Source organism: Pseudoalteromonas sp. SG43-5 (genome assembly GCF_014164345.1).
Classification (GTDB): domain Bacteria; phylum Pseudomonadota; class Gammaproteobacteria; order Enterobacterales; family Alteromonadaceae; genus Pseudoalteromonas; species Pseudoalteromonas distincta.
In genome coordinates, this window is sequence record NZ_JACJFA010000004.1 from 1 (window position 1) to 230,686 (window position 230,686).

General features: G+C 39.0%; 199 protein-coding genes, 10 tRNA genes and 1 rRNA gene. 137 read left to right on the top strand and 73 right to left on the bottom strand.

The features are described 5' to 3' along the window. From rrf to ihfA, 6 genes are all read left to right on the top strand, one after another. Positions 1–112, top strand: a 5S ribosomal RNA gene (gene rrf / locus H5161_RS05515); the annotation flags it as partial. 262 nt (positions 113–374) lie between these two features. Continuing rightward, a complete protein-coding gene (locus H5161_RS05520) occupies positions 375–1,430 on the top strand; it encodes a DUF2066 domain-containing protein (protein WP_182768867.1) in 1,056 nt (351 codons plus the stop codon). Next, positions 1,430–2,140: a DnaA regulatory inactivator Hda gene (gene hda / locus H5161_RS05525; RefSeq protein WP_182768981.1), complete on the top strand. Its 711-nt coding sequence runs from the start codon at positions 1,430–1,432 to the stop codon at positions 2,138–2,140. The genes H5161_RS05520 and hda overlap by 1 nt, the downstream gene beginning before the upstream one ends. Before the next feature lie 342 nt (positions 2,141–2,482). Then, on the top strand, positions 2,483–3,463 hold the full coding sequence (pheS, locus tag H5161_RS05530; protein ID WP_182768868.1) for a phenylalanine--tRNA ligase subunit alpha: 981 nt from the start codon (positions 2,483–2,485) through the stop codon (positions 3,461–3,463). 15 nt (positions 3,464–3,478) lie between these two features. Then, positions 3,479–5,866 carry a phenylalanine--tRNA ligase subunit beta gene (pheT, locus tag H5161_RS05535; RefSeq protein ID WP_182768869.1) on the top strand — a complete coding sequence of 796 codons (2,388 nt, stop codon included), beginning with the start codon at positions 3,479–3,481 and terminating at the stop codon, positions 5,864–5,866. A 2-nt stretch (positions 5,867–5,868) separates the two neighbouring features. Next, positions 5,869–6,168 (top strand): integration host factor subunit alpha, encoded by a 300-nt coding sequence (ihfA, locus tag H5161_RS05540; RefSeq protein ID WP_002960690.1) that lies wholly within the window; start codon positions 5,869–5,871, stop codon positions 6,166–6,168. A gap of 238 nt (positions 6,169–6,406) precedes the next feature. Here the strand turns inward: ihfA and H5161_RS05545 are convergent, their stop codons facing one another. Further along, positions 6,407–7,207: a DUF2989 domain-containing protein gene (locus H5161_RS05545; RefSeq protein WP_182768870.1), complete on the bottom strand. Its 801-nt coding sequence runs from the start codon at positions 7,205–7,207 to the stop codon at positions 6,407–6,409. 174 nt (positions 7,208–7,381) lie between these two features. On the opposite strand from H5161_RS05545, the gene H5161_RS05550 reads away from it, so the two are divergent. The 10 genes from H5161_RS05550 (at position 7,382) to ccoG (ending at position 20,499) form a co-directional block, all read left to right on the top strand. Further along, positions 7,382–8,824, top strand: a complete 1,443-nt coding sequence (locus tag H5161_RS05550) for a glyceraldehyde-3-phosphate dehydrogenase (protein WP_002960684.1) — start codon at positions 7,382–7,384, stop codon at positions 8,822–8,824. Positions 8,825–9,007: 183 nt separating this feature from the next. Continuing rightward, positions 9,008–10,135 carry a carboxypeptidase family protein gene (locus H5161_RS05555; RefSeq protein WP_182734247.1) on the top strand — a complete coding sequence of 376 codons (1,128 nt, stop codon included), beginning with the start codon at positions 9,008–9,010 and terminating at the stop codon, positions 10,133–10,135. A 378-nt stretch (positions 10,136–10,513) separates the two neighbouring features. Beyond that, on the top strand, positions 10,514–12,016 hold the full coding sequence (locus tag H5161_RS05560) for a sodium:alanine symporter family protein (protein ID WP_002960681.1): 1,503 nt from the start codon (positions 10,514–10,516) through the stop codon (positions 12,014–12,016). A 139-nt stretch (positions 12,017–12,155) separates the two neighbouring features. Continuing rightward, entirely contained in the window at positions 12,156–12,482 is a 327-nt protein-coding gene (locus H5161_RS05565) for a hypothetical protein (RefSeq protein WP_024605018.1), read from the top strand. Between the two features lies 1 nt (position 12,483). Further along, a complete protein-coding gene (locus H5161_RS05570) occupies positions 12,484–12,765 on the top strand; it encodes a YeaC family protein (RefSeq protein ID WP_007378333.1) in 282 nt (93 codons plus the stop codon). Beyond that, entirely contained in the window at positions 12,755–15,436 is a 2,682-nt protein-coding gene (locus H5161_RS05575) for a DUF349 domain-containing protein (RefSeq protein WP_182768871.1), read from the top strand. The genes H5161_RS05570 and H5161_RS05575 overlap by 11 nt, the downstream gene beginning before the upstream one ends. Positions 15,437–15,531: 95 nt before the next feature. Beyond that, positions 15,532–16,086 (top strand): DUF1439 domain-containing protein, encoded by a 555-nt coding sequence (locus H5161_RS05580; protein WP_002960677.1) that lies wholly within the window; start codon positions 15,532–15,534, stop codon positions 16,084–16,086. Positions 16,087–16,154: 68 nt separating this feature from the next. Continuing rightward, entirely contained in the window at positions 16,155–17,459 is a 1,305-nt protein-coding gene (locus tag H5161_RS05585; protein ID WP_182768872.1) for an AarF/ABC1/UbiB kinase family protein, read from the top strand. Positions 17,460–17,552: 93 nt separating this feature from the next. After that, entirely contained in the window at positions 17,553–18,971 is a 1,419-nt protein-coding gene (locus H5161_RS05590) for a sigma-54-dependent Fis family transcriptional regulator (RefSeq protein WP_182768873.1), read from the top strand. A 145-nt stretch (positions 18,972–19,116) separates the two neighbouring features. Next, positions 19,117–20,499 (top strand): cytochrome c oxidase accessory protein CcoG, encoded by a 1,383-nt coding sequence (gene ccoG / locus H5161_RS05595; RefSeq protein WP_182712924.1) that lies wholly within the window; start codon positions 19,117–19,119, stop codon positions 20,497–20,499. Between the two features lie 42 nt (positions 20,500–20,541). Here ccoG and H5161_RS05600 read toward each other — a convergent pair whose 3' ends face one another. The 3 genes from H5161_RS05600 to H5161_RS05610 all read right to left on the bottom strand — a co-directional run bounded on the left by H5161_RS05600 (position 20,542) and on the right by H5161_RS05610 (position 22,792). Continuing rightward, on the bottom strand, positions 20,542–20,952 hold the full coding sequence (locus tag H5161_RS05600; protein ID WP_182696237.1) for a hypothetical protein: 411 nt from the start codon (positions 20,950–20,952) through the stop codon (positions 20,542–20,544). A gap of 73 nt (positions 20,953–21,025) precedes the next feature. Beyond that, a complete protein-coding gene (locus tag H5161_RS05605) occupies positions 21,026–21,940 on the bottom strand; it encodes a M14 family metallocarboxypeptidase (RefSeq protein ID WP_182671832.1) in 915 nt (304 codons plus the stop codon). Positions 21,941–22,054: 114 nt separating this feature from the next. Further along, positions 22,055–22,792 carry a hypothetical protein gene (locus tag H5161_RS05610; protein ID WP_182768874.1) on the bottom strand — a complete coding sequence of 246 codons (738 nt, stop codon included), beginning with the start codon at positions 22,790–22,792 and terminating at the stop codon, positions 22,055–22,057. 271 nt (positions 22,793–23,063) lie between these two features. On the opposite strand from H5161_RS05610, the gene H5161_RS05615 reads away from it, so the two are divergent. Further along, positions 23,064–25,913 carry a UvrD-helicase domain-containing protein gene (locus H5161_RS05615; protein WP_182768875.1) on the top strand — a complete coding sequence of 950 codons (2,850 nt, stop codon included), beginning with the start codon at positions 23,064–23,066 and terminating at the stop codon, positions 25,911–25,913. A gap of 126 nt (positions 25,914–26,039) precedes the next feature. After that, a complete protein-coding gene (locus H5161_RS05620; protein WP_182696234.1) occupies positions 26,040–28,310 on the top strand; it encodes an EAL domain-containing protein in 2,271 nt (756 codons plus the stop codon). 23 nt (positions 28,311–28,333) lie between these two features. Here H5161_RS05620 and H5161_RS05625 read toward each other — a convergent pair whose 3' ends face one another. The 3 genes from H5161_RS05625 to H5161_RS05635 all read right to left on the bottom strand — a co-directional run bounded on the left by H5161_RS05625 (position 28,334) and on the right by H5161_RS05635 (position 30,334). Further along, a complete protein-coding gene (locus tag H5161_RS05625) occupies positions 28,334–28,732 on the bottom strand; it encodes a hypothetical protein (RefSeq protein WP_002960664.1) in 399 nt (132 codons plus the stop codon). Position 28,733: 1 nt separating this feature from the next. After that, positions 28,734–29,648, bottom strand: coding sequence for a zinc dependent phospholipase C family protein (locus tag H5161_RS05630; RefSeq protein WP_182696233.1), 915 nt, complete (start codon positions 29,646–29,648; stop codon positions 28,734–28,736). Positions 29,649–29,746: 98 nt separating this feature from the next. Further along, positions 29,747–30,334 carry a hypothetical protein gene (locus tag H5161_RS05635; RefSeq protein WP_182768876.1) on the bottom strand — a complete coding sequence of 196 codons (588 nt, stop codon included), beginning with the start codon at positions 30,332–30,334 and terminating at the stop codon, positions 29,747–29,749. Positions 30,335–30,596: 262 nt separating this feature from the next. Between H5161_RS05635 and H5161_RS05640 the strand changes: the two genes are divergently transcribed. Further along, positions 30,597–32,234, top strand: a complete 1,638-nt coding sequence (locus H5161_RS05640; RefSeq protein WP_182768877.1) for a cyanophycinase — start codon at positions 30,597–30,599, stop codon at positions 32,232–32,234. 92 nt (positions 32,235–32,326) lie between these two features. Next, positions 32,327–32,575: a hypothetical protein gene (locus tag H5161_RS05645; protein ID WP_002960658.1), complete on the top strand. Its 249-nt coding sequence runs from the start codon at positions 32,327–32,329 to the stop codon at positions 32,573–32,575. 276 nt (positions 32,576–32,851) lie between these two features. Here H5161_RS05645 and H5161_RS05650 read toward each other — a convergent pair. Then, positions 32,852–32,928 (bottom strand) — tRNA-Pro (locus H5161_RS05650). Positions 32,929–33,039: 111 nt separating this feature from the next. Continuing rightward, positions 33,040–33,663: an arylesterase gene (locus H5161_RS05655; protein ID WP_039490141.1), complete on the bottom strand. Its 624-nt coding sequence runs from the start codon at positions 33,661–33,663 to the stop codon at positions 33,040–33,042. Here H5161_RS05655 and H5161_RS05660 point away from each other — a divergent pair, their 5' ends adjacent. The 47 genes from H5161_RS05660 to H5161_RS05885 all read left to right on the top strand — a co-directional run bounded on the left by H5161_RS05660 (position 33,664) and on the right by H5161_RS05885 (position 83,346). Then, complete coding sequence (locus H5161_RS05660; protein WP_154903889.1) at positions 33,664–34,377, top strand: ABC transporter ATP-binding protein; 714 nt, start codon at positions 33,664–33,666, stop codon at positions 34,375–34,377. Next, positions 34,367–36,868 (top strand): ABC transporter permease, encoded by a 2,502-nt coding sequence (locus H5161_RS05665; protein WP_182671772.1) that lies wholly within the window; start codon positions 34,367–34,369, stop codon positions 36,866–36,868. Before H5161_RS05660 ends, H5161_RS05665 begins: the two co-directional genes overlap by 11 nt. Before the next feature lie 129 nt (positions 36,869–36,997). Beyond that, complete coding sequence (gene ruvC / locus H5161_RS05670; RefSeq protein WP_002960649.1) at positions 36,998–37,522, top strand: crossover junction endodeoxyribonuclease RuvC; 525 nt, start codon at positions 36,998–37,000, stop codon at positions 37,520–37,522. Positions 37,523–37,524: 2 nt separating this feature from the next. Continuing rightward, entirely contained in the window at positions 37,525–38,142 is a 618-nt protein-coding gene (gene ruvA, locus H5161_RS05675; RefSeq protein WP_002960647.1) for a Holliday junction branch migration protein RuvA, read from the top strand. Between the two features lie 7 nt (positions 38,143–38,149). Continuing rightward, positions 38,150–39,157, top strand: coding sequence for a Holliday junction branch migration DNA helicase RuvB (ruvB, locus tag H5161_RS05680; protein WP_002960645.1), 1,008 nt, complete (start codon positions 38,150–38,152; stop codon positions 39,155–39,157). Between the two features lie 963 nt (positions 39,158–40,120). Continuing rightward, positions 40,121–40,825, top strand: a complete 705-nt coding sequence (gene tolQ / locus H5161_RS05685) for a protein TolQ (protein ID WP_002960643.1) — start codon at positions 40,121–40,123, stop codon at positions 40,823–40,825. Continuing rightward, a complete protein-coding gene (gene tolR / locus H5161_RS05690; protein WP_002960641.1) occupies positions 40,812–41,240 on the top strand; it encodes a protein TolR in 429 nt (142 codons plus the stop codon). The genes tolQ and tolR overlap by 14 nt, the downstream gene beginning before the upstream one ends. 4 nt (positions 41,241–41,244) lie before the next feature. Beyond that, complete coding sequence (gene tolA / locus H5161_RS05695) at positions 41,245–42,171, top strand: cell envelope integrity protein TolA (protein ID WP_182768878.1); 927 nt, start codon at positions 41,245–41,247, stop codon at positions 42,169–42,171. Between the two features lie 9 nt (positions 42,172–42,180). Further along, positions 42,181–43,539, top strand: a complete 1,359-nt coding sequence (gene tolB, locus H5161_RS05700) for a Tol-Pal system beta propeller repeat protein TolB (RefSeq protein WP_138488837.1) — start codon at positions 42,181–42,183, stop codon at positions 43,537–43,539. A 34-nt stretch (positions 43,540–43,573) separates the two neighbouring features. After that, positions 43,574–44,116: a peptidoglycan-associated lipoprotein Pal gene (gene pal / locus H5161_RS05705; RefSeq protein ID WP_002960636.1), complete on the top strand. Its 543-nt coding sequence runs from the start codon at positions 43,574–43,576 to the stop codon at positions 44,114–44,116. Positions 44,117–44,129: 13 nt separating this feature from the next. Then, positions 44,130–44,879, top strand: a complete 750-nt coding sequence (gene ybgF, locus H5161_RS05710) for a tol-pal system protein YbgF (RefSeq protein ID WP_033021320.1) — start codon at positions 44,130–44,132, stop codon at positions 44,877–44,879. A 226-nt stretch (positions 44,880–45,105) separates the two neighbouring features. Then, positions 45,106–45,181, top strand: a tRNA-Lys gene (locus H5161_RS05715). A 70-nt stretch (positions 45,182–45,251) separates the two neighbouring features. Next, positions 45,252–45,327, top strand: a tRNA-Lys gene (locus H5161_RS05720). Between the two features lie 84 nt (positions 45,328–45,411). Beyond that, a tRNA-Lys gene (locus H5161_RS05725) sits at positions 45,412–45,487 on the top strand. 85 nt (positions 45,488–45,572) lie between these two features. Beyond that, positions 45,573–45,648 (top strand) — tRNA-Lys (locus tag H5161_RS05730). An 83-nt stretch (positions 45,649–45,731) separates the two neighbouring features. Beyond that, positions 45,732–45,807 (top strand) — tRNA-Lys (locus H5161_RS05735). Between the two features lie 24 nt (positions 45,808–45,831). After that, positions 45,832–45,907: transfer RNA gene (locus H5161_RS05740), tRNA-Lys, on the top strand. An 84-nt stretch (positions 45,908–45,991) separates the two neighbouring features. Further along, a tRNA-Lys gene (locus H5161_RS05745) sits at positions 45,992–46,067 on the top strand. A gap of 63 nt (positions 46,068–46,130) precedes the next feature. Then, positions 46,131–46,206: transfer RNA gene (locus H5161_RS05750), tRNA-Lys, on the top strand. A gap of 141 nt (positions 46,207–46,347) precedes the next feature. Continuing rightward, positions 46,348–47,388, top strand: a complete 1,041-nt coding sequence (nadA, locus tag H5161_RS05755) for a quinolinate synthase NadA (protein WP_182693277.1) — start codon at positions 46,348–46,350, stop codon at positions 47,386–47,388. 176 nt (positions 47,389–47,564) lie between these two features. Further along, positions 47,565–47,654 (top strand) — tRNA-Ser (locus H5161_RS05760). Between the two features lie 186 nt (positions 47,655–47,840). Continuing rightward, positions 47,841–49,082, top strand: coding sequence for an integrase domain-containing protein (locus H5161_RS05765; RefSeq protein ID WP_182768879.1), 1,242 nt, complete (start codon positions 47,841–47,843; stop codon positions 49,080–49,082). A gap of 17 nt (positions 49,083–49,099) precedes the next feature. Further along, a complete protein-coding gene (locus H5161_RS05770) occupies positions 49,100–49,765 on the top strand; it encodes a DUF6998 domain-containing protein (protein ID WP_182768880.1) in 666 nt (221 codons plus the stop codon). Positions 49,766–49,893: 128 nt separating this feature from the next. Then, complete coding sequence (csm6, locus tag H5161_RS05775; RefSeq protein ID WP_182768881.1) at positions 49,894–51,030, top strand: CRISPR-associated ring nuclease Csm6; 1,137 nt, start codon at positions 49,894–49,896, stop codon at positions 51,028–51,030. 70 nt (positions 51,031–51,100) lie between these two features. Continuing rightward, entirely contained in the window at positions 51,101–54,544 is a 3,444-nt protein-coding gene (locus tag H5161_RS05780; RefSeq protein ID WP_182768882.1) for a DEAD/DEAH box helicase family protein, read from the top strand. Between the two features lie 57 nt (positions 54,545–54,601). Further along, on the top strand, positions 54,602–56,182 hold the full coding sequence (locus H5161_RS05785) for a class I SAM-dependent DNA methyltransferase (RefSeq protein WP_182768883.1): 1,581 nt from the start codon (positions 54,602–54,604) through the stop codon (positions 56,180–56,182). After that, positions 56,179–56,625, top strand: coding sequence for a restriction endonuclease subunit S (locus H5161_RS20235; RefSeq protein ID WP_182768884.1), 447 nt, complete (start codon positions 56,179–56,181; stop codon positions 56,623–56,625). Before H5161_RS05785 ends, H5161_RS20235 begins: the two co-directional genes overlap by 4 nt. 141 nt (positions 56,626–56,766) lie before the next feature. Continuing rightward, complete coding sequence (locus H5161_RS05795; protein ID WP_182768885.1) at positions 56,767–57,345, top strand: restriction endonuclease subunit S; 579 nt, start codon at positions 56,767–56,769, stop codon at positions 57,343–57,345. Positions 57,346–57,466: 121 nt separating this feature from the next. Further along, entirely contained in the window at positions 57,467–58,141 is a 675-nt protein-coding gene (locus tag H5161_RS05800) for a hypothetical protein (RefSeq protein ID WP_182768886.1), read from the top strand. A gap of 145 nt (positions 58,142–58,286) precedes the next feature. Next, entirely contained in the window at positions 58,287–58,415 is a 129-nt protein-coding gene (locus H5161_RS20085; RefSeq protein ID WP_259398674.1) for a hypothetical protein, read from the top strand. Continuing rightward, on the top strand, positions 58,375–60,465 hold the full coding sequence (zorA, locus tag H5161_RS05805; protein WP_182768887.1) for an anti-phage ZorAB system protein ZorA: 2,091 nt from the start codon (positions 58,375–58,377) through the stop codon (positions 60,463–60,465). The genes H5161_RS20085 and zorA overlap by 41 nt, the downstream gene beginning before the upstream one ends. Next, complete coding sequence (locus H5161_RS05810) at positions 60,465–61,223, top strand: OmpA family protein (protein ID WP_182768888.1); 759 nt, start codon at positions 60,465–60,467, stop codon at positions 61,221–61,223. The genes zorA and H5161_RS05810 overlap by 1 nt, the downstream gene beginning before the upstream one ends. A gap of 2 nt (positions 61,224–61,225) precedes the next feature. After that, a complete protein-coding gene (locus H5161_RS05815; protein ID WP_182768889.1) occupies positions 61,226–62,953 on the top strand; it encodes an EH signature domain-containing protein in 1,728 nt (575 codons plus the stop codon). Between the two features lie 56 nt (positions 62,954–63,009). Next, positions 63,010–66,033 (top strand): DEAD/DEAH box helicase, encoded by a 3,024-nt coding sequence (locus H5161_RS05820; RefSeq protein WP_182768890.1) that lies wholly within the window; start codon positions 63,010–63,012, stop codon positions 66,031–66,033. A 10-nt stretch (positions 66,034–66,043) separates the two neighbouring features. After that, positions 66,044–66,736, top strand: coding sequence for an amino acid adenylation (locus H5161_RS05825; RefSeq protein WP_182768891.1), 693 nt, complete (start codon positions 66,044–66,046; stop codon positions 66,734–66,736). A 23-nt stretch (positions 66,737–66,759) separates the two neighbouring features. Further along, the gene (locus H5161_RS05830) at positions 66,760–68,088 is read left to right on the top strand and encodes a DUF262 domain-containing protein (RefSeq protein WP_182768892.1); all 1,329 of its coding nucleotides are present in this window, start codon (positions 66,760–66,762) and stop codon (positions 68,086–68,088) included. Then, on the top strand, positions 68,078–70,126 hold the full coding sequence (locus H5161_RS05835; RefSeq protein ID WP_182768893.1) for a DUF262 domain-containing protein: 2,049 nt from the start codon (positions 68,078–68,080) through the stop codon (positions 70,124–70,126). The genes H5161_RS05830 and H5161_RS05835 overlap by 11 nt, the downstream gene beginning before the upstream one ends. Before the next feature lie 280 nt (positions 70,127–70,406). After that, positions 70,407–71,042 (top strand): amino acid adenylation, encoded by a 636-nt coding sequence (locus H5161_RS05840; RefSeq protein ID WP_182768894.1) that lies wholly within the window; start codon positions 70,407–70,409, stop codon positions 71,040–71,042. Between the two features lie 101 nt (positions 71,043–71,143). After that, entirely contained in the window at positions 71,144–71,581 is a 438-nt protein-coding gene (locus H5161_RS05845) for a hypothetical protein (RefSeq protein ID WP_182768895.1), read from the top strand. Positions 71,582–71,645: 64 nt separating this feature from the next. Next, the gene (locus tag H5161_RS05850; protein ID WP_182768896.1) at positions 71,646–71,927 is read left to right on the top strand and encodes a hypothetical protein; all 282 of its coding nucleotides are present in this window, start codon (positions 71,646–71,648) and stop codon (positions 71,925–71,927) included. Between the two features lie 3 nt (positions 71,928–71,930). Further along, on the top strand, positions 71,931–72,155 hold the full coding sequence (locus H5161_RS05855) for a hypothetical protein (RefSeq protein WP_182768897.1): 225 nt from the start codon (positions 71,931–71,933) through the stop codon (positions 72,153–72,155). Then, a complete protein-coding gene (locus H5161_RS05860; protein WP_182768898.1) occupies positions 72,133–72,738 on the top strand; it encodes a hypothetical protein in 606 nt (201 codons plus the stop codon). Before H5161_RS05855 ends, H5161_RS05860 begins: the two co-directional genes overlap by 23 nt. Positions 72,739–72,976: 238 nt before the next feature. Further along, a complete protein-coding gene (locus H5161_RS05865; protein ID WP_182768899.1) occupies positions 72,977–76,651 on the top strand; it encodes a patatin-like phospholipase family protein in 3,675 nt (1,224 codons plus the stop codon). Next, positions 76,651–78,381, top strand: coding sequence for a dynamin family protein (locus H5161_RS05870; protein WP_182768900.1), 1,731 nt, complete (start codon positions 76,651–76,653; stop codon positions 78,379–78,381). The genes H5161_RS05865 and H5161_RS05870 overlap by 1 nt, the downstream gene beginning before the upstream one ends. A gap of 119 nt (positions 78,382–78,500) precedes the next feature. Beyond that, entirely contained in the window at positions 78,501–79,754 is a 1,254-nt protein-coding gene (locus H5161_RS05875; protein ID WP_182768901.1) for a TerB family tellurite resistance protein, read from the top strand. A gap of 12 nt (positions 79,755–79,766) precedes the next feature. Next, the gene (locus H5161_RS05880; protein ID WP_182768902.1) at positions 79,767–81,032 is read left to right on the top strand and encodes a hypothetical protein; all 1,266 of its coding nucleotides are present in this window, start codon (positions 79,767–79,769) and stop codon (positions 81,030–81,032) included. Between the two features lie 61 nt (positions 81,033–81,093). Further along, positions 81,094–83,346: a dynamin family protein gene (locus H5161_RS05885; protein ID WP_182768903.1), complete on the top strand. Its 2,253-nt coding sequence runs from the start codon at positions 81,094–81,096 to the stop codon at positions 83,344–83,346. Between the two features lie 555 nt (positions 83,347–83,901). Here H5161_RS05885 and H5161_RS05890 read toward each other — a convergent pair. Continuing rightward, positions 83,902–84,087, bottom strand: a complete 186-nt coding sequence (locus H5161_RS05890) for an AlpA family transcriptional regulator (RefSeq protein WP_182768904.1) — start codon at positions 84,085–84,087, stop codon at positions 83,902–83,904. Between the two features lie 125 nt (positions 84,088–84,212). Between H5161_RS05890 and radC the strand changes: the two genes are divergently transcribed. From radC to H5161_RS05910, 4 genes are read left to right on the top strand one after another with little or no spacing between them, the layout of a single operon-like run. After that, on the top strand, positions 84,213–84,686 hold the full coding sequence (radC, locus tag H5161_RS05895; RefSeq protein ID WP_010557264.1) for a DNA repair protein RadC: 474 nt from the start codon (positions 84,213–84,215) through the stop codon (positions 84,684–84,686). A 12-nt stretch (positions 84,687–84,698) separates the two neighbouring features. Next, positions 84,699–85,118 carry a DUF2787 family protein gene (locus tag H5161_RS05900; RefSeq protein WP_182768905.1) on the top strand — a complete coding sequence of 140 codons (420 nt, stop codon included), beginning with the start codon at positions 84,699–84,701 and terminating at the stop codon, positions 85,116–85,118. 10 nt (positions 85,119–85,128) lie between these two features. Continuing rightward, complete coding sequence (locus H5161_RS05905) at positions 85,129–85,689, top strand: tyrosine-type recombinase/integrase (RefSeq protein WP_138488856.1); 561 nt, start codon at positions 85,129–85,131, stop codon at positions 85,687–85,689. A gap of 31 nt (positions 85,690–85,720) precedes the next feature. Then, on the top strand, positions 85,721–85,960 hold the full coding sequence (locus tag H5161_RS05910) for a hypothetical protein (RefSeq protein ID WP_138488857.1): 240 nt from the start codon (positions 85,721–85,723) through the stop codon (positions 85,958–85,960). Between the two features lie 190 nt (positions 85,961–86,150). Here the strand turns inward: H5161_RS05910 and H5161_RS05915 are convergent, their stop codons facing one another. Together H5161_RS05915 and H5161_RS05920 are read right to left on the bottom strand one after the other, a co-directional pair. Then, positions 86,151–86,807, bottom strand: a complete 657-nt coding sequence (locus H5161_RS05915) for an inovirus Gp2 family protein (protein ID WP_149602875.1) — start codon at positions 86,805–86,807, stop codon at positions 86,151–86,153. Between the two features lie 195 nt (positions 86,808–87,002). After that, positions 87,003–88,373, bottom strand: coding sequence for a hypothetical protein (locus tag H5161_RS05920; RefSeq protein ID WP_182768906.1), 1,371 nt, complete (start codon positions 88,371–88,373; stop codon positions 87,003–87,005). 323 nt (positions 88,374–88,696) lie between these two features. Here H5161_RS05920 and H5161_RS05925 point away from each other — a divergent pair, with 323 nt between their 5' ends. Beyond that, positions 88,697–89,227: a hypothetical protein gene (locus H5161_RS05925; RefSeq protein WP_182768907.1), complete on the top strand. Its 531-nt coding sequence runs from the start codon at positions 88,697–88,699 to the stop codon at positions 89,225–89,227. 205 nt (positions 89,228–89,432) lie between these two features. Here H5161_RS05925 and H5161_RS20090 read toward each other — a convergent pair whose 3' ends face one another. Both H5161_RS20090 and H5161_RS05930 read right to left on the bottom strand, forming a co-directional pair. Next, positions 89,433–90,023 carry a response regulator gene (locus H5161_RS20090; RefSeq protein ID WP_259398675.1) on the bottom strand — a complete coding sequence of 197 codons (591 nt, stop codon included), beginning with the start codon at positions 90,021–90,023 and terminating at the stop codon, positions 89,433–89,435. Beyond that, a complete protein-coding gene (locus H5161_RS05930; protein WP_259398676.1) occupies positions 89,936–92,110 on the bottom strand; it encodes a CHASE domain-containing protein in 2,175 nt (724 codons plus the stop codon). Before H5161_RS05930 ends, H5161_RS20090 begins: the two co-directional genes overlap by 88 nt. Before the next feature lie 622 nt (positions 92,111–92,732). Between H5161_RS05930 and H5161_RS05935 the strand changes: the two genes are divergently transcribed. After that, positions 92,733–94,058 carry an OprD family outer membrane porin gene (locus H5161_RS05935; protein ID WP_182768908.1) on the top strand — a complete coding sequence of 442 codons (1,326 nt, stop codon included), beginning with the start codon at positions 92,733–92,735 and terminating at the stop codon, positions 94,056–94,058. 106 nt (positions 94,059–94,164) lie between these two features. Continuing rightward, positions 94,165–95,031: an alpha/beta fold hydrolase gene (locus tag H5161_RS05940; RefSeq protein WP_182768909.1), complete on the top strand. Its 867-nt coding sequence runs from the start codon at positions 94,165–94,167 to the stop codon at positions 95,029–95,031. Between the two features lie 71 nt (positions 95,032–95,102). On the opposite strand, the gene H5161_RS05945 is transcribed toward H5161_RS05940, so the two are convergent. Continuing rightward, the gene (locus tag H5161_RS05945; RefSeq protein ID WP_024599157.1) at positions 95,103–95,492 is read right to left on the bottom strand and encodes a DUF2750 domain-containing protein; all 390 of its coding nucleotides are present in this window, start codon (positions 95,490–95,492) and stop codon (positions 95,103–95,105) included. A 226-nt stretch (positions 95,493–95,718) separates the two neighbouring features. Here H5161_RS05945 and H5161_RS05950 point away from each other — a divergent pair, with 226 nt between their 5' ends. The 10 genes from H5161_RS05950 to H5161_RS05995 all read left to right on the top strand — a co-directional run bounded on the left by H5161_RS05950 (position 95,719) and on the right by H5161_RS05995 (position 115,095). After that, a complete protein-coding gene (locus H5161_RS05950; RefSeq protein ID WP_182768910.1) occupies positions 95,719–96,762 on the top strand; it encodes an alkene reductase in 1,044 nt (347 codons plus the stop codon). A 201-nt stretch (positions 96,763–96,963) separates the two neighbouring features. After that, positions 96,964–99,243 (top strand): TonB-dependent receptor domain-containing protein, encoded by a 2,280-nt coding sequence (locus tag H5161_RS05955; RefSeq protein ID WP_182768911.1) that lies wholly within the window; start codon positions 96,964–96,966, stop codon positions 99,241–99,243. A 124-nt stretch (positions 99,244–99,367) separates the two neighbouring features. Beyond that, positions 99,368–100,495: an alkaline phosphatase family protein gene (locus H5161_RS05960; protein WP_182768912.1), complete on the top strand. Its 1,128-nt coding sequence runs from the start codon at positions 99,368–99,370 to the stop codon at positions 100,493–100,495. After that, entirely contained in the window at positions 100,492–101,553 is a 1,062-nt protein-coding gene (locus H5161_RS05965) for an alkaline phosphatase D family protein (protein WP_182768913.1), read from the top strand. The genes H5161_RS05960 and H5161_RS05965 overlap by 4 nt, the downstream gene beginning before the upstream one ends. Before the next feature lie 160 nt (positions 101,554–101,713). Further along, positions 101,714–105,013, top strand: coding sequence for an exodeoxyribonuclease V subunit gamma (gene recC, locus H5161_RS05970; protein WP_182768914.1), 3,300 nt, complete (start codon positions 101,714–101,716; stop codon positions 105,011–105,013). Beyond that, positions 105,000–108,563: an exodeoxyribonuclease V subunit beta gene (gene recB / locus H5161_RS05975; protein WP_182768915.1), complete on the top strand. Its 3,564-nt coding sequence runs from the start codon at positions 105,000–105,002 to the stop codon at positions 108,561–108,563. Before recC ends, recB begins: the two co-directional genes overlap by 14 nt. Further along, complete coding sequence (gene recD / locus H5161_RS05980) at positions 108,560–110,608, top strand: exodeoxyribonuclease V subunit alpha (protein ID WP_182768916.1); 2,049 nt, start codon at positions 108,560–108,562, stop codon at positions 110,606–110,608. Before recB ends, recD begins: the two co-directional genes overlap by 4 nt. Positions 110,609–111,086: 478 nt before the next feature. Further along, on the top strand, positions 111,087–112,412 hold the full coding sequence (locus H5161_RS20240; RefSeq protein WP_182768917.1) for a PAS domain-containing methyl-accepting chemotaxis protein: 1,326 nt from the start codon (positions 111,087–111,089) through the stop codon (positions 112,410–112,412). Positions 112,413–112,698: 286 nt separating this feature from the next. Beyond that, positions 112,699–113,769, top strand: a complete 1,071-nt coding sequence (locus H5161_RS05990) for a hypothetical protein (protein WP_182671759.1) — start codon at positions 112,699–112,701, stop codon at positions 113,767–113,769. Between the two features lie 264 nt (positions 113,770–114,033). Beyond that, positions 114,034–115,095, top strand: a complete 1,062-nt coding sequence (locus H5161_RS05995) for a hypothetical protein (protein WP_182671758.1) — start codon at positions 114,034–114,036, stop codon at positions 115,093–115,095. Positions 115,096–115,177: 82 nt separating this feature from the next. Here H5161_RS05995 and ttcA read toward each other — a convergent pair whose 3' ends face one another. The 11 genes from ttcA to ccoN form a co-directional block, all read right to left on the bottom strand. Beyond that, positions 115,178–116,092, bottom strand: a complete 915-nt coding sequence (gene ttcA, locus H5161_RS06000) for a tRNA 2-thiocytidine(32) synthetase TtcA (protein WP_002963067.1) — start codon at positions 116,090–116,092, stop codon at positions 115,178–115,180. A gap of 153 nt (positions 116,093–116,245) precedes the next feature. Continuing rightward, positions 116,246–117,178 (bottom strand): universal stress protein UspE, encoded by a 933-nt coding sequence (uspE, locus tag H5161_RS06005; RefSeq protein ID WP_182768918.1) that lies wholly within the window; start codon positions 117,176–117,178, stop codon positions 116,246–116,248. 103 nt (positions 117,179–117,281) lie between these two features. Continuing rightward, positions 117,282–118,019 carry an FNR family transcription factor gene (locus H5161_RS06010; RefSeq protein ID WP_002963069.1) on the bottom strand — a complete coding sequence of 246 codons (738 nt, stop codon included), beginning with the start codon at positions 118,017–118,019 and terminating at the stop codon, positions 117,282–117,284. Between the two features lie 70 nt (positions 118,020–118,089). Further along, positions 118,090–118,761 carry a sulfite exporter TauE/SafE family protein gene (locus H5161_RS06015; protein WP_039490095.1) on the bottom strand — a complete coding sequence of 224 codons (672 nt, stop codon included), beginning with the start codon at positions 118,759–118,761 and terminating at the stop codon, positions 118,090–118,092. Beyond that, positions 118,754–118,921, bottom strand: a complete 168-nt coding sequence (gene ccoS, locus H5161_RS06020; protein ID WP_182768919.1) for a cbb3-type cytochrome oxidase assembly protein CcoS — start codon at positions 118,919–118,921, stop codon at positions 118,754–118,756. The genes H5161_RS06015 and ccoS overlap by 8 nt, the downstream gene beginning before the upstream one ends. Then, entirely contained in the window at positions 118,918–121,293 is a 2,376-nt protein-coding gene (locus H5161_RS06025) for a heavy metal translocating P-type ATPase (RefSeq protein ID WP_182768920.1), read from the bottom strand. Before H5161_RS06025 ends, ccoS begins: the two co-directional genes overlap by 4 nt. Before the next feature lie 8 nt (positions 121,294–121,301). After that, on the bottom strand, positions 121,302–121,793 hold the full coding sequence (locus H5161_RS06030; protein ID WP_002963075.1) for a FixH family protein: 492 nt from the start codon (positions 121,791–121,793) through the stop codon (positions 121,302–121,304). Positions 121,794–121,942: 149 nt separating this feature from the next. Continuing rightward, a complete protein-coding gene (gene ccoP / locus H5161_RS06035; RefSeq protein WP_138488889.1) occupies positions 121,943–122,977 on the bottom strand; it encodes a cytochrome-c oxidase, cbb3-type subunit III in 1,035 nt (344 codons plus the stop codon). Beyond that, positions 122,974–123,159, bottom strand: coding sequence for a CcoQ/FixQ family Cbb3-type cytochrome c oxidase assembly chaperone (locus tag H5161_RS06040; RefSeq protein ID WP_024597380.1), 186 nt, complete (start codon positions 123,157–123,159; stop codon positions 122,974–122,976). Before H5161_RS06040 ends, ccoP begins: the two co-directional genes overlap by 4 nt. Before the next feature lie 6 nt (positions 123,160–123,165). Beyond that, positions 123,166–123,840 (bottom strand): cytochrome-c oxidase, cbb3-type subunit II, encoded by a 675-nt coding sequence (gene ccoO, locus H5161_RS06045; protein ID WP_024597379.1) that lies wholly within the window; start codon positions 123,838–123,840, stop codon positions 123,166–123,168. Between the two features lie 12 nt (positions 123,841–123,852). Continuing rightward, complete coding sequence (gene ccoN / locus H5161_RS06050; RefSeq protein ID WP_002961515.1) at positions 123,853–125,286, bottom strand: cytochrome-c oxidase, cbb3-type subunit I; 1,434 nt, start codon at positions 125,284–125,286, stop codon at positions 123,853–123,855. Between the two features lie 340 nt (positions 125,287–125,626). Between ccoN and H5161_RS06055 the strand changes: the two genes are divergently transcribed. The 3 genes from H5161_RS06055 to H5161_RS06065 all read left to right on the top strand — a co-directional run bounded on the left by H5161_RS06055 (position 125,627) and on the right by H5161_RS06065 (position 130,714). Next, entirely contained in the window at positions 125,627–126,052 is a 426-nt protein-coding gene (locus H5161_RS06055) for a hypothetical protein (RefSeq protein WP_039490088.1), read from the top strand. A 622-nt stretch (positions 126,053–126,674) separates the two neighbouring features. Further along, positions 126,675–129,257: a TonB-dependent receptor gene (locus H5161_RS06060; protein ID WP_182768921.1), complete on the top strand. Its 2,583-nt coding sequence runs from the start codon at positions 126,675–126,677 to the stop codon at positions 129,255–129,257. 104 nt (positions 129,258–129,361) lie between these two features. Continuing rightward, a complete protein-coding gene (locus H5161_RS06065) occupies positions 129,362–130,714 on the top strand; it encodes a hypothetical protein (protein ID WP_182725174.1) in 1,353 nt (450 codons plus the stop codon). A gap of 54 nt (positions 130,715–130,768) precedes the next feature. Here H5161_RS06065 and H5161_RS06070 read toward each other — a convergent pair whose 3' ends face one another. From H5161_RS06070 to H5161_RS06105, 8 genes are all read right to left on the bottom strand, one after another. After that, entirely contained in the window at positions 130,769–131,023 is a 255-nt protein-coding gene (locus H5161_RS06070) for a lipoprotein (protein ID WP_024597375.1), read from the bottom strand. Positions 131,024–131,042: 19 nt separating this feature from the next. Further along, on the bottom strand, positions 131,043–131,879 hold the full coding sequence (locus tag H5161_RS06075; protein ID WP_182768922.1) for a peptidoglycan binding protein CsiV: 837 nt from the start codon (positions 131,877–131,879) through the stop codon (positions 131,043–131,045). Beyond that, positions 131,879–135,352, bottom strand: a complete 3,474-nt coding sequence (gene mfd / locus H5161_RS06080; protein ID WP_182768923.1) for a transcription-repair coupling factor — start codon at positions 135,350–135,352, stop codon at positions 131,879–131,881. Before mfd ends, H5161_RS06075 begins: the two co-directional genes overlap by 1 nt. A gap of 59 nt (positions 135,353–135,411) precedes the next feature. Next, positions 135,412–136,305, bottom strand: a complete 894-nt coding sequence (locus tag H5161_RS06085; RefSeq protein WP_024597239.1) for a carbon-nitrogen hydrolase — start codon at positions 136,303–136,305, stop codon at positions 135,412–135,414. Continuing rightward, positions 136,302–137,357: an agmatine/peptidylarginine deiminase gene (locus H5161_RS06090; protein WP_182695104.1), complete on the bottom strand. Its 1,056-nt coding sequence runs from the start codon at positions 137,355–137,357 to the stop codon at positions 136,302–136,304. The genes H5161_RS06085 and H5161_RS06090 overlap by 4 nt, the downstream gene beginning before the upstream one ends. A 57-nt stretch (positions 137,358–137,414) precedes the next feature. After that, complete coding sequence (locus H5161_RS06095; RefSeq protein ID WP_002961502.1) at positions 137,415–138,023, bottom strand: PilZ domain-containing protein; 609 nt, start codon at positions 138,021–138,023, stop codon at positions 137,415–137,417. Positions 138,024–138,243: 220 nt separating this feature from the next. After that, positions 138,244–139,011 (bottom strand): haloacid dehalogenase type II, encoded by a 768-nt coding sequence (locus H5161_RS06100; RefSeq protein ID WP_182694434.1) that lies wholly within the window; start codon positions 139,009–139,011, stop codon positions 138,244–138,246. After that, a complete protein-coding gene (locus H5161_RS06105; RefSeq protein WP_039490073.1) occupies positions 139,011–139,661 on the bottom strand; it encodes a peroxiredoxin-like family protein in 651 nt (216 codons plus the stop codon). The genes H5161_RS06100 and H5161_RS06105 overlap by 1 nt, the downstream gene beginning before the upstream one ends. 122 nt (positions 139,662–139,783) lie before the next feature. On the opposite strand from H5161_RS06105, the gene H5161_RS06110 reads away from it, so the two are divergent. After that, positions 139,784–140,671 carry a LysR family transcriptional regulator gene (locus H5161_RS06110; protein ID WP_002961497.1) on the top strand — a complete coding sequence of 296 codons (888 nt, stop codon included), beginning with the start codon at positions 139,784–139,786 and terminating at the stop codon, positions 140,669–140,671. Here the strand turns inward: H5161_RS06110 and H5161_RS06115 are convergent. Continuing rightward, entirely contained in the window at positions 140,651–141,166 is a 516-nt protein-coding gene (locus tag H5161_RS06115; RefSeq protein ID WP_182768924.1) for a DUF2937 family protein, read from the bottom strand. The two genes, H5161_RS06110 and H5161_RS06115, sit on opposite strands and share 21 nt — an antisense overlap. A 273-nt stretch (positions 141,167–141,439) precedes the next feature. Here H5161_RS06115 and H5161_RS06120 point away from each other — a divergent pair, with 273 nt between their 5' ends. The 3 genes from H5161_RS06120 to H5161_RS06130 are packed head-to-tail and all read left to right on the top strand — an operon-like array spanning position 141,440 to position 146,127. Next, complete coding sequence (locus tag H5161_RS06120) at positions 141,440–142,006, top strand: RNA polymerase sigma factor (RefSeq protein ID WP_024597233.1); 567 nt, start codon at positions 141,440–141,442, stop codon at positions 142,004–142,006. Beyond that, on the top strand, positions 142,003–143,082 hold the full coding sequence (locus H5161_RS06125) for a FecR family protein (RefSeq protein WP_024603563.1): 1,080 nt from the start codon (positions 142,003–142,005) through the stop codon (positions 143,080–143,082). Before H5161_RS06120 ends, H5161_RS06125 begins: the two co-directional genes overlap by 4 nt. Before the next feature lie 9 nt (positions 143,083–143,091). Further along, positions 143,092–146,127 carry a TonB-dependent siderophore receptor gene (locus H5161_RS06130; protein WP_182768925.1) on the top strand — a complete coding sequence of 1,012 codons (3,036 nt, stop codon included), beginning with the start codon at positions 143,092–143,094 and terminating at the stop codon, positions 146,125–146,127. 73 nt (positions 146,128–146,200) lie between these two features. Here the strand turns inward: H5161_RS06130 and H5161_RS06135 are convergent, their stop codons facing one another. From H5161_RS06135 to H5161_RS06165, 7 genes are all read right to left on the bottom strand, one after another. Next, positions 146,201–146,593 (bottom strand): biopolymer transporter ExbD, encoded by a 393-nt coding sequence (locus tag H5161_RS06135; protein ID WP_039490063.1) that lies wholly within the window; start codon positions 146,591–146,593, stop codon positions 146,201–146,203. 314 nt (positions 146,594–146,907) lie between these two features. After that, positions 146,908–147,351 carry a PA2169 family four-helix-bundle protein gene (locus H5161_RS06140; RefSeq protein WP_002961486.1) on the bottom strand — a complete coding sequence of 148 codons (444 nt, stop codon included), beginning with the start codon at positions 147,349–147,351 and terminating at the stop codon, positions 146,908–146,910. 177 nt (positions 147,352–147,528) lie between these two features. Next, positions 147,529–148,467, bottom strand: coding sequence for a LysR family transcriptional regulator (locus tag H5161_RS06145; RefSeq protein ID WP_002961484.1), 939 nt, complete (start codon positions 148,465–148,467; stop codon positions 147,529–147,531). 19 nt (positions 148,468–148,486) lie between these two features. Continuing rightward, complete coding sequence (aceK, locus tag H5161_RS06150) at positions 148,487–150,205, bottom strand: bifunctional isocitrate dehydrogenase kinase/phosphatase (protein ID WP_182768926.1); 1,719 nt, start codon at positions 150,203–150,205, stop codon at positions 148,487–148,489. A gap of 103 nt (positions 150,206–150,308) precedes the next feature. Continuing rightward, positions 150,309–150,788 (bottom strand): DUF4124 domain-containing protein, encoded by a 480-nt coding sequence (locus H5161_RS06155; RefSeq protein ID WP_024596961.1) that lies wholly within the window; start codon positions 150,786–150,788, stop codon positions 150,309–150,311. An 86-nt stretch (positions 150,789–150,874) separates the two neighbouring features. Next, on the bottom strand, positions 150,875–152,371 hold the full coding sequence (locus H5161_RS06160) for a DUF3413 domain-containing protein (RefSeq protein WP_182738151.1): 1,497 nt from the start codon (positions 152,369–152,371) through the stop codon (positions 150,875–150,877). A gap of 5 nt (positions 152,372–152,376) precedes the next feature. Beyond that, the gene (locus H5161_RS06165; protein ID WP_002961475.1) at positions 152,377–152,589 is read right to left on the bottom strand and encodes a DUF1414 domain-containing protein; all 213 of its coding nucleotides are present in this window, start codon (positions 152,587–152,589) and stop codon (positions 152,377–152,379) included. A gap of 62 nt (positions 152,590–152,651) precedes the next feature. On the opposite strand from H5161_RS06165, the gene yejK reads away from it, so the two are divergent. After that, a complete protein-coding gene (gene yejK, locus H5161_RS06170; RefSeq protein WP_002961473.1) occupies positions 152,652–153,668 on the top strand; it encodes a nucleoid-associated protein YejK in 1,017 nt (338 codons plus the stop codon). 788 nt (positions 153,669–154,456) lie between these two features. Here the strand turns inward: yejK and rne are convergent. Beyond that, entirely contained in the window at positions 154,457–157,570 is a 3,114-nt protein-coding gene (gene rne / locus H5161_RS06175) for a ribonuclease E (RefSeq protein ID WP_182768927.1), read from the bottom strand. A 772-nt stretch (positions 157,571–158,342) separates the two neighbouring features. Between rne and rluC the strand changes: the two genes are divergently transcribed. Beyond that, complete coding sequence (gene rluC / locus H5161_RS06180) at positions 158,343–159,302, top strand: 23S rRNA pseudouridine(955/2504/2580) synthase RluC (protein WP_024596136.1); 960 nt, start codon at positions 158,343–158,345, stop codon at positions 159,300–159,302. Further along, positions 159,299–159,961, top strand: a complete 663-nt coding sequence (locus H5161_RS06185; protein WP_182711387.1) for an HAD-IA family hydrolase — start codon at positions 159,299–159,301, stop codon at positions 159,959–159,961. The genes rluC and H5161_RS06185 overlap by 4 nt, the downstream gene beginning before the upstream one ends. A 9-nt stretch (positions 159,962–159,970) precedes the next feature. On the opposite strand, the gene H5161_RS06190 is transcribed toward H5161_RS06185, so the two are convergent. Beyond that, positions 159,971–160,570 (bottom strand): nucleoside triphosphate pyrophosphatase, encoded by a 600-nt coding sequence (locus H5161_RS06190; RefSeq protein WP_182768928.1) that lies wholly within the window; start codon positions 160,568–160,570, stop codon positions 159,971–159,973. Between the two features lie 131 nt (positions 160,571–160,701). On the opposite strand from H5161_RS06190, the gene yceD reads away from it, so the two are divergent. The 14 genes from yceD (at position 160,702) to H5161_RS06260 (ending at position 172,639) form a co-directional block, all read left to right on the top strand. Beyond that, positions 160,702–161,226 carry a 23S rRNA accumulation protein YceD gene (gene yceD / locus H5161_RS06195; RefSeq protein WP_007375269.1) on the top strand — a complete coding sequence of 175 codons (525 nt, stop codon included), beginning with the start codon at positions 160,702–160,704 and terminating at the stop codon, positions 161,224–161,226. A gap of 9 nt (positions 161,227–161,235) precedes the next feature. Continuing rightward, positions 161,236–161,406, top strand: coding sequence for a 50S ribosomal protein L32 (gene rpmF / locus H5161_RS06200; RefSeq protein ID WP_002962381.1), 171 nt, complete (start codon positions 161,236–161,238; stop codon positions 161,404–161,406). A 12-nt stretch (positions 161,407–161,418) separates the two neighbouring features. Next, positions 161,419–162,459 carry a phosphate acyltransferase PlsX gene (gene plsX / locus H5161_RS06205; protein ID WP_024603493.1) on the top strand — a complete coding sequence of 347 codons (1,041 nt, stop codon included), beginning with the start codon at positions 161,419–161,421 and terminating at the stop codon, positions 162,457–162,459. A gap of 52 nt (positions 162,460–162,511) precedes the next feature. Further along, positions 162,512–163,438 carry an ACP S-malonyltransferase gene (gene fabD / locus H5161_RS06210; RefSeq protein WP_039490050.1) on the top strand — a complete coding sequence of 309 codons (927 nt, stop codon included), beginning with the start codon at positions 162,512–162,514 and terminating at the stop codon, positions 163,436–163,438. 11 nt (positions 163,439–163,449) lie between these two features. After that, positions 163,450–164,196 carry a 3-oxoacyl-ACP reductase FabG gene (fabG, locus tag H5161_RS06215; protein ID WP_002962378.1) on the top strand — a complete coding sequence of 249 codons (747 nt, stop codon included), beginning with the start codon at positions 163,450–163,452 and terminating at the stop codon, positions 164,194–164,196. A gap of 250 nt (positions 164,197–164,446) precedes the next feature. Continuing rightward, the gene (gene acpP / locus H5161_RS06220) at positions 164,447–164,683 is read left to right on the top strand and encodes an acyl carrier protein (protein ID WP_002962377.1); all 237 of its coding nucleotides are present in this window, start codon (positions 164,447–164,449) and stop codon (positions 164,681–164,683) included. Positions 164,684–164,899: 216 nt separating this feature from the next. Beyond that, positions 164,900–166,138, top strand: coding sequence for a beta-ketoacyl-ACP synthase II (gene fabF / locus H5161_RS06225; RefSeq protein WP_182768929.1), 1,239 nt, complete (start codon positions 164,900–164,902; stop codon positions 166,136–166,138). Positions 166,139–166,197: 59 nt separating this feature from the next. After that, the gene (pabC, locus tag H5161_RS06230; RefSeq protein ID WP_182672284.1) at positions 166,198–167,013 is read left to right on the top strand and encodes an aminodeoxychorismate lyase; all 816 of its coding nucleotides are present in this window, start codon (positions 166,198–166,200) and stop codon (positions 167,011–167,013) included. Further along, positions 167,007–167,993 (top strand): endolytic transglycosylase MltG, encoded by a 987-nt coding sequence (gene mltG / locus H5161_RS06235; protein WP_182768930.1) that lies wholly within the window; start codon positions 167,007–167,009, stop codon positions 167,991–167,993. Before pabC ends, mltG begins: the two co-directional genes overlap by 7 nt. Positions 167,994–167,999: 6 nt before the next feature. Next, positions 168,000–168,626 carry a dTMP kinase gene (tmk, locus tag H5161_RS06240; protein ID WP_007585737.1) on the top strand — a complete coding sequence of 209 codons (627 nt, stop codon included), beginning with the start codon at positions 168,000–168,002 and terminating at the stop codon, positions 168,624–168,626. A 1-nt stretch (position 168,627) separates the two neighbouring features. Next, positions 168,628–169,542 (top strand): DNA polymerase III subunit delta', encoded by a 915-nt coding sequence (locus H5161_RS06245; RefSeq protein ID WP_182768931.1) that lies wholly within the window; start codon positions 168,628–168,630, stop codon positions 169,540–169,542. 11 nt (positions 169,543–169,553) lie between these two features. Then, entirely contained in the window at positions 169,554–169,880 is a 327-nt protein-coding gene (locus H5161_RS06250) for a PilZ domain-containing protein (protein ID WP_182768932.1), read from the top strand. A 115-nt stretch (positions 169,881–169,995) separates the two neighbouring features. After that, entirely contained in the window at positions 169,996–170,775 is a 780-nt protein-coding gene (locus tag H5161_RS06255) for a TatD family hydrolase (protein ID WP_024594691.1), read from the top strand. A gap of 4 nt (positions 170,776–170,779) precedes the next feature. After that, positions 170,780–172,639 carry an alkaline phosphatase D family protein gene (locus tag H5161_RS06260; protein WP_182768933.1) on the top strand — a complete coding sequence of 620 codons (1,860 nt, stop codon included), beginning with the start codon at positions 170,780–170,782 and terminating at the stop codon, positions 172,637–172,639. Positions 172,640–172,948: 309 nt separating this feature from the next. On the opposite strand, the gene rsmF is transcribed toward H5161_RS06260, so the two are convergent. Next, positions 172,949–174,400, bottom strand: a complete 1,452-nt coding sequence (rsmF, locus tag H5161_RS06265) for a 16S rRNA (cytosine(1407)-C(5))-methyltransferase RsmF (protein ID WP_182768934.1) — start codon at positions 174,398–174,400, stop codon at positions 172,949–172,951. Positions 174,401–174,665: 265 nt separating this feature from the next. On the opposite strand from rsmF, the gene H5161_RS06270 reads away from it, so the two are divergent. From H5161_RS06270 to H5161_RS06305, 8 genes are all read left to right on the top strand, one after another. Further along, positions 174,666–175,352: a GntR family transcriptional regulator gene (locus H5161_RS06270; protein ID WP_007582477.1), complete on the top strand. Its 687-nt coding sequence runs from the start codon at positions 174,666–174,668 to the stop codon at positions 175,350–175,352. Positions 175,353–175,596: 244 nt separating this feature from the next. Beyond that, positions 175,597–176,475 carry a methylisocitrate lyase gene (gene prpB, locus H5161_RS06275; protein ID WP_138488929.1) on the top strand — a complete coding sequence of 293 codons (879 nt, stop codon included), beginning with the start codon at positions 175,597–175,599 and terminating at the stop codon, positions 176,473–176,475. A 42-nt stretch (positions 176,476–176,517) separates the two neighbouring features. Next, positions 176,518–177,642: a 2-methylcitrate synthase gene (prpC, locus tag H5161_RS06280; protein WP_182768935.1), complete on the top strand. Its 1,125-nt coding sequence runs from the start codon at positions 176,518–176,520 to the stop codon at positions 177,640–177,642. A gap of 129 nt (positions 177,643–177,771) precedes the next feature. Further along, positions 177,772–180,381: a Fe/S-dependent 2-methylisocitrate dehydratase AcnD gene (gene acnD / locus H5161_RS06285; RefSeq protein WP_182768936.1), complete on the top strand. Its 2,610-nt coding sequence runs from the start codon at positions 177,772–177,774 to the stop codon at positions 180,379–180,381. 11 nt (positions 180,382–180,392) lie between these two features. After that, on the top strand, positions 180,393–181,559 hold the full coding sequence (gene prpF / locus H5161_RS06290; protein ID WP_182768937.1) for a 2-methylaconitate cis-trans isomerase PrpF: 1,167 nt from the start codon (positions 180,393–180,395) through the stop codon (positions 181,557–181,559). Between the two features lie 503 nt (positions 181,560–182,062). Beyond that, complete coding sequence (locus tag H5161_RS06295; RefSeq protein ID WP_182768938.1) at positions 182,063–185,098, top strand: hypothetical protein; 3,036 nt, start codon at positions 182,063–182,065, stop codon at positions 185,096–185,098. A gap of 62 nt (positions 185,099–185,160) precedes the next feature. Further along, positions 185,161–186,252, top strand: a complete 1,092-nt coding sequence (locus tag H5161_RS06300; RefSeq protein ID WP_039489982.1) for a hypothetical protein — start codon at positions 185,161–185,163, stop codon at positions 186,250–186,252. A gap of 9 nt (positions 186,253–186,261) precedes the next feature. Beyond that, the gene (locus tag H5161_RS06305) at positions 186,262–188,142 is read left to right on the top strand and encodes a hypothetical protein (RefSeq protein WP_182768939.1); all 1,881 of its coding nucleotides are present in this window, start codon (positions 186,262–186,264) and stop codon (positions 188,140–188,142) included. 133 nt (positions 188,143–188,275) lie between these two features. On the opposite strand, the gene H5161_RS06310 is transcribed toward H5161_RS06305, so the two are convergent. Both H5161_RS06310 and H5161_RS06315 read right to left on the bottom strand, forming a co-directional pair. Then, positions 188,276–188,917: a CPBP family intramembrane glutamic endopeptidase gene (locus tag H5161_RS06310; protein WP_182768940.1), complete on the bottom strand. Its 642-nt coding sequence runs from the start codon at positions 188,915–188,917 to the stop codon at positions 188,276–188,278. 66 nt (positions 188,918–188,983) lie between these two features. Next, a complete protein-coding gene (locus tag H5161_RS06315) occupies positions 188,984–189,559 on the bottom strand; it encodes an inner membrane-spanning protein YciB (protein ID WP_033028426.1) in 576 nt (191 codons plus the stop codon). A 191-nt stretch (positions 189,560–189,750) separates the two neighbouring features. On the opposite strand from H5161_RS06315, the gene H5161_RS06320 reads away from it, so the two are divergent. Together H5161_RS06320 and H5161_RS06325 are read left to right on the top strand one after the other, a co-directional pair. After that, positions 189,751–190,020, top strand: coding sequence for an HU family DNA-binding protein (locus tag H5161_RS06320; RefSeq protein WP_007375441.1), 270 nt, complete (start codon positions 189,751–189,753; stop codon positions 190,018–190,020). A gap of 357 nt (positions 190,021–190,377) precedes the next feature. Beyond that, positions 190,378–190,956, top strand: coding sequence for a type 1 glutamine amidotransferase domain-containing protein (locus tag H5161_RS06325; protein ID WP_024595007.1), 579 nt, complete (start codon positions 190,378–190,380; stop codon positions 190,954–190,956). A gap of 65 nt (positions 190,957–191,021) precedes the next feature. On the opposite strand, the gene trpA is transcribed toward H5161_RS06325, so the two are convergent. Genes trpA through H5161_RS06355 form a run of 6 tightly spaced genes read right to left on the bottom strand, consistent with a single transcriptional unit; the run spans position 191,022 to position 197,610 of the window. Next, positions 191,022–191,843 carry a tryptophan synthase subunit alpha gene (gene trpA / locus H5161_RS06330; RefSeq protein WP_182768941.1) on the bottom strand — a complete coding sequence of 274 codons (822 nt, stop codon included), beginning with the start codon at positions 191,841–191,843 and terminating at the stop codon, positions 191,022–191,024. After that, complete coding sequence (gene trpB, locus H5161_RS06335; protein WP_002961582.1) at positions 191,840–193,024, bottom strand: tryptophan synthase subunit beta; 1,185 nt, start codon at positions 193,022–193,024, stop codon at positions 191,840–191,842. The genes trpA and trpB overlap by 4 nt, the downstream gene beginning before the upstream one ends. 7 nt (positions 193,025–193,031) lie before the next feature. Beyond that, positions 193,032–194,396, bottom strand: coding sequence for a bifunctional indole-3-glycerol-phosphate synthase TrpC/phosphoribosylanthranilate isomerase TrpF (gene trpCF, locus H5161_RS06340; protein ID WP_002961581.1), 1,365 nt, complete (start codon positions 194,394–194,396; stop codon positions 193,032–193,034). Then, positions 194,389–195,426, bottom strand: a complete 1,038-nt coding sequence (gene trpD, locus H5161_RS06345) for an anthranilate phosphoribosyltransferase (protein ID WP_182768942.1) — start codon at positions 195,424–195,426, stop codon at positions 194,389–194,391. The genes trpCF and trpD overlap by 8 nt, the downstream gene beginning before the upstream one ends. Before the next feature lie 11 nt (positions 195,427–195,437). After that, on the bottom strand, positions 195,438–196,040 hold the full coding sequence (locus tag H5161_RS06350; RefSeq protein WP_149592564.1) for an aminodeoxychorismate/anthranilate synthase component II: 603 nt from the start codon (positions 196,038–196,040) through the stop codon (positions 195,438–195,440). A 1-nt stretch (position 196,041) separates the two neighbouring features. Beyond that, positions 196,042–197,610 (bottom strand): anthranilate synthase component 1, encoded by a 1,569-nt coding sequence (locus tag H5161_RS06355; protein WP_182693135.1) that lies wholly within the window; start codon positions 197,608–197,610, stop codon positions 196,042–196,044. Between the two features lie 464 nt (positions 197,611–198,074). Here H5161_RS06355 and H5161_RS06360 point away from each other — a divergent pair, with 464 nt between their 5' ends. The 5 genes from H5161_RS06360 (at position 198,075) to H5161_RS06380 (ending at position 201,670) form a co-directional block, all read left to right on the top strand. After that, positions 198,075–198,929, top strand: coding sequence for an RNase RNM (locus tag H5161_RS06360; protein ID WP_002961577.1), 855 nt, complete (start codon positions 198,075–198,077; stop codon positions 198,927–198,929). Next, on the top strand, positions 198,926–199,546 hold the full coding sequence (locus tag H5161_RS06365; RefSeq protein ID WP_002961576.1) for an L-threonylcarbamoyladenylate synthase: 621 nt from the start codon (positions 198,926–198,928) through the stop codon (positions 199,544–199,546). The genes H5161_RS06360 and H5161_RS06365 overlap by 4 nt, the downstream gene beginning before the upstream one ends. A gap of 6 nt (positions 199,547–199,552) precedes the next feature. Then, positions 199,553–200,389, top strand: coding sequence for a ScpA family protein (locus H5161_RS06370; protein WP_182768943.1), 837 nt, complete (start codon positions 199,553–199,555; stop codon positions 200,387–200,389). Between the two features lie 146 nt (positions 200,390–200,535). Then, positions 200,536–201,087 carry a cytochrome b gene (locus H5161_RS06375; protein WP_182768944.1) on the top strand — a complete coding sequence of 184 codons (552 nt, stop codon included), beginning with the start codon at positions 200,536–200,538 and terminating at the stop codon, positions 201,085–201,087. 1 nt (position 201,088) lies between these two features. Next, positions 201,089–201,670 carry a YceI family protein gene (locus H5161_RS06380; protein WP_182724270.1) on the top strand — a complete coding sequence of 194 codons (582 nt, stop codon included), beginning with the start codon at positions 201,089–201,091 and terminating at the stop codon, positions 201,668–201,670. Between the two features lie 84 nt (positions 201,671–201,754). Here H5161_RS06380 and H5161_RS06385 read toward each other — a convergent pair whose 3' ends face one another. After that, complete coding sequence (locus H5161_RS06385; protein WP_154903278.1) at positions 201,755–202,597, bottom strand: transporter substrate-binding domain-containing protein; 843 nt, start codon at positions 202,595–202,597, stop codon at positions 201,755–201,757. A gap of 139 nt (positions 202,598–202,736) precedes the next feature. Beyond that, the gene (locus tag H5161_RS06390) at positions 202,737–202,904 is read right to left on the bottom strand and encodes a hypothetical protein (protein WP_002961566.1); all 168 of its coding nucleotides are present in this window, start codon (positions 202,902–202,904) and stop codon (positions 202,737–202,739) included. A gap of 371 nt (positions 202,905–203,275) precedes the next feature. Here H5161_RS06390 and H5161_RS06395 point away from each other — a divergent pair, with 371 nt between their 5' ends. Further along, the gene (locus H5161_RS06395; protein WP_182768945.1) at positions 203,276–203,827 is read left to right on the top strand and encodes a hypothetical protein; all 552 of its coding nucleotides are present in this window, start codon (positions 203,276–203,278) and stop codon (positions 203,825–203,827) included. Here H5161_RS06395 and H5161_RS06400 read toward each other — a convergent pair. Continuing rightward, on the bottom strand, positions 203,824–204,627 hold the full coding sequence (locus tag H5161_RS06400; protein WP_039490175.1) for a hypothetical protein: 804 nt from the start codon (positions 204,625–204,627) through the stop codon (positions 203,824–203,826). The two genes, H5161_RS06395 and H5161_RS06400, sit on opposite strands and share 4 nt — an antisense overlap. A gap of 188 nt (positions 204,628–204,815) precedes the next feature. Between H5161_RS06400 and icd the strand changes: the two genes are divergently transcribed. After that, positions 204,816–206,084 carry an NADP-dependent isocitrate dehydrogenase gene (icd, locus tag H5161_RS06405; protein ID WP_182768946.1) on the top strand — a complete coding sequence of 423 codons (1,269 nt, stop codon included), beginning with the start codon at positions 204,816–204,818 and terminating at the stop codon, positions 206,082–206,084. Between the two features lie 12 nt (positions 206,085–206,096). Here the strand turns inward: icd and H5161_RS06410 are convergent, their stop codons facing one another. The 4 genes from H5161_RS06410 to H5161_RS06425 all read right to left on the bottom strand — a co-directional run bounded on the left by H5161_RS06410 (position 206,097) and on the right by H5161_RS06425 (position 208,655). After that, positions 206,097–206,528: a hypothetical protein gene (locus H5161_RS06410; protein WP_002961558.1), complete on the bottom strand. Its 432-nt coding sequence runs from the start codon at positions 206,526–206,528 to the stop codon at positions 206,097–206,099. Positions 206,529–206,939: 411 nt separating this feature from the next. Next, a complete protein-coding gene (locus tag H5161_RS06415) occupies positions 206,940–207,146 on the bottom strand; it encodes a hypothetical protein (RefSeq protein ID WP_007375422.1) in 207 nt (68 codons plus the stop codon). Positions 207,147–207,175: 29 nt separating this feature from the next. Next, positions 207,176–207,625 carry an N-acetyltransferase gene (locus H5161_RS06420; protein WP_182768947.1) on the bottom strand — a complete coding sequence of 150 codons (450 nt, stop codon included), beginning with the start codon at positions 207,623–207,625 and terminating at the stop codon, positions 207,176–207,178. A gap of 82 nt (positions 207,626–207,707) precedes the next feature. Further along, positions 207,708–208,655, bottom strand: coding sequence for a LysR family transcriptional regulator (locus H5161_RS06425; RefSeq protein ID WP_154903270.1), 948 nt, complete (start codon positions 208,653–208,655; stop codon positions 207,708–207,710). A 380-nt stretch (positions 208,656–209,035) separates the two neighbouring features. Between H5161_RS06425 and aceK (H5161_RS06430) the strand changes: the two genes are divergently transcribed. The 3 genes from aceK (H5161_RS06430) (at position 209,036) to H5161_RS06440 (ending at position 212,149) form a co-directional block, all read left to right on the top strand. Further along, on the top strand, positions 209,036–210,808 hold the full coding sequence (aceK, locus tag H5161_RS06430) for a bifunctional isocitrate dehydrogenase kinase/phosphatase (protein WP_182695153.1): 1,773 nt from the start codon (positions 209,036–209,038) through the stop codon (positions 210,806–210,808). A 64-nt stretch (positions 210,809–210,872) separates the two neighbouring features. Beyond that, positions 210,873–211,835 carry a zinc-binding dehydrogenase gene (locus H5161_RS06435; RefSeq protein ID WP_182768948.1) on the top strand — a complete coding sequence of 321 codons (963 nt, stop codon included), beginning with the start codon at positions 210,873–210,875 and terminating at the stop codon, positions 211,833–211,835. Positions 211,836–211,897: 62 nt separating this feature from the next. Further along, positions 211,898–212,149: a DUF2999 family protein gene (locus tag H5161_RS06440; protein WP_007582532.1), complete on the top strand. Its 252-nt coding sequence runs from the start codon at positions 211,898–211,900 to the stop codon at positions 212,147–212,149. Between the two features lie 81 nt (positions 212,150–212,230). On the opposite strand, the gene H5161_RS06445 is transcribed toward H5161_RS06440, so the two are convergent. After that, positions 212,231–212,731: a fasciclin domain-containing protein gene (locus tag H5161_RS06445; protein ID WP_182768949.1), complete on the bottom strand. Its 501-nt coding sequence runs from the start codon at positions 212,729–212,731 to the stop codon at positions 212,231–212,233. A gap of 184 nt (positions 212,732–212,915) precedes the next feature. On the opposite strand from H5161_RS06445, the gene lepB reads away from it, so the two are divergent. After that, complete coding sequence (gene lepB / locus H5161_RS06450) at positions 212,916–213,566, top strand: signal peptidase I (RefSeq protein ID WP_182768950.1); 651 nt, start codon at positions 212,916–212,918, stop codon at positions 213,564–213,566. 183 nt (positions 213,567–213,749) lie between these two features. On the opposite strand, the gene metG is transcribed toward lepB, so the two are convergent. Then, positions 213,750–215,771, bottom strand: coding sequence for a methionine--tRNA ligase (metG, locus tag H5161_RS06455; protein WP_024597613.1), 2,022 nt, complete (start codon positions 215,769–215,771; stop codon positions 213,750–213,752). A gap of 187 nt (positions 215,772–215,958) precedes the next feature. Between metG and apbC the strand changes: the two genes are divergently transcribed. Together apbC and dcd are read left to right on the top strand one after the other, a co-directional pair. After that, a complete protein-coding gene (gene apbC, locus H5161_RS06460; protein ID WP_182768951.1) occupies positions 215,959–217,035 on the top strand; it encodes an iron-sulfur cluster carrier protein ApbC in 1,077 nt (358 codons plus the stop codon). Between the two features lie 6 nt (positions 217,036–217,041). Then, on the top strand, positions 217,042–217,626 hold the full coding sequence (gene dcd, locus H5161_RS06465; RefSeq protein ID WP_182768952.1) for a dCTP deaminase: 585 nt from the start codon (positions 217,042–217,044) through the stop codon (positions 217,624–217,626). Positions 217,627–217,642: 16 nt separating this feature from the next. Here dcd and H5161_RS06470 read toward each other — a convergent pair whose 3' ends face one another. After that, the gene (locus tag H5161_RS06470; RefSeq protein ID WP_182768982.1) at positions 217,643–218,428 is read right to left on the bottom strand and encodes a CLCA_X family protein; all 786 of its coding nucleotides are present in this window, start codon (positions 218,426–218,428) and stop codon (positions 217,643–217,645) included. Positions 218,429–218,452: 24 nt separating this feature from the next. Further along, on the bottom strand, positions 218,453–219,049 hold the full coding sequence (locus tag H5161_RS06475) for a tRNA-uridine aminocarboxypropyltransferase (RefSeq protein ID WP_182768953.1): 597 nt from the start codon (positions 219,047–219,049) through the stop codon (positions 218,453–218,455). 137 nt (positions 219,050–219,186) lie between these two features. On the opposite strand from H5161_RS06475, the gene H5161_RS06480 reads away from it, so the two are divergent. Next, positions 219,187–219,531, top strand: a complete 345-nt coding sequence (locus tag H5161_RS06480) for an Hpt domain-containing protein (protein ID WP_002959674.1) — start codon at positions 219,187–219,189, stop codon at positions 219,529–219,531. A gap of 367 nt (positions 219,532–219,898) precedes the next feature. Next, complete coding sequence (locus tag H5161_RS06485; RefSeq protein WP_024597609.1) at positions 219,899–221,116, top strand: pyridoxal phosphate-dependent aminotransferase; 1,218 nt, start codon at positions 219,899–219,901, stop codon at positions 221,114–221,116. Between the two features lie 66 nt (positions 221,117–221,182). Here the strand turns inward: H5161_RS06485 and H5161_RS06490 are convergent, their stop codons facing one another. From H5161_RS06490 to H5161_RS06505, 4 genes are read right to left on the bottom strand one after another with little or no spacing between them, the layout of a single operon-like run. Continuing rightward, a complete protein-coding gene (locus H5161_RS06490; protein ID WP_002959676.1) occupies positions 221,183–221,650 on the bottom strand; it encodes a glycine zipper 2TM domain-containing protein in 468 nt (155 codons plus the stop codon). A gap of 55 nt (positions 221,651–221,705) precedes the next feature. Next, positions 221,706–222,326 (bottom strand): penicillin-binding protein activator LpoB, encoded by a 621-nt coding sequence (lpoB, locus tag H5161_RS06495; protein ID WP_007375407.1) that lies wholly within the window; start codon positions 222,324–222,326, stop codon positions 221,706–221,708. A gap of 11 nt (positions 222,327–222,337) precedes the next feature. Beyond that, positions 222,338–222,763 carry a YcfL family protein gene (locus H5161_RS06500; protein ID WP_182768954.1) on the bottom strand — a complete coding sequence of 142 codons (426 nt, stop codon included), beginning with the start codon at positions 222,761–222,763 and terminating at the stop codon, positions 222,338–222,340. 8 nt (positions 222,764–222,771) lie between these two features. Then, entirely contained in the window at positions 222,772–224,136 is a 1,365-nt protein-coding gene (locus H5161_RS06505; protein WP_182768955.1) for a COG3014 family protein, read from the bottom strand. A 225-nt stretch (positions 224,137–224,361) separates the two neighbouring features. On the opposite strand from H5161_RS06505, the gene H5161_RS06510 reads away from it, so the two are divergent. From H5161_RS06510 to H5161_RS06525, 4 genes are all read left to right on the top strand, one after another. Further along, positions 224,362–224,820, top strand: coding sequence for a hypothetical protein (locus H5161_RS06510; protein ID WP_182768956.1), 459 nt, complete (start codon positions 224,362–224,364; stop codon positions 224,818–224,820). Between the two features lie 70 nt (positions 224,821–224,890). Further along, positions 224,891–225,721 (top strand): DUF692 domain-containing protein, encoded by an 831-nt coding sequence (locus tag H5161_RS06515; RefSeq protein ID WP_182768957.1) that lies wholly within the window; start codon positions 224,891–224,893, stop codon positions 225,719–225,721. After that, complete coding sequence (locus H5161_RS06520; RefSeq protein WP_182768958.1) at positions 225,718–226,491, top strand: DNA-binding domain-containing protein; 774 nt, start codon at positions 225,718–225,720, stop codon at positions 226,489–226,491. Before H5161_RS06515 ends, H5161_RS06520 begins: the two co-directional genes overlap by 4 nt. Before the next feature lie 41 nt (positions 226,492–226,532). Beyond that, positions 226,533–227,402, top strand: a complete 870-nt coding sequence (locus H5161_RS06525; protein ID WP_182768959.1) for a DMT family transporter — start codon at positions 226,533–226,535, stop codon at positions 227,400–227,402. Between the two features lie 6 nt (positions 227,403–227,408). Here H5161_RS06525 and H5161_RS06530 read toward each other — a convergent pair whose 3' ends face one another. From H5161_RS06530 to H5161_RS06550, 5 genes are read right to left on the bottom strand one after another with little or no spacing between them, the layout of a single operon-like run. Next, positions 227,409–228,107, bottom strand: a complete 699-nt coding sequence (locus H5161_RS06530; RefSeq protein ID WP_182694962.1) for a M15 family metallopeptidase — start codon at positions 228,105–228,107, stop codon at positions 227,409–227,411. Further along, positions 228,107–229,237 carry a succinyl-diaminopimelate desuccinylase gene (gene dapE / locus H5161_RS06535; protein WP_182768960.1) on the bottom strand — a complete coding sequence of 377 codons (1,131 nt, stop codon included), beginning with the start codon at positions 229,235–229,237 and terminating at the stop codon, positions 228,107–228,109. The genes H5161_RS06530 and dapE overlap by 1 nt, the downstream gene beginning before the upstream one ends. Beyond that, positions 229,234–229,581: an ArsC family reductase gene (locus tag H5161_RS06540; RefSeq protein WP_024594546.1), complete on the bottom strand. Its 348-nt coding sequence runs from the start codon at positions 229,579–229,581 to the stop codon at positions 229,234–229,236. The genes dapE and H5161_RS06540 overlap by 4 nt, the downstream gene beginning before the upstream one ends. A gap of 4 nt (positions 229,582–229,585) precedes the next feature. Next, positions 229,586–230,083, bottom strand: a complete 498-nt coding sequence (locus H5161_RS06545; RefSeq protein WP_182768961.1) for a PTS glucose transporter subunit IIA — start codon at positions 230,081–230,083, stop codon at positions 229,586–229,588. 3 nt (positions 230,084–230,086) lie between these two features. Continuing rightward, positions 230,087–230,473: an ACT domain-containing protein gene (locus tag H5161_RS06550; RefSeq protein ID WP_002959696.1), complete on the bottom strand. Its 387-nt coding sequence runs from the start codon at positions 230,471–230,473 to the stop codon at positions 230,087–230,089. Between the last annotated feature and the right edge of the window lie 213 nt (positions 230,474–230,686).

Consider the following 230,686-nt stretch of genomic DNA (forward strand, 5'->3'; position numbering starts at 1 on the left):
GGTGACAATAGCGTTTTGGACCCACCTGATTCCATGCCGAACTCAGTAGTGAAACGAAACAGCGCCGATGATAGTGTAGCATTTGCTATGTGAAAGTAGGACATTACCAGGCTTCAAATTGTAGAAAGCTCGAATCTAACGATTCGGGCTTTTTTACGTCTGCAGAAAAGTAAAATGTGCGCAATTATCATCCACTCACAGCAACACCCATCACGTAGGTCGGGTGAGCTTAGCGACTCCTGAAGTTAATTTAATCTTTTTTATTTTTTATAAAAGCTAACTACTTTCATTTCCTTAGATAACAAATTTAATTTTGCTTTGTTACTGTCTTTGATTTAGGATCAAATCAGTTTAAAACCAAGAACTAACAGCCTGTGTATAGATTATTAATTAGCGCCATATCCATTTTATTTTGTTTTTCTGCGTCAGCAGTTGAAGTAACTGATCTATATCAAGATATTTTAAAAGTGGATGACAAAACACGAGACACTCGATTAGCTGCGAGTCGTAAAGCTTTGCTCAATGTTTTAGTGAAAGTAAGCGGTGATGAAACTGCGGATCAAAATAAATTAGCACAGCAACGCACTAAAGATATTTCTGATTATATGCTTAAGTTTGAATATGACGAGAGAGCAAATGGACAATTGAAACTTGTTGTAAAATTTGAAGCTCGAAAGATCAATGCGTTAATCAAAGAGTTAAACTTACCTTTATGGGGAGTACAACGCCCGTTAGTCGCAATATGGTTAGGTATTGAAGACAATTGGCGCAGAGAATTAGTAACACAAGAAAGTTACCCGCAGTTAGAGCAGTTAATTTATGACAAAGCAGGGCGTCGTGGTTTACCTGTCGTTGTTCCATTACTTGATTTACAAGATCGACGTCTAGTAGGTATTCCTGAGGTGTGGGGTAACTTTTCAGAACCAGTAGAAGAGGCCTCTAGACGCTACAGCGCTGAGCGAAGTATTACAGCAAGAATGTATAAAGAAGCAGATAGCGAAAATTGGATTTTAGACTGGCGTTTTACTAATGATGATCAATTTGATTCAAATCGATTAACCGGTGATAAACAGCAAATAGTGAGCCAGATGATTGACACCTTAGCACAAGGCCTTGCAAGCGAGTATGCAATTGATCCAAATGCTTATTATGAACAAGCAACTGCTACGCTCACGCTAAAGGGTACACAAAGTTTTGTTGATATAGAATTAGCGAAACGAAGATTATTGAGCCTAAGTGTTGTTACGCAAGTTAAAATTGTTCGTAAAACACCGGAATTTGTAGAATTTAAACTAAACCACACTGGTAACCTAAGCGATCTTAAAAAAGGGTTAGGGTTAGACTCCTCATTTAAAGATTATGAGGATCCACGCGCTTTTTATCATGTTGTTGATAAAAATAGCTTAGAGTATCAATGGATAACGCCATAATGCTAACTTCTGAGCCGATGCAAATGGCATTACCGGTTACCTTGCCGGATGACGAAACATTTGCATCGTATTTTGGGGGAGAAGACTCTTTGGAGGTTAATCACCTAAAAGATAGCTTTTCCAAATTAGCAAAAACGTTTCAGTATACATACCTATGTGGTTTAGGTGATTCGGGCAAGTCTCATCTTTTATATGCAACCTGCATAAAAGCACAAGAGCGTGGCTTATCTAATATGCTACTGTCTATGCGCGAAGTAATTGACTTTGGACCTATGGTATTAGACGGTTTAGAAGCACTTGATGTTCTATGTATTGATGACGTGCATTTAGTTGCAGGGAATGATGCGTGGGAAAAAGCACTATTTAACTTTTTTAACCGGTTTAACGAACCCGGTAAAATGTTAGTAGTAACTGCTGATTTACTTCCTAGCATGCTCAATATATCTCTGCCTGATTTAGAGTCTCGTTTAACGTGGGGAACAACGTTTCAAATTCGTTCTATGAGTGATGACGATAAAGCACAAGCACTTGTTAAGCGCGCTCACATGCGCGGCCTTGAATTAAGTGACGAGTGTGCACGCTTTTTATTAACTCGTTTAAGCCGTGATATGCGAGCTTTATTAGATGTACTCGACAAATTAGATCATGCATCTATGGCTGCACAGCGAAAATTAACTATTCCTTTTATAAAATCAACGTTAAAGCTGTAGTAGGTCTAGAATCTAGACCCTGCTTTCAGTTATCATAAGCTATTATCAGAGCGTGTTTACCTTTCCTGATTGGAATTTGTTTAACTTAAGGGTGCTTTAATCGCGTCGTGAGGACATTAGCATAGTTTTTATATGCAAAACCCGAACAACAAAGAGAGTAGCCACAAGATAAACACTTCGAACAACACGTGTTTGGTCTTTATTTAGGGTTATTGCATGACTGATGTAGAAACTACAGCCCAATGCCTAACCTTATTTAATAGCCAACCACACAGTTGAAAGCAATCTTGAAAGGCCAACACGCTCTTAAGCAATCACCTTCTGTGAAAGATCAGGTATCGAATGAACTTAGAAAATATATTAGCGCAAGCACTTGAGGCGGTAGCCAGTGCCAGTGAAATAGTGCAGTTAGAAGATATCAGGGTTAATTACCTTGGTAAAAAAGGCGAAATCACTAGCTTACTTAAAACGTTAGGTAAAATAGCACCTGAAGAACGTAAAGAAGCAGGCCAAGTTATAAACCAAGCTAAACAGGATGTGCAAGCTGCTATTAACGAAAAGCGTGAATTGCTTGCAAGTAAAGCACTTGAAGAAAAGCTAGCTGCTGAAACTATAGATGTAACTCTGCCAGGACGTGTTATGCCTACCGGCGGTTTACACCCAGTTACGCGCACTATTGAGCGTATAGAAAGCTTTTTTGGTGAGTTAGGTTTTGAAGTTAAATCTGGTCCAGAAATCGAAGACGATTTTCATAACTTTGATGCGCTAAATATCCCTGAGCACCATCCAGCACGTGCTGATCATGATACCTTTTATTTCAATCCTAAATTAGTACTACGCACACAAACTAGTGGCGTGCAAATTCGTACTATGGAAACTGAGCAGCCACCACTGCGCATTATTTCACCTGGACGTGTATACCGTAACGATTACGACCAAACACATACACCAATGTTCCACCAGGTTGAAGGTTTAATGGTTGATACCGATGTTAGCTTTACGGAGTTAAAAGGTATTTTGCATGATTTTTTACGTAACTTCTTTGAAGAGGATATGGAAATTCGTTTCCGTCCTTCATTCTTCCCATTTACAGAACCTTCAGCTGAAGTAGATGTTATGGGTAAAGACGGTAAGTGGTTAGAAGTACTAGGCTGCGGCATGGTACATCCCAATGTACTTAAGTCTGTGGGCATTGACCCAGAAAAATACACCGGCTTTGCCTTTGGCATGGGTGTAGAGCGTTTAACAATGTTGCGCTATGGCGTAAACGATTTGCGTGCATTTTTCGAAAATGACTTAAAATTCCTGAACCAGTTCCGTTAAGAGTGAAACAATAAAATGAAATTTAGTGAAAAGTGGTTAAGAGAGTGGGTTAATCCTGCTATTGATACGCAAGCTCTTTCGGAACAGCTTTCAATGGCTGGTCTAGAAGTTGATGGTGTTGAGCCTGCTGCTGCCAAATTTAATGGCGTAGTTGTTGGTGAAGTTGTTGAATGTGGTCAACACCCTGATGCAGATAAACTTCGTGTTACCAAAATTAACGTAGGTGGCGATGAGCTACTTGATATCGTGTGTGGTGCACCAAATTGTCGTTTAGGTATTAAAGTTGCTGTTGCAACTGTGGGCGCTGTACTTCCTGGTGACTTTAAAATTAAAAAAGCCAAACTACGCGGCCAACCTTCAAACGGAATGCTATGTGCTTTTGTTGAGCTAGGTATTAGCGAAGAAGGCGACGGCATTATGGAATTGCCAAGCGATGCACCAGTAGGCACTGATTTACGTGACTACCTAGGTCTTGATGACAATATTATAGATGTTGACTTAACACCAAATCGTGGTGATTGTTTAGGTATTAAAGGCCTTGCTCGTGAAGTAGGTGTTTTAAATAGCATTGACGTAAATGTATTAGATATCCCAGCGGTTACGCCAACAATTGATGACAAAGTATCAATTGAGCTGGTTAACGAAGATGCATGTCCTCGTTACCTTGGCCGTGTGATAAAGGGCATTAACCTTGATGCTGAAACACCACTTTGGATGGTTGAAAAATTACGTCGTAGTGGCGTACGTTCTATCGATCCTGTAGTTGATGTTACTAACTATGTATTACTTGAACTTGGTCACCCAATGCACGCGTTTGATTTAAATGCGATTGAAGGTGGTATTAAAGTTCGTAGTGCAAACGCAGGCGAAAAACTTGTTTTATTAGACGGTAATACCGCTAAATTAAACGACACAACACTTGTGATAGCCGATCATAATAAAGCACTTGCAATTGCGGGTATTTTTGGTGGGGAGCAATCAGGTGTTACAGATAAAACATCTGATATATTACTTGAAAGCGCATTTTTTAATCCTGTAGCAATTGCAGGACAAGCACGTAGCTACGGTTTACACACTGATGCTTCACACCGTTATGAACGCGGTGTTGATTTTGCTCTACAACACGATGCAATGGAACGTGCAACAGCACTTCTTCTCGAGATTGTAGGTGGTCAAGCAGGCCCTGTAGTTGAAGCTGTTGCGGCTGATAAACTACCAAAAGTGACTGAAGTACGTCTTCGTCGTGCACGTTTAGACCGTGTTATTGGGCATCATATTGAAGATGCTAAAGTAACAGACATTCTTACGCGTTTAGGTCTTGATCTTAAAGTAGAAAATGAAAGCTGGAGTGCGGACGTACCAAGCTACCGTTTTGATATTCGCATCGAAGAAGATTTAATTGAAGAAGTAGCACGTGTTTACGGTTACAACAGCATCCCAAATGTTGCACCAACTGCAAAACTTAAAATGACGACACATAACGAAGCAGCTATTGCGCTTAGCAAGTTCCGCAATACGTTAGTGACTCGTGGTTACCAAGAAGCAATTACGTACAGCTTTGTAGACCCTAAAGCACAAGCTATTTTACACCCAGAGTGTAAAGCAATGGTATTACCGCATCCTATTTCAATTGAAATGTCAGCAATGCGTGTAAGTTTAATGCCGGGTTTATTAGCGTCTGTAGCGTATAACCAAAATCGCCAACAGCCTCGTATTCGTTTATTCGAACATGGTCTTAAATTTATAAGCGACGAAAGTGCAGAAAATGGTGTTTACCAAGTACCGGTTATTGGCGGTGTTATTACGGGTCTTGTAAATGGCGAGCATTGGGTTGAAGAAAAACGCAATGTTGATTTTTACGATTTAAAAGGTGATGTTGAAGCCTTACTTGCAATTACCAATGACATTACTCGCTTTGAAATTAAAGCCGAGCAGTCAGATGGACTTCACCCTGGTCAATCAGCAGTAATATATGTTGATGGTAAAAAGGTTGGTTTTTTTGGTGCTTTACATCCTCAAGCTCAAAAGTCGTTAGATATCAACAACGCAACTTTTGTTTTTGAAATTGAAATGTCAGCAATAGAAAAAAGAAATTTACCGCAAGCCGAAGGGGTGTCTAAATTCCCTTCAAATCGCCGCGACATCGCGATTTTAGTGGCAGACAGCGTTAAATCTGGCGACATTTTAAGCGTGATCGAAAAAGTTGGCGGAAATCAATTGGTTGACCTAAACTTATTCGATGTGTATAAGGGCAAAGGTATTGAGCCAAATTATAAGAGTTTGGCGATTGCTCTAACACTGCAAGCGGTTGATAGAACACTCGAAGAGAAAGATATCAATCTAGTAGTTGATAACGTGGTGGCCGAATTGGCCGAACAGTTTAATGCATCGTTGAGGGACTAGATATGGCGCTTACTAAAGCCGACATAGCTGAACACCTATTTGAAAAGCTCGGGATCAATAAAAAAGATGCCAAAGATTTAGTTGAAGCGTTTTTTGAAGAAATCCGCTCAGCGCTAGAAAAAGGCGAGCAGGTTAAGCTCTCTGGATTTGGTAACTTTGATCTTCGAGACAAAAAAGAAAGACCAGGCCGCAACCCGAAAACAGGCGAAGATATTCCTATTTCGGCACGTCGCGTGGTGACTTTTCGACCAGGTCAAAAGCTTAAAACCCGCGTAGAAGTGGGCACAAGCAAAGCAAAATAAAAAAAGGCAGCGTAAGCTGCCTTTTTATTTGCCTGAATAACCTAGTTATTAAATTATACCAACCTGCATAAATCTTTGATCAATTTAACGAATTAAATAACACTATAACGTCGTTAAAATATTTTTATCTAGAACAACTAGATACAAAATTTTTGCCTAGTTCTAGCGTAATTTCCTTAACGTTAAATAGACCCCATACATAAGCAGATTGGTATTAGGTTATTTTTGCGATTATAAATTAAAACTCTCGAGGAGATACAAAATCACCTGCCATTATTTGCTGAAATGTTTGCTCTGCAAGTACATCTAGGCTATCTAAGCTTTTACCATTTGCGACTAATTTCTGCTTAATTTCAAATACATCAATATTTTCAATCCCCGACATTTGCGCTACTTTAGAAAATATATATGCGTGCTTAAACTTATCATGTTTATAAAAAAGACTAATAAGTGATGTATACACTTCCAGATTCGGTATGTTGTCTTTTTTATTGAGCTCTAGAGTTTTATAAAGTAAATCAATGGTTTTTTCATCATCAAATTTAATATAGTACGATGCTAAAAAAAATTGCATTTCGGCACTTTGCGTTACACTTTTATCATTTTCTATAGCCAATAATTTAGTCAACGCACTTTGGTTGTTATTTCGTGACCATTGGTAGTAAAGCAAACCTGGGTGGTTTGTATTTTGGGTATCTTGATATAACCGAGTCATTTCTTTAATACTCGTTAATTGACCATCAATACGTGACGTTTTTTTAGCTTTTAACTTAATATGTTCAATTTTAGCGGCCAAAGTTATGCATTGGTTATAAGATTCAAAGTCCTTGAGTAATTGGTATTTATTTTCATCAGTAGGGTCTTTGTATTCTATGTGGCGTTTGATAATTACATCAGAACGCTCATCCTTGCAGTGACTGTCTTTGTTTAAGTCGCTACAAAAGCCAGGTGTTTCTTTGCACACTTGTGCGAGTGTTAACGGTTCTTCACACCCTGCCAATGTTAGCAAACCCAATAGTACACTTGCTTTTTTAAGCATTCCTTAACCCCAAATGAATATTTACTTTGTTATTCTAACGCAATCATTTAACGCCTAACAGTAGAGAATAACTTCAGTTTAAATTAGAATAGCCCTGCCTGAAGTGCATTACTCTCAAAATATAGTGCATTTTTAAAGGCTATCCGTTCAAAATGATAAACTTAGGTAAATAAAATGACCTCATCTCACGAGTTAGAATACACAAATAGTTGGCAAGAGCGCCAAGATTACGCAGAAAGCATGCAACCAATCATTGGTAAGCTTTACCGTAATCGTGGTATCGAAATCGCTGTATATGGCCGTCCTCTCGTAAATGCCAGTACTATCGATATTATCAAATCTCACAAAACCGTTGCTCAGTTTGAAGGCACTAAATTACGTTTGCGCGAAAGCTTCCCATTTTTAGAAGCTATCAGCAAAATGGAATTAAACTCAGCACGTATTGATATTGGTAAGCTTGCATATAGTTATTTGTTCACTGAAGCCGCAAAAGGTCGTTCAGTAGAAGAGTTTGTAAAAGATGAACTTGCAGAAATAACAGACTCACCAGCGAAAGAGCCACGCGATGTAGTATTGTATGGTTTTGGTCGTATCGGTCGTTTATTAGCGCGTTTATTAATTGAAAAATCAGGTCCATATTCAGATTTACGTTTGCGCGCTATTGTTGTGCGTGGTGGTAAAGATGGGGATCTTGAAAAGCGTGCAAGCTTACTGCGTCGTGATTCAATTCACGGTCCATTCAATGGCTCAATCACGATTGATAAAGAACGCAATGCAATTAAAGCTAACGGTAGCTACATTCAAGTTATTTACGCTAACTCTCCTAGCGAAATTGATTACACTCAATACGGTATCGACAATGCATTAATTGTTGATAACACCGGTATTTGGAAAGACGAAGCGGGCCTTGGCCAGCACCTAGAGTGTAAGGGCGCTGCAAAAGTATTATTAACAGCTCCTGCAAAAGGCAATATCAAAAACATCGTATATGGTGTTAATAACAAAGATATTTTACCTGAAGATAAAATTGTTTGTGCAGCAAGCTGTACAACCAATGCAATTACACCAACGCTTAAAGCATTAAACGATAAGTTTGGTATCAATAATGGCCATGTTGAAACTGTACACTCGTACACGAACGATCAAAACCTTATTGATAACTACCACAAAGCAGAGCGCCGTGGCCGTGCCGCAGCACTCAATATGGTAATTACTGAAACAGGTGCTGCAAAAGCGGTTTCAAAAGCATTACCAGAGCTTGAAGGCAAGTTAACAGGTAACGCAATCCGCGTACCTACACCTAATGTGTCGCTAGCTATTTTAAATCTTAACTTAGCAACAAGCACATCAGTTGAAGAGCTAAACGCATTTTTACGCGATACAGCACTTCATTCAGACTTACGTGATCAAATTGATTACACTGCATCAACGGAAATTGTATCTACCGATTTAGTAGGTAGCCGTTACGCAGGTGTTGTTGATTCACAAGCAACAATTGTTGAAGATAACCGTATTGTTTTATATGTATGGTACGACAATGAGTTTGGTTACAGCTGCCAAGTAGTTCGTTGTATGCGCGATATGGCCGAAGTGTCATTCCCAAGCTTACCTCGCTAATTTATTTGCAGTGACTTAAAAGCCAGCATGTTGCTGGCTTTTTTGGTCGTGTATTATTTTTAAAGCGTATGCCTTGTGATAGGCTTTAATTAAGAAGATGCACATTCGTTTTACTATTTATAAAATAATGTCAGTTCTGTGAATTAATAAGCAGATAAACTTATTCAACCTAAAGGTTTTTTCATGAAAATCAGCAGCAATTTCGACAGTGGTAATATCAAAGTTATTGAAGCCACCGATCCTTTAAATATTCAATTAGAAATTAATAAAGATCACCAGTCTGAATTTTATCAGTGGTTTCACTTTCGTCTTGAAACAACACCTTACCAATTGCATAAGTTAAATATTAATGAGCTTGATAAATCAGCTTACCCAGATGGTTGGGAAGGGTACCAAGCCGTTGCATCATATGACCGCCAAACATGGTTTCGTGTACCATCAAGCTATGAAAATGGCACATTAAGCTTTGAAATTGAACCAGAGTGCGGCAGCGTATATTTTGCTTACTTTGCGCCATACAGTTACGACCGCCATTTAGATTTATTATCTTGGGCACAAAGCCAAGGCGCTTGCCAATTAATAACGCTTGGTGAAACACTCGATGGCCGCGATATGAGTGTGCTTAAAATTGGTGAGCCAAGTGAAGACAAGAAAACCATTTGGATCACAGCACGTCAACACCCAGGTGAAACAATGGCGCAGTGGTATGTTGAAGGTCTACTGCACAAACTTCTTGATGACGAAGACCCACATGCAGCTGCGCTTCTATCAAAAGCAGTTTTTTACGTTGTGCCTAATATGAATCCAGACGGTAGCGCACGCGGACACCTTCGTACTAACGCTAAAGGTGTTAACTTAAACCGTGAATGGCAAACACCAAGCATGGAAAATAGCCCTGAGGTTTACTTAGTGCTTAATAAAATGCGCGAAGCTGGCTTAGATATGCACTTAGACATACACGGCGATGAAGCTATCCCATATAACTTTGTGGCAGGCAGTGAAGGTATTCCAAGTTACGATGAACGCTTAAAAGGTTTAGAAGATAGCTTTAAAGCTGCGCTTTTAACTATTACACCTGAGTTTCAAGATGAGCATGGCTATCCAAAAGATGAGCCAGGTCAAGCTAACCTAACGGTAGGTTCATCAGCTACGGCTGAAGAATTCAAAGCATTAACGTACACAATTGAAATGCCATTTAAAGATAACAACGCTTTACCGGATCCAGATTACGGCTGGTCAGATCGTCGTTCGTATCAATTTGGTCAAGATACATTAGCGGCTATTGTTAATGTTGTTGATGATTTAAGATAAAACGTTTATCTAAAAGGGTATCAATAGTTTTGATACCCTTTTTGCTTTTAATAAAACCCTTTGTATAAAAAATAATAATCATATAGCAGCTTTATTCTTAAAACGTTTTCAACGCTTCTTCGCTGCGTATCATCACCGTATCGGTACAAATCAATCTACTTTCATTTAAATACTACAGATGTAATGCCTTTCGCCAAGTGTGTAATTATATATTTTGAAAATTAAGTGTTAACAAAGTTAGGTTACTTAAGTTAAGATTAATTAAATCATGAGTCGGGACGGGAGAGGTAAAACCTTATTTCGTAAAGCTTATGTAGCGTAGTAGCTAAAGCAGAGTCTCGTAATTAAAAATAATAAATATAACTATAGAGGATATCCATGGAAGCTTTTGTAAGTGCTGTTAATGATGTTGTTTGGAGTAATGCACTCATCTATTTATGCCTAGGCGCAGGCTTGTTTTATTCAGTATTAACTCGATTTGCTCAAGTTAGACATTTTAAAGAAATGTGTAAGTTATTATTTAGTCCTAACACGTCTGATAAAGGTATCTCATCTTTTCAAGCCCTTGCAGTATCGTTGTCTGGACGAGTAGGCGTTGGTAATATCGCTGGCGTTGCTGCCGCTATCGGCTTTGGTGGGCCAGGCGCAATTTTTTGGATGTGGGTTGTTGCATTTTTAGGTGCAAGCACTGCATACGCAGAGTCTACTTTAGGCCAAATTTATAAAACAGAAGAAGATGGGCAATATCGTGGTGGCCCAGCGTACTATTTTGACCGTTGTTTAGGGCAAAAGTGGCTAGCTGTTTTATTTGCTGTTTCGGCGATTATTGCCTGTGGTGTTTTTCTACCTGGTGTACAAGCAAATGCAGTAGGTAATGCGTTTACCCAAGTGTTTGGCAGTGGCAACATGGTTACTACTAGCTTTGGTGACGTAGGTAGCTTTAAGTTAGTCGCTTTAGCAATCATCCTTATTGTTTTAGCGTTTATTATTTTTGGCGGTATAAAGCGTATTGCAAACTTTACGCAAGTAGTAGTGCCATTTATGGCACTGGGTTACATAGTACTGGCATTAATCGTGGTATTTTTAAATTTAGATAAAGTAGCTGATATATTCTATTTAATTATTAGTGATGCATTTACTGCACAGGCTGGTTTTGGTGCCGCTATTGGTTGGGGCGTAAAGCGTGGTATATATTCTAATGAAGCTGGCCAAGGTAGTGGGCCTCATGCTGCAGCCGCTGCAGAGGTTGATCACCCAGCTCAACAGGGTTTAGTACAAGCTTTTTCGGTTTATGTTGATACCATTTTTGTGTGTACTGCAACAGCATTAATGATTTTAATAACGCAGCAATATAATGTTGTGGGTGATTTACCAGCAGGACAGTTTATTGTACAAAATGTCGATGCAGCGACTGAAGTAGGCTCAGCAGCCTTTACTCAAATGGCTTTATTTAGTGTATTTGGCAGCTTTGGACAAGCATTTGTCGGTATTGCATTATTCTTCTTTGCCTTTACCACAATACTTGCTTATTACTTCATTGCAGAGACAAATATTGCTTACTTAAATCGTTACTTTAAAGGCAATATCCCGCTTGTCCTTGTGAAATTTGTGATTATGTTCATGGTTGCATACGGTATGGTTAATAATTCAGGTTATATCTGGACTATTGGAGATATTGGCGTTGGCTTAATGGCTTGGATTAACATATTGGGTATTTTAGCTATTTTCTTTGTAGCTAAGCCAGCTTTGTTATGTTTGAGCGATTATGAGGATCAGAAGAAAAAAGGCGGAAAAATCACATTTGATCCAGTTAAATTAGGGATTAAAAACGCCTCGTTTTGGGAAAAGCGTCTAGAGAAACAGTCAAAAGACGCTGAGTAATTAAACTTAGTGGGCAACTTAGAAAATTATAGCCCCTAAATCAGTTGTTGGTTTGAATTCAAAAAAGACAACGAGAAATAAAACAAGTACAATAAAGGCGCCGAAAGGCGCTTTTTTTATGCGTAGTATGGAGAGAAGTATGGCGATTATTCGTTGCCCAAAATGTGCAAAATCAATTTCAGATAAACATAAGCAATGTCCGCATTGCGAAAGCAACATTGCAGAGCTAAACGACGAGCAAGTTTTACAACTTCAGCGCGAACAGCGAATTAAAAAAAAGCAGATGTTTATAAATCACTCCTTTTTGGCGCTTATCTTATTTTTAGGTGGTTTTTTCTGCTTGTACTTTTTACAACCGCAAGAAGAAACACTTCAGTGGTATGCTTACACTGCCGCGATAGGCATAGGCTGTATTTGGTACCTTGTAAATCGTATTATTTTAGTGACTCTAAAAAAGAAAAAATGACATGAACATCGACAATCTTGTACAAAATATTACTCCCGAATTATTCGAACGCTTACAATACGGTGCTTCTACTGGCAAGTGGCCAGACGGTACCGTTTTATCAGATGAACAAAAGCAACAAACAGTGCAGTTGGTTATGTTGTATCAAGCAAAGGTGGCTCAATCAAACGAGCAATTTACGATTGGTGCTAATGGTGAAATGATCCAAAAGACAAAAGCTCAACTACAAAAAGAATTCAAATCAGACAACGAAATAGCTAGGTTTAGTGAACATGATCTTTAAGCACCTTTTTACACCTAAGTGGAAACACCCAAAGCAACAAGTACGTCTTGATGCTATCGAAAAATTAGACATTGAACGTGATGCAACCATATTAAACACGTTAGCACTTGAAGATAGCTCAGCTGAAATTCGCCGTAAAGCGCTGCAAAAGGTAAACAATTTGCCGCTATGGTGGAAAGCGTATAAACAAGATCAAGCATTAAAAGATATAGCAGAGCTGCAAATATCTAATGCTGTTTTAAATAGCGAAAGTACATTAACAGCGCAAATCAAAAGTGAATACATAGAGCGTTTTGCACCTGTTAAAACACTCGAAAAGTTAGCATTTGCAGAAAAAGAACTGCAAGTACGCGTTAAATTATTAAAACGTTTAGCAAATCCAAAATTAGTAGAAAAAGCATTTAAAGAAGGTAGCGAAGAGCTACAAACTCAGTTAGTTGAACTTGTTATTACCCATCAATTAATTAAGCCATTAGTTAAACATGCAAAAGGTGATGCAAAAGCAGCACTTGAAACGCATATTGAAAATGAGCGTTTAGCAATTGAAATGCCACTTCAGGTTGAAAGTGCAACACGTGTTATTTTAGCTAAGTTAAATGCTTTACGTGAAAAAACAGATTTTGGTGTTGTAAATTCACAAGCCGGCGAATTAATGGCCCAGTGGCAAGCACTTGAGCTCAAATGGTTAAGTGATGAACGTGTAAAGCTGCTTGATGAAAAATATATTTCTATTACTACTAAGTTAGATGCACACATTGAACAGCTAAAAGCAGTACATGACAAAGAGCAGCAGCAATTAGCGCAACAACAGCGTCAATTATTAGCACTTGCAACACTTGAAGCTTTAGGTGAAGAAATTGAAAATGCCTTACAGCTTGGTCTTGAAACTCCAGAGCAAATTCAACAAGATTGGCTTGATGCAAAAGTAGCGCAAGCTAAGCAAGCTATTAGCGAAACAGAACTTGCTAATAATGCACAATCAAAACTTGCTGTAAGCAAGTTAGAAAAACTATTTACTCAAGTTGCTAAGTTACCCGAGCTAACAACGGCTATTAAAGAGTACAAACTCGCTTTTGCAGCATTATGCGAAATTAAGCCAGCAGAGGATTTAGCACAATACGATGCAACTCTAACTGAATTTAATAATGGCTTTAAAGCAGCGCGTAATCATTTGAATGTTTTAGATGGCGCACTGCAAAGTACCTTTAAAACACAGTTAAATGGGCATAAAAAGCAATTTTTAGCACCAATGAATGAGCTAGTTAAGCCACTTGAAAAAAACCAAAGCCAAGCAAAGCGCAAAGCTCGTGATGTTAAGCGCCTAATTGAAGAAGGTCGTTTTAATGTTGCTTTTGGCGTGTTTAAAGGCTTTGAAGAGTTATTTAATACACTTACTGAGCAATATCAGCAGCCACTTGTAAACATAAAAGCAGACCTTGAAGCGCAACTTGCAGATGCGAAAGATTGGCAAAAATACGCTGCAGCACCAAAGCGTAAAGCTTTATTAGAAGAAGTAAGTGCATTAGTAAGCGAAGAGTGTACAGACCCACAACAACGCGCAGAGCAAGTAAAAGCGCTACGTAAACGTTGGAATGAGTTAGGTCGTTTAGACACAGATGAAGAAAAGCTACAAGGTGTGCAGTTTGATGAACAAATCGAGTTGTTATTTGCGCCTTGCCGTAGTTACTTCGCAGAGCAAGAAGTGCAACGCGAAGCATCAAAAGCACAGCGTGAAAGTATTATTAACGACATGCATGCGCTCCATTTACAGCCAACTGCTGAGGATGATTTTGATTGGAAACAATATGAAAGCCAATACAATCGTTTAAATAAAGCGTGGCGCAGTGTGGGTAAAGTTGACCCTAAAACATACCGTACACTAAACGATCGTTATAAAAATGAGCAACAACAAGTACTGGCTTTATTAAACGCATTTCATAAAAGTAATGCAGCACTTAAAAATGAGTTAGTAGAAAAAGCGCAGCAATTATCACAAAGCGATGATTTAGCCGCTGCCTGCCAAGAGTTGAAGCAAATGCAGCAGCAATGGCAAACCATTGGCTTTGCTGGTTTAAAAGCTGAAAATGCGTTATGGCAAAAGTTTCGTCAGTATAACGATGAAACATTTACTAAGCGTAGTAGTAAGTTTGAGCAGCAAAAACTCGAGCAAAACGAGTCAGATAAACAAGCAATTGCAGAACTTGCTGAGCTTGAAGCAGCACTTAGTGATGTTAATCAAAGAGCGCAGTTGCACGACCTAGAAACAAAAGTGAAAGGGTACACGCAATTTAGATCGTTAGCGCCAAAGGTTACTAAGCTACTAGCTGCTATTGAAGATAAACTTGCATTGCTTACAAGTAAATCTGAGCAAGCTAATTTAGATGCATTAATTACTGCACTTGAAAACAATGAAGCGTTACCAAGTCAGTATCAAGCACCGCTTAAAACAACATTAAGTAAAGAGCAACTTATTACTCGCATGGAAATACTAGCGAACGTAAGTTCAACCGATAAGTCACTTAGAATGGCAGAACAAGTAGCCATGCTAGATGACAAACATCGTGGCGATCATGCTGATTTAAACTATTATTTAAAACAGTTATTAGCGCTCAGTGACGGTTCAGTTGAACCTGACACACTAACGCGACTTAAAGCGACACTTGCAGCTTAATAAAACCAGCATAATATGTGCTGGTTACTATTTTACTAAGCCGCTTTAATAGCGGCTTTTTTATGTACCACTAATTTATAAACAAAAGGGTTCTCATGAGAATTTTAGTTATTATTGCAGCGTTATTTTTAACCGCCTGTAATACCACGCAAGGCATATCAGTATATTCATTTACTAACTCTGAGGTTGAGTCTGTACTGGGTAAGCAATTACCAAAGTTAAGTGAAAAAGTAAGCTTAATGGGTTTGCCGGTTCAGTTTGATGTAAACGACTTAAGTGTCAATATTGGGCCTGATAACCGCGACGTTGTTGTTCTTGGTGCTGATTCAAGCGCTGAAATTAATGCATTCGCACTTAAATACCCAGTGCGTTTAAAGCTACAAATTGAAGGTAGCCCATTTTACGACAGTGAGAAAAAAGCGGTGTTTTTACGTAATATTAAATTACTTGATTCGAGTGTTGATGCCGGTGGTTTCAAAGGTAATTTAGGTGCACTTGATAGCCAAGCAATGGATGTGATTAATGCTTTTTTAGCGGTTAACCCTGTTTATACTCTAAATATGGATGACCCTAAAATGATGCTACTTAGTAAGCTTCCACTTGATATGAAAGTGGTTGAAGGTGCAATTAAGCTAGTACCTCGTCTATAAGTAGATCTACCTACTTATAATATACGTATTAATTAGCCTGACTTTCAGGCTAATTAGGTTTTAATATTATGGCGGCTCCTCGTACTGTTCCCACTTCTAGGCTTTCTCGCTTTGCAAAATTAGGCTCACTTGCCACAGGTGTTGCTACCAACATGTTAGTTGATGGCGCTAAGAGCGCGCTAACAGGTAAAGGTTGGGACAATAAAAGCTTACTGCTACAACCTAAAAACATTGAAAAACTAGCTATACAGCTATCTCATTTACGTGGCGCTGCGATGAAGCTAGGGCAATTGCTTTCAATGGATGCCGGTGATTTACTTAGTCCTGAATTGGCTCAGTTACTTGCTTTACTGCGCTCAGACGCGAATCCAATGCCTCATAAGCAGCTTGTTGAAGTGTTAAAAGAGCAATGGGGGGATGAGTGGCTAGCGCGTTTTTCTCACATTGAGCTAAGACCTTTTGCAGCGGCTTCAATAGGGCAAGTCCATTTGGCTTATAAAGAAAATGGCGAGCAGCTTGCTGTTAAAATTCAATACCCTGGTATTGCTAAAAGTGTAGTAAGTGATGTCGATAACGTTATTTCGTTATTAACGATTTCTCGATTATTGCCAAAAGATCTTAATATTAAACCACTTATTAATGAGGCTAAGGCACAGTTATTAGCTGAGGCTGATTATAAACGTGAGGCTCAGTATTTAATACGTTATAAAAATGCATTAGCAACTAATCCCCACTTTAAAGTACCCAACGTATATCCAGAGCACAGCACACAACAAGTGCTAACTATGGAGTATATAAAAGCAGAACCTATTGAGAGCATTACAGAGCTACCAGATAGTCAAAAAAGCTTTGTTGCAGAGCAACTGATTGATTTGTTTTTTAAAGAAATGTTTGAATTTAAATTAATTCAAACCGACCCTAACTTTGCCAACTTTCATTATCAGCTTGATACACAAAAAATTGTTTTATTTGATTTTGGTGCAACGCGAGAAATATCAACCGAGCTTAGCTTAGCGTACTTAGCCTTATTTAAAGCGGGTAGCGAAAACAACCGAGAAGGTGTACTTAAAGCGGCATCACACATAGGTTATTTTAAAAATGACTTAGTTGATGAGTATAAAAACAACGTCATTGATTTATTTTTAATGGCGTGCGAGCCGCTAAGAGTAAAAGGGGAATTTGATTTTAAAAATAGTGAACTCGCGCTCAAAATTAAAAATGCAGGGCTTGCCCTTAGTGCGCAATCTCAGCAATGGCATACACCGCCCGTTGATGCGTTATTTATTCACCGAAAACTTGTAGGACTTTATTTAATAGCCGCAAGGCTAGGTGCAAAAATAGATGTAAAAACGTTATTTAAGCACTATTTCTAGCGTTTTAATTTACGCGTAAGTGCACTTTAAGTAATGAGTGCACTTAGCGTATAAAATTGCCATAATGCTCGCGATATTTCGCGAGGTGCATTTATGATAAAACAATTTTTAAACGATCCTAAATTATTGCTAAACGCAGTAGGTGAGGGCATATACGGTTTTGACCTATCGGGTAATGCGGTGTTTGTTAATCCTGCCGCTGAGCGCATGACAGGTTGGTGCGCTGAAGAACTATTAGGTAAAAAAATACACCAATATCATCACCATACTCATGCTGATGGCACACCTTATCCCGCAGATGAATGCCAAATTTACTGCACCATGTTTGACGGAAAGCGTCGTGAAGTTAAAAATGAAGTTTTTTGGCGTAAAGACGGTAGCTCATTTGCAGTTCAATACACTTCAACACCGGTTTATCAAAATGATAAGTTAATTGGTGCTGTAGCGGTATTTCGCGATATATCACTGCAACAGCAAACACAAAATGCACTGCAAGAGGCACTTACTCAAGTAAAGCACTTAAGTGAGCAGCTAAAAGATGAAAACAACTACTTAATTGCAGAGCTCAACGAAGACTGGCAAGACTCAGGGCTAGTTGGACAAAGCCATATATTTCAAACCATGTTAGATCAAATAAAACTGGTAAGTGAAACCGACAGCACAGTGCTTATACTTGGCGAAAATGGCACGGGTAAAGAATTAGTAGCCCGTAATTTGTATCGACTAAGCAAGCGTAGCGAACAAGCCTTTATAAAAGTAAATTGCGCCGCATTTACCCCAAGTTTGCTAGAATCTGAATTGTTTGGTCATGAAAAGGGCGCGTTTACAGGTGCCAATGACCGCCGTAAAGGGCGCTTTGAACTTGCTGATAAAGGCACCTTGTTTTTAGATGAGATAGCAGAGCTTCCACTTGAGGCGCAAAGTAAATTACTGAGAGTCCTGCAAGAACAAGAGTTTGAACGCGTGGGTGGCAGCAACACGCTAAAAGTAAACATTAGAGTAATTGCAGCGACTAATCGCGACCTGTGGGAAATGGTAAAAAAAGGCACGTTTAGAATTGATTTGTATTATCGGCTCAATGTATTTCCTATAAAAGTACCTGCCCTTAAAGATCGAAAAGAAGATATTCCTTATTTATGCGCTAATTTGATTGCGCAGCTAAATAAACGGCTCGGGAAAAATTTAAAAGGGCTAAGTAAAAAAGTAATTACGCAGCTGCAGGCTTACGATTGGCCAGGCAATATTAGAGAGCTGCAAAATGTACTTGAACGCGAAGCTATTTTATCTAATCAAGCGGTACTTCAGCTAAGTCAGCCTTTGCAAGCGGGTGGTGAAGTAGTTATTAATCCTTCACTTACGCTCGATGAAGCGCAAAAGCAGCATATAACCTCTGTTCTTGTGTTATCGCACTGGCAAATATCAGGTGATAAAGGAGCGGCAGTTAAATTGGGCTTACCTGAGAGTACACTACGCTCAAAAATGCGAAAGTTAGGGATTGCTAAAGATTCGTGATATATCGCGAAGTGCGTTTAATGTCGCGAATTTTATTTTATTTCTTTGAAATAAACCGTTTAATATCAATAATGTAAATAAATTTTCAGCTTGGTCTGAAAGTTGCAAATGCTTGCGTAATACCCGTCATTATGAAGCAAGTACTATGAAGTTTGATATTAAAGAAGAAGACATGATCATTAAGCCCTATAACACCGAAGGGCCAATTTATATCCGCGAGCAAAAAGGATTTTTTCAGCGCATACGCCGTAATTTAGGTTGGCTGTTAATGCTAACTTTTATTGCAATACCGTGGATCCAATATAACGGTCAACAAGCTGTGCTGCTTGATGTGGCAACGCAAACCTTTACTATTTTTGGTTTAACACTCCTTCCTCAAGATTTTATGATTTTAGCCTTGCTATTCATGGTGGGGGCTTTTGCGTTATTTTTTGTAACCAACTGGCTTGGTCGGGTTTGGTGTGGATACACGTGCCCGCAAACAATATGGATGCTCATGTTTTCGTGGGTAGAGCAGCGCATAGAAGGCACGCGAAATCAGCGAATTAAATTAGATAAATCTCAGTGGACGCTAAGTACTTGGCGCAAAAAAATAACTAAGCACAGTGCGTGGATTATTATTTCAGTTTTAACCGCCACCTCGTTTATGGCGTATTTTATTCCAGCAAAAAGTTTGTATATGGAAATGCTTACATTTGAATGGTCAGGTATTACGAGCTTTTGGGTGTTTTTATTCGCTTTTTGCACTTACGGTAATGCAGGGTTTTTACGCGAAAAAATGTGCACGATTGCTTGCCCGTATTCTCGTTTTCAGGCTGTTATGTTTGATAAAGATACGTTGCTTGTTACCTATGATAGCAAGCGCGGTGAAAGTCGTGGACCGCGTAAACGCAAAGCCGATCCAAAAGAGCTTAACTTAGGTGACTGTGTAGACTGTAACTTATGTGTAGAGGTTTGCCCGGCAGGTATAGACATTCGAAATGGCTTACAATATGAATGTATAAACTGTGGCTTATGTATTGATGCTTGCGACGATACCATGGAGAAATTTGGTTATCAAAAAGGCTTAATTAAATACGCCAGCGAAAAACAAATGGAAGGCAAAAAAACCAATCCATTTAGATTAAAACTAATAGGATACGGCGCATTAACGGCTTTGTTAATAATTTCTATGTTTGCATGGATGCTGCAACGCACACCAATAGAAGCCTCAGTACTACGCGATAGGAATGCGCTTTATAGAGTGAACTACGAGGGCCTGGTAGAAAACCCTTATACACTTACTATTATTAATAAAACGCAGCAAGCACTGCATTACAGTATTGCCATAGAGGGCTTGCCAGAAGCAACACTCTCAAGTCCAAGTTCTACACTTATACAGCCAGGTGCAATGAAAAGAGTCCCCGTTACTGTAACAGCCGATGGTTACAATATTGCGCACAAAGTGAGTAAGTTACAATTTATAGTAACAGCGCAAGAAGATGCCAGCATTACTATAACCAAAGACAGCCAATTTTATAAAAATTAGTACAGTATATAAGCTCTATATAAACAACGACTTGAGCTCTACCTAGCTCAAGTCATTGTTTAATTCATTTAAAATAAAATGCTTTGCAGATTCTAGATTATCAAAAAGACAATCTTTGAAAGTAACGTCTCTTTTGGCGTTTTGCATTATTCGTTGCATTTGGCTTATAGCAATAGGTGATGTAAGCACAAACGCGCTAATTAAACAGTTGTTTTGCTGCATGCTGTGGCTTATGGCTACCATTTCTTGCTCGGCCTGTGGGGTTGCAGCTACAACGTTTGATGAGTCACTTATATAACCCCATTTTTCGCCTTTAAATGATTGAATGGTTTCAAAAAGCGCTGTTTTAAAATTACTTAAAAGCTCAAGTTCTAGGTTTCCGCTAAATTGTGCAATAACTATGTTATTTTCAAGCGATAAATTAACGTGTCCGTTTTTATTTTTGTATTCCATTAATACCTCCTAAATTAGCTTTTTATCTAAATGTAGTTTAGCAGCCAAGAGGGTACAAGCGGCTGCAAACTTATTAAAGTGCTTTAATATAGTTAAGCGCGCTTTTAATAACCGCTACTTGCGCCAAAATACATTCTTCATCTGTGGCTGTTGGACTATCAGGGTATACCTCTGTTGTGGTTACATAGGGTGCATCTGTAAAGCCCATACACAAACCTAAATCGCGTGCTGCGTAATTAATAACGCCAAATTGCTCTTGAGGGACGCCTATTAGCTGGTTGTTTTCATCGCTCGGGGCAATGTGCGTGACCTTTGCCACATCTTCGATAATTACTTTTTGAAATTCAGGCTCAGGCTTATTGGTATCGGCCACTAAATAAAACCCATCAGGTATGTTCCAATTAGTGTTTGTCGTGCCTTCACGGGCAGCAAGTGCGGGTCTAAATTCACTGTTATCGCTGTCGGTTGTTTCGTGTAAATCAATATGAGCAACTAAGTCTACATTGAGTGATTTTACAAACGCCATAATAGCTGCTGACTCTTGTGCTGGGCTGCCTTCGTAAAATGAGCGGTTAGGGTCAATAGCATCAGGGTTCCAGCGGTTTATTGTTTCATATCCCCAAGGGCTAATGCAGGGCGCAACAACAATATTAAACTGCTCAGAGTGTTGCATAGCAGATGTTTTAGCAAATCTAAGTGCGCCATGTACGCCACTGGTTTCGTAGCCATGTACACCACCGGTGATTAAAACAGTTGGTTTATTGGCATTAAAGTTAGGCGTTTTTAATATATATAATGGGTAAGTACCAGCGGCGTAATTAAGCTCGCCGTATTGCTCTATATCTAAGGTGCTTTTAAGGTCATTAATTAGCGTTACGACTTCGTTTTGGTAACTGCGTTTAATGTTTTGGCGTGCTAACCACTGGGCTTTATCGTTGTTATTCCATTTTTTGCCTGGTGTGCCAATAGGGTATGTGCTGTTAGTCATAATAAACCTTTATATCAACTGTTATTTGTTCTCCTATAAATAAGGAGGGCAATTACAATTGGTAAAATTACTTAATAAAGGCGTAGCTTAACGCTGAGTAAATTAGCGTGCAAATTAAAACGTTAAAGTCATATTTTTAATAGCGCGTGATTGCTGGGCTTTAATATAACTTTGGTTTGCGAACTCACCCGAAATACTACCTACTCGTTCACGCCTTACACTAACGGTTAAACTACACGTTTTACTTTGATCTACTTGCGAGCTGCTAAACATATCTAAGCTTTGCAAATCTATTTCAAGGCGCGAAGTACTAAGCGCAAAAAGCATTGATTGTAAAAGTGTTTCATTATTATTGTTAGTGCAGCTACTGCTAAGTTCTACTTGACTAGTACTATTGGGATCAGTGCCATCTAACTGAACTGTAAGGGGACTATTAATACTAAAAGTTTGGTTGTTACTCGGGGTTAAAATAATAAAATTTAAAGGTAGTTCCACACCTGAATTCGCATTTATGCCATCGTCTCGTTTAAATTTTATATCAAACTGTTGGTTATCATCAGTAGCATTTATATACGCTTGGTAATCAACGTCTAAAAAGTCGGTATCTTTTGTAAGTACAATAGCAGTGTTATTAACAACAGCTTGCAATGAGTCGCTATCGCTTAAAATAATGTTTGAGCCATTAGCATCTCCCGCATTTAGCTCTGCGTTAACACGCGTGCGGTTACCGTCAGAAATCAGTTCAAAGCCTGCCCAAATTCCTTTTGTTTTTACTAAATTCGACTCTGTTTCTGTTGTACAGGCGCATAATAATAAAATTAAAGCAGTTGTGGTAATGCACTTTTTAAGCATGTTAGCTCCTTTTAACCACTGAATTAGCTATAAGTAATTGTTTAATTGCGGATATACCTGGTAAATATATTAAGTGTATTTGTGCATTGTTACACAACACACTATCTGTAAATGTTTAAAATTGTTAATGGTTGTGAGTAAAATGATAACATTAAGTTTTAAAAGTCAGCCTGCTAAGAGGTTGCTTGATAAATGACTACTATTTAGCGTTAAATGTAATATAAAAGAGTATGTTACAATCAAGCCAAAGCATATCTTCATATTGAGTATTATGGCGCAGTATATTGCTACTCCAAGTTGGCTAGGCCGTTTTTTTACCCGTATTAAACACGTAACTATTGAACAAGAGCGCCTTGTTGTGCATTTTAGAAGTGTTCCCGCACGGACATTTTTAATTAAAGACTTTGATAATTACTCAATACTTAAAAATCGTTTATTTAGCGCCAAAATTAATTTGTGCGATAGTAGCAATACATCAATTAGCTTTTTAAACAAAGCACAAGCTAAGTCTTTAAATACCGCCCTTAATACGCAATTTTCAGCCATGCTTGAGCAAAAAGTAAATAACGCCAAGGCTTTGCTAAAGCGTTATGCTTTAGATGAGTTTTTACGTGATAGTTCCATGAAAATACTTAATAACGAAGTATTTTTACTTGCTAAACAATACGCTCAAAGTATAAATACATGGCAACAACACTTATCGCCAAGCAGTATTAAATTTTTAAATATACTGAGCTCCACACCCAATACTCACGATGCAATCGCACAGCTGCGCCATAAATATGAAAAAAAACAGCTAACTCTTAAAAATGACTTTTTTAATCAAGTAGAGTCAAATCCATTAACAACAGAGCAGCGCTTAGCGGTTATACGCGATAACGATAAAAACCTAGTATTAGCGGCAGCAGGCACAGGTAAAACATCTGTGATGGTCGCAAAATCGTTAGATCTAATAGCGTGTGATATTGCCAAGCCTGAGCAAATTTTGGTGCTGGCCTATAATAAAACAGCAGCAAATGAGCTTAAAGAGCGCTTTATTAAACGCGCCACGTATGCAAAATTGCATACCAAAGCACCCACTATTTTAACGTTTCATGCGCTTGGGCTTAAATTATTACAAAGTGCTAAAAAGCCAATCGAATTGTCAAAATTTGCAACCGACCCAGTTCAATTAAATAGTTGGTTAACTGGGTGGGTAAGTAAAAAAATACAAACCGAGCCACAGTTTTTAAAAGCATTTGTAGATTTACTCCATGAGCCGATTGATATATTTAGCTTTAAAGATAATGCACAGTACGAGCGGTACGTACGCGATAACGAATACCGTAGCCTTGCGGGTCATAAAGTAAAAAGTTATCAGGAAGTGCTTATTTCAAACTGGCTACATTTGAATTGCGTGGCGCACAGTTATGAGGTGAATTATCACTTTAATCAAGGCGCAGAGCTAAGTGGGCAATACCAACCAGACTTTTATATACCTCAATACGATATTTACTTAGAGCACTTTGGCATTGATAGGCAAGGGAATACCCGTGCCGATATAGATAAAAAACACTATAACGAGCAAATTGCATTTAAGCGTAAGTTACATAAACAAAATGGCACCACTTTACTCGAAACCTTTCATTACAACTGGGTAGAAGGAAAGCTAGAGCAAACTCTCGCTAAACAATTAAAGCAGCATAATGTTGAATTAACACCTTTAAGTAACGACGAAATATTTCATACTTTAAATAACTCAGGACAGTTACAGCAAGGCATTGATAAGTACATAAAATGCTTACAAGCTATTCGAGTGGAGCAACTAAGTAATAAGCAAATAGCGCAGCGCATCAAGCAAAGTGGTATTAAAAACTATCAACAATATGCAAACTTGTTAGTGCAAATTCATGACGCTTATATAAATGAACTAAGCACGCAAAATGCCATTGATTTTGACGACATGATTATTCAAGCAACAAAGGCGATAGTAAGCGGAGATTTTAATATTCCATGGAGCCACATTTTAGTTGATGAGTTTCAAGATATATCAAGTGCGCGTATGGTTTTTTTAAATGCCATATTAAAATATGGCAAAGGAATACGCTTTACTGCGGTAGGTGATGACTGGCAAGCAATTTATCGGTTCTCGGGTGGTAATTTAGCGCTTACTACACGCTTTAATGAATTAGTGGGCAGCCACTCACTTACTATGTTGCAAAAAACATTTAGATATAACAATAGTATTAGTGATGTAGCGGGGCGCTTTGTAATGCAAAACCCTGAGCAATATAAAAAGCAGATCAGCACACATACGCAAGTAACCACACCACAAGTTATTTTGTTAGACGATTTATACCAAGGCACTAAATCGATAGAAATAAAAGTACAGCAGAGCATAAGCACTATTCAAAAAAACGATGCATCAGCGAGCATTGCCATACTTAGTCGATACCGATACATGTTAAATAGCGTGCAGCAGCATTTAAAAGATAAAAAGCATACAAACCCTCTTTATTTTTGGACATTGCATAGCGCTAAGGGGCTTGAAGCCGATTACTGTATTATTATTGGTTTTGAACAAGGTAAATTAGGGTTTCCTAGCGATAATCAAAATAACGTCCTGGTGGAGTCGTTATTACCAGTGCAAGATGAATTCACTCACTCAGAAGAAAGGCGTTTGCTTTATGTAGGTATTACGCGCGCAAAACATAAAGCGTATTTAATTGCAGACCCTTATGCATGCTCAGCGTTTGTAAAAGAACTAGTAAATGACGATTATCCTATTCAAATCGGCTCCACGTTGTTTAACAAGTCGCAACTAAAGCAAAGAGAGTGTAATACGTGCAGCGACGGATTAATTGTGCCAAAAACGGGTCAGTATGGTGATTATTATAGCTGTACTAATACGCAGATTTGCGAAACTAAACTACGAGTGTGTAAAAGCTGTAGTAGCCCATCAGTTGATAAAAGCACGTATTCACAATGTGTGAATACAGAGTGTAAAACGCAGCATCCAATTTGTGAAAAGTGTGGTCGCGAAATGCGTAAACGTAAATCTAAGCACGGTGAATTTTTAGGGTGCAGTGGTTTCGCACTTAAAGAGGATAACTGTAAAAACACTCGAAAAATGAATGTTTAACGGCTAACGAGCAGGTTTACACCTGTCTATTTTATAGAACAATGTAAATAGAAATTATATTCATTTGATTGATTTTAACAAGTTATCAATGTCTAATAGAAGAATGAGCTTTAACTGTTGTTTATTATGCATTTTTTCAATAGGTTCTTTTTATTAAACGATCACTATTCAGCCCCTGATCAGGTTGCTAATTGGCGAGTAAGTGCACTGCGCATTATTCTATCATTAGTAATGGTGTTATGTTTTGCTGTGGTGTGCCACACGTACGCAAGCGCTATTGAGTTTAACTTAATTTATATTGTTGTATTAACAAGCAGTTTTTTTGCGACTGTATGCGGTTTGCTTATAGCAAGTAAGCGTTTTTATCACTTCAGCGCGCATGTACTTTTAATAGCCATTGTAGCTGCTAGCGTGTCAATGAACTTATTTTTAACAGACCTAGAGCTTGCTAAAGTGGGCTCTATGTATATGTATTCCTGCCCAATAATCGCACTTATGCTACTTGGTTATAGAACAGCCCTTGCTTATGGCGTATTAAATATTGTACCGTTTTATATGATCATCAATAACGTTGATGTATCGGGCTTAACTGGCATTGCTCAGCAACTTCCCGATGCCAGCTTATACATTACAGGGCTAATATTCTTATTTTTTAACATTTGTATTCCCCTTGCTGTGGCACGCACAATTGTGGCTGCTAAGCGTTTAAACAAAACAATGATAAGCGCTAATACACACCTTAAAGATAAAAATGAGCTTTATCGAAGCCTGTTCACCGAATCAAATAAAGCCAAAATTATTGTTGACGAAAATCTTGTCATTACTGATTTTAATCAACACGCTATTGATATGTTTGGTATAAAAAAAGAATTAAAAGAAGAATGCGTTAACCTTTCTCATTTATTTCCTACTTTAGTTTTTGACGCCCCTAATGCTCAAAATAAAATTGTGAAGTACAAAAAAAGCTATTTTAAAGCCTGCTACCAACAAATAACAATGAGTACTAACTACCGTGTATACGACTTTTACGATTGCACGCAAGAACAGCTCATTAAACAAAATTTATCGATGATGGAACAAGAAAATAAACGTTTACGCTTTAGAGACTCGCAAACAAAACTACCTAATAGAGAATGGTTTGAGCTGCAATGCGACAGATTAACAAGCAAATACCAAAAAGGTTTTTTTATCGTTGTTACCCAAAGTGCAAATAGTGAATACTTAAATTTAAAGCTCACTAAAGCCGACTCTCAAGCATTACTTATTAACGCGTACAAGCGTTTAAAGGCGATGGCAGATGGGCCGTTGTTGTGTGCCCATATAGGAGTAGGAAAGCTTGCTTTTATAATTGGCGCAAACTCGCAAAACGAGCTTGAAGATAAGCTATTAATGCAAATAAAAAATACATTAGATAAAACTTATAATGTGTTTGGCACTAAGTGTCAGCAATCATTTTTATTTGGTTTTGCAAAGTATCCTGATCACGGAAAAAACAGCACAACAGTACTTAGCAATGCGTGCGAAGCACTTAAAGTTGCAAACTGTAATATGCCTCTAAGTGGTTATAACGAAAAACAATCACAAGCTTTTATCGAAAAATACGAAATTTCGATGTTATTAGATGAAGCGCTTCAGCAGGGCGATTTGTCGGTACACTATCAACCTAAAGTAGATGCAACGGGTAAATGTATAGGGCTTGAAGCTTTAGCGCGTTGGAACAGTCCTATACTAGGTAATGTGTCGCCAGTGGTATTTATTCCTATTGCCGAAGAATACAGAATGGTCAGTAGGTTAACCGATCTGATTATTCAAAAAGTCTGCGCTCAAATTTCCAATTGGACTAAGGCGGGTTTACCGAGTGTGCCGGTGGCAATAAATATATCTCTAATTGATTTTAGCCAAACCGATTTTATGTCAAAACTGGTTAAATACCTTGCCGACTTCAACGTAAAGCCACCTCAAATAGAGTTAGAACTGACTGAAACCTCTCTTGAGGCAAACCAAGCGCATTCGCTAAAGCTTATGCAAACACTGCAATCGTGGGGTTTTACTATTTCGGTTGATGATTTTGGAGTGGGGTATTCTAATATTGCACGCCTTGCCGATTACCCTATTAACAAGCTCAAGTTAGATCGCTCATTAATTAGCCAAGTAACAAGCTCTACGCGTCAAAAAAGTTTAGTTAAAGCGGTGCACGTTATGTGTGAAGAGCTTGATATTAAGTGTGTAGCCGAAGGAGTAGAAACCCAAGAGCAAGTAGCAATAATGGCGCAAATGGGGTGTAAAGAATTTCAGGGCTTTTACTTTGCGAAACCAATGTCAGCCGAAAATTTTGCAGAGCATGTTAGCCGCCATGGCTTAGTGTTTAACCCCAAAGAGGTGACGGCTCAACTTTAAATGTATAGCAGGTATTTTATTACCTAGTTACAGAGCTGTTGGGCGTTTATAGTTATTTCGCACTGATGAATAACTCCTGCTCCCCAATGCTGTATATCTGATTGAGCAGTACAGCCTGCATCTTCAATTAAAGCCGTATTGGCATCACATAAAAGTAGCACTGCGTTATCATCTTGTACGTTTACAATAAGCGTGTATTCCCCAAAAGGTGCAAGTTTGCTTAAATCGTTATTAACAGCGGCTTTTAATAACTCATCAGTTGTTGAATAGGATGTTTCACTAAATTTTAGTGTGCCATCAACGGCTGTAGCAATATCTTTTAATTGTGAGGCTAAGTCGGCCATCACTTCTGGATTGTTTTTTTTAGGAGTGTAGCAACCGCTAAGTAATACTATGAGGCTTATATAAAGTAAGTGTTTCATTTTATTGGCTCCATACCGTCATCGTGTTGTGTTCATCGTAGCCTGTATCTAGGTTCCAATTTTTAATTGCACTGTAATCAGTATCTAAAAATACGGCATTGGCAATAATGGTTATGTAGTGCTGAATGTTACTAACGGCAAAGTCAAAAATATCGTTGTAATGCATAGGCTCGTGCGGCGTTTTTAGATGTTCAATAAAAGTGGGGTCTACTTCGTTTGGGCGAGGATAAAACAAGCCTAAATTAGCAGCAACATGGCGTGCACAGGCAAATAATCGATAGCTTTCTTCAACATTATTTACTACAAGCTGAAAACCGTTATGCCATGAATTAAAGTTAGGAGCGTGTTGTGCTGCGTAGCTTGGGTGAACCGTTAATAAAGCATGTCGCCAAATTTTTGCAATATCGGTATCAAAATTATCGTCTTTGTTAGTACAAGATCCAATATTTTGTTGCACGCGGTCAGCATAACCTAACTCACCTAAGTTTAAACGTTGCCAAATAAACGCGTCTTGATTCATTTCGCAGGTACGGTGCGCCGTTTGGTTTTGCGCGTAAGGGCCTACTTTTAATTCAACAACCGGATGCACTGTTATATCTGCAGCAACATGGGCCATATAACCGCATAACCAGGAAAAACACTTTTCAAATGCTTCACCTTCAAGTGTTTTACAGTATTCAATCATTGCTTTAAGTAAATCGCCTGTGTGCTCATAGTGCATTAGGTCGGCCCACGCATTTTGGCTAGGCTGCGCTACAGCTAAGTAAGGATAATCGGGGGCTACACAGCCTAGTTCAAGGTATGCTTGGCGTTGGCTTAAAATAAGCTTTGCTTTTTTAGGCATATCCATTTTAGCGAGTGACTTGGTTTGCGTTGCAATATTAACAGCAGTGATGTGCGCAAAAGCACCTGGCATTGTCATATCCTTATGATTTATTAATAAGGGTACAGATTAACATTGAGAGGGGGTTAAATAAAGCCAACTAAATGCAAGTATAGCGGGGTAAACACCTATTAAATTATCTGCTCAACTAATTGGCCATTCTCGTATAATTTAGCATGTTGACGCTTATGTTCTTCAAATAGGTAAGCTCTTAGTTGCTCTTGACCGCTATGAATTTGCGTTATTTTAGCGGCTATACCTTGCGTGCTTTGCCTTACGGGTTCTATTTCCATCGAAATACTTTGTTTGTTAGGTAAAAGAAATTCCATGTGCTGCGATTTATTTAAATGGTTACCTTTTCTGAGGGGTTTTAAAAACATCCCCGTGTTTGATATTGATTCAATTTTAAACCCTTGGCTTTTAATATTTAGCTCACTCCAGCGCCAACTGCGCAGCGTGCCTTGTGTGTCTATTACTTCGGGGGCGGTTAAAATCGGTTTGATTATACCGGCGCTATCAATTTTCAAGTCCAACGGAAACCATAACTGATAGTGTGCAACCTCTGCGAGCAGGGTTAAATTAGCGCTACTAAGTAAGTGAGCAATATTGGCTGGTACTGAACTTTGTAACGTTAAAACGTGACTGTTGTGAGCATGTGACTTTGTATTGGGCTTAAATAACTCAGCAAAAAAATTTATCTCTTCATTAGAAAAGTCCATATTTCACCCCAGTTACATAAAATAATTCACCACCGTAATTTAAACAATGAAATTGGTCAATAAATGCTCCGTTTAAATTTGTTTAGATAATATTTACAAAGACAGAGGGGCAAACTAAACAATGTATTTAAATGCAGTGCTTAACCCGAACGTTTTTCAGAGACTTGAATTATTTAACATTTATAAAAATATATTTAGGCGCAAGTGGCTAGCTGTTAAACTACAGCACATTAGTTTTATTATTTATATTAGAGTTTACATTATGATATGTGCATTTTTACGTGATCAACAGCCGAAGTTACTGGGTATGGTAGTGGCATTGTTCGGTGCCGGTTTTTCAATAAATGCAGTGGCTCAAGAGCAAAGCCAAACTTTAATTTTAGTGGGGTCAGAGCTTACTACCTGTACTAGCGCCAAGCTTAATAATTGCCAAAAAGAGGCTGTTATTGATGGTAAGTCACATAATTTATATACACTTAGCAGCTCTCAAATAAAAAACATCGCGCAGCATTGGCCTAATAATAATGTTGAGGCAAAAACGGCTGTATTAAAAACACTTAAAACCATACAAAGTAAATCGTCAAATAGCGTATCAAAAACAGATTTACTCTGGCAGTGGCGCGATATAAATAATCAGCAATTAGAAAGTCTAACTCAGCAAGAGTACAACTTTGTATTTGATATGCTAGAAGTACCGCTACTTAATAAAAACGGTGAGCGTTTAAAAGAGCAAGTAAATACCGATTTTAATAATGAGGTTGCGACTAATAATATTTTACAATTTGTGTCGGGCAGTTTAAAAGTTAATAACGCAAAACCAACCATGCTTGCTATTACGGCTTCGAGCCGCGACCCTTATGAGTCGGCAGATGTAGCGCAAAGTCTTTTGGCACAATCAAATATAAACACTCAATGGTTAGCACTAACGCCAGCGCTTGCTAAAGCGATTACGAGTAACTCGTGCGATGAATTACCAGCGCTTAGAAATACATTAATGAATGTGTATAACCGTGAAGTGATTTATCCCGATCGCACAAAGGCCGAATACGCTTTATGTAAAAATGGCACTAATGCACTTGTATCACTTATTAAAAATAGTACCGGTGTGATGTTTAATAGCGGTAATGCAGCATTAACTCATAAGGTATTATTTGATCAAAACAATAACCCATACCCGTGGACGCAAGCATTGCAAACTCGCCCAGTAATTGTAGGTGAAGGAGCGGGCGCAGCAATCCAAAGTAAAGTGACGGGCATGCTTACAAATACGACAAGCCTTGAGGCACTTCGTAAAAGTGAAAATAACACTAATGCTGGTGGGCTGGGCAGTTTTAACTTTGGTGTACTAGATATTCAATTTAGCGAACAAAACCGTACATTTAGGCTTGCAGCAACGCTAAATAAAAACGAAGTGAAAAATAGTAAAACAGAGATTCAACATGGATTTGGTATTGATGAAAATACAGCCTTAGTTGTTATTAAATCGCCAGAAGGTAGTTTAATAACCGTAATAGGCAAAAGTGGTGTAGTGCATTTGGCTAACCAAGGTAAAGCCCAACCTGAGAGTAAGAGCTATAGCTATTCGTACTGGCCTACAAACAGTGTAATTGAAATTACCAATAACACGTTTACCTTAAGCGCACGCACAATAGATGAAGCGTTACCCGCTATAAAAATACCTCCACTGCCAGTGCAGCGTTTTGGCTCAATTTTAACAAATTCAAAACTGCGTTCACTTACTCAAGCTATGTGTTTAAGCCAAGAGCAAAGTGCGGTAGCCCAACAAGACGAGTTTATAATTAGCCTTACAGCAACGAGTGACACGCAGTATCATCGCATCAATGCAAAAGAGTTTGGTTGTGCGCTAAGCAATTTAGAGTTAGCTATAAAGTCGATTTAGTGACTAACCTGAGCCAAGGGTTTAAGTTTTTGGCTCTTCTATATAAAATAGCCACCATAATGATTTAAAAGCCTTACTAAAAGAGTGTTAAAATGAATAAAGAAAATGATGTAATTTCTAGTCTAGCCGAATTAGAAAGCTTTTTATTAAATGTAGAAAACGGCGGTCTTGGCCTTAAGGGTGTTTCGGGCGTTGGTATGGCAACAAACAATAGTGATGGTAGTCGTTTTGTAGCCGTGTTTGACGACCAACAAAAGCTGCTTTTAGCGCGCAGTATTACAGAAGATGTATTCCAAACAGGGCAAGATATGGTACGTAATGGTGTAGGGCGCAAGCACTAGTACTTTAATAAAAAAGCGCTTAGAGCGCTTTTTTATTTTAATTTCAATAAATTGAAATCAAATGCCTTCATATAGATTCCACAAAGGCCACTTCAAGTTAATAACAATTAAATACAACCCCCATCAAAAACCACAAAACTAGCCAGCTAAACTCAGTTTTATTAAGTGCGCTTAGTTAAATAAGATAGTGCTACGGATAAATTGTAGAATCAAAACAGATGGATTTTGGCTATATTTTGAAGAGAAGTTTAACTTATTGATATAGGTGTAGTTAATTGGTCGGTATGGAGAGATTCGAACTCTCGACCCCTGCCACCCCATGACAGTGCGCTACCAAGCTGCGCTACATACCGACGTTGTTTGCAATAGTACGTGTATTTTTTTAAAAATCAATAAGCGATTGTTTGTTTGGGTGTTTATTGCGCAAGAGGCCTAAAAAGGCGCCCTTGCGGTGTATTAATTAGCTAGTCTTTATTTAGCCACTTTTTGATCGAGTCATACATCTCATCTCGTATTAATGGCTGAGCTTTTTTGTTAGGGTGTAAACTATCGTTTTGCATTAGCTCAGGTTGGCTGGCAATATCGAGCATAAAAAAGTTCATTAAATGCGCATTTGTTTCTTCGCTAACGCGCGAAAAAGTGTCAGTAAACATTTTACTGTAACGCGGGCCGTAATTAGGGGGAATGTAAATCTCCATTAAGGCGGTCATCGCATTAGCTGCTTGGCTTTTTTGAATAAGAGACGTTAAGTTAGTTTGCATTTTTTTAACGGGGAAACCACGTAAACCGTCATTAGCGCCTAGCTCAATAAGTACATGAGTGGGTTCGTATTGCTCAAGCAATGCATCTAAACGGCGTAGGGCTCCACCAGATGTTTCGCCACTAATACTGGCGTTGATAAGTTCAATGTCGGCTTGTTCGTCATCGTATTTATCTTGTAACAATTTTACCCAGCCTTCTTCTTGTTGAAGTCCGTAGGCTGCGCTTAAACTGTCACCGAGTATTAAAATCGTGTTGTCGGCTGCTGCGCTCAGCGGTTTGATAACTAAAAATAAAATGAATACTAAACGAAGGATTGAATGAGTCATATGTCAGCGCTTTCTCAATTAAATATAATTCAGGTTAATGGTTTGTCTAAAATAGTTTCTACCTTTGAAGGTGAGCTGCCCATCCTCAGCGACATCAGCTTTAATGTCAAGCATGGTGAGTCTGTTGCTATTGTTGGCACGTCGGGCTCTGGTAAATCAACGTTACTCAGTTTATTAGCGGGGCTGGATACCGCAAGCAGCGGCGAAATATTTTTAGATGGTGAACCATTACACAATTTAGATGAAGAAGAGCGTGCTGCACTGCGCGCGGCTAAAATTGGATTTGTGTTTCAATCGTTTATGTTAGTACAAAGCTTAACGGCACTAGAAAACGTTATGCTACCAGCAGAGCTCGCTGGTGAAAGTGATGCAAAAGAGCAAGCAATTGCTTTGCTTGAAAAAGTAGGCTTGAGCCATCGAATTGATCATTACCCGTCGCAACTCTCTGGCGGTGAACAGCAGCGTGTTGCTATTGCGCGAGCATTTATTGGTACACCTAAAATACTATTTGCTGATGAGCCTTCGGCTAATTTAGACAGCAAAAACGGTAAAATGATTGAATCCTTATTATTTGATTTAAATACTCAGCACGGTACTACGCTTATTTTGGTAACTCACGATGAAGGGCTTGCACAAAAATGTGAGCACATTATTCAAATAGAAGCGGGTTTACTGGTAAAAAGCCAAGTAGAGGACGTTGCTAATGTGGGTTAAGTTAGCGCTTAAGTTATTTTCGCGAGAATTTCGCCGTGGTGAGCTCACGGTTATAAGCGCAGCTATCGCCCTTGCTGTTTTAACCGTGCTTACACTGTCGATGGTTACTGAGCGAATAGGGCAAAGTATTGCGCAAAAAAGCAGTGCTTTTATTGCAGCAGACCGTGTACTTGCAAGCGACCATGTTCTGGACACCGCTTTTATTACTCAAGCACAGAGCCAAAATTTAAAAACGGCGCAAATGGTGTATTTCGACACTATGTTGTTTGCCGATGATGAAATGCAGTTTAGCTCAGTAAAAGCGGCATCTAATGCGTACCCGCTAAAAGGGCAGTTAAAAGTTAAAGATACCCTAACCGGTGAAACTAAAGTTGCTAATAGCGGGCCAACGCCGGGTAATGTGTGGCTAAGTGAGTCGGTATTTTACAGTTTAAATATTGATATAGGCGCGCAAGTAGAGCTTGGCGCGGCATTATTTAATGTTTCAAAAGTTATTGTAGAAGAGCCAGACGCGCCATTTAATGTATTTTCAAGTAGCCGTCGTGTGCTTATTAATATTGACGATGTTGCAAAAACTGAAGTTGTGCAGCCGGGTAGTCGAGTTTATTACCGCCAACTTTATGCAGGTAGTGAGGCCGACATAAATAGCTTTTACGAGTGGCTTAAACCACAAATGAAAGAAAACCAACAATGGTATGGCGTTAAAGACCGCCAATCACCCATTTCAAACAGCTTAAACCGCGCTGAGAGCTTTTTATTACTTGCTGGTTTACTGGGCATTATTTTAGCCGCAGTGGCTATAGCTGTTTCAGCAAAACGTTATTGTGAACGCCAATACGACCCAGTAGCGATGATGAAAACGCTAGGCGGTAGCCGTTCAATGATCCGCAAAATATACATGCTCCATTTATTGCTTGTATGTGCAATGGCGGTAAGTATTGGGCTGTTAATTGGTTATGGCTTGCAAGAAATAGCAACAAGTTACTTATCAAAAAGTATGGGCACAGAGCTGCCTTTAGGTGGCTTTAAACCTTGGCTGGTAGCTATAAGCACTGGCGTAATTTGTGCCGTTATGTTTTCTATTAAACCGTTATTTGATTTATTTGATATTCCACCGCTTAGAGTACTGCGCCGTAACTTAGGTGACAAGTTGGCTGTAAGTCGTGTGCATTTAGGTATGAGTGCGCTAACTGTGTTTTTATTAATGTGGTTATTTAGTAACAACATAAAAATAACGCTTATTTTGTTTATATCAACACTTGCGCTAATTGGTGTGCTGTTTTTAGTATCTAAATTAATATTTGGTGGTGGTCGAAAGCTAGGATTAAAGCCAGGTAATAGTTGGTCGCTTGCAATTGCATCTATCCAAAAGCGTGCCAATGTGAACGCGGTACAGTTAATTAGTTTTTCGTTAGCAATTAAATTACTGCTGTTTTTAGTGGTACTTAAAAACGACATGATATCTGATTGGCAGTCGCAGCTTCCAAACGACGCGCCTAATGCGTTTTTGGTTAATATTACGCAAAATGAGCTTGAGCCAATTAATGAATATTTAGCTCAAAAAGATATTCAGGTATCAGAGTTTTATCCCACTATTCGTGGGCGCGTAAATGCGGTAAACGGCGAGCTGGTAGCACGTTCTGTATCGCTGCAAGACAACGAGAAAAAAGACGAAGAAGCACGTGCAGGTATTGGTCGTGAGCTAAACCTTACATGGCTTAAAGATGTGCCTGACCAAAATGAAGTAACACAAGGCACGTGGTTTGGTGAAAATGCGATGGCTGAGGCTTCAGTAGAGGAGTCGATGCTTGAGCGTTTAGATGTTGAGATAGGCGATACGCTAACATTTTTAATTGGTTCGCAGTCGTTCGATGCTAAAATCACCAGTGTGCGCAAAGTTAATTGGGCCACGCTTAAACCTAACTTTTTTATTATTTTAAGCCCAGATGTACTTGCAGATTTTCCCGCAACGTATATTTCGTCGGTACGTATAAACCCAGACCAAAAGCGTGATTTTAGCCAGTTATTACGTACTTACCCTACTATTACAGCTATTGATATTGATAACTTTGTTAAGCAAATACAAACTACTATTTCGCAAGTATCGCTCGCCATTGGCTTTGTACTTGCAATTGTAGTGCTGTGTGGCGCGCTTGTACTTATATCGCAAGTGCAAGCTAGTTTAGGTGAGCGTATGCAAGAAATTGTAATACTGCGAACGCTTGGGGCTAAAAGCCGATTAATTAAAAACGCGACCCTGTATGAGTTTTTATTACTAGGCGGTTTAGCTGGTTTAGTGGCTGCATTTTTTAGTGATATAGCGCTTTTGATTGTGCAGCAACAAATGTTTGATTTAGCAGGTAAGTTACACCCACATATATGGATTATAGGTCCGGTAGCTGGCGGCGTATTTGTGGCAGGTTTAGGTTATTTAATGATTGCCCGAACACTTAAACAAAATACCCAAGGATTAGTGCGTGCCCTAGGGTAAGCTTAAACTAACATGCTCTGTAAATGCCCACCTAGTACGTGGGCATTTTTGTTTTTCTTTGTACTGGTAATTTATACAGTGCTCTGGCATTATTAGCTTAATTTAAAAATAATAACAATGGAGCGCTGTTTGGCCATCATTTTAGGGATCGATCCTGGTTCACGTTTGACCGGATATGGTGTTGTTGCCCATCAAGGTTCTAAATTTACATACTTAGGCAGTGGCTGTATTAAGTTAGCCGATCATCCTTTTCCGGTTAGGCTTAAAATGATCTACCAAGGCATTACACAGCTTATTGAGCAGTTTTCGCCAGAAACCTTTGCCATTGAAAAAGTATTTATGGCTCACAACCCCGATTCAGCTTTAAAACTTGGCCAAGCTAGAGGCGCTGCTATTGTAGGTGCTGCAATGGCCGACTTGCCCGTATTTGAATATTCAGCTAGGCAAATTAAGCAAGCAGTAGTAGGTAACGGTGGCGCTGATAAAACTCAAGTGCAACACATGGTAAAAAATATTTTAAAACTACCTGGTACGCCACAAGCCGATGCAGCTGATGCACTCGCTATTGCGATTTGCCACGCTCACTCAGAACAAAATTTAATTAAACTAGCGGGCAGCGCAAGCAAAACCGTTAGAGGACGTTTAAGGAAATAATTATGATAGGCCGCTTAAATGGTATTTTAGTCGAAAAACAGCCACCAGAAATATTACTCGAAGTAAGTGGTGTAGGTTACGAAGTACAAATGCCAATGACCTGTTTTTACGATTTACCAAAAATTGGTGAAAATGCGATTGTTTACACTCACTTTGTAGTGCGTGAAGATGCTCAACTATTATTTGGTTTTAATAATAAAGTTGAACGTGCTTTGTTTAGAGAGCTATTAAAAGCAAATGGCGTAGGGCCAAAACTTGGCTTAGCTATTTTATCGGGCATGTCGGCAAAACAATTTGTAAGTTGTGTAAATAACGAAGACTCAACATCGCTTGTTAAATTACCCGGTGTAGGTAAAAAAACAGCCGAGCGTTTAGTACTCGAAATGAAAGACAGGCTAAAAGATTGGGGTAATGATTTATTTACGCCATTTAGCGACAGCGCAGTAATAGAGCCAATGAGCGATGCGACAATTGCTAATAATGCAGCGGATGATGCCGTATCGGCACTGCTTGCATTAGGTTATAAATTGCCACAAGCTCAAAAAGCAGTAAAATCGATAAGTAAACCCGATATGTCTACTGAGGTTCTTATTAGAGAATCTTTAAAATCTATGTTGTGAGTAACCCATGATTGAAGCGGATCGCTTAATTGATGCGACTGAAAAAACAAATGAAGACTCTATAGATCGTGCAATAAGACCAAAACTTTTAGCCGACTACAGAGGCCAGCCTCATGTTAAGCAGCAAATGGAAATTTTTATTGAAGCTGCCCGAACCCGTGGTGAAGCGCTTGATCATTTATTAATATTTGGCCCACCTGGGCTTGGTAAAACCACGCTTGCAAATATTGTAGCCAATGAATTACACGTAAGTATTAAAACAACATCAGGCCCTGTACTTGAAAAAGCAGGCGATTTAGCTGCTCTACTTACTAATTTAGAAGAGGGCGACGTACTGTTTATTGATGAAATACACAGGCTAAGCCCGCAAGTTGAAGAAATACTGTATCCCGCAATGGAAGACTACCAGCTTGATATAATGATTGGTGAAGGTCCAGCTGCGCGTTCTATTAAATTAGACTTACCTGCATTTACACTTATTGGTGCAACCACACGAGCAGGCTCGCTTACATCGCCACTGCGTGACCGTTTTGGAATTGTGCAGCGATTAGAGTTTTATTCTGTAGAAGATTTATCGCACATAGTAGGGCGTTCAGCACATTATCTTGGTTTAGAAATGTGTGACGATGGCGCTACCGAAATTGCCCAGCGCTCGCGCGGCACACCACGTATTGCAAACCGCTTATTGCGCCGTGTACGCGATTACACTCAAGTAAAATCTGACGGCACAGTAAACGCCGATGTAGCTAAGCAAGCCCTTGATATGATTGACGTAGATAAAAGTGGTTTTGATTATATGGACCGCAAATATTTACTCGCCATAATTGAAAAATTTATGGGCGGCCCAGTAGGGCTCGACAATGTAGCGGCTGCTATTGGTGAAGAGCGCGAAACAATAGAAGATGTAATAGAGCCATTTTTAATCCAGCAAGGATTTATTCAGCGTACTCCACGCGGGCGCATAGTGTCTGACAGTGCATACCATCACTTTGGTTTACTTCCTAAAAAAGACTAGCCTATATACTTTACTTGCTGTGGTTTATAGCGCAGCAGGTAATTGTTTCAGTATCCCTTTGTTTCAAATTATTATACTCAAAACCTCAACACACTGTTGCAAATGTTATTTCAAAATACTAATACGCTTTATAGTTAACTGTTAATTCACAGGGCGTTAAGACTCGCGAGGCTATCCTGCGTACCATTCAAACTAGTAAGCGAATTACTTATTGTAAATTAGGTAGGGCAATTATTAGTTTATAAATAAAATATGTAGCGCACTAAATTGCAGGCAAAAAAAAGCCCGCAAAAAATGCGGGCAAACAACAAGTTGAAGGAAGTAATCCAGGGGAACTACGTTTTACTAAATTTGGTTTTATCCAGAAAGAGTAAAACAATGTAATACGATAAAATATCCTATTACTAAGAACTTGGCTTAATGAAACTATCTCATTCAGTGCGCTAGCTCGGTATGGGAGAATAATACGTAAGTTTACTTTTTTGTTCAAACTAGAAAATTTGTATTTTCAGATTAGAAAAACTAATTTAGTGAATTTTATTGTTGTTTGAATCTTGTGCGTTAATTAATCGTTAAATTTATAAGTTTATGAAATTTATAACTTAAGTAATTTATTTCGTTATAGCTCGGTATTAGTTTTACTATTACGTGCAGGTGAGGCTTATAGGTTTTGAGTGTTTATGCTCTTATTTTGAATAAACGGCGCATTTTATGACGTTTCATGTATATATTTACGCATATTTATAGTTAGCGAGTTTGTTTAAAAGTTTAAATAAAATACTGAGGCAAAGGGAAATGCCAACTAAAGCTGTTTTTTAACGTTTTTTGTTGCCTATTCATAGCAATACCGTTGTCAGCTTGAAATGGACTAGATACACTAGATGCAACTTTTGGCCGTGTAAACGGTCATATTTACACAAATTAACCAATTTGCCGTATTTTGAAATTATTTAGGAGTTTAACGTGGGATCAGGGCTTAATTTTTTAGATCTAATTTTAGAAGCAAGTTTGCTTGTTCAATTAGTAATGTTAGGGCTAGTTGCCATGTCTGTAATGTCGTGGACAATTATATTTCAACGTAAAAAAGCAATATCGGATGCGCTAATAAATGCTAAGAAATTTGAGCAAAAGTTTTGGTCGGGTATTGATTTAAGCAAATTATATAACGAGATATCGTCACGCAGCGGTCAGTCTCAAGGCATTGAAGCTTTGTTTACTTCGGGCTTTAAAGAGTTTGCTCGTCATAAAAAGAATACATTTCAAAGTGCGAGTATTGTTATGGAAGGAACGCACCGCTCTATGCGTGTTGCGCTTTCTCGTGAAATTGAGAAAATGGAATCTAGTCTATCGTTTTTAGCAACAGTAGGTTCTATAAGTCCGTACATCGGTTTGTTCGGTACAGTGTGGGGTATAATGAATGCCTTTATTGCACTAGGTGAAGTTAAGCAAGCTACATTACAAATGGTAGCACCAGGTATTGCAGAGGCACTTATTGCGACTGCTATGGGTTTATTTGCGGCGATCCCTGCTGTTATTGCTTATAACCGTTTTTCAAACAGTGTTGAAAAGCTTGAGTCTCACTATATTAACTTTATGGAAGAGTTTGCTAATATTTTACACCGTCAAGCAGCTACACAAATAGAGGCACAAGCGAATGTATCAGCGTAAAAAGCGCCGTCCGGTCGCAGAGATTAATGTAGTACCTTACATTGATGTAATGTTGGTACTACTTATAATATTTATGGCTACAGCACCGCTTATTACGCATGGTGTAAAAGTTGATTTACCTAAAATGGAAGAGTCTGATTTAGTTGATACTAAAGATACTCCGCCTATTATTGCCTCAATAGATGCACAAGGTAAATATTACGTGAGTGTAGGTACTGATCCTGAAGAGCCTATGGAAGCACTTGATGTGGCTGCGGTTATAAAATTACAGCTAATGAAAAACCCTGACGTGCCGGTAATGATTAAAGGCTCGGGTAAGGTGTCGTATCAAGAAGTATTATTACTAATGGATTTTTTGAAAAATGCAGGCGTACCATCAGTAGGATTAATGACTGAATCCTTTGAGGGGAAGTAGCTGTATGAATAGTTCAGTAGTAAAATCAATAGTACTTCATTTAGGGATTGGTGGATTTTTGTATGCCTCTGCAAATATTCATCCGCCAACACCTAAAGTAATGGAAGTAACGCTTAATTCGGCTATACCTACGCCAGATAAAGCGGTATCAGCCGTTACAGTTGATCAAAAACAAGTTGAGCAAAAAATTGCTGAACTTCAAAAGAAAGAAAAAGATAAAAAAAGTGCTGAAGATAAACGTATCCGTGATTTAGAACGCAGAGCGGCCAATGCACGCAAGCAACGTGAATCAGAAGCACGTAATATTAAAAAGCTAGAGCAAGAGCGTAAAGCTAAAGAGAAAGAAAAAGCGCAATCCGAGGCAGAAGCTAAAAAAGCACGTGCCATTCAGCAAAAAGAGCGTTCTGAAACTAAGCAAGCCGAAAAGCAAAAGCAAGAAGCTGAAAACGCAGCAAAAGCAGCAGCTGACAAACGCAAAGCTGAAGAAGAAGCGCTTAAAAAAGCAGAAGCTGAGCGCAAAAAGCGTGAAGAGGAAGCAAAAGAGCGTGCTGCTGAGGCCGAACGTAAACGCCAGCAAGCAATGCAAGAGCAAATGTTACAAGAGCAACTTGCCAAAGAGCAGGCTGCCCGTAGTAAAATACGTCAGCAACAAGTGGTGAGCGAAGTTGATAAGTACCGTGCATTAATTATGGCGCGTATTCAGCAAAACTTACTGATTGATGAAAAAATGAAAAACCAACAGTGCCGAGTTAATATTCGTTTGGGCTTTAATGGTTTAGTAACGCAAGTTAAATCATTAGGTGGCGACAAGTTAGTATGTGAAGCTGCATTAAGAGCAGTGCGAATGGCTGACACATTACCGGTATCTAAAGATAAAGACGTATTCGAAAAACTTAAGAATATTAATTTAACAATCAAGCCAGAATTTTAAAGGAATGATATGTTCAACAAAATAAAAATAGCCTGTTTAGTTTTACTGTTTGGGTTTACGGGTGTTGCTAATGCAGCGCTTGAAATTGTAATAACAGAAGGTGTAGACGGTGCAAGGCCTATTGCCATTGTACCTTTTAAATACCAAGGTGTTGGTCCAATTCCTGAAAAGCTAAGTGGTGTTATTGCTGCCGATTTAATGCGCAGTGGTAAGTTTAAACCTGTTGATGTGGCGCAAATGCCGCAACAGCCAAGTAAAGATGGCGAAATTGATTATGCGTCTTGGGTTAATAAAGGTGTTGAAGCTGTTCTTGTTGGTGAGGTTGAACAACAAACTGATGGGCGTTATTTAGTTCGTTATGAATTAGTTGATGTGATTCGCGGCCAAATTACCGGTGGCAATACGCAAATGATGAGTAACGGTAAGTTAGTTAAAAGCCAAGATCATATTTTAGAAGCGCGTGAAAGTGTTATTGGCGAGAGTGGTTTTCGTCGTTATTCACACCGCATTAGTGATGTTATTTATGAAAAACTAACGGGTGAAAAGGGCGCGTTTTTAACTAAAATTGCATATGTAATAGTACGTGATAACGAGCCTAAACCTTATCAGCTAGTCGTTGCTGATTACGATGGTTTTAACGAACAGGTATTACTTCGTTCAAAAGAACCATTAATGTCGCCAGCATGGTCACCAAATGGTACTAAACTAGCGTATGTAACGTTTGAAAACCGTCAAAGCCAAATTTACATTCAAGATATATACACAGGTAAGCGTGAAATAATAGCAAGCTACCGTGGTATTAATGGTGCACCGCAGTTTTCGCCAGATGGTAAAAAGCTATTATTAGTGCTTTCTAAAGATAAGACGGGTGCGACAGAAGTTTACATGCTTGACCTTGCTACACGTAAAGAAACACGCTTAACAAATCATCGTAGCATAGATACTGAGCCATCTTGGTACCCTAATGGCCAAGATATTGTGTTTACATCTGAAAGGGGTGGTAATGCTCAGATTTATAAGTTAAATTTAAAAACAGGTAGGTCACAACGACTCACCTTTGATGGTGATATGAACCTTGCTGGTTCTATAACACCAGATGGAAAAGAATTAGTGATGGTTAACCGTACCAACGGGCAGTACCATCTTGCTAAGAAAGAGCTGGCTACAGGTGCGTTTCAAGTATTAACGAGAACACGCCTAGATGAATCACCGAGCATAGCGCCAAATGGTTCGATGATTATATACAGCACGCTCCATAATAATAAACAGGTACTTGCGCTAGTATCGATGGACGGCCGCTTTAAAGCACGGTTACCTGTGCTAGACGGACAAGTAAAGGCACCAGCTTGGTCGCCATACTTACAGTAATATTACTGGTTTACTCAAAATAGGAATCTACTCAATGCAACTTAACAAAATACTTAAAGGCCTGCTAATTGCTGTGCCAGTAATGACATTAGCAGCTTGTAGCTCATCTTCTGATATTGATGAAGGTGCTGCAAACCAATCAAATCAAGGCGTTGTTGAGCAATCAACTAACACTGATACAGTTGAAGTAGCTACAATCTCTCCTGAGCAACAAGCAGAAGAGCAACTTCGTCAAAAGTACGAAGCACTACGTCAAGAGCAAGTAATTTACTTTGACTTTGATAAAGCGACTGTTGAAGGTAAGTACGCTGATTTACTTCGTGCACATGCTGAGTTTTTAGTTCAAAACCCATCAGTTAAAGTACTAATTGAAGGCCACGCAGATGAGCGCGGTACTCCAGAGTACAACATTGCACTAGGTGAGCACCGTGGCCAAGCAGTTGAAAAATACCTATTAAGCTTAGGTGTTTCAGCTAGCCAAATGTCAGTGGTAAGCTACGGTGAAGAGAAGCCAATGGTTAAATCTCGCACTGAATCAGCTTTCGCTAAAAACCGCCGTGCGGTACTAGTTTACTAAGATAAGAGATATTATGAAGCCGAAAATTATTTTGGCAGCCATGATATTGAGCGGGAGCACCCAGTTAATGGCTGCTCCCGCTCCTGTTTCAGAAGCTGCAAGTTCACAATCAAGTATTGAGAAGCGATTAGCGTCGCTTGAGAATATGATGCAGTCGCGTAACTTTTTACAAGTAGAGTTACAGCAACAACTTAACTTGTTACAAGACGAAGTAAGTCAAATTCGCGGTGTAACTGAAGAGCAAAGCTACAAACTTGAAAAAGTACTGCAGCGTCAGCGTGAGTTGTATCAAGAGATTGAAAACCGCGTGAGCCAGGCTTATACACAGCCAACAGCAGCTCCAGTAGTCGATCAGGCGCAGCCAAACGATGCACAGAGCTACAGCAGTGACTTATCTGAAAATGAAGCGTACGAGCGTGCTGTTGCGTTAATAATGAAAGATAAACGTTATGATCAAGCGATTCCTGAATTTCAAACGTTTTTAACTACCTATCCAAACTCTGTATATGCGTCTAACGCGCATTATTGGTTAGGGCAGTTGCTTACTATTAAAAATGATGGCGTAAAAGCGGTGGAGCATTTTAAAGTGGTTGTTAACGAATTTCCAAATTCTAATAAACGCCCAGATGCAATGCTAAAGTTAGGCACACTTTTACAAGATCAAGGTTCAGCGGCGCAAGCACAAAAAATATTGAGCGATCTTATCAATCAATACCCAAGTACTACCGCTGCAAAACTAGCAACTGATCGTTTGGGAAACTAAAGTTCACCAGCGATTAAATTTCTAGTTAAGGCGAGCAAACTACATGGAAACTCTCGAAGAATCTTGGATTTGCATGTAGTTTGAGCACAAACGGTTTAATTTTGTGCATCTAGACATAAAAACTTAAAAAAAGAGACAATTTCGGTTGCACTCATTTTATAAATAAGTATTATAAGCGCCCGCAGCAAACGAATGGTTACCCCACTCGAAATGCGACAAAAAGAGCGGGTTATTAGCTCAGTTGGTAGAGCAGTTGACTTTTAATCAATTGGTCGATGGTTCAAATCCATCATAACCCACCATTCTTTGAATGGTCTTTTATCGGCGGATTTACGTACAATACTAAGTTGTTATAAAACGCAACGTCAGAGCGGGTCATTAGCTCAGTTGGTAGAGCAGTTGACTTTTAATCAATTGGTCGATGGTTCAAATCCATCATGACCCACCATTCTTTATTCCTTGTGAATACGGTTTGGCATCAATCGGCGGATTTACGTAAGTTTTAACTTAGTAATAAGTTAGTATCTGGAATGGGTTATTAGCTCAGTTGGTAGAGCAGTTGACTTTTAATCAATTGGTCGATGGTTCAAATCCATCATAACCCACCATTCTTTATTCCTTGTGAATAGTGACTGGTTCCAATCGGCGGATTTACGCAAAGTAGTAAGTTACATTTAAACGTAACAATAGAGCGGGTCATTAGCTCAGTTGGTAGAGCAGTTGACTTTTAATCAATTGGTCGATGGTTCAAATCCATCATGACCCACCATTCTTTATTCCTTGTGAATACGGTTTGGAATCAATCGGCGGATTTACGTAAGCTTCATTCATAATTGAATAAGTGCATAGAGCGGGTTATTAGCTCAGTTGGTAGAGCAGTTGACTTTTAATCAATTGGTCGATGGTTCAAATCCATCATAACCCACCATTCTATGAAAAGTTATATAAGAGCGGGTCATTAGCTCAGTTGGTAGAGCAGTTGACTTTTAATCAATTGGTCGATGGTTCAAATCCATCATGACCCACCATTCTTTTATTCCTTGTGAATAGAATTTGGCATCAGTCGGCGGATATACGTAAGCTTCATTCTTAATTGAATAAGTGCATAGAGCGGGTTATTAGCTCAGTTGGTAGAGCAGTTGACTTTTAATCAATTGGTCGATGGTTCAAATCCATCATAACCCACCATTCTATGACAGTTTAATCGGCGGATCTACGCAAGCTTTTTACAAAGCAGATTTATATTAGAGCGGGTCATTAGCTCAGTTGGTAGAGCAGTTGACTTTTAATCAATTGGTCGATGGTTCAAATCCATCATGACCCACCACTCTCTAATACTTTCCTTTATATTCTTTTTTAATTTCCCACTTTATTTTTTATAAACAGCCTTACTAGTTCGCTGTTATTTGCTTTCATATTCTCGTATAATTCGCCCTAATTAATGCACTGTAGATAAGTGGTCGAGAACATGAGTCTAGCTCAAACTATTATGCCTGAAGGTTATATTTTTCCCCCTAAGCCAGCACCGTTAACACAAGACGAGCAAGGCGAATATAAAGCGCGTATAAAACAATTACTAAAAGATAAAAATGCAGTACTTGTTGCCCATTATTATACCGATCCTGAAATTCAAGCACTTGCTGAAGAAACCGGTGGCTGCGTTGCCGACTCGCTAGAAATGGCGCGTTTTGGCGCACGTCACGATGCAGATATGATTATTGTTGCGGGCGTAAAATTTATGGGCGAAACAGCCAAAATTTTAACGCCAAATAAAACGGTTGTTATGCCAACGCTTGAAGCAACATGTTCGTTAGATATTGGTTGCCCGATAGACGAGTTCTCTGCGTTTTGCGATCAGCACCCTGATCGTAAAGTAGTTGTATATGCAAACACCTCTACGGCTGTTAAAGCACGTGCAGATTGGATTGTAACTTCATCATGTGCACTTGAAATAGTAGAGCACCTTGATGAGCAAGGCGAAAAAATCATTTGGGGCCCAGATAAGCACCTTGGTAGTTATATTCAAAAAAATACCGGTGCTGATATGCTTATGTGGAATGGCGCATGTATTGTACATGACGAGTTTAAAACAAAAGCACTCAAAGACATGAAAGCGCTACACCCAGATGCAGGCGTTTTAGTTCATCCTGAGTCACCAGCAGAAATAGTTGCTCTTGCCGATTCGGTTGGATCTACGAGCCAATTGATCAAAGCAGCGCAAACAATGGACAACAAAAAGTTTATTGTAGCAACCGATCGCGGCATCTTTTATAAAATGCAGCAACTATGTCCAGATAAAGAGTTTTTTGCGGCTCCTACGGCAGGTGAGGGCGCTTCATGTAAAAGTTGCGCTCATTGCCCTTGGATGGCAATGAATGGCTTAAAAGCGATTGAGGAAGCCCTAATTGACCCTAAAGGCAAAGAAGTATTTGTTGATATGGATTTACGCGAAGGCGCACTTAAATCCTTAAATCGCATGCTTGAGTTTACTGCGAGCATGGCTAAGTAACTTTTAAAGTATAAATTAAAAACGGTTAAGTCTTAGATTTAGCCGTTTTTTTGTGCCTATAGGTAAGTGTTGCTTGATTAGTAAGCATTTAAAGGCCCAAATTTAAAAATGCCTTGCACCTTAAGGGTCTATTTCATACTATAGCGCGCTGTTGCATTACACAATTGCAGCACCGTGGAGGGATGGCTGAGTGGCTGAAGGCGCACGCCTGGAAAGTGTGTTTAGGTTTATCCCTAACGAGGGTTCGAATCCCTCTCCCTCCACCATTATTCAATATCAGGACGTCTCATGACGTCCTTTTTTGTGCCTGTAATAAAATAAAATCAATAACTTAGCGTGTCATCTCGTCCCATCCTGTTTCACCCAAGCTCAAAGCTTTAGTATCTAATATGGTATTCCTTTAATAAACTGCCATAATAAAGAATACTAAATTGGAGTAGGGTTCATTTTTTATGGCAAGATCAGCGAAGCAACTTACCGATACAGCGTTAAAGAAAGCAAAAGCAGAGGATAAAGATATAATTTTATCTGATGGTAATGGCCTACAAGTAAAAGTTAGAAAGAGCGGTTCTAAACTATGGAACTTTAATTACTATCATCCAATTACAAAAAAGCGTATTAACATGGGCTTAGGTAAGTATCCCGATATATCTATTGTTAATGCTAGAAAGCTAGCGCAAGAAGCCAGGGAGTTGGTTGCTCTAGGGACTGACCCTAAAGGACATAGAGACGAAACCTTAGCTTTTAAACGAGCACAAGAAGAGTTAACGCTAAATAAAGTCGCTCTAGAGTGGTTTGAGGTTAAAAAACAAAGTTTAACCAAAGACTATGGTGAAGATATTTGGCGATCGTTAAACAAGCATGTTTTATCGGTTATTGGCAAATACCCCATTGGTAAAATTAATGCACCACAAGTGATTAAGATTTTAAAACCTATAGAAGCAAAAGGAACTTTAGAGACGGTTAAGCGGCTATGCCTGTATTTAAGAAAGATCATGATACACGCAGTTAATAGTGGCTACATTAATGCCAATCCACTTGCAGGGATTAGTGAGGTTTTCAAAAAGCCGCAAAAACAAAACATGCCTTCGTTAAAACCAGAGGAGCTGCCTGAATTAATGCAAACACTTGCTATAGCATCAATTAAGCGCGTAACTCGTTTTTTAATTGAATGGCAGTTACATACACTTACGCGCCCAGGTGAAGCTGCCGGTACTCGATGGGATGAAATCGATTTTGGTAATAAACTTTGGACTATACCCCCTGAACGCATGAAAAAGCGCAGAGAGCATGTTATTCCTTTATCAAAACAGGCTTTAGAGTTATTGGAGGCAATAAAACCAATTTCAGGGCACAGAGAGTTTGTTTTTCCGTCAGACAGAAACCCTAGAAATCATATCAACAATGAAACAGCTAATATGGCTCTAAAACGTATGGGGTTTGAAGGTAGATTAGTAAGCCATGGCTTACGTTCGCTTGGGAGTACAACATTAAATGAGCATGAGTTTAACCCAGATGTGATAGAAGCCGCACTTGCGCATGTAGATAAAAATCAAGTTCGTTCTGCTTATAATAGAGCTGAGTACATAGAAAAACGCAGAGAGCTAATGAATTGGTGGAGCGGCCATATAGGCCGAGCATCTCAGGGTACACTGTCGGTAACAGGGCATAAACACCTTTTAAAAATTGGTTAGAAAAATAAGGATATAAAATGGCTTTAACACAAATGCAAATCATTCAGTCATTGGGTGAGGCAATGAGCTGGTTAGAAAGGGAGTTAAGTTGGGATGTGCCTGCAACAGAGCTAAGACATTTAACCGGAAGAATAGGGGAACTGTACGCCGCACTTATAACTAATGGGCGTATGGCAACAGAGGTTAACCAAGCGGGGTACGATGTAGTATCAAGTAGTGGTGAGCGTATATCGGTAAAAACAACAGCTAAAATGGGCTCAAGCGGCCATATAAGCTTTAACACAAATACGTTAGCGTTGGTTGACCGCATCATTATTTTAAGAATAAATACTGAAGAAATGCAGGTTGAGACTTTATTAGATAGCACTGCTGAACAAGCAAAACTACTCATGAATATTGGACCAACAGGTAAAAGCGCTATAGCTATGAGTAAGTTAATAAACATACCAGTTAAGCCACGTGTATTACTAAACGTAAAAGAAGCAACATGGAATAACTACAAATTAGTAGAGCTTGAAAGCGGAACTATTGAAGTGTTTTTAAATGACGAGCTTGTAACACCAAGCAAGCGTTACTTACGTGATATTGCTAAAGAGTTAGGGGTTTCAATTTTAAATGGCAACGGAAATCCATTTAATACACGGCAATTAGGTTCTGTGTTGATTAAAGAGTTATTAAATTAAAGCTATCGTTGTTTATATACAGTAGTTTAAAGCTAAGTAATTAGGCCTCTAATTCACTGAGCTTAAACAAGTTTCATTAACTATGTAATTTATGTATTATGCAGACTCCTCATACAAAAGGATCGTTGATGAAGAATGTACTACTAATAGTTACTGGTGCAAGCCCACAAGTATTAACCGAAACTCTTTTTGCACTTTATCAGCAGGGTAAGCCTATTCCCGAAGAGGTTTTTGTTATAACAACAAAAAGCACAAAGCCAATGCTTACTAATGGATTATTTGAGCAAGGTCATTTAGCTAAACTAATAGCAGATTATAAACTTCCCAACATTAAACTCCCCGATGAAAATATTTGGCTAATAGAAGATGACAAAGGCCAACCTATTAATGATGCTAAATCTGAAATAGAACAAACCTACATGGCAGACTTTATTACGCGTAAAGTGTTTGAACTTACCAATAAAAACGATATTAGTATTCATGCATCGATTGCGGGTGGACGTAAAACAATGGCGTTTTATTTAGGCTATGCCATGTCATTATTAGGCCGTGAGCAAGATTCGCTCAGTCATGTATTTGTGAATAACGAATTTGAATTTGTTAGAGACTTTTACTACCCAACACCTTACGACCACATTATTGATGGTAAAAATGGCACGCAAGTAAACTGTATTAATGCAAAGGTAACCCTTGCCGAAATACCCTTTGTACGAATGCGCCAATCTATCGACGAAACCCTCATTGCAAATATGCAAAGTGCATCGTTTAGCCAAACAGTAGCGAGCTTAAACTCAGCGCATAAAAAAGATTTAGCCCTTGAAGTAAACGCAAAAGCAAAAACGCTCACCTTTGCAGGTATCGAAATTAAACTTACCGCAAAAGAAACCGCCTTTTATTTATGGTTAAACCAATACAGCCAAAGTGAACATAAAAAGCTAGTTGTGGGTCGTAATTTTGAAGAGTCTTTGCGTTACAGCAAAGAATATCTCATGCTTTTACAGCAAAATAGTAGTGATTTACGTATATTCCGCGATACGTTTGGCATAGAGCCCGAAGATTTTAGAGATGGTTTTCACAGTAATTTAAAGGTAATGGAAAAAACCTTTGTGCAGCAAACTTGCAGCCGCATAAAGAGTAAAATAAATAAGGCGTTACCCAACGAGCTTGCTAAAAAAATAGCGATTGACTCCAATAACCAAAGCTTTGAAACAAGCTACTGGTTAAGTGCAGTAACACATAATATAAAAATAAATATAACGGCTTAATATTCGCAAGCTTGCAAACGCATAAAAATAATAACGCATGGTAAATTAGTTGATAAGGAAGTAATCAGGAATGAAGCAATCAATGAACTTTGAACATATTCAATCTAAGTGGCCAGAGCTACACCAGTTAGCCGCTTTTGCAGAAGACTATGCGATTACCGATCCACAAAGCTCACTAGTTAAGCTGCGTTGCTTTGCCGAAAAAGTAGTAGGCTACTTATATAAAGAACTTCGCTTACCTGTTTTACCAACGTCTAACATTTTCGACAAACTTACCGCCGACGACTTTACCAGCGCAGTCCCGCGTTTAATTACCGATAAGCTCCATGCCATACGTAAAAGCGGCAACCAAGCCGCGCATGAAGGCAAAGTAGATCAACAACAAGCTATTTGGATATTAAAAGAAAGCTACTTTGTAGCCTCTTATTTGTTTATGGCTTATGCCAATGGCACGCAACAAGAATGCCCAGAGTTTAAAGCGCCTGAGCAAACACAGCCAACTAATCAAAGTGATGCCCAGTTTGCCAAAAAGAACAAACAACTCACTCAGCAGCTAGCCGAAAATCAAGCCCGTTTAAAACGCGCACTTGACGAATTAGAAGCCGCAGAGCTTGCACAAAAACTAGCCCAGCAGCAAGCAGCAAAACTAAAACAAACTATTGATGCGGAAAAGCTTAACCAGGTTAAAACCCGAAATGAGCAAATTGTTAACTCAAGTTTTAACTTTAACGAAGATGAAACCCGTAAACGCATTATCGACTTAGACCTGCGTAATGCAGGTTGGAATGTAGCACTTGACGACAAATCAACAGAAGACGTTGGCAAAGAAGTAAAAGTAACAGATCAACCTACAACAACAGGTATAGGCTATGTTGATTACGTATTATGGGATGACGACGGAAAGCCACTTGCTGTAATAGAAGCCAAACGCACCCGCGAAAACATCGAAAAAGGCCGCCAGCAAGCAACGCTTTATGCCAACGCGCTCGAAAAGCAATTTGGGCAACGGCCCGTTATTTTTTACTCGAACGGTTGGGATATAAAAATTCTAGACGACGCGCAAGGTTATAACAGCCGAGGTTTATACGGTTACTACTCAAAAGATTCCCTGCAGTACTTAATAAAGCAACGCACGCTTAAAAAAGAGCTAAACACCACGCCAATAGACACCGCAGTAGCAGGGCGTTTGTATCAAATGGAAACTATAACTCGTGTGTGTGAGCGTTTTAGTGATAAACACCGCAAAGCGCTTATTGTGCAAGCAACCGGCACAGGTAAAACACGCGTATCTATCGCCCTTGCAAAACGGCTGCTCGATGCAGGTTGGGCTAAGCGCGTACTGTTTTTATGTGACCGAAAAGAGCTACGTAAACAAGCGGGTAATGCCTTTACCGAGCATACCAAAGAGCCTGTACACATTGTAGGCAAAAGCGCTAAAAACACCGCAGCCAGCGCGCGTGTATTTATAGCAACCTACCCAGGCATGCTGCGTATAATGAATAAGTACGACGTAGGTCACTTTGACTTAATAGTAGCCGATGAATCGCACCGTTCAATTTATAATATTTATGGTGATATTTTTAAATACTTTGATGCATTAGAAGTGGGCTTAACCGCCACGCCGGTAGAAATGGTATCGCGCTCAACCTGTGATTTGTTTAGCTGTGATTACAAAATGCCAACAGCCAATTACCCACTTGAAGACGCCATAGAGCAAGGCAACTTAGTTCCTTACAAAATTGTAAGTTACACCACGCAGTTTTTACGCGAAGGCATTAAAAAAGACAACCTAACTGATGAGCAAATAGCCCAACTAGAAGAGCAAGGGATTGATCCGAACGAGCTCGACTTTGATGCAAAACAAATAGACGAAGCCATTAAAAATAAAGACACCAACAGGCTAATACTACGTAACCTAATGGAAAAAGGCCTGCGGGACAAAGACGGCCAGCTACCTGGTAAAACAATAGTATTTGCCCGTAACATAGCCCACGCCGAATTAATGGCGCAGCTGTTTAGCGAGCTTTACCCGCAGCATGGTGCTAATTTTTGCCGCGTTATTCACTCAAAGTACGAACGCGCTGAAGAGCTAATAGACGACTTTAAATCAAGCGACGAAAACAGCGTACGCATAGCCGTATCGGTCGATATGCTCGACACCGGCATAGACGTACCAGAATGTGTAAACCTTGTATTTGCCAAACCCATAAAATCAAAAGTAAAATTTTGGCAAATGATTGGCCGTGGCACACGCTTATGCGAAAACCTATATGGCCCAGGTAAGCACAAAACTCACTTTTTAATATTCGACCACTGGGCAAATTTTGAATACTTTGATGAAAACCCAGAAGAAGAAGACGTAAAACAAGCTAAATCGTTACTGCAAAAGCTATTTGAAGCGCGGGTAACCCTTGCACAAACCGCCCTCAAAAAAGCCAATATGGATGTGTTTGACCAAACAATAAAATTAATTCACGACGATATTTGCTTACTGCCAATGGAATCAATATCGGTGCGCGACAACTGGCTAGTGGTCGAAACCTTTAAAGACCTAAAACGCCTTAATCAGTTTATCCCTGATGATGTACAAACGTTGCTAGAAGAAGTAGCGCCGCTTATGCAATGGCGTAACATTATGGGGCAAAGTGAAGCCTATAAATTTGATTCTGAGCTAACCACCATTCAAACGCTGTTACTTACTGATGAAAGCCAAATTGATTTAGCTAAACAAAATGTAATGAACAAAGTTGAATCGCTACAAATGCACTTAAACGAAGTACGTAGCAAAGCACCTGCAATAGCAGAAATACAAACCGAGCAATATTGGCAGTATTTAACCCATGCAGCGCTTGAGCAAAGCCGCATTAATTTACGCAGTATTATACACCTGCGTAATAAAGACATAACACCGCCAAAAAGTGACTTTATACTCGATATAAAAGAAGACGCAAACCAAATACACGAAGCCGACAGGCTTACAAAAATAGTCTCTATTGATTATCAAATATACCGCCAAGAGGTAGAAAAAACACTCACCCCGTTATTTGAAACAGACAGCGTACTTAAAAAAATTCGCAATGGCGAACAAGTAACCGAGGCCGACTTAGCGCAATTAAGCTCGTTAGTGCATACGCAAAACCCAAGTGTTGATTTAAACACATTAAAAGAGTTTTTTCCCGAATCAACCGCGACGCTCGACAAAATATTGCGTACCATAGTCGGCATGAACAAAAACGCCATAGAACAGAGCTTTACTAACTTTGTGCAGCAAATACACACCCATGTAAATGCTAAACAACAGCGCTTTATTGGTATGTTAAAAAACCACCTAATTCGCCACGGTTCTATTGAAATAGCTCAGCTTTACGATGCACCTTTTACACAAATACACGACATGGGGCTCGATGGCGTATTTAGCCAGCAACAAGCCGACGTAATAGAGCAATTTATTAAGCAGTTTGATGTAAAACTAGGCGATAAAGCCCAAAGCGTTGAAAAGCAAATACACCTTTAATTTTATAAGCGCATAATTTACACCGCGCTTAAACAGCACTAACTAGGATACACATTAATGATAACCGGACCTTTAAAAAGTAAAATTGACAAACTATGGGAAGAATTTTGGACAGGCGGCATTACTAACCCGCTTACCGTAGTAGAGCAAATTACTTTTTTAATGTACGCCCGTATGCTCGACATGAACGAGCAAGCCGACGAAAAACGAAGTGCCCGTACTAAGCAGTCATTTAACCGCCGCTTTACCGACACCGAGCAACATATTCGTTGGCAAAACTTGCGCCATTTAGGGGCCGAAGAGTTATACAAACTGGTTAAAGATGAGCTATTCCCGTTTTTTTCAAAAACCTCAGACGACGTATCGCCAGAAGGCGCGGTATTTAATGAGTTTATGAAAGACGCGCAATTAATGATTCAAAAGCAAAGCTTATTGGTAAAAGCGGTTGAAATGGTAAACGACCTACCGCTTGAAAACTCAGACACCAAAGGCGATTTGTACGAATATCTATTAAGTAAACTCACCACCGCAGGCATTAACGGCCAGTTTAGAACGCCGCGCCACATTATACGCGCCATGGTCGAAATGATGGACCCAAGCACCACCAGCCAAATATGCGACCCATCAACCGGCACCGGTGGCTTTTTGTCGGTAAGTTACGAATACCTATTACAAAAATACACATCAGCCGAGGGCATCGAGCGCGAACCCGTGCTTGACGTAAATGGCAATATACAGCTTGATGACAGCGGTAAACCGCTTGAAAACCTACTTTACTCTGGCGATTTGATCACCCCAGAGCAGCGCACCCATATAGATACAAACATGTTCAACGGCTTTGATTTTGACGCCACCATGCTACGCGTAGCCGCTATGAACCTAGTAATGCACGGTATTAAACAGCCGGGTATTCATTATCAAGATACCCTAAGCCAAAACTTTAAAGAGCACTACCCGCAAAAGGCCAAAGAAGGGTACGACATAATTCTCGCCAACCCGCCATTTAAAGGCAGCCTAGACGAAGAAGACGTATGCCCTGAGTTATTACGCAAAGTAAAAACTAAAAAAACTGAGCTGCTATTTGTTGCCCTTATAGAGCGCATGTTAAAAGTGGGCGGGCAGTCGGCGACTATCGTGCCCGACGGCGTATTATTTGGCTCATCAAAAGCGCACGTACAACTGCGCCAAATGCTGGTGGATAACAACCAGCTAGAAGCCGTAATTTCACTGCCAAGTGGCGTGTTTAAACCCTACGCCGGTGTATCAACGGCAATACTTATATTTACCAAAGGCGGCAGCACCGACAACGTCTGGTTTTACGACGTACAAGCCGACGGTTTTAGCTTGGATGACAAGCGCACCCCAATAAAAGCCAACGACTTACCAGAATTAGTCGAACAATTTAAAGCTCGCGATAAATCACAAGCGACAAGTGATGCTAACGATAAAACCCAAAAGGCGTTTTGGGTCAGTAAAGACGACATAACCAGCAATAAATACGACCTTTCAATCAACCGCTACAAAGAGGTAGTTTACGAAGAAGAAAAATACGATCCGCCAAAAGAAATTTTAGGTAAATTAGTGAGCTTAGAAAACGAAATACTGGCTGATTTAAAAGAGTTGGAGGGTATGTTGTGAGTTGGTCTCTAGTTAAGATAGGTGATGTTGCGCCTTCTAAACCGATTAAAAATCCAGACATTATTGATGAAAAGCCTGTTTGGCTACTAAATTTAGATAAAGTCGAGTCGCAATCAGGGGTTGTGACTGAAAAAGTTTATGACTTAGTTAAATCTGCAGGTTCTTCAACACATTGGTTTGATGAACGACATGTGCTTTATTCAAAATTACGTCCTTATCTAAATAAAGTCGTTTTACCAGATGAACAAGGGTTAGCTACTACGGAACTGGTGCCTTTGTGTCCTGATGGGGAAAGGCTTGATAGGAGGTACTTAACCTATTACTTGCGATCAAAGTACTTTGTAAATTGGATTAGTGATCAAGTGGCTGGTGCAAAAATGCCTCGTGTTTCAATGAATATTTTTTGGAATCATAAAATCCCACTGCCACCGCTGGATGAGTAAAAACGCATAGCCGCGATTTTAGATAAAGCCGACGCCATCCGTCGCAAACGCCAACAAGCCATCCTACTCGCCGACGACTTCCTCCGCAGCGTATTCCTAGATATGTTCGGCGATCCTGTTACAAATCCGAAGGGGTGGGAATTGAGATCTCTCGCCTCTTTGTGCCGAAAAATTACAGATGGCACTCATCACTCACCACCTATAGTTGAAAAAGGCTTCCCTTACGTAACAGCAAAACATTTGAAGAAAACAGGGTTAGAGTTTCATGCTAAACCTTGGTACGTGTCGGAAGAAGAACATAAAAAAATATTCTCTAGGTGCAACCCTGAAAAAAATGATGTTCTCTATATTAAAGATGGTGCAACGACGGGCCTTGCAGCAATAAATGAATATGACTTTGAGTTCAGTATGCTTTCCAGTTTGGCTCTCTTAAAGCCAAATTTTGAATTAGTTAACTCAGAGTTTTTATGTATGTTTTTGAATCATCCAAGAACAAAATTAGTTTTAACTGCGAATATGGCAGGCGCAGCTATTACAAGGCTCACATTAGCGAAAATCAAAGATGTAAAAGTTCCTTTACCTGATATAAATACTCAAGAAAAGTTCAAAGAAGTATATATTTCTGTAAGGGCTATTTTGAATAAGGTCAAAGCAAGTGATGGATTGAGTGAGCAAGAATTTAACTCACTAAGCCAAAAAGCCTTTGCAGGCCAGCTATAACGCTATTTATAAAAATAAGAACAAGGATGTTAAATGACCGAACGTAAATTAAATAAAAACAAAAATGAGACCAAGCATTTAAAACAAACCGCTTATTTAGCATGGAAAGGATAAATAAAAAATGCAGGCACAAGTAAAACGCATGAACGAAGTGGGCGATACGGTGTTTTTAACACCTACGCCATTACTCAGCTACGAGGAGTTGGTGTTAAAAAGCTTAGGCTCAAATACCTATCGCGGCTTTCATCGTAAAAATAATAATTGCTTAGGCGCATCACATACCTTTAGAGATGTGTTAACTAAAAAAAAGGATTATTTAATACACGCATTAAATAACCTCACCTCTGAAATACAGTTAAACGAACTTGCCAACGAGTTATGTAGCGAGCTTAAAATTGAATTGAGTAAAAACATTAAACCTTCGCAGTTGCAGTCGTTTAATAAAGTGCGAAAGCCCGTTGATATTGTATTTGAGCACTTTGTAGCTATGGGGGAGGATTTTACCCAAGCAAGAAAAACCGCCACACCATGGCTGTTTTTACCCCTTGATAGCCAAATATTTCAGTCAGAATTTATATTCACCGCCCAGGAAGCGAAGGCTTTAGGTATCAAGCGCCGTTTTACATATAAAGACATTGAGACAGCCCAGCACTACGCAGATATACAAAACCTTTTAAAAGAGAAAATAGCAAAAATAGGTTTAAACCACTGTATTTATTTTGATTTGGTTTGGAATAACCGCTTTGAAAGCAACGGCACCAACTTGTTTTTAACTAACCCAAGCAGAAATCGCTAAAGAGTTAAGTGTTCATATATTAAAATTAAAACTAACAGCTGATAGATATTTGTTTATTAATGACTTTAATTATTAAGTAAAAAATAAACTATTAACCACTTATTAAGTAATTACTACCCGTAAACTAAGGGATTAGGAGTAAGGCATGTTTGAAGGATTGTTATTAAACGCTGATTTATTATGGCCAAATGCATGGTTAGGGCGTTCATTTATAATTATTATGGTACTACTTTTTGTATTTGCTGTTGGTTGGGTACTTTTACTTAAAGCATAATAGTAAAAAAACAATTAAAAAGGTTGAAGAAATTGTAGCAAAACAAACTACAGAGTCTCTTTACGATAATATTGCTGATATTAGAGATAAAGCTAAATCATCAAACGATGATGTAGTTAAAAACCTTTGGCGTGAGTTTGATGAAAGCTTAGTACTCGATCACCGTGAAAAAGGCGTATATAACACCTTAGATGCAGAGCACTTTTTTAACCCAAGAACACTTGCCTCGGGTATTACCTCAAATAGATTACTAGCAGCAGCTCCCTCATTTTTAACTGCAATTGGTGTACTCGGTACTTTTTTAGGCTTAACTATGGGCTTAAAAGGGCTGCACATGGAAAGCAACGAAATAGAGGCGCTTAAGGGTGGTATTGCAAGCATGATTAACGGTGCCGCAATGGCATTTGTTACCTCTGTTTGGGGTGTGGGGCTTAGCTTATTGCTTAATGTGTTTGAGAAAAACACAGAGCGAAGAATAGTTAAAAAAGTAGTTAAAATTCAGCAAAAAATTGACTTTTTATTCCCTCGTTTACCCGCTGAAAAGTCACTTGTTGATATTTCTAAAAACACTAGTGAAAGTAGTGAAGCGCTGCAAGAATTACATGAGCGTATTGGCGACCGCCTACAAGAAACTATTTCAGGCATGAACAAAGACATGCAAGAGGCCTTTACCAATGCACTTAACAATGTAATGGCACCTGCTATGCAGTCGTTAGTGAGTAATGCAAGCCAACAAACCAGCGGCGTGCTGGAGCATTTAATTAGTAACTTTACGGAGAGCATGCAAGCGGCAGGCAGAGGCCAAGGTGAGCTTATACAAAAGTCGACTGAGCAAATGCACGAGGCCGTAAGTAGTCTGAGCGGGCAAATGAGCGCAGTGCTTGAGCAAAGCAGTAAACAAGCTGAGTTAATGGCCCAGCAACAAGCGGGGGCATCATCGCAATTTAACCAGCAACTCGAAGCAATGCTGAGCAAAAGCGAAGAACGCCAACAGCTTATGGAGCAAAAGTTATTTACGGCTATTGAATCGCAACAGCAATCGCAAGCAACACGTGAAGCAAACCATGTAGATAATTTACAGTCGGTATTAGGTGGTTGGTTAACCGAGCAATCGCAAACACTTAATAAGCTTTCTGACTCTATGGCCGAAGTACAAAGCGCTATGGGCGAATCGAACCGTGGATTTGTTAATGAGCTTTCTAGCCAAAACGAAAAAACAACGGCGCAGCAACAGGCGTTTACCAGTGGCCTTGAAACAAGTTTACAAAGCTTTATGCAAAGCTCTGAGCAGCGCCAAAAGACGCTTGAAGAAACGTTTGGTTCATTAATTAACAGCCAACAGCTTGAAGCGGCTAAGCGTGACTCAGAATATCGTGAGCAATTACAATCGCAGTTAGGTCAGTGGCTAGCACAACAAGACCAAATGCTTACCTCGATGACTGATGCTGTAAAACGTACGCAAAAACATATGGATTCGGTTATTGCACAGCATAGAGACGTTATTGGAGAGCTTAAAACGGTTGCGGAGTCATCTGCTACAAGTAGCCAAAACCTAAGTAATAGCGCAAACCAAATTGGGGTGTTATCGGGCAATTTATTAAAAGCAACAGAGCTGTTTGATACGCGCTTAGCTGATATGACCGACACTATTAAAGGTATTTCAGCTCAAAATGATGGATTAGCGAATCACGTAATTGAACAAGCTAAAGTGCTAAGAGGGCTCGAAACCTCACTTGTTGCTACAACAGAGCAATTTGGTAATACAGCTAAATTAGCTCAAAGTGGCTTTAGCGAAATGAAAACACATCAAATTGAGTTTATAAGTGGTGTTGAGGCATCTTTTGAAGGGCTAAGTAATACCTTAGCTAAGCAAGTATCTGATATTGAAAAGCAAACGAATGAGTGGCTACGCAGCTATTCATCAGAAGTAAATACGCAAGTTAAAGAGCGTATGGAGACCTGGAACACCACAACCCTTGAGTTTGGTGACCAGATGCGCCGTACAGTAAGTTCTATTTCTGATTTAGTGGATGAATTGGAGCGTAGCTAATGCGAGTATTTAAAAGCAACCAAGTAAGTGTTGATGAAGAAAACCCTTACTGGATGTCGTTTTCGGATATTTTGTCGGGCTTACTTATTTTATTTGTTTTAGCATCTGTTGTGTTAATGGTTGAGCTTATGGAGGCCAAAGAAGAGCTTGAAAATAAACAACAAGCATTTACCCAAGAGCTAGAAATGCTGCACATGGCTGAGGGTGTTCGCAAAACGATATTACATGAGGCTGCTGAGTTACTGCGTAAGCGAGGCATACAAGTTACGGTTAGCGAAAATGAAACTGTATTAAGTATTCCTAACGATATTTTAGGGTTTGATAGCGCTGCATTTAATATAAGTCCGCAGTTTGAAGGCACTGCACTTGAAATTGGTGAGGTGCTAGCTGAGGTTATAAATAAAGATAACCGTGAGCAATTCCTCGATACTATTTTTATTGAAGGGCACACCGACAGTAAAAACTTTAACGGCATGCTGGGTAAAGGTAATTGGGGGTTATCGACCTTTAGGGCGATTTCGTTATGGGAGCTTTGGGTTAAATTACTGCCAAGCCAACACGATTTAGCAGGTATTACTAACAAAGAAAGTAATCCGCTTTTTTCGGTTAGTGGCTATGCGGCAACAAGGCGCATGGTTGTTGAAGAGCTAACAGAGAGTGATTTTAGATCAAACAGACGCATTGATATAAGTTTTACAATTCGTAGACCCACCAGCGCTGAATACGAAACAGTAAGAAGCCGTTTGGAGATGCCTTAATTATGTTGCTTCTACCTCCTATTCCTCAGCTTTCAGAATTCAGCTGGGAGCGATTTTCTCAGCAGTGGAATAGCCTGACTTTACAAACAAAAAAAATTGCCGACGGTGCAGGGCAAGGCGAAGAGTTTAAAGCCCTTGAGCAACAGGTTAATCGCTACGTTATGTACGATCAAAAAGAAAAGCTTAAACAAATTTTAATTAAGCGAAAAGGCGTGCGTGTTTTAACTCAGTTATGGATTGATAAAGAAGACGTAAGAAAAAACTCATTAAACGAAGAAACAATAGATTATATTCAAGCTAAACATCCCAAACTTGGTATGTCGTCGTTAATGAATTTAATTTCGTTAGTTTATCGTTATTTTGATGCACTGGTTGATGGCAATATTTTTAATCGATTAACGCAGTGGCTTAACCAGCAAATAGAGCAGCGTTTAAAAGATCGCAAAAGCTCAAGTGATACAATTTTATCGGTGCTTGATCAGGCTAAATGGCTGCTTGATTTAACCGCTCCTAAAGCGTTAGTTAACCTTGCCAAACAAAACCACTTAGACTTAACCGAACAATTAAAAAAACTACGCCTAAACGAGCTTCCACAAGGGCGCTTCTTAGATATATGCCACGCGCAATATTACCTGGATACACTGAAAGAAATTCCCGTTGGTGAGCAACATGATGTTCTGCATGAGCTACTAAAACATGATGTTGCCACAATGCCTTTTGAAGAAGGTAAACGAATAGGGCACATAGCGCTTGAAATTATTATTGACCGCTCTGCTGGTGCACCAAGTGAAATATGGCAAAACTTTGTACTGAATTTAGCTGGCGATCCGCGTATTGCTAATACAGCTACAAATTACCGCCAGTGGTGGAAGCCCATTGGTGAGAATAGAGTAAAAGCAGTAACAAGCTGGCTTGCCAAAGAAGACTTGCGGCTATTTTTAGGCGCTATTGAAGAGTACGCAAATTACACCGGCGATGAAGCGTTAAATAGAATGTTCCCCGCACGTAAGCGCTTTTTAGAAGGGCTTTATGAACATGGGTTTGTGCGAAATGCACGGCTAATGCTTGGAAACCAAGCGGAGCATACAGTTAAGCGAGTGCTAGGAAAGAGTCTAACAACCAGTTACATAAACCTTAGAGGAATGACTCAAACTTCCATTATTTATTTAGATTGCGGTGATTTTCATATCATTGAAGGATCGCATAACTTTAAGCTATGGATTTATATGGGCTTACCAAGTGAGAAGCTTAACGATTACTCTTTGAGTGAGTTAAATCATTCTTCTTTAACACACAGCTTTCCACAGGAATTTAAAAAGAACTATCCAAAAGGCGAGTTAATGCCTATTCAACACTCGCCGACTTCTTGGCAAAAAAATGCTATTGATTTTTTAACTCAAAATGGCATTGAACTCGATTTAGAAAAACTATTTTATAAAGACGAATACAGAAGATATATAAGTCGGTATGGATTACCTGTTTTAGGAAGTAAAGAAAAAGTAGAAATAGAAATAGATACAAAAACGGAAGCCACTCAATCGCTGGAGTCTTTAATTTTGCATGTACTAGATATACATCAACCTATAAATAGTAACTCAATTACTAATATCTTAGCGCAGGAGTTTGAGCTTCGCAAAAGTGTTCACCAGGTAAATTTTGCACTTTATACTTTACGTACAAAAGGCAGGGTCACCTTAAACTCTGAAGAGTTATGGAGCCGTTCGCTGTAGCCCACTTCAGAGAAAAGCATGAACTTTAGGAATATTAAAAAGGGATTTAAAAATACATGTCACTTGTTAGTTTGATAAAAGGGCTTTTGCCTAATAATAAAAATAGTCATTTAGCGGACGATAAATACTCCTTAGTATATGACTCGTATGGCGTTAATTTTGCCACTGATGAAGCTACATTTCATTGCCTAAACAAAGGTGAGGGTGGAAGTAGTCAGCTTATTCAGCATGTAGTACTTAAAATGCTTGAAGAAAGACATATTGCTGAAACACTGCCTAATGGCTTTAGGCTTGATAGTGAGCAAGCATGTTTATTAGACCCCGAAGATGCAGACGTTTTAGGGTTACCGCCTTTTTTTAATAACGACTTTGACGTTGATATTCAAGGTAGAACAACTAAAAGTAGCTTTTCGCTGCAGTTGTTTGCAAAATTTGAGCAGCAAAAATATCCAGTAAAAAGAAAAGGACCGATACTTTTTTTTAGTGAGCAAACACAATATTTAATGACGCCAGAGCAGCTTAATGCTGTTTTAGCCGTAGAAAAACATTCGTCGCTTACGCCCGATGACCGCACTGGGCTAAATAATGTGTTGGTTGTCGCTAAGTTACAGCAAGCCGTCAAAGATGGATTGAAGCTAGATTTAAAACATTTTGATAAGTTTGATTTAGTCCAACCAGAACACATCACAGTAACTGCAAACCAAAGGGCTGATGGTAGCTTAGAGCTTAGCCCAAACTTTGGTGATGGATCATCATCTGAAGACTTACAAAATCGCTTAGCTCAGTTACAGGGCGACGGGCAAGTAATGCGAATAAAAGACCGCATTGTTTTACTTACTGACGATAAAAAACAAGCTGTTAAAGAAGTACTGCAAAATAGAACCATTCCTGCACACAAGGTCGCAGAATTTATTAAAACCCCTTCAGCTTTTTTAGATGCATCTATTTTAAACCTCGATCTTGGATTTTCTCTCAGAGTTGCTGGTATTGGCAAAATGGTACACATTCCTTTTGGTCAAGACAGTGACGGAAGTAATGGCTGGTTTTCGACTAACACAGACAGTGAACCACCAGAGCGATTGGTAAAGTTGCTTGAATGCGAGGAAGACGTTGTATCGTTTGAGCAAAGCTACCAGCAAGCTAAAGGGCAAAATGCTGATAGTGTCATTGTTGATGATGAGTCAATTGATATACGCGATGAGCAGCGCGTTAGTGAAACACTCGCAGAGGTAAGAGAAAATTTAGCAAATCCTTCTGATGACTCAGATACACCTGAAGTTGAAGATACTCTGGTTCGTAAAGAGCAAGTCTCCTTGTTACTAAAAGATGCGGAAGAACATAATCAAGACATTGTAAATAAAGTTGCGCAGTTAGACCGATCTATTAGTTTTGACAGAACTAATTTAGCGCGAACACCTTTCCCTCATCAAGAGTCTGGCATTAGCTGGATGATGTCGTTACTTAAGTCAGCGCAATTAGATAACCAGGATGATATGTATAGAGTACAGGGGGCTTTACTAGCCGATGATATGGGGCTTGGTAAAACCTATATGACGTTAGTTATGCTGGCTGAGTACTTGTCAATGCAGAAGCAAAACAATAAATCCGAAAAGCCTATATTAATAGTCGCTCCACTTAGTTTACTCGAAAACTGGGAACAAGAGGTTGAAGCTACTTTTAAAAATTCCCCATTTAGAGATATTAAAGTCCTGCAGTCATCAAGGGATTTGAAAGAGTTTAAAGTTCAAGGGGCTGAACGAGAGTCTATGCAGCTTGCGACGGTAATGAATGATTCGCATGCTGATCATAAATCTATTCGTTACGCTTTGCATGTTGGGGCTGATGCAGCAACAAAGCGTTTAGATATGGATAGACGGGTTGTTATTACGACTTATCAAACGCTACGGGATTACCAATTTTCTTTATGTGTTATTGACTGGGGAATTGTAATCTTTGATGAAGCTCAAAATATTAAAAACCCAAATACTCAAGCAACACGTGCAGCTAAAGCACTAAAAGCTGATTTTAAATTACTAGCTACAGGTACTCCTGTTGAAAATAGTTTAAGCGAGTTTTGGTGTTTAATGGATACAGCGCAACCAGGGCTATTAGGCGATTGGGGCTATTTTAGAGAGCGCTGGATTAAGCCAATAAGTAGTGCTAATGAGGAGGAAAAAGCAGAGGTGCGTTTAGAAGTTGGTAACGATTTACGTAATGCTGCTGGGCAGTTTATGTTACGCCGAACTAAGGAAGACGAGCTAACCGGAATGCCTACTAAAACAATAAAAACAGGTATTCATAAAGACTTGGCTGACAATATGGCATTTGCTCCAGAGTTAGCTCGTAATATGACCGGAGGTCAGTTGCTTGGCTACAACCAAATTGTTGAAGATTATAGAAAGGAGAAAGCAAAAGAGCAGGGCGGCGGCCATGCTTTAACAGTTTTACAGCAATTAAGGGCTGTTAGTTTGCATCCAAGGCTTGATGAGGTTTTTAAACAGCCACCTAATAATGCCAAAGAGGCACAGCGTAATTTACAAGAGTCTGAAAAGTTACGCATGTTGTTAGATATATTGTCAGATATAAAAAACAAACAAGATAAGGTAATTATTTTTGCGACGACTAAAAAGCTCCAGGCTGTTCTTAAAATATGCTTAGATAAAATTTATGAGCTAAACATTCATGTTATTAACGGTGATAGTAAAGCGATTGCTACAAAAAAAGATCAGCTGTCTCGTAAAGGGATGATCACTGACTTTGAAGCAGAAGAAGGCTTTAACGTTATAATTATGTCGCCTGTAGCGGCAGGCGTTGGCTTAACTGTTGTTGGTGCAAACCATGTAGTTCATTTAGAACGCCACTGGAACCCTGCAAAAGAAGCGCAAGCTACAGACCGTGTTTATCGTATTGGTCAAAAAAAGCCTGTGTTTATTCACTTACCTTGCCTTTTACACCCAGAATATGATTCTTTTGATGTGAACCTAGACAAACTACTCGCAAAGAAGACCATGCTAAGGGATGCGGTCGTAACGCCTGAAGTTGTGAGTGAGCATGAGCTAATGTCGTCAATGGGGCTGTGAGGTTAAATCCATGAAACTTCAACTTAGTGCTTCAAACGCACTCAATAAATACCTAAAAGCCGATTTACCTCGTTTGTCTCATGAGCCTGGTAAACAAGCGGGGGTTAATACACTCATAAGCGATAATAATAGCTTTAACTGGCAATTGCAGATAATTGATAACAGCTATAAATCTCGTGAAAAAACAATCATAGTTTGTGAGGCTAATAGCCGCTTTACGTTTTTTATACCGGTTAGTTTAAAGCTATCGCAAGCGGAGTTAACTCAGCGCTTAGCATATGAATGGCAATTTATATTAGCTCAAACGCTTGAGGTGTATCAGCTAATACCACGCAGCGACATTGCGGTGCTGTTAAGTGAGCTATCTAAAATAGAATTTACACCGCACTGGGTCAAAAACACCGATTTGAGCATAAGCGGGCATATTGGCGATGCCGCACTTTGGGTTACCCAAGCGCTAAAAGAAGTAGAGTTGTATGATTTACCTAAAGACCTTGCCATTGAGTTAGCTATTTATTTAAACACCCAACCTAAACGTATTACTAATAAAACAACTGGCCGAAAAGAGAAATTTATACCCATAGAGCGTTTATTACATTATTGCCAAACGTTGATCACCTCAGAGCAGCGAGGTAATAAAGCATCAACGGACATAGCTGGTAATAACAATATAATTAATTTTAGAGATTACCTGCACAGGTAAATATTAATGACAAGGAAGGTTAAATGAGTAGTACTATCTCTCCTGAAATTCAATCTATTGCAACATTATTTGCGAGTGATTTAGTTATTCCAGATTATCAGCGGCCATACCGTTGGAATGAACATAATGTGGCTCAATTAATAGTAGATATAAAAAGTAATTATTTAATTAGCGGTGCAGAGTATCGATTGGGTACAGTTGTTCTACATACTGCAACTAGTGACAATAAACTTGAAATAGTTGATGGTCAGCAACGCACAATTACTTTGTGTATTCTGCTTACAGCTATAGCTACTAAATTAAATATAACGGATAAACCTGCACTTTTAACCACTATTGTCATTACTCATCCCGAGTCGCAACAACAAGTTCGGCACAACAGTGCATTTATTAACATGCAGCTTGAGCAAATGGATGAGCAAGAGTTAATTAATTTATATACCTTTATTTTATCGAACTGCTCGCTTGTTGTTATTAAACTGAGCGATATAAGTGAGGCGTTTCAATTTTTTGATAGCCAGAATGCACGAGGTAAAGCCCTTGAACCTCATGATCTTTTAAAAGCATATCACTTACGTGAAATGGGTCACGAAACTCAGCAAACAAAATTAAACACTATTAAGCATTGGGAACAAGAAGCCACAAGCTCGGGTAATTTAAAACCAATATTTGCTAATTACTTATACAGAATTAGACGATGGCTTAAAGGTGAACATGGGAGATATTTTACCAATAAACATATTGATGTTTTTAAAGGAGTAAACCTGAGTAATAAAGAGGTACCGCATTACATTGAGACTGCTTTAAGAGCCCATATTTACACCACTCAATACAATCACTCAGTGGATCGAATAGTTGATAAAAACGAATTAAAGTACCCACATCAGATAGGTCAAATTATACTTAACGGCTCACGTTTTTTTGAATTTGTAGCTCATTATATTGAACAGCAAAAATACTTAGAAAAGCATACTGAGTTAGCACCTTATTTAAAAAGTTACAATGGCTCGCATAGGGCTGGTGATAATTATGCGCGTAATTTATTTTTAGCTGTTGTAATGCTTTACCATGATAAATTTAAAGAGCACCATTTTAAGCAAGCTATCCGTTTATGCTTTTGTTGGGCTTATAAGCTAAGAGTGGAAAACTCGCGGGTATTAATGGCTAGTATTGATAATTATGCAAAAAATAGCAGTAGTTTATTAAATGTCATTGCGCATGCGTTAGATGCCAATGAAGTATTGCGCTATGTGATAATTAAAAATGAAGAGGCTGTTAGCAGTAATAAAACCAAAGGGTTAGAAGCATTACACGGACTATATTTAGGTAAGGATACAAATAATGAGCAATAATGACGTCCAAGCGCTGACTATCGAAGAGTTATTTTTTGGTAATGCTATTTATACCATTCCTAGCTATCAACGAAATTATGCTTGGGGGCAAGCACAAGTTGAACAACTTATTAATGACATTGATGATCAACGAAAAGAAGACGAAAACAAAAATTATTATGTTGGCTCATTAGTGGTAGATAGACGACAAACGAATACAGAAATAACTGAATATGAAACCATTGATGGTCAACAACGACATACTACTTTGTGTATTATTTTGGCTGCGCTGAAACATTTAAATGTTGAAGTAACTATTAAAACGCTTAATTTAAGCTTTGAATGCCGAGAAAGTTCAAAACGTACTCTCCTCTCTTTATTTGTTCATGGTGAACCGAAAGGTAAAGCGTTACAAAACCTTGAACCAAGTATGGTGAATGCATTTAATGTGGCTTTAAAAACTTTTAAATCAAAATTCAATGCAAATGAGTTAATTGAATTTAAAAAGTTTTTATTTGAAAAAGTAATTATTGTCCGAACATGTGTGCCTAAAGATACCGATCTTAATCATTACTTTGAAATAATGAATAATCGCGGTGAACAGCTCGAAAAGCACGAAGTTGTTAAAGCCCGCTTAATGAATCATTTACCTGAAAATGAGCAACCCGTGTTTGCTCAAATTTGGGATGCGTGCTCAGATATGGGGCACTATATTCCGTTTAGGTTTGATAGCAAGGTAAGAACAAAAATATTTGGTGATGATTTAAAGCAGTTATTAACTTTGAGTTATGGGGAGAGTGGCTTATTTAATGCTGTGCTTGATAAAGTTAACAGTGAGCAGGCCTTATCAAAGAATTCAGATACTTTGCAAGCTTCGATTTATCAGAAGTCTCAGAGTAAGGGAAATTTATTTAACTTATATTCAGAAGCTAAGTTTTATGAGAGAAAAAAAGATGATGAGCAAACGCAATTGGATGATCGCTTTCGATCGATAATAAACTTTCCTAACTTTTTGCTCCATGCTCTTACACTTTTTGTGGATGCTGATGAGTTGATTGAACAAAAGGTGTCGCTTGATGATAAAAAGCTTATTAAAGAGTTCGATACATACATTCTAGAGGGCCTAGCCGAAGATAAATGTGCTCAAAAGGTCAGGCGGTTTGCCGGTGTATTATTAAAAACACGGTATTTGTTTGATTGTTACATTATCAAGCGTGATTTAAGTAGCCCAGAAAAAAACTGGGGAGTGCGTACTTTAGTAAGAAAAACCTCAGAAAAAGCCAAGCATAATGTTTCAACTGTTAATACTTTTTTAGAGAATAGCGAAAAGCTGGTTATGCTACAAAGTATGTTTAATGTGTCTTACCCGGGTAACAGTTATAAGCATTGGCTTGCAAATACGCTAAGGTATTTATTTAATCAAGAACAAACAATTGACGTTAAGAATTTTATTGTTCAATTAGAAACAAGTGCTTTTAATCAATTATGTTCTATTGCAAATATAGATACTAAAAGTAGCATCCAATCTCAAAAAGAGCTTCTAAAACAAACTATTAATTGTGGCACTTCGGTACAAAATTATATTTTTAATTACCTCGACTACAAAATATGGCTTGAACTTAACAGGGGAGACTTTGATAAGGTTAAATTTAGTTTATTAGGTACGGATGATGAGATTCTTTTAGATACGCCCGTTGTTAATTCTATTAAAAAAGTAGCCACCGAGTTTAAATTTACCAACCGTAGCTCGGTTGAACATCACTATCCACAAACCTCTAAAACAGAGGCTATGGATAACAAGCTCATTGATACGTTTGCAAATTTATGTTTAGTAAGTAGCTCTACTAATTCAAGCCTAGGCAACGATTACCCTGAAGGTAAAAAGAAAACTGTGCTAGCTAAACAAGGCGATAAAGCTGAAAGTTTAAAGCAGCGACTGATGTTTAGTTACAAAGACTGGTATTTATCAAATGAAACAGATTTAACTGAACAAGCAAGCGGTATTAAGCCGCATGGCGATGCAATGTTAGAATTACTGCTATTGCCTGTAATTACTTAGGGGGAAGCTAATAGATTTGATGCTACTTTTAAACTCTTATCAAATAGCCATGTAGTATCTGCAACTACTGTAAATAATTTACATGGCAGCTCCTTTACTATTTATAAAACATCACAGTAGCCAAAATATGAGTGGGCCGATACAAGCATTATTATTCAGAGGTTGTGTAAATAACCAAGCTGGAAAAATAGTTAAGCAATCTATATTAGTACTTTAGCTGCCAAATTATATGCTCATAAAAGCTGTTATTTAATGTGTTTTAGCAGAATAAGTTTAGTTTATGAAATTTCAACTTTGTGCCTCAAATGCTCTCAATAAATACCTAAAAGCTGATTTACCTCGCTTACCTTATGAGCCAGGAAAACAAGCAGGGGTAAATACCCTTATAAGCGATAATAATTGTTTTAACTGGCAATTGCAGATAGTTGATAACAGCTATAAATCTCGTAAAAAAACAATCATTGTTTGTGAAGCGAATAGCCGTTTTACGTTTTTTATACCCGTTAATTTAAAACTATCGCAACAGGAGTTAACTCAGCGTGTGCAGTACGAATGGCAATTTATATTGGCTGAAACGCGTGAAGTGTATCAGCTAATAACATGCAGCGATATTGCGGTGCTTTTAAGTGAGCTATCTAAAATAGAGTTTACTCCGCACTGGGTTAAAAATACCGATTTAAGTATATGCGGGCATATTAGCGACGCTGTGATTTGGGTTACCCAAACACTTAAAGAAGAAGGGATCTATGATTTACCAAAAGCTCTTGCCATTGAGTTAGCTATTTACTTAAACACCCAACCTAAACGTATTACTAATAAAGCAACTGGCCGCAAAGAGAAGTTTTTACCTATAGAGCGTTTATTAACTTATTGCCAATCACTTATCACTGATCGACAAAGTGATCATGGGCAATAAAAGGAAATAATTGATACCAGTAATATCATTAATTTTGGTGATTACCATAAAAAATAAGAGCTGGTTAATACTTTAAACTCATCAATAAAAGAGGTTTTATTTTGAAAGATTACCAACCATTTTCAGCTAAGATAAAGAGTGAAATCATAGACGAAATCAAAAATAATTTTGGTCATATTTACTCCGATGAGTTGATCTCTACTTTTATAAAAATAATGGAAGAGTCTACATTTGTTGAGCTCGATTTTGCTGACTTATTAGCTTTTTTGAATGAGTGTAGAAATGGCTTTAAAGTTTTTACAACTCAACAAGCATTAACTGAATTTGTGAAATCGAGTGAACGAAAACCAACATCATTATTTGGACATAAAAAGCTAGCTACTGAAGTAAATGTTTTCGATAGCTACTCTCAATACATATCAGAGCTCGATAAACTTGTTGTAGGTAACAGGTGCTTATACGTTTCATCGGGTGTTTGCGCCGATTTAAGCGAGCAGCAACAAAACTATGAATTTTATATGGTTAATTGTAAAAGCTAAGTCAAATTGTCATCAAAAAATAGTCTATATATCTAAAGTTTTATGAATAGAATTAGGGCGAAAGATGTTATTCAAAATAATTTCAAAAGATAATAAGCAAGTGTTAGAAGCTGTGAACTCGCAAAGTATGGGGGAGCTTCAACTTGAGCAACTTATAATGGAAAATCAAAAAGGTGAAAATAATAACGTCACAACTCAATTACTGAATGAAGGTATTTTTGAGGAAGAACTTATTTTATTAAAAAACCAAGTTAAGATTGCTAATGGTAAAAGGCTTGATGTTTTAGCACTTGATAAAAATGGGAATGGCGTAGTTATTGAATTGAAAAAAGACCTTGGTTGTTAGGGGGTGGATACGCAAGCCTTGCAATATTTAGCTGATATTTCTAGGTTTAATGGCGATAACTTTATAAAAAATAAAAAGTTAATAAATGATTCATATATAGAGGCCGTAGAGTCGTTTATAGATTCAGTAGAAATTGATAGAGCCAAAATAAACAGTAAAAATCGTATCATTTTAATAGCCAATAAATTTGACCGAACATTTTTTTATGGGGGAGTGGCTATCAGATAAAGGTGTAGGGTTTAAATGCATACAGTATAGTCTATCTAATCTTGAAGACGGTACGCAGTATATAGATTTTTCGGTTGTATTTGATAGAAGCCCAGAATCAACATTCCCTTTAAGCTTTAGCGCTATGCAACGTGAGCCTAAGTATTTTTGGTATAATATTGGCACTACAGAACCCAAAAACTGGGCTTGCTTGAAAGAAAATTCCATCGTTTCGGCTGGGTTTGATGGCGATAAGGACGACAAGGGAGATAGGTTGCTTAATAGCTTTATACCTGGGGATGTATTAATAGCTTATGCTAATGGTTATGGTGCTATTGGCGTTGCAGAAATTCCAAAAACCTCCTCATCAACTTATAAGTTGTTAAAGAAGCCAATTGCGAATGATCCTGTATCTGAGTATCACCTTCACAGGTTAAATGTTGAATGGAAGTACAAAACTGACGACAATTTTAGTGGCTCAATTACTCCCGCAGATGCAAGAAACCAATTTAATATTCACCATCCGTATACAACTAGTTGTTCAATTGAGAGCGGTAAGGCAAAACGATTAATTAGAGCGCTCAAGGGTAATCTCTATTCATAGATCAAACTAAAAAGTGTAACAGCAGAAATCACAAGCTTGTAAAAACTTATTTCTCACAAGGATTGTTATATTACTCGAATCTAATTTGAGTGCTCATGGTCGTACCATCAGCGCTCAGTTATTAACAAGGCGTAGCTAAAACACCTTGAAATGAAATGCTTTAAGTGGTCTATTAGTTTAGGTAAAGGAACTTAAGTGACTAACTTTTAAAGGTTAATCATTAATGAAAAGGATATTTATGACTAAATTAGGTTTGGTTTTTTCTGGCGGTGGTGGTAAAGGCGCATACGAAATAGGCGTTTGGAAGGCACTAAATGAGTTTGGTATAGCTAAAAACGTTGAAGCAGTTGCGGGTACTTCTGTTGGTGGTTTAAATGCAGCTTTATTTACAGCCGGTGATTACAGCTCTGCTGAGCAGTTATGGCTTGATATTGCACCTAGCAAGGTATTAACACTTAAAGCAGAAGATATTGCTATTGCTGTTTCTAAGTTTGCCGTCGGGGCTTATTTACCGGGTGTTGCACCAAAAGCATTGATGACGCTTAGCTTTTTACTAGGTGGTACAGGGGCGTTTTCACAAGATGGACTTGCTGAACTTATTTACCAAAGCAATGTTTGCAATTCTATTGACAATAATAATTTACCACTGCATTTATGTGCATTAACGGCTAAAAATGGCGAACTAGTTTATCCCCAATTGAATGCATTAAGCGCTGAAGAAAAACAAAAGTGGCTACTGGCAACCTCTGCGATACCCGCTGTTTTTAAAGCCGTTGAAATAGATGGCACAAACTATGTTGATGGCGGCGTACTTCCTTCATATAGCGACAATACACCCTACAAGCCACTGATAGAGCAGCATAATTGCACTCATATTATTAATATTTATTTAGATCGCCAAGCTGATACTGTTACTGCAATTAAACAATACCCTCGGGTTAATTTTTGGAACATAGTTCCGTCACAAGCTTTCGCAGGCTTAATAGAACCACTTAATTTTACAAAAGAAAATGCGGCTAACCTTATTGAATTAGGCTATAGCGACACGGCTAAAATTCTTAAGCAATTTAAGCCTTTTATGGATGATGAAGCCCGCTTTATGCAGGCCGCTTTTGAGTTTGCAGCCTCAAACACACAATTCAACGATCAGATATCGGTAAACCAACAGTTGCGTGACGATGGAGCCTTAGATTCTAAGCAGCTTATATCTCCTCATTCATTAGATGATGTATTAAGCGAACTTGCCCACACGTTAAATGAGCAAGAGCTAGAGATAGCTAGTCAAAATGTAGATAGCTTGATAGATAAATTTGCTGATAACTCAAATGAATTACTTGAGCAAGCCTTTAATACAATTACAACACTAGCCTCTACCGAAGGGCGTATAAACACTCAGTTAGAGCAAGGCCATGTAGGTAGATTGCTTGGCTCGGTAACAGGGAGCAATGCTAAGTTACAAGCGGGTATTAATTATGATTTTAATCGTGCTATTTATTCAAGCCAGTTACTAATTCAAAAGCTCAACCATAAACAAGCGCTAACAATGGAAGCTATGGTGTCGCTTGCTAATAAAACAAACTACCTGATGACCCATGTTAATGTGTTATATGGTAGCGTTAAAAAACTTGAACAAAATGTTTTTCAAGCGGTTGCCTTAATGAAGCAAGGAATAGAAGCATTAGCACATCAATGCAACGTTAGATGCAACCAACTTGAAAATAGAATTGAGAACCTAGAACGTAGTCAATTAGTAAACAATTGGTACAACAGTACAAAATCAAAATGCATAAGTTTAAATACACTGCAGCCAAGTGAGTTATTAATTAGTGTAACTTTGGGCTTTTATAATGATTTAGGGCGTGAATGGTCTAATAGTGAACTTAGTTGTTACACAAATTTATTGCATGATATAGGCTTGCATCAAACATTATTAACGCCGTGTAGTTTATTTAGCCCAAGCTCAGCTGAGCTATTTTCAAATAATATACAAGCAAGTGCTATTTTACCTGTGGCCCCTAAACACCAGCAGTTTCACCCATTATTAAAAGGACTGCAAATAGCAAGTGATGCACAAAACGATGCAACCGCTAAAGAAATAAATCAAACTATTGAGCAACAACTCGGTTTATCACTCAATAATGAATTAAGTGGCTATGAGCTAGGGTTGGAGTTATTACATAGCCTAAAATGTAACGATAAAAGATTGCCAGCTTACTCAAATACGGGAAATGTAAGCTTACTGACAGCGAATGAGCATACTACTATGCAAACTCAATTGTTGGGTCAAATTACGACTTACAACGCTGTTAATAATGATATTTTAAACAATAAAAATATCAGAGATGATTTAGCTTTTTTACAAAAGCAAATTGAACAATTTAAAGTTATCGTCCCTGTGATTGGCCAATTTTCGGCAGGTAAAAGTTCACTACTTAATAATTACTTAGGGCAAGACTATCTTAAATGTGACATTAACCCTGAAACAGCGGTTGCTACAGAGCTAAGTTATAGCGAAGACGAACATATAATAATTAATTATATTGATAGTAAGCAAAGTGAGCGTAAAGCATTAAGCGAGTTACACAACTTAAAAGTTGACGCGAATATATACTACATTCAGGTTTTTATTAATATCCAAAAACTTAAAAATCGCCCTAACTTAGTGCTGGTGGACATGCCCGGTTTTGCATCAAGTAATGCCGGTCATTCAAAGGCAATCGCTTGCTATTTAGAGCGAGGTGATTACTTTATAAATTTAATACCCTCAGAAAAAGCCTTTGATGCAACGGCTATTAATCAGCTACAAGAAATCAATTTTAATTATGAAAAAGACATTGCCCATATTGTGTCTAAATCAGAGCGACTACCAAGTAGTAAATTGTTAGCGGTTAAGAGTCAGTTGCAAGCCTATTTGGCCGAAGCTTTAGAGAGTGATATAACGATTGGTAATATCGAAAATATAGGGAATAACAAAAATATAATTGATTTTGAGAATGTAGTCGACAACGCATTAAATCAGTTTGATTCATTACTTTGTAAGCGTTATTCACAGCAATTAGCTAAGTTAGCAGAGCATATAACTAGCTCTATAAATGGCCTAAAAAAGTCTAGTCAGTCAAGTGAAGCCCAATTACAAGAACAAATAAATAAATCCCAAAATGTATTTAGCTCTGTAGAAAAAAAACTTCATGCGTCACTTGAAGATCTTGAATATAACCTATGCAGCGTAGGAAAAGAGCAGTTAATTCAGCGCTCTCAACATGTTTTAAGCTCATCGGTATCGGTTTTAGTCAGTTCGGCAAAATCTAATCAAGTATCACAAAAAATAAATGACTTACTAAGGCCCATTTTACAGCAAGGTGTTGATAGCCTGGTACAGCAAGAGTTGCAAAAGCTAGATAAAAAACTCGATATTATTAGCGAGCAACAACATAGCGATGTACAAATTACACTTAATATACCAGCAGAGCAAAAAGAAACCTTTTCAGCAACGTATGCAGCGGTAGCGGCCGGAGTAGCTACCGTAATTTTAGGCCCATTGGGTGGTATTGTCTCTGGTATTATTGGGGGCTTATTGGGTCGAAAAGATAACGCAGAAGAGCGCGAGCAACTAATAGAATCACAAGTGCGTGAGCAAGTTATTCCTCAAGCCGTTAATATGGCAGTAGAGTATTGCACACAACAGCTAAATACAGCGGTAATGAAAATTAAACAAGCCATTTTAGGCTCGTATGAGCAAGAGCAAAATGACTTCAACCAGAGTATTGAGCACCTTAAACAACAATTGCAACAAAGCGAAGACGCGTTTAACGAGCTGCAGTTAAAGTACGATAACGCTTTAGTTCAAATTCAAATTCAACAAACAAAACAACCCGCGCAAGTAATAAACGACGCTATAAAGGAAGCTAGCTAGTGAGTAATGATTTTGATTTTGACAGTTTAATGAACGGCCACATTGACAAAAGTAATGATGAAAATAGTAGTGTAAGTAATAGTGTAAGTTGCAATACAAATGAGCAATCAGCTCAAACACAAATCTCATCTAAAAATATAAAACCAGAGGGGGTTAATCAATATTTATACGAAAGCGAAAAGGGGTTAAGTTTATGCGCTCAATTAATTGCTAATGGTAATAGCAATACATCCGTTGCGCGTTTATTAGCCGAGATCAAACACACTATTGAACATGACTTTTTACAGCTTGCTAAACAAGACGATAACACCACAGGGGCTCATACTTATGCTCAATTGTTATTGCTCGAAAAGCAGCTAAATGAAATTGCTGCTTTTCCGCATCTTGAAAAATACTATACAGTTGCAGTTGGTGGCTCATTTAGCGCAGGTAAGTCTCGCTTTTTAAACTCTGTATTAGGGTGCCCCTCGTTGCTGCCAACAGACACAACACCCACTACATCTATACCTACTTATTTGTCGTTAGGTGAGCAAAATGCAATAAGTGCACTTAATTTTTATCGTAAAAAAACAGCAATAGATGAAGAAGCATTAAAAGCTATATGCCATGCATTTAATGAGCGTTTTGGCGTAACCTTTAGCCATTTACTACAGCTAATATCTGTTGAGCGAGAAGACTTTAAATACCCTAACCTCGTGTTTTTAGATACCCCAGGTTACAGCAAAGCCGACGATATAATTAACACACAGAACAATACCGACGAAAACATTGCTCGTGAGCATTTACGCAGTGCAGACTATTTAATTTGGTTGGTCGATCAGCAAAATGGCACTGTACCACAGCAAGATATTGAATTTTTAAAAAGCTTAGAGCTAACTCAGCCTGTATTAGTGGTGATTAGTAAAGCGGATAAAAAGCCAGAATCGCAAATACAACAAATCATTAATACAGCAAAACAGGACTTACAACGAGCCGAAATTAATTTTTTAGAGGTAGTTGGGTACTCAGCGCAGTTAAATAAAGAGTTCTCCAGTTCGCAAACCGTATTAACTGATTTATTACAAACAGTGAGTAAAGGTAAAAATGGGTCGATCGTTTTATGGCAAGCAGAGCAAATATTTAAGAGCTATATAAATTTTTATGAGTCTACTCGTCAAATTCATAGCTTAACAAGTGGCACGATTAAAGAACTGATTTTTGCTGAAACTATATCCGACAAAAACAAACAACATTTAAACGATATAAGCAATAAAACAAAAGCGCAGTTGAATGCATTAGCAACACAAAAGCAAGTTGCACTTAAAATACAGCAACAATTACAACAGCAAATAACGCAGTTATGTGAGTTGCTCAATGTAAAAACAACCATGCAGCCAAGCTCTGTAGCATTAAGTTCAACTAACACCGCTTGCTCGATTGGTGGCGATTATACACCTCAACAGTCATTAGTATTTGAAGCGCTCGTGCAAGGCTGTATCAAACAGTTATCGGCTATTGCTGACATAACCGCTTTGCAAGGGCGAGTAATTAAGTTAAGTGCAGTAGGCGCGCACATTAAAATAGACGAGAAAGTACCAACCGATTTCGACATCATTATTACTAAACAAAAAATAAAAGCCCAATTGGGTGATGCCTTAATTAGTGATTATTTTAGCGAAGGCCAACATGTGAAAGTTCACTTAGTAAACGATAAAAAAGCGAGCATTACAGTCGATATAACTTCGCCATAGTTTTGAATAATTAGAATATATAAGAACTCATATTTAAGCGTAATAAATAGTTAACAGCAAAAGCGTGTTAATCAAACTAAATTAGCAACACACAATTACTTAATAAAAAAGGAAGTAAGATGGATTTTGATATTTTAGACGTTATAAACGATGCAACAAAAGAAGCTGATGCATTTGAAGGCCACCCGGCTGCCGACTTTACCATGGAAGAACAGCTATTATATTTAAATGGCTTAGCACTGGTTATGAATGCAGACGGCCATATTGATGACACCGAAAAAGAATATATTCGCATACTTATAAAATCAATGAGCCTTGATGAGTCAATACTTGACGACATGGTAACGTTTGCAAAGGCCCCAGACAAAGACACAGTTCAAGCGTTTTTCCGCACTTTTCGCCGTCGCCCTGTTGCGCAATTGTTTTTGTTTGACGCCCTAATGATGACCCGCCGCGATGGCAAAGTAGAAGACAAAGAAAAGGCCGTTGTAGATAAAATAGCCGACCAGCTAGAAATACTAAAAGGCACGCAACAAGATATATTCGATTTATTTTGCCATATTAAAAACCGCAACTGGCAAGAAAGCTCGTTATATTTCAGCTCCCATTTATTAAACCCAGATCATTTTAAACACCTACTTGCCTATCATGAAATAGAGTTCGATGCGTTAATGGCAGAAACCGCTGAGATCAGGAGTAATAGGTTAATTGAGGTGCTCAAACAAAAAGTAGATGTCGATGCACTTGAATGGGTACCACTCACTTATACCAATACAAACTGTATGCCAGATGCAACAGATATGACAACGACATTTATTACAAACATCGTTACCCTTGACCTGATTTTGCCATTTTTGCAATCAAAGCTTGATAGAAAAGAGCTACGTATAAATGCCGATGAGGTTTTATTAATTAAAGATGGCATTGAGAAAATATATGGATCACTAACTGATTTAACACTTACTTATGATAAAGAAATAGACGCTTTGTTTATCACTCCAAATTTGCCAGAAGACTCTGCCTTCAAAGTAAGCGCTGAGCTGTTGAGCGATTTTGGTTTTATGATATCTGAACATATAATTCAAGAAAAAGATATTGAGCGTGATAGCCCACAGGTTATTAATATTATTTTAGACATTTTGTACTCAGCTAAAATAGTCGAAGGGAAAAACACTAATATTTACCATGAGTCAATCTGCTTCCCGATACTGAATAGTTATCCTGTAAAAAATGAAGTTGTATTAGGCTATGACAACAAATTTTACACTAATATTGAATCAATCAGTGAAGTTAAAAAAGGTCAAAGAAATTATGTTTCTAATTTATCCGTATGGGAAGTACTAGCATCTGGTCAATTCAGGTTAATGAGATAAAGGAGCGAGTTGATGAATGATTTAGATATGCTTGCAACTTTTATGGAAGCGACAAAAGAGCCGAGTGCTTTTGAAAACCACCCAATAGCGCAACAAGGGATTGAAGGGCAGTTATTGTATTTGCAAGGTTTAGCATTAGTAATGAATGCAGATAATGACATTCATGAAACAGAGGTTGAGTATTTACAAATTTTAATAAACTCATTTTCACTCGATAGCTCTGTTTTAGATGACGTGGTTGATTTTGCTAAAGCGCCGGATAAAGCAACAATTCAAGCTTTTGTTGAATACTATCGGCGTAAACCATTAGCACAATTATTTTTATTTGATGCGCTCATGATGACCCGACGTGATAATCAGGTACACGAAAAAGAAATGCTGTTAGTAAATGCAATGGCAACCCAGCTCGAAATACTTAAAGGCACTCAACAAGATATATTTGATTTATTTTGCCATATTAAAAACCGGAACTGGCAAGAAAGTGCATTATATTTTAGCTCCCATTTATTAAATCCTGATCACTTTAAACATTTGCTCGGCTATCATGAAGTTGTATATGAAGTGTTAATGGCAGAAACCGCTAAAATACGATCTAAGCGATTGACTAAGCTTATCGTCAATAAAGTTACTCGTGCATGCCAGTTAAAGTGGGAACCTTTAAACTATTGTAATGCGGAGTCTTTACCGAAAGAGAAAGAGATTACAATTGATTATGCCCCTAATATTTTTGCACATGATTTGTTAGTACCGTTTCTTCAATCGAAAATGGATAGGGGCGAGCTTCGAGTTAGCTCTGATGAGGTTTTTATCACTTATAACTCATCTGAAAAATTGTACGGTTTACTTTCTGATTTACATTTGGAGTTTGAGCCAGAAGACAATATTTTTACAGTATCAAAAAGTTATATTTCTGACTCTGAATTAATGGTGCCAAACGAGATTAAATTAGATTATTTCAAAACAATCTTCTCACCATTATTGAACGGGGAACCAAAAGATATAAATGTAATTTTATATCAGTTATTTAAAGCTAAGATAGCGATTGGTAAGCAGCTACACCCTAAGGGCAAGCCAAATAATGCTGAACAAATTAATTCTGTATGCTTTCCTTTAAAAGGCAAAAAAGTTTTGAAAGATGAAATAGTACTTGGCTTTAACAATAAGTTTTATAGGAATAAAGGTGGCGTTAAAGCCATTCTGATTTCAAACAGAAAATATTTAGACAATTTAACACTTTGGTCAGTATTGGCTTCTGGTCAATATCGGCTTGTTAAATAATAGCAAGCTTTATATAGAAACATAAATTAAAGTTTGGTCTACTTAATAAAAGGAATTAAAAATGATTGAAGAACAGTCATCAAGCTTATTAAAAATAAGTGAAGTTTATGAGTTGTTAGGCAGCTCACTGGATGCAAATTTACTGGCTGAGTTAAAAGCATTAGCTAGTAACTTTAAAAACGATGCACTACATACACAAAACGTAAATAGGTTGCTGCGTATTGGTATAATCGGGCAAATAAAACGGGGTAAGTCTTCGTTTTTAAATAGTTTGTTATTTAATGGCCAAGACGTTCTCCCAAAGGCTGCAACACCGATGACGGCTGCGCTAACTAAAATTTGCTATGCACAGCAGCCAAAAGCACTGGTTGAGTTTTATAGCAAAAATGAGTGGGATAAAGTTAAAAACTTAGCCGATACAGCATTCACTAAACAAGCAAGTTACGAAAACGCATTGCTTGAATATCAAGCCAATAAGGCAATATCGCAAAAGCAGGGCGTTTTTATTGCACCGCCAGTTAAGCCTGTTTTATCTGATGAAGAAAAAGCCAGTATCGAACTTTTAAATATGGTTAAAAGTTCAGGGCTAAACGTTGCGCAGTATTTAGATACAACCATATCGCTTGATGAAGTAAATAATAATGATGAATTAGTTGATAAACTAAACAGCTATGTGGGAGCCAGCGGCGAATTTACACCTATAGTAAAAAGCACTCAGCTGCATTTAAATATTGAGTCTTTACGCGATATTGAAGTGGTTGATACACCGGGAATGAACGACCCAATAATCTCCCGTGGTAGGCGTACACAAGAGTTTATAGGTCAATGTGACGTTGTATTTGTACTCAGCAATAGCGGCCAATTTTTAGACCAATCAGATATGAGTTTGCTGGCGCAAAATATTCCCAATAAAGGTATTGAAGATATTGTACTAATAGGCTCACTATTCGATGGGGCCTTATTGGATGAGTACCATAAGTACCCGTCTATTCAACAGGCGTTACCGGCCATTACTACAAAACTTAATAATCAGGCCAAGAGTAATGTAGATAAGGTATGTAATGAATTTTCAGCCCATCAAAGTACTGAAGATGATAATCAAAGTCATTTAATGAGCACTTTACAAAATTCTTTGCCACCTATATTTATTTCATCTCGCTGTTACGATTTAGCCATAAAACCAGAGCAATCATTGAATGAAGAAGAGTTGCATACGTTGAACCTTCTTAATGGCATGTTTGATGACTTTACGTTTAATGCCAATACGTTTGCAGCAGTGGCCAACTTCACAAAAGTAACAAGTAAGCTAGATACTGTTAAAGCAAAAAAAGAGCAAATATTGGCAGATCGTTTTAATAATCTTTTAATAGGCTCAAAACGTGAGGTAAAACAAAAATTAGTTCAAATTGCAGATGATGTAACTTATAAGCGTAAAAACTTACTTGAAGGCGACGTTGAAAGCTTAGCGAAAAAACAGCAAGCAGTTGTTCAACGCATAGAGGCTGGCACAGTTAAAGTAAATAGTGTTTTTGAAAAATACAGTATTCAAGCTGAAAAAACATTAACACGGTTATTAACTGATATTAGCCAAAATGCAATTCACGTAAAACAAGTACAGTCTCAATCTGGCTCGCGAGAAGAAAGTTATACAACATCAAGAGAAGTGAGTGATTCATCGTGGTACAACCCTTTTTCATATGGCTCAACTCGTACTGTAACATCTACAAATTACCGTACAGTTAATTACACCTATGCAAGTGTTCATGAGTCAGTGAGTAAACTTGAGTCATTTGTAGTTGAGACCAGCAAAGCTATTTATGAAGTAAGTGAAAATGCAATTCAGTTAGCATTGTTTAAACAGGATATAAAAGCATCAATTAGAGATATGTTTGACTTTACCGATGATGACTTTGACCCCGAAATGGTTTTAATGCCGTTAAATAATGCTGTTGAACGAATTACGATCCCAGCTGTGAGTTTAGATCTTGATACGCATATTAATACTATTCGTCAACAATTTAGTGCTGAGCAAGTTGAAGGAGATGATATAGCTCAGTTACGTACTGAACAGGCCCGCGTCGTCGCTTTATTGTTGCAAGATATAATTGTTGAGCTAAAACAATGTATAAATCAGATCGTAGAGAAGTTAGCTAAAGAGCAAAGCAATTTTGTTCCGAGCTTAACAAAAGACCTGGTAGCAAGTGTAGAGCAGCTAAAACAGGACTTAACCCATAAAGAAGAGGTATTAAAAGGCTACGATGACGTATTACAAAAAGTGAATGCTGATTTGGCTACTTTAAGCACTAATTTATAAGTTTACTGCGGTTAAGGCATTATCGTGTTTTAAAAAATAGATAATGCCTAAAGCACCTTTACCCATCAATAAGAGGATAGTACGCATCTCCCCCAAAGCTCGTTTGAGTTATCCATCATAAGATCAATAATAAATGGCACAAGTTGTGAAAAAAATTGTACGGCATCTTTTAGTTGCTCTCTATTTGCGCTGCTGTTCCATGTTGCACCACCATGCATTATTTGATTACGTAATGTATATAAACGCTGTAATACGATGGAGGTGAGCTTGGTGGTTTCATTGTGGGCTAAAGCAGCATTTGCACTTTTTTGGCTTCACTCAATTTATGTTTAAATTCTTGCTCAGTGATTTGTCCGTTATGAAATTGCCAAAAAGGCTGGAATACAAATTTATTGTTTAACAGTACGCGGATGCTGTTAGGAAATTCATTCCACAACAAGTTATAGATATATTTGTTTTTCTTTTAATTGTCTATGAAGCATGTTTTCAGCCTTGTAAATGTTTTTTAATAAGGCTAACTTATTGCTTAATGGCGATAAAATCTACATTTGGTAGTTAAGCTGCATCTCTTTTCCCAATCTTTTCACTTATCCATTCTTCAACTTCACTTTCTACCCAGGCTACAGAGTTGTCACCTAGCTCTACCTTCATTGGAAATCCACCAGCACTCATAAAGCGATATACAGTTGAACGGCTTAAGCCTGTGATATGTAAAACTTCTTTTAATTTGATTAAACGCATGGGATTTCTCCGGTTAGATTATTAGTACATATCCTTTCCGGGGGTAGTAATTTTTTACTGAGGCGAAACAAAAACGTTAAACATATACATAACTATTTTGCATAAACCATTAAGAGGGCATAACAATGCAAAATAACAAGTCACTATACGAATTTGATCACCCAGTAAGTGATGAACAAATACTTGAAGCAGCAGCTTACATAATAGCTCAAAAGCAATTTAGGCATGGGGCTTTAACATGCCCTAAAGACAGTGAAGAATATTTAAGGCATAAGCTGGCTTTGATTGAACATGAAGTGTTTGCAGTGCTGTTTTTGGATAGCCAAAACCGCATACTTGAATACAAAGAGTTATTTAGGGGTACTATTAACGCAGCAAGCGTATACCCACGAGAGGTAGTTAAAGAAGTATTAGCGCTTAATGCAGCATCCGTAATACTGGCGCACAATCATCCTTCAGGCGTCAGTACGCCGTCACAGGCCGACAAGTTAATTACTACCAAATTACAGCAAGCACTCAACCTTATTGATGTTTCGATAGTCGATCACATCATCATTGGTGAAACCAGTTATTCTTTTGCTGAACATGGCCTAATTTAAAGGGAGTAGGGTATGGCTATTAAAATAGAACAAGTACCAGGTTTGAATGTACCTGAGTCATTTATTGATGTGATTGTAAATGCCATCACTAAACAAGATGAGTCGATAGGGAATGCTAGTGAGTTAACTATTAATTTTCGTGATAAAGATTACAGCGCTAAAGCCGGTGGCTTTCATCCAGTCGAGGTAAGGCTAGAAAAACGGGGGATTGGTTGGGTGCTTGTATATATTACTGATTTTTCATACCAGGGCCGAGTGGACTCTGAATTAGTAAAGGAAATTGATGTGTGTTTTGTGATTAAACGGGTATATCACATGCTGGTGGGCTGGTTGAGTGAACGAGAGGGGAAGGACCTTTTAACCTTGTTTGTGGCTAACTTTGTTGAGTATTACAACACGGGTTGCTACCAGGTCACTATTACAACAGAGTAAGGAGTTGGCGATGGCTGAAGTACAAGCGATTAAGGACCTTGATACAGTTAAGTTAATTAGTTACTTGCTCGAAAAGCGGTGTTCTAAACAGATGAGCCATATTTGGAATATAGGTTTGAACCTAGCATTGCGTATATCTGATTTGTTGTCTGTTAAATTTACGGATATACAAAACGACAGGTTAATTATATTTGAGAGTAAAACAGGAAAGCTAGCAGAGATTAAGCTTAATCAGAAAGCATTAGCGTTTATCCATGAAGTACGCGTAACTCACCCCAACCATGTTTACCTATTTCAATCGTATCGTAATCAACAATCTAAAAGTTCAATAACACGGCCCTTGTCACGCAGGGCTGTTACAAGAGCATTTGCGCTGGTGGGTGAAGAGCTTAATTTAAAGCTAGGCACGCACTCAATGCGTAAAACACGAGGTTACCACCTCTATCACAAAACCCAAGACATCGCCCGTGTAATGAAAATGCTTCGCCATAGCTCTGAAGCAACGACACTGCGTTATATTGGAATAACTCAGGAGGAAATCGATAAAGACTTTGAAGAGTTAGAGCTATAAATTTATTACATATAATAGGAGTAAGTTTGTTATGTCGTTAGAAAAAGCCGTTACATGCGGTGTAGTAGGAAATGAAGTATCTAAACAGATAACCGGTAGTAGTGAGCCGTCACTCGGACGAACGGCTATTGCTGTAAGCTCTGGTGCTGTAGCAGGAGCTGCTGTATCTGGTGCGATAGTAGTTGGGTTAGGTGTGGCATCTGCACCTGTTACGGTGCCATTAGCTCTTGCTAGTGGCTTGTTGGCTGGAGTAGCGAGTTTATTTGATTAGAAGTAAACAAAGAACGCATTTATGCAGTGCGTTCTTTTTTTGCTTTTGTAGCGTAAATAGCGCTTCTCGTAATGCTATTTTGGGAACTTGCCATCCCTTATATACTAAGGGTTTGAGCTTATTTAGCTAGTTGAAGGTCTCAAAAGCGCGTTAGAACAATTTATGAGAAGCACAGGTCTTAGTTAAAGTATCACCTCTGACTATAACCAAAACAACGCTGCCCTAAGCCGTAATGCTTAGTTCTAAGCTTGGCGAAGTAACTTACTCGACAATAGAGAGCATGGAAGTTTTGAGCGAAATTAGGGTTATTAGCGTCAAGGTAATAGTGTGCATTATCTGGCAAATGAACAAATTCCATCGTTTCATTCAGCGTTAAGGACAACGCACTTGCCCAGGCCTTAGCTATTCGGGTAAACAAGTTATCGCTTTCTATATTTATTTTACCCGTACAGTGGTACCGGTCCTTATTGAAAAACAGTACAAGATGATAATGCTGATGGTGAGCTTCGTCCTTCTCTCTAGTCCAAATATATCTAATATTACATGGATGTGGAGTTTTACCATCACGAACTTTACGTTTTGTATCTGCTTTAATCTGCGCCTCAAGAGAAGCAATAAATCGTGTAATAATTTTATTGCTATCTAAATCAACTGTATTTGAATAAGCAGGTAGCCTTAAATCAATTCTGACTGCAAACGTTCTTTTATGTTCACTACATGCAGCATGCATTACTTTCTCAATAGCATTTAAGTAGGGAATAACTAGTCGCTGATCTACTCTAGCGAGTGTTTGATATTGCTTGTATGCAGGGTTTGTTGTTACTGGGTATTGGGTTGGGTTAGTCATTATCTTTTTCCTGTTATGTATTGGTTCATATCAGGTGTATGAGTCGTAGTTTTTTAATTGGTATTTGTTGTGATAATGACTTCGTTACTAGTAACTCTTATAAATATTACCAAACCGAGGATTGGGCTTGAAAAAAGTAAGCACGTATCAATGGAACATTTTTTTTAGCGCTATACATGCGAGCGTTATTCTCAATTAATTCTGCTCTGAAGTTAAAGTGTCTTTGTAAAATGCTTCAAATACTTTTGGATCAATATGAAATATATTGTAATTCCCATTTTTCAGTTGGCTTTTTGAGTCCATAAACGTCACTGTTCCATCATTACTATTAACTTTTTCACAGAGGTCTAGATTGGTAAATAAGATTAAGTTGTGAATTGATGTGACATCATAAAACTTTACCTTCGAATGAGTGCCTTCTATGAAGGCATTTATATAGTTACCTTTTTTCTTGAGTGAGTGTATAGAGCTAAGGTATTTCTCTATGTCCTCACCAACTTTCGGAGTGTCTTTTAGCGAATGAATTATAGAATATAAAATGTAATGAATATGTATATTAGCTAGATTTTTTATCAGGTACGAAGTTCCATGGCCTAAATTAGCGGCGCTTATTTTATAATCTGCAGGGCTGAAAATATGGCTAAAAGCATCTTTTTGGCTAACAGGTTTAATGTTAGTTCCACCATTTAGTAAATATGATAACCCCATAGAAACTAACTTAAGAAGGACTCCATCGAAGTAGCTAAAAACTTCTTTAGGCTGCTGACACAAAAAATTAAAGTCATGTTCAAGTGAATCTACTTCAAATCTTAATAATCTTAAAAAAATATTTTCACGTATTTTTTCAGAGAAGAAAAAATCTATCAGTGCCCCAGAGAAGTTATATATTTTTTTACGATTGGCATATGATTCTAAATTAGTCAATGAGGGAAATGTGAACAGGTATATGAATTTGTTATGATTATCTCCCATTATTTTAAAGCAAGACGAACGCTTAAAGTTGTTACCTCCAGTTTCAACAACGTTCCTTTTATTCTTGTCTTCAACTTTTTTTAAAGTACACCCTTTTATGGCTTTTTGAATGAATTTAAGGTCAATTAATTGAGAGATAGCAGTTTTAACCTCAGCATCTTTTAACCCACATGCTTTAGCAATGTTAGATAGTGTAAAATTAACAACATATCCAAACTCATCTTGGTTTAATACAAAGAAACACCATACTATTTTTACAGGCACTCTTAACTCTTCGTCCTTTAACTTTTTGTCCTTTATTCTTACAAGCTCTTTGCTGGGTAATGATTTAGTCATTTCTGTGTGTTCATCGTAGATAAAAATGTATGACTCAGCAGGTCGTCCTTTTTTAGAAAGTTCAGTTTTGTGCTTTAAAATTGCATTAATTTCTTGTAGCTCTTCTATTACTTTTTTAAATTTATTGTGTGGGCATCCTAATTCTATCAGATCAGATTTAGATAGTTCGTCTCCAATAGTTTTCTTCGCAATTAAACGAATTAAAACCCATTTTGAATATGCTGATAGACCTGTGGTTAAGTTGAAAAACTCACTCATTAGATTGTTTCCATGCCGTGTGTTGTTACCCTATAGTAGAGTAACAACAATTTAATTAACACAATAACAGGGTGTTATTTTGTAATTTTAAAAAGATGCGATATTTAATCTCAATTAGACTCTTATGTAGACTTTTTATTTATTTTAAAAATCTAATTTAGCCTCCAGTTGAGTGGATAGTTGAGGGTCTAATTTAGATGTTGATTAGTATCTAAAAGATATCTGGTGAGGTAGATTCTGACCGCAAAGCGGTTGCTTACAAATTGGTATTGGATTATTGTTTTCGATAACATCCGCAAACGGTAAAACACAGGGAAGAACTAATGACAGATCGGATTGCTAGCAAGAAAATTTTGACGTGGGTCAATGAAGATAATGAAGATTTGCGTAACTGGCTAGCATGCCGCTATGACAGTTACAGTAGTTATTTTAAATCTCCAGATGCCACATTAGATAGCTTTATTAGAGATGAAATAAAACGTATAAGTGATAATAAAGATAGTCAAAAAGTTAGTCTTGATAAGCTCTATAAAGCATGGAAAAGCTATGAAAGAGGCTTAAAGAATATCTCTAATAAAGTCTGTAAACTTCAGCTCGAGGTGTCTAAATCAGCGCGTGATAAACTAAAGACGTTAAGTGCAGCGGATGAAATATCTCAATCTAAATATATTGAAAAGCTAATTAATTACGCTAGAAAAAACCCTAAGCTGATTTCTGAAGATACAAAAGTACAAGAATCTTACAAACACAAACAGAGAGCTTTTGATGATAGCCTTGACTTAAAAGCTATAAGAGAAAACTTATCAACTATTGATGGTAAGATTACTAGATTATTAGATGCTTGGGAGGAGTAGGGCAAGCTGAGCTTTCTTTAGGCCGCCTTGGTTATTTTTAAAAATAAATAACTTTTAGTATACCTATTGGTATTCCTTGCGTTTATTTTTTGCGGTGTTTTTATTGTTAATCAGTGTGTTATTAGGTTTTTAAGAATCCCTCTCCCGCCCAGTTATTAATATCGAAAGGTAACAATAACTGGGTTTTTTAATGCCCTCAGAATGACTAATTATTTACTAAGCAAAGTGTCGATAACATGCCGACAAGTTCATGTTTTTCGATTGGTTTTGAAACGTAACCATCAAATAGCTGCCTGTATATTTCTTTTTGTTCTGTAAAAACATTAGCAGTTAATGCAATAACAATTTGTTCGCTATTAAGCGCCTTAATTTTTTTACGTGCCTGAAGACCATCCATTTTTGGCATTTGAATGTCCATAAAAATAATGTCTGGTTTGTGTAACTCGTATAATGAAATCGCTTCTAAACCATTGTTGGCAATAATAATGGTGGCTTTAGTTGGTTCAAGCATCGCAGCTGCAACAAGCTGATTTATTTTATTATCTTCAGCTAATAAAATAATTTTTCCAGATAGGTCAGGAAGCTCAATATTTTTGGTTGTTAATGTGCTGTCATCCACCTGCGCTTGTTTTAATGGTAAGTACACATAAAACTGACTCCCTGAACCTAACTGGCTTGTTACTTTAATTTCGCCATTCATAAGGCCTATTAATGATTTAGTGATGGGTAAGCCAAGGCCCGTACCACCATATTCACGCGTGGTTGATTGCTCAGCTTGTTCAAAGCGCTCAAACAATCGATCAATTGCTTGCTCAGAGATTCCAATTCCGGTGTCTGATATACAACAACATATTTTTTTCCGTCGGTTAGCCTAAACGTTACTGTAACGCCACCTTGAGATGTAAACTTAATCGCGTTAGATATTAAGTTTAAAAATACCTGTCTGAGTCTAACTGGGTCGCCCACCCAATGCTTGTGCTCAATATCAATCACAAATTTAAGGTAAATGTTTTTATCTGTTGCTTGCACACCTAAGTCTGACTCTAAGTGATGAATAAGTTCAAAAAAGTCAAAAGGCTTATTCTCTAATGAGAGCTTGCCGGCCTCTATTTTAGAAAAATCAAGAATATCGTTAATAATGGTGGTGAGTGCTCGAGTTGAATATAGTGATTTTTTTAAATACTCTTTTGATTTTTCATTAAGCGGTTGTTCTTGTAATAGTTGTAATGTGCCAAGTATACCGTTCATTGGGGTTCGTATTTCGTGGCTCATATTTGCTAAAAATTCAGACTTTGCTTGCGATGCTTGCTCAGCAAGTTCTTTTGAGTGACCAAGGGCTTGCTCGTGGTCAATTTGTTCTGTTAAATCGTAAGCAATACCTAAGTAGCCAACGGTGTCTCCTTCGTTATTTAACAGCGAAGTGACGCTTAAATTAACTTGTATTTGCTCGCCTGTAGAAGAAATGTATGTCCATTGATTAATATCTGGCTCTGTTGCTGTTGCTTTTAAGATAAATACTTCAAAACCAGGGGTGACAGGTTTATTTAATTCAGCACTAAGTAGTTTAGCCTTTTTTATAATTTCTTCTTTTAAATGAAATATGCCAGGGTTTTTAATGCCAATAACATCTTGCGCTTTGTAGCCTAATAACTTTTCAGAGGCGGGATTAAATAGAGTGATTAAGCCGTTTGTGTCGGTCGCAATAATTGAATAACTAGCACTGTTTAAAATACTTTGTTGGAGCATGCTCATATCGGCTATTTCTTGCGTACGTTGTTTAACTTCGCTTTCTAGTTTTAAATTTGCTTGCTGCAATGCGAGTTTATTTTTTTTAGCCTGAAGTGTTTTTCTCTTAATTCTTTGGTTTCTTCTAAAAATAAACAATTGCATTAAAAAAACTACAAACATACAGCCAATAGTGGCGAAAGAGCCATTAACAATGGCTTGATACCGACTAGGGAGATGAAGGTTATAAATAAAGGCGTCTGAGGCATCAATGGTAATTTTCCACGTTCTACCCATTAATTTTATAATTTTAGTTAATTGATAATCGTTAGTTTTGCTTTTTATGCCATAACTAAAAAAATCAGTCTCAGTATTGTTATTGATATCACTTATCGTTAGTTGATTTTCATCAAGGTGTGAAAGTGAGTCTAAAATTTTATCAATTAACAACGGCGAATATGCCCAACCTAAAAGCTCATTAAGGCGCTGTTTTTTATTATCAGAAATAGTAATGGTTTTATATATTGGCACTAATATTAAAAAGCCTTGTTGTGAGAGTTTATTCGCTTGTACTAAAGTCAGTGGCGCCGTTAATTGGGTTGTATTATTTATGGCAGCATTTAGTGCTGCCTGTTTGCGCATGCTCTCAGATCCAATATCTAATCCAATTGCTTGTAAGTTTTTTTGCTCAGGAAAAATATATTGAATTATAAAATGCTCATCACTAGTCGCTACGAGTGTATTCAAATTAAATGTCTGATCGGGTCTATCGTTTTTTGCATCATTCAAAAATTTATTTAATTGCTCAACGCCAACTTTTTTTATATAGCCAATACCATTAGCTCCAGGGAATTCTTTAGCGTAGTTACGGCTCCCAGAGTAGTTAGTTATGGCTTGATAGTTTAAGTTATTTGCACCTATCCCATGTACAAAGCCCTTTAAACCAAATAGCCCATATTGATACAAATCGAGCCTACTGTTAATACCTGTAGAAAGCGATGATAGGCGGTTATCAAGCGCATTGTTTATTTTATTTTTTATGGCTTCTTGGTGTTTAATATGAGCAAAGTAGGTAAGTATAATGCCCACAACTAATAAAATGACGTGAGGAAGCAGTGAGATTAATAACCCTTTATTAACCGGTCGTGCTTGAATCATTAATTAATCCTTTTTCATGAGTCGCAGTAAGTGTGTTTCTATTTTAATAACGTGATAAATATAGCACCTATTATTCAAGACACAACTTTGTTATTAATTGGAATGTATATATTTTATAGAGGTTTAGAGTAGGGGGAGTCTAAAAAGTTGATTTTAAGCCTCAAGATAAAACTAAAGTGCATATAAATATAATAATTTATAAATTCTGCATCACTTTATAGATACCAACAAAAGTAGTAGCAAAAGGTGCTGGTTTTTGTGCTTATTGATTTTTAGAAGAAATCAGCAGCTCATAACTTTACTTAGGTAAGTTTAAATCAAGTAAAATTAAATTAATATTATGATTTTTTTAAATAAAATTAGCGACTTAGATACGAGTGAGTAAGAGGTAATCTTTACCAGTTTTTACAATTCATCCGTAATAAAACAAACTCTTACTATTTTATAATATAAAAATTAAAACATTATAAATTTATATTGTTCTATATTTATTAGCATGAAAGAAAGGTAATTACTTGAAATGTAATTACCTTATGACATGTTTGCCGTGTAGGTCAAAAAGCATACACATCCCTATGTGCTGCACAGTAAAAACTTAAAAAACAAGGTAACGGAGATAACTATGGCTCACCGAGTATCTAAATTACTTGCGGCAACAGGCGCAGTATTAACATGCATTTCTATTCCTTCGTATGCTGCTGTTAATGGGCTGACAGAACAAGATGAATTTAATATAAAACTTAGATCAATTTATTTCGACCGTGACTACGATAACGACGCAAGTGACGATTCAACTTTTGCTCAAGGTATAGAGCTCAATTACACATCAGGTTATATAAATGATTTATTGAATGTGGGTGTATCGACTTACACCGTAATGAATATTAACTCTACAGGTTCAGCCGCAGGTAATATTTTACCAGCAGGTAATGAGAGTGGTGGAGTAGACGATAGCTTTTCTAAATTTGGTCAATATTTTTTAGATTTTAAATTGGGCAAAAACGGTCACGTTAAAGTAGGTGGGCAAAAAACCAAAAGCATGCTTTTAAAAAGCTCAGGCAGCCGTGCTATTCCTAATACTTTTCGAGGTGTTTTTGGCGATTACAGAATTGGCAACACTAAATTATATGGTTACGTATACGACAAATGGAGCCGTCGACATGATGAAAGATGGGAAGACTTTTCTACCGACCAATCGGCAGCTGGCGCCATTAGCGTAATTTGGGGCGTAGGTGCTACGCATAAAAAAGACAACATAACATTAGAGGCTGAATATTTAAATTCGCACAATTATCTAAGTAAAATGGGATTAAAAATCAGTTACGACATTAAACTTGAGCAAAGTAAGTTAACCCTTTCAACTGGCATATTTACCTCACAAGATGATGGTGATTTATTTGTAACAGGCGCAGAGGGCGGCGATTTAGATGATGAAGATGCAACTGGCGCTTTAACAGGTTTAACTAAAAGTGAAAACGATGGATTTGCCTATTACTTAGATGCTGATTGGAAAAAAGATATTTGGAGTGTAGGTGCGGCATTTACTAAGGTAAGTGATGCTTGGATTGAAGATAACTTTAGTGGCGATCATGGTACAAACCCATTTCCAACTCGCTCATTGATTGGTGCCGATTTAACAAATCAAAACGAGGCAACGTGGCAGGCACGTTTTGGCATTGATTTAAAAGCAGTATCGCCAGGTTTAACAACAAAGTTTTACTACACAAGCGGTAGCGATGCTGAAAACTCTGCGCTGGGTAAGTTAGCTGGCACAGCTGATGAAAAATATTGGGCTGTAGATACGCGCTATAAAGTTGAGAAAATAAAAGGCTTAAGTTTGCGCTGGTTATTTGTAGATTATACAACCGAAAAATCAGGCAGCGTTGATGGTGTTAAAGGCGACAGAGCCGACCACCGAGTTTATGTAGATTACACTATTAAATTTTAACATAACGTTTAATAAGCCAATGCAAATTTATACATTGGTTTTATTTCCTTTATTAATTACCACTATGATAAAACTAACAAATAGATAATAAAAATAAAGCTAATATATGTTTTCTCTTCAACAGTGGCAATCGCAGGGCCAATTCACTCATATTTCTGTCCATCAAATATTTACAAAAATAGCTGGTGATATAACTAAGCCTGCGCTGCTTTTAATACATGGCTTTCCAAGTGCTAGCTGGGATTGGGAAGGTATGTGGCAAACACTTAGTGAACATTATTTTGTAATTACGCTCGATATGCTAGGTTTTGGTTTGTCAGATAAACCAATAAACGCTACTTATAAAATTACCGAACAAGCCGACTTATATACCCAATTTTTAAAAACGTTAAATATTAATGACGTACATATTTTAGCTCATGACTATGGCGATACAGTGGCTCAAGAGTTATTAGCAAGGCAAGTGGTTAGCCAAAGTGACTTTAAAATAAACAGCGTGTGTTTTTTAAATGGTGGGTTATTTCCTGAGGTGCATAAACCATTATTTATACAAAAGCTTTTACTTTCAAAGCTAGGTTGGATAGTGCCAAAATTAATGAATAAACAAAAATTTGCCAATAATTTAGTTACTATTTTTAGTAAAAGTACACCGCCCTCAAAACAAGTGGTAGACACACTTTGGGAGTTGCTAATTTATAAAGATGGTTTAGCCGTTATGCCTAAACTCATTAGCTATATAAAGCAGAGGCAGCAAAACCGAGAACGCTGGGTTGGTGCTATTGTAAATAGCCATATACCACTTACGTTTATAGCAGGCGCAGTAGATCCGATTTCTGGTAAGCACATGATTGAGCATTACAAACAGTTAATACCAAACGCGAGTGTTAAAGAGTTCTCAGAGCTTGGCCATTATCCACAAGTAGAAGATGCAAATGCTATAACGCAGGCGTATTTGAGTTTTAGAAACGGGTAATAAAAACGCGGCTACTAAATTAAGTGCCGCGCTTATAAATTAAAGAACTCTGAGTATTTAGGCTTTACACCTTAGTATTTTTTCTTTGGTGCTTTTAATTGTTTTTCAAACTCATCAGAAAACAATATTGTGCCATCATCTTCTTCAGTAGGAAATGCGGCAATGAGTAAGTCATCTTCTTCAAGACCTGGTGTCCAGCGACTAAACCAGTCTGCAAGAGGAATTGCTTTAGCGCTACAACCCGCCCATTCGCCAGTAGCCCATGCCTCTGCAAATTCACGAGTTGGCCAAACAGGCACACAATCGTCGTCTTCATTGGCAAGCATAACGCAGCCATCATCGTCGTTTAAAATCCATACTTGTTTAAATTCTTGCACGGTTTCGAACATGTAAGCTAAGCGTTTTTTTGCCCCAAGGCCTAAAATTACTGCTTGTTGTTCGGTTGCATTTTCGCTCGTCATGATTGGCTCACTCTCGTTGCTGTCGATATTTAATATATAGCGTACAAGTATATCGAGTTATATGACAGAGTGTTGAAAAGTTATTATTTAATTTCATTAATGCAGATCTAATTTACATATTGAGCAGTATAATTCCTCACTAATTTGAGCGATCATTCAAAATAAGCTTGAATGTTTGTAAAAAGGCCACATTGTAGTAAGCATATACTTAATGAAGGATTGAAAAATGACTACTGATTTACTTGCTCCGTTTAAACTAAATAACACAATTGAGCTTCAAAACCGTGTACTTATGGCGCCACTAACTCGTTGCATGGCTGACGATAACTTAGTGCCAACACAAGATATGGTTGAATATTATGCTCGCCGTGCCGAAACTGGCTTAATTATTAGTGAAGCAACTATTATTCGCCCAGACGCGCAAGGTTACCCAAATACTCCGGGTTTATTTACCAGTGAGCAAATTCAAGGTTGGAAAAAAGTAACAGATGCAGTACACGCTAACGGCGGCAAAATGTTTGCACAGCTTTGGCATGTTGGTCGTGTTGCACATCCTCACTTTTTTGATGGCGATGTACTGGCACCATCTGCAATTGGTGTTGAAGGTTCTGTACCGCGCATGCGTGAGCTTACCTACATCACTCCAAAAGCAGCCACTACAGATGACATTAAATCTTTAGTAGCCGATTACGCAAAAGCGGCAGAAAACGCAATTGAAGCAGGTTTTGATGGTGTAGAAATTCACGGCGCTAACGGTTATTTAATTGACCAGTTTTTACATCATGCTGCAAATACACGCAGCGACGAATACGGTCAATCGCCTGAAAATATGTCGCGCTTTGCATTAGAAGTAACAGATGCGGTTATTGCAGCTGTTGGCAACGAGCGTACTGCACTTAGATTAACACCGGGTGCTTACTTTAATATGAGTGAAGATAACCGTGATAAAGCGGTATTTGACTACTTACTACCAGAACTAGAAAAAAGAGATTTAGCGTACTTACACGGCGGTATTTTTGACGACAGTACAGCGTTTGAGTCACTTGAGGGTAAAACTACATCTGAATTTTTACGTGCAGGCTACAAAGGTACATTAGTAGGTGTAGGCAGTTATAGTTTTGAGACAGCAAAAGAGGCCATTAACGACGCTAAGTTTGATTTAATAGCGATTGGTCGTCCACTTATTGCGAATCCTGATTACGTTAACAAAATTGCAAACGGTGAAGAACTAGTTCCGTACAGTGATGAAATGCTTGCCGAACTAAAATAAAGTACTATTTGTAAAAAGTTTAGAAAATAATTAAGACACTCAAGATAAAACCTTTGAGTGTCTTTTTTTGTACATATCCCCGCCATAAATCTCCCATATTTGTTTAACTTTTATGTAAATAAAGTTCATCCTCGTTGTCATATTTAAAATTCATACTGTGTCCGTTTTCATATTTCATAATTAAAATCAAACGGGACAACAATGTACGCTTTAAAAAACAAATCACTTTTGAGCATTGCTATTGCCATGGCTGTATCAACATCCGCTTACGCAAACGATAACGATAACGAAATTGAAGAAATTACAGTAACGGCAAAACCAACAAGTTACGCAAACAATGTTATTGAGCCTGCAATGCTTGAGCAACAAAGTTCTGTATCGAGCATATTATCGGTTATTGATAACTTACCGGGTATTAGTATTAACGAAGGTGATGCATTTGGTGGCGATGATTGGTCAACGACTATTACAATGCGTGGTTTTAGTATTGACTCAAACCAACAACAATTAGGTATGACTGTTGATGGTATTCCCAATGGTGGTTCTAATTATGGTGGCGGTGCTAAAGCTAATCGTTACTTGGAGAGCGAAAATTTAGCAACGGTAGAGGTTGGTCAAGGGACGTCTGACATTAAATCGGCTTCACTTGAAGCGCTTGGCGGTACATTTAATTTTGTAAGTAAAGCACCAAGTTTAGATAAAAGCACCACTTTTGCTTATACCTCAGGCAGTCACGATGCCACACGCTATTACGTTAAGCACGAAACAGGTACGATTTTTGATAATACACAAGCGTATGTAAGTTACTCGCAAACCGATACAAGCCGTTGGATTGGCTCAGGTAGTAATGGCGGGAAAGATAACCAACACGCTGAGCTTAAATTTGTAACTACGCTTACGGATTTAACCATTACTGGTCGTTTATCTTATGATGATGTAAGCGAGACAAACTACAATAGTGTAAGTATTGAGCAGTTTGAGCAAACACCAGATTGGGATCAGCTGACATGGAATTGGACTGGTGCCCCACATTTTGACCAAATGTTCGCAGAAGGCTGGGGTACGCTTCGCGAAAACACTTTAGCGTATTTAAAATTGGAATATGCACTTTCTCCAACATCACTTATTACCGTTAGCCCGTATTATCATAAAAATTCAGGGCGTGGGGATTGGATCCCACCGTATTTAACGACCCCTGTTGATGAAAATGGTAATCCAACAACTGAGGGCGGAACAAATGCTGGCTCTTACGGATTTGCTGATAGTGAAGGGAATCCGCTTGCACCAAACGAAGAATGTACGGCAAGTTTAAGCTGGCCATGGGAATCGGGTCCTGGTTTAAATCCTGCGTGTTACGACGATACAGCAACACCTGTTATGTCGTATCGCCATACGCATTACAAAAAAGACCGCCTTGGTTTAACGGCAAACTACCAAGCCACTTTTGGTATGCATGATATAGAAGCAGGTTTATGGTATGAACAAAGTGACCGTGAAGAATCTCGTGATTGGCACAAGGTAATTGATGCGCGTATTTATCATCACTTTGATAGCACTCCATACTGGACACAATACAAAAACACTTTTGAAACTGACACTCTAAAATGGTATGCGCAAGATTCAATGGCGCTTGGTGATTTTACACTTAACTTAGGTGTTAAAAAGTACCTTGTTGATATTGAAAAGTATGATCATTATCAAAATGCAACCACAGCAAAAATAAATAGTGATTCAGACATATTGTTCAGTGGCGGTATTTTGTATCAGTTAAATGACTCTACAGAGTTATTTACCAGTTACAGCGAAAATTTTGCGGCTATTAAAGACGGTGTACTAGAACGTGATAGCTCGGATTTATCAGCCATCGAGCCTGAAACCGCTGAGAATATTGACCTTGGTGTGCGCTATCAAAATAATGCGTTAAAACTAACAGCAACAGCGTATTCAATAGAGTTTGATAACCGTATTACCTTTATTGCACCTGGTAGCGATACAGGCGGTATTGATTACACAATAGGCACTAATGGCTCTTACTTAAATGTAGGTGGTATTGAGTCTAAAGGTTTAGAGCTTTCTGCAAGTTATATGCTTAATTCAGAGTGGAATATATATAGCTCGTATACAAATAACGACTCGGAGTACAAGGGCGACGCGCCAGGCTTTGAAGCAGGTGACAAAGTAATTGACTCAGTCGATGACTTATTCGTGCTATCGACAGACTACTACAGTGGGGATTTTCGTTTTGGGTTGTCGGCTAAATACACCGGCGAACGTGGTGAGGTTGACGGCTACACTGTGCTGGATTTAAATGCAGGTTACTCAGCAGAAGTAAATGCAGGCCCATTTAAAGCACTAGATATTGCATTTGTAGTTTATAACGTGACAGATAAAAGCTATTTAGCTGGCGGTACAGGCAATGGTACTACTTACTTTATAGGTGCTCCGCGTACAGCGGCAGTGACTTTAAGTGCTACTTTTTAATACTCAAAGTACGCAACTTATTATTCAATTATGTTAGTAAATCTCTTAACCAGAGTTCAGGTTAAATAGTAAATATTTTAAAGCCCATCACTGATGGGCTTTTTTTAAAAGGTACACACATATTATGAACTCAGTAATAAAAGTAGTGGTATTTAGCTTAACTGTATTATTAAGCAATGCGGTTAATGCAGCGCAAAATGTAGTGCTGGTAACGCTTGATGGAGTACGCTGGCAAGAAGTATTTTATGGGGCTGATAATAGCTTAATTAATAATACTGATTTTGTTAAAAAGCCAGAGCAATTAAATACGCAATTTTGGGCAAAAACAGCAAATGAGCGCCAGCAATTACTAATGCCTTTTTTAACGCAAGTAGTGGCTAAAAAAGGGATTATAATTGGCGATAGAGCTAACGGCTCTACTATGTCGGTAAGTAACCCGTGGTATTTTTCATACCCTGGTTATAACGAAATACTCACCGGTGAAGTTGACGAAAATATAAATAGTAATAACAAAGTGCTCAACCCAAATAAAACTATTTTAGAGCGTTTAGATAAGTTACCTGAGTTTAAAGATAGCACAGCCTTATTTGGTAGTTGGGATGTATTCCCATACATTGTAAATACTAAGCGCAGTAACGTGTATGTAAATGCAGGTTTTATGTCAATTGAAGAGAATTTATTCACAGATGCGCCACTGTTAAATGCGCTACAAAACGAAATCCCCAGTCCTTGGTATAACGTACGACTAGACAGTTTTACATATCGCTTTGCTAAAGCGTATATGTTGGCTAAAAAGCCTAAGTTGTTAGTGATAAGTTTAGGCGAAACCGATGACTTTGCGCATGATGGTCATTACGATCAATACCTTAAATCGGCAAGGCAAAGTGACGCGTTTATAAAAGACTTATGGGCAACCATTCAAACTACAGCGGGTTATAAAAATAACACCACACTAATTATTACTACTGATCACGGCCGTGGCAATAATGCCAACGATTGGCAACATCACAGCTCTAAACGTGCACTTGCTGAGCTAGAGTTAGGTGAAAATACCTACCCAGAAGGAATTGTCGGCTCTGAACATATTTGGCTTGCAGCCATTGGCCCCGCAATAAAAGGTAGTGGCTTAATTAAAACTAAAAATGAGCTTAAACAAGCGCAAATAGCGGCGACCGTTTTAAAGGCGCTTGGGCAAAACCCAAATGAAATAAATTCAAATATGGCGCCTGCTATTAGCGAGATTTTAAAATGAAGAACCTATTAAAACCATTAACCCTATTTGCCTTGGTGTTGAGTTTGGTTATTAGTACAGGTGTTACTGCCGCGCCATCTAAAATCCTATTTGGTTCGTGTGGGCATCAAGATAAAAACATACCCATATTTAATACAATTAACAAAGAGCAGGGGGATTTGTTTATATTTTTGGGTGACAATATTTATGGCGATACCAACGATATGGATGTACTTGCCGAAAAATACCAACGTTTAGGGGCAAAGCCTGGTTTTAAAACGTTGAAAGCGCAAACGCCTATCATTGCTATGTGGGATGACCACGATTATGGCCAAAACGATGCAGGCAAAGAGTATCCGCATAAAGAGCAATCACGCCAAATTATGCTTAATTTTTGGGATGAACCTGTAAACTCAGTGCGTCGCACTCGCCCTGATGGAATTTATACCTCGTACATGTATGGTGAAAATGAGCAAACCATACAAGTAATAATGCCTGATTTACGTTGGAACCGTGATGCGTTAAACCATGTAGGTGAGCTTGAATACTACACTAAACGTAAGTTAAATAACCAAGGCCCGTATAGTCCTAGTGAAGTGAAGGGCGCATCAATGCTAGGTGAAGCCCAGTGGCAATGGCTTGAACAAGAGCTTAAAAGGCCTGCTGCAATTAAATTGATTGCCTCAAGCTTACAGCTTTTACCCGATTTTACAGGTTGGGAGTCATGGGCAAACTTTCCTGAAGATAGAAACCGTTTATTTGCATTGATTAAAAAGCATAAAGTAAATGGGGTCGTGATCATCAGCGGCGATACGCACTGGGGTGAAATATCAAAGTATCAGCAAAACCTTGATTACCCATTAATTGAGATGACCAGCTCAGGCTTAACTGAAAAATGGAAAGACGTAAGCCCTAACAAGCACCGAGTAGGGAATTATACTCATAACGTAAATTACGGTGATTTAAGCATAGACTGGCAGCAAACTGATCCCACTATTTCACTTAAATTAAAAGGCATTGATGGCCAAGTAATAATGCAAAGTGACTTTAGTTTATCAAGTATTAGCCCTTATAAATAACATTACTCTATAAACAAAAACGCACAGTGATCAAAATTAATGCTGTGCGTTTAAATTACTTGCTAACTCTCTGATTTATTAATATCAATTACCTGTTTGCGCTACCCCTAATATTGAAAATATCTTACACTGGTTTTATCTCAAGCAAGGTCAGTGTTATATGCTAAATATTATTCAATCAAACCGGATGGAAGCCCTGCAAGCGCAGTTCCACCAGCTGTTAAAAATAAACCCATTGCAAAGCCCGTTCGACAAAGAAGTGGTGCTAGTGCAATCGCCGGGTATGTCGCAGTGGTTAAAAATAGGTTTGAGCGAAAACTTAGGGGTTGCAGCGCAGGTAGATTTTCCGCTGCCGTCGAGCTTTATTTGGCAGTTGTATCAGCAATTACTGCCAAATGTCCCTAAAGAGTCGGCATTTAATAAGCCCAACCTTGCTTGGAAACTGTTTGCAATTTTACCAACCTGCATTGATGAACCGCTTTATTTGCCGCTAAAAACCTATTTAGAGGGCGATATTGACGGGCAAAAAACCTTTGCGCTATGCGAAAAAATAGCCGATGTGTACGACCAATATTTAATGTACCGACCGCACTGGATAGCCACATGGGATAGCGGCAAAGATGAGCTTGATGACGTAGATGTAGCCATTGCCCCATGGCAACCTGATTTATGGCGACGCATTGTAAAGCTAAGCCAAGAACTTGGGCAAAGCCAATTTCATCGCGCTAACATGCAAGGGCAATTACTTGCAGCACTTGAGACTATGGATAATAGCATACTGCCACAACGCATTAGTTTATTTGGTATATCGGCGATTGCCAGCTCCCAGCTTGAGGTGTTTGAAGCACTGAGTAAAAAAACAGAGGTTATATTATTCTTTTTTAACCCAAGTGAGCACTACTGGGGCGATATCATAGATGAAAAAACAGCAGCTAAAATAAGCGCTAAATACGCCAAAATGCCGCTGGTGGAAGCGCAACAAAAAAAACAAACCAATCCAGATGAAGAATACTACTTTATTGGTAATCCGTTGTTATCGTCGTGGGGTAAATTAGGCCGCGACTATTTTGAACAACTTGTACAGTTAGATGCCCGTTGGATTGATGGTTTTATTGATGTGTTTGACGACACCTTACTAGGGCAAGTACAAAGCGAGATTTATCAGCTTGCGTTTAAAGGCGAATCGCTGACCGATAACAAAGAGTGGTTTATAAACGACGAAGGTAAGTTACCAATCAGCGCAACCGACACCAGTATTACGCTCAGCGATTGCCATACACCGCTCAGAGAAGTTGAGCGCTTGCACGACTACTTACTTAACTTATTTAATCAAAACCCAACGCTTACCCCCAAAGACATAATCGTCATGATGCCCGATGTAGGCACTTACAGCCCCTACATTGAAGCCGTATTTGGCGGGGCACAAGGCAGCCGCTTTATTCCTTATGCATTAGCCGATTTAGCCATAGAGCAAGAAAAGCCCGTGCTTAGCTCATTTGCGAGTTTAGCTAACTTACCGTTTTCGCGCTTTGGTGTGTCGGATATTCTCGATTTATTACAAGTGACGCAAATAGCCGAAAAATTTGGGCTTGAAGCACACGAATACGAGCAAATTCAATACTGGCTTGAACGTGTAGGCGTTAAATGGGGTATAAATGCAGCGCATAAAAGCAGCTTTGATTTACCCGCTATCGATTTAAATACCTGGCAACATGGGCTCAACCGTTTACTGCTTGGTATTGCCATGCGCGACGAACAATGCCCGTTTAACGGTATTTACAGCGCTGATGAAGTAGAAGGCATGGCGCTTGATACACTTAACAAGCTCGTGCACTTTATTGATGTACTGCAAAGCTTTAAAGAGCAGCTAACGCCTGATGACACGCTCACCAATAAAGCGCATATTTTAAGCGAGCTATTAAACGCCATATACGAAAGTGAAAGCGACGACAGCTGGGATTTATTAGTACTTCAAAACGTGCTCGAAGAGTTACAAAAACACCACGACAACGGCGATTACAGTAAAGCGGTTTCGCAGCGTATTGTTAGTTACTTAGTTAAACAAGGCATTCAAGAAAAAGGCGTAGGGCAGCGGTTTTTGGTTGGGCAAGTAAACTTTTGTACGCTTATGCCCATGCGCGCCGTACCATTTAAAGTGGTATGTATGCTGGGCTTAAACGATGCCGACTACCCGCGTAACGTACAACCCATTGGTTTTGACTTAGTGCCTTATTCTAAAAAGCAAAAAGGTGACCGATCACGTAAATTAGATGACCGCTACTTATTTTTAGAAGCGCTACTGAGTGCCCGCGACAACTTATACATGAGTTACATTGGTCGCTCGTGTTTTGATAACCAACCGCGCATGCCATCAACGCTTGTAAGCGAGCTGTTAGAATATATTGGGCGTAGTTTTGTATTAAGCGAAAAGAGTAAAAAAACGCTGCCCGCATGTCTAATTAATCAGCAGCATTTACAGCCCTTTAATAGCCATTACTATTTAGCCGATGAGCAAGCTAATACTGTGCTGAGCAACCACAGTTACAATCCAATTTGGCTGCCAAGTGAGTCAATTAAACCAGAGCCAGTTATTGCGCTTGATGTGACTGTGCCAGATCAGCTAGATCTCGATGTGTTTATTAGAAGTGTGTGCAGCGCACAAGAGAGCTTTTATCAACAAACATTGGGCTTACGCCTACCACAATTTAACGAAGTAGCAAAAGACGAAGAACCCTTTAGCCTAGATGCGCTGCGCCGTTATTTTTACCTTGATGAAATACTTAAAGCCAATATAAACGAGCAACCCCTAAGTACCGAGCAAATACTGCAGCGGGGTGAGTTACCTCAAGCCAATGTAGGCAGCCTCATATTTGAGAGTATGGAGCACCGAGTTGACGCGCTTGCAGGGCAAGTAAAAGAGCACATTAAAGGCGGAAAAAGTGAGCCGATAGAAGTTTTGCTTACCATTGAAGGCACCAAAGTAGAGGGCTGGCTCAATCATGTTTATTTGCAAAAACAAGTGTTTTACCGCAGTGCGAGTATTAAAGCGAAAGATTTAATTAAAGGCTTTATTTATCACCTCGCAGCGCAAAGTATGGATCAACAAGTAGAAACATTGTTACTTGGACTCGATAAGCAAATTACCTTTGCGCCAATTAATAAAGCTGATGCCGATGCATTGTTACTTGATTGGTTTGAATTATACAAAGCGCTGCGCGCGGAGCCTGTGCCGTTCTTTCCGGTAAGTGGTTATGAATACGTTAAAAGCGGCGGCGATATAACAAAAGCAATGAGCAAATTTAGCCCGCAATACATAGGGCGAGGCGAGGGCGAAAACCCGTATATTCGCTTAACGGTGCAATCGCTAAATGACTGCCAAGAAGAATTTATAAAATGGAGTGATAAATTGCTCACGCCTTTATTTGAACACGCAAAGGAGAGTGACCATGCAAGCGCTTAATCCTCTTACTATGCCGCTCATTGGTCAAAGTTTAATAGAAGCCAGTGCGGGTACTGGTAAAACTTATACAATTACGGGGCTGTATTTACGTTACTTACTAGGCATGCAAATAGAAGGTGAGTTAAATACGCCGCTGAGTGTTGAGCAAATTTTGGTTGTAACCTTTACCGACGCTGCCACTCAAGAAATTAAAGACCGCGTACGCAGCCGAATTATTGCTGCACGCGACGCACTGCTTGGGCAAAACCCAAACGACGAACTCATTGAAGGCGTAATTGCCAAAATTGACGATAAACACCGCGCGTTTGATTTACTCGATGCGGCTGCTAAATCAATGGACGAAGCCGCTATTTTTACTATTCATGGCTTTTGTCAGCGGATGCTAAAACAACATGCGTTTGAGTCGGGTGTGGCGTTTAATCTCGAATTTATTTTAGATGAGCGCGACATACTGCTCGAAACCATTAAAGATTTTTGGCGTGCGTTTGTATACCCACTTAATAAAGAACGCACCGATGCTATTTTAGATGTATTTGCCGCACCAGAGTCTTTATTCGCTCAAGTGGCGAGCATTTTAAACAAAGCTAATGCGCACATTACGCCACAAATAAATTTAGATGATGTATGGAAAGCCCGTGAAGAGTACATAACCCGTGTGCCTGCATTTAAAAAAGCGGTGTTAGAGCAAGAGTTTATCGGTGCTATTAAAAGCTCGGGTTTAAGCGGGTCTAAAACGCCAGCACGAAAAGGCAGCCTTGGTGCGCTTGAAGCATTTTGTTTAGGCGGCGATTTGTTTTTTGAATTTGGCACTAGCAAGTATTCGTTTGAAGTGTGGAGTACAGAAAACTTAAGCGATGTGAGCAATTATAAAAAAAATCAGCCATTATTTGTGCATCCATTACTGAGTCAGTTTGACGAGCTTGCCGCCCTTAACAACACCATAAACCAAGGGCTCAAAATAGCGGTTGTACAACATGCAGCACGCTGGGTAAAAGCCGCAATAGTTAAGCGTAAACAAGAGCAAAGCGTTATCACCCCAGATGACTTATTGACTAATTTACACAGTGCGCTTAATAACGAGCAAGGCGACGTACTAGCGCAAAAAATTGCGCAGTTGTTCCCGGTTGCCATGATTGATGAATTCCAAGATACCGATCCGATTCAGTACGGTATTTTTAGTAAAATTTATGGGCAACAAAATACCACGCTTGCCATGATAGGCGACCCTAAACAAGCTATTTATGGCTTTAGGGGCGCAGATATTTTTACCTATATTGGCGCAAAAGAAGCTGTACAGACTGAACAGCAATTTACGCTGGGTACTAACTTTCGCTCAAGCACCGATATAGTCAATAGCGTTAATAGTTTATTTGGCAAACACGCTAACAGCTTTATTTATAACGACGCCATCCCCTTTAACGCAGTAGCTGCTAAAGGTAAAAAAGCGGAAGACTCTTTTTTAATTGATGGCAAACCCGCGACCGCATTCGAATTTAATGTATTTGTGGATGAAGCCGCAGACGAAAAAAACAAACCAACCAATAAAGGTATAGGGCAAGCGCATTTAGCCACTCACTTTGCTAATAAAATAGTCACCCTGCTTGAAAAAGCAAAACAAGGGGATGCGTGTATTGGCAGTACCCCTGTAAGCGCTGCCGATATTTGTATATTAGTGCGCGACCGTGTTGAAGCGCAAATAATGAAAAAAGCGCTAGATGATGCCAAAATTTCCAGCGTGTATTTATCGCGCGAGAGCGTTTTTAGCCAAGAGCTTAGCCATCACCTACTTAACTTTTTAACAGCGCTGCATGGACAATATGACGAGTCATTGCTGCGCGGTGTTTTAGCTGGTCCGCTATTTTGTTTAAGTTATAACGAAATACATGCACTCGCTGATGATGAAAATAAATGGCAAGACTACTTAAACTTTTTTGCACAACTTAGCCACATTTGGAACAAGCAAGGCGCTATGGCAATGCTTGAGCGCTTAATGAGCCATAACCAACTTAGCGCTAAATGGCAAGGGTTAGGATATAACGTTGAGCGTTGGCTGACGGACTTTAGGCACTTGGGCGAAATACTCCAGCAAAAACAAATAGAGCTTGAAGGCACGCTGCGTTTACTGCGATGGTTTGCACAAAAGGTAAGCCAACAAGACGGTGAAACAGTACAGGTACGCCTAGAAAGTGACGCCAACTTAGTTAAAATTGTCACTATGCATGCCTCAAAGGGGCTTGAATACCCTTTGGTATTTATGCCGTTTGCCAGTGGCTATCGCGAAACAAAAGAAGCGCTTTATCATAATAATTGCAAGCTAGTTTACGATTTAAGTAAAGACGAAGATGCCCTTCAAAAAGCAGAACAAGAACGCCTAGCTGAAGATTTACGCCTGCTTTATGTAGCACTTACTCGCGCCGTACATTTTTGTGCGCTTGGTGTTTATAACATTGGGCAAGGACAAAGTAGCCGCTTGGCTATGCAAAGTAGTGCACTTGGGCATGTTTTATTTGCAGGGCTTGAACTTGCCAGTAGCCAAACATGGCGCACGCATTTAAGTGAGTTTTGCGACGCTAACAGCGCGATGAGCTATCAGCAATTTACCTCACAAACATTATTAGAGCAGGGAACACTTTGTTTTAATAACAGTGAAAGTGCGCAGCAAACGTTAAGTGTTAATAAAGTAACGGCAAATATTGAGCGTAACTGGCGAGCAACTAGCTTTAGTGCATTGAGCTTTAAAAAGCACAGCGACCAATTAGCCCCAGGGCGAAGTGATGAAGATCACGAAAAAGACGAGTTTGCAGTGCAAGAGGACGAAATACCATCACCTTATAGTTTTCCTAAAGGGGCAAAGCCTGGTAGCTGTTTACACGAAATATTTGAACAAATAGATTTTACTAGCCCAATAGTTCACCCAACTAATACTGAGCAAAACTTATCTGAGGTAGTTAAGGGCAGCCTTGAAAAGTACCACATAGGTGAGCAATGGCGAGAAGTGGCTGAAAAATGGGTGCTTGATGTTCTTGCGTGTCCCCTAGATAACAGCCTTCTTTCATTGGGTGTGCTTACACCTAATGATTGCCTAGTCGAAATGGAGTTTAATTTACCCCTTGAGAGCTTAAGTGCACCTAAGCTAAACGAAATGCTAATTAAACATTTTGGTTTTACGCAAAGTAAGCTTGAATTTTCGCAAGTAAAGGGCTTGTTAAAAGGCTTTGTCGATTTAATATTTTGCTACCAAGGCAAATATTATATTTTAGATTATAAGTCTAATTATTTAGGTAGCACGCCAGCTGATTACGAGAGCGATATGCTTGAGCAAGCGATGAGCAGTCATCAGTATCATTTACAGTATTTAATCTACACGGTAGCGCTGCATCGTTTATTAAAACAACGTATAGCTGATTACTCAATAGAAACTCATTTAGGCGGCGTGTATTACACGTTTTTACGTGGGATGCCGGCAGGGCAAGGCGTGTACTTTAAAAAGCTAACTGAAGAACAAGTGATTATTTTAGATGGCTTATTTAGCCAAGGAGCCATGCTATGAGCGATTTAAATGAGCAACCTGGCTTGTTTGACGATATAGACGAGACACTTAATAATGAAGCCGTAGAGCCTCTTACTTCAAAAAATGTAGCACAAGATGTCCCATTAGAGGACATTGTGTTAAATAATACTATTATCGAAGTCCCGTTACTTGAATATTTATTAGCGCAAAATAGGCTACGTGTGGTTGATGTTAAACTCGCTGAATTACTGTGTGCTAATGACATTGAGCAAACACATAATGAGCTGTTTTATATTATTTTATTACTGTGCTTATCGCAGCAAAGTCAGCATAGCTGCCTAACTTTAAATGAGGTTGACTGGAGCAATCCTTTTAACTTGCGCAAAAGCGACTTTAATAAACTAGATGGCAATGTACCCAGTACGCTAAGCCCGTTTAGTGATGACTTTAATGTACATACAGCGCTCAGTTATTTACAAAACCATGAAAGCGTGGGCGAAAATAAACCACTGCAACTGTTTAAAGAGCGACTTTATTTTGCGCGCCTTGCCGGTTATGAGCAAACACTCGCAGATAGACTATTAAGCATGAGCGAGCGAAAGCTCAATATTAATAATAAAATATTGGCAGAACTTTTAAATACCTATTTTCCTGCTGATTCTGCAATTGAAACTGATTGGCAAAAAGTGGCGTGTGCGATTGCTGCCACCAAAGGCTTTAGCGTGATCACGGGTGGTCCAGGTACCGGTAAAACTACCACAGTGACTAAGTTGTTGGCTATTTTGCAGTCACTTTATAAAACCGCGCCGCTTAGCATTAAGCTGGTGGCCCCTACAGGTAAAGCCGCTGCACGTTTAAGTGAGTCTATTTTAGGCGCTAAAAATAAGCTCACAACGATTCCTGATGATATAAAAACGCTGATACCGCAAAACGCTCAAACTATTCATCGCTTATTAGGCGTAAAACCGTTTACTAATAAATTCAGACATAACAAAAGCAATCCACTGCATTTAGATGTGCTGATTATTGACGAAGCCAGTATGGTCGATTTATCGCTGATGGCTAAATTAATAGAAGCACTGCCTGCGCATGCGAGATTAATACTCCTAGGTGACAAAGACCAGCTTGCCTCGGTAGATACTGGCAGCGTAATGAGCGATTTATGCCAAGGTTTAACACTTGGGCAAACGCCACGCTACTCGCAAGCACGTTGTGATGAGCTAAATAGCTTATGTTTTAATAATGAGCCTAAGCTCGTAGCGCAAAGCGTGAGTGAATTTAAACTCGCAGATTGCGTTGCCTTTTTACAGCACAGTTATCGATTTGATGCACAAAGCGGCATTGGTCAACTCGCACTTGCGGTAAACACAAATAACACCGGTATTTTAAATTACGTTGAGCAAGAAAGTACCGAAGGGCGTTTTAACGATGTAATTTTAGATTACGACTTTGTAGCGAAACCAATTGAAAAGCTTGTTAAAAGTGCAGCAAGTCATTATGCAAAATACCTTAACTTAATTGCCCAAGGTGCAGATGTTGCACAGGTGCATGCTGCTTTTGCTAGTTATCAGCTTTTAGCTGCGGTACGAGAGGGCGATTACGGTGTGCATAGCTTAAATCAGCGAATAGAGCGCGTATTGCAACAGCAAGGTTTAATAACAGTTAGCCCTAATACTCATCATTATACAGGCATGCCCATTATGGTGAGCCAAAACGATTACCAGCTTAAGTTATTTAACGGCGATATTGGTATTTTAATGCCCGATGAAAGCAATCAGCTCAAAGCCATATTTATTGACGAGCAAGGTAATCAACGAGCATTTTCGCCAGCACGACTCCCTGCACACGATAAAGTATACGTAATGACTATTCATAAATCACAAGGTTCAGAGTTTAGTTACACCGCTATGGTACTGCCACCGCTAAAACAAGCGCGCATGGGTATTAACAGGCAATTAGTGTATACGGGAATAACCCGCGCTAAAAATAAGTTTGAGCTGGTGGCTGACAAAAAAGTACTGCAACTTGCAATGAATAAAAGCGTATCAAGAGCATCAGGTTTATATGAAAGGTTACAATTTTAAGCTTAGTTTGAATTTTGATTAATAATTTAGCTTCAAACTGCTTGTTATTTATCGCCTTATTATAAATGTCTTCTATACTAAAATTAATTTTATATTGAATGTATTTGGGCGTGTTGATCTTTGGTGGGTGAATTTGCGGCAGTGTGTTTGGTTTTTAGGCAAGGCAGAGCCTAAGTAGTGTGGTATTTCCCATAAATAGGCGATAACGTAGTATAAATACCAAACATACGCTGCCCTTTGGGTTCTTTCTAGGGACGATTAACTCTTTGTTGCCTACATGGATGTAGGTAAGGGGCGTGAGCAGGACGCGGAAGCTTTGCTCGGTTTTTACTTATTCTTACATGGATGTAAGCCATTAGAATAACGCAGGAGCAGTTATCGAGCCCACTAGGTTACAAACCTCGCGCCGTGATTTAATCGCCCCTAGATTGAACAAATTTCAATCCACAAAGGTCAACACGCCCAATTAAGGATATTAATGTTTTTTTCTAAAAATAAGCAAAATGAAATAGCCTCTTTAAAAGCAGAACTCTATCCGTTACAACAAGTGTGGGAAGGGCTTTACCGAGAGATGTTAGTTGTTAATATTCTTTATGATGGGCGTATTTCGCACGCCAATGATAGGTTTTTAGAAAACTTAGGCTACAACGAAGACGATCTTACTAATAACTCTTTTGATGATTTTATTACTGAGTCATCTCGTCAATCTTCAGAATTTAAAAGCCTACAGCAAGCTATAAAAAAAGAAGGACATTGGGGCGGTGCATTACAAATTGCGCGCGGTGATGGTAAAGCTGAATGGTTACGTTTAATAGTACATCCTGTAAAAGGGGAGCAAGATCAGTTGCTCTATTTTTCCATATTCGGGAGTGTGCTTACAAAAACAATTACGGCTTCCCGCGAGCAAAGCGACACTATTAAAGCAATATATCGCTCTATGGCAGTAATTGAATTTGATTTAGAAGGCCATGTTTTAAAAGCAAATGAGCAGTTTTTATCAGCAATGGGTTATCAAGAAAGTGAATTAATAGGAAAACACCATCGCACATTTTGTGAAGCTTCAGAGTATAATTCCCAAGAGTATCAACAGTTTTGGGCTAAATTAAGAGAAGGACAGTTTATAGCGGAGCGCTTTAAGCGTGTTGATAAATATGGCAATGTTGTATGGTTAGAAGCGTCATATAACCCAATCTCAAATGACGCAAATGAGCTTTATAAAGTGATGAAGTTTGCAACAGTTATTACAGAGCAAGTAAATCAAGAAATTGCGATATCTCAGGCTGCCGAAATTGCTTATAGCACCTCAACCCAAACGGATAAAAAAGCAGAGCAAGGCGCGAGCGTTATACAAGATACGGTTGCAGTAATGACCGAGCTGGCTATTAACATGGAGCAAGCGGCAAGTGAAATTTCAGCGCTTGATCAGCAGTCGCAACAAATATCGAGTATTGTACAAAGTATTAGTAGTATTGCAGAGCAAACCAATTTGTTAGCATTAAATGCCGCAATTGAAGCGGCTAGAGCTGGCGAGCAAGGTCGAGGCTTTGCTGTGGTTGCAGACGAGGTTCGACTGCTTGCATCTCGTACATCAAAAGCAACAGAAGAAATAGTAGAAGTAGTACAGCGTAACCAATCACAAACCCAAAATACGGTGGCTGTAATAGAAAAAGGTAAAGAAAAAGCAGAGCAAGGTTTAGCACTATCTAAAGAGTCGGGTGATGTGATGCAGGAAATTCAGCAAGGCGCACAAGAAGTTGTAAATGCGATTGGGCAATTTACCAGTGAACTCAAAGCTAACGGCTAGATTAGTTACGTCCTTATTCTAAAGCGGGCACCTTTACCGGTACCCGCTCAACCTAACCCCCCTCAATATTACTCTCGAAACATCCCTGATAATTTTAAATTTAACAACTATTCTTTATTAACCCATTAAATAACAAGTAATAAGTTTCTTCATCCCTATAAATGATAATAAATTGTTGCATTTTTGTTCTTTGTTCCTAATACTGATGAACGCCAAGGCTGACAAGCCCTAGTATGAATACCTTAAATGATAATAAAATATTACGTACATAACATTAAGGAATTGTATGAACAACACTAAGCGCACACACACATTAATTAAACCAAGTCACCTAATTGGTGCTGGGCTTGCTATGCTAATGAGCTTTTCTGCTGCGAGTAAAGACTACAAAATTATATTAATTCACGGGTTACAAACTTCGCAAATAACCAATAAGTCGGGTAGTGATGTAATTAATGACGGTGAAACATATTGGCAATCGTACTGGAATAATCGTGCAGATGAGCGAATTGATTGGCCTGCTTATGAGCGAATTGAAGGTAAAATTGCTACCGATTGGGTGTGGCCAAAGTTAAAGCAAATTTCACGCTCTAATTTATGCAGTGATGGCTGTGTATTTGTAACACATTCAACAGGCGACTTAGTTGCACGCCATATTATTGATAACCAAGAAAACTGGTTAGAAAACGCAGGCTTACAGCCGCTTAATATTGTTGCGACGTTTGATTTAGCAGGCGCGGGTGGTGGAAGTGAGCTTGCAGATGTAGCCGTTAGTGCTTTAACTGGCGCATCATGGAACTTTGCGGTCGATGCAGCACTCAAATGGTGGCTAGGGAGCGATGTAACCGAAGCTGTTGGTGTATTACACGATTTAAAAGTGAATAATGCCCGTAAAATATCGCCATTTCCTGATGCACGTACACCTAGATTACGCTTTGTGGCAGATGGTAATGCGTATTTAGGTTTAACAGGTGGATTTTTAAAAGGTAATGATGATTCGGTTGTAGCATCGCACTCTTCATGTGGTGCAAGTTCGGCTGGCTCGTTTGGAAGTTGTAGCAGCAGTATTGATACAGATGGCCATTTAAAATCGCAAGGTGATGCTGTTAGTAGCTTTATGCCAAATCATTATCCAATGATGATGAGTGACAGTTATAGCCATAACGAAATACATAACGCGCAGCGTAAAGGTAATGTCACAATAGCCATGAATAACGTAAATGTTGAAGGTAATAACGTAGGGTTTAATACGTTTGATAAAACTACAGGTAGTTGGTTTTGGAAAAAACAATATCGTTATATTAGGGATTCAAATAATTTAAGTGCATCAGCACTTATTTATAATGTGATTCCATAACATAGAAGGCGTGTAGTGATACCAATCTGCATAAATCTTTGATCAATTTAACGAATTAAATTCCACTATAACGTCGTTAAAAATTTTTTATTTACGACTGCATGGATGCAGGAGGTAGAGCAATGCAGGGAGCAATTGCCGAGAACAACTAGATACAAAAATTTTTGCCTAGTTCTAGCGTAATTTTCTTAACGTTAAATAGACCCATATATAAGCAGATTGGTATTAAAAACTATACGCCTTATAAAAGATTGAAATATAAAAATGAAAAAATTTTATGTCGTTGCTTTAATTATTAGCACTATTTTATTCTCGCTATGGTTTACTGGTAAAAATGATGCTCATAAAGTTGCTGAGCCAATAAAACCACAGATTAAACACAGCGCGAACGCACCTGACTTATCGCCTGTAAAAGTGATCCCTATAGATGTGCCTAAAGCTAAAAAACCACAATCAAAAAAGCAAATTGCGTTTAATGAAGACCTAACAAAAGCAGCGCAGCAAGTAGTGATGCAATACGAAAGTGCACTTAAGTTTCCTCCTTATTCCCAACCTTTGAGTCCTTTAGATGAAGATCGATTAAAGCCAAATCAGTTTTATCCTGTGTCGAGCCCCATAGGTGAAAGCGGCGATGCTTTAACGGTAAGCCTCAAACAATATCGTTTTGTATATCCAGAAGAAATAACAATAAAGGTAAGCGCTCAAGGGCTTGGTAAAGTGGTCATTGAACTTGCAAATACTGATACAAAGGAAGTACTAAATACCCATACGGGCAATGCGCGTGAAGGTGAGGCAATTATTACATTTAAAGAAGATGAAGATTACCCTCGTAGTTTGCAAGTGTATGTGCAGGGCGATGTTGACGGCAAAAAAGTACCCGTAGTTGCGCAAATTCAATATATGCCGCCAAGTGCTACTTTGACAGGTTTTGAAATTGCTTATGCTCAAAATGAAAACATGATTATGCCAGCTAATTTAACGGTGATAAAAAGTGGTTTGTATCGTGTTAGGGCGAATTTATATAGTGGTGATACACCACTTGCTCATTTGGTATCTAAGGAACGCTTAACACAAGGGAGCCAAACCGTAGACTTAAAAGCTCATTGGTCAGTATTACCTAAGGGCGTTACCGATATGCGCTTAAGTGACTTTGTAATAGAAAGAATGTCGCCAAGCCCAGGTGAGCGTAACAGCTTTGGGAATAGTGAAATAAGCCATTTTGATATAAACGATTTCTCGTACGACAGTTTACAGCAGTTGCCGTATCAGACTAATGCACAAGAAAAGTTAAGTTTAGAGTTTTTACAAGGCCTAGCTGAGAGTTAAAAAGACAACGTAAGGCTGAATTGGTAAATTTAAGGGGGTTGTACATAAATACAACCCCCTTAAATTTGTTAGCCTAGATATGTTAGCTTAGATTTATAGTAACTACACTTGGCGCTTCTTGTTCATCAAGCTCATTAGTAACAGGCACTTTAGGAATGTCTGGCTTATCAAGAGCTATATCGCCACCATCAATGACTTCACCGGTTTGTAAGTTTTTAAAATCAAACAAATCAGCATCAGCTAAGTGTGAAGGCACGACGTTTTGCATTGCTGTAAAAATACTCTCAATACGGCCTGGGTGCTCAGCATCCCATTTAGCGAGCATTGCTTTTGTATGTTTACGCTGTAGGTTTTCTTGCGAACCACATAGGTTACACGGAATAATTGGATAACCTTGTGCAAATGCGTATTGGCTTATATCGCTTTCTTTGCAGTATGCAAGTGGGCGAATAACCATATGCTCGCCGTTATCACTCATTAATTTAGCCGGCATACTTTTTAGTTTTCCACCGTAAAACATATTTAAAAACAACGTTTCAATCATGTCGTCACGATGGTGGCCAAGGGCTATTTTAGTTGCGCCTAACTCATTTGCTGTACGGTATAAAATACCACGACGCAGTCGTGAGCAAAGTGAACAGGTTGTTTTACCTTCAGGAATAATGTCAGTAACAATGCTGTAGGTATCTTCTTCTACAATTTTGTATTCTACATTTAATTTATCAAGATACTGAGGTAAAACATGCTCAGGAAAACCTGGTTGTTTTTGATCTAGGTTTACAACAACGAGATCAAACTTTATAGGTGCTACACGTTTTAAATGTTGGAGCATTTCAAGCATTGTGTAGCTGTCTTTGCCACCTGATAAACACACCATTATACGGTCACCTTCTTCAATCATATTGAAGTCCATAACGGCTTGACCAGTTTGGCGACGTAAACGCTTTTGTAGCTTATTTAAGTTAAATTGAGCTTTAGCTTGATCTGAGTGTGACAATTACGCCCCCTAGTAAAACAATACAGCAAAGTTATTTGCTAAAAATAAAGGGGCGTATTATACCCAAACCACCTGAATATGCGAGTTTAGGATGTAATTAAACACGGTATTTTTAGCAAGTAACAAACTGGATGTTACTTGCTAAATTTTTAATTAATCTAGTTTCTTTGCCATCGGGCTTACGTAACCATCGGGCTTGAGTGCTAGTACATCGCAGTCAAGGCTATCAATTACATGCTCTGCTGTATTACCTACTAAAGCGGCACTTAAGCCTGTACGACCAACGGTACCTATAACTACTAATTCACTATTTAACCGCTTAGCTACATCAGGGATTACATCCTCTGGTAGGCCTTCTTCAATAAAACATTGCTCTTGGCTTAAATTAAACTCAGCAGCAAGTGCATTGGTTGATTCAATGTGGTGTTTTTTAACTGATTCGTTATAAAGTCCAGGGTTAAACTCAGGAATTTCGATTGCTATATTTATGGGCGTTGCAGGATAAGCATTAACTAAATTAAGTTTTGCGTTGGCAAGTTCACATAAAAATTGTGCGTCTTTAATTACCCGTTTATTAAGTGCTACATGTTCTTCGTTTTCACTAACCGAATTCACAGCAGCTAAAATATTACCGTTTTCTGGCCATGCCATTTCTTTAACAAACAACACCGGGGCAGGGCATTTTCGTACTAAATGCCAGTCGGTAGGGGTGAAAATAACGGATTTAAGTGCACCATGTTGATGTGTGCCTTTAATTACTAAATCGTACTTTTGATCAATTACAGTATCGATTATGGCTTCATAAGGACGGTTATGCCAAACCACTTGGGTGTCAATATCTATATCTTTGTAAGGTGAAACCAAATCTTTAAGCCATAGCTGGCGATCTTTTAGTACGGCATCACGCATTGCTTCGCGTTCATCGCCAGATAGCATCGTTGTCATTTCATAAGAGAAGTCGTAAACCGTCATAAAGGCGGTAATACTTGCGCCAGATTTTTTGGCTAAGTCTATTGAACGTGATAAACCGTGTTGATCGTCTTTGGTAGGGTCAATAACCGCAATAATGCGTTTAATAGTGTTCATATGCTACTCCATTTGCCTAACGGGTGTACAATTAGTGTAACGCAAATATAAAACAGTTAAAGGGGTAGCATATAAATTGTTGTTCTAAATCAAACTATTTAATTTAGCGAGGCTTAACGATTGCTGCCGTTTTAGCTAAGGCATCATTATCTAAAATTGTAATAAATTTACCTTCTACTTTAATTAAGTCGGCTTTTTGAAAACGGCTTAATAAACGGCTAATGGTCTCTACGGTAAGGCCTAAGTAGTTACCTATTTCACCGCGAGTCATGGTAAATCTAAATTCTTTGCGTGAAAAACCACGTTCACCAAAACGCTCTGACAGGTTATAAATAAAACTAGCTAAGCGTTCTTCTGCTGATTTTTTATTGAGTAATAACAGCATTTCTTGATCGTATGTAATTTCGCTGCTCATCAAGCGCATTATTTGTTGACGAAGTTTTGGTAATTTACCAGCAAGTTCGTCAAGGGTATCGAATGGTATTTCGCACACCATTGACGTTTCAAGTGCTTGTGAAAAACTCTGGTGCGCCATTTTACTTATCGCGTCAAAGCCTACTAAGTCACCCGCTAAATGAAACCCGGTTATTTGCTCATCACCTTGCTCTGATAATGTGTACGATTTAAATGACCCAGAGCGTACAGCATAAATAGCCTGTAAAGGTGCGCCTGATTCAAATAGATAATCGCCTTTATGGAGTGGTTTTTTTCGCTCAATAATTTCGTCTAGCTTATCCATTTCTTGGCCATTGAGAGAAAATGGCAAGCACAATTGACTAATACTGCAGTTATTACAGCTAATAGCACAATTACCTTTAGCGCGACTTTGAGAGAAATCCATAATTTAATCCGTTTAAATTTTTATACACACGACTGCAAAATAACCATAAAAGGTTAATACTGCGAATAGGTTATTGTATCAGCTTGTCAGTTGCAATTATCAATAAGTAGATACCATACCAGATTATAACACTGCCCAATACAATTCGGGTCCAAGGGTGGTTAATAATACTATTTAGTTTTTGTGCGGTAACGCCTAACGTGATCATTGCGGGGAAAGTACCCAAAGCAAAACATAGCATCACTAAAGCACCGTCTAGGGCACTTGGGCTAGTCATCGCCCATGTAAGTGCTGAGTAAACAAGTCCACATGGAAGCCATCCCCACAAAGCACCGTAACCTAGGGCTTTAAATGGTGAGTTAATAGGCATTAAGTATTTATTTAGCTTAACAATGTGTTGCCACACTAAGGTTTTACCAATTTTTTCTAACCATTGCAACGTAGGACCCAAGCGCATTATATACACGCCGACTAGGAGCATAAAAATAGCTGCAATGAATGAAAGTGCTAAAGAAAAAGATGTGTTTTGCCTAGCAAATTGGCTGCTAATACCAGCAACAAGTGCACCTGCTGCCATGTAGCTCAGTGCACGCCCGGTATTATAGGCAAATGAATAGGTAAATGTTTTGCGTTTATCACTTGCCAGTTGTAATGAGCTTGCAATACCGCCGCACATGGCAATGCAATGACCGCTACCTATTAGCCCCATTAAAAATGCGCTGGTGTAAAGAGGGTCAATCATTACTTTTGTTATGTTGCTCTTTGTCGTCTTCAAACAAAATACTATGACCTTGCTTATTTAAATCAGAAAACTGCTCACTTTTTACGGCCCAAAAGAAAACGCCTGTAGCAATAATGACAAACAAAATGGCAATGGGGATCAAAATGTAAATTATGCTCATAACTTTAATAGCCTTAGTGAATTACTAATCACAATAATTGAGCTGGCAGACATGCCAATAACAGCCATCCACGGAGCGACTAAGCCGAGTGCTGCCAATGGTAATATGGACGCATTATACAATAAAGACAGCGCAAGGTTTTGCTTAATAATTCGTCTGGTTTGTTTTGCCACATTGAGTAAATGATCAATTGAAGCTAAATCGCTATTAAGGAGCACTACATCGGCGCTATTTTTTGATATGTCAGCACCGGTTTCCATTGCAATGGATAAATGCGCACTGGCAAATACAGGGCTGTCGTTTACGCCATCGCCGACCATTGCTACAACTTCGTTTTGTGACGCCCATTTTTCAACGGCTGTTTGTTTATCTTGTGGCGAACACCCAGATTGCACACTTTCAAGGTTGAGTTGCTTAGCTACTTTTTGCCCAGCATCTGATGCGTCACCGGTTAACATATGACACGTTAAATTTTGCGATTGAAGTGAGTCTATAAGCTTTTTAGCATCGTTTTTTACTTTATCAATAAAGTAAAAACGTGCAACAACCTGCTTATTTATATACAAGCTTGCTTGTGCATTTGATTTTTTGCTATCAAACCAACCACTTTTACCAATTGCATAATGATTAGTTGCATCTTGTGCGCTAATTCCCAGACCTGGATGCACTTCAACGTTATTAAGATTGTGGTGAGCAGGAGTAATTTCATCAAATGCGCTGGCGATAGGGTGCTCAGAATAACGCTCTAACATAGCTGCCATATCTAGCACTTGCGCTTTTGTGTATTGCTTATCGAGTATATCTACTTCATCTAGGCTAAATTTACCTTGAGTAAGTGTGCCTGTTTTATCAAAGGCAAATAACGTAATTTGTGAGAGTGTTTCGAGCACATGCGCTTGTTTTATTAATACGCCTTTACGGGTCAAGGTTGCAACCGCGCATGTAAGTGCGGTTGGTATGGCTAAACTCAGGGCACATGGGCAGGTAGCAACTAAAACCGAAATGGTGATCCAAAATGCGTGTTCAGGGTCAATTTGGTACCAGCCAATAGCTGTAAGTGAAGCAAATACAAGCAAACAAGCTATGAACCACTGTGCGACTTTATCTGTAATTTCAACCAGTTTAGGGCGCTTGGTTAATGCGTTATGTTGCAGGCGTATTATTTGATTTAAAAGTGTATTTTGGCCAATTTTATTAATTTTTATTTCAATAACGCCGTCATGGTTAACGCAACCGGCGTAGACATTGTGGCCGATAAATTTTGTAACGGGTTGGTGTTCGCCCGTCATCATTGATTCATCAACCGTAGTTTTACCCTTTATAAGTTTGCCGTCGGCAGGGATTGTTTCACCCGCTTTAATGAGTACTACGTCATTAAGTTTTAGTTTTTTGGCTGCAATTATAAGTTCTTCACCACTGTCGTTAATGGTGCGGGCTGTTAATGGCAATAATTTTTGTAAGTTGGCAGTAAATTCGCTCGCTTTTAAACGCGCTCTAAATTCAAGGTACTTACCTAATAAAAGTAAAAAGGTAAACATGCACACAGACTCAAAATATACTTCGCCGACTTGCATAAATGTGGCGTAACAACTTGCGCCAAACGCACCAAAAATAGCCAGCGATACGGGTAAATCCATATTGAGCTGTTTTGCTTTTAAGCCATTTATGGCGTTGGTTAAAAAGGGCAGTGCGCTGTACAAAATAACCGGAGAGGCGAGTACTAAGCTAATCCATCTAAAATACTGCTCAAAATTGCTGTCCATCCCTGAAAACATGCCAAAGTACATGGCAAACGCAAACATCATAACTTGCATGGTCATTAAGCCTGCAACACCTAAGCGGCGAATATAGGCTTTGGCAGTTTGTTGCTTTTGTTGAGCTTCAATATCTGATTGAAATGGGTAGGCTTTATAACCAATTTTGGCTAAGGAAGTAATAATTTCACTCAATGGGGTGTTGGTTTTATCCCATTGGATCATCGCGCGGTTGGTGGATGTATTTACATCAACCCGTTTTACAGTCTTTAAGTTTAAGAGTTGTTTTTCGATAAGCCATGCACACGCTGCGCAGGTTATACCTTCAACACTCAACAATACCTCTGAGATATTGTCGTTAGTAGCTATAAATTCGTCTTGAATATCTTCGTTGTCATAACTTTTTATAAATGCGAGTTGCTCAGGTACCAGTTGCTCAACCTTGCCTGCGCGAACAGTTCGGTATTTATAATAATCAGTCATACCTTGATCAACAATATTTTGCGCAACTGCTTGGCAGCCAATGCAACACATTGGCTGGGCTATATCGTCAATTATAACGTTTGCGCTAAATCCGTTTGGCACACTTTCAAGGCAATGAAAGCAAGAGTGAGACATAGTGATGATTACTTATAGTTAGGAGTAACTAAAACGGTTTCAGCCGTCGGTAGAACAATGTTTTCTTTTAGTTTCCAGCTGCCATCAATTGGCTCAATAAATACAGAATATGCACCTGGCGTATACTTATCAAGTAATGCAGTAAATTCTTGATTGGCATTAGGTGTAAGTGTGGCCTCAAAGTCATGCGCTTTAATAGTACGGTGGTAAAACGAAAGTTTTAAAACATGTACGTTGCTACTGTCACCTTTTGTAAACTTAAAGCTTACACGCTCGTTGGTAACATTTAATTCGCCATGTAAGTAAAGTGCTTTTGCTTTTTCAAACTTAGTCAGTTCTAAGTTTATTGCTTTGCCTTTTTTGTAGTAGTCGTCAACAACCATATCTGGGCCGTTACCTATTGCCGTAATAAATAAGCTAATACAGCCAATAATGGCAACTAACGGAAAAAAGATTAAAAACCAAGGCCAAAAATTTTTATACCACGGAGTAGGTTGCATAGTGTCTCTAAAATTAGTTTAGGAAGCGTTATTTTATAGGAATTATACGTAAAAGACTAAAAAAAAGCCTCCGACTGGAGGCTTTTTTGATCTGGATTAATCTATTGAATTAAATAAATTAGTTTATAAACATTTTATTAACCGCGTGCTTATTTATCTTGCGATAAACTGTAAACGTAGGCTGTTAATAAGTGAATCTTATCTTCACCTAAAATGTCTTTCCAAGCAGGCATTACACCAGCACGGCCGTGGTTAAGTGTTTCTTCAACAGCACGTTGAGAACCACCGTATAACCAAATGTTATCAGTCAGGTTAGGCGCGCCAAATGGTAGGTTATGTGCAACCGACCCTTTACCGTCAGCACCGTGACATGCTGCACACATTGCAAACTTAGCTTTACCTGCGGCAGCATCTTTTTGGTTAACAGTACGACCAGAAAGGCTCAGCACATGTGCAGTCATTTCTTTAACGCCTTGCTCACCAAGAGCATCGCCCCAAGCTGGCATTGCAGCTATACGACCATTAAGCAGTGTTTCTCTAATTTTGTCTGGTGTACCGCCATATAACCAATCTTTATCAGTTAGGTTAGGGAAGCCTGTTCCACCACGTGCATCAGAGCCGTGACATTGCGCACAGTTTTGTGAGAATAAACGCTGACCAATTTCGATGGCTAATTGACCATCTGTTTGTTCATGTTTGTCACCATTTTCAAGAGCAACTTGCTGCGCTGCGTCACCTTCAAACTTAGAATTAACTAAATCTAAAACCGGCACTTGTGCAAGTCGATTAAAAATAGGACCAAAGCGTTCTTCTGCAGCTTCATACTCTTTATCAAGTTTAACAAAACGACCTTCTGCTTTGGCCTCTGCAACTGCTTTTTTAGATTCAGCTAAAGACGTAATACCTTGGTTAGAGCTAGTCCATTTACCAAAACCTTCCCAGTTACCTAAACCTGGGAAAGCTGCAAGGTAATATACTGACCAAATAAAAGTTGCGAAAAACATGTAGGTCCACCATTTTGGTAGTGGATTATTTAGCTCTTCAATGCCGTCAAATTCATGTCCACAGCTTTCACCTTCTTTTACGCCAGCATAGTTTTTTAAGTTCCAAACTAATAGGCCAAAGATGATGCATAAGCATGCAAGGGTTAATACAATAACCCAAATACTCCAAAAGCTAGTCATTTTTCAGACTCCTTTTCCTCGTTAGAGAGTGTGTTGTTATGTTTTTTTTCATCTTCGAAAATGGCATTAGCAGCGCTATCAAAACGATTTTTGCTACGCTTGCTGTATGCCCATACAACAATCACAATAAACAATACTAAAATTACCAGAGTCAAAATGCCTCTGTATGTTCCGTAATCCATAATAATTTACTTCAAGTGGGTACCAAGTTGCTGTAAATACGCGATTAGAGCTTGGATTTCTGTTGCGCCTTCGCCGTTATTCATAGCGTTAACTTTTTCAACATCAGCTTTAAGTTCTTCGTCGCTGCCATAACCTAGGCCCGGGTGTTTAGGGTTTTCTGGGTTAATAGCAAAAGTATCACGGAAAATTTGTAGTTTTTTCAGAGTCAGGCTTGTGTCTACCTTATCCTCTGCTAACCAAGGAAAACCTGGCATATTCGACTCAGGAACCACAGCACGTGGGTCAACTAAGTGAGCATAATGCCAATCGTCCGAGTAACGTTTACCAACGCGAGCAAGGTCAGGGCCAGTACGTTTAGAACCCCATTGGAAAGGGTGATCCCATACTGACTCGCCTGCTACAGAGTAGTGACCGTAACGCTCAACTTCATCACGAAAAGGGCGGATCATTTGTGAGTGACAGTTATAACAACCTTCACGTACATATATGTCACGGCCTTCCATTTCTAAAGCATTAAGAGGGCGTAGGCCTTCTACTGGTTTAGTTGTGTCGTCTTGGAACATTAGCGGAGTAATTTCAACTAATGCACCAAAGCTGATAGCAAAAACAGTCAGAATAGCCATAAGGCCAACGTTCTTTTCTACTATTTCATGTTTGTTTTGTGAATTTTTATTGCTCATCATCTCACTCCGTTATGCTAATTGTGCTTGCGCGTCTAACTTCAGAGATTCTTTCTCAGCTGAAATTGTACGGAAAACGTTATAAGCCATAACTAACATGCCTGTTACGATGAATACACCGCCTACAAAACGCATAATGTAGAAAGGATGCGACGCTTCTAAAGACTGCACAAAGCTGTACATTAATGTACCGTCGGCATTTACCGCACGCCACATTAGACCTTGCATTACACCAGAGATCCACATTGCAACAATGTATAAAACAACACCTACAGTATGTAACCAGAAGTGGGTGTTAACTAATTTAACGCTATACATACGACCTTGCGCAAATAACGCAGGAATTAAGTGGTAAATAGCACCAATTGAAATCATAGCAACCCAACCTAGTGCACCTGAGTGTACGTGGCCGATCGTCCAATCTGTGTAGTGAGATAACGCATTTACAGATTTAATTGCCATCATAGGGCCTTCGAACGTAGACATACCGTAGAAAGACAATGAAACAACTAAGAAGCGTAGTACTGGATCAGTACGCAGTTTATGCCATGCGCCTGATAGGGTCATAATACCGTTAATCATACCACCCCAAGACGGTACGAATAGGATAATAGACATAACCATACCTAAACTTTGCGTCCAATCAGGAAGTGCAGTGTAGTGAAGGTGGTGAGGACCTGCCCAGATGTATAATGAAATTAATGCCCAAAAGTGAACTACCGATAAACGGTATGAGTAAACTGGGCGACCTGCTTGTTTTGGTACAAAGTAATACATCATACCCAAGAAACCAGCAGTTAATAGGAAACCTACAGCGTTATGACCGTACCACCACTGAACCATAGCATCTACCGCACCTGCGTAGATTGAGTATGATTTAGTTAACGACACAGGCACTGCCATGCTGTTTACAATGTGTAGTACTGCAACAGTAATAATAAAGCCAGCATAGAACCAGTTAGCAACATAAATGTGCGACACTTTACGCTTGATTAAAGTACCAAAGAATACAATAGCGTAAACAATCCAAACCACAGCGATTAAAATATCGATTGGCCATTCAAGTTCTGCGTATTCTTTTGAGCTAGTAATACCAAGTGGTAATGTAATTACTGCTAATACAATAACTAGCTGCCAGCCCCAAAATGAAAAGGCGGCGAGTTTGTCTGAGAAAAGACGCGTTTGGCAAGTACGTTGTACGACGTAATAAGACGTCGCAAACAGTGCACTAGTACCAAATGCGAAAATTACTGCGTTCGTGTGTAACGGACGTAGTCGAGAGTAAGTTAACCATGGTGTATCAAAGTTAAGTGCTGGCCAAGCTAATTGGGCAGCAATCAGAACCCCAATACTCATGCCAACGATGCCCCAAATCACTGTCATAATAGCGAATTGGCGTACAACCTTATAGTTATACTCAGTTTGTGATGCTACTGTTTGGCTCATTTTCTGGCTTCCGCTGCAATAAATGCGTTTAGAAATGAATTACCCACTATTAAAAGTGGGGCCTACTATTTTTCTCAAGCGTGTTACCTAAAACTTTCAATACATGAAAACTTCAGAAAAAAAACTTGAGAAACCCTTATTTTTTGCGGGTGAAATGATAAATTTTTTGGCCTAAAAAAGATAGGTCAATTACATAAAATTATGACATCAATCAAACTTTGTGAGCTTGTTGTTTATTTTTTGATACAGTTTGTGCCTAATTTGGCCTAATAGTAACACTCGCACTTGTTATTTACAGTCACGATTATTAGTATTTGCTTTTCTTTAGTGCGAAATTGTTATGCTTATATATAGGTTAAGTTTATTCACTGTGGTGTTTTTTTTATTAACAGCGTGTGATTTTTCTAAAAATACAGATGAAAAATTTCTTAAAAATGCCCAGTGCGAAGCCAATTTGCCTTGTACTTTTTCAAATGATGTTAAAGTATGGTTAAGCGAGAAAACCCTTTCCCCCGAAACCCCATTTACTATCTTTAGTGACTTACCTGCAAACGTTACAATTGAAGATGCCAAGCTTAAAGGCATCACTATGTACATGGGTTACATTCCCCAAAAATTTAAAAAACATAATGATCTTTGGCAAAGTAATACTATGGTTGGTATTTGTTCAGAGCAAAATATGCTTTGGAATTTAGAACTAACCGTTAAAGATAATGCCACCTCTGTAATACAAACACTCAATTACTCTTTTTACGTTACGTATTAAAGTTGCGACTACAAACTCTTGTATACAGCTTACATTTTTGATGTGAGTTCGTTTTCTTATACATACGATTATTTGAGAGACAAGATCAATAAAATTGCCTTTTTAGGTTTTAATACTGACAAAACTTCAATAGTGAATAAGTGCTCTCAAAAAGTTCAACTTTAATTACGACTGAATAAAAAAATCTAATCAAAAAACCTTCCAAAGAGACTAAATAAGACTATTTAAGCATCAAGTATGCATAAATATGGTTATTAATTAACATTTAGTTTTGCGGTTTTAATAATGTGCTGTGATTAAGTTGTTAATTTGTCTGTTTTTGGTACGTAGCTCAGTTAATTACATTTGATTACAAAGTGAATCACTTTGGTTTCAGGTGTGTTTCTAATGTTTCCTTGTCTTTTCAAGGTATTGTTTTCAAAGTGTATTTATTAATTAACACTGAAACATAATGTAACCTATGTACCTACTATGGTTATTCAATTTTATTTCTTGATATAAATTGAGCTGCCATTAAGTTTTCGTTCAGTTAAAAGCGCCTAAGTTGCCCACCTGACTCACTATTCTAATAAAAAGTGAGCATTACCAATAAAGGTAAATTTCCAACAAGTAGGGTTCTTTCATGAAAAAATCAACTCTTGGTTTAGCTGTAATCGCAGCATTTCCAATGTTCTCAAGTGTGCAAGTTCTTGCTGCTGAAGACTCAGCACAAGCAATCGAAAAAATTCAAGTAACGGGTTCTCGCATTAAGCGCGCAGATATGGAAACCGCTAGCCCAGTTACTATTATCGGTGCTGACGATATTGCTGCTTCAGGCGCAGTATCAGTAGATTCTGTACTACAAAAAATGACCGCTACAGGCGGCGCAATGACAAACCCAGGTATCAATAATGGTTCTGGTGGTAATGCATCAATTGATTTACGTGGTTTAGGTTCACAACGTACTTTAGTACTTGTAAACGGCCGCCGTATGATCAACTCAGGTACAGGCGCAGCTTCTACAGTTGATTTAAATACTATCCCAGTATCTATGATCAAGCATATTGAAGTGCTTAAAGATGGCGCATCTGCTGTTTATGGTACTGATGCTGTTGCGGGTGTTGTAAATATTATCTTAAAAGATAACTTTGAAGGCTTAGACCTTAATGTTAAATCAGCAATCACTACTGAAGGTGATGCAGATGAAACGTCTTTTGATATTACAATGGGTGGTAACTTCGGTCGTGGTAACGTTGTAATCGGTTTGCAGTACACAGACCGTGGCGATGCTTCTCAGGCTGATCGTAGCTTTTCTGATTGTCCATTAACTGAAGATGGCGATGGCAGTGCTCCGTACTGTTCTGGTTCTTCTTATACTCCTAATGGTCATGTTTGGTCAGGTGATGAATCTTTACAAGGTCAAGCTGATAATGGTTGGCACGACTTTGGTACTAGTGATGCTTACAACTATTCGCAATCTAGCTACTTATACACGCCAATGCGTCGTTTAAACCTTACAGGTATTGGTAGTTTTGATTTAACTGATGAAACGCGTTTATACTCTGAGTTTACATACTCAAAACGTTGGTCAGAGCAGCAACTAGCACCTCAACCAGTATGGTTCGACTTTGACTACGCTGAGTGGATGGGTGATTCTTTAATCGACCAAAATATTAATTACGGTGATGAAGTTTCTTACGGCCGTCGTATGGTTGACACTGGTACACGTGATTCATCTCAAGTAGTTGATACAGTTCGTTCTGTTATCGGTGCTGCAGGTTATTTAGATAACGGTTTAGAGTGGGATACATCAGTAATTTTTGGTCGTAATGACTCAGTAGATCGCTTAAGCAACCTTCACAATATGGGTTCAATTCAAAGCGAAATTGAAGCTGGTAACTTTAACCCACTTTCACAAGCTTCATGGTCAAGCAGTAGCTTTAGTGATTATGTTTACACTGAGCAAAACTCAGGCGGCAGTCAATTATTTATGATTACAGCTGCGCTTTCTGGTGAGTTAATGGAAGTACCTGCGGGCTTTGTAGGTTTTGCTGCAGGTCTTGAACGCCGTGAAGAAAAAGCGTGGTACACACCAGATTCGATCACTTCACAAGGTCTTGCAAATGATCCACGCGTTGATGCAACAAGCGGTCGTTTTGATGTAAACGAAGCATACCTTGAGCTGGCTATTCCTTTAGTTGCAGATGCTTATCTTGCACAAAATGTAGAATTAAGCGCTGCGATCCGTGCTTTTGATTACAGCACATTTGGTTCTGATGAAACGTGGAAACTTGGTTTAACTTGGCGTGTAAACGACGAATTAATGCTTCGTGGTGTTCGTTCTACAGCTTTCCGTGCTCCTACAGTTGCTGAGCTATACTCAGGTGATTCTCCATCTTATGAGCAAGTTAGCTTCACCGGTGCACAAGATCAGGCTGAAGTAACCGTTGGTGGTAATGACCAATTAACACCTGAATTAGCTGATACAGTTACCGTTGGTGTAGTTTACGAACCAGAATGGTTTGAAGGTTTCTCAATGACGTTAGATTACTACGACATTGAAATCGAAAACGCTATTGCTACAGTAAACAACCAATACATTGTTGATTCATGTCTTGCAACAGATGGCTCTTTAGCGAATCAATCAACAGCACTTTGTAGTTCAGCAAATATCGATTTTAACCAAAGCACAGGTCGTATCGCGTTTAATAACCAACTACAAAACGTAGGTTATGAGCAAACAAAAGGTTATGACTTAAACTTAAATTACAAATTTGATTTAGCTGGCCTTGCTTGGAATACGTCATTAGATGTTACTTACCTTGACGAGTACACTGTTGATGTTATTGAATCAAGCATTGATTACGCTGGTTTAATTACTTCTGGTATAGGTGGTTATGCTGACGTAAAAGCAAACTTTGAGCTAGATGTTAAAGGTGATGCTTGGTCTGCTAACTACAAAGCACGTTACATTGCAGGAATGGATAGCTACAGCTGTTTAGGTAAAGAATCTACATGTTATGCACCAACAACACCATCTGTTGTTTACCATGATGTGAGCGGTTCTTACTTTATCAGTGACATGGTTTCGTTAACTGCAGGTGTAAATAACTTATTCGATAAGCAACCACCATACTACTCAGGTAACAACGATTCTAATACTGACCCGTACACATATGATGTACTTGGCCGTCGTGTATTTGCTGGTGTAAATGTTAAATTTTAACTAGCACATTAATCTTATTAAGGCTCAGTATTTACTGAGCCTTTTTTATTGAACAAAATAAAGGAGGCAAGTACACTAAAACGATATTTTAGAAGGAGAACTAATTGTTAAAACAAGATGAAAACTTATCTTTTGTCATTGAACCAGAACTAACTCCTCGTTCTGAACAGCGCATAGATCTGTATTTTTCTATCCCTAATGAAATGGGGATCAATCCGCAAACACTTACCGAAGAATCTTACTTTAATAACCACTTTAAATCACACCTAGCGTATAACGCTAACAATATACACTTGCCTTTAGTGCGAAGCCGTTTTGTTAGTAAAAACAAAGGTGAGCAACAAGATTACCGGCAAAACCTTAATTTATTTTGTTACCAAGTACGTTTAGCCCTTGATGCCGATATAAAAGACGCGTTAAAAATTGATGAAGCCGAAGACTTTTATAAACGTGCTAAAGAGGTATATGAGCAAAGCGAAGGGCTTTTAAAAAAGCTGCGTCGCTACACACCAGATGACGAAAAACTACTGCCATTTTTTACCAATGCTGATAACTATTTAAGTTGGCATGTTGAGCAATCTTTTTTAAAGCTTTTAGATGAAGGCCCACGTAGTAGCGATTATGCAAAAGAGCGTAACGATTTACTGCAGTTTTGTAAAAGCGAAAATACGTATCGAGCAGAGAAAAGCTACAACTCTGAAACAACCATGCAAGACGCAAATCGAATAACAAATAAAATGCGCTTGTTACAACGCTTAATTGAGCACGGCGTAATATTACAGCGTCAAACGCGGTTTCTTAACAGCTACCTTAAGCGATTAGTTAAAGGCACTGTTACAGCCGTTATCATGGCATTTGTGATGGTTGTAATACTCAATGCTCGCTCAACGTTTACGGAAGTCACCGCGACGCTTATTTTAATTTTAGGGGTTATTTACGGGCTACGTGAAATATTTAAAGAAGATATTACACGTATGATTTGGCGAGCCATTGTACAAGGGCGACCTAAGTGGCGATTTAGTTTTAAAAATAGTATTACCAAAGACAAAGTAGCGAGTCAGTTAATTTGGCTTGAATACATGCGCTTTAAAAAAATACCTAAAGAAGTGAAATCTATTTTTTCAAAACGTCGTCAACAAAATAAACAAGCTGCGCAGTGGTTACACTTTGCAAGTGAGACACGTGTTAGTGCGAAAGAATTTTTGCCCGGCTACGATACACTACAGCACACGCTACAATTTAATCTTGCACCATTTGCACGTTATTTAAAACGTGGTGAAGGGAAGCTATATCATTTAGACAGTAATAAAATTTCTAAGCAGGCTGTAGAAAGGCGTTATCAATTAAACATGGTACTTGTGCTAACTGAGGAAGATAAAACACTTTATCAACGCTATAAAATAACGTTAAATCGCAGTAAAATCGTTAATATTGAGCTTATCTACTCCAAAAAATGAGTTTAATTAATTTTAAAAGGGGCTGATACAATAAGCCCCTAATATTTGGTCACTTTATTTATTAGCTAAGCCATGTTTGCTATATAAAGTTACTTTGTCTGATACTAGCGTGATCTCGATATTTTTTGCTTCATCGCCCCATACACAGTTAGTATGTAGTGTTTTTTCAACACAGTTATCAGCACTGCCTAAAATAGTTTCAACTTCAGTCTTATCCATGCCTACTTTAATTTTTTCATAATTTTCAAGACTTACCTTAGAACAAGCCGCAAGGCTTAATGTAGCTGCGATGATAAGGAGTTTTTTCATTGTTATATCCTACTTAATATTAATGTTTGAATTTTCTGATCTGGACAATCATGCCCATTCGTGGATGGTCAAAGTAATGTACTTCACCACTAATTACACGTCTAAACTGAGAAAAACGGGCTGACTCTATATCGCCGTTTTCTAGCTTTTGGCTAATATCAAAATTAGCTGTTATGTATAAATAATGTCGTAAATGTATTTTAAATAAACCGTCTAGTTCCCATTCTGCTTTTGATTGATCTGGGTCGTTAAATAGCGCCGGTTGTGAATTCAATAAATTTACAAAATCAGGGTTTGAATAGCTAGGTGTTACATTGGGTTCATTTTTAAGATGCTTACCCGCCATTAAATGCATGCTTGGGGCGCGTGACTTGCTTGCACCTTCAAAGCGCCAGCCAGTATGTAGAATAGGTGTTAAGCCTTTGCGGTCCAGTTGCCTATATTGCGCTTTAAATTGCAGCTGTTGCGGCGCTAATAAATAGGTTTGCTGCATATCATCTTTAGCGGGTGCTAAAGGCGTTACAGGTAGCTCATCGTAGCTTTGTAGGTAGTCAATACTGTTGTCACATACACCCGATTGCGGGTTTGAATTAACTAATGAATCAGTAAAAGTGCGTTTTTGAAAACGCTCATCGCCATCTATGCAGGCCTGCATTGCTTGTTCAGTGTAAAGAGGGGTCAGTAAGTCTAGCGTATTTTTATCTTCAATAGCTTTGTGCTTAAGGCTAAAGTCTTCTTGTAAATACGGGGCAGGGCGCTGTTTAAATACAAGCACCTCAACCTCAAACCAGCGTTCTGCAAATGCAGTGCTGCTAAATAAGCAGCATAAAACAATAAGCGATTTTTTTAGCAACATTAATGGCTAACCTTTTTTTCGAAATCTGCAATCATTGCAGTGACCATTTTTAAGCGTTCGCGGGCATTTGCCTCACTAATTGCAAAGCGCAGTTTATTTGCGCCATCCATTTTGTACACCTTAGGTGCACTTTGTATCAAGCCAATGATGAAGCTAGGGTTAACCTTGGTATCTTGGCTAAACTCAAAGTAACCACCTTTTGGGTTTGCCTCAATTTTAGTTATACCTAAACTACTAGCTTTCATTTTTAATAATTGTAGGCTAAATAGGTTTTTAGCAGCATCAGGTAGTAAACCAAAGCGGTCTATTAGTTCTACCTGTAGTTCATCCATATCATCAAGGTTAGCACAACTTGCAATTCGCTTATACATACCCAAGCGTGCATTAACATCGTGTATGTAGTCATCAGGTAGTAATGCAGCGAGCTTTAAATCTACTTCGGTTTGTTTTTGAAGTAGGTTTTCAAGCGTTGGCTCTTTACCTTCGCGCAGCGCATTTACGGCTTGTTCGAGCATTTCCATATACAAACTAAAGCCAATGGTTTGCATTTGGCCTGATTGATCATCGCCAAGTAGCTCACCCGCACCACGAATTTCTAAATCGTGTGTAGCGAGGGCAAAACCTGCACCTAAATCCTCTAATGATTCAATTGCTTGTAAGCGTTTACTCGCATCTTTAGAAAGCGCTTTAGGATCACCTGTTAGTAAGTAGGCATACGCTTGATGGTGGCTTCGCCCAACTCGTCCACGTAATTGGTGTAACTGGGCAAGGCCGAGTTTATCTGCTCTGTCCATGATAATGGTATTAGCCGTAGGCACATCAATACCGGTTTCGATAATCGTGGTACATACCAGCACGTTGTATTTTTGATGGTAAAAGTCAGTCATTATTTGCTCAAGCTCTTGCTCGCGCATTTGACCATGGGCTGTAGTCACACTGGCTTCAGGTACCCATTCACTAATTTCTTGTGCAACACGCTCAATAGTTTCTACGTTGTTATGTAAAAAGTAAACTTGGCCACCGCGTTTAATTTCTCGCAGTACTGCTTCGCGTATAAGTTCTACATCGCGTTGGCGTACAAAGGTTTTTACCGCTAAACGTTTCGCCGGTGGCGTTGCGATTATCGATAAATCGCGCATGCCGCTCATGGCCATGTTGAGTGTACGAGGTATTGGCGTTGCAGTCAGTGTGAGTATGTCTACATCGGCGCGCAGTGCTTTAATTTTCTCTTTTTGGCGAACACCAAAGCGATGCTCTTCATCAACAATTAACAATCCTAAATCGTTAAATTTAATGTCTTGTTGAATAAGTTTATGCGTGCCAATAACTATATCGAGCTTACCATTGGCCATTTTTTCAAGTGTGTCTTTTTGCTCTTTAGTGGAGTTAAAGCGCGAAAGCACACCTACTTCAATAGGAAAATCAGCAAAACGGTCTTTAAAGTTTTCATAGTGTTGTTGAGCGAGCAAGGTAGTGGGCACTAAAATAGCTACCTGCTTATCATCGTTAACTGCTACAAAAGCAGCGCGCATGGCCACTTCTGTTTTACCAAAGCCTACGTCACCACACACTAAACGATCCATCGCTTGTTTTGATTGCATATCACCTAATACGGCTTCTATGGCGTTGCGCTGATCGTCAGTTTCTTCAAACGGAAAGCTATCGCTAAATTGTCGATATGCGGGGGCATCTAGAGTAAATCTATTACCAGGTTTTGCTTGGCGCTGAGCATAAATGTCGAGTAATTCTGCGGCTACATCGCGAACTTTTTCAGCAGCACGTTTTTTTGCTTTTTCCCATGCATCTGAGCCAAGCTTATGCAGTGGGGCGCTGGCTTCTTCACCGCCAGAGTAACGACTCAGCATATGCAATGCAGATACTGGCACGTACAATTTAGCTTCACTTGCGTAAGTAATCGTAACAAACTCAGTAACTACACCTGCAGCATCAATTGTTTGCAACCCCTGATAACGGCCAACACCGTGATCAAGATGCACAACAGGTTGACCTTCTTTAAGCTCGGCTAAATTACGAATTAGCGCATCTTGGCTGGCTTCGTACTTGTGCTTGCGGCGTCTGCGCTGAGATACTTTTATGCCAAGCAGTTCTTGCTCGGTAATAATAGAAAGGCTTGGTTTAGTGCCAAGTACTACACTTTGCTCGAGCGGACTTACTATTAAGCCTACGTCACTTGTACTTTTTATAAATTGTTCGAGTGTTTCAAATTCTTTAAATTTTAAACCGCTTGGTTTTAAAATGCTCAGCAATGATTCGCGACGACCGTCCGATTCAACACTGAGTAATATGCGGCCTTTTTTCTTTTTTTGCTCTGCTACATAATTTATAAACGCGCCATAAGGTTCATGCTGTTTATGATCAATTCGAATGGCTGGCAGCTCGCTAACGCTTAAGTTTTTATTACCCGCTTTAGTGCCAAGCTTTGCAAGGGATAATCTAATACGTGCAAAATTGCCTAAATTAGAAAACAGCTCTTCAATAGGCTGATAAAGCGCATTGGGTTCAAGTAATGGACGAAGTGGGTCAACTCTGCGGTTTTCATAGCGTACATTTACATCGTGCCAAAAGTTATCTGCCGCGTGCTCTAAATCACCCAGCTGCATAACGGTTGTTGTATCTGGCAGGTAGTCAAAAATAGTCGCGAGCTTTTCAAAAAACAACGGCATGTAGTATTCAATACCTGCAGGCCAGTTACCTTTGCTTACTTGCATGTATACTGAATCTTGCTGCGAGCTTGCGCCAAATTTTTCACGGTAGCTTATTCTAAAGCGTTCTATATCAGCGTCGTTAGTAGGAAATTCATGCGCTGGAAGTAGCTCAATTTTATCTACTTTTTCATCAGAGCGCTGTGTTTCTACATCAAATAAGCGAATGGTATCGAGTTCGTCATCAAAAAAGTCGAGTCTGAATGGGTGTGGGCTACCCATTGGGTATAAGTCAACGATAGAGCCGCGTATAGCGTATTCGCCGTGCTCCATTACTTGTTGAACATTTAAATAACCGGCTTGCTCTAAATTGTCACGAAAGTTATGAGTGTCTAGTTTGTCGCCTACTTTAAAGTTTATTGTTGAACCGTAAATAAATGAGGCCGGGGCTGTGCGCAACATTAAAGTAGATACAGGCACAATTAACACACTTTGTTGTTCTTTTTTTAAGGTGTTTAAAGTGGCCAAACGGGCTGAAATAATATCTTGATGGGGAGAAAAATGATCGTATGGCAGAGTTTCCCAATCAGGAAATACCATGACTGGGTTATCGGGTAATAAATATTCTAATTCTGTTTCAAGGCGCAGTGCACTTGGTGTATCAGGCGTAACAATTAAGACTAAGTTATCTTGTTGTTTAACGCCTTCAGCAATAGCAATACTTAAACCACTTCCGCTTAGCTGGCCCCATTGAATTTTATCTTTATGAGATTTTACCCAAGGCAAGGCTGCCCATTGCTCAAACGCCATTTATTACTCCATTTATAGTTGGCTCTTAGCAAGTAAGAGCCATCTTGAGTTAAGGTTACTTAGTCTCGGTATATTTTTGTTAGGTCTTTATAGTGATCAATTCGTCTATCACGTAAGAAAGGCCAAATACGTCTTACGTTTTCTGAGCGTTTTTGATCAATTTCTACTACTAAAATTTGCTCATCAGTATTATTAGCCTCTGCTAATAGTTCACCTTGTGGGCCTGCAATAAACGAATTGCCCCAAAACGAAATACCATCGCTTTGCGCACTAGGGTCACTTTCATGGCCAACGCGGTTACAGCTAATTACCGGCACGCCATTGGCAACAGCATGGGCACGCTGGCTAATAACCCACGCATCTTTTTGACGAGTTTGCTCAGCAATGTCGTCGTTAGGATCCCAACCGATAGCAGTTGGGTAAATTAATACCTCAGCGCCAGCCATTGCCATTAAACGTGCAGCTTCAGGAAACCATTGATCCCAACATACTAGCACGCCTAATTTACCCACCGAGGTTTGAATAGGCTCAAAACCGATATCACCTGGGGTAAAGTAAAATTTTTCGTAAAAACCTGGATCATCAGGAATATGCATTTTGCGGTATTTACCTGCAATACTGCCGTCTTGCTCTAATACAACCGCAGTATTGTGATAAAGGCCCGTAGCGCGTTTTTCAAATAAAGACGCGACAATAACAATGCTTAGCTCTTTAGCAAGCTCACCTAAGGCATTACTGCTAGGGCCTGGAATGGTTTCGGCTAAATCAAATACGTCAACATTTTCGGTTTGGCAAAAATAGAGGCTTCGGTGTAGCTCTTGGAGTACAACCAGTTTTGCACCTTTTTGAGCGGCTTCACGAATGGCACTTATTGATTTTGCCATATTGTCCTTTGCGTTATCGGTATTGCTTTGTTGCACTAACGCAACGGTTAATTTTGCAGGGCTTGTCATTGTGCTGCTCCAGCTAAAAATCCACGAGGTAATTGCATTGTAATACAGTGCAGGCTGCCAAATTGTTCAATGATTGGTTGGCAATTTACGCCAATAATAGTGTGTTGTGGGTATGCTTTTTGAACTTGTGCAAGAGCACGTTCATCATTGGCATCATTATACGTTGGCACAAGCACAGCATTATTAATAATTAAGTAGTTAGCGTAGGTAGCCGGTAAGCGTGTTTGCTCATCGTCATAAGCGGCTTTTGGCCACGGTAACTCAATTAAGTTATATGGGGTGTTATCGGCAGTTTTAAAGGTTTTTAGTTGTTTTTCCATCGCATCAAGTGCGCTAAAATGCTCATCAGTTTTATCGTCACACTGCACATATACAAGGGTATTATTTGGAGCAAAACGCACTAAAGTATCAATGTGGCTGTCGGTGTCATCGCCCGCTAAATAGCCATGTTCAACCCATAAAAAACTCGTCGCGCCTAAGTGCTCTTTCAAAAGTGCTTCAATATCATTTGGGTTTAAATCAGGGTTACGGTTTTTATTAAGCAAACACTCACTGGTTGTTAGCAACACACCGTGCTCGTTTATTTCAATACCGCCACCTTCAAGTACCATATCGAGCGCTTGATATTGGTTGTTTGTGCTACTTAGCTCTTTTACCAAAGTACGATTAATTTGATTGTCTAATGTGCTTTCAAACTTATTGCCCCAACCATTAAAAGTAAAATCATATACTTTTAATTGTTCTGTTGAATCAATAGCGGCGCAAGTAAGCGGACCATGATCGCGCGCCCAGGTATCGTTAGTAGGCGTTACTACAAAATGAACACGATTAAGAGAGACGTTAGCACTATTTAGTAATGCTGTAATATGCACTTTTAAGGCACTGTTATGCGCCACAATAACAAGCTGTTGCTGCGTTGTTATGTGTTTAGCAAGTTCAATATATACAGGTTCTACACGCGCTAAGTTGTCGGCCCAATCGGTGTCTTTGTGAGGCCATGTAAGCATAACAGCGTCTTGCTCGGCCCATTCTGGTAAAAGTCTAAAGTTCATGAATTTTATATACTAATTAAGATGGCGCTAGTTTAGCATTTTACATAAAGATGTCAGCTAATTATCACTGTTTAGGTCGCCTTGGTTTTGATCAAGTTCTTGACGTTTTTTAAGTTGGCGGGTTTGAGCATGTAAACTCGCTCTAACAATAAGTTCTTGGTCAGTAGTTCTAATTGCGGTAAAGAGCATAGTGTATTGGTAGTGTTCGCTATCTTGTTTTTCTACTGCTACAACTTCGGTGTAACAATAAACCGCAGAGGCCTCGTGGTGCAAAAACAGTTTGGTTCTAAATGCTTGGCCAATTGAGTGTACTTCAGGTGATGTAAAACGAATACCGCCACCGCCGTAGCTATCACATTGAATTGCATTATCTTGCGCTTGTTCTGAGGCCAAAATATGGCTCATTATTAAATCTATTTTACGTGACTGCGCTTGTAAAAAAGTAGCTAGCTCTTGTGCTATATCGCCTAAGTTACGCAGTGGGCGTAACGAGCTTTGCTCAAGCTCACTTACTTCATTTGCTAATCTAAATAGTGGGGGAATGTCGTCTTCAAGCTCAAGCTGCGATTTAGGAACTTGTCCGTTTGATACGGGAAATAAATTTACTCTTATACTTTCATTAATTTGAAAGTACTGCTCAAACTCACCTAATCTTTCACTATTCATTATGTTCTCCACCACGTATTTATTTAATAGTAGCGTTGTGAGTACTAAATTGCTAGCAGATAAAATAACGCATAGCGGGCTAAATGCTTTGTTTACATTCAATTTTTAACATACTAATTATGATAATAAATACACTAAGAGATATTTAGGGGTAGTTACAAAAAAGCGGCCAATGTCATCCTAACATTGGCCGCTTGGGTATTGATTCATCAGCGTGTACTTATTTAAGTAGATCGGCTAATTCATGTAAATCTTTCACAACGTGATCTGGTTTTTTAGCTAATGGGTAAAGTGCTTTACCTGGGCGTGCTATAAAAGTGGTTTGTAAGCCTGCTTCTTTTGCACCAGCAACATCCCAGCCATGGGCTGCAATCATCATTGCTTCATTTGGTGCTACGTTTAGCTTTTTAAGTACCCACTCATACGCACGTAAGTCTGGTTTGTAAATTTTAATATCTTCAATGCTGTAACGCGCATCAAAGTAAGACATTAAACCAGCGCTTTCAAATTGTGCCTTTACACCTTTGTTTGAAGAATTTGTAAGGCTTACTAACTTATAGCCCTGTGCTTTGAGTTTTGCCAGTCCTTCTTTAACATCGCTGTGGGGAGGAAGCGTTAAAAGAGGCGTAACAATAGCTGTTTTAGCTTGTTCACTTGTAATATCAATGTTGTTGTTTTGAGCAACCATAAGAAGTGACGCCACACCGATTTGCCCAAAGTCGTGGTAACTACCGCTTACTGTATCTACTAATGAATGATGCAGCATAGTTGAAAACCACAGTGGTAATAAATCTTCACGTCCGCCTAGCGCTTTACCAATAGAGGTACGCATTGACGTTAAATCAAGTAGGGTTTCGTTTACATCAAAAATAAGCACTTTAGGTTTTGCTTGTTCTTTTGGTTCATCAGCGACTGCATAACCAGATACAAGGCTTGTGCCCAGAAGTAGTGAAAGAGTAAGTGTTTTTAACGATTTTAAAATAGACATTAATTATTCTCCGATTCAAGTGCTGTCATAACATCAATAGGTTCTGCGCGTAGGGTGTAATCTTCGCTTAAAAATGCGTATGTAATAACACCTTCTTGGTTTATCACATAGGTGGCCGGTAGCGGTAATTTAAAGCTTTTATCGCCGTAGTAGTGTTCAAAATCAATACCAAATTGTGTATATAACGCTTGAATACGCTCATCAAGTGTAAACAATAAACCAAATTGCTCAGCTACTTTATTGCTCACATCGCAAAGCACGTCAAATTCAAGGTCGTTTTTTTGTGCAGTTGAGAGAGTTTCATCAGGTAGTTGTGGTGATATTGCGACTAACTGAGCACTTTGAGTTTTAAATTGTGGTAAGTAGTCGTTAAGTGCTTTTAGTTCTAAATTACAATATGGGCACCAGCCACCACGATAAAAGCTAATAATTACCGGGCCTTTTTTTAATAAATCTGCAAGCTCAATGTTTTCGCCGTTATGGTTGGCTAAGCTAAAGTTTTCTACTTTTTGACCAATTTGCAATGCATTGTCTTTTATATGCTGTGCAATTAGCTCTTCGTTTGTAGTGTTCATTAGTGCCAAAACGTCAGCTGGCAATTTGGCATCTTTTTGTACGTTATAGGCATCTATTTGCGCTTTTAAACTCATGATTGAACCTCAATAATTAGACTATTTGCAATTATAGTGTTTTACATATTTAAATAAACATTGCAATACTGAAAGCTTCATTCGAAAATATTAAACATTGAAAAGTGCACAATGGCATCTTTATGTATAATTTAAGCGACCTAGAAACATTTATAGCTGTAGTTGAAAACAAGGGCGTACTTGCTGCTGCCCGCGAGCAGCGTTTATCGCCTGCAACGGTGAGCCATCGCTTAAGTAAACTAGAGCGTGAGCTTGCTACAGTACTTGTTTTTAGAGATAGCAGGCGAGTACGGTTATCTCCCGCAGGTGAAATATTTTATACGCGTGTGGGGGCTATAATAGAAGCCCTTCACGATGCTGAACATAGTATTGGCGCGCGCAGCTCATCGGTGAGTGGTTTACTACGCGTGACCATGCCGCCTTGGGTTTTTTCAAAATACGTAATGCCTAAACTCAATGAGTTTGAGCAAGCTTACCCTGAACTAAAGCTTGATTTTTTAATAACGGATCATTTTGTAAATGTAGTTGATGACGCGCAAGATGTTGCAATTAGGGTGGGAAAATTAAATGACTCAGGATTACTTTCTCGTAAAATCGTAAACAATAGTCGCATACTGTGTGCAGCCCCTAGCTATATAGAAAAGTACGGCATGCCTGAAAATTTAACGCAATTGAGTGAGCATTATTGGGTTTGCCTGCCGTGGCAACGCCAGTTAAAGCTTTTTGACGAACACAAAAAAATACATACCTTTAATGCTAAAACTCGTTTTACTATTTCAAACTCTGATAATATGACACAAGCTGCCATTGCAGGTCATGGTATTGCTATTAAATCAAAAATAGCGATTAATGAAGATCTTAAAAACGGTATTTTGGTTGAAGTTATGCCTGGGGTAATGGCACAAGATGATGCACCGGTTTGGTTTTTACGTCCGCAAAATAGTTTAACAACCCGCAAAACCGATGTATTTTATGATTTTATGAAATCACTATTTTTGAGCTGCGAATAAGCGTTTAAATGAGCGTTTTACTCCAGTTAAAAACAAATAACCAGTAAGCTCTGCAAGCAAGGCAACAATTATGGCTGCAACAATGGCGGCTATAATAGAGTCTTTTTTCAAAATGATTTGACCTTCAAAGCGTTGCCATACTTGTTGCTTTATATCGCTCATGCCACTGATCATAGTAAATATATACGGAGATTTCTCAAACCTATTTACGGCTATCTGTAAATCTTGCTGTCGCTCGTAAAGAGTACTGATATTACTTGCCCCTTTGTTCACAATTTCATCATCAATATTTTGATAGTGTTTTATTAGCTTAGTTAAATCATTATTGAAATACTTAGCTGCATCGCTTTTAAAAGGCGCAACGGCATTATTAGCTTCAATTAACTGGGCTGATAATGCTTGGCCAAAGTCACTTACAAATGCAGGTATTTGCACTCCAAGTAGTAAACCGAATGCAAAGAAACTAAGTCGTATATAATCTAAAAGTTTACTCATTTATCTTCCTATGCATTTAAATAACCCAGAATTAACATTTGAGCTTGTTTTTATGTCAAAAACTCGTAATCTATTGGGGCGTGTTAACCTTTGTGGATTGAACCCAAAGGGCAGCGCATGTTTGGCATTTATGCTGCGTTATCACTTATTTATGGGGAGTAACCACACTACATAGGCTCTGCCTTGCCTAAATACCAAACGTACTGCTGCAAATTCAACCACGAAAGGCCAACACGCCCTAATAATAAAAATAACAACAGGTGGATGTTAAGGATGACGAAAAAAGTAAAGTTCACGTCAACATTTGTTGATATTTCTAAACAGCTCAAACGTTTTGTATCGCGCATTGTTCAACCCGACGATGTAGAAGACATTGTGCAAGAAACTTTTGTAAAAAGCTATGAAGCTGATTTAAAACAAGACATCCAGTTTACCCGCAGTTATATGCTAAAAACAGCAAAACATCTAGCACTCAACCATATAGCTAAGTGGGACAATAAATTTAATGATTCGTTAGAAAACGATAACGAATTGCCCGTATTACTCAAATCAATGAAGCTCGAAGACGAATACACATCTAAAGAGCGTTTTTTACTTTTTTGTAGAGCTACTGAGCAACTAAGCTCATCGATTCGTAAATGCTTTATATTAAAAAAAGTTTACGGTATGAGCCAAAAAGAGATAGCAGACCAAATGCAGTTAAGCCAAAGCACTGTTGAAAAACACATTGCCAAAGGATTGTTACAAACCATGTTATACATGCGTGAACATGAGCAAAGCCCTCAAACGAACCTTAAAGCTCAAGCACATCCTATATCAGTTAAGAGGGTCGCAGAATGAGTAATGTTCATCAATTTAATTCAAAAGATTTAATCTTAGAAAAGTCATGTGATTGGATAAGCGCGATTGATCGTGGTTTAACTGATGATGAAAAAGAGCAATTTAAATTATGGATGATGCAAAGCACCGCACATCAAGACTCTATATACGAGCTTGCTCAGCTTTGGGATGAGCTTTCAGTATTAAACGAATTAAGTCATTTATTTCCTCAGCGCAACAATACTAAAACATCAAAAAACAAGTGGATGTTTTCTTACTCAATTGCAGCGAGTTTGTTTGCAGCGTTAATGGTATGCAGCTACTTATTAATTAACTTAGAAAATGGCTACAACCAAGAGCTTGCTAAAGTTAATTACACTAAAATTTACAAAACAAAAGTAGGCGAGCAAGCAACGTATGTATTGCCAGACGGCACCATAGTGCAGCTTAATACTAATAGCTTACTAGAAGTTGCTTATAGTAAAGGCCGCAGGCAGTTATTACTTAGTCGTGGAGAAGGGCGCTTTAATGTAGCAAAAGATGCCACGCGTCCGTTTAGTGTTATGGCTGGTGATAAAAGTTTTACCGCGTTAGGCACGGTATTTAATGTACAACGCAATACTTCATCAGATTTAGAACTGGTGGTTACTGAAGGCAAAGTGATGATCACTGATCCAAGTGTAGCGGTTGATGCAAATGACTTTAAAGATTATCAACTTGCAGATAATAGCACGAAAAAAATTCGTCAAATTAATGCCAATATTGTTACCTCAGGCGAAAAAGCAGTTATTGAGCAAAGTGTTACAAAACCAATTACGCAGCTTTCAATGAACGACGTACAACGCGATTTGGCATGGCAAAACGGGATGCTTATTTTTAATGGAGAAGAGCTAAGCGATGCTTTAAATGAAGTAAGCCGCTATACAGCCACACGTTTTGAGCTTTCATCAGCTGAGCTTGCCAGTATTAAAGTGGCTGGAGTATTTAAAGCCGGTGACGTTGAAGGTTTACTAGAAAGTTTACAAACTAACTTTTCGATTGATCATGAGCGTTTAGGTGAGCATGTAGTAACGCTAAAACACCATACAGAATCATAAGTAGACGTTATGCAAATCAAACTAATGTTAGGTAAAGTTACATCAATAAAGATTGAACGTAAAAAAAACATTAAAAAAAAGAAACAAACCCATAGAGGATTTTTGTTTGTCAGCTGTTTATATAAGTTGCGCAGTAACCAAACGCATTTATTGAGTGGATTTAGTGTGCTTGCACCGGCTATTTTTAGTTTAAGTGTACAAGCAGCAACACAAACCACTGGGCAAATGGTGCAATTTGATATAAAAGCGCAGCGAGCAGACAAAGCCTTAATTGAATATGCTAAACAAACAGAGCAAACCGTGGTGTTTTCTTATGAGTTGGCAAAGCAGTATGACGCAAATTCAGTTTATGGATTTTACACTCAGCTAGATGCTCTAGAGGCATTATTAGGTGGGACTGAGCTCGATGCGGTTGTTGATCAAAATGGTTTACTGAGTATAAAACTCAAACAAATCAACAGGAATGATAACAACATGATGAAGCTTTCAGCGGTCAGTGCAGCAGTATTACCAGCTTTACTTGCAGTAAATTCGCAAGGTGTAAACGCAGCAGAAGAAGTCGCTCAAGAAAAAATTGAAAAAATTGCTATTGTCGGTAGCCGTGTAGCAGGACGTTCAGTTGAAGATTTACCCGTTCCAGTAGATATCCTAAGTGCAGAAGCGCTTGAAAATACGGGCCAAACAGAAGTTGGTCGTATGCTACAGTCTATCGCCCCTTCATTTAACTTTTCAAGCTCTGCAATTAGTGACGGTACTGATGCTTTAAGACCTGCGACACTTCGCGGTTTAGGTCCCGATCAAACATTGGTGTTAATTAACGGCAAACGTCGTCATCAAGCAAGTATTATTCATATTAATGGCTCTGTTGGGCGTGGTACCGCAGGTACTGACATGAATGCAATTCCAGCTTCTGCAATTAAACGCATTGAAGTATTACGTGATGGCGCTGCTGCTCAGTATGGTTCTGATGCAATTGCAGGTGTTATTAATATTGTGCTCAAAGATGGTAGCGAAGGTGGTAAAGCGGCTATTAACTACGGTCAATATTCTGAAGGCGATGGCGAAACCATTAACCTTGATTTTAATAAAGGCTTTGCGCTAGGTGATGACGGTTATTTAAATACAACTATCAATTACCGTGACCGTGCACCGACTAACCGTGCCGGTTTACATGGCTCTTGTCAGTTTTATGGTTGTACAGAACTGAGTGACGGCACTTTACTTGCTGGCGATCCGCGTGAGCTGACAGCCGATCGTGATACCTTTAGAATTGGTGATGCTGATTCTCAGCAGTTTGGTTTAACAATTAATACCGGTTACGAGTTAGGTGATGGCGAGCTTTACGGCTTTATTACTTACTCAACACGCGAAAATGAGTCGGCTGCATTTTTCCGTCATAATGCAAATGCAGGCGGTAACCCAGTACTACAAGATAACGATGCAACGATTCCGCTAGGTTTCTTACCAAAAATCAACACAACTATCGACGATATCTCGTACAACTTTGGTTATAAAACTGAATTTGATAACGATGCAAGCCTTGATTTATCTTACACCTATGGTGAGAACAGCATTGATTACACTACAAGTGACACTATCAATGCCTCATACGCTAACTTTTTACGTTATGACCAAGGCTTAAGTGCAGCTGATATTCGTACAACTATTCCACGTGAAGCGTACGCTTACGGCATGGAATTATCACTGCAAACAATCAATATTGATTTTACGCAAAACTTTGATGATTATTCGTTAGCAATGGGTGCTGAAATACGTACTGATGAATACCGTATTTTAGAAGGTAATGAATATGCGTACCGCGATTACGACACATTAAATGGTGTAAGTATTTACAGCGGTTTAAGTGGCGGTGTTGGCTCTGAAGATGCATCGGGTGGTTCACAAGGTTTTGGTGGTTCATCACCTGCGTCTTCAGTGGATGAGTCACGTGATGTAATTTCATTTTACGTAGATGCAGAATCTTATGTAATTGAAGATGTGATTTTATCTGGTGCACTTCGCTACGATAACTACAAAGGTTTTGGCGATACAGTAAACTTTAAACTTGCTGGTAACTGGTCTATTACCGACGATATTTCATTACGTGGTGCATTAAGCTCAGGATTTAGAGCGCCTTCAATGCAGCAGCTTTACTTTAATAACGTAAGCACACAATTTGTTGTTGATACTAATGGGAATTTAGTTGCAGAAGAAGTTGGTACATTTAGAAATGATTCAACACTTGCGCAAAGTTTAGGTATTCCAAAACTTAAAGAAGAAAAATCACAAAACCGTAGTTTAGGTATTGTGTATAACGTTACCGATAATATTAATGTAACCGTTGATTACTACTCGATTGATATTGACGACCGTATTGTAATTAGTGATCGCTTAGGTAAAGGGTTATCTACAAGCCTTGATGCAGCACTAAATAGTGCAGGTGCTGGCGTAGGGCAGTTTTTCTTAAATGGTGCTGATACAGAAACACGTGGTGTTGATTTTGTAGCAACGTGGAACACTGAAGGTTTAGGCGGCACGCTTGATTTTACACTTGCAGCTAACTTTACTGAAACAGATGTTGTATCGTTGTTCTCTCCTGCTGGCTCAAGCCTTGAGACAGTAAAAGTAGAAGATATATTCTCAGCTGAAGACATCTCTATTATAGAAGAGTGGCAACCAGAGGACCGTATTAACTTAAGTGCGCTTTATCAACGTGATGATTGGACTGTTAACCTGTCACTTAATCGTTTTGGTGAATACACAGTAGAAGATGGTGGTCGTCAAACGTATGGTGCAGAAATTTTAACTGACGTTAAAGTTAACTACTTCGTTACTGAAGACTTATCAGTAAATATTGGTGCAAATAACTTGTTCGATGTTTACCCAGATAAAAATGAAATAGGTAACTCTCGCTCAGGTACTATTGTGGATGCTAGTGGCAACACAGTAATAAGTAGCTCAGGTGTGTTTGACTACTCACGTCGTTCGGCTCCATTTGGATTTAACGGTGCTTACTACTACGTAGGTGCAGAATACCGTTTTTAATTAATAACCTCCCTTTTGTTATTTAACTCAAAGGGCCGTAAGGCCCTTTTTTAGGTTTTAGCTTGGGCTGATTTTATTTAGAAATCAAACTTATTGGATAATCATCGTATTGCTTAATATTATTCATTACATTCATTAAAGTATTATGTGTACTGTTTTCGTCTGCGGTTATAAGTACCGAACTTATTTCATATTCAGCCGCGAACATAGCTAAATTAGTCGCAACTTGCTCTAAATCAATTAACCTCCCAGAAAAATATACTCCGTTACTTTCATCAATTTTAAATAAAGCATTTTTAACAGGCTTATCTATTTGAGGGCTGTCGAGTGGTCGGTTTAATTCAATAGCCACAGGTTTTACAAAAGATGTAGTTACAATAAAGAAAATTAGTAATATGAACACTATGTCTAACATCGGGGTCATATCTACATCAGCATTATTTTGTAGTTTGGTTAGTTTTTTCATATTGGACCTTATTTTTGATTAAATGCTGCGGCGCCACAGCAAGGTTTTAGGTACCTATTAACAAAATTAGCACAGCAAAAATAAAGCGTGGTTAAATAAATATTCTAATAACATTAAATATTTGTACTAATTATGTATTTAAAATGTGGTGAAATAAGGCGGTGTTTATACCGTTCTGCTTATATATGGGGTCTATTTAGCATCGTTATAATGTAATGCAATTTGTTAAATTGCTTAAAAAACTATGTAGATTGGTATTAGAGGCAATAAAAAACCCAGCTCGAGGCTGGGTTCTAGTTATGCGCTATGTAAGCTTAATGCTTTTGCATACGGCTCATTTCTGCATGGCAGCTTTGCATTGTTAATAATGTTTTAGCCAGTGCAGCTTCGCAGTCAGCTGGTTGCGGTTTATCCATTGCTGCTTTAATTTCTTCAAGGGTTTTATCTTCTACCTCTTCAAGCTCTTTTACATACGTGCTGTCGTTGTGTGAGGTGAAAGTAGTCAATAGGGCTGTGTATGCACGTCGTGCTTCAACTGCGAAAGATGAGCCATCTTCGCGTTCGCCTTTTTCATTAATTGCATATGGCTGCAAGCGCTCAACACTCACTTTTCGGGCATCTATCATACGCTGAAAAAGTGCACCAATAGCAGGGTCTTCAACTTTTTCCTGTGCTTTTTGATAAAAATCGATGCCGCTGTTCATAACTTGAATGATGTCAGTAATATGATTTACTTCTGATCCTTGATGGGTGTTCATAATGACCTCTTTAATTAAATGAATGTATAGTTCAATTTAATAAAAGCAATGTATGTTCCACGTTTCAATGGTTATGTAGTTATTTGATTTTATTGGTTTAATTTAATCTCAGTAGGGTGCTAAGTTAACAGGCAAAAAATTAACCTAGCAATTTTTACATTATATTGTGTAATAAAGTTATTTTAGCTCTTCAGCTACTTCAGCTACTTTTTGACGTAACCAAATGTGACTCGCATCGCGATGTAACAGTGGGCTCCAAATCATATCAAGCTCAAAAGGAGGAATTGGAAATGGTGGCTCTAAAATTTTAAGCCCCGGATCATCCAAATATATATTTGCGGCTTTTGAAGGAAGGGTCGCAATCAAATTTTTCTCTTTAGCTAAATGAATAGCTACATGGTAGTTACGCGTAAAAGTGGCAATATTACGATGCTTACCAAAGTGAGCAAGTGCTTCGTCAACCCAGCCAAGTTTTTGAACATCTTTAGGGTCCATGCCTACACCTACACCAAAACCTGTTTTACTCACCCATATATGGCGCGCTTTTAAATAGCTGTCGAGGCTAAAGTTTTCAATTATAGGATTATCGGCTTTTACTAAGCAGCAAAAACTATCTTTCCAAATACGTTTATGATGAAAAGACTGCGGTAAGTTTTCAAAACGGTTGATTGCCATATCTACTTTACCGTTTTCTACATCATGAAAGGTGACATCACTTGGTGTGAGTATATCTAAAGTAGTATCGGGGGCTTCTTCGTGCAATTTACTTAAAAGCTTTGGTGCTAATGTACTTGCAGCGTAATCACTGGCCATTATTCTAAACACACGCTTACTTTGGCTTGCCTCAAATTCTCGATTAGGAGCTAGAGTTTCTTCAAGGGTCATTAATATGCCACGAATAACGGGTTGTAACTCCAAAGCACGCTCGGTAGGCACCATACCATCGCTGGTACGAACTAAAATAGGGTCGTTAAATAAGTTACGAAGACGTTTAAGGCCATTACTCATTGCAGGTTGCGTTATACTCAATTGATTAGCAGCGCGTGTTACGTTGCATTCTCGAAGCAATGTATCGAGGTAAACGAGTAAATTTAAATCTATTTTACTTATATTCATTGTGTGTGTCCTTTAGCGCTTACCAGTGGTGAATAAAGCGCTGTGCTGTCGGGTATGGGTAAATATGACTTACCTGACCATTTTTTATATTTTGTTGTGCCTGCTTCCAAAAGCTAACATCTATAAGCTCAGGATGAGTGCTGAGTAAAAACTTTTTATACATAGGGTTTGGCATTACAAATGTACAAAGTTGCTCAGGAAATACGTCCTGTGGTGCAACAGAGTAACTTTGTTCATCCATTAAATAGTCGTCATAGCTCTTTGCTTTTGGTAATGTTCTAAAGTTCATATCGGTTAGATATTGAACTTCATCGTAATCGTAAAAAATAATACGTTTGTGCTTACTTACACCAAAGTTTTTTAAGAGCATATCACCAGGGAATATATTAACTGCAATCATTTCTTTTAGGGCTTGCCCATATTCTTCAATTGCGTCGGCGACACTTTCTTCATCAGCATTTTCTAAAAACAAGTTAAGAGGTGTCATGCGCCGTTCAATATACAAATGCTTGATGATCAACCAATCGCCCTCAATTACCATTGATGAGCCAATTGTTTTATGTAATTGCGCAAGTAAATTACTATCAAAACGCGCTAAAGGAAATACGACGTTAGAATACTCTATGGTATCGGCCATTCTGCCAACACGATCATGATTTTTTACCAGTTGATAACGCTTTAATACGGTATCACGGCCAAAGGGTTTACTCTCACCAAATTTGTCTTTTATTACTTTAAAAACATAGCCAAATGAGGGGAGGGTAAATACCATCATCACCATACCGGGAGTCCCCGGTGCAATTGTAAACTCATCACTAGAGTGAGATAAATGATTTAAAAACTCTCGGTAAAACTCAGTTTTACCCTGCTTATGAAAACCCACTGCGTTATAGAGCTCAGCAAGTGTTTTGTTTGGCATAAGTTGATTTAAAAACCGAACAAGTGCTGAAGGTGCGTGAGTCTCTACCATAAAGTAGGCGCGGGCAAAGCCAAAAATAACACGCATTTGAGATGACTTAGTTAAAAGTGCATCTAAATATAATCCGTTATCTTCATCGTGTAATACAGCGATTATAAAGGGCTGAACCCCACTTTTTGAAACAACACGACCAACAATATAGGCTGCTTTATTACGATAAAAAGGCGTGTGTAAGATATCAAAGCGCATTTGCCAAGGTTGGTGATGTGTATCGGGGGCTTGTTTATAAAAAGCTTTAACAAGGAGGCGGATATCACGCTCTAAATTTACAAATGGGGCCTTAAAATCAAAATGACTAATAATGCGTTTTATTGTTGGTTTTAGGCCATCAACTACAGGAAAGTATGTTCTATATTCTGCCTCTACAGGCACTGAAGGAGCATCTTTTAAGGTTGCTTCTACAAATATAAAGTCATTATGAAAATAGCGCCTATGGTACAGCCGGCAAAATACAGAGTTATAAAAAGTTTCTGCGAGCTCTGCTTGGGGATGAAAACATAAAAAATGCTGATATACCTTTTTAACTTCAAGCCATAGGCTTTCATCGAGTTGTTCGGTTGGGGTTTCTTTTTTTAGCGCTTGCGTGGTTTCGTTAACACGATCATCATAATAGCTGATACGCAAACGGCTGATATCATTAATTGCTTGCCAATCTTTTTTTGCGAAGGCAAGAGGGGCTTTGGCTGTTGTTTTTTGAAATAACTGATAGTGCCTTTTAAAACCCGTTAAAATTAATTCAGCAATATGGCGAGGTTGCATTTGCACTCCTTAAAAGTCCCTAGAGTTTATACTCTATTGTGTTAAGGGTATGTTATTTTAAGTTTAAAACCAAGATAAATGTTACTTACTAACTAAGAGTAACTTATTGGAATTGAGCTATCTTTTTTTCGAGAATTTTAATTTGTTTAGTCACAGCCGATACGTTTTTCTTATATGTTTTATTAATTATTTTTAGTTTTTTAGTAATGTCTTTAGTAATACGCTTTTTATCATCAATGGCTAAGATATGATTTAACCGCTCTTGTTGTTTGTATTCAGCACGCTCTTTATTACGATCAAGTATTGTTAGTTTATGGTTATTACTGCGAAGCTCTGCCTGTAAGCCAGATAGAAGCCTTTCACGCTCAAGTTCGTTTAGTTGTTTAGTGTAGTCAACCTTAGGACCAGAATACTGATTACCCGTTGTGTTAACTTTATAAGTCGTTGCTTCGTCGTCACAGGGGAGTTGAGAAAAGACAGTGCCTTTTTCTGTTACACATTTGTAGTAAGTGGTATCGCTAAAGCTAAAAAAACTGATAAGTAAAAAGCTAGAATGGAGAATATAACGAGAAGTTTTAAACATACATGTCATCCTTGGTTTTTATATCTAACAACAATATAAAACTATAACCTAGCTTGGTGGTATATCAAGCTAGGTTAGGATAACTGTTATTGGGTAAAGGTTTTGAGCTTTTTAATACTCTGTACTAAAAATGGTATATCTAAACCTTGTTCAATAGAAAAACCTTCAGCGGCGGAAATGTTTTTAAAGTTACCATCTGAATCTATTAAGGTAATCCTATCTTTTTTATAGGCTATAACAACACCCTGAGAGTAGTTCACGCCCATATCGTCTTTTTTCTTGTATAGATTAACGCCTAGCATTGTTTGCTTGGCAATAGCTTTGCAATTTAAATATTGCCCAACGCTTGTTGCAATTAAATCGCTAGGTTGAATTAGCCCATCTACCTTAGAAATACGTTTGTCAGAGCTGTATAAAGTTGAGGTGGTTACTACTTCTTGCTTGTTATTGGCAAGACTAAAAGCAAAAACCTGTGTTTCATCATCTCGAACAGTAGGGGTATCACTCGCTTTAATTACTCGAATAGCACTAGAGCTATGTGCTTGATCATTAATAAAGCTTAGTTCTTCAATGCCAGTTACTTCAATGCTACGGCGCTGACTTTGCCAAACTGGGAGTGTCTGCTCGGTTAAAATTGCTGCTTTATAAAAAGCGGGTAAACCATACACTAAGCTAAATAACGTATCGTCATGATTTGTTGGCTGTAAAAACTGCTCTGTTTTGTGCATGTTTTTATTCTCGGCAACAAACTTTTCGAGTTGTTGTTGAGTTTCAAATACAAATATATCTACATTGGCTTGTGTGTAGTCCTCGCATTTTTCAAGCTGGCTTGGCATTTGATAACTAATATTTTGGTTATTAATTTTTACGTTGTGTGCTTGCTCGTAGCTTTCTATATCTAGCAGATCATTTTTAGCTAACAAGCTTTTAGCAGTAGTAGGGTATGAAAGTGGCAAAACATTATCTTGTTTTGTTACGTCAAAGTTTAAATTGGCGTCAGCCCAAATATGAATACTGTGGCTAAGCGAAAAACACACGATTAAAAAAGAAATTGCGTAACGTGCAAATTTATATTGCTTTAAACGCTCAAGGTGGTGCCATGTGTAATTACTAACAAGTAGCTGAAAGCCTAAAATAACAACAACAATACCACTGGCTAAAATGGTTGTTAAAGCAGGAGAGCTTGTTAAACGATGCCACAACAATGAAATGATCTCAGGTAAGGCAGATATACTTAGGTGATAACCTAAATTAACATACACATAAGCATCAAGAGTAAGCAATGATGCGCCTACAGTGGCTATTACAGCGGCCATGCCACGAATGTGTCGTGGGTAGGGGAATATTAAACTAAGCGGAAATACCGTCAGCACAAACGCTAAAAAGGCTATAAAACTAGTGTGGCTTAGCCAAGTAACTAGCATATAGGTAATGCCTAAAAAGCTTGTAGGTGGCGAGTCTGCAAATAAATAGCTTAAGCTAATAAGTAGGGCTAAGCCGATATTGGCAAAGGTAAACCAATGCCCCCAACTTAGCAGCTGACTCGCTTTTGATGAAAATTGATTGTGCTGCGATAAATTCATAAATTTTATTTAACCGACTGCGCGAGCGCTTTTGCAAAGTTCTCGGTTACAGCTTGTCTTTTCCCTGTTGGTACATGCTCTTTTAAGATATGCGTGATAGAATTTCCTAAACACATAAGACTTAAATCAACCGGCGCATTGTGTTTAGTTAGCACATCAATAAGCTGATCGACGATTTGTTCTACTTCTTCATTAGAGTATTTTGATAAGATTGGCATTAGTTGGTTCAATAAAATAGTTATATTCTCGTATTTTAACACTAGAGGCGTGAAAAACAAAGATGACAACAGACGTTAAAAAATTAGTCGTTCACTATGTAGACAAAAAAGACGACGATACGCAAATTCACCTTCGAAATGATGAGATGGTAATTAACGATAAAGTAGCCGTTTTTATCGAACAATTACATCATGCATACAATGGTAAACCTGGTAAAGGTTATTGTGCTTTCAGTGGTGACAAAAACAGTGTTGTAGCATCTGCAATGCAAAGTTACCGTAATGATGAGTTAGGCTTTTGGCATATGACCGAGCAAGCCTCAACGGTTTTAAAAGAAGAACTTGATAAATATGCATTTAGTGAAACAGGCTATTTAGTATTTTGTCATTACCAGTACGTTGCAACTGATTACATGCTAATTGCGATGATTAACATCAAAGAGCATTATTCTATGACCTCAGAGCTTGATTTAGCCGCTTCTCGTCATTTAGACATATCACGCATGCAACTTGCTGCTCGTATCGATTTAACAGCATGGGATACACAAGCTGACGACAACCGTTATATTTCATTTATCAAAGGGCGAGCTGGACGTAAAGTTGCTGACTTTTTCTTAGACTTTTTAGGTTGTGAAGAGGGTATTGATTCAAAACAGCAAAGCCAAGTAATGCTTAGCGCAGTAGAGGATTATTTATCTGAGCAACAATTTGATAAATCAGAAAAAGACGATTTACGTAAACAAGTTTTTGACTACTGTAATGACTGTGTGACAACTGGTGAAGATGCCAGCGTAAGCGAGCTATCTGCAACGCTTACAAAAGGCGATGACAGCCCGTTTGATAGTTTTTGTAAAGAACAAAGCTATGACTTAGAAGAAACTTTCCCTGTTGATAAGAAAACCGTAACCAGCATGGTTAAGTTCTCAGGTCTTGGTGGTGGTGTGAGTGTAAGCTTTGAACGTAAACACTTAGGTGAGCGCGTAACTTACAACGAGGCAACGGATACACTTGTAATTAAAGGTATTCCGCCAAACTTAAAAGATCAGTTACAACGTTTTATGGAAAGTGAAAGCGAGTAAATTTCACAAGTTAAAAATCTGATTTAAGAGCGCGGTATCTATATCGCGCTTTTTTGTATCGGTATATAAATTCGTTGCATCGGAAAAAAAACCTTAAAGATTTATTTCACATAGAGAAGTGAAAGAGGAGTAAATGAGAAACACAAGCTAATCTTATTCACGGTGTTAAATTTCGGCTGTAGTAGTGAAGCTTGCTTACGCGAGAAGCAACGCTTCTGTTTATTTAATTTCTTTGCTAATAAAACCACTTAAAGATTTATTTCACAAAGAGAAGAGAAAGAGAAGTAAATGAGAAAACACAAGTCGTGCTTTATTAACAAGACTTAGCCTTTTTACTACCTCTAAAAGCGCAGCGTCTCTTTACCTCTTTGTGAAAAAATTACTTTTTACGGGCTTTGTGCCCGTCACGCCAACAAGTTGTGCGTCTACAGGTTAATTTTATTCACGGTGTTAAATTTCGGCTGAAGTCGTGAAGCTTGCTTACGCGAGAAGCACCGCTTCTGTTTATTTAATTTCTTTGCTAATAAAACCACTTAAAGATTTATTTCACATAGAGAAGTGAAAGAGGAGTAAATGAGAAAACACAAGCGATGGTTTACTAGCGGGGCTTTTTAAAGTTAGCAAGGCTTAGACTTATTACTACCTCTAAAAGCGCAGCATCTCTTAACCTCTTTGTGAATAAATCGCTTATTGTGGGCGTGAAGAAACTTTAATAATTATTCAAATCATATAAACAAAAAAGCCCCGCTATTTATTAAATAGCGGGGCTTTTTAATGAATGTTAGTTATTAATCAACACTCATTGTTTTAGTCATTGCAGAGCTTGCACGACCAGCAGGTTTGATTGAACCTGCACGTAAACCACTGTCTGGAACTAGTTCACGTTTATCGTGAGCCATTGCTACAGACGTATGTTTCACTTCGCTATCAGCTACAGGAGTAGGTTGTGCCATTGGCGCACTTGCTGACCCTTGAGTAACCGCTGTTTTAACATGCGGTGCTGATTTTTCAGTTTTCACTTTTGCTTCAACTTTAGCAGGCTCTTCAGTTACTACTGATGTTTCAGCTTTAGCAGACTTTTCAGTTGCTACTGGCGTTTCAACTTTAGCAGGCTCTTCAGTTGCTACTGGCGTTTCAACTTTAGCTGGCTCTTCAGTTGCTACTGGCGTTTCAACTTTAGCAGGCTCTTCAGTTGCTACTGGTGTTTCAACTTTAGCAGGCTCTTCAGTTGCTACTGGTGTTTCAACTTTAACTGGCTCTTCAGTGGCTACTGGCGTTTCAGCTTTAGCCGGTTCTTTAGCTTTTACTGGCTCTTCTACAGCTTCAACTTTTGCTAAGTCTTCAACCGCAACGGCTTGTTCAACTTGTTGCGACGCATCTACCGGTGTTTCTTCTGATTTCGCTTTAAGTTCTGCTTCGTATTCTGCAGCAGCTTGATCAGCAACTGGAATAAATGCAGGGGCTTCATCAGATTTAACTTCTGCTTCACCTTCAGGGCGACGACGACGTTGACCAGATGCACGAAGATGACGAGGAGAACGACGTGAACGTGTACGTGTTTGCTCTTGTTCGTCTTCAGTAGTTGCTGTTTCATCGTTAGAATCAACAACATCAACTTTCTCTTCTTTAATGTGAGCTGTTTTTTCTGCCGGAGCTTGCTTTTGCTTTTCTACAGCAGGAGCTTGCTCTTGAACTTGTGAAGTTTCAATTACAGCCGTTTGCTCAGGTGCTTGCTCTGTTGAGTTAGCTTGCTCAGCTTTTTCATCTTGCAGACGTACTTTTTTACGTATGTTACGACGTTGACGGCGAACTTTAGGCTTCTGTTCTTTAGGCTCTGCAGCTTGTGCTGGCTTAGAATCAGTTTCTACTTCCGCCTTTGCAGGGGCTTCAGTTTTAACTTGATCTTTTTCTTGGTTTTTATGCTCTGGGCGCTTACGAGAGTTAGGGTTACGACGGCGCTTGTTGCGGTTCTCGCTTCTCTCTTGAGTCTCGGTGCTTGCTGCTGAGTCAGTTTTAGCTTCCTCTTCAGCGGCTGGACGCTCATTGCGCGGCTTGTTAGTGCGTGGGTTATTATTACGACGACGTTGATTGTTATTACGACGACGATTATCGTTACCACGACGCGCATTATTGCGCGTTTCTTGCTGCTCTTTTTCTACAGCTTCTTTTTTCTCTTCTTCAGATTCACTTGCAAATAACGACTTAAACCAATTACCAATAGCAGCTAGTAAGCCACCTTCAGTTTTAGTTTGTGCTACCGCAGCAGGCTCTACGGCTTTAGCTGGCGCTGCTTGTGGAGCAGGAGTAGAAGGCATTACCACGCCTTTTAGCATCGGCTCTTCACGGACTGGCGTACTTGGAGATTTTGACATCTCGAATACTTCAGGCTCTGGTGCAACAACTTGTCCGTAACTTACAGTTTCAAGTGTTTCGTCTTTACGTAAGCGCATAACTTCATAATGTGGTGTTTCCATATGTTGATTTGGAATGATCACTACGTCACATTTATGATGTTTTTCAATGCGATGAACACTACGACGTTGCTCATTTAATAAATAAGCAGCAACAGCAACAGGCACTTGTGCATTTACTTGTGCTGTATTGTCTTTAATTGCTTCTTCTTCAATTAAGCGAAGAATTGAAAGTGCTATTGATTCGTTTGAACGAATAGTACCTTGGCCACTACAACGTGGACATGGGCCTTGGCTTGCTTCACCTAATGAAGGACGCAAACGCTGGCGCGACATTTCAAGCAAACCAAAGCGTGAGATTTTACCAATTTGAACGCGAGCACGGTCTGGGCGCGCTGCATCTTTTAAACGATTCTCTACTTCACGTTGATGGCGTGGAGGAGTCATATCAATAAAGTCGATTACAATTAAACCACCTAGGTCACGAAGACGTAATTGACGTGCAATTTCATCGGCCGCTTCTAAGTTTGTATTAAGTGCTGTCTCTTCAATATCGCCGCCTTTAGTTGCCTTAGACGAGTTGATATCAATAGATGTAAGTGCTTCAGTAGGGTCAATTACAATTGAACCACCAGAAGGAAGACGTACTTCACGCTGGAATGCAGACTCAATTTGGCTTTCAATTTGGTAATGTGTAAATAAAGGAGTGTCACCTTGATAAAGCTTAACACGGCTCATAAAGTCAGGACGAAAACGCTCAATGTGCGCTTTAGCTTCTTCAAAAACACGTGGTTTATCAATTAAAATTTCGCCAATGTCACGACGTAAATAATCGCGTATTGCGCGGAAAATCACGTTGCTTTCTTGGTGAATCAAAAACGGTGCTTTAGCACTATCGGCTGCTTGTTTAATTGCATCCCAATGTACTAATAGTGCTTTTAAATCGTAGTTAAGTTCTTCAAATGATTTACCAACACCCGCTGTACGAACGATTAAGCCCATACCTTTAGGTAGTTCTAAACGACCTAATGCTTCTTTAAGTTCAGTTCGCTCATCACCTTCAATACGACGAGAAATACCGCCAGCACGAGGGTTATTAGGCATAAGAACTAAATAGCTACCAGCAACACTGATAAAAGTAGTTAACGCTGCGCCTTTTTGGCCGCGTTCTTCTTTATCAACTTGTACTATTACTTCTTGACCTTCTTTTATTACGTCGCGAATGTTAGGGCGACCATGAAAAGTGTAACCTGCAGGGAAGTAAGTACGTGCAATTTCTTTTAAAGGAAGGAAACCATGGCGGTCGGCACCGTAATCAACAAATGCTGCTTCAAGAGATGGTTCAATGCGAGTGATTTTGCCTTTATAAATATTGGCTTTTTTCTGTTCGTGACCTGGGCTTTCGATATCTAAATCATAAAGGCGCTGGCCATCAACCAGTGCTACGCGCATTTCTTCTTGCTGCGTTGCATTGATTAGCATACGTTTCATATTGTTACTCTACTTATTTATGTCGCTGACATGACGATGTTTTTCTCGCCTGTTCAGTTGTCCCTATTTTTAGAATGTGCAGCCTCACGACTGGGTCTTTAACGGAACGGCTCTGTATCTCGTATGCAGTATTTTAAATGCTGGCAAACAATAGCGATTATTACCGCTATTAAATTCTTAATGGTGCTAAAACTGTCGGCTTTTCAGCTACGTTTACAAGTTTTACCCAGAAGTCGGCCTGTCATATTAATCTTACTAAATATCATTCATATTAGGCGCGTAGGGCTCATTAAGTTGGTGAGCAATACATACTGATGTATCGCTAATATCCGTTTTAAGAGCAAAAATCGCTGCCGATGTTAATGAACGCTTATTTATTAGATTTTTTTAATTCTAAATAAGCTGCTGTACGGTACTACAATAATTGAGCTAGTGCTGAACGACGTTTTTTACGTCGTCACTATCAGACAAATTATCTGTTCATTGCTTTCTCTAGCACATTAAAAATCGCTTCATGTTCAAACTTAACCAGCAATATATTACGCGCATTGCCGTTAATTGATCGCACGTGTTAACTGAGGAGGCATAAAAGCTTTGGAAAACTTAACTCGGATCTGTATGATCGGCTACCCAGAATGTGCATCACGAATGTTTTAATGTGTTAAAAAGCACCGTTGTTATTTGCAAATACTAAATATTTGCGCTGCTGATTATCCCACTATTATTACAGTGTTAGCAACTAAATTATTTTACTTAAATTAGTGATTAGGCAATGTCAGAAAAAAACGACTTACAAGTAACTTATGTCACGATCAATGAAGACCATTTAGGTCAGCGTATTGATAACTTTCTTATTACCCATTTGAAAGGGGTGCCTAAAAGCGCTATTTATAAACTTTTGCGCAAAGGTGAGGTACGCGTTAATAAAAAGCGTATTAAGCCTGTATATAAACTACAGCTTGACGATGTACTGCGTATTGCACCTATCAGAGTTGCTGAGCGTGAAGAGTTTGTACCATCAAAGTTAGACAAAGTAACTCGCCTAGAAAACGATATTTTATTTGAAGATAAATACCTTATCGTCATAAATAAACCTTCAGGTATGGCTGTTCATGGTGGCAGTGGTTTAAGTTATGGTTTAATTGAAGCGCTGCGCGCGCTTCGCCCAGAAGAGCGCAATCTTGAGCTAGTTCATAGGCTTGACCGTGATACTTCGGGCTGTTTGCTTATTGCAAAGCGCCGTTCGGTGTTAACAGCATTGCATGAACAACTTCGTGAAAAAACCATGGAAAAAAATTACTGGGCACTTGTAGAAGGGCAGTGGGACTCTAAAACTAAAAACGTTACTGAAGGGCTGCGTAAAAATACACTTAAATCGGGTGAACGCGTAGTACGTGTAGATAACACTGAGGGCAAGCCTTCGCATACGCGTTTTAAAGTACTTGAACGTTTTAACGATTGCTCACTTGTACAAGCATCACCTGTTACAGGTCGTACGCACCAAATTCGTGTACATACGCAATGTAAAGGTCATCCTATCGCGTGCGATGATAAATACGGTGACCAGGGGTTTGATGAATCTATGCGTAAAGTTGGGTTAAACCGTTTATTCTTACATGCACACGATTTAAGTTTTTATCATCCTAAAAACGAAACAACGATGCGTATTGAAGCGCCCCTTGATAAAACGCTTAAAAATACATTACTAAAATTACGAGACGCAAAACAGTGATTGCAGTGACGCCGATTAAAAAATATAAGCTCGTCATTTTTGATTGGGATGGCACCGTTATGGATTCAGTCACTAAAATAGTTAACTGTATTCGTAGTAGTGCTGAGTCACTTAATTTAGTGGCGCCAAGTGATTTGGCAATTAAAAATATCATTGGTATGTCGCTTGAAAAAGCAATTGATGTTTTATTTCCCGATAATGTCGCGCAGCATCAAGCGCTAATTAAGGGGTATAAACACCAATATAGTGTTGATACCACGCCAACTCCTGTATTTGATAATGTTGTCAGCGTTTTAGGTGCCTTAAAAGAGCAGGGCATTGTTTTAGCGGTTGCAACAGGTAAAGGTCGAGATGGATTAGAGCGTTTGCTTGATCAAAGCCAACTTAGACATTTTTTTAGTGCAACACGTACAAGCGACGACGCACTGTCTAAGCCCTCTCCAAATATGCTGTATCAATTACTTGAAGAACTTGGCATAAGCGCCCAAGACGCTGTAATGATTGGTGACACTCAAATAGACATGACAATGGCAAAAGCTGCAGGCATGGATAGAATTGGCGTAACAATGGGTGTACATAACGCACAGCAGCTAAATAAGCTTAGCCCTGTTGCAACGGTAGATAATTATCTGCAATTGCAACAGGTTTTGCTTGGCTAATTTATTTAACTAGAGCTTATTTTGAGCGGTAAGCACATCAATACCAAACTCAGCCAGTAATTGGCTGAGTTTAATTAATGGTAATCCAATTAAGCTATTAGGATCGTCTCCGCTTAGTTTTTCAAATAAACAGATACCCAACCCTTCACTTTTAAAGCTGCCAGCACAGTTATAAGGCTGCTCTACGTCGCAATAAGCACTAATTTGTGCATCACTTAGGGTTTTAAACGTCACATTAAAAGGTTCTACACAGGTTTTTTTTGTTCCAGTTACAATATCGTAAACACAAAGCCCAGTTAAAAATGTTACAGTATTACCGCTAAATAAATTTAGTTGTTTTAGAGCATTTTGTTTATTGTGCGGTTTACCTAAAATTTGATTGTTAAACACAGCGACTTGGTCTGATCCAATTGCTAACCCTTTTTTAAAATGTTTATTAGCTGCTGAGGCTTTTAACTCACTTAAACGCTTAACCAGTTCAGTAGGTGTTTCGCATTCAAGTGCTGATTCGTCAACGTCGGGTGAAAACGTATCAAAGGGTAAATTAAATTTTTGTAATAAAGACTGCCTAAAAGGCGAGCTTGACGCTAAAATGAGTGGAAGCTTCATGGACTGTTTTCCTACGATAATTCAGATTGAGTTAGGATAAATCAGATCCGAGAGTAAAACACGTTAAAAACCAAGTAAAAATGGTTTTTTACTTTGACTAACAAACTAACTATCTATATGATGCAGCCCCTATGCAAAAGGTGAAAATTCCCATCACTCTTCATCCAGGCAAAGCAGCGCAGCACCGTTTAAAGTATGACGGAATTGTACCGCTTGAAAAACTTACTCGTTTAGAGAAAGTTGTGCAGGAAGAAGTAGGTGAAATAGCGGTAAAAATACATTGCAAAAACGATGATCAAGGTTTCGCTGTGATTAGAGGCAATTTGTCCACACATGTTACTGTCATTTGTCAACGTTGTAATGGTGATTTAGGGTTGGATTTGGTTCAAGACTTTGCATATTCACCAGTAGGTGAAGATACAGAGTTAGATATTTTTCCTGAAGACTACGACGAAGTAGCACTTGATGAAAATGGTGAAGTTAACGTTTTTGATTTAATTGAAGACGAACTAATTTTAGCAATTCCATTAGTGGCTACCCACAACGAAGCTTCATGCAGTTATTCAGCAAAGCCTGCCAGCTTTGGTGTATTAAAGGCGGAAGATGATAAACCTAATCCATTTGATATTTTGAAACAACTTAAGAAAGATTCTTAGGAGAAGACTATGGCTGTACAAAAAAGCAAAAAGTCTCGTGCAAGACGCGGCATGCGCCGTTCACACGATGCGATCAGTGGTCCAACTTTAACTGTAGATCAAACATCTGGTGAGACTCATCGTCGTCACCATGTGACTGCAGATGGTTACTACAAAGGCGTTCAAGTAATTTCTAAATAAGAGATTACTTATATGCTGAAAGATCTAACCATAGCGTTAGATATGATGGGGGGCGATTACGGCCCCCGTTCATCTATTCCTGCTGCCGTTCATGCGGTAAACGCTCATGCCAATTTAAGTCTCATTTTATGTGGCAATGAAGACGTTATATCTAAAGAACTCGAATCCCTCGATTCTTTATCTCATCCAAGACTCATAATTCGTCATTGTAGTGAAATAGTTACTAACGCCTGCGAACCTGCAATTGCTGTACGTTCAAAAAAAGATTCATCTATGCGTGTTGCCCTTGATTTAGTTAAGTCGGGCGAAGCTCAAGCGTGTGTTAGCTCAGGTAATACCGGCGCTTTATTTTTTATGGCTCACTACGTATTAAAAATGCTGCCTGGTGTTAAACGTGCTGCACTTATTTCATCTGTTCCTACAGAAAGCCAAAACCCAGTATATTTACTCGACTTAGGTGCTAATGTGCATTGCGATGCGCAAATGCTCTATCAGTTTGGCATTATGGGCTCTGTAGTTGCTGGTCAAGCACTTGGCTGCGATAACCCTCGCGTTAGCTTATTAAATATTGGCGCTGAGGACATTAAAGGCCACGATGATATTAAACAGGCTGCACAATTAATGCAGCAAAGCTCACATATTAATTACATTGGTTATAGCGAAGGAAGTGATATTTTTTCTGGCAAGGCTGATGTTATTGTATGCGAAGGGTTTGTGGGTAACGTGGCGCTTAAAACATGCGAAGGCATTGCCAAGCTTATTATGAATAAGTTTACAGCTGCGCTCGAAAAGCACCTTTTATATAAATGTATGGCGTTTATATTGCGTCCAATAATAAAAAAACTCTATAAAAGGGTGAACCCCGACCAGTATAACGGTGCTTCTCTGGTAGGATTGCGCGGTATTGTCGTTAAAAGTCATGGAAATGCGTCAGCTAAAGCATTTCAAGCAGCAATTGATGAAGCGGTAAAAGAGGTTGAACGTCAACTTCCTGATAAAATAGCCGCTATTTTCGAAAAAACACATTCTAAAGACACGGCGGTTAATCAATAATTGATGTGCCGTGTATTTCATTATTTATTTGTTTAATTAAAAAGAGCAAAGTATGGCACAAAAAATTGCACTTCTATTCCCAGGTCAAGGCTCGCAAAGCGTTGGTATGTTACAAGAGCTACTAGAGAGTTCTGACATTGTTAAAGCAACATTTGCAGAAGCATCAGATGCACTGGGTTACGACTTAGCAGAGCTAGTTCTTAATGGCCCAGAAGAAAAATTAAATCAAACTCATCGTACACAACCTGCATTATTAACTGCAAGTGTTGCTATTTACCGTGATTGGCTTGCAGCAAACCCAGATGCAGACGTTGTTATGGCGGGGCACAGCTTAGGTGAATATTCAGCACTAGTATGTAGCGACGTACTAAGCTTGAGCGAAGCCGTAAAGCTTGTTGAAAACCGTGGTTTATACATGCAAGAAGCTGTACCTGCAGGCGTAGGTTCAATGGCTGCGATTATTGGCTTAGGCGATGAAGAAATAAAAGCGGCATGTGCTGCCTCAGCGCAAGGTGAGGTTGTATCTCCAGTTAACTACAATTCTCCTGGTCAAGTTGTTATTGCAGGGCATAAAGCGGCAGTAGATAGAGCATCACAAGCATGTAAAGATGCTGGTGCTAAACGCGCATTACCACTTTCGGTTAGCGTACCTTCACATTGTGAACTAATGAAGCCAGCAGCTGATAAGCTAGCGGTAGACTTGGCCGCTTTAACATTTAATACACCTAAGTGTGATGTAATTAATAATGTTGATGTAAAAGCTGAATCGACCGCTGATGCAATTAAAGATGCACTAGTACGTCAACTATACAGCCCAGTTCGCTGGACAGAAACAGTACAAGCCTTGGTTGCACAAGATGTAACGCAAAGCTACGAATTTGGTCCTGGTAAAGTATTAACAGGGCTTGCGAAACGAATTGATAAAGCAATGGTTTGTGGCTCAGTAAACGATGCCGCTTCAATCGCTGCAGCTAAATAAGAGTATATAAAATGTCTAATTTATTTTCTTTAGAGGGCAAAATTGTCCTAATTACTGGCGCTAGCCGTGGTATTGGTAAAGCAATTGCAACAACATTAGTTGCGCAAGGTGCAAAAGTTGCAGGCACTGCAACAAGTGAGTCAGGCGCTGCTAAAATCAGCGAGTACTTAGGTGACAATGGTAAAGGTTATGCATTAAACGTAACGGATCCTGCATCTATTGAAGCGACACTTGCCGCAATAAAAGCTGATTTTGGCGATATTGACGTACTTGTTAATAACGCAGGTATCACACGTGATAACCTATTAATGCGTATGAAAGAGACTGAGTGGGACGATATAATCGACACTAACTTAAGCTCGATTTTCCGTTTATCTAAAGCGGTACTTCGTCCAATGATGAAGAAAAAGAAAGGTCGTATTATCAATATTGGCTCAGTAGTGGGCACTATGGGTAATGCAGGGCAAGCAAATTATGCAGCGGCTAAAGCAGGCGTAATTGGTTTTTCTAAGTCACTTGCACGCGAAGTGGCATCACGTGGTATTACAGTAAACGTAGTAGCACCTGGTTTTATTCAAACTGATATGACTGATGATTTAACTGATGAGCAAAAAGCAGCAACACTTGCAAATGTTCCAGCAGGGCGTTTAGGTCAACCAGACGAAATTGCAGCTGCGGTATGTTATTTAGCATCTGACGCGGCTGCGTACGTATCAGGTGAAACTTTGCATGTAAATGGCGCGATGTACATGGTTTAATAACCATTGTACCCACATTGTTACCTAATAAAGTTAAGTAAGTTACCTCAAAAACATTGAATTATTTGTGAACTTGCTTTAAACATACTTGAAATCGCTGCGAAAATAAGCGATAAAAGACAAAACACACACTCAGAGGTTTGACCAGACAATTATTTATGGTCAAATCATTGAATCAGAGAATTATGCCGCGTAAACTACGCGGCAATCTGAAAATAACGCATCGGCGTTTTTAATAAAGGAAAGAAGAATGAGCGATATCCAAGAACGCGTAAAGAAAATTATCATTGAACAACTAGGTGTTAAAGAAGAAGAAGTTAAAAATGAATCTTCTTTCGTAGATGACCTAGGTGCAGATTCTCTTGATACTGTTGAACTAGTAATGGCTCTTGAAGAAGAGTTTGATACTGAGATCCCAGATGAAGAAGCTGAGAAGATCACTACAGTACAAACTGCTATCGATTACGTAACAGCACACGCTGAGTAATTAATCGCACGTTAAAGGCAGCATCCGCTGCCTTTAATTTTTTATATCCAAACCACCTCAAAGTTCGTGATTCAAAACTTAAGCCTCAATGCTCAATTTTAGCTAAAAATTAATTTTGATTGTGTTATGCGTTTTTAATCTATTTTGGGACTAGCACTTTGAGGTAGCTTGGGTATGATCATCCCCTTGTAAAATATCCCTTATTGGAGGCAAACCGTGGCTAAACGTCGAGTCGTCGTAACTGGCTTAGGAATGTTGACGCCGCTAGGTAATGATGTTCAATCAACCTGGCAAGGCTTATTAGATGGCAAAAGTGGCATTCAAACAATAACCCACTTTGATACATCAAAATTTGGTACTAAATTCGCTGGTTTAATAAATGACTTTGATGCAACTGCATACATGTCAGCGAAAGATACTAAAAAAATGGACTTGTTTATTCAGTACGGCATTGCAGCGGGTGTTCAAGCCTTTAAAGATTCAGGCCTTGAAATTACTGAGCAAAACGCAACACGTATAGGTGTAGCTGTGGGCTCTGGTATTGGTGGCTTAACGCTTATCGAAGAAAACCACATTAAGTTATTAAATAGTGGTCCGCGCAAGTTATCGCCATTTTATGTGCCGTCTACCATTATTAATATGATCTCAGGTCATTTATCAATGATGCATGGACTTCGTGGTCCAAATATTTCAATTGTAACTGCCTGTACTACTGGTTTGCATAATATTGGCCATGCAGCGCGCATGATTGCCTACGGTGATGCAGATGCAATGGTTGCTGGCGGTGCAGAAAAAGCGTGTACCCCAATTGGTATGGGTGGCTTTAATGCTGCACGTGCACTTTCAACCCGCAATGACGACCCACAAGCTGCTTCTCGCCCTTGGGATAAAGACCGCGATGGCTTTGTGCTTTCTGACGGTGCAGGTGTTGTTGTAGTTGAAGAGTACGAACATGCAAAAGCACGTGGCGCTAAAATTTATGCTGAGCTTGTTGGCTTTGGTATGAGCGGCGATGCGTATCACATGACGTCACCACCAGAAGATGGATCGGGTGCTGCCCTTGCAATGCAAAACGCACTAAATGATGCGCAAGTAAACGCTGAGCAAATTGGTTACATTAACGCACACGGTACATCTACAAATGCAGGCGATAAAGCAGAAACTGCCGCTGTTAAGTCTATTTTTGGTAATGCAGCTAAAGATGTAATGGTAGGCTCGTCTAAATCGATGATGGGTCACTTGTTAGGTGCTGCAGGCTCGGTTGAATCGATTATTTCGATTTTATCACTGACAGATCAAAAAGTGTCGCCAACTATCAACCTTGATAACCCAGACGAAGGGTGTGACTTAGATTATATTGCTCACACTGCACGTGATGCAAAGTTAGACTTTGCACTGTGTAACTCGTTCGGTTTTGGTGGTACTAATGGCTCGTTGCTATTTAAAAAGGTATAATCTTTTTTAACAACGAATCAAATTATAAGAGCTCAGTTGTTTAACTGGGCTTTTTTTATATGCCAAATAAAATGCAAACAATAATAGCAGTAGATCAAAACAGCACTTTAAGCACGCGTGACAGAGGCTTAAATTACGGTGACGGCTTTTTTACAACGGCTAAAGTTGTTAATGGGCAAGTACAGTATTGGGCTCATCATAAAGCGCGTTTGATTGAATGCGGACAGCGTTTGGGTTTTCCTGAGCTAGATTTTAATCGCCTTGAAAACCAAATTGCTTTGCATATAAAAGCTGCACCACTCAACGTGCTTAAAATACTTGTAACGCGAGGCGAAGGCGGACGTGGTTATGGGCTGCCAAGTGAGTGTAATATTACTATTTTATTGAGCATATTAGATTACCCTAGTAATTACGAAGCGCTTGTTAAAAAGGGTGTAAATCTCGAAATAAGCCCAATTAAATTAGCAGCACAGCCTTATTTAGCGGGTCTTAAAACACTAAACCGGCTAGAGCAAGTACTAGTTAAAAAAGCAATGCAAACGCAAAACTGCGACGATGTGTTAGTGCTTGATTACAATAACAATGTAATTGAAGCTTCTGCAGCTAATATTTTTGCGATTGAAAATAAGCGTGTGTTTACGCCATTGCTTGATGAGTGCGGAATAAAGGGCGTTTATCTGCAATCGTTATGTGATAAATTGCCTGTTGAATTTAAACGCGTGAAAGTAGAAGACTTAACCCAAGCAGACGCCGTATTTGTGTGTAATAGCTTAATGGGAGCAGTACCTGTAAAACGTATTGAGCAACAGGTATTTAATACAGACGACAGCCACGCATTACTAACTAAATTATTAGCCAAGGAGGCTGAGTGTTAAAAGTTATTTTATCGGTACTTTTTTTAGCTGTTATAACCACTGCTGTTGGTTACCAGCAATTACAAGCAACAATAAATAGCTCGTTAAAGGTAGCACAAAACACACAATTTGAAGTTAAGCATGGCACTGGCTTTAATAAGTTATGCCAACAATGGCAAGCTAAAAACTGGGTAGAAAGTTGTTGGCGTTATCAGGTAATTGCCAAATTAGATCCCACACTTACCGACTTAAAAGCGGGGCTTTACGAGCTAACAGCCGATAGCGTTATTAACAACGTAAAAAAAATTAACCAAGGTCAGCAAATTAGTTTTAGTTTTACCATAATTGAAGGTCAAAACTTACGTGAAGTACTAAGTGCTATTAAAAAAGCTGATAATTTACAAAACGATTTAAAAACTGACGAACTAAGTACTCAAATACTGGGTAATGACACGCACTTAGAAGGCTGGTTATTCCCCGACACTTACCATTATCATAATAACGATACTGCAAGCAGTGTATTAAAACGTGCAGCACAAAAAATGCAGCAAACATTAGATGATGCTTGGCAGCAGCGCGCTGCTAATTTACCCTATAAAACAGCATACGAAGCACTAATAATGGCTTCAATTATTGAAAAAGAAACAGGCCTTGCCAGCGAGCGTCCGTTAATTGCATCAGCGTTTGTTAACCGATTAAACACTAATATGCGCCTACAAACCGATCCTACCGTAATATACGGGCTAGGCGCTGACTTTGATGGCGATATTAAATACAAAGATTTGCGCGATTATACGCCTTACAATACGTATCGTATTAATGGCTTACCGCCAACACCGATTGCTATGCCATCTAAAGCCGCTATTTTAGCTGCAGTTAATCCGCCGCAAAGTGAATACGTTTACTTTGTATCAAAAGGCGATGGTAGCCACCAATTTTCAACCACGTTAAAGCAGCATAACGCGGCAGTTAAAACGTATATATTAAATAAAAAGAATTAAGTTTTTATGAAATCAAAATTTATAGTAATAGAAGGGCTAGAAGGCGCGGGTAAATCAACCGCTATTTCGTTATGCCAAGACTTTTTAAACAAACAAAAAATAGACTTTATTAATGTCCGCGAACCTGGCGGCACGCCACTGGCTGAATCGCTTCGTACGCTTGTAAAAGCAGAGCATGAAGAAGAAATCGCCTTTGAAACCGAGTTGCTTATTATGTACGCAGCACGCTCGCAGCTAATGCACAATGTTATTACTCCAGCGCTTGATAAAGGCCAATGGGTTCTTGCCGATCGTCATGATTTATCGTCACAGGCGTATCAAGGTGGTGGGCGTGGTATTAGCTCAAATACATTAGCTTCGCTTTCTTCAATGGTATTAAAGGGCTTAAAGCCTGATTTAACTATTTACCTTGATATTGACCCAGTGATAGGCCTTGAACGTGCAAAAGGACGTGGCGAGCTAGACCGAATTGAACAAGAAGCCATTGAGTTTTTTCAGCGTACACGTATGCGTTATGTTGAACTTGCTAACGACGACAACACCATTAAAACGGTCGATGCAAACCAAAGTATTGATAAAGTACATCGCGATATTACCAATGTACTGCATTCATTTTTTGAAGGCCTAAAATAATATGCCATTGCCTTGGCTACATGATACTCAAGCACGTTTAGCGAAAAGTTATCGCGCAGAGCGTTTTCATCATGCGCAATTATTTTGTGGGCCAGTTGGCGTAGGTAAGTTTGAGTTAAGTGATGAGCTTGGGAATGCTTTGTTATGCCAAAATATAGCTAAGCAGATAGCTGCGCAAAACAGTATGCTAAAACCTTGCGGACAGTGTAAAAGCTGTTTACTTAACCTGGCTGGCACTCACCCCGACAAGCGTTTAACGCAAGTTGATGGGCAAAGTATTGGTGTAGATGATATTCGTGGTATTAGTGATTTTATGAATCACTCTGCAGCGCAAAATGGCAATAAAGTCGCGATAATCGAAAATTGCGAAAAAATGACCACAGCAGCAGCTAACGCATTATTAAAAACACTTGAAGAGCCAACTAATAGCCGCTTTTTAATATTAACCACAAGCCAACCACAGCAGCTCCCTGCAACTATTTTAAGTCGATGCGCTAAAAGTGACGTAAAAATAACTAATACAGCACTTGCTCAGCAATGGCTAGAGACATTAGATATTCCTAACTATAGTTGGTTAGCACTTTTTTATAACCAACCGCTGCAAGTAAAGCATTGGCAACAGCAAGACCAGCTAAAAAATATTGATACACTGTATAAGTTTGCAACTGAGTTTAAACAAAGTCATAATTTTAAAGCGTTAGTCGATATAATAAATAAACAGCCTGAACTTGTTCGTATATTTACTTTGTTTTTAAGCGTGCAACTAAAGCAGCAATTACTGCAAGGCATGAGTTTTGACGCTTATCAAAGTGCGCAAAATGCATTAGGCGAGTTTTTACAAAATAACACACAAGTACTTGGCCTTAATTTACCGCTTGCTGTATCACGATTAGCATACACATTGCGAAATTCTTAAAAGGATTAATCATGCAAGAACTACTAGTAGACATAGACGATTTAGACGAGTTATACCGTTGTTATATGCCTTACTTAAAAAAAGGTGGCTTATTTGTACGCACTAATATGCGTTACGAAGCAGGGTATTCATTAGCGCTTAGAGTTACTTTGCCCGATGCCTTAGAAGATGACGTAGTGACAGGTAAAGTGTCGTGGATCACGCCACAAGGAGCACAAAGCTCTAATCCTCCAGGTATTGGTATTAGCTTTTTAGACGATAAAACAAACCTAAACGCTAAAATCGAAAAGCTGCTTGGGACTATGTTAAACTCAGGCGATCAAACATATACCATGTAGTTATAGGGTCGGTTTTTCATTGAGATTAACGCCGCCCTATATTGGGTTCTTTTAATTACTAACATAATAAATTAAACGAACAAATTTAAACCCTGAACATAATACAGGCCTTATAGTGATTGTAGATTCTCATTGCCATTTAGACCGTCTTGATTTTGATAAACTAGACTTAAACCTTGACCAAGTTCTTGATAAAGCGCGTGCAAAGCAAATAGAGCACTTTTTATGTGTAAGCGTAACGCTTGATCAGTTTCCAAGCATGCTTGATAAAATTAAGCATTACGACGATGTATCAGCCTCATGCGGTGTACATCCACTTGATCAAAAAGACGCCCTTAATAAACAGCAACTAATCGACTTAGCCTCACACGACAAAGTCGTTGCTATTGGTGAAACGGGTCTTGATTACTACTATTCAAAAGATACTCACGCAGTGCAGCAAGCAAGCTTTGTTGGACATATTGAAGTGGCTAACGAATTACAAAAACCGTTAATTATTCATACTCGTGATGCCCGCAGCGATACCATTAATTTAATGCGTGAGCACAAGGCCGAAAACTGCGGTGGTGTACTACATTGCTTTACTGAAGACTGGGATATGGCTAAAAAAGCCATAGACATGGGCTTTTATATATCTATTTCGGGCATTGTTACCTTTAAAAATGCTATTGAGCTAAAAGAAGTAGTAAAGCAAATACCGCTAGATAGATTATTAATAGAAACCGACTCGCCTTATTTAGCACCGGTACCGTATCGTGGGCAAACAAACCAGCCAGCATACGTAGAAGATGTAGCTTATTACATTAGCGAACTTAAAGGCATTAGCTTTAATGAACTTGCTAAAGCGACTACCGAAAACTTTTATTCTCTATTTAAATTAGCAGCTAAAGGCTAAATACATGATTACTCACACGGCAAACCTTCCTATTTTACTAATGGGGCCAATGGTGCGCCGTGCAGAGCAAACTGGAGTCTGTATTCAGTTTGCTACCTCCAAGCCTGCAAGCTGCCAAATAAACTTATTAAATGTTGAGTGTTATAGCGATCAACACACTGTTTCTTTGGGCGAACATTTATACCTGCATTTCGTTATTATAAAGCCAATAGACAACAAACTCCCTGTAGATAGCTTATTAAGCTATGAGCTTGTAATTGACGATGCAGCAATCGATTTATCGCCGTGGTGCTATAGCAGTCAAACAACGCCTGCATTTGTAATCCCCGATAAACTCAGTGATATTTTGCATGGCTCGTGCCGTAATGCACATCATCCAGCAAAAGACAGCTTAGTGTCTGCAAGTCACTGGCAAAATACTCAGCGCGATAATAATACTCAAGGCGCACAATTGCTATTACTGAGTGGTGACCAGGTTTACGCCGATGATGTAGCAGGCCCCATGTTATTAGCTATTTATCAGTTAATTAAAGCGTTAGGTATTTATAAAGAGCAACCACTTGCCATTGAGCTACCGGGCGATATAAATGAGCAACTTTATAATCGCCATTTGTTTTTACCAAAAACACCTTGGCAAAAACGCTCAAAGTTAGGTGTTGGTTACTGGCTAAAAAAAGACGAACCTCACTTTTCAAGTGTAAAAGCTTACAATCACCTTATCCACTTTGAAGAATATATAGCACTTTATTTATTAAATTTTAGTGCTGCTGCTTGGCAATGCTTTGATATACAAAACACAACGTATTTAGGTCAAAGCGAGCAAAACAAAACTATTTTTAACGCTGAAAAAACAGCACTGATTGATTATGCAAAAGGCTTAAGTGAAGTAGAGCGGTTGTTTGCCAATGTATCGACATTAATGATGTTTGATGATCACGATGTAACCGATGATTGGAATCTTACTGCTGGGTGGGAGCAAGCTATAAATGAAAACCCAAGTAGTAAACGAATCATTAATAACGGCTTAATTAGTTATTGGCTTTTTCAGGGAATGGGGAACGATGCACTAAATAAAACAGGTGAGTTACTAACACCTTTTAAGCAAAGCCGTACTGCTAATAATTTATGGCAGTTTAAAGCATTTGATAAACCACTAAACGATTTTAGTTTTTGGCATTATGAGTTAACTACAACCCCAAAAGTAGTGGTGCTTGATACGCGCACGCACCGCTGGCGAAATGAGCAAAACTTTAACGAGCCTTCAGGTCTACTTGATTGGGAACGCCTAACAGAGCTTGAGGAAAGCCTATTAAGCCACGACCAAGTTATTATTGTATCGCCAGCCCCCGTGTTTGGTGTTAAATCAATAGAAGCCATTCAAGCCATGTTTAACATATGTGGCCAACCGCTCATGGTTGACGTAGAAAACTGGATGGCGCACGAAGGCTCGGCAAAAAAGCTACTCGATACTTTTAGACGCACCGACACCCCAAACGAAACCCTGATTTTATCGGGTGACGTGCATTACTCATTTTGCTTTTCGGTGCAAAAACGTTTTGGCGATCACCCCAATCGAATTTGGCAACTTACCGCCAGCGGTATTAAAAATGAGTTCCCGCGTAAATTAATAAACATACTCGATAAACTAGATTCAATTCTATACGGCCCAAAAAGCCCATTAAACTTTTTTACCAAACGCTGGCATATGGAAGTAGATAAGCACCAAACCATTGGTGAAGGGCAAAAATACTTAGTAAGCGACTCAGCTATTAGTTTAATAACACTAGAGCAGGGGAATTTAGCCCGATATCAACTTATACACGGTGAAGGGCATTTAACTGAGTTTGATTTAGAGAAACAGTAAGTTGCTCATCTACAAGTTAATTGTAGATAAGGACCCTTGGTAAAGCGTTTGAAAAAAGTAAAACGTAGTACTGTTTAGATAAGAACCTACAAATAAAAACGCCCAGAGGCTTATAAAAAACCTCTGGGCTACAAAGTGACTCTAAATTGAGCCTAGCGTTAACTAAAACACTTTCTTGGTTCATTAGGGAGAAGAAGAAAGTACTGTAAAGTGTAGTAAAGCTACTCAATAAAGCATAACTAATTTCGCTTCCCCGGTTACAATTGATAACAAAGGGTTAGATTAATTATGCGTAATTTGTACTTTAGTTTAAATCCAGCTTATTAATTGTGTATTCTGCACTAGATCTCGTGGTAGAGAATTTTTGATCTTATTTTTTTGCCATTTCCCCAGCCCAATAGGGCAACTACACAGCGTTAAAACTACTTCACCAATTGTTTGAGTTACTTCAGTTAAGCGTATATCTTTACCTTGAAAATAATCATTTGCTTGCTCGTTATTTAACGCGTAAATATTAGTTTTACACTCATTGCCAAATACGGTTGCATACTCGTGCGTTAGTCTCACGCCATTTTTATGAATAATGCCAATTTGAATACCTAAACGTGCGTACTTAATCTTATTTTGTATGGCTTCAAATCCTTCAGGAAATAACCACAGCTCTTTATCGCGCTGCATTAAGCTGCCAGGTAGGTTAGTTAACCCAAAGTGCTTTTTAAGCGATTGCATAAACGCGGCACTTTGTTTTTTATCAAACTCGTTAAACGGGAATACACCTTTTTTAACTGTTTGATTTGGATTATTACGGCTTGCGTGCTTTTTAAATTTAGCAATAAAAAAGCCTTCGCTATCGAATGTTTGCGGCCAAACATGCAAATAGCCTTCACTTGTTGTTGCTTTACTTGCACCTTCAAATAAATCACTTAGTGACTCAGGCGTTATATAGTCGCCAAATTCACTGAGTAAATAATCGCACACTTGCTGGTTTTCGAGTGGAGTAAGTGTGCAGGTTGAATACACTAATGTGCCACCTGGCTTTAATGCGTAAAATGCGCTTTTAATTAAGTCTTTTTGTACCTGGGCTATTTGTATGTTTGATTCTATGGACCAATTTTTTAGTGCGTCGGCGTCTTTACGTACCGTGCCTTCGCCAGAGCATGGCGCGTCTAGTAATATGCTATCAAAGCATTCAAACATGTAGTTGCCAAATATAACGCCATCAAAATGCGAGAGCGCACAGTTGCCTACTCCCATGCGTTTGAGCGTTGCGCTTAGTACTTTTAGGCGCGATGACGAAAGCTCGTTTGCAACAAGCACGCCTTGGTTATTCATAAGTGCTGCAAGCTGCGATGTTTTAGAGCCCGGTGCTGATGCCATATCAAGCACGAAATTATTTTGAGAGTCTGCGAGTTCAATACTTTGCTTTAATGCCATAGGGGGCAGCATTGAGCTTGCCTCTTGTACGTACATAGCACCGCTTAGGTGTAAGTCGGTATTACCTAGGGCTAGGTTTTGTTCTTCATCTTCGGGGCGTTCTAACCAAAAGCCTTCACTGCACCAAGGGATTGGGGTTAGCAGCCAATTTTTTTCAGTGGCACGTTCTACAAATTCTTCAATGCTAATTTTTAATGTATTAACGCGGATAGATTTTCTGAGGGGCCTGCGACACGCATTTAAAAAGTCATCTAAGTTTAGATGCGCTGGTAAATAGGTTTTTACGTCGTCAATAAAGTGCTCAGGAATAAAAGTGTTGGCGTTCACGCGTTAGCTCATACTATAAAAATAAAGCGCGATAATAGCATTTATATAATGCATTTTCAGCGCTTAAAGACGTAACATCTGATTTATTGCCCTGTCGACACTTCATTGTTTTAGTCCATTTTAAAACCATTTTTATGCGACTTTATGTTAATAGTGTCGACAATGAGTGTGTTTTTTAGCCATTTTGATAGGTTTGAGGGTTGACATGATTTTTTAATAAGCTCATAGTAACCACACTAATTGTCGACAATCTAAAAAATAACTTATGACACACACATTTTTAAACGAAGCGCCTATAACTACCGCATCAGATCAAGTATTTGTAGATATGCGCCGTGAGATTGTTGAAGGCAGTATAGTTCAAGGCAGTAAAATATCAGAGCCTGAGCTTGCCAAACGTTATGGTGTAAGCCGTGCAACGCTTAGAGAGGCGTTAAATCGCCTAGAAAGTTGCTACCTTGTTGAGCGTAAAGCTAACGTAGGTTGCCGAGTAGTTGCCCTTACCGCTGAGCGCTTGATTGAAGTTTACCAAGTTCGCAGCTCACTTGAAGGTTTGGCATGTAGGCTTGCTGCCGACAATATGGAACCCGAAGAAGTAAAAGGCTTAAAGCAATTACTTAATCAGCACCTACAAACACAACGTGTTAAAGAGGGCGAATCTTATTACCAAGAAGCCGGCGATTTAGATTTTCATTACCGTATTATTCAAGGCAGTAAAAACGCGCATTTAATTCATTTACTGTGTAATGAGCTTTATCAATTAATACGCATGTATCGTGTACAAATGGGCATGGTGGGGCCGCGTGTATCAAAAGCATTTGATGAGCATTTAGCGATTATTAACGCCATTGAAAACCACGACGGTGAATTGGCCGAAATGCTTATGAAGCGCCATATAAGCGCATCGCAAGCAAATATCCAAACCAAATTTGATGTATACCAATCAATATGAGTATTCGAACAATTTAACGGATTAAATCGCTCCGTAACGTCGTTAAAAATTTTTTATTTAGAACCACTAAACATAAAAATTATTGCCTAGTTACAGAACGATTTTCTTATCGTTAAATAGACCTCATACCCATAATGATTGGTATGAGCTTCTAAAAGTTAAGTAGAGCAGTTAAACAGTCACAATTACAGATTAAAACTACAAGTTACTCCACGTAGCAACCGTTCAAAGTGAGGAGAAAGTAATGTCAGCAGGATTAAAATTTAAACACGCTATTGCCAATAACCGCCCGTTACAAGTAGTAGGTACTATTAACGCCTACACCGCGATGATGGCTGAAAAAATGGGTCACCAAGCTATTTACCTCTCAGGTGCCGGTGTTGCAAACGCCTCGTTTGGTATGCCTGACTTAGGTATGACGAGCCTTGATAACGTGCTTGAAGATATTCGCCGTATTACTGGTGCTAGCGATTTACCACTACTTGTTGATGCCGATACCGGTTGGGGTGGGGCGTTTAACATTGCACGCACAGTAAAAGAAATGACTAAAGCGGGTGCGGCGGGTTTTCATATAGAAGACCAAGTAGCGCAAAAACGCTGTGGTCATCGCCCTAATAAAGAAATTGTAAGCCAAGGTGAAATGGTTGACCGCATTAAAGCGGCGGTTGATGCAAAAACCGATAGCGATTTTTACATTATGGCGCGTACTGATGCATTTCAAAAAGAAGGTTTAAACGCCGCGATAGACCGTGCAGCTGCCTGTGTTGAAGCCGGTGCTGACGCTATTTTTGCAGAAGCCGTGCACGACCTTGCTGATTACCAAGCATTTGCAAAAGCGATTAACGTTCCAATTTTGGCAAACATTACTGAGTTTGGCCAAACACCTATTTACACAAAAGAGCAGTTGAGCGATGTAGGTGTTGAAATGGTGCTTTACCCACTAAGTGCATTTAGAGCCATGAACAAAGCAGCACTAAACGTGTATTCAGCAATTTTAAATGAAGGCTCGCAACAAAGCCAAATTGAAAATATGCAAACGCGTTCTGAGCTTTACGACTTTTTAGATTACCACACGTACGAGAACACACTCGATAACCTTTTTTCATCAAAATCTGACAAATAATAATTATTAAAATCACACACAAATTTAAGATAGGAGAAGATCATGGTAGATAAAGCATTAGGCGGCGCGGGTTTACGCGGACAAGTGGCTGGTCAAACAGCATTGTGTACTGTTGGACAAAGTGGTTCTGGTTTAACGTATTGTGGTTACGATATTAGCGAACTTGCCGAAAAAGCGCAGTTTGAAGAAGTGTCTTTTTTACTTTCACGTGGTGAGTTACCAACCACAAGCGAATTGGCAGAATATAAAGCAAAACTAAAAAGTTTACGCGGCTTACCTGATGCGCTTAAAACTGTGCTTGAAAATACTCCTAAAGACGCGCACCCAATGGATGTAATGCGCACGGGTTGCTCAATGTTGGGTAACCTTGAAATGGAACTTGATTTTAGCCAAGCTAATGATGCAATTGATCGTATGGTTGCTGTGTTCCCAAGTATTATTTGTTACTGGTACCGCTTTACACACGATGGCGTACGCATTGAAACACAAACTGATGACGACTCAGTTGGCGCACATTTTTTAAATTTATTACACGACAAAGCACCTAGTGAATTGTTTGCACAGGTAATGAATGTATCACTAATTTTGTACGCAGAGCACGAGTTTAACGCCTCTACTTTTACAGGGCGTGTGTGTGCATCAACGCTTTCTGATATTCATTCTTGCGTAACTGGTGCGATTGGTACGCTGCGTGGTCCATTACATGGTGGTGCTAACGAAGCGGCTATGGATATGATTCAAGGTTTTACAAGTGCTGAACATGCTGAGAAAGAAATTATGGGCATGCTTGAACGTAAAGACAAAATAATGGGCTTTGGTCATGCTATTTATCGCGAGTCTGATCCGCGTAATGTAATTATTAAAAAGTGGTCTGAAAAACTAGCGGCAGAGGTGGGCGATACCGTGCTTTACCCTGTGTCTGTTCGTTGTGAAGAAATTATGTGGCGCGAGAAAAAACTGTTTTGTAATGCCGATTTTTTCCATGCATCTGCTTATCACTTTATGGATATTCCAACTAAATTATTTACGCCAATATTTGTCATGAGCCGTGTTACGGGCTGGACTGCCCATGTAAAAGAGCAGCGCGCTAACAACCGTATTATTCGCCCAAGTGCCGATTACACAGGCCCTGATGCACGCAGTTACACACCAATAGAGTCACGTTAAAAAATGGGTGAGCACGCATGTGCTCACTTTTTTATTGCACATAGCCACTAGCGAGTCGTTTTTCTCAAACTTTTTATTAAACACGCTAGCTGTGAGCAAACACCGTCACCAAATTAGCGAACCCTTACCATGACCATAATTAATAATACCCAATACCGTAAACCTTTACCTGGCTCAAACGTCGACTATTACGATACGCAAGAAGCCGTAGATGCAATTAAGCCAGGTGCATACGCCACACTACCTTATACATCGCGTGTATTTGCCGAAAACCTAGTACGCCGATGCGACCCTGCTATGTTAACCGATGCACTTAACCAGCTAATTGAGCGAAAGCAAGACTTGGATTTTCCGTGGTATCCGGCGCGCGTGGTCTGCCACGATATTTTAGGCCAAACAGCACTTGTTGATTTAGCAGGTTTGCGTGATGCAATTGCAGCCAAAGGCGGCGATCCGGCAAAAGTGAATCCTGTGGTACCCACGCAGTTAATAGTGGATCATTCACTAGCGGTAGAGCATGCCGGTTTTGATCCTGACGCATTTGAAAAAAACCGCGCCATTGAAGACAGACGAAATGATGACCGTTTTCACTTTATAAACTGGACAAAAACTGCGTTTAAAAATATTGACGTTATTCCACCGGGTAACGGCATTATGCATCAAATTAACCTTGAAAAAATGTCGCCGGTTATTCAAAACCGAGATGGCATTGCATTTCCAGATACACTAGTTGGTACCGACAGCCACACGCCTCATGTTGATGCGCTGGGTGTTATTGCTGTGGGTGTAGGCGGGCTTGAAGCTGAAAGCGTTATGCTTGGCCGTGCTTCATATATTCGCTTGCCTGATATTGTTGGTGTTGAGCTAACAGGTAAGCGCCAACCGGGTATTACCGCAACCGATATTGTGTTGGCCATTACTGAATTTTTACGCGAACAACGTGTTGTATCTACTTATTTAGAGTTTTACGGTGAAGGTGCCGACGCGCTTACACTTGGCGACAGAGCAACCATTTCAAACATGACGCCTGAATTTGGCGCAACTGCCGCCATGTTTTATATCGATGATAAAACAATAGATTATTTGCGTTTAACAGGGCGTGAAGAAGAACAAATTGCCCTTGTAGAAAATTACGCAAAAACAGCAGGCCTTTGGAGCGATAGCTTAAAAACCGCAAAATACGAACGTGTACTTAAGTTTGATTTATCAAGCGTGGGGCGCAATATTGCAGGTCCATCTAATCCGCACCGCCGTGTATCGACAAGCGATTTAGCTAAAGAAGGTATTTCGGGCGTTGTTGAAAATGAAGAAGGCTTAATGCCAGACGGCGCATGTATTATTGCCGCTATTACTAGTTGTACTAATACTAGTAATCCACGCAATGTAATTGCTGCAGCACTCCTTGCCCGTAACGCAAATGCTAAGGGTTTAATGCGCAAACCTTGGGTTAAAACTTCATTAGCACCAGGCTCAAAAGCAGTGCAATCATACCTTGAAGATGCAAACCTACTAACAGAGCTTGAGCAACTTGGCTTTGGCATTGTTGGTTTTGCGTGTACAACATGTAACGGTATGAGCGGAGCGCTTGACCCTGTGATTCAAAAAGAAGTAATTGAACGTGATTTATACGCAACGGCTGTACTTTCAGGTAATCGTAACTTTGATGGGCGCATTCATCCTTATGCTAAGCAAGCATTTTTAGCGTCACCTCCTTTAGTTGTTGCGTACGCCATTGCAGGTACTATTCGCTTTGATATTGAAAAAGGGGTACTTGGGCAAGATCAACAAGGCAACGACATTACGCTTAAAGATTTATGGCCATCAGATGAAGAAATTGACGCAGTAATTAAGCACAGTGTTAAGCCAGAGCAATTTAGAAAAGTATACGAGCCTATGTTTAATTTAACCGTAGATTACGGTGAAGATAACGACCCACTTTACGACTGGCGCCCAGAAAGCACCTACATACGTCGCCCTCCTTATTGGGAAGGTGCACTTGCGGGTGAGCGCACTATGACCGGTATGCGCGCGCTTGCAGTACTTGGCGATAACATTACAACGGATCATTTATCGCCATCAAACGCAATTATGGCAAGTAGTGCTGCTGGCGAATACCTGACCAAAATGAACGTCCCAGAGGAAGACTATAACTCGTACGCAACGCATCGGGGCGATCATTTAACAGCGCAGCGTGCAACCTTTGCCAATCCAAAGCTGCTAAACGAAATGGTACTTGACGAAAACGGCGAAGTTAAGCAAGGTTCGTACGCACGATTAGAGCCACAAGGTACTAATACCCGTATGTGGGAAGCAATCGAAGCTTACATGGAGCGTAAACAACCGCTTATTATTGTAGCCGGTGCAGATTACGGGCAAGGTTCGTCGCGCGATTGGGCTGCAAAAGGCGTAAGACTTGCAGGCGTTGAAGTAATAGCAGCAGAGGGCTTTGAGCGTATTCACCGTACTAACTTAATTGGTATGGGGGTTTTACCGCTTGAGTTTAAAGCAGGCACAACGCGTAAAACTCTAAAGCTGAATGGCAGTGAAACGTACGATGTAACGGGTGATTTAAAACCAGGCGCCACAGTTAATTTAAGCATTACCCGTAAAGACGGTGAAGTGCTTACTGTGCCTATGAAGTGCCGTATCGATACCCAAGGAGAGCTTTCTATTTACGCGGCTGGTGGTGTGTTACAACGCTTTGCTCAAGACTTTTTAGAAGCAACGCAATCTGCATAAGGGCAAACACTATGTTTAAACCGCAAATTAAAGTGCCTGCAACCTATATGCGTGGCGGCACCAGTAAAGGTGTGTTTTTTAATTTAACTGATTTGCCAAAGCCTGCTCAAGTAGCAGGCGAGGCGCGCGATAATTTATTACTGCGTGTTATTGGCAGCCCAGATCCGTACGGCAAACAAACGGATGGCATGGGCGGCGCTACATCAAGTACCAGTAAAACCGTAATCTTAAGTAAAAGTGAGCAAACTGACTACGATGTTGATTACTTGTTTGGTCAAGTGGCGATAGATAAACCTTTTGTGGATTGGAGCGGTAACTGTGGCAACTTAACGTCAGCAGTGGGTGCTTTTGCCATTAGTAATGGTTTGGTCGATAAAAGCAGATTACCTAAAAACGGTGTTGCTATTGTGCGTGTGTGGCAGGCTAATATTAAAAAAAGCATATTAGTGCATGTCCCTATGACCAATGGCGAAGTACAAGAAACCGGCGACTTTGAGCTCGATGGTGTTACTTTTGCTGCAGCTGAAGTAAAACTTGAATTTATGGCCCCCGCTGATGGCGATGGCGCGTTATTTCCAACAGGTAACGTAGTTGATGACTTAGAAGTACCAGGTGTTGGTACTTTAAAAGCCACGATGATAAATGCAGGTATTCCTACTGTATTTATTAACGCCACTGATATTGGTTATACCGGCACAGAGCTGCAAGACGATATAAATAACGATATTGCAGCGCTTGAAAAGCTCGAAACCATTCGTGCTTATGGCGCTGTTAAAATGGGCTTAATCACTAACATTAGTGAAGCGCAAGTTCGCCAACATACGCCAAAGGTTGCGTTTGTTGCATCGCCTTTAGATTACAAAGCATCTAGCGGAAAGCTTATTGAAGCTGCAAATATCAACTTGTTAGTACGCGCTATGTCGATGGGTAAACTGCACCATGCCATGATGGGCACAGCTGCGGTTGCTATTGGCACTGCTGCAGCAATTGAAGGCACACTCGTAAATATAGCTGCTGGTGGCGGCGCATTGAGTGAAGTTAACTTTGGTCATCCGTCGGGCACCCTAAAAGTAGGTGCTGAGGCTAAAAATACTGCAGGTAACTGGCTAGTTACCAAAGCAAGTATGAGCCGAAGTGCACGTGTATTAATGGAAGGGATTGTAAGAGTCCCTTACTAATCAATGGTGAAGTTAAGCGCAACTAAACATTTATTTTAGTTAAGCAAACAAATTTTATAAACGTTTGCTTAGCTAAAGTAAAACCTACTCACACTCGTTATAAATAATCCTTTTTCATTAATTTTTCGAATTATCGTCTTTTTTCGCTCTCATCCACCGCATTTACTTGAAGAATATAATTAACAAACTAGATTATATGTAATATTCATTTAATAAAGTGAATATATTGTATCAATATGTGCTGGTTCTTTATGAGTGTCTATAGGTTATTGAATAATAGAGATGCTGATAAAGAAGTAGCTCATAGAATAAAGATAAATACTTCTATAAAACGTATAAATATGTAGCATAACTATATATCTTAATGGTATTTTTAAAGTTCTGGTAACAAAGGTTATGATTGTGTACTTTTTTAAGGCTTTTTAGAATATAAAAAGCTTATGTAAGGCACTATCAACTAAACTAATATCTGATACTCATTCCAGGCTATCAAGGAGAAATAAATGGTAAAGCGTACGATCAAATTTACACCTATTGCAGCTTCAGTTGCACTTACATTAGGCTTAACAGCTTGTGGTTCAGATAACGACAGAAATATTCCTGTTACACCTGTAGAATCTTTTACTGCAACGGGCGATGCACAATTCAACATTGAAGTAACAGGTAAAGCAGTTAAAGGTTCAATGAAAAATGCTGTAGTAACTGTAATGACTTTAGATGAATCTGGTCAAAGCGTTCCTGTGGCATTTCGCTCAGCTGCTTCAGCAGAGCCAGAGTCTTTTTCTGAAGAAGCACTATCTCAAGATGCTGCAGATGCCGCGGTAGAAGCAAGTAAAATTGCCGCTAACCCTGAAGTCTTAACTGATGAAAGCGGCCGTTACAGCATCTACCTAGATGATGATTTTACTGGTCCTGTTTACATTACTGTTAAAACGTCTGAAGAAGGCGATGATAGCTTTTTACGTTGTGATGCTTACGTAGGTTGTGGCAATTACGATGTAGCGCCAGAAGTTGACGACGAAAATGATGGTGATACTGCGATTGAGTTTGGTGAATGGTACAAAACTGACCTAGAGCTTTCAGTTGTTAAATTCATTCCAGTTGTTGAAGCTGATCCATCAGGAGCGAGTGGTTCTGCAGGCGACGCTAATGTTACAGGTTCTTATAAAGCAAATGTTACTTTTTTAACATCATTAGTTGCATCTCTTCTTCTTGATTCAGGCTCAAGTGTAGATGAAGGTGCTATAGCTACAGCTAGCTTAAACACTGTTGTACAAGTAATGGGTCAAGACGCAGCACTTTTACTTTCTGCTATTATTGGCGACTTATCTAACGGCGGCGCTGTAGATTTAAGTGATGTTGATGGTGAAGAAGAGCTTACTGATGGTATTTTAGCAATTGCACAGTTTTCATCTTCAATTCAGGGTTTACCTTCAATTGGTGATGTAATGAGCAGCATTAAAGCTGGTATTAAATCAGGCCAGTTTAAAGGTAATGCTGATGCTAGCATTGCAGCAATAGCGACAATGTTACAAACAGCTATTACAAATACTGCAAATGTTTTTGTTGCCATTGCTACTGGCACTGAAGAAGATATTAAAGCTGCATTGGAAGCAGCTTTTGCAGCAAAAACTCCAGCTCCTACTGCTGACGAGATAGTTGCGTTTGCTGCTAACTCAGCTGATGTTGCTAAAAAAGCAAAAGCAGCTAAAGATAAAGCTGTGAAAAATGGTGCAGCAACTGATGCTGGCCTTGCAGCCGCTGCAGTAAAAGTTAAAAAAGCACTAGAAGTAATTGGTTGTACTGGTGCAGAGTGTACAGTTGGAGATGATTTTTATACAGCTCTAGCAGCTGCTTTAACAGTAGAAGTTACAGCTTCACAGACTGCACTTACTGCATTAGAAATGGATATTGAAACAGCTCAAAGTTCACTTGCTGATGTTCAAGCAATGGGTGGCGATGCTCTTACAGCTGATAACGCAGCTGCATTTGTAAGTGCTGTAACATTACTGAAAAATGAAGCTGCAACAGCTGATTTAACAGTTAAAGCGGATTCTATTTTTGTTAAATCACAAGGTTATGTAACTGCTGCAAAAGCGCTAGTTACTCAAAGCTCTGATTACCAACAGATTCTTGATTCTGCAACGTCTTTACAAACAGATGCATTTGATGCTGTAAATGATACCGCTGCATACGACGCTGCATTAGCTGCACTAGTAGCGGAAGCAGAAGCAGCGATTGAAACGTTTGATATTGCTCTTGCTGCAGCAAAACTAGTTGCTGAAGATACTGCAGACGTTGCTGATGAGAAAAAATCAGCAGCAGACACAGCTGAAGCAGCTTCTACAAGCGCACTTGCTAACGCAGAAGGTGCAATGGTAGATACAGCCGCAAACGCAACTGAAGCTCTTGAGCTTGCAATGACTGCTGTTACTGCTGCGTCTGATTTTGCTGCTGCTGTTGATGCACTTGAAATTGCTATTGAGCAAGCACTTGTTGCTGCTAATGCTTACCTAGACCTTGAAGGCGAAGGCGCACAAGCAATGATTGATGCGCTTACAGCTATGCAAACAGCTGCTGAAGCTCAAGGTGAACTAGCTAGCGAGCAATTTGTAACAGCTTATAACCTACAACTTGTTGCTGAATCGGCGGTTGCTAAACTTGAAGTACTAACTTCTGTTAAAGCTACATCAGAGTCATTATCGACTATGACTGTCCTTACTAACACTGGCGGTCAAGCGGTTATCGATGCAGCAGATGTTCTTGCTGACGTAATTGATGAGCTAGCTGAAATGGGTAACTCAGGTGAAGGTACTTCTACTCGTCAACCTGATTGGTCATATAACTATGACTTAGATGCGTTAGTTTTAGAATTAGAGAACGAAACTACCGGTGAAATGATCAGTGCTTCAGCTTCATACCAAGGCGAGCAATTAGTTGTTGCTTGGGGCGCTACATTAATGGGTGAAAATGGCGCAACTGTTTCACTTGTTACTGCTGATACACAAGCACAAGCACTTGAAGATTGTGTTGATTTTGCTGCAGGCACAATTGATGCTACTCAAATTGATTCATGTTTAATATTCACATTTGACGGTGCAGTAAATGCTGACACAATTGATGATGCTGAAATTATCGATACGCAAGCTTGGAACCACGTTGAAATTATGGACGGTGATTCTGGTTTCACTGGTATGCTAAACCTTACTGCAACTGAAGAATCAGATTCTTCAAGTATTACACTTGAAGGTATGTCTGGCGACTTAGACTTTAAAGTAATGGGTATGGTTGACAGTAGTGGTGATGAAGATGAAAGTACATTAGAAGTTATGGTTAAAGGTGACGCAGCAATGGGTTACACATTATCTCTAACTGGTATGGAATCTACAGGTTACACTGGTGATGTTAAAGCTATGTACAATGGCGAAATGATGTCATTTGGTACTGCTTCTAAAGTTACTAACGGTGTATCTATCACTTACATCGATGGTGATGTAGTGCCTTACACTGATGTTGATTTAATTGATTCATCTAAGTAATATTTAAACTATAAAAGGGGAAAGCAGCGCTTTTCCCTTTTTTTATAGAAAGCGATTAAATTATGAAAAAAAAAATTCTCTTGTTAGGATTTTCAACAGCGTTTATTTCTCCTCTTGCTTCCGCAGATAACCAATTTCAAATATTTACTCATTTTGACGCAGAAATTTATACTGAAGCACAACCAGTACAAGCCTTTGTAGATGATTTTGATGCACCATTAAAATCGGGTGACAGTGCATTTACCTATAATATTTTTGAAGTGGGTGTTGGCTACGGTAATTTTAAAGTGGGTTTACAAAGTCGTTATGACTATGTTCTTAACTTTGATCCTGATACAGCTAAATATACTCATACCGAAAAGAATGATTTAGAGTTTGAAGATAGATTTTATACCTATTACCTCGATGCTAAACAAGCAACGTCTAATGGTGTATTCGTATCTTATGATTTTAAATTTTTAGATAAAAATGCATTAACAATAACACCTAAGCTTTCTGTTTTTGCCAGCTCACACTATCAAGATGCCACTGTAAATGGTGAGATTTTTAGTGATGAAGTTGAAGGTGCTGTAACTGTCGATTACAACTTTTCAAAAGATATTTTATTTAAAGAATTTACACCTTCACAAAAGCCTGAAGGGCTAGGCTATAGCCTAGATATTTTTGCCGATTGGCAAGTAAATGATGAGCTTAAAGTTGGTTTTAGCGTAAAAGATTTGCTCTATAAAACTCAGTACGAAGACAGTGGCTCTGTAAAGGGTCAAACTACTGAAATTCCATTTAGCGAAGATGACAACGGCGATATTATTACTCAGCCAACAGTTTCATTAAAAACATCTGCATTTGGAAATACGGTATCTCATGATTTCGAAATGGAAATGCGACTACAAGCATTTGCCGATTACAGAATAAACGACCGATTTTCGACTCAGTTAACTTTAAAACGTTACGATAAAGACACGTTTAGCCAATTAAAAGGCCGTATTCACTTTTGGGATCATTGGCGAGTACAAGCAGGCTACGAAACAAAAAGCGAAGCATTTTTAGTTGGTATAGAAAACGAATATTTTGGTCTTAATTTACAAACTGATAGCCTAGATTTAGATAAAGCCTATTATGCAAATGTGAATTGGTACGTGAACATTAAGTTTTAAGGAATGAAGATGTTAAAACAAATTATACCTTTAGGGGTCGCTATTGCATTGGCAGGTTGTGGTTCTTCATCAGACAGTGACAGTTCAGAATCTGTTGCAGTGAGTGAAATTGCTACATCTTCTTCTGTGAGTTTTTATGTATCTAATTGGCAATCACCACAGGGCACGCTTAATGTTTTAGATAGCGATGGGGTGGTGCAAGAATCAATTGAAGTCGAAAACATCAATACTGCGAGTGTAAGTGTAACTCCACTTACTTTTAATAGTTTTGAGTTTATACCTAGCGATACAGCTCTACCTTGTCCGCGATTTACAGGGTGTGGCAGAACTGTGCGTGGTGATGTAAATGACTTAAACGCAAACCGGTTAATCGACTACCAAGAATTGACAACCGTTACCCTTAATTACAAAGCGGATGCATTAAGTGCACCGGGTGTAAATAAGGTTTATTTATCGCCATTGAGTAAAGCAATTACAGAAGAAGGCTTTAGTGCTACACAGGCGAGTTTATCAGCCACGCCTTTTTATCATTTAACGCACAGTAATTTAAATGCAAGTGTTGAAGCAGAAATGGTGACAAATGCCTTCACCTACGCGGCAATTTTAGCTGGTGTTGCTGATAGTTCGTTTAGTGTTGAAAGTGCTTTTAATGCATTTACTAACTTGGAGACTGACCAGCAAGCATGGCAAGATTACAGCGACTTAGCAGCGCAGTATGTTACAGACAACTTATTTAGCGACCAAGGTAATGCTTTGCTGAAAAATGTAGCTGGTCAAGTTAAGCAAACGATTGCAAGTGTAACTACATTTGCAAATTGGCAGGCTCGCTCAGCAGAAGTGCAAAGCTTAGACTCAAGAGAGTTACTTGTTGATACGCGAAATATAATTGGTGTTGCAAGACTTCAAGAAAAAAGCTATTCAGATGAATTAGACGCAAAATTTACTGAGCTTGAAGGTGCGTTTGATGAAGATACACAAAGAACCCTTGATGCACTTAGTAATGCTTTAAACGAAGTTATCACAAATTATTCACCACTAGCTGATGGCTCTACACCATCAGGGCAATATAAGCTTCGTGATTTAGATATTGATTACAACCAATCACCTTATACTTGGGCTATTACTGGCACATATGATGAGTTACCTATAACCATTGATTTATCAATTCCAACTTTCAGAGTAAGTGGTGTATTAGGTAATAAAATCGAAGGTGTAATGAGCGCAACGGTCACAAATGGTACTACGGTATTAAGTGTGGATGTAAGTGAGTTGCTGATTGAGTTTGATGGCATAGATGCTCAAAGTGAATTAAACCCAGAAGCCGATACGGGTATTACACAGGTAACGACCAACGTAATTATCAATAAAGCAGCGGGTAAACTCGAAGGTGATTTATCAGTAAACTTAAATCGTTTTGTTAATTCACTAGGTGAGGAGTCAACCACGTTATCTACTTTTGATTTTAATGGTGATTACGTAAGTGACATTCAAAGCACTGCATTTCATATCACAGCAGTAGAGGCTTCGCCTTTTGTTGGTGAAGATAATGACGATTTAGCATTTACTTTTGAATTAGATTTTCCATTGAGTGGTGCAAGCGATTTTAAATTTGCGTACGTAGGCGATGTGGAAAACTTATCAGAACTTACTTCTACAGATATATTTGTTAGCATACAAAATCGCGCGTTAGATTTACGTATTCGTGATGTTAGTGGCAACATTAATCTAATAGCGAAAGGCGAAAATGGACGTTGGTTAGATGTAAAGCAAAAGGGCCGTAATTACAGTGGCGGTTTATATTTTGGTGATACTAAACTAGCTGATGTTACTGCGGTACGTGGTATTCCTGGTGTTTTATTTCCAAATGGTGAGTTTGAGTCGTTATTTTAACCATTATATTAAATAATTAAAAACTCAGCATATGCCTTACAGCTCAGCGCTTTTTACGATGAGTGAAGTGTTTTTATAACTATTCGAAATCCGATATTAGTTTCTGATATCGGATTTTTTAATGTTTGTTATATTAGTTAAATGCGCCTGAATCGAGGTAGCTGCCAATCCCGAGTGTAAACATCCATAGCCCCCATAAGCTGTGTTCAATAACACACACGACCGTTGAGCGGCTTTGTGCGTAGGTATACGCAAACAGTAAACCGCCCAAAAAGGCTAAGGCTACTGCAATCCAATTTGCATACACAATATGCGCCAGCGCAAATACACTCGCACTGACTACAATACGCACTGTTTTTTTTGGCATGATGCGTTTATAACGATGAAAAAAATACGTTCTGAATATTAATTCTTGAGGAATAACCGACAGTATTGGATACAGCACCAATAGTAAAAGCCAATCATTAAATGAGTTACGGGGAAGGGTAAACCAGTTGCCTTGATGAATAATCCCGTAAAACATGCCTGAGAACAGCGTACCTAAAAAAAAGAAGCTAAACACACGCCTTTTAACAGCAGAAAATTGCCCAAGGCTTGTGAGTCTAAACCGTTTAAAATGGGGATCGCCTAGTAGCAACATACAACACACACTCATAAGTATAATAAGCGCAGGGATAAGCCAATTAGCTAAATGCTCGCGTAATCCAAAACCCAACAAGGGCAGCAATATAAAAATGAGGGTAAATTCAAACCAGCGGTATTGGTTAGCGTTCAAGGTCGTCTCAACTTGCTTTTTTTAATAAGCTAACAAGCTAAGACGACACTTTTATGACGAGGGGGCTTACTTTGCTGTTTCCTCTTCATCAGGGAGGTATTTGTACAAGGCAATAATGGTGGCAAAAATGCTTACAAAAGTAATACCCATTAAACCAAACACTTTAAAGTTAACCCAAAAATCGAGCGAAAAATTGTATGCAATATAAATGTTTAGTGCCGCTATACCAGCAGTTATAACAACCCACATTAGGTTAAGCTTATCCCATAATGGTTCTGGGACAACAATGGCTTGTTTTGTATCATTAGCGTTTTCGAGGATTGAGCTAAGCGCTTTTTTAACGAGATTTTTATTAAGTACATAACGGCTAACAAGTAACGTTAAACTTAAACCTGCATATATCAGTGTTGCTTTCCATTTAATGTATTGCTCATCATGAAGTACCAGCGTTAGCGTACCAAACACGGCAGCAATGCCAAAAAATATCCAATGACGAGTAGGTACATTGCCATGTTTAAAGTAGCTATAAGCAACTTGAATAAGCGTAGTGGCCATCAATAAACCGGTAGCCCAATAAATATCGACGAGTTTAAACACTGCAAAAAACAGTATGAGTGGAATGTATTCAATTAATGCGTGCATATACTACCTAAATTATACAAAAAAGAGTCAAAGGCTTTTTACCACATAAAGCTTAGCAACTACAAGGTTGACTTGTTGCCCTGTAACCCTTAGCCTGCGTGGCTTTATTACCAATTTGGTTTGGTATTTTTCATATCATCATATTCCCACGCTTAACCAACACTGATTTGGCGTGTATTTAGGAGCCTAAAATGAATAAAGCAGAACTCGTTGCTGCCATTGCACACAAAAGTGAATTAACAAAAAAAGATTCTCAAGCGGCACTTTCAAGCTTGCAAAAAGTCATTACTAAATCGCTTTCTGAGGGCGATCAAGTTCAAATTAATGGCTTTGGTACCTTTGCGCTAAGTTATTACCCAGCGCGTACTGGGCGTAACCCGCAAACAGGGGCTGCAATTGAAATAGAAGGCGCAAATAAAGCGGTTTTTAAACCTGCTAAGGCGTTAAAAGATCTGCTTTAAATAGCATTACTTAGCTTGGTCGTTGATTGAGCTTTGCGTGGAGTTATTAAACATAAAATTATGGGCTTTGCCCATCACGCCAACAAGTTGTGCGTCTACAAAATAAACATAATGCCGAGCGTTAGTTGTAGGCGTTGGCTTGCTCACGCGAGAAGCGAAGCTTCTGTATTTAAATCACCAAGTAGCAAAGCTATGTCTGATCTATGTAGTTTTTTCATCCCTTCTAAATGATTTACATGGCATTATAAATCCTACTTAAATTAACTCCTTTATTTTCAATTGCTTGTTATCGGCACACATCGTGCTTTTTTGATTGTGTATTTTAAATATATCTTTTAAGAAAATAAGGAGATCTCAATGAGTACATTACAGACAAGCACACGTTTACAAGGCAAAAAAATCGCAATTTTAGCCACTGATGGGTTTGAGCAAAGTGAGCTTTTATCTCCACGCAGCGCATTACTTGATGCTGGTGCAAACATCGAAATAGTATCAATTAAAGAAGGCCAAATTACTGGCTGGGATGAAGACAAGTGGGGCGATAAAGTAACAGTAGATAAACTAGTTACAAACGCGGATCCTGCTGATTACGACGCGCTTATGCTTCCTGGTGGTTTATTTAATCCAGACAGTTTACGCCAAGATAAAGATGCTAAAGCATTTATTGATGGATTTTTTGGTGCAGAAAAAAACAAACCCGTTGCTGCTATTTGCCACGCACCGTGGTTGTTAGCTGAAATTAATAAATTGCGCGACCGTACCATTACTTCTTTTCCTAGTATTAAAAGCGATTTAATTAATGCAGGTGCTAATTGGGTTGATCAAGAAGTATGTGTAGACCAAGGTTTGGTAACAAGCCGAAGCCCAGCTGATTTAGAAGCATTTAATGCTAAGTTTATTGAAGAGATTTTAGAGGGTAAACACCAAGCTCACTAATTTGCTTTTAAAAAACAAAAAAGGGCATTTTAAATGCCCTTTTTTAATGCGTAAATTTACACTTTTTATAATGCGGTTGCCGCTTTCATTTCACTAACAAATGCTTTTAACTGCGTTGTCATTGCGTCTAAATCGTTAAGGTTAGCTTCAATAATTTTAACTACAGCAGAGCCTGAAATAGCACCTGCTGCGCCTGCATTAAGTGCCGCTTTTACATCATCTGGCGTTGAAATACCAAATCCTAAAAGAGCAGGAGCTGCATGGTATTCTTTTAATTTAGTAACAATATTACCCGCTGGCATTTGTGCTTTTGTATCGGTACCGGTAACACCAGCGCGCGATAGTAAATACGTATAACCACGACCGTAAGAGGCGCATTGGCGAAGAGTGTCGTCATCTGCATTAGGTGTGGCAATAAAAATTGGGTCTACACCGTTATCCATTGCTGACTTTCTAAATATTTTAGATTCATGCAGAGGCACGTCAGCCACTAAAATAGAGTCTACACCTACCGCTTTTGCATCTTTATAAAATGCTTCTATGCCGCGCTTAAAAACAAGGTTTGAGTAAAGCAATAATCCAATTGGAATATCGGCGTTATACTCGCGTATCTCTTTAATAACATCAAAGCAATCTTGCGTGTTAATGTGCACATTAAGTGCGCGAATATTAGCTTTTTGAATTACAGGGCCATCCGCAATCGGGTCAGAAAACGGAATACCAAGCTCAAGTGCATCAGCGCCGCCGTCAATTAGGCTTTTAATAATCGCAACACTTTGCTCTTTACCTGGGTCGCCAATTGTTACAAATGGTACAAACGCACCTTGTTTTTTCTCGTTAAGCGCTGCAAACATTTTGCCGTAACGATCCGTTTTTACTTGGCTCATAGCTGACCTCTTTCAGATAGTACATTGTGAACGTGTGCTAAATCTTTATCGCCACGACCACTTAAATTAATAACTAAAACGCTTTCCTCGGTTTGCTCTTCTGCATACTTAAGTGCATAAGCAAGCGCATGGCTTGATTCAAGCGCCGGAATGATCCCTTCGTTTTTAGCAAGTGATTGAAACGCATCAAGCGCTTCTGTATCTGTGATACCCACGTATTGCGCTCGACCGGTTTCGTGTAAAAATGCGTGCTGAGGACCAACCGCAGGGTAATCAAGACCCGCTGATACAGAGTAAGACTCTTCAATTTGGCCATCGTCGTTTTGCATAATGTACGTGTAAGTACCGTGTAATATACCTTTAGTGCCTTTACAAATTGTTGCACCGTGCTCATTTGTATCAAGCCCTTTCCCAGCAGGCTCAACACCAATTAATTTAACGCCTGGCTCGTCAATAAAGTCGGTGAACATACCAATTGCGTTTGAACCACCACCAACACAGGCAATTACAGCGTCAGGTAAACGACCTTCGGCTTTAAGTACTTGTTGTTTAGCTTCTTCACCAATAACTTTTTGATACTCACGTACAATTGTTGGGAATGGGTGAGGACCCGCAGCTGTGCCTAGTAGGTAGTGCGCGTCTTGATAATTAGCTGACCAGTCACGCAGGGCTTCATTTACTGCATCTTTTAATGTGCCAGAACCCGCTGTTACCGGAATAACCTCTGCGCCCATTAACTTCATTCTAAATACGTTTGGTTGCTGACGTTCAACGTCTTTTGCGCCCATATAAATTCGACATTTTAAACCCAGTAATGCACATGCAAGCGCGGTTGCAACGCCGTGTTGGCCTGCGCCTGTTTCAGCAATTACTTGTTTTTTACCCATGCGCTTAGTAAGTAACGCTTGGCCAAGTACTTGGTTGGTTTTATGTGCGCCGCCGTGTAATAAGTCTTCACGCTTTAGATACAGTTTTACTTTTGGGTTTTTAACTAAATTGCGCGTTAAAGTAAGTGGGGTAGGACGACCCGCATACTCGTTTAATAATTTACTTAGCTCAGCCTGAAACTCAGGATCTTTTTGTGCTTTGTTAAATTCGTTTTCTAACTGCTTAAGCGCAGGGACAAGTAACTCGGGTACAAACATACCGCCAAACTCGCCAAAATAAGCTGGATTTTGCATTTTAACCTCAATAATTTCTGATGCTTGTAAAAGCATTATGTAATTTGTTAGGGCACTTTTTACCCGCAGATTCTTCAACGCCTGAGTTTAAATCAAGGCCTAAGGCACCTTTAAAAAGCGCATCTTTAATATTGTCTGGATTTAAGCCTCCAGCGAGCATAAACGGAGTGGTTGCATCATGAAGCACCGACCAATCAAATGCTTTACCTGTACCGCCAGCTTGTGTATCGCTGTGTGTATCGTAAAGGTGTCGGTCAACGCCATTTACAGGCGTTGGCAATGCATCTTTTATTGCTTGGGCTTTCCAAATCTCGCAGCCGGTAGGTAACTGTGTACGCAACTGAGCGATGTAATCGTCACTTTCTTGACCATGTAATTGAACTGCCGCCAATTTTAGCACACTTGCGTATTGAGCAACTTGATCAATTGGGGCATCTACAAATACACCCACAAAATTAAGCGGGGCACTTTGGCTAAGCTCTTTTGCGCAATCTAAATCAACATAGCGTGGCGATTTAGGATGAAAAATTAAACCCCCGTAAATAGCACCGTTTTGATATGCCGCTTGTGCATCTTTGGTACGTGTTAAACCACATACTTTATTGTCACCTAAAATAACACGGCGACATGCTTGCTCTAAATCACGCTCGCCCATAAGTGAGCTGCCAATTAAAAAACCATCGCATAATGGAGCTAAACGTTTTACGTCTTGATGGGTGTAAATACCCGATTCCGAAATAACCACTTTATCAGCCGGAATAAGTTTGCGTAGCTTTTCGGTAGTGGCTAAATCGGTGCTTAAATCGCGTAAATCACGGTTATTAATACCAATAATTTGTGCATCAAGCGCAAGTGCACGGTGTACTTCTTCTTCATTACTTACTTCGGTTAATACCGACATATTCAGAGAATCGGCAACTGCGTGCAGTGCTTTATAGCTTTCGTCATCGAGTACTGAAAGCATCAGTAATATAGCGTCACCGCCATAAATACGGGCCATATACACTTGGTACTCATCTATAAAAAAGTCTTTACAGATAAGCGGTTGTTCTACTTGGCTGCGCACAAATTCAAGATAGTCAAAACTGCCTTGAAAATATTTAGCATCAGTTAACACGCTCATGCAGGTAGCGTATTTTTTATAAACCGATGTGATTTCGGTTAAATCAAATGGCTCTCTAATTAGCCCTTTTGAAGGCGATGCTTTTTTACACTCTAAAATAAACTGTGTGCCTGGGGCGGCTAATGCTTTGTAAAAACTACGGCTTGTAGGCACTGCAAGGTGTTTAAAGCTTTCAAGCGGGCGTGCGGCTTTACGCTCAATTAGTTCTAATTTTTTATCAGCAACAATTTTGTCTAATACATTAGCCATTACTTACCTCAATAATTGCATTTAGTGTGTTCATGGCTTGCCCTGAACTTAATAATGTTTGTACTTGCTTTGCCCCTTCTTTTAACGTTTCTGCTTTACCTGTTAGGTATAAAAGGGCAGCTACGTTAACCACAATGGCAGCATTATGTGCATCTGTGCCTTTGCCTTGTAAGATGGCAAGGCTAGCATTTGCGTTGTATTGTGGGCCTTCACCAGCGAGTTGTTCAAGTGAATAGTTTGCAAGGTCAAAGTCGCTTGGGTTTAGTGTGTACTGTGTAAGCTCGCCATTATTCAGCTCAACTACCGTTGTTGGACCTTGTAGAGCTATTTCGTCAGTGCCCGAGCCGTGAACAATCATAGCGCGCTTTGTGCCAAGAGTTTTAAGTGTTTGTGCCATTGGCATACATAACGCTTCGTTGTACACACCTAACAATTGCACATCAGGTGCAGCTGGGTTAGCAAGCGGGCCTAAAATATTAAAAATAGTGCGTGTTTTAAGCGCTGTACGCACGCCCATCGCATGGCGTACGCCACTGTGATAGTGCGGTGCAAACAAAAAGGTAAAATTGGTTTGCTCAAGGCATTTTGCTGCCTGCTCTGGGCTCATATCTATATTAATGCCCAACGCTTTTAGTAAGTCGGCAGAGCCTGAATTACTCGATACACTGCGATTACCATGTTTTACCATGTTGATGCCGGCAGCAGCGGCAACTATGGCTGCTGTTGTGCTTATATTAATTGTGTTTGAGCCATCGCCGCCAGTGCCACAGCTATCAGCAAGTTGTGTACTGCTGGTAGTAAAAGCAACAGCGTTTTCGCGCATTGAGGCTGCAGCACCTGCTATTTCATCGCTTACTTCGCCTTTAATTTTAAGGCTTATTAGTAGGGCGGTTAGCTCAATCTCGCTCATGTTACCTTGCATTATTTCATCAAACAGTGCTTTGGCGTCTGCGTAGCTTAATGATTGCCCTGTAATTAGTTGTTCAATAGCGTGTTGAACATTTATGGGTTGTTCTGGTTGTGTACTCATAATGTCCTCTATTATTTGGCACGTGTTAAGTAAGCGACACTTTGCTGAAGTAGCATTGCGCCGTTTGGCGTCAGTATTGATTCTGGATGAAATTGATAACCCAATGCGTTGTCATCATGATGATAAATAGCCATAGGGATATCTTCGTACTGGGCAATAACCTTTATATTATCAGGCACTTTTGTTGCCATTAATGAATGGTAACGTGCTACAGGCATTGTATTGCCCATACCATCAAATACAGGATGTTCGCCTAAATTAATAATTGAAGACTTACCATGTACGGTTTCACCCGCGTGACCGATTACTCCGCCATAGCTTTGTGTTAATGCTTGTTGGCCTAAACAAATGCCTAGCATTGGGAAGTGGCCTTTAGAGAGCTCAATAAGCTCCATTAAACAGCCTGCATCGCTTGGTGTGCCAGGACCTGGGGAAAGTACTAATAGTACTTGGCCTTGCTCTTGGCGCATTTTATTAAAAATAACCTCAGCGCTAATGTTGTTTCTGTAAACAACAAGTTCGCAGCCAAGCATCGTAAGCTCATCAACTAAGTTATATGTAAATGAGTCAAAGTTATCTAAAAAATAGATTTTAATAGGATTCGCTTTACTCATTTTATACCGCCTTATACGTAGATTTTATGGCGGTGATAACCGCTTGTGCTTTAGCGCGAGTTTCGTTTGCTTCTGAAATAGGATCTGAGTCAAACACTACACCTGCACCTGCTTGCACGTAGGCTATGTTATTTTTAACAAAAGCAGAGCGAATAACAATACAACTATCCATTGCGCCATCACCGGTTAAGTAACCTACAGCGCCGCCATAACTGCCTCGGCGCTTACCTTCTGTTTGACGTACAAGCTCAGCAGCACGTACTTTTGGTGCACCAACAAGGGTGCCCATGTTCATACACGCTTGGTAAGCATGCAGTGCATCAAGTTCTGGTTTTAGTGTGCCAACAACGCGTGAAACTAAATGCATTACCTGTGAATAGCGGTCTACTTTTAATAACTCTTTGGCAAAACGAGTACCTGCAACACTAATGCGGGCTACGTCGTTACGGGCTAAATCGACAAGCATTAAATGCTCGGCGCGCTCTTTTTGATCGTTTCTTAGTTCCAGCTCAATGCGGCTGTCTAAGTCGGGGTTTATTTGCCCGTTAGCAAATTTGCCGCGTGCTCGAGTACCAGCAATTGGGTAAACTTCTACTTGCTGATTACTTACGTCGTACTTAAGGGCCGACTCAGGAGACGCGCCAAATAATGCAAAGTCTTCATCGCGCATATAAAACATGTAAGGGCTTGGGTTTTGCTTTTTAAGCTGGCTATACGCATGTAAAGAATCAGGGCAAGGTAGTGAAAATGTACGCGACGGCACTACCTGAAAAATATCACCATCAACAATATTCTTTTTAAGCTTAACAACTTGCTCGCAATACGTTTCGTCGCTTATATCAACGCTTACTTCACATTTGCCACTTTGCATATCCGCACTAAATTCTGCAGCGTTATCGCAAAGCGTATTTAAGCGCTCAAGCTCTTTACCTACTTCAAAACAGTTAGCGTGTACGTCTGGGCCGTTAAATACATTACCAATGAGCTCAGTTGTTTGTTTTTGATGATCAATAACAACTAAGGTTTCGGCTAAGTAAAATACGTAATCTGGGCAGGTGTTTTCGCCATCAGGTACATCACTTAATTGCTCAAAGTTTGCCACCATATCGTAGGCAAACACACCGCCTAAAAATACCGAAAACGGATTTTCGGTAGTGCTTTGAATGCTGTTAATACAGGTACGAAGAGCGCTGAAGGCGTTATCGGCAACAAGCTTACTTGCTTCGTCTATATCGCTGCTGGTGTCTTGGTAGTTAAGTGTAAGCGTTGTGTCGTTTAATTGTGAATCACAGCTCTTAACATTTGCTTGTAAGTAGCTTAATAATTGCTTGCCGTTATTAGATTGTGCGCTAACAGTTACCGTTTTACCCTTACATACAATGCGCAGGGCGCTATCAACTAAAATTAAACTTTTTACACTGTCTTTAGAATCAATCTCAGCCGATTCAAGCAGTAGTGAGTTGGGCTTATCAAGTGCCGCGTATAATGCAAGAGGGCTACTAATATAGTCGCGTACTTGCGTAATGCTTGTTACTTCGCCTGGTGTGGTAGTTATATGACTAAAAATCAAACCTCATTCCCTCAAAAAATTAAACCCCGCAGTGCTTTTGCAATGCGGGGTTTGAATAACGATATCTAAATTACAAACAGATCATTACCGTCCCGCTATATCAGGCGCCACCACCAACGATGTGTAAGAGTAAGACCGTTATTCATGTTTTTCTGCCTCAAAATTTATTAAATATTTTTAACGTATATGTTTCGTAAAATTTAGTTATAAAAAAACCCGCATAGTTGCGGGTTTTGAATTTTTGCTAGACACGACAATTCATCACCCGAAAATTACGAGTGCCACCACCAAATAGTGTTTAAGTTTGAATTGATCATTATTGTTAATTCTTAATGTGTCTGAAAGTGGCTACAGTAAAACGTATCTTATGCTTTTGTGTCAAGTGTTTATTTAAAACAATTTAGTCAAAAAAGTTGTTATACTTACATAAACACCAGTAACCCTTAATTTTAAGCAGTTTTCTTTTGATAAAATACGATTTACATAGCCATACTACACATTCAGACGGGCGTTTAACGGTTGAAGAATTATTGCATCGCGCTGTTGATAAAAATATTGATGTGTTTGCTATTACCGATCATGACACTGTGGCGGCTATTAAGCCTGCTCAGCAATTTATTGAAGCAGAAAACTTGCCGCTTTCATTAATAACGGGTACCGAAGTGTCTACCAAATGGGAAAGCTTCGAAATTCATATTGTAGGTTTAAATATTGATATTAATAATATTGACCTTACTTCTTTATTATCGGCTCAGCAGCAAAAGCGAGAAGAGCGTGCACTAGAAATTGGCGCACGCCTTGCAAAAAATGGCTTTGATGGCATTTACGAGCAAGCTAAAGAGCTGGCAAAAGACGCGCAAATTACGCGCGCACATTTTGCACGCGCTCTTATTGAGCGCGGTGTAGCTAAAAATTTCCCGGGTGTTTTTAAAAAGTACTTAGGGCGCGGCAAAACAGGCTATGTACCTAGTTGCTGGTGCACCATGCAAACCGCTGTAGAGGCAATACATGCTGCTGGTGGTGTTGCTGTACTTGCGCACCCAAGTAGCTATCAAATGTCAAACAAGTGGCTACGCAAATTATTAGTAGAATTTAAAAGTGTAGGAGGAGACGCAATGGAAGTTGCACAACCTCAACAGGCGCCAAGCGAACGTCAATTTTTAGGTGAACTCAGCCGTGAGTACGAACTACTTTGCTCGCAAGGGTCTGATTTTCATTTTCCGACAAGCTATTTAGAGCTTGGCAAAAATTTATACTTACCGAAAGACTGCCAAGGTGTTTGGCAAGTTTGGGAAGGACAAGAAGGGGCATTAACATGAGTCAATTATTCCATATTCATCCTGATAACCCGCAACCAAGACTGATTAGTCAAGCCGTTGATATTATTAAACAAGGCGGTGTTGTTGTTTACCCAACAGATTCGGGCTATGCCATTGGCTGTAACATTGGTAATAAGCAAGCCAAAGAGCGCATAGAGCGTATTCGTGGTATTGAAAAAAACGATAATTTTACGCTAGTTTGCCGTGATTTATCGGAGCTATCTACTTATGCACGTGTAGATAACCAGCTATTTAGATTAATTAAAAATAATACGCCAGGGCCTTATACCTTTATTTTTAAAGGCACAAAAGAAGTCCCTAAGCGTTTATTAAACGACAAGAAAAAAACCATTGGCATGCGTGTAATTGAACACCCAATTGCTTGTGCGTTACTTGCCGAACTTGGCGAGCCATTAATGTCGTGTTCTTTAATTTTACCCGGGCAGCAGTTTACTGAATCTGATCCGGATGAAATATTAGAGCGATTAGATAAACACGTTGATTTAATTATTCACGGTGGCCATTTAGCCGAGCAAGCAACCACAGTAATCGACTTGTCGGAAGATGAAGTTAAAATATTGCGTGTTGGCTGTGGTGATACAAGCCCGTTTGAGTAATAACAAGTGAGCGAAAGTACTGCTGATACAAAAAGTAGTGAAAAGCCAGTGCAGCAGAAGCTGCCACTGGCTTTTTTGCATGGTAAAGCGGTTGTAGATAAACCAGAAGACTTATATATCCCGCCCGATGCGCTCGAAATAATATTAGAAACCTTTGAAGGCCCGCTCGATTTACTGCTTTATTTAATTAAAAAGCATAAGCTTGATGTGCTCGATCTTTCTATTTTTAGTATTACAGAGCAGTATGTAAGTTATGTTGAAATGATGACCGAGTTTCAACTCGAACTTGCCGGTGAATATTTAGTTATGGCTGCGTTACTTGCACAAATTAAGTCGCGCTTATTACTCCCTGTTCACGAAGAACTTGAAGAGGAAGAAGACCCTCGCGCTGAGCTTATTAAACGCCTGCAAGAATATGAGTTATTTAAAAAAGCCGCCGAAAACCTCGATGATATCCCCCGTGTTGGGCGTGATATTTTTATAGCGCATGCCGCTATGCCAATAAATGAAGACACAAGTCATAACCTCCCTGATATTGAACTTAAAGACTTAATGCTGGCGTTGAGTGATGTTATGGCGCGAGCAAAAACGTTTGAACATCATCAAATTACTGCTGAAGTACTCTCAACCCGAGAGAGAATGAGCCAAATATTACAACAGCTATCGAAAGCAAATTCAGCAGTGGTATTTAATGCGCTTTTTACGCCTGATGAAGGGCGTAGTGGTGTTGTGGTTACTTTTATAGCCATGCTAGAGCTCATTAAAGAAGGACTTGTTACCTGTTTGCAAGTAAGCCCAGAGAGCTTAATTTATGTCAGCTTGAGCGAGCAATCAACCCTATAAACTTATCTGTTTAATCCTCAACTTCTAAAAACTGACTTTAATTATCAAAGTTCTGTGCGTATACGCACGTAAAGTGTTTGTAAATGCTATTTTCATTTACGGCTATGCACTATATTGTAACGTCATAGCATAATAGGACTTTACACATGTTTAAAAATACACCTTCATCTTACGGACTTGTCGCCATTATTTTACATTGGCTCATGGCGTTGACTATTTTTGGCCTGTTTGGTTTAGGTTTATATATGGTTGAGCTTACTTATTACGATAGCTGGTATAAAGGCTCGCTCGATTTACATAAAAGTATTGGTATTACGCTTGTGGCCGTATTTTTATTTAGAATTTTATGGCGTGCTTTATCTACACAACCTAAATCATTAGGTGAAAGTAAAGGCATGAACCAATTAGCACATACTGCGCATATTGCTATGTATATTATTTTGGCCGTTATAGTTGTTGCAGGGTATTTAATATCAACCGCAGACGGACGTCCAATAGAAGTGTTTACCTTATTTAACGTATCAGCGCTTGATTTTGCATTTGATGACCAAGCCGATATTGCAGGAAAAGTACATTATTATGGCGCGTGCACATTAATCGGGTTTGCAGTATTGCATGCACTAGGGGCGTTAAAACATCACTTTATCGATAAAGATAAAACCTTAATCAGAATGATCAAACCATTAAAGGATGATTAAAATGAAAAAATTATTAGTAAGCACAGCCGTTTCGGCTGCAATGATGTTATCGGCAACAGCCGTTAATGCAGCTGATTATGTAATTGATACAAAAGGCGGGCACGCATCTGTTAACTTTAAAATTAAACACTTAGGTTACAGCTGGTTATATGGTCGTTTTAATACTTTTGACGGCACATTTAGTTACGATGCTAAAAATCCTGATGCATCAAAAATTATGGTAAATATTGACACCACTAGCCTTGATTCTAACCATGCAGAGCGCGATAAGCACTTACACGGTAAAGATTTTTTAAATGTGGATAAATACCCAAAAGCGACATTTAAAAGCACCAGCATTAAATTTGATGAAGATGGTGAAGAGGCCGACGTAACCGGCGAATTTACGCTGCATGGCGTAACTAAAACTATTACCTTTGAAATAGATAAAGTGGGTGAAGGTAAAGATCCGTGGGGTGGATACCGCGTAGGTTTTGAAGGCGAAACCAGCCTTAAACTTACAGATTATGGTATTGATTACAACTTAGGGCCTGCATCTACTCATGTTGATATTATTTTATCAATAGAAGGCGTTCGTAAGTAATACAGTTATTGAATATAAAAACGCCACTTACTGTGGCGTTTTTTTTGCTTAACAGAAACTCAAATTAAGCGACTTTGAATTTGTTTATTTTGTGCTATTAATACGTGACTTTAATAGAGGCCTTAAATCCTCAGGCAACCAGCGCATAAGTAAATCGTTATAAGCCTGCGTTTTTTTAATAACTTTAAGCTGCTCATTAAGAATAGCGATGTCTTTTGCGCCTTGCTCGTTTTTAGTACAACCAATAAAGCCATAACTGAGCGCTGGAGATTCGGTTAATGGACGCTGCGTTAAGTTTTCTTCAAAGTGCATTGATTTAGCTAAATAGTAATGCTCGCTTGGGTAACCCAGCAAAATATCAATTCGTTTTAGGTTAAGCATATATGTAAGGCTCGCTAGGCTATCGCGTGTGGGTCTAATTACTAAATCAATGTTGGGTGTACTGTTTATTAAAGTATCTATCTCTTGGCCGTAAGAGCGGCTCATAGAAACTCCAAGAGTTAGTTTTTTATCTTGTATTAAATTGAGTAGTGATACTTCTTTTGATTCCGCTATATTTAGCGCTTTGGCCAGCTTTTTATGCATTGCTATTGAAGGCGAGAGGCCTGTTGTTGAGCTTTCGTCTGTGAAATAAATATGCTCTTTTCTGTAATCATTTTTATAAAGCGATAACGCACAAACATTATTTGAAGTATTAGACAGCTCTTGAATTACTTTACCTGAGGGGATAAGCATGCGGTTAAAGGTAATATTAGGAAGTTGTTTTTCAAGTAAAGAAATTATGCTTTCGTCACGGCCTTGGTGTTGATATTGACCATTTAAAATATAATAGGGTGCAAAATCGTGCGCTAGCCAGTTTATGGTTCTAGCATTGCTTATTGAGCTCAGACAGAAAAAAAGTAAGAAAGTTAAAAATATACGGAGCATTACAACAGCTACCAGTAATTATTATTGTAAAACTATTGTAACCAATAAAGGGCTAAAAAGTAAAATGCCAGCAACAAGGCTGGCATAATATCTTATCAATAATTGCAATAATAGAATGGCAATTAAAGTTATATGTTGCTTAGTTAGCTTTTAGCCACTTAACAAACTGGCGTGCATCACTCGCTTTTTGAAATAATGCATTTTTTAAACCTTGTGTATCACTGAAGATTACACGATGTTTGTTTACTGAAATTGATTGCACTGGATGTGCTATTTGGATCATAGACCCGTTATATTTATAAGACATAATAAAACTCACTTTATTCTTGTTATTTATTCTGCGCTATATTTGTATAGCAAATTGCAGTCAATAAATTAACGATGTTGTGTTTAGCTTCATTACAGTGTTGACGATCTTTATGACACTTTTGCGATGATAGTAAAAAATCATCTCGGTATTATTCAAGGGGTTCTCGCCGTACAATAACTTAGCTTTCAAATATACGTTTTGCGGGGCTTACTGGATCAGGGTAAATGGTTAACCGCGGCGGTTTCTTTAAACCAGAGAGGGAAGGTAACTTATATATAAATTGTGTGCAAGCTATTTATTATAAAAATATTTATAATAAATCTTATCAACTGCTTACAAAGCCCATTTTTAGTTACCAAAGGATAAGTATGAATTACCTAATAGTGAGTGATATTTATGGTTTAACCCCTGCTTTAAGTAAGTTATCACAGGCAATTAGTTCAAATTTAGTGATTGTTGACCCATACAATAACAAGATTCAAGCTATTGAAAGTGAACAAGATAGTTATAATAATTTTATACAGCAGTGTGGCCATGACAAATACACGGACAAACTTCTAGAATGCTTTGAGAGTTTAAAAGTGCCGACCACATGTATTGCGTTTAGCGCAGGGGCAAGTGCAGCATGGCGGGCACAGTTATTAACAGGCAATACACACCTTAAAAAGTTAATTGGCTTTTATCTGTCGCAAATTCGTAATCATTTAGCGTTAGATGCAAATGTACCCTGTGAATTCATATTCCCAGAAAGTGAGAGTCACTTTAATGTTGATGAAGTTATTAAAGCTTTAAGCACCAAAGCGGGTGTTAAGTGCCATAAAACCAATTTTTTGCATGGTTTTATGAACGAGTACTCAACCAATTTTAATGCGCAAGGGCTGGTTGAATATAGTAGCTATATAAAACAGAGCAGCCGTTAAAGCGTGTTTAGCTGCTTTTTATTAATATCAGGAAAATCAGTACGGGTATTATATTTTGCATACAGCGTTGTAAAAATGCTGCTGCCGGATAACTTATCTAACTCTTTTATAAAGGTTTTAGCACTAGAACGAGCGGGTCTACAGCATGTTTGATACTGTTTTATTATACCCGCGACAGATAAACCTTGTTTTTGTAGCTTAAGGTCGGCCTGTGCAAAAAAAGCCGCACCCGTCCAATAAACACGTTGCTGGGCGCGTTGTTTCCACATATCGGCAGAGAGCTTATTAAGTGGCTGTGTTTTAGTTTTGGTTTGCAGGCGGGCACGATCAAATCCTGCATTTAAACGTTGTACAAACTGTGGCTGGGTGATTATACCGCTGTCACGCATTATTACGTTTTGCATATAACTGGCAAAACCCTCGCTTAGCCAAAAACCGGAGTAGGGAAGTAGCGGCAAATATAAATGCGAAAGTTCATGGTATAGCGTCCAATCTTTAGTGAATGCATTTAAACTGGCGTAGCGATCTATATGTAGTTCAATCCCATCGGGGTTATTGCGCTTAACTGTAGCCCAAGGTACAGGCTCAAAAGCAAAGTATTGCGGTTTTAAATAAATAGGCAAAGTGGTTTGCTTTAAAGGCCCCAGTGTATTTTGTGTTTTTTCAACACTTTGATTAACCCATGTAGACACCGTATTTTGAGCATTACTTGAGAGCGAGCTAAGGTTATGTATGACTACTTCAGCGGCTAATACGTTAAAAGAGCTGATTGATAGTAGCAGTACAAAAAAGTATTTCATTAAAATGCTCCACTGTAATTTAATAACTGGTACGCCAGGCTTAATATAGAAGACCAACTAAATGGATAAATAATCACGCCTAATTCTTTATTTTTTAAAATGATAGTAACTATAAAAGTACAAATACAGACACCTCTAGCTAAGCATGGTTTAATCAATTAATCGTTATTTTAAGCTAGGTTTTAGCCATGACGTATCAGCATATTCAAGTTCCTGAGCACGGCCAAAATATCACTATTGATGCACAAGGACATTGGCAAATACCGTTAGAACCTATCATTGCTTTTATTGATGGCGATGGCGTGGGGCTGGATGTTATGCCGGTGATGCGCCACGTTGTTGATAGTGCAATTGAGCATTGTTATAAAAGTGCACGGAAAATTCATTGGATGCAAGTTTATAATGGCGAGCAGGCCGCAAAGCTGTATGACGGTGACTGGTTTCCACAAGAAACAATTAACGCGGTACGTGCCTGCAAAATTGCCATAAAAGGGCCGTTAACCACACCACTGGGTGGTGGCTTTCGATCGCTTAATGTTGCACTCAGGCAAGAAATGGATTTGTTTGTAAATATGCGCACTATAAAAGGCTTTAGCGCACTTCCTTCTCCTTTAAAAAATCCTTTTTTAACAAACATAACAGTGCTTCGTGATAGCAGCGAAGACGTGTACTCAGGTATTGAGTGGCAAGCAGGGAGTGTAGAAAGCGAAAAAATGCTCGATTTTTTATGTGAGGAAATGGGCGTAACCCGCTTAAGGTTTTCACAAGAATGCGGTATTGGTATTAAAAATATATCTAAAGAAGGCTCTGAGCGACTAATGCGCTTTGCCATTAACTATGCACTTAAAAACGATAGTGAATCATTAACGCTAGTGCATAAAGGCAATGTACTTAAATTTACCGATGGGGCATTTAAGCGTTGGGGGTATGCACTTGCACAAAGCGAATTTAATGCCACTGCACATGAAAATGGGCGTTGGCTGCAAATAGAGCGAGTAAATCAAGCACCTCTAATTATTAAAGAAGTTATAGCCGACAACATGCTGCAGCAATGTTTAATGCACCCAGAGCAATTTGATGTAGTGGTGACGACTAATCAAAATGGTGACTTTTTAGCGGATATGCTGAGCGCACAAGTTGGCGGTGTTGGCATAATGCCTGCTGCAAATTTAAATAACGATGTCGCATTTTTTGAGCCTACACACGGCACGTTTGAACGTATAGCAGGGCAAAATAAAGCAAACCCCAGCAGTAGTATTTTAAGTGCGGTATTAATGCTTAAATTTATGGGATGGGACGAGGCCGCATTACTAATAGAAAATGCGTTAGAGCAAACATTTAAAAGCGGTGAAGTAACCTTTGATTTAGCGCAAGAGCAGAGCGATAACTCAAGTATTCATAACCCGACAACCTTAACTTGTACTGGCTTTGCAAAGAAGGTTATCGAGCACTTTTAAACACATTCATTATTAAGCTGCTGAGGCAGTTTTTACTCTGTGCATGCAAGGGCGGTTGGTTAACTGCGCTGCACGATGGTAAATCTCATGTGCTTGAGGTTCATCGCACTGCGTACCACTAAGCGTATCCATTAACGCAACAACAATAATTGCAGGAACCTGGCAGCAATATTCGTCTAAAACGGCTTCTGTCGTTTGTGCATCAACATGGCAAAGTGGGTGGTTTTTAAGTTGGTATGCGTTTAGCAATGTATCCACTTCTAATACATCATTTGGTTGGTGCTTTGTTTTACGGCATTTACAACCAAACTCATCAACTAAAGTAGCTAATGCTTGGTAAGTTTCAGTGGTGTTAGTTTTTGCGCATAACTGCTCTTCAATAAACTGATGTAAGTTAGCATCAATAAATAACCCGTCTTGTTGTGTGAAGCTTGATGTTGTCATAATTATTACTCTTAGTTTGTTGGCTTAACTTCACTCTAGCGCTAAGTGTATTATTAATGAAATTGTTGTTTTCAATAACTGACATTGATTTCATCAATAGTAAGTTTTAAAACTAAATAAAAAATAGAAAACATACCTAAATTATACTAATTAATTTGGTGCAGAGCGGTAAAAACGTGCACAAAACTGGAACAAGGGGATTAGTTGATGAGTTAAGGTGGATGCTTAGTTAATTGTTTTTATTGAATTTTAATTGTTTTATGAAGTTGGTACTAAGCTTGCTAATCTTACACTGTAGGTAGACTCCTATATCGACGATTTCCAAAAGCGCCATGGTATTTTCCCAAAGTTGAATACCACGGCGCTTTTTTATTTTCTCGTGTATTTTATTTAGCCGCAACAATAGTAATATTAAATTTTAATAAAGTAGGGAATAGCCACTAAAATAGCGCCTACAATCAACAGCATGCTAACACTGCTCATAAAATACGGAAATACCAATAGCGACAAACCAATACAAAGCGGTACTACGGCTTTTTTTCTTCGCCCGTAAGTAAGGTAGCCAATACCTATGCCTCCAAACAAAACACTCCACGCAATTATTGATGCACTATCCATTTGTAAATTACCTATTTTGAAATACTGATTTAAATTACGACCGACATAGCCAGCTTTTCAATACCATGTGAAGGAGTCCATCTTTTAAATTCCACGAAGCCATGCTTTTTATATAAATTTATTGCAGGAGTATTAGCAACCGCAGTCTCCACTATTGCATGAGAAAAATCATTCATTGCTAAAACATAACTTATTAGCTTACTTGCGATACCTTTTTTAAAATGACTAGGATCAACGGTTAAACTGCAAATATCTAAATACTCTTTGTTTGTATCTACTTCTATAACGGCTGCTAAACATTCATTTTCGCTGTAGCCATAAAAGGTTGTTTCTGATTTTTTTATACCTTTAATATTACGCGCTAAAGGAGGAAAGTTATGCGCGCCGATCAGTTTAGCCTCTATAGCGTAGGACTTTTGAAAGACAGCAAAAATTATATTTGCAATATCGTTATTCTTATTATTAAGTTTGTTTATCATTATATTCTTCTAATGAAAGTAAAGCTTGGACAGTATGCGCGATAGTAAAATACCTGGTGCTTGATGTGATGAAAATAATAATTTATCTATCTGCAATCGTTTTAGCAAACGCTAATAACTCACGCCTTAACCATTGGTGCGCCGTTGCATGGTGCAGCAGTGGGCTCCATATCATTTTTACTTCAATAGGCACTATTTGAAATGGTACAGGGCTGATTACCAAATCAGTATGAGAGGTTAATAACTTAGCTTGCCTGCGCGGTAGGGTGGCAATAAGTTGCTCTGATTGGCAGAGCAGGCTTGCGACCATGTAGTGGCGAGTAAAAACACGTATTTTACGGGTTTGTTCTAGTTGCCAAAGCGCTTCATCTACCCAGCCTAATTTTTGCTTTCCTGATTTATTAGTAACAGCGGCTTCAGGCCCCCAGCCGGCACGATTTACCCAAATATGCTCTTTTTTTAAGTAGTCGTCTAACCCTGATTGTTGTAAAAATGTATTTTTAGGATGGGTTAAACAACAGTAATTATCGCGCCATACACTGGCTTGATGAAACGAGCGTGGCAAACCATTAAAGCGATTTATTGCTAAATCTATAGTGCCTTTTTCCATGTCTTGCAGGTTTATGTCGCTTGGACTTAATACATCAAAATTAATACCGGGATTTTTACTAAGCTGCGCAGTTATAAAAGGGGCTATTAAGGTCGACTCTATGTAGTCATTTGCCATTATTCTAAAGGTAACTTCAGCGGTTGCAGGGTTAAATTGCTCACTAGGCTGCGTAATAGCTTCGGCCATTTTTAAGAGCGCCTCAACTTCAGGCTTTAACGCAAGTGCCTTTGCCGTTGGCGTCATAGAGCCTGCGGCACGCACAAGTAGCGGGTCGTCAAATAAATCGCGCAAACGTTTTAATGCGTTACTCATAGCCGGTTGCGTAAGCGCGAGTTTATTTGCAGCTTTCGACACACTTTTTTCATCTATTAACACATTTAAATAAACGAGAAGGTTAAGATCGACATTTCTTATATTCATATGGGCGTGTTGGCCTTTCAGGGTTGAAATTTGTTCAATCTAGGGGCGATTTAATCGCGGCGCGAGGTTTGCCACCTAGTGGGCTAAGTAAAAATCGAGCAACAAAGAGTTAATCGTCCCTAGAAAGAACGCTATGGGCAGTGTGTATTTGGCCTTTATGCAGCGTTAAAGTACATTTATGGGGAGCCACCACACTACATGTACTTTGCCTTGCTTATAAACCAAATACACGGCTGCAAAATTAACCTCGAAAGGTCAATACGCCCAATAAATTCTATTTATATGGTTTATTAATTATCTAAATTAAAGCCTGCTTGCTAAGGTGTAAACAATTAATAAAAATAACCGCCATAACTGGCATCAATATAAGTGCTGTATTTATGCAAAATAGGCTAACACATCAATCTAATAATACGCTGCAAAACGTTATTGCCAGTAAGCTTGCACGATCTGTTTTTGCTGGATTTGAGGCGATGTTTTCGCAATTTTTAAATATTACACTGGGTGCACAAAGCCGTTTTGAACAACGACAGTACCATAGTGTGCAAAGTGCTATGCGTGAACGTTTACAAGTGTATGAGCGCGAAGTGAAAAACGTGAGTGAAGCCGTGAGAGTTATTGCTTATGCTGAGCTTACTTGCCCGCAAACGTGGCAGTTAGCTAAAAATATTTACGGCGATATGGTACAAAATCACGAAAACAAACCTATTGCGCATACTTTTTTTAATTCAACGTTTGGCGCAATTTGGGACGATAAAAAAATTCGTACTGTGCATTTGTTTGTATTAAAAGCAAAGTATCGTAGTGAGCCGCGCTCTTATGAAAGCTTAGTGAGCAGGGTATCGCTACATAATGGGTTTAATAACGCCGTTAAAACGCTTATCACTAATCAAGTATTTAGAGTGCCGTTTAGTCATTTAGAACTTGATGTAGCCACATTACAAAGTACGTTAATGCAAGGCGCTAAGCAGCAATGCAAACAGGTGTACGAACTTATAAATTTAAACGACGGTTATATTGAATACGCCAACTCATTATTTTTTAGAAACAAAGCCTGTTATTTAATTGGGCGCTGCATTGCTAAAAATGGCGACAATATGCCTTTTGCTATCGCTATTTTAAATACCGATGAGGGACTAAAGCTTGATGCTGTAATGATGGGCGCCGATCAATTAAGTTTATTATTTGGCTTTGCACGCACCTATTTTATGGTTGATACCGATAAGCCCGCTCGTTATGTAGATTACTTAAGTGTGTTAATGCCACACAAACAACGCTTTGAGTTATTTAACGCCATTGGTTTTATAAAGCACGCCAAAACTGAGTTTTATCGGTATAAGGTCGATACGACTAAAAATAGCCCAGCCAACTTCAAGTATGTCACAGCACCAGGGACGCCAGGTATGGTAATGCTGGTATTTACTATTGAAGGGCTAGATTACGTTTATAAAGTAATTAAAGACAAATTTAGTGCGCCAAAAACAGCCACCAAAGCACAAGTGATAGACAAGTATAACTTTGTAAAACAAGCCGATAGGGTTGGGCGTTTGGTAGACACACACGAATTTAGATATTTAGCGTTTGATTTAAGCCGTTTTAGCGACGAGCTGCTTGAGCAGATGAAAAGCCAAATTGGCAGCAGCATAGTTATATCTGGCAAGGCACTCATTTTAAAGCACGTTTATGTTGAGCGTAAAATGACCCCGCTTAATTTATATATTAACCAATGCGATAACAAAACCCTAGAACGAGTAATGCATGACTACGGTAAAGCAATTAAAGAGTTAGCGGGCGCTAATATATTTCCGGGCGACATGCTAATGAAAAACTTTGGCGTAACGCGATGGGGGCGAGTGGTGTTTTACGACTTTGACGAAATTTGCCCGCTTACCGATTGCAACTTTAGAGAGGTTCCACAAACCCAAAATGCACTTGAAGAGCTAAGTAGTAACTCGTATTTTGATATAGCTGAAAACGATATATTTCCGAGCCAATTTAAGGTGTTTTTTAGTGCCAACGAGGTTGCGTTTAATTATTTTAATAATGAGCACAGTAACTTGTTTTTAGCGACGTTCTGGCAGGATTGTCAGCAACAAGTACATAATGGTTATCTACCCGATGTTTATCCTTATAAACAAAGTTGGCGCTTTTGAGGTTGTTTGAATCTGTGTTCATCCCCATCTATATGTTATTACAGTTTTTAAACTTGGAGCAACAATGAAATATATTTCTCATGAAGATGGCAACCTTGCATTTAGTGAAACCGAAAAGCCGGTTTTAAAGAGCCATGAAGTACTTGTTAAAGTTGCAGCAATAGGTGTAAACCGTGCAGACAGTATGCAGCGCCAAGGTAAATACCCGGCCCCTGCGGGAGATAGCCCGATTTTAGGTTTAGAATGTGCGGGTACAGTTACTGAGCTTGGAAAAGATGTAGATAAAAGCTGGCTAAACAAGCGTATTTTTACATTGTGCTCTGGTGGTGCTTATAGCGAATATGTAGCAGTTGATGCAAAACAGCTTATGGAATTACCCGATGATGTAACAATGGCTGAGGGCGCCGCAATAAGTGAAGTGTATTTAACGGCATTTGGCGCGTTATTTGAGCTTGGTAAATTACAAAAAGGGCAAACAGCGCTTATTCATGCAGGTGCTAGTGGCGTGGGCGGTGCAGCAATTCAAATGGCTAAAAGCGCAGGTGCTACCGTAGTTATTACCGCTGGTACGGATGACAAATGCCAACACGCAAAAGAGCTTGGTGCCGATCATGCAATTAACTACAAAACCACTGACTTTGTAGAATATATGAAAGCAAATGAGTTAACAGCAAATGCAATTGTTGATCCTGTTTCGGGGAGTTACTTAAATAAAAATGCCGCTATTGCAGCCATGGATTGCCAAATTGTAATGCTTGCATTTTTAGATGGACGTTTTGCAGAGGTTGATTTTGCCGCGCTTTTACAAAAGCGTATTTCGTTTCATGCCTCAACGCTTAGAAATCGTAGTATTGAGTTTAAACGTCAGGTGCGCGACGACTTTGTAGCGCGTTTTTACAACGATATTGCCACTAAAAAGTACGACTTTAACTTGTATAAAACATTGCCTTGGAGCGACGTAAACGAAGCCCATGCTATTTTAGAGCGTAATGAAAACGCAGGAAAAGTGGTTTTACTTGTAGAGTAACTCTTTAATTTTAGGGTTTAGCCCATATACTAAGCCCTATAAAAAACACTTAAGGTTTAATAATGAATCCAATACTAGCAATACTTAAAGAGCACAATGTAAGCGACGAAAAAGTAAAAGCATTGTTTGAAGCGTTTACTCAAAACCCAATGATGGCAATGGCGCTTGTTCAAGAGCTTGGTATTCCGCCAGAAAAGCTACAGCAACTAATGGCAGTCGTGATGACTCAACCGCATCTTATTAAAGAAGCGACTGACGAACTTGGTTTAGATTTTGAAAAAGTAAAAGAAGCGAAAGAAAAACTAAATCAATAATTTGTTATGTCATGAAACAAAAATAAATAAAAAAGCATAAGTATTTACTTATGCTTTTTTAGTTGGCTTATTCTTTTATGACTACTTTTTTGGAAGTAGTACGGTGTCGATAACATGAATTACGCCGTTGCTTGCTTTTACATCAGCTTTTACAACTTTAGCGTCATTTATCATTACGCCCATGCTGTCGGCTTTAACCATAACTGATTGGCCTTGTAGTGTTTTCGCACTATCTACCTTCATTACATCGGCTGCCATCACTTTTCCAGACACTACGTGATAAGTTAATACCGCCGTTAGCTTATCTTTGTTTTCAGGCTTGAGTAACATTTCTACAGTGCCTTCAGGTAATTTAGAAAATGCAGCATCTGTTGGTGCAAAAATAGTAAAGGGTCCTTTACCTTGCAGTGTTTCAACTAAACCTGCGGCTTTAACAGCAGCAACAAGAGTAGTGAACGAACCATTTTCAACGGCTACTTCAACAACGTCTTTTTTCATACCATGATGATCAGCATAAGCCATTGTAGTAAATCCAAGGCTTGCAGTTGTAAACAATAATGCAGTAGTAATTTTCTTAAACATTTTATTTTTCCTTTAAGTTAATACCCGTTGGTTTCGTTAAATGTTACGACGCTCTAAATTTAATCGATCAATTAAAATTAGTAGTCAACATGTTTTGTTACATCATTGATTGAACTGCAGCTAAATAGCAAAGTCATATAAACAGTTACTTAATTAAAGACTTGTTCAATTGAAGGGAATAGGCATGAAATTAGTTTATAAGTTTTGGAAAAACAACCGCTCTCTTATCGTATTTATTGCACTAATGAGCGTATTTAGAAGCGCTGTAGCCGATTGGTACGAAGTGCCAACAGGCTCTATGAAGCCAACAATTCAAGAAGGTGACAGAATACTTACCGATAAAATGGCCTACGATATTCGTGTCCCATTTACGCATATAAAACTACTTAAACTAGCGGACCCACAAACCGGTGATATTATTGTTTTTGACTCACAAGCTGCCGATAACCGTTTAATTAAACGTGTAATTGGTGTGCCAGGAGACACCGTTGCGCTTGAAAATAATGAGCTCATTATTAATGGTAAAAAACTTACTTATGCAGATCAGCAAAGCAACATAGACTCGCTTGATAAAATCGAAGATTTAAACGGGTTAGCGCATTCGATAAGAGTGGCAAATATTCCTTCACGTTTATCGGGCTTTGATGCAATTACAATTCCTGATGATTATTATTTAGCAATGGGCGATAACCGCGACAATAGCGCTGACTCGCGTGTAATAGGTTTAATTCCGCGTAATGAGTTATTAGGAAAAGCAGAGCGCGTTATAGTGTCTCTTGATTACGATAACTATTACCTACCAAGAAAAGACCGCGTATTGAAAAAGCTCAATTAAATAAGATAATTAATTTTAGAGTTAAAATATAACTGCCTATTTAGGCAGTTTACTTATATATTTTTTTACAAGCTTGGTAAGAACACTACGCTCTTGTTCGGTATTTAATATACGACTAAACATTACTTTAGCCCATAAAAAAACCGCTGACATATCAGCGGTTTTTTTATTGTATGAATAATATTACATTACGCGCATACCAGGCTCTGAGCCGTCATCTGGGTTAAGAATATAAATTTCTTTTCCGCCAGGGCCTGCTGCCAATACCATGCCTTCAGACATACCAAAGCGCATTTTACGAGGCTTAAGGTTAGCAACCATAACGGTTAGCTTGCCTTCGATATCCTCAGGTGCATAAGCCGATTTAATACCCGCAAACACTTGGCGAGTTTCGCCGCCTAAATCAAGTGTTAGCTTAAGTAGTTTATCTGCGCCTTCTACGTGCTCTGCTTTAGCAATTTTAGCTACGCGTAGGTCTACTTTTGCAAAATCATCGAACTCAATCTCGTCGCTAATTGGCTCTTTTGCAAGTGGGCTGTTAGGGTCAATTGTTACTTTTGGTGCTAAGCTTTCTTTAGATTCTTCAACCATTTTGTTCACTTTATCCATTTCAACACGTTGCATTAACGGTTTAAATTTATTGATAGGGTGGCTTACTAGTGCATTTTGAACGCCGTCCCATGCAAGGTCGTCATTTAAAAACGCTTGTACGTTGTCTGCCATTCCTGGTAGCACGGGTTTTAAGTAAGTAATTAAAACGCGGAACAAGTTAAGACCAAGAGAACACACTTCGTGTGCTTCTTGTTGCTTAGTTTCGTCTTTAATTAATACCCAAGGCGCTGCGCCATCAATAAATTGGTTTGCTTTGTCGGCAAGCGCCATTATTTCGCGAATTGCGCGGCTGTAATCGCGGTTCTCGTAGTGTGTTGTAATGCTCGGTGCAGCAGCTTGAAACTCTGCTAACAGCTCTGGTTGCATAATAGTGTTGCTTAGCTTGCCATCAAACTTTTTAGTAATAAAGCCAGCACAACGGCTCGCTATGTTGACTACTTTACCTACTAGGTCTGAATTTACGCGCTGTGCAAAGTCTTCTAGGTTTAAATCCAGATCAACAATACCGCTGCTTAATTTTGCTGCGTAGTAGTAACGTAAGTATTCTGGGTTTAAGTTATCTAAATAAGTACGCGCTTTAATAAACGTACCCTTTGATTTAGACATTTTTTCGCCATTCACAGTTACAAAACCATGAGCGAATACGTTAGTTGGCTTTCTAAAATTAGCGCCTTCTAGCATTGCTGGCCAAAATAAGCTGTGGAAGTAGATAATGTCTTTACCAATAAAGTGATAAAGCTCTGCGTCTGAACCTTCAGCCCAAAACGCATCAAAGTCGAGGCCTTTTTCGTCACATAGGTTTTTAAAACTCGCCATGTAACCAATAGGTGCATCTAACCAAACGTAAAAATATTTGCCTGGTGCATTTGGGATTTCAAAACCAAAATAAGGTGCGTCACGGCTAATATCCCACTGTTGCAAGCCATCGGTAAACCATTCGTCTAGCTTGTTAGCCATTTCTTGTTGAATAGTTCCCGAGTGTAACCACTCTTTTAGCATGCCTTCAAATGCTGGCAGGTCAAAAAAGTAATGCTCAGAATCTTTAAGTACAGGCTCAGCACCTGACATTACAGAACGCGGGTTAATAAGTTCGGTAGGGCTGTATGTAGCACCACACGAATCACAGCTATCGCCGTTTTGGTTTTCAGACTTACACGTCGGGCAAGTACCTGTTACAAAGCGGTCTGGTAAGAAAATACCTTTTTCTGGATCGAATAATTGCGAAATAGTGTGCTTTTTAATATGACCGGCATCGTTTAGGCGGTTATAAATAAGTTCGCTTAATTCTTTGTTTTCTTGGCTGTGGGTGCTGTGGTAGTTATCAAATTTGATATTAAAGTCAGCAAAGTCGCGTTGGCGCTCTATGCTCACTTGTTTTACCATTTCTTCAGGCGTGATCCCTTGCTTTTGCGCATTAAGCATAATTGGCGTGCCGTGGGCATCGTCTGCGCAAACATAATAAGCTTCGTGGCCTTGTAGTTTTTGAAAACGTGACCAAATATCAGTTTGAATATATTCCAATAAATGACCTAGGTGAGTAGGGCCATTTGCATAAGGTAATGCGCTGGTAATCAGGATCTTTCGCTGCGTCATAATCATTCCGAATTGAGGATAAAACGCCGTTTTTATTATACAAACGGCAATTATCATTAATTTATCTACAAGCTATCTGCTTAGAGTGCGCACAGCTTATGGATTTTTATTAATTGACTGGTGTTAATGCCCTGAATGTTACATAATTCCGTGGCACTTTTCATCAAAGAAACGCTATTTAATTGCTATGTTTGGACTGTCGAAACTATTCTCTTCTAAATCGGTGCAAAAACAACCGATTATAACTGCCTTAGCGGCATATCGTAGTGCGGCTTTTGCCGTCGGTATTGACGAAAGCTTCATTGATACTATTACTCAAAATGACGATAAATCACTACACATTAAATTAACTCTGCCATTTGCTGGGCAATCAGAAATGCCTTTAGTTGAGCAACACGTAAGTGAAAGCTTAAATGTGCCTGTAACAATTAGCGCCAAGGTTATCATTAGAGAGGCGGCTAAGTTTAAGACGATTAAACATATTGTACTTATTGCCTCAGGCAAAGGTGGGGTAGGTAAGTCGACTACTGCTGTTAACTTGGCAGGCGCGCTTAAAAATGAAGGCGCAAAGGTGGGTATTTTAGATGCTGACATTTATGGCCCATCTATCCCAATGCTTTTAGGATTAGTGGGCGCAGAGCCCGTCACTAAAGATAACAAACAGCTACAGCCTTTTGATGCAAATGGCATTAAAGCGCAGTCAATTGGCTTTTTAGTTCCAAGCGATGATGCCACGGTATGGCGCGGGCCAATGGCGTCAGGCGCGCTGAGCCAGTTACTTAACGAAACCGATTGGGGCGAGCTTGACTACTTAATTGTTGATATGCCACCGGGCACCGGTGATATTCAGCTTACAATGAGCCAAAAAGTACCCGCTAGCGGCTCTGTTATTGTCACTACACCGCAAGATTTAGCGCTAGCCGATGCGCAAAAAGGCATTGCTATGTTTAATAAAGTAAACGTACCGGTGCTTGGCTTAATAGAAAATATGAGCCACTACATTTGCACTCACTGTGGTGAAGCTAACCACGTTTTTGGTAAAGACGGTGCACAAAAACTGGCGCATAAGCACGGCGTGCCTGTACTTAGCCATATTCCACTTGCAATAGATATACGCGAGTATTCTGAGCAAGGTAAACTTATTGCAAGCGATAACGATGCCGCAATAAGCAAAACATACAGCGCAGCAGCAAGGTTAATAGCCAGCACGCTTTATTATCAACAGCATCACAATGCAATTGAAATTGTGATTACGGAAGATTAATAAATAATGAGACTTTCAGACACACATATTAAAGAATACTTAAGCGATGGCCGCATAGTTATTGAGCCTGCACCAACGAGCGAAATGATTTCAGGTGTAACGGTCGATTTACGCTTGGGTAATAAATTTAGAACGTTTAATGCGCATAACGCGGCATACGTCGATTTAAGTGGTCCAAAAGATCAGTTAAATAAGGCCATGGAATCGATCATGAGTGAAGAAATAGTGCTTGATGAAGGTGAAGCATTCTTTTTACACCCAGGTGAACTTGCACTAGCTATTACCCATGAAAAAGTAACTCTACCAGCAGATATAGTAGGTTGGTTAGATGGACGCTCATCGCTTGCGCGTTTGGGTTTAATGGTGCATGTAACCGCGCACCGAATAGACCCAGGCTGGAGCGGTAATATTGTTTTAGAGTTTTACAACTCAGGTAAATTACCACTGGCACTACGCCCACTGATGAAAATTGGTGCTATGAGCTTTGAAATGTTATCGGGCCCGTGTGAAAACCCATACAATATTCGTAAAGATGCAAAATATAAAGATCAAAGCAGCGCAGTAGCAAGTCGTATTAGTGACGATAAATAATCACCAAATATAGGCATTACTCGTCCATTTTATGAAGCGCATAACCCAGTAGCTCAAAATACTGGTTAAGCGCTTCATTTGCTTTATTAATATGCTCACTATTTGGGTATATTAAATTACTACTTTTTAAGCCTCCCACCAAAAAGCTATTTTTTATATATATGTGGCCTTCAATACAGGCTTCAAAACACCGTGCTGCAAGCTCTTCGGGCATGCTCATATAATTCATATTGTGGGCTTTATCGTGTTCTATACACGTTTGTACAAAGTTATTTGCATCAATACCATCTTCATCTAAAAACACATGTTTATAAAAACTGTTCAAAGCATTATTAAGTGGATGCGATAAATTAGGCGTGTTTGAAAGCCACAATTTTGAGGCAAAGCCAAAGCGTGGTTTTGTTGCAAATAAGTGCTCGCTTATATGATGGTCAAACGCATGGAACCATTCGTGAGCAAGTGCACCACCGCCTGCATTTTTTGCAAGAGCAAGTGTTTGAGAGGCTGCATTATAATGCGCTTGCACGCCTTTTTGACCACCATGGCCAAATGCAAAGTTAAGCTTCCCGCGCAGGCCAATAGCTTTGGGCGGTAAATGCAGTATTTGCGCAAGGTCGGCCAGTGCATCGTAAATTAAATTGGCGCTAATGTAGCGCTCTTCTTTAGTTACCCATTTACCAATGACCATTGACCTAAAGCCGAAGGTATCTCTTATATCGCTAAAGTCGACTTGGTCGTCAAAGCGATAGTCGGGTCCTTGGCGAGTAAAGCCACGTTTTAGTCTGTTAGGGTAGTTACGCATTGCAAGTTTCATATAGTAACGAATTTAATCTAAGTAACGTGCTTTTACGTGCTCAGGCATGTGTTGGGTTTGTTTTTGTATTAATTCATTAAGCGTATTATAAAGTGGTGCGGGATTTAGCTGCTCTATTAAAAACAAACTATGCGCTACAGCTTCAAGTGTGGATAGGCTGTCGGCCCGAGGAGCTTTACGAATAGCATAACGATTTTTAGGTAGCTGTTTAAAACTGACCGTTTTAAATTGATTTAGTAATGTGGTGAGCTGCAAAATTTTGTAGACTTTTTTCCATGTACCATCAACCACGATTAAATGGGTGATGTTTTTTACATTTGGCTGCTCAGTGTTATCGTCTAAATTTACAGCGTGTTCGTTAGGGTAGAGTAAAACAGTTGAGCTTACTGGCAGTGTTTTTAGTATGGAAAAGTCATCATTATTTTCGCCTTTGATTATTTGGCAATCAGTTAGGCATAAATTGAGTAGTTTAGCGGTATTTTTTGCTATTTTTTCTTCACTCGGGTGCTGTAGAATAATAACCGTAACTTTGTTGTTTATATTTGTAATTGCGTTGCAAATACAGGTGTTTAGTGAAAAGTTACAATGATTACAAAGTGTGCGTGCCATTTAATAAACTTTTTGTTGCCAGTATGATCCTCGCAATTATACATTTATAAGGTAATTAAGTTGGTTTTTTTTACGCATCAATATAAAGTAGTACTATTAAACTGTAACTTACATGGATTGTTTTAAGGGCTTAAAATATGACAGAAATAAATATTGATACATCAGCATTAGAGAGTATGGAATCGTTATTGGGTGAGCAGTTTGCTGATACACTTGATTTTTGCTGCTCAGAGTTTGAACGTTTAGGCTCAGAAGTGTTAGCAACCATTGGTAAAGATAAAGAAGCAGCTATTCGCCACTCCCATAGCTTAAAATCGAATGCGGCGCAGTTTGGTGCTTCAAGCCTTGCTGAAGTATCGCGTGTTATTGAACAAAATTTAAACCTAGATAACTTAGCTGAAGCTATCGACGCATCTAATAGCTTAATGGCTCAAGTAACAGGCTCTCAAGCTAAGCTAAATGAATGGTTAGCATCTCGTTAATTATTGAAGCTGAAACGTGAATTTATTTCAGTATTAAGCACCTAAATTGACTGGCATTTTACGCCTTTACTAGGTTAGTCTAAAGACTCACTAGGGCGTGTTGATCTTTCGGGATTGAATTTGCAACGAGTGTCTGGTTTTTACGTTAGGCAGAGCCTATGCAGTGTGGTTTTTCCACATAAATAGGCGATAACAACACATAAAATCCAAACACGCATTGCCCAGAGGGTTCTTCCTAGGGGCTATTTTCTCTTTGTTACTCAATTTTTACTTAGCCCACTAGGTTACAAATCTCGCGCCGCGATTAAATCGCCCCTAGGTTGAACAAATTTAATCCATAAAGTCAATACGCCCTAAAGAGGTAAAAATGTCTGATATTAAAAAGAGTCACAAATTAGAAGGTGTATGTTATGACATTCGTGGGCCGGTTTTAGCACAAGCTAAAAAAATGGAAGACGAAGGTCAAAAAGTATTAAAATTGAATATAGGTAATCCGGCTGCTTTTGGTTTTGATATGCCAGAAGATATGCACCGCGATATTATCCGCAACTTATATTCAGCCCAAGGTTACTGTGACTCTAAAGGCCTCTATTCAGCCCGCGTGGCTATTTATCAGCACTATCAACAACGTGGATTACATAATTTAGATGTAGATAGCATATATATTGGTAATGGCGTAAGCGAACTTATTCAGATGATCACCCAAGCGCTATTAAATAATGGCGATGAAGTGCTTATTCCAGCTCCAGATTATCCACTTTGGACTGCTTCTGTCACATTATCGGGTGGTAATCCGGTGCATTATTTATGTGATGAAGAGCAAGATTGGTTTCCGGATATTGCAGATATAAAAAGCAAAATAACGTCTAAAACTAAAGCTTTGGTATTAATTAATCCTAATAATCCGACAGGTGCGGTTTACAGTGACGATTTGTTAATGCAATTAATTGATATAGCGCGTGAACATAAACTGCTGTTATTGAGCGATGAGATTTACGAAAAGATTTTATACGATGGTATAACGCATACTTCAATCGGCTCACTGTGTGATGATGTACCAATCATTACTTTTAATGGTTTAGCAAAAACCTACCGTGCAGCGGGGCTAAGAATGGGGTGGATGGTTCTAAGCGGTCGTACCTCGGTAATGGATGATTTACGCAAAGGTCTTGAAATACTTTCATCTATGCGTTTGTGCGCCAATGTACCTGCGCAATATGCAATTCAACAAGCGTTGGGCGGCGTGCAATCAATTGATAATTTAATTAACCCAGGCGGGCGCTTATACGAGCAGCGCGATATAGCATGGCGCGGGTTAAACGCTATTGAAGGCATTAGTTGTAAAAAACCTAAAGGCGCGCTTTATGCGTTTGCCAAAGTAGATACAGCACTTTTTAACGTTAAAGATGATGAAAAGATGATGTACGATTTGCTAAAAGCCGAAAAAATATTACTTGTACATGGCAGGGCGTTTAATTGGCCCGAGCCGGATCATTTTAGATTGGTATTTTTACCAAGCAAAGATGATTTATCGGATGCGATGTTAAAAATGAAGCGTTTTTTTAAAGACTATCGCCAAGTATAGTTATTTAAAAAATAAAAAAACGAGCCAAATTTGGCTCGTTTTTTACATTAGTCATGAATATATTGGCTAGTACGCTTTATCTACACGCACCGTGTTGTCGTTCAAGTACACTAATCTTACATTATCGCCTTTGCTAAAGCGCATTGATTGGTCTTGATCTTGAACAACCATAAACTGGTCGCCGTTTTCAACTTGTATTAATAACTCTACAAAATGATTTTGCTGATAATGACTTTGCTGCTGCCTATTATGTGCAACACTTCCGCCAATTACCGAGCCTAATATTGTTGCTACTGTGCGGCCGCTACCGCCACCAAACTGGTTGCCTACAACACCACCGAGTAATGCACCGCCGAAGGTTTTCCAGCCGTTGTTTTTGTCTTGAATGATTTCTTGTTCGGTAATATTGCGTACCGATTTTACGTCACCAAATAAAACTTGCTGCACAGGGACTGCTTTATTGCGCTCATATTGAGCAAAAGTTGGCGCGCTCACACTAAGTAGGGCACACATTATTAATATTATAGCTTTCATAATAATCTCCTATTGGTAGACTTTATGGGCTTATTAGCCCGTAAAGGCTTAGTAACTACCAACCAAATGTCGATTTTTCTTTAGTTTTACGAATTTCAGTTTCGTCAGCCCATTCTACAAGGCCGCTTTCCATATCCATTAAGCGCATTGTAAATTTGTAATAAACATCTGATTTATCAGCGTTTGATTTAACTATGCTCGATAAATTTCCGTATAACATATATTGCGCGCCAATTTGTTTACCAAATGCAACGGCTGTTGCAGGGTTAACAAGGGCATCTTCGTTTTGAAACGTTAATTGCTCACGTACTGATTCAACACGCGTCATATCTACAAAACGGAATTTACCACTGCGTAGCATTTGCGTTGAGATTGAATCGGTGATTGATTCAGTATCAATGTGCTCACTAGTTTTGTTTTTAATACGCTCAACAAATACTACAGGGCGTTTATTAGCGGTCATTGTGCCAACAACGGGTGAGCTGAGTAATGAATCGGTCATTTGGCTCGCTACTTTTTGTAAATCGGTAGAGCCAAAATTAATATCGGTTGTTTCTACTGCTTGTGCATCGCCATAACTTACTACGGCTTTATTAGCACAGCCACTTAATACTAAAGCGCTCAAGCCAACTAAAGCGTAAGTTGATGCTGTTTTAAATTTGTTACTGATGATCATGGTTGTTTCCTTTAATCTTTAAATTCTTGTGATTCGGTAGACACTTCTCTTACTGCTAAAGAAAAGGTAACTGCATCAGAGCTCGGTGCTAAGCCCGGTAATTGTGTTTTTGCAAAACCAAATAAGGTGAGTGCTTGCCAAGGTGAGTGGTTGCCTTTAATAACAAAGCCGTCTTTATCAAACCAATTAAATTGATACTGTAAATACTGTGATTTTTTATACAGGCTCGAAAGTGTCACTACTACATCGGTTAACTGGTTGGTTTGACGTGTTTTCACATCAGTAATGGCCAGCTTTTTACCAAGCTCTGGGTTATCTACACGTAATTGCTCATTAAACTGGTTTTTATTTTGTTCAACAGAAATACCCGATGTAACCGGTTGGCTGGAACATGCACTGAGCATTAAGGCTGCTAATAATGGCGCTATGTATTTCATGATGGCTCCTAAAGTTGAACTACGTGGTAATTAAAGTAGTTATTAATAGAGGTTAAGTAAATTAACGTTAACCCTTGCTTACTAATGGTAAAATTTATGGGTGCTTGTGTGCCTATATGCACAGAATGCTCACCTGTATTTAGGCTTTGCCTTGCGACACTTATTTGATTTGGAAGTGTAAGCCAGCTGCGTGTATCAGCTTGCTCAGACGCCAAATTATAAATATTAGCAAGTATGTTACCTACATCACCGGCACTGCGAGCAAGTTCTGCCCGTACTTTCTCTTTGGCTACTAATCTGAGTACTTGGCGAGCGACTTTTGCAGGTATTTGCTCTTCTAGAGTTTTAGCTGCAAGTGCTTCAATGTGTACCAGTGGGCTAAGCGCCAAGCTTTGTGCATCTATATTTATATTGTTAAGGCGGCGCACATAGGCATTATCTTTATATACCGGCATCGCCAAGCTGTAAAAGCGTGCATCGCCACGTGATGAATAAATTGGCAAGCGCAGTTTAAATTCATCTTGTTTTGGTACTAATCCTTGTTCAAATAAAACAATTACTTCGCCTTGTGATGAAGAAATAGTGGCCGTATCGCCAAAGCGTTTTTTAAATTCATTTAGATCTTGGTCAAACCCTTGTTTTTTAGCAAGGCGCATTACATCTTGCTGTAAATAAATATTGTTAGGTTGTATAGCCAATGCTTTTTTATAATCGATATAGGCGTCGTCGTATTGTTTAGCACTTTGGTAAAGCAAAGCAGATAAGTAAAATGTGTAGGCATTTTGAAAGCCATTTTTTATGTTTCTGGTTACATTGCTCATGCTTGGGTAGTGTTGCTGAGCTTCTTTAACGGTTGAGTCTACTTCTGCTTCATTCTCGCTAAGCGCATCAACTTGTACTTTATTAGCTCGGCGAATTTCGACCAATGCGCCTTCAACATCATTTTTATACACGTAGTTAAGTGCTTTATAACTATGAAGCATACTCATTTCGTAAGCGGGTGGCACATAAGTTATTGCTGAGTCGTTGGTAAATAAAGCGTTACTTTGTTCAAGGCCCGCACTAACTTGTATTTTGGCGGCTTCACGCTTTTTTTGCATTTGCGTATACACGTTCTCAAATTTACTTTGTGCATCATCTGGCGTATTTGCTAAGTCGTTTAAACGAGCTTGCTCAAGTTGGTTGAGTAAGTAGCTGCTGTGCAGGGTGCTATTATTAGCAATAAGGGATTGCGCTTCTTCGATGTTGTTTTTCTCGATCGCATTTCTTATTGGTGTCATTTGCGTGGCATAGTCATTAAATAGGTCATTAAAACCCATTGTGCTACACCCACTTAAAATAAAACAAAAGCTTAAAATTATACTGCGGCGCACTGAGCACTCCTCTTAATTTACCTGTATACATTAACATACTATTTTTAGCTAAATGTGTGAAATATTGTAAAAAATCGTAGAGTAAAACTGCCTGCTAATAAAGAAATATAAAGTGACATTAGTGAACAAAGTGTGAATTTTTTTGGTTTATTATCAACTCCACTGAAATAGTATTTTCGCTTTAGCGGTCTTGCTAAGAGTTATATCACTCAGAGGAATTAAAAAATGAAAAAGTTTACAGGTGCAGCAATGGCTGTAATGGTAGCAGGTTTAGTTGGTTGTAATGCAACAGAGGCAGAAACGGCAACATCAAGTGCAGTTGCTAGTAATGGCGCAACAACTGATTTAGTTCATTGTTATGATGCGAATGTATGTGGTGGCCATAACGATTGTAAAACAGCTGAGAATGCATGTGCAGGTCAAGCGTCATGTAAAGGGACTGGTTTTGTAGCAATGCCTGCAAAATCATGTGCTGACGTTGGCGGTACAGTAAAAGATAAATGGGTTGGCAGTGTAGCTAAAGCAGATTTAGTACATTGTAACGATGTAAATGTGTGTGGCGGTCATAACGATTGTAAGACTGCTAATAATGCTTGTGCTGGACATGCATCATGTAAAGGCACCGGTTTTGTATCAATGTCTGCAAAAGCATGTGGTGATATTGGTGGTTCTGTAGGTAGCTAATACCAATTTATCGAACGCATAAAATAAGCTTGAACGATGTGTTTATTATTCAGGCTTATTAAGGAAGTTTATGACAAATCGTTTTTTAGGTTTTGGTTTAGGACTAAGAGCCCCGCATTTTGAGCAAATTATTGCAGAGAAACCAGCTGTAGATTGGTTTGAAATTATTTCAGAAAACTATTTTGTAGCCGGTGGAAAACCTTGGCATTATTTAAATAAAATAAGAGCAGATTATCCGATTGTTATGCATGGGGTATCAATGTCGATTGGTAGTATTGACCCTATTAATAAGGACTACTTAAATCAGTTAAAAAACACAATTGCGAGGGTTGAGCCGCAGTGGGTGTCTGATCATTTATGTTTTACCCAAGTGGGCGGTATTAATAGCCACGATTTACTACCAATGCCTTACACCTCAGAGGCACTTGATCATTTAGCAAATAAAATTTCGCAAGTTCAGGACTACCTAAGGCGCGAAATGATTTTTGAAAATGTATCGAGCTATTTAACCTATAACGATTCACAAATGAGTGAGTGGGAATTCTTAGCGCAACTACATAAGCAAACAGGCTGTAAGTTTTTAATGGATGTAAATAATGTTTATGTAAGTGCACGAAATCACGACTTTAATGCTATGGATTATTTATCAGCTGTTCCGAGTACAGCTATTGCACAAATACACTTAGCAGGACATCAAGACTTTGGTACGCATATTATAGATACTCACGATGAAGATGTTCCCGATGCGGTATGGGACTTATATGCTCAGTATGCAAAAACATTAAATCCGGTAAGTACGATGATTGAACGCGATGATAATATTGGCTCCCTTGATGATTTAATTACTGAGCTTGAGCATGCCAAAGCGCTAGTGAAACCGTTTTGGGATATAAGGTCATGAGTGGTTTAGCAAAGCTGCAACAACAGTTTATGGATTTACTGCAAGGAGAAAGTTCGGATATTAGCGAGCAAATTGCGCAGCAAGGGCAGTTAAATACACAACAGCGACTCTCTATTTATCAAAGCGCTTATAAAATTCGCTTAAGAGCCGTGATTGAGCAAGATCACGAACAGTTGGGCATTTACTTAGGTGATGATTTATTTGAGATGATGGTTGATGGTTATTTAGCTTTATATCCTTCAACTCATACGTCACTACGAATTTTTGCAGAGAAGCTACCAGATTATTTAGCCGCTAATACTCCTTTTAGTGATTACCCCATACTTGCAGATATAGCAAAATTTGAACGACTATTACTAAGTACTTTTGATGCAAGCGATAAAACATTACTTAATGTATCAGAGCTTGAAAGTATTGAACCTCAGCAATGGCCAACTTTACTATTAAAATTACATCCAAGTGTTCAGTTAGTTGTGTTTAATACGTTGGCGGTTGAAAGTTGGCAGGCAATAAAACAAAAGCAAACACCGCCAGAGCCAAGAGTCTCAGAACCTCGCTTTTGGGTTGTAGCACGTGATGCTCAAAGGCGTACACAATATTTAAGCGTTGATGCACAAGAATACCGCTTACTGAGTTTATTAAAACAAAACACACCCTTTGCACAGTTATGTCAATCCTGTTTAAATGAACTCCTAGGCGAGAAAATCGCTGGGTTTTTAATTACTAAAATTAATCAATGGCTTGAACGTGGTTGGTTAATTAGCGAGTGAGTTAAAACAATATAGTTATTTTTCGTTGCGAAGGAATTTTTTTGAAAGCCACCATATACACATTAATTGCTTTAATTGCGTTTGCCGCAAATTCTCTTTTTTGCAGAATGGCCTTAGCAGAAGGTTATATAGATGCTTGGAACTTTACTGTTATTCGCTTACTTAGCGGGGCTGCATGTTTGGGCATTATAATGGCTATTTATACCCATAATTTAAAACGTAAAGGCACATTCAATCCCGCTATTTTAAGTGACAGAGGAAGCTGGCGAAGCAGTATTAGCCTGCTTGTTTACGCGCTTTGTTTTTCGATTGCCTACGTAGAGCTAGATACCGGTACCGGTGCACTAATTTTATTTTCTGCTGTGCAACTTACTATGATTGGCTGGGGTATTTATCAAAAAGAGCAATTAAGCGTACCCCAGTGGTGTGCATTTATAGTGGCGTTATCTGGTTTTGTATATTTAATGCTGCCATCTGCAGCGGTGCCTTCATTATTAGGTGCATCACTTATGGCACTCAGTGGTGTGGCATGGGGTATTTACAGTATTCGCGGTAAAGTGTGCGTATCGCCACTGCGTACTACTGGGTTTAACTTTATAAGAAGCTTAGTTGCTATCCCTGTTTTATTACTTGTAGGTATGAGTTATTTAAAAAATATGAGTATTGAAGGGGTATTACTTGCGTGTGCCTCGGGGGCAATAGCGTCTGGAGTTGGTTATAGTGTTTGGTATGTAGCAATGCCACTACTTAAAAGTACCCAAGCTGCGGTTGTGCAACTTTGTGTGCCGGTACTTGCTGCCATTGCTGGTGTTATGTTTTTATCAGAGCAGGTAACAATTGAGTTTATAGTAGCAAGCTCGTTAATATTAGGGGCCGTGCTGGTGTTTATTTTAAATAAAAAGAAGGCTTAATATAACCTAACCTTCTTTTAGGTGTGGGCTTACGTTTGTTACAAAGCGTTTATAAATAGCAGGTAAGTTATCAAGTATTGCCTGCTTACCCTGTAGTTCACTGTTTTTTATGCACTCAAAAAGTACTTGCTCGCTAAGTTTATTCACTAATAATTGTGATTGCTTAATATGGCTTATATGCCAAAGCTCAGGTGCTACGCCACCTAAATCATGCTGGTAAGGGCGATAAAAACCAAATTTAACTAAGTTAGAATCAAGCCAATTACTTAAAGGTGCGAACGGCCCACCTTGCAAGTATTCATCAGGTGTTAGCTGTAGCTTATAATCATCACTGACCGCAGCTTTATCAAACACATCTAAGTCAGTCCCTAAATGGTGTCTGCTTGCGCCAGGTAGTGCAGAGTAGAGCATTATTGCTATGCATTTATCTACATCATTTAATTTAGTTAAATTTACAACCTTTTGCTGTTTATTATAAACAGGTCGAATACCTAAAAACTTATTATTCCAAATAATTGACTGGCGTTCAAAGTCGCGAAAACTTGAGGCAATAGTAAGATCAAATCCCGCTTTTTGAGCTGCACTTTGCAGCGCTAAAAAGTCGCTAATAATAGCGCTGTGCAAGCGATGATTTTGTATGTCAGTTAAATGTGTATCACTTTGCCCTGTGATACACATTATCGATGTTGGTTTAGTTACATCCATTATGCTAAAAGTTGCTCTAGTATTTGCTCGTAAATGTCGGTAAGGGCTATTAAATCATCGGTACTTACGCATTCATCTATTTTATGAATAGTTTCGTTACGTGGGCCAAGTTCAATTACTTTAGCACCTGTTTGTGCAATAAAGCGACCATCTGATGTGCCGCCGGTAGTTTCTAGGTTTGTGGTTAAACCGGTTACTGATTTAATCGCTTTTACTGTGGCATCAACAAGTGGGCCGTGCTCGGTAATAAAAGGTAAGCCATTTACTATCCAGCTTAATTCATAATTTAAGTTATGCTTTTGTAGTATGTCATTTACACGTTGTTGTAATTGCTCATGTGTTACTTGCGTGCTGAATCTAAAGTTAAACTGTACTTCTAGCTCACCTGGGATCACGTTGCCTGCACCTGTGCCGCCATTAATATTTGAAATTTGAAAGCTGGTAGCAGGGAAGTATTCATTTCCGTTATCCCACACCGTTTGGCTAAGCTCAGTAAGGGCAGGGGTTGCTAGGTGAATTGGGTTTTGTGCTAAATGTGGATAGGCGACATGCCCTTGTACACCCTTAACGGTTAAAAAAGCGGTAAGTGAACCTCTGCGGCCATTTTTAACAACATCACCTAATACATCTCGTGATGAAGGCTCGCCTACTAGGCACATATCAATTTTTTCACCGCGCGCCTCTAGCGTATCAATTACACGGGTAGTCCCGTTTATAAACGGGCCTTCTTCGTCAGAGGTTATTAAAAAAGAAATTGAGCCTTTATGATCTGGATGTTTAGTAACAAACCGCTCGGTTGCAACAAGCATTGCAGCTAACGAGCCTTTCATATCGGCAGCGCCGCGCCCATGTAATAAACCGTCTTTTATTAATCCTGAAAACGGCGGGTGTTGCCAATTTTTTTCAGGGCCTGTTGGCACAACATCAGTGTGGCCTGCAAAACAAAAGTGCGGTGATTGTGTGCCTTTTCGAGCCCATGTATTTAATGTGTCGGTAAAAAATAATGACTCAATATTAAAACCAACCGCAGCAAGGCGATCGTTCATCATCTGTTGGCAGCCAGCATCCTCGGGCGTTACTGACTCACGTTGTATTAGTGCTTGAGCGAGTGCAATTACATCATCTTTCATGATTTAAATATCTCATCGTATTGGGCTGCTTTAAAACCTAAGTGGTAACTGCCATTGTTAATAAGTACTGGGCGTTTGATCATGGCAGGTTGTTCAACTAACAATGGGATAGCACTTTCTTTAGTCAAACTCTGTTTTTGCTCATCAGTTAGTGCGCGATAAGTTGTGCCACGTTTATTAACAAGCTGTTCCCAATCGAGTTTATCTGCAAAATCACTTACCATTTGCTCATCTACGCCATCTTTGCGGTAATCATGAAACGTAAATTCGATGTTGTTGTCGGCTAAGTATTTTTTAGCTTTTTTTATCGTGTCGCAATTGCTAATACCGTATAGAGTGATCATAAATTTAGTTCTTCTTAATAATAGTTAATAAGGTATCTACATCCGCATTTACATGCGAATGTGAGTAATGAAATGTGCCGAGATTATGGCCGTTAAGTAAGATTAAACTGGCCAGCATAGGCGTTTCTAGTTCGCGTAAATCAAAATAAGCGAGGCGCTGGCCTTTACTTATTTCACTACCATTTAATTGTGCAATATGAGTATGTGTAATTGATTGCGAACCGGTAATAGTTAAGTTGATTAAAACTTTTAAACCATTTTTAGCCTGTAAAATAAACTCAGTACCTGCGTTTTTTACTTGTAATAACGTGCCATCAAACGGGGCTAAAATTTTGTGGCTACTGAGCTTTACAGTAATACTAGGACCGAGAATACCAAACCTAAAAATAGGTTCGGGGTGTTCTTGAAGCGGTATTACTTTACCTGTAAATGGGCTTGTAATAAGGATGGCACTGCGGGGCGTTTTATTGAGTGCTAGATATTCAATTGTTTGTGCTTTCATATGCTATTGGGCCACCACGTTGTAACCATCTTTTTTTAAGGCATTAAGTGCTAGTGAGGCTGTTTGCTTTTTTACTAAAATATAATCGGTATCGTAGGTTGAGATTGAAAAAATAGAAATTTTAGCGCGTGCTAATACACCAGATATATTAGCCATTATTCCGGTCAGCGAAAAACCAAGTGGGCCAACCACCTCAAGTGCTTGCCAATCAGATTCGGTATCTAAACTCTCTATTTCAAAGCTACTAGGGCAAACGATAGATAGTTCATCCTGGGTTTTAGATATAAAAAATAAAGGAAGCTTTAGTAGCGCCGCAGGTATATCGGCGTCAACATCTAAACTGTGAATAGATAAAACCGTGCTGTGTAATTGTAATGTTTGTTTTGACATTAAACGCCTGCGATACAGCATTATTGATAGCTTTATAGTATAGATTATTGCCTTCAAGTTAAAGGTGTAAGCGTGACTAAAATGAGCATTTGGAAGTGGGTTTTAATAGAGATTAAAAACTTACCCACAATTTCTGTGGATAAGTATGGGGGTTGCAGGGTATAAATATCCTAACTAGTTAATTATTAAATAAATAATAGCTAGGCTATAAAA

Excerpts from the sequence above, each read along its gene's own strand:
- H5161_RS06425 (WP_154903270.1), bottom strand. The coding sequence starts at position 208,655 with ATGAATATAAGAAATGTCGATCTTAACCTTCTCGTTTATTTAAATGTG.
- H5161_RS05965 (WP_182768913.1), top strand. The coding sequence starts at position 100,492 with ATGAAGAACCTATTAAAACCATTAACCCTATTTGCCTTGGTGTTGAGT.
- H5161_RS06260 (WP_182768933.1), top strand. The coding sequence starts at position 170,780 with ATGATTACTCACACGGCAAACCTTCCTATTTTACTAATGGGGCCAATG.
- H5161_RS06325 (WP_024595007.1), top strand. The coding sequence starts at position 190,378 with ATGAGTACATTACAGACAAGCACACGTTTACAAGGCAAAAAAATCGCA.
- acnD (WP_182768936.1), top strand. The coding sequence starts at position 177,772 with ATGACCATAATTAATAATACCCAATACCGTAAACCTTTACCTGGCTCA.
- H5161_RS06530 (WP_182694962.1), bottom strand. The coding sequence starts at position 228,107 with ATGGATGTAACTAAACCAACATCGATAATGTGTATCACAGGGCAAAGT.
- H5161_RS06390 (WP_002961566.1), bottom strand. The coding sequence starts at position 202,904 with ATGTCTTATAAATATAACGGGTCTATGATCCAAATAGCACATCCAGTG.
- H5161_RS06475 (WP_182768953.1), bottom strand. The coding sequence starts at position 219,049 with ATGGCACGCACACTTTGTAATCATTGTAACTTTTCACTAAACACCTGT.
- H5161_RS05780 (WP_182768882.1), top strand. The coding sequence starts at position 51,101 with ATGAAGCAATCAATGAACTTTGAACATATTCAATCTAAGTGGCCAGAG.
- pal (WP_002960636.1), top strand. The coding sequence starts at position 43,574 with ATGCAACTTAACAAAATACTTAAAGGCCTGCTAATTGCTGTGCCAGTA.
- H5161_RS05600 (WP_182696237.1), bottom strand. The coding sequence starts at position 20,952 with ATGGAATACAAAAATAAAAACGGACACGTTAATTTATCGCTTGAAAAT.
- rluC (WP_024596136.1), top strand. The coding sequence starts at position 158,343 with ATGTCAGAAAAAAACGACTTACAAGTAACTTATGTCACGATCAATGAA.
- H5161_RS06110 (WP_002961497.1), top strand. The coding sequence starts at position 139,784 with ATGTATAATTTAAGCGACCTAGAAACATTTATAGCTGTAGTTGAAAAC.
- H5161_RS05880 (WP_182768902.1), top strand. The coding sequence starts at position 79,767 with ATGAATGATTTAGATATGCTTGCAACTTTTATGGAAGCGACAAAAGAG.
- ihfA (WP_002960690.1), top strand. The coding sequence starts at position 5,869 with ATGGCGCTTACTAAAGCCGACATAGCTGAACACCTATTTGAAAAGCTC.
- H5161_RS05990 (WP_182671759.1), top strand. The coding sequence starts at position 112,699 with ATGAACAACACTAAGCGCACACACACATTAATTAAACCAAGTCACCTA.
- H5161_RS05905 (WP_138488856.1), top strand. The coding sequence starts at position 85,129 with ATGGCTGAAGTACAAGCGATTAAGGACCTTGATACAGTTAAGTTAATT.
- H5161_RS06055 (WP_039490088.1), top strand. The coding sequence starts at position 125,627 with ATGCTTATATATAGGTTAAGTTTATTCACTGTGGTGTTTTTTTTATTA.
- pabC (WP_182672284.1), top strand. The coding sequence starts at position 166,198 with ATGCCAAATAAAATGCAAACAATAATAGCAGTAGATCAAAACAGCACT.
- H5161_RS05920 (WP_182768906.1), bottom strand. The coding sequence starts at position 88,373 with ATGAGTGAGTTTTTCAACTTAACCACAGGTCTATCAGCATATTCAAAA.
- H5161_RS05925 (WP_182768907.1), top strand. The coding sequence starts at position 88,697 with ATGACAGATCGGATTGCTAGCAAGAAAATTTTGACGTGGGTCAATGAA.
- H5161_RS05630 (WP_182696233.1), bottom strand. The coding sequence starts at position 29,648 with ATGCCAGGTGCTTTTGCGCACATCACTGCTGTTAATATTGCAACGCAA.
- H5161_RS05900 (WP_182768905.1), top strand. The coding sequence starts at position 84,699 with ATGGCTATTAAAATAGAACAAGTACCAGGTTTGAATGTACCTGAGTCA.
- ccoP (WP_138488889.1), bottom strand. The coding sequence starts at position 122,977 with ATGACTAGCTTTTGGAGTATTTGGGTTATTGTATTAACCCTTGCATGC.
- H5161_RS06075 (WP_182768922.1), bottom strand. The coding sequence starts at position 131,879 with ATGTTGCTAAAAAAATCGCTTATTGTTTTATGCTGCTTATTTAGCAGC.
- H5161_RS06470 (WP_182768982.1), bottom strand. The coding sequence starts at position 218,428 with ATGCGTAACTACCCTAACAGACTAAAACGTGGCTTTACTCGCCAAGGA.
- yceD (WP_007375269.1), top strand. The coding sequence starts at position 160,702 with ATGCAAAAGGTGAAAATTCCCATCACTCTTCATCCAGGCAAAGCAGCG.
- H5161_RS06070 (WP_024597375.1), bottom strand. The coding sequence starts at position 131,023 with ATGAAAAAACTCCTTATCATCGCAGCTACATTAAGCCTTGCGGCTTGT.
- H5161_RS06105 (WP_039490073.1), bottom strand. The coding sequence starts at position 139,661 with ATGAGTTTAAAAGCGCAAATAGATGCCTATAACGTACAAAAAGATGCC.
- trpCF (WP_002961581.1), bottom strand. The coding sequence starts at position 194,396 with ATGGCTAATGTATTAGACAAAATTGTTGCTGATAAAAAATTAGAACTA.
- H5161_RS06250 (WP_182768932.1), top strand. The coding sequence starts at position 169,554 with ATGCAAGAACTACTAGTAGACATAGACGATTTAGACGAGTTATACCGT.
- H5161_RS05955 (WP_182768911.1), top strand. The coding sequence starts at position 96,964 with ATGTACGCTTTAAAAAACAAATCACTTTTGAGCATTGCTATTGCCATG.
- H5161_RS06540 (WP_024594546.1), bottom strand. The coding sequence starts at position 229,581 with ATGATCACTCTATACGGTATTAGCAATTGCGACACGATAAAAAAAGCT.
- ruvA (WP_002960647.1), top strand. The coding sequence starts at position 37,525 with ATGATAGGCCGCTTAAATGGTATTTTAGTCGAAAAACAGCCACCAGAA.
- H5161_RS06490 (WP_002959676.1), bottom strand. The coding sequence starts at position 221,650 with ATGAAAGCTATAATATTAATAATGTGTGCCCTACTTAGTGTGAGCGCG.
- H5161_RS06415 (WP_007375422.1), bottom strand. The coding sequence starts at position 207,146 with ATGGATAGTGCATCAATAATTGCGTGGAGTGTTTTGTTTGGAGGCATA.
- H5161_RS05665 (WP_182671772.1), top strand. The coding sequence starts at position 34,367 with ATGTGGGTTAAGTTAGCGCTTAAGTTATTTTCGCGAGAATTTCGCCGT.
- H5161_RS06550 (WP_002959696.1), bottom strand. The coding sequence starts at position 230,473 with ATGTCAAAACAAACATTACAATTACACAGCACGGTTTTATCTATTCAC.
- H5161_RS06040 (WP_024597380.1), bottom strand. The coding sequence starts at position 123,159 with ATGGATTACGGAACATACAGAGGCATTTTGACTCTGGTAATTTTAGTA.
- trpD (WP_182768942.1), bottom strand. The coding sequence starts at position 195,426 with ATGAGTACACAACCAGAACAACCCATAAATGTTCAACACGCTATTGAA.
- H5161_RS05860 (WP_182768898.1), top strand. The coding sequence starts at position 72,133 with ATGGGGGAGTGGCTATCAGATAAAGGTGTAGGGTTTAAATGCATACAG.
- H5161_RS05570 (WP_007378333.1), top strand. The coding sequence starts at position 12,484 with ATGAACATCGACAATCTTGTACAAAATATTACTCCCGAATTATTCGAA.
- H5161_RS05765 (WP_182768879.1), top strand. The coding sequence starts at position 47,841 with ATGGCAAGATCAGCGAAGCAACTTACCGATACAGCGTTAAAGAAAGCA.
- prpC (WP_182768935.1), top strand. The coding sequence starts at position 176,518 with ATGGTAGATAAAGCATTAGGCGGCGCGGGTTTACGCGGACAAGTGGCT.
- H5161_RS05610 (WP_182768874.1), bottom strand. The coding sequence starts at position 22,792 with ATGCTTAAAAAGTGCATTACCACAACTGCTTTAATTTTATTATTATGC.
- H5161_RS05660 (WP_154903889.1), top strand. The coding sequence starts at position 33,664 with ATGTCAGCGCTTTCTCAATTAAATATAATTCAGGTTAATGGTTTGTCT.
- H5161_RS06320 (WP_007375441.1), top strand. The coding sequence starts at position 189,751 with ATGAATAAAGCAGAACTCGTTGCTGCCATTGCACACAAAAGTGAATTA.
- yejK (WP_002961473.1), top strand. The coding sequence starts at position 152,652 with ATGACAACAGACGTTAAAAAATTAGTCGTTCACTATGTAGACAAAAAA.
- H5161_RS06510 (WP_182768956.1), top strand. The coding sequence starts at position 224,362 with ATGAAAAAGTTTACAGGTGCAGCAATGGCTGTAATGGTAGCAGGTTTA.
- H5161_RS06500 (WP_182768954.1), bottom strand. The coding sequence starts at position 222,763 with ATGAAATACATAGCGCCATTATTAGCAGCCTTAATGCTCAGTGCATGT.
- H5161_RS05560 (WP_002960681.1), top strand. The coding sequence starts at position 10,514 with ATGGAAGCTTTTGTAAGTGCTGTTAATGATGTTGTTTGGAGTAATGCA.
- csm6 (WP_182768881.1), top strand. The coding sequence starts at position 49,894 with ATGAAGAATGTACTACTAATAGTTACTGGTGCAAGCCCACAAGTATTA.
- acpP (WP_002962377.1), top strand. The coding sequence starts at position 164,447 with ATGAGCGATATCCAAGAACGCGTAAAGAAAATTATCATTGAACAACTA.
- ccoS (WP_182768919.1), bottom strand. The coding sequence starts at position 118,921 with ATGAGCATAATTTACATTTTGATCCCCATTGCCATTTTGTTTGTCATT.
- recC (WP_182768914.1), top strand. The coding sequence starts at position 101,714 with ATGCTAAATATTATTCAATCAAACCGGATGGAAGCCCTGCAAGCGCAG.
- H5161_RS05960 (WP_182768912.1), top strand. The coding sequence starts at position 99,368 with ATGAACTCAGTAATAAAAGTAGTGGTATTTAGCTTAACTGTATTATTA.
- H5161_RS05625 (WP_002960664.1), bottom strand. The coding sequence starts at position 28,732 with ATGAAACACTTACTTTATATAAGCCTCATAGTATTACTTAGCGGTTGC.
- plsX (WP_024603493.1), top strand. The coding sequence starts at position 161,419 with ATGCTGAAAGATCTAACCATAGCGTTAGATATGATGGGGGGCGATTAC.
- H5161_RS05655 (WP_039490141.1), bottom strand. The coding sequence starts at position 33,663 with ATGACTCATTCAATCCTTCGTTTAGTATTCATTTTATTTTTAGTTATC.
- H5161_RS05590 (WP_182768873.1), top strand. The coding sequence starts at position 17,553 with ATGATAAAACAATTTTTAAACGATCCTAAATTATTGCTAAACGCAGTA.
- tolB (WP_138488837.1), top strand. The coding sequence starts at position 42,181 with ATGTTCAACAAAATAAAAATAGCCTGTTTAGTTTTACTGTTTGGGTTT.
- H5161_RS05770 (WP_182768880.1), top strand. The coding sequence starts at position 49,100 with ATGGCTTTAACACAAATGCAAATCATTCAGTCATTGGGTGAGGCAATG.
- H5161_RS06085 (WP_024597239.1), bottom strand. The coding sequence starts at position 136,305 with ATGACAAGCCCTGCAAAATTAACCGTTGCGTTAGTGCAACAAAGCAAT.
- H5161_RS06025 (WP_182768920.1), bottom strand. The coding sequence starts at position 121,293 with ATGTCTCACTCTTGCTTTCATTGCCTTGAAAGTGTGCCAAACGGATTT.
- mfd (WP_182768923.1), bottom strand. The coding sequence starts at position 135,352 with ATGGCGTTTGAGCAATGGGCAGCCTTGCCTTGGGTAAAATCTCATAAA.
- H5161_RS06030 (WP_002963075.1), bottom strand. The coding sequence starts at position 121,793 with ATGCAACCTACTCCGTGGTATAAAAATTTTTGGCCTTGGTTTTTAATC.
- H5161_RS06270 (WP_007582477.1), top strand. The coding sequence starts at position 174,666 with ATGACACACACATTTTTAAACGAAGCGCCTATAACTACCGCATCAGAT.
- H5161_RS06015 (WP_039490095.1), bottom strand. The coding sequence starts at position 118,761 with ATGATTGACCCTCTTTACACCAGCGCATTTTTAATGGGGCTAATAGGT.
- fabG (WP_002962378.1), top strand. The coding sequence starts at position 163,450 with ATGTCTAATTTATTTTCTTTAGAGGGCAAAATTGTCCTAATTACTGGC.
- lepB (WP_182768950.1), top strand. The coding sequence starts at position 212,916 with ATGAAATTAGTTTATAAGTTTTGGAAAAACAACCGCTCTCTTATCGTA.
- H5161_RS06135 (WP_039490063.1), bottom strand. The coding sequence starts at position 146,593 with ATGAAAAAACTAACCAAACTACAAAATAATGCTGATGTAGATATGACC.
- aceK (WP_182695153.1), top strand. The coding sequence starts at position 209,036 with ATGCAAAATAGGCTAACACATCAATCTAATAATACGCTGCAAAACGTT.
- H5161_RS05620 (WP_182696234.1), top strand. The coding sequence starts at position 26,040 with ATGCATTTTTTCAATAGGTTCTTTTTATTAAACGATCACTATTCAGCC.
- H5161_RS05840 (WP_182768894.1), top strand. The coding sequence starts at position 70,407 with ATGAAATTTCAACTTTGTGCCTCAAATGCTCTCAATAAATACCTAAAA.
- H5161_RS06520 (WP_182768958.1), top strand. The coding sequence starts at position 225,718 with ATGAGTGGTTTAGCAAAGCTGCAACAACAGTTTATGGATTTACTGCAA.
- H5161_RS05810 (WP_182768888.1), top strand. The coding sequence starts at position 60,465 with ATGCGAGTATTTAAAAGCAACCAAGTAAGTGTTGATGAAGAAAACCCT.
- H5161_RS06090 (WP_182695104.1), bottom strand. The coding sequence starts at position 137,357 with ATGAACTTTAGACTTTTACCAGAATGGGCCGAGCAAGACGCTGTTATG.
- aceK (WP_182768926.1), bottom strand. The coding sequence starts at position 150,205 with ATGCAACCTCGCCATATTGCTGAATTAATTTTAACGGGTTTTAAAAGG.
- tmk (WP_007585737.1), top strand. The coding sequence starts at position 168,000 with ATGAAATCAAAATTTATAGTAATAGAAGGGCTAGAAGGCGCGGGTAAA.
- dapE (WP_182768960.1), bottom strand. The coding sequence starts at position 229,237 with ATGAAAGATGATGTAATTGCACTCGCTCAAGCACTAATACAACGTGAG.
- H5161_RS05555 (WP_182734247.1), top strand. The coding sequence starts at position 9,008 with ATGAAAATCAGCAGCAATTTCGACAGTGGTAATATCAAAGTTATTGAA.
- pheS (WP_182768868.1), top strand. The coding sequence starts at position 2,483 with ATGAACTTAGAAAATATATTAGCGCAAGCACTTGAGGCGGTAGCCAGT.
- H5161_RS06120 (WP_024597233.1), top strand. The coding sequence starts at position 141,440 with ATGACGAAAAAAGTAAAGTTCACGTCAACATTTGTTGATATTTCTAAA.
- H5161_RS05910 (WP_138488857.1), top strand. The coding sequence starts at position 85,721 with ATGTCGTTAGAAAAAGCCGTTACATGCGGTGTAGTAGGAAATGAAGTA.
- fabD (WP_039490050.1), top strand. The coding sequence starts at position 162,512 with ATGGCACAAAAAATTGCACTTCTATTCCCAGGTCAAGGCTCGCAAAGC.
- H5161_RS06130 (WP_182768925.1), top strand. The coding sequence starts at position 143,092 with ATGCAAATCAAACTAATGTTAGGTAAAGTTACATCAATAAAGATTGAA.
- H5161_RS06435 (WP_182768948.1), top strand. The coding sequence starts at position 210,873 with ATGAAATATATTTCTCATGAAGATGGCAACCTTGCATTTAGTGAAACC.
- H5161_RS06115 (WP_182768924.1), bottom strand. The coding sequence starts at position 141,166 with ATGAGTAAACTTTTAGATTATATACGACTTAGTTTCTTTGCATTCGGT.
- H5161_RS20085 (WP_259398674.1), top strand. The coding sequence starts at position 58,287 with ATGTTTGAAGGATTGTTATTAAACGCTGATTTATTATGGCCAAATGCA.
- H5161_RS05865 (WP_182768899.1), top strand. The coding sequence starts at position 72,977 with ATGACTAAATTAGGTTTGGTTTTTTCTGGCGGTGGTGGTAAAGGCGCA.
- H5161_RS05930 (WP_259398676.1), bottom strand. The coding sequence starts at position 92,110 with ATGATTCAAGCACGACCGGTTAATAAAGGGTTATTAATCTCACTGCTT.
- recB (WP_182768915.1), top strand. The coding sequence starts at position 105,000 with ATGCAAGCGCTTAATCCTCTTACTATGCCGCTCATTGGTCAAAGTTTA.
- H5161_RS06160 (WP_182738151.1), bottom strand. The coding sequence starts at position 152,371 with ATGAATTTATCGCAGCACAATCAATTTTCATCAAAAGCGAGTCAGCTG.
- lpoB (WP_007375407.1), bottom strand. The coding sequence starts at position 222,326 with ATGATCATCAGTAACAAATTTAAAACAGCATCAACTTACGCTTTAGTT.
- ruvB (WP_002960645.1), top strand. The coding sequence starts at position 38,150 with ATGATTGAAGCGGATCGCTTAATTGATGCGACTGAAAAAACAAATGAA.
- trpB (WP_002961582.1), bottom strand. The coding sequence starts at position 193,024 with ATGCAAAATCCAGCTTATTTTGGCGAGTTTGGCGGTATGTTTGTACCC.
- H5161_RS05820 (WP_182768890.1), top strand. The coding sequence starts at position 63,010 with ATGTCACTTGTTAGTTTGATAAAAGGGCTTTTGCCTAATAATAAAAAT.
- H5161_RS05830 (WP_182768892.1), top strand. The coding sequence starts at position 66,760 with ATGAGTAGTACTATCTCTCCTGAAATTCAATCTATTGCAACATTATTT.
- H5161_RS05935 (WP_182768908.1), top strand. The coding sequence starts at position 92,733 with ATGGCTCACCGAGTATCTAAATTACTTGCGGCAACAGGCGCAGTATTA.
- tolA (WP_182768878.1), top strand. The coding sequence starts at position 41,245 with ATGAATAGTTCAGTAGTAAAATCAATAGTACTTCATTTAGGGATTGGT.
- H5161_RS06380 (WP_182724270.1), top strand. The coding sequence starts at position 201,089 with ATGAAAAAATTATTAGTAAGCACAGCCGTTTCGGCTGCAATGATGTTA.
- dcd (WP_182768952.1), top strand. The coding sequence starts at position 217,042 with ATGAGACTTTCAGACACACATATTAAAGAATACTTAAGCGATGGCCGC.
- H5161_RS06375 (WP_182768944.1), top strand. The coding sequence starts at position 200,536 with ATGTTTAAAAATACACCTTCATCTTACGGACTTGTCGCCATTATTTTA.
- H5161_RS06245 (WP_182768931.1), top strand. The coding sequence starts at position 168,628 with ATGCCATTGCCTTGGCTACATGATACTCAAGCACGTTTAGCGAAAAGT.
- H5161_RS06010 (WP_002963069.1), bottom strand. The coding sequence starts at position 118,019 with ATGGATTTCTCTCAAAGTCGCGCTAAAGGTAATTGTGCTATTAGCTGT.
- H5161_RS06480 (WP_002959674.1), top strand. The coding sequence starts at position 219,187 with ATGACAGAAATAAATATTGATACATCAGCATTAGAGAGTATGGAATCG.
- prpB (WP_138488929.1), top strand. The coding sequence starts at position 175,597 with ATGTCAGCAGGATTAAAATTTAAACACGCTATTGCCAATAACCGCCCG.
- H5161_RS05800 (WP_182768886.1), top strand. The coding sequence starts at position 57,467 with ATGCAGGCACAAGTAAAACGCATGAACGAAGTGGGCGATACGGTGTTT.
- H5161_RS05785 (WP_182768883.1), top strand. The coding sequence starts at position 54,602 with ATGATAACCGGACCTTTAAAAAGTAAAATTGACAAACTATGGGAAGAA.
- H5161_RS06095 (WP_002961502.1), bottom strand. The coding sequence starts at position 138,023 with ATGAATAGTGAAAGATTAGGTGAGTTTGAGCAGTACTTTCAAATTAAT.
- H5161_RS06295 (WP_182768938.1), top strand. The coding sequence starts at position 182,063 with ATGGTAAAGCGTACGATCAAATTTACACCTATTGCAGCTTCAGTTGCA.
- rpmF (WP_002962381.1), top strand. The coding sequence starts at position 161,236 with ATGGCTGTACAAAAAAGCAAAAAGTCTCGTGCAAGACGCGGCATGCGC.
- H5161_RS05635 (WP_182768876.1), bottom strand. The coding sequence starts at position 30,334 with ATGGACTTTTCTAATGAAGAGATAAATTTTTTTGCTGAGTTATTTAAG.
- H5161_RS06445 (WP_182768949.1), bottom strand. The coding sequence starts at position 212,731 with ATGTTTAAGAAAATTACTACTGCATTATTGTTTACAACTGCAAGCCTT.
- ccoG (WP_182712924.1), top strand. The coding sequence starts at position 19,117 with ATGAAGTTTGATATTAAAGAAGAAGACATGATCATTAAGCCCTATAAC.
- H5161_RS05550 (WP_002960684.1), top strand. The coding sequence starts at position 7,382 with ATGACCTCATCTCACGAGTTAGAATACACAAATAGTTGGCAAGAGCGC.
- H5161_RS05940 (WP_182768909.1), top strand. The coding sequence starts at position 94,165 with ATGTTTTCTCTTCAACAGTGGCAATCGCAGGGCCAATTCACTCATATT.
- H5161_RS06410 (WP_002961558.1), bottom strand. The coding sequence starts at position 206,528 with ATGACAACATCAAGCTTCACACAACAAGACGGGTTATTTATTGATGCT.
- H5161_RS06545 (WP_182768961.1), bottom strand. The coding sequence starts at position 230,083 with ATGAAAGCACAAACAATTGAATATCTAGCACTCAATAAAACGCCCCGC.
- hda (WP_182768981.1), top strand. The coding sequence starts at position 1,430 with ATGCTAACTTCTGAGCCGATGCAAATGGCATTACCGGTTACCTTGCCG.
- H5161_RS05825 (WP_182768891.1), top strand. The coding sequence starts at position 66,044 with ATGAAACTTCAACTTAGTGCTTCAAACGCACTCAATAAATACCTAAAA.
- H5161_RS06515 (WP_182768957.1), top strand. The coding sequence starts at position 224,891 with ATGACAAATCGTTTTTTAGGTTTTGGTTTAGGACTAAGAGCCCCGCAT.
- H5161_RS06400 (WP_039490175.1), bottom strand. The coding sequence starts at position 204,627 with ATGAAATACTTTTTTGTACTGCTACTATCAATCAGCTCTTTTAACGTA.
- radC (WP_010557264.1), top strand. The coding sequence starts at position 84,213 with ATGCAAAATAACAAGTCACTATACGAATTTGATCACCCAGTAAGTGAT.
- H5161_RS06145 (WP_002961484.1), bottom strand. The coding sequence starts at position 148,467 with ATGAATATAAGTAAAATAGATTTAAATTTACTCGTTTACCTCGATACA.
- ccoO (WP_024597379.1), bottom strand. The coding sequence starts at position 123,840 with ATGAGCAATAAAAATTCACAAAACAAACATGAAATAGTAGAAAAGAAC.
- H5161_RS06485 (WP_024597609.1), top strand. The coding sequence starts at position 219,899 with ATGTCTGATATTAAAAAGAGTCACAAATTAGAAGGTGTATGTTATGAC.
- H5161_RS05915 (WP_149602875.1), bottom strand. The coding sequence starts at position 86,807 with ATGACTAACCCAACCCAATACCCAGTAACAACAAACCCTGCATACAAG.
- H5161_RS05945 (WP_024599157.1), bottom strand. The coding sequence starts at position 95,492 with ATGACGAGCGAAAATGCAACCGAACAACAAGCAGTAATTTTAGGCCTT.
- trpA (WP_182768941.1), bottom strand. The coding sequence starts at position 191,843 with ATGAGCCAAGTAAAAACGGATCGTTACGGCAAAATGTTTGCAGCGCTT.
- H5161_RS05875 (WP_182768901.1), top strand. The coding sequence starts at position 78,501 with ATGGATTTTGATATTTTAGACGTTATAAACGATGCAACAAAAGAAGCT.
- H5161_RS05615 (WP_182768875.1), top strand. The coding sequence starts at position 23,064 with ATGGCGCAGTATATTGCTACTCCAAGTTGGCTAGGCCGTTTTTTTACC.
- H5161_RS05575 (WP_182768871.1), top strand. The coding sequence starts at position 12,755 with ATGATCTTTAAGCACCTTTTTACACCTAAGTGGAAACACCCAAAGCAA.
- metG (WP_024597613.1), bottom strand. The coding sequence starts at position 215,771 with ATGACGCAGCGAAAGATCCTGATTACCAGCGCATTACCTTATGCAAAT.
- H5161_RS20240 (WP_182768917.1), top strand. The coding sequence starts at position 111,087 with ATGTTTTTTTCTAAAAATAAGCAAAATGAAATAGCCTCTTTAAAAGCA.
- H5161_RS05580 (WP_002960677.1), top strand. The coding sequence starts at position 15,532 with ATGAGAATTTTAGTTATTATTGCAGCGTTATTTTTAACCGCCTGTAAT.
- ybgF (WP_033021320.1), top strand. The coding sequence starts at position 44,130 with ATGAAGCCGAAAATTATTTTGGCAGCCATGATATTGAGCGGGAGCACC.
- H5161_RS05565 (WP_024605018.1), top strand. The coding sequence starts at position 12,156 with ATGGCGATTATTCGTTGCCCAAAATGTGCAAAATCAATTTCAGATAAA.
- H5161_RS06315 (WP_033028426.1), bottom strand. The coding sequence starts at position 189,559 with ATGCACGCATTAATTGAATACATTCCACTCATACTGTTTTTTGCAGTG.
- rne (WP_182768927.1), bottom strand. The coding sequence starts at position 157,570 with ATGAAACGTATGCTAATCAATGCAACGCAGCAAGAAGAAATGCGCGTA.
- H5161_RS06125 (WP_024603563.1), top strand. The coding sequence starts at position 142,003 with ATGAGTAATGTTCATCAATTTAATTCAAAAGATTTAATCTTAGAAAAG.
- H5161_RS06190 (WP_182768928.1), bottom strand. The coding sequence starts at position 160,570 with ATGAAGCTTCCACTCATTTTAGCGTCAAGCTCGCCTTTTAGGCAGTCT.
- H5161_RS05545 (WP_182768870.1), bottom strand. The coding sequence starts at position 7,207 with ATGCTTAAAAAAGCAAGTGTACTATTGGGTTTGCTAACATTGGCAGGG.
- H5161_RS06300 (WP_039489982.1), top strand. The coding sequence starts at position 185,161 with ATGAAAAAAAAAATTCTCTTGTTAGGATTTTCAACAGCGTTTATTTCT.
- H5161_RS05585 (WP_182768872.1), top strand. The coding sequence starts at position 16,155 with ATGGCGGCTCCTCGTACTGTTCCCACTTCTAGGCTTTCTCGCTTTGCA.
- pheT (WP_182768869.1), top strand. The coding sequence starts at position 3,479 with ATGAAATTTAGTGAAAAGTGGTTAAGAGAGTGGGTTAATCCTGCTATT.
- H5161_RS06365 (WP_002961576.1), top strand. The coding sequence starts at position 198,926 with ATGAGTCAATTATTCCATATTCATCCTGATAACCCGCAACCAAGACTG.
- H5161_RS05850 (WP_182768896.1), top strand. The coding sequence starts at position 71,646 with ATGTTATTCAAAATAATTTCAAAAGATAATAAGCAAGTGTTAGAAGCT.
- H5161_RS06140 (WP_002961486.1), bottom strand. The coding sequence starts at position 147,351 with ATGAACACCCATCAAGGATCAGAAGTAAATCATATTACTGACATCATT.
- H5161_RS06350 (WP_149592564.1), bottom strand. The coding sequence starts at position 196,040 with ATGAGTAAAGCGAATCCTATTAAAATCTATTTTTTAGATAACTTTGAC.
- H5161_RS06165 (WP_002961475.1), bottom strand. The coding sequence starts at position 152,589 with ATGCCAATCTTATCAAAATACTCTAATGAAGAAGTAGAACAAATCGTC.
- ccoN (WP_002961515.1), bottom strand. The coding sequence starts at position 125,286 with ATGAGCCAAACAGTAGCATCACAAACTGAGTATAACTATAAGGTTGTA.
- H5161_RS05890 (WP_182768904.1), bottom strand. The coding sequence starts at position 84,087 with ATGCGTTTAATCAAATTAAAAGAAGTTTTACATATCACAGGCTTAAGC.
- H5161_RS06060 (WP_182768921.1), top strand. The coding sequence starts at position 126,675 with ATGAAAAAATCAACTCTTGGTTTAGCTGTAATCGCAGCATTTCCAATG.
- H5161_RS05885 (WP_182768903.1), top strand. The coding sequence starts at position 81,094 with ATGATTGAAGAACAGTCATCAAGCTTATTAAAAATAAGTGAAGTTTAT.
- H5161_RS06100 (WP_182694434.1), bottom strand. The coding sequence starts at position 139,011 with ATGTCTATTTTAAAATCGTTAAAAACACTTACTCTTTCACTACTTCTG.
- icd (WP_182768946.1), top strand. The coding sequence starts at position 204,816 with ATGACGTATCAGCATATTCAAGTTCCTGAGCACGGCCAAAATATCACT.
- nadA (WP_182693277.1), top strand. The coding sequence starts at position 46,348 with ATGAGTCTAGCTCAAACTATTATGCCTGAAGGTTATATTTTTCCCCCT.
- H5161_RS06305 (WP_182768939.1), top strand. The coding sequence starts at position 186,262 with ATGTTAAAACAAATTATACCTTTAGGGGTCGCTATTGCATTGGCAGGT.
- H5161_RS06440 (WP_007582532.1), top strand. The coding sequence starts at position 211,898 with ATGAATCCAATACTAGCAATACTTAAAGAGCACAATGTAAGCGACGAA.
- tolR (WP_002960641.1), top strand. The coding sequence starts at position 40,812 with ATGTATCAGCGTAAAAAGCGCCGTCCGGTCGCAGAGATTAATGTAGTA.
- H5161_RS06420 (WP_182768947.1), bottom strand. The coding sequence starts at position 207,625 with ATGATAAACAAACTTAATAATAAGAATAACGATATTGCAAATATAATT.
- H5161_RS06155 (WP_024596961.1), bottom strand. The coding sequence starts at position 150,788 with ATGTTTAAAACTTCTCGTTATATTCTCCATTCTAGCTTTTTACTTATC.
- prpF (WP_182768937.1), top strand. The coding sequence starts at position 180,393 with ATGTTTAAACCGCAAATTAAAGTGCCTGCAACCTATATGCGTGGCGGC.
- apbC (WP_182768951.1), top strand. The coding sequence starts at position 215,959 with ATGTTTGGACTGTCGAAACTATTCTCTTCTAAATCGGTGCAAAAACAA.
- H5161_RS05995 (WP_182671758.1), top strand. The coding sequence starts at position 114,034 with ATGAAAAAATTTTATGTCGTTGCTTTAATTATTAGCACTATTTTATTC.
- H5161_RS05835 (WP_182768893.1), top strand. The coding sequence starts at position 68,078 with ATGAGCAATAATGACGTCCAAGCGCTGACTATCGAAGAGTTATTTTTT.
- H5161_RS06385 (WP_154903278.1), bottom strand. The coding sequence starts at position 202,597 with ATGCTCCGTATATTTTTAACTTTCTTACTTTTTTTCTGTCTGAGCTCA.
- H5161_RS06395 (WP_182768945.1), top strand. The coding sequence starts at position 203,276 with ATGAATTACCTAATAGTGAGTGATATTTATGGTTTAACCCCTGCTTTA.
- H5161_RS05815 (WP_182768889.1), top strand. The coding sequence starts at position 61,226 with ATGTTGCTTCTACCTCCTATTCCTCAGCTTTCAGAATTCAGCTGGGAG.
- recD (WP_182768916.1), top strand. The coding sequence starts at position 108,560 with ATGAGCGATTTAAATGAGCAACCTGGCTTGTTTGACGATATAGACGAG.
- uspE (WP_182768918.1), bottom strand. The coding sequence starts at position 117,178 with ATGAACACTATTAAACGCATTATTGCGGTTATTGACCCTACCAAAGAC.
- H5161_RS05645 (WP_002960658.1), top strand. The coding sequence starts at position 32,327 with ATGAATAAAGAAAATGATGTAATTTCTAGTCTAGCCGAATTAGAAAGC.
- H5161_RS05950 (WP_182768910.1), top strand. The coding sequence starts at position 95,719 with ATGACTACTGATTTACTTGCTCCGTTTAAACTAAATAACACAATTGAG.
- H5161_RS05605 (WP_182671832.1), bottom strand. The coding sequence starts at position 21,940 with ATGACTAACAGCACATACCCTATTGGCACACCAGGCAAAAAATGGAAT.
- H5161_RS05640 (WP_182768877.1), top strand. The coding sequence starts at position 30,597 with ATGATATGTGCATTTTTACGTGATCAACAGCCGAAGTTACTGGGTATG.